Origin of the sequence: Corynebacterium sp. MSK044 (assembly GCF_030232825.1) — a bacterium.
Classification (GTDB): Bacteria; Actinomycetota; Actinomycetes; order Mycobacteriales; family Mycobacteriaceae; genus Corynebacterium.
This window is the reverse complement of the sequence record NZ_JASPJJ010000001.1, coordinates 1-201,695: the sequence shown is the minus strand read 5'-3', so window position 1 is coordinate 201,695 and position 201,695 is coordinate 1. Positions and strand designations below refer to the sequence as shown.

The 201,695-nt window shown below is 59.3% G+C and carries 181 protein-coding genes, 1 tRNA gene, 1 other RNA gene, 1 pseudogene and 1 riboswitch; of the genes and pseudogenes, 128 read left to right on the top strand and 56 right to left on the bottom strand.

Annotation, left to right across the window (positions count from 1 at the left end; translation table 11 throughout):
• The coding region (locus tag QP994_RS00920) for a hypothetical protein (RefSeq protein WP_284865038.1) at positions 1–479 on the top strand (479 nt) is incomplete at its 5' end.
• On the opposite strand, the gene QP994_RS00915 is transcribed toward QP994_RS00920, so the two are convergent.
• The gene (locus QP994_RS00915) at positions 476–1,657 is read right to left on the bottom strand and encodes a M20/M25/M40 family metallo-hydrolase (protein ID WP_284865037.1); all 1,182 of its coding nucleotides are present in this window, start codon (positions 1,655–1,657) and stop codon (positions 476–478) included. The two genes, QP994_RS00920 and QP994_RS00915, sit on opposite strands and share 4 nt — an antisense overlap.
• Before the next feature lie 71 nt (positions 1,658–1,728).
• Between QP994_RS00915 and QP994_RS00910 the strand changes: the two genes are divergently transcribed.
• The 3 genes from QP994_RS00910 to QP994_RS00900 all read left to right on the top strand — a co-directional run bounded on the left by QP994_RS00910 (position 1,729) and on the right by QP994_RS00900 (position 4,028).
• Entirely contained in the window at positions 1,729–2,550 is an 822-nt protein-coding gene (locus QP994_RS00910) for a serine hydrolase domain-containing protein (RefSeq protein ID WP_284865036.1), read from the top strand.
• 7 nt (positions 2,551–2,557) lie between these two features.
• Positions 2,558–3,451 (top strand): trimeric intracellular cation channel family protein, encoded by an 894-nt coding sequence (locus QP994_RS00905; protein WP_284865035.1) that lies wholly within the window; start codon positions 2,558–2,560, stop codon positions 3,449–3,451.
• Positions 3,452–3,668: 217 nt separating this feature from the next.
• Positions 3,669–4,028, top strand: a complete 360-nt coding sequence (locus QP994_RS00900) for a hypothetical protein (protein WP_284854369.1) — start codon at positions 3,669–3,671, stop codon at positions 4,026–4,028.
• A gap of 105 nt (positions 4,029–4,133) precedes the next feature.
• Here QP994_RS00900 and QP994_RS00895 read toward each other — a convergent pair whose 3' ends face one another.
• Entirely contained in the window at positions 4,134–4,451 is a 318-nt protein-coding gene (locus QP994_RS00895) for an acyl carrier protein (RefSeq protein ID WP_284865034.1), read from the bottom strand.
• Between the two features lie 36 nt (positions 4,452–4,487).
• On the opposite strand from QP994_RS00895, the gene QP994_RS00890 reads away from it, so the two are divergent.
• Positions 4,488–5,465 carry an alpha/beta fold hydrolase gene (locus QP994_RS00890; RefSeq protein ID WP_284865033.1) on the top strand — a complete coding sequence of 326 codons (978 nt, stop codon included), beginning with the start codon at positions 4,488–4,490 and terminating at the stop codon, positions 5,463–5,465.
• Here the strand turns inward: QP994_RS00890 and QP994_RS00885 are convergent.
• Positions 5,462–6,973, bottom strand: a complete 1,512-nt coding sequence (locus QP994_RS00885; protein WP_284865032.1) for a flavin-containing monooxygenase — start codon at positions 6,971–6,973, stop codon at positions 5,462–5,464. The genes QP994_RS00890 and QP994_RS00885 overlap by 4 nt on opposite strands.
• Before the next feature lie 63 nt (positions 6,974–7,036).
• Positions 7,037–9,835 carry a pyruvate dehydrogenase (acetyl-transferring), homodimeric type gene (gene aceE, locus QP994_RS00880; RefSeq protein ID WP_284854373.1) on the bottom strand — a complete coding sequence of 933 codons (2,799 nt, stop codon included), beginning with the start codon at positions 9,833–9,835 and terminating at the stop codon, positions 7,037–7,039.
• Positions 9,836–9,979: 144 nt separating this feature from the next.
• On the opposite strand from aceE, the gene QP994_RS00875 reads away from it, so the two are divergent.
• Positions 9,980–10,408, top strand: a complete 429-nt coding sequence (locus tag QP994_RS00875) for a DUF3052 domain-containing protein (RefSeq protein WP_284854374.1) — start codon at positions 9,980–9,982, stop codon at positions 10,406–10,408.
• A 90-nt stretch (positions 10,409–10,498) separates the two neighbouring features.
• A tRNA-Val gene (locus QP994_RS00870) sits at positions 10,499–10,574 on the top strand.
• A gap of 223 nt (positions 10,575–10,797) precedes the next feature.
• Here QP994_RS00870 and QP994_RS00865 read toward each other — a convergent pair.
• Positions 10,798–11,739: an SURF1 family cytochrome oxidase biogenesis protein gene (locus QP994_RS00865; RefSeq protein ID WP_284865031.1), complete on the bottom strand. Its 942-nt coding sequence runs from the start codon at positions 11,737–11,739 to the stop codon at positions 10,798–10,800.
• Between the two features lie 5 nt (positions 11,740–11,744).
• The gene (locus QP994_RS00860; protein ID WP_284854443.1) at positions 11,745–12,212 is read right to left on the bottom strand and encodes a low molecular weight protein-tyrosine-phosphatase; all 468 of its coding nucleotides are present in this window, start codon (positions 12,210–12,212) and stop codon (positions 11,745–11,747) included.
• An 86-nt stretch (positions 12,213–12,298) separates the two neighbouring features.
• Between QP994_RS00860 and QP994_RS00855 the strand changes: the two genes are divergently transcribed.
• The 5 genes from QP994_RS00855 to QP994_RS00835 all read left to right on the top strand — a co-directional run bounded on the left by QP994_RS00855 (position 12,299) and on the right by QP994_RS00835 (position 17,140).
• On the top strand, positions 12,299–13,462 hold the full coding sequence (locus QP994_RS00855; protein WP_284854444.1) for a Nif3-like dinuclear metal center hexameric protein: 1,164 nt from the start codon (positions 12,299–12,301) through the stop codon (positions 13,460–13,462).
• A 17-nt stretch (positions 13,463–13,479) separates the two neighbouring features.
• A complete protein-coding gene (locus tag QP994_RS00850) occupies positions 13,480–14,157 on the top strand; it encodes a zinc ribbon domain-containing protein (RefSeq protein ID WP_284854445.1) in 678 nt (225 codons plus the stop codon).
• Positions 14,158–14,160: 3 nt separating this feature from the next.
• The gene (locus QP994_RS00845; protein WP_284865030.1) at positions 14,161–15,279 is read left to right on the top strand and encodes a bifunctional RNase H/acid phosphatase; all 1,119 of its coding nucleotides are present in this window, start codon (positions 14,161–14,163) and stop codon (positions 15,277–15,279) included.
• A 31-nt stretch (positions 15,280–15,310) separates the two neighbouring features.
• Positions 15,311–15,716: RNase P RNA component class A (gene rnpB / locus QP994_RS00840), an RNA gene on the top strand.
• A gap of 26 nt (positions 15,717–15,742) precedes the next feature.
• Entirely contained in the window at positions 15,743–17,140 is a 1,398-nt protein-coding gene (locus tag QP994_RS00835; protein WP_284854447.1) for an RNB domain-containing ribonuclease, read from the top strand.
• On the opposite strand, the gene QP994_RS00830 is transcribed toward QP994_RS00835, so the two are convergent.
• Positions 17,137–18,393: a galactokinase gene (locus tag QP994_RS00830; protein ID WP_284865029.1), complete on the bottom strand. Its 1,257-nt coding sequence runs from the start codon at positions 18,391–18,393 to the stop codon at positions 17,137–17,139. The two genes, QP994_RS00835 and QP994_RS00830, sit on opposite strands and share 4 nt — an antisense overlap.
• Before the next feature lie 115 nt (positions 18,394–18,508).
• On the opposite strand from QP994_RS00830, the gene QP994_RS00825 reads away from it, so the two are divergent.
• Positions 18,509–18,715, top strand: a complete 207-nt coding sequence (locus QP994_RS00825; protein WP_284854449.1) for an SPOR domain-containing protein — start codon at positions 18,509–18,511, stop codon at positions 18,713–18,715.
• A 37-nt stretch (positions 18,716–18,752) separates the two neighbouring features.
• Here the strand turns inward: QP994_RS00825 and QP994_RS00820 are convergent, their stop codons facing one another.
• Positions 18,753–20,363, bottom strand: coding sequence for a CYTH and CHAD domain-containing protein (locus QP994_RS00820; RefSeq protein ID WP_284865028.1), 1,611 nt, complete (start codon positions 20,361–20,363; stop codon positions 18,753–18,755).
• Between the two features lie 410 nt (positions 20,364–20,773).
• Here QP994_RS00820 and QP994_RS00815 point away from each other — a divergent pair, with 410 nt between their 5' ends.
• The 7 genes from QP994_RS00815 (at position 20,774) to QP994_RS00785 (ending at position 29,000) form a co-directional block, all read left to right on the top strand.
• Positions 20,774–22,099, top strand: a complete 1,326-nt coding sequence (locus tag QP994_RS00815) for a glutamine synthetase family protein (RefSeq protein WP_284854451.1) — start codon at positions 20,774–20,776, stop codon at positions 22,097–22,099.
• A gap of 12 nt (positions 22,100–22,111) precedes the next feature.
• Positions 22,112–25,171, top strand: a complete 3,060-nt coding sequence (locus tag QP994_RS00810; RefSeq protein WP_284865027.1) for a bifunctional [glutamine synthetase] adenylyltransferase/[glutamine synthetase]-adenylyl-L-tyrosine phosphorylase — start codon at positions 22,112–22,114, stop codon at positions 25,169–25,171.
• A 73-nt stretch (positions 25,172–25,244) separates the two neighbouring features.
• On the top strand, positions 25,245–26,705 hold the full coding sequence (gene thrC / locus QP994_RS00805) for a threonine synthase (RefSeq protein ID WP_284854453.1): 1,461 nt from the start codon (positions 25,245–25,247) through the stop codon (positions 26,703–26,705).
• A gap of 9 nt (positions 26,706–26,714) precedes the next feature.
• A complete protein-coding gene (locus tag QP994_RS00800) occupies positions 26,715–26,846 on the top strand; it encodes a hypothetical protein (RefSeq protein ID WP_269544977.1) in 132 nt (43 codons plus the stop codon).
• 11 nt (positions 26,847–26,857) lie between these two features.
• Positions 26,858–27,826, top strand: a complete 969-nt coding sequence (locus QP994_RS00795; protein WP_284865026.1) for a trypsin-like serine protease — start codon at positions 26,858–26,860, stop codon at positions 27,824–27,826.
• A gap of 38 nt (positions 27,827–27,864) precedes the next feature.
• Positions 27,865–28,392 carry an NUDIX hydrolase gene (locus tag QP994_RS00790; protein ID WP_284854455.1) on the top strand — a complete coding sequence of 176 codons (528 nt, stop codon included), beginning with the start codon at positions 27,865–27,867 and terminating at the stop codon, positions 28,390–28,392.
• Positions 28,389–29,000 carry a glycoside hydrolase family 25 protein gene (locus QP994_RS00785; protein ID WP_284865025.1) on the top strand — a complete coding sequence of 204 codons (612 nt, stop codon included), beginning with the start codon at positions 28,389–28,391 and terminating at the stop codon, positions 28,998–29,000. Before QP994_RS00790 ends, QP994_RS00785 begins: the two co-directional genes overlap by 4 nt.
• A gap of 7 nt (positions 29,001–29,007) precedes the next feature.
• Here the strand turns inward: QP994_RS00785 and QP994_RS00780 are convergent, their stop codons facing one another.
• Together QP994_RS00780 and QP994_RS00775 are read right to left on the bottom strand one after the other, a co-directional pair.
• Positions 29,008–29,826, bottom strand: a complete 819-nt coding sequence (locus tag QP994_RS00780; protein WP_284865024.1) for a hypothetical protein — start codon at positions 29,824–29,826, stop codon at positions 29,008–29,010.
• Positions 29,827–29,941: 115 nt separating this feature from the next.
• On the bottom strand, positions 29,942–30,967 hold the full coding sequence (locus QP994_RS00775) for a DUF4272 domain-containing protein (protein WP_284865023.1): 1,026 nt from the start codon (positions 30,965–30,967) through the stop codon (positions 29,942–29,944).
• An 88-nt stretch (positions 30,968–31,055) separates the two neighbouring features.
• On the opposite strand from QP994_RS00775, the gene QP994_RS00770 reads away from it, so the two are divergent.
• Positions 31,056–32,228 carry an MFS transporter gene (locus QP994_RS00770; protein ID WP_502869982.1) on the top strand — a complete coding sequence of 391 codons (1,173 nt, stop codon included), beginning with the start codon at positions 31,056–31,058 and terminating at the stop codon, positions 32,226–32,228.
• Positions 32,229–32,395: 167 nt separating this feature from the next.
• On the opposite strand, the gene QP994_RS00765 is transcribed toward QP994_RS00770, so the two are convergent.
• Positions 32,396–33,235, bottom strand: coding sequence for a hypothetical protein (locus tag QP994_RS00765; RefSeq protein WP_284865022.1), 840 nt, complete (start codon positions 33,233–33,235; stop codon positions 32,396–32,398).
• A gap of 102 nt (positions 33,236–33,337) precedes the next feature.
• On the opposite strand from QP994_RS00765, the gene QP994_RS00760 reads away from it, so the two are divergent.
• Positions 33,338–34,600: an AlbA family DNA-binding domain-containing protein gene (locus QP994_RS00760; protein ID WP_284865021.1), complete on the top strand. Its 1,263-nt coding sequence runs from the start codon at positions 33,338–33,340 to the stop codon at positions 34,598–34,600.
• Positions 34,601–34,685: 85 nt separating this feature from the next.
• On the opposite strand, the gene QP994_RS00755 is transcribed toward QP994_RS00760, so the two are convergent.
• Genes QP994_RS00755 through QP994_RS00745 form a run of 3 tightly spaced genes read right to left on the bottom strand, consistent with a single transcriptional unit; the run spans position 34,686 to position 39,772 of the window.
• Entirely contained in the window at positions 34,686–35,129 is a 444-nt protein-coding gene (locus QP994_RS00755; protein WP_284865020.1) for a hypothetical protein, read from the bottom strand.
• 60 nt (positions 35,130–35,189) lie between these two features.
• The gene (locus QP994_RS00750; protein ID WP_284865019.1) at positions 35,190–37,757 is read right to left on the bottom strand and encodes a DEAD/DEAH box helicase; all 2,568 of its coding nucleotides are present in this window, start codon (positions 37,755–37,757) and stop codon (positions 35,190–35,192) included.
• A 2-nt stretch (positions 37,758–37,759) separates the two neighbouring features.
• Positions 37,760–39,772 carry a site-specific DNA-methyltransferase gene (locus QP994_RS00745; RefSeq protein WP_284865018.1) on the bottom strand — a complete coding sequence of 671 codons (2,013 nt, stop codon included), beginning with the start codon at positions 39,770–39,772 and terminating at the stop codon, positions 37,760–37,762.
• A gap of 500 nt (positions 39,773–40,272) precedes the next feature.
• Here QP994_RS00745 and QP994_RS00740 point away from each other — a divergent pair, with 500 nt between their 5' ends.
• Complete coding sequence (locus QP994_RS00740; RefSeq protein ID WP_284865017.1) at positions 40,273–40,539, top strand: hypothetical protein; 267 nt, start codon at positions 40,273–40,275, stop codon at positions 40,537–40,539.
• A gap of 204 nt (positions 40,540–40,743) precedes the next feature.
• Here the strand turns inward: QP994_RS00740 and glnA are convergent, their stop codons facing one another.
• On the bottom strand, positions 40,744–42,153 hold the full coding sequence (gene glnA, locus QP994_RS00735; RefSeq protein WP_502869990.1) for a type I glutamate--ammonia ligase: 1,410 nt from the start codon (positions 42,151–42,153) through the stop codon (positions 40,744–40,746).
• Between the two features lie 141 nt (positions 42,154–42,294).
• Here glnA and QP994_RS00730 point away from each other — a divergent pair, with 141 nt between their 5' ends.
• Positions 42,295–42,744, top strand: a complete 450-nt coding sequence (locus tag QP994_RS00730; protein WP_284865015.1) for an RDD family protein — start codon at positions 42,295–42,297, stop codon at positions 42,742–42,744.
• 57 nt (positions 42,745–42,801) lie between these two features.
• On the opposite strand, the gene QP994_RS00725 is transcribed toward QP994_RS00730, so the two are convergent.
• The 3 genes from QP994_RS00725 to QP994_RS00715 form a co-directional block, all read right to left on the bottom strand.
• Positions 42,802–43,590, bottom strand: coding sequence for a DUF4191 domain-containing protein (locus QP994_RS00725; protein ID WP_284854472.1), 789 nt, complete (start codon positions 43,588–43,590; stop codon positions 42,802–42,804).
• A gap of 106 nt (positions 43,591–43,696) precedes the next feature.
• A complete protein-coding gene (locus tag QP994_RS00720) occupies positions 43,697–44,857 on the bottom strand; it encodes a MaoC/PaaZ C-terminal domain-containing protein (protein WP_284865014.1) in 1,161 nt (386 codons plus the stop codon).
• A 5-nt stretch (positions 44,858–44,862) separates the two neighbouring features.
• On the bottom strand, positions 44,863–46,197 hold the full coding sequence (locus QP994_RS00715; protein ID WP_284865013.1) for a 3-oxoacyl-ACP reductase: 1,335 nt from the start codon (positions 46,195–46,197) through the stop codon (positions 44,863–44,865).
• A gap of 210 nt (positions 46,198–46,407) precedes the next feature.
• Between QP994_RS00715 and QP994_RS00710 the strand changes: the two genes are divergently transcribed.
• Positions 46,408–47,703: an acetyl-CoA C-acetyltransferase gene (locus QP994_RS00710; RefSeq protein WP_284865012.1), complete on the top strand. Its 1,296-nt coding sequence runs from the start codon at positions 46,408–46,410 to the stop codon at positions 47,701–47,703.
• A 58-nt stretch (positions 47,704–47,761) separates the two neighbouring features.
• The gene (locus tag QP994_RS00705; protein ID WP_284865011.1) at positions 47,762–49,852 is read left to right on the top strand and encodes an acyl-CoA dehydrogenase family protein; all 2,091 of its coding nucleotides are present in this window, start codon (positions 47,762–47,764) and stop codon (positions 49,850–49,852) included.
• Positions 49,853–50,026: 174 nt separating this feature from the next.
• Here QP994_RS00705 and lipA read toward each other — a convergent pair whose 3' ends face one another.
• The 6 genes from lipA to sucB all read right to left on the bottom strand — a co-directional run bounded on the left by lipA (position 50,027) and on the right by sucB (position 58,489).
• Complete coding sequence (gene lipA, locus QP994_RS00700; protein ID WP_284865010.1) at positions 50,027–51,115, bottom strand: lipoyl synthase; 1,089 nt, start codon at positions 51,113–51,115, stop codon at positions 50,027–50,029.
• A gap of 10 nt (positions 51,116–51,125) precedes the next feature.
• Positions 51,126–51,860 carry a lipoyl(octanoyl) transferase LipB gene (lipB, locus tag QP994_RS00695; RefSeq protein ID WP_284865009.1) on the bottom strand — a complete coding sequence of 245 codons (735 nt, stop codon included), beginning with the start codon at positions 51,858–51,860 and terminating at the stop codon, positions 51,126–51,128.
• A gap of 27 nt (positions 51,861–51,887) precedes the next feature.
• On the bottom strand, positions 51,888–52,277 hold the full coding sequence (gcvH, locus tag QP994_RS00690; RefSeq protein ID WP_284865008.1) for a glycine cleavage system protein GcvH: 390 nt from the start codon (positions 52,275–52,277) through the stop codon (positions 51,888–51,890).
• Between the two features lie 2 nt (positions 52,278–52,279).
• Positions 52,280–53,368: a glycine cleavage system aminomethyltransferase GcvT gene (gcvT, locus tag QP994_RS00685; RefSeq protein ID WP_284865007.1), complete on the bottom strand. Its 1,089-nt coding sequence runs from the start codon at positions 53,366–53,368 to the stop codon at positions 52,280–52,282.
• Positions 53,369–53,409: 41 nt separating this feature from the next.
• Positions 53,410–56,265, bottom strand: a complete 2,856-nt coding sequence (gene gcvP, locus QP994_RS00680) for an aminomethyl-transferring glycine dehydrogenase (protein ID WP_284865006.1) — start codon at positions 56,263–56,265, stop codon at positions 53,410–53,412.
• A gap of 157 nt (positions 56,266–56,422) precedes the next feature.
• Complete coding sequence (gene sucB / locus QP994_RS00675; protein ID WP_284865005.1) at positions 56,423–58,489, bottom strand: 2-oxoglutarate dehydrogenase, E2 component, dihydrolipoamide succinyltransferase; 2,067 nt, start codon at positions 58,487–58,489, stop codon at positions 56,423–56,425.
• A gap of 118 nt (positions 58,490–58,607) precedes the next feature.
• Between sucB and QP994_RS00670 the strand changes: the two genes are divergently transcribed.
• Positions 58,608–59,003, top strand: coding sequence for an oxidoreductase (locus QP994_RS00670; RefSeq protein WP_284854483.1), 396 nt, complete (start codon positions 58,608–58,610; stop codon positions 59,001–59,003).
• A 303-nt stretch (positions 59,004–59,306) separates the two neighbouring features.
• On the opposite strand, the gene QP994_RS00665 is transcribed toward QP994_RS00670, so the two are convergent.
• Positions 59,307–60,800: a leucyl aminopeptidase gene (locus QP994_RS00665; RefSeq protein WP_284865004.1), complete on the bottom strand. Its 1,494-nt coding sequence runs from the start codon at positions 60,798–60,800 to the stop codon at positions 59,307–59,309.
• A gap of 95 nt (positions 60,801–60,895) precedes the next feature.
• Here QP994_RS00665 and QP994_RS00660 point away from each other — a divergent pair, with 95 nt between their 5' ends.
• Entirely contained in the window at positions 60,896–62,005 is a 1,110-nt protein-coding gene (locus QP994_RS00660) for a branched-chain amino acid aminotransferase (protein WP_284865003.1), read from the top strand.
• A 9-nt stretch (positions 62,006–62,014) separates the two neighbouring features.
• Here the strand turns inward: QP994_RS00660 and QP994_RS00655 are convergent, their stop codons facing one another.
• Entirely contained in the window at positions 62,015–63,031 is a 1,017-nt protein-coding gene (locus QP994_RS00655; RefSeq protein ID WP_284854486.1) for a nicotinate-nucleotide--dimethylbenzimidazole phosphoribosyltransferase, read from the bottom strand.
• A gap of 8 nt (positions 63,032–63,039) precedes the next feature.
• Positions 63,040–63,741, bottom strand: coding sequence for a DUF3043 domain-containing protein (locus QP994_RS00650; RefSeq protein WP_284854487.1), 702 nt, complete (start codon positions 63,739–63,741; stop codon positions 63,040–63,042).
• A 170-nt stretch (positions 63,742–63,911) separates the two neighbouring features.
• Between QP994_RS00650 and QP994_RS00645 the strand changes: the two genes are divergently transcribed.
• Positions 63,912–64,256, top strand: a complete 345-nt coding sequence (locus QP994_RS00645; protein ID WP_034661932.1) for a HesB/IscA family protein — start codon at positions 63,912–63,914, stop codon at positions 64,254–64,256.
• Positions 64,257–64,514: 258 nt separating this feature from the next.
• On the opposite strand, the gene asnB is transcribed toward QP994_RS00645, so the two are convergent.
• On the bottom strand, positions 64,515–66,437 hold the full coding sequence (gene asnB, locus QP994_RS00640; protein ID WP_284865002.1) for an asparagine synthase (glutamine-hydrolyzing): 1,923 nt from the start codon (positions 66,435–66,437) through the stop codon (positions 64,515–64,517).
• A 477-nt stretch (positions 66,438–66,914) separates the two neighbouring features.
• Here asnB and ctaC point away from each other — a divergent pair, with 477 nt between their 5' ends.
• The 13 genes from ctaC (at position 66,915) to QP994_RS00575 (ending at position 80,439) form a co-directional block, all read left to right on the top strand.
• A complete protein-coding gene (ctaC, locus tag QP994_RS00635) occupies positions 66,915–68,015 on the top strand; it encodes an aa3-type cytochrome oxidase subunit II (protein ID WP_284854490.1) in 1,101 nt (366 codons plus the stop codon).
• A gap of 19 nt (positions 68,016–68,034) precedes the next feature.
• A complete protein-coding gene (gene ctaF / locus QP994_RS00630) occupies positions 68,035–68,466 on the top strand; it encodes an aa3-type cytochrome oxidase subunit IV (RefSeq protein ID WP_284854492.1) in 432 nt (143 codons plus the stop codon).
• 425 nt (positions 68,467–68,891) lie between these two features.
• Entirely contained in the window at positions 68,892–69,512 is a 621-nt protein-coding gene (gene ctaE / locus QP994_RS00625; protein WP_284854494.1) for an aa3-type cytochrome oxidase subunit III, read from the top strand.
• A gap of 53 nt (positions 69,513–69,565) precedes the next feature.
• Entirely contained in the window at positions 69,566–70,414 is an 849-nt protein-coding gene (gene qcrC / locus QP994_RS00620) for a cytochrome bc1 complex diheme cytochrome c subunit (RefSeq protein WP_034661921.1), read from the top strand.
• Positions 70,411–71,634: a cytochrome bc1 complex Rieske iron-sulfur subunit gene (gene qcrA / locus QP994_RS00615; protein ID WP_284854495.1), complete on the top strand. Its 1,224-nt coding sequence runs from the start codon at positions 70,411–70,413 to the stop codon at positions 71,632–71,634. The genes qcrC and qcrA overlap by 4 nt, the downstream gene beginning before the upstream one ends.
• Entirely contained in the window at positions 71,634–73,253 is a 1,620-nt protein-coding gene (gene qcrB / locus QP994_RS00610) for a cytochrome bc1 complex cytochrome b subunit (protein WP_284865001.1), read from the top strand. The genes qcrA and qcrB overlap by 1 nt, the downstream gene beginning before the upstream one ends.
• A 359-nt stretch (positions 73,254–73,612) precedes the next feature.
• Positions 73,613–73,790: riboswitch (cyclic di-AMP (ydaO/yuaA leader) on the top strand.
• Positions 73,791–73,798: 8 nt separating this feature from the next.
• Entirely contained in the window at positions 73,799–74,428 is a 630-nt protein-coding gene (locus QP994_RS00605; protein ID WP_284854498.1) for a C40 family peptidase, read from the top strand.
• A gap of 179 nt (positions 74,429–74,607) precedes the next feature.
• A complete protein-coding gene (locus tag QP994_RS00600) occupies positions 74,608–75,624 on the top strand; it encodes a C40 family peptidase (RefSeq protein ID WP_284854499.1) in 1,017 nt (338 codons plus the stop codon).
• The gene (locus QP994_RS00595) at positions 75,608–76,765 is read left to right on the top strand and encodes a glycosyltransferase family 4 protein (protein ID WP_284854501.1); all 1,158 of its coding nucleotides are present in this window, start codon (positions 75,608–75,610) and stop codon (positions 76,763–76,765) included. The genes QP994_RS00600 and QP994_RS00595 overlap by 17 nt, the downstream gene beginning before the upstream one ends.
• Positions 76,766–76,776: 11 nt before the next feature.
• Positions 76,777–77,736 carry an ROK family protein gene (locus tag QP994_RS00590; protein WP_284854502.1) on the top strand — a complete coding sequence of 320 codons (960 nt, stop codon included), beginning with the start codon at positions 76,777–76,779 and terminating at the stop codon, positions 77,734–77,736.
• A 7-nt stretch (positions 77,737–77,743) separates the two neighbouring features.
• On the top strand, positions 77,744–78,496 hold the full coding sequence (locus QP994_RS00585; protein ID WP_284865000.1) for a lysophospholipid acyltransferase family protein: 753 nt from the start codon (positions 77,744–77,746) through the stop codon (positions 78,494–78,496).
• A gap of 8 nt (positions 78,497–78,504) precedes the next feature.
• On the top strand, positions 78,505–79,017 hold the full coding sequence (locus QP994_RS00580) for a polyadenylate-specific 3'-exoribonuclease AS (protein ID WP_284854504.1): 513 nt from the start codon (positions 78,505–78,507) through the stop codon (positions 79,015–79,017).
• A 33-nt stretch (positions 79,018–79,050) separates the two neighbouring features.
• Complete coding sequence (locus QP994_RS00575; protein WP_284854505.1) at positions 79,051–80,439, top strand: class II 3-deoxy-7-phosphoheptulonate synthase; 1,389 nt, start codon at positions 79,051–79,053, stop codon at positions 80,437–80,439.
• Here QP994_RS00575 and QP994_RS00570 read toward each other — a convergent pair.
• Complete coding sequence (locus QP994_RS00570; RefSeq protein ID WP_284864999.1) at positions 80,436–81,581, bottom strand: protein kinase domain-containing protein; 1,146 nt, start codon at positions 81,579–81,581, stop codon at positions 80,436–80,438. The two genes, QP994_RS00575 and QP994_RS00570, sit on opposite strands and share 4 nt — an antisense overlap.
• 58 nt (positions 81,582–81,639) lie before the next feature.
• Between QP994_RS00570 and QP994_RS00565 the strand changes: the two genes are divergently transcribed.
• The gene (locus QP994_RS00565; protein ID WP_284864998.1) at positions 81,640–82,008 is read left to right on the top strand and encodes an Rv2175c family DNA-binding protein; all 369 of its coding nucleotides are present in this window, start codon (positions 81,640–81,642) and stop codon (positions 82,006–82,008) included.
• On the opposite strand, the gene QP994_RS00560 is transcribed toward QP994_RS00565, so the two are convergent.
• The 3 genes from QP994_RS00560 to QP994_RS00550 all read right to left on the bottom strand — a co-directional run bounded on the left by QP994_RS00560 (position 81,977) and on the right by QP994_RS00550 (position 85,129).
• The gene (locus QP994_RS00560; RefSeq protein WP_284864997.1) at positions 81,977–83,392 is read right to left on the bottom strand and encodes an alpha-(1->6)-mannopyranosyltransferase A; all 1,416 of its coding nucleotides are present in this window, start codon (positions 83,390–83,392) and stop codon (positions 81,977–81,979) included. The two genes, QP994_RS00565 and QP994_RS00560, sit on opposite strands and share 32 nt — an antisense overlap.
• Positions 83,393–83,403: 11 nt before the next feature.
• The gene (locus tag QP994_RS00555) at positions 83,404–84,507 is read right to left on the bottom strand and encodes a polyprenyl synthetase family protein (RefSeq protein ID WP_284864996.1); all 1,104 of its coding nucleotides are present in this window, start codon (positions 84,505–84,507) and stop codon (positions 83,404–83,406) included.
• A 70-nt stretch (positions 84,508–84,577) separates the two neighbouring features.
• Complete coding sequence (locus QP994_RS00550) at positions 84,578–85,129, bottom strand: GNAT family N-acetyltransferase (RefSeq protein ID WP_502869981.1); 552 nt, start codon at positions 85,127–85,129, stop codon at positions 84,578–84,580.
• Between the two features lie 145 nt (positions 85,130–85,274).
• Here QP994_RS00550 and QP994_RS00545 point away from each other — a divergent pair, with 145 nt between their 5' ends.
• The 22 genes from QP994_RS00545 to QP994_RS00440 all read left to right on the top strand — a co-directional run bounded on the left by QP994_RS00545 (position 85,275) and on the right by QP994_RS00440 (position 110,443).
• A complete protein-coding gene (locus QP994_RS00545) occupies positions 85,275–85,712 on the top strand; it encodes an SAV_6107 family HEPN domain-containing protein (RefSeq protein WP_284854511.1) in 438 nt (145 codons plus the stop codon).
• A gap of 98 nt (positions 85,713–85,810) precedes the next feature.
• Entirely contained in the window at positions 85,811–86,200 is a 390-nt protein-coding gene (locus tag QP994_RS00540; RefSeq protein ID WP_284864994.1) for a DUF3040 domain-containing protein, read from the top strand.
• A gap of 605 nt (positions 86,201–86,805) precedes the next feature.
• Positions 86,806–87,240 carry a division/cell wall cluster transcriptional repressor MraZ gene (gene mraZ / locus QP994_RS00535; RefSeq protein WP_269964698.1) on the top strand — a complete coding sequence of 145 codons (435 nt, stop codon included), beginning with the start codon at positions 86,806–86,808 and terminating at the stop codon, positions 87,238–87,240.
• 164 nt (positions 87,241–87,404) lie between these two features.
• Entirely contained in the window at positions 87,405–88,403 is a 999-nt protein-coding gene (gene rsmH, locus QP994_RS00530; protein WP_284864993.1) for a 16S rRNA (cytosine(1402)-N(4))-methyltransferase RsmH, read from the top strand.
• Positions 88,404–88,442: 39 nt separating this feature from the next.
• Positions 88,443–89,075, top strand: a complete 633-nt coding sequence (ftsL, locus tag QP994_RS00525) for a cell division protein FtsL (RefSeq protein ID WP_284864992.1) — start codon at positions 88,443–88,445, stop codon at positions 89,073–89,075.
• A 117-nt stretch (positions 89,076–89,192) separates the two neighbouring features.
• A complete protein-coding gene (locus QP994_RS00520; protein ID WP_284865118.1) occupies positions 89,193–91,136 on the top strand; it encodes a peptidoglycan D,D-transpeptidase FtsI family protein in 1,944 nt (647 codons plus the stop codon).
• A gap of 13 nt (positions 91,137–91,149) precedes the next feature.
• Positions 91,150–92,640, top strand: a complete 1,491-nt coding sequence (locus QP994_RS00515; RefSeq protein WP_284864991.1) for a UDP-N-acetylmuramoyl-L-alanyl-D-glutamate--2,6-diaminopimelate ligase — start codon at positions 91,150–91,152, stop codon at positions 92,638–92,640.
• Complete coding sequence (locus QP994_RS00510) at positions 92,637–94,142, top strand: UDP-N-acetylmuramoyl-tripeptide--D-alanyl-D-alanine ligase (RefSeq protein WP_284864990.1); 1,506 nt, start codon at positions 92,637–92,639, stop codon at positions 94,140–94,142. Before QP994_RS00515 ends, QP994_RS00510 begins: the two co-directional genes overlap by 4 nt.
• A gap of 15 nt (positions 94,143–94,157) precedes the next feature.
• Entirely contained in the window at positions 94,158–95,267 is a 1,110-nt protein-coding gene (gene mraY, locus QP994_RS00505; protein ID WP_284854517.1) for a phospho-N-acetylmuramoyl-pentapeptide-transferase, read from the top strand.
• Complete coding sequence (gene murD / locus QP994_RS00500; RefSeq protein ID WP_284854518.1) at positions 95,264–96,616, top strand: UDP-N-acetylmuramoyl-L-alanine--D-glutamate ligase; 1,353 nt, start codon at positions 95,264–95,266, stop codon at positions 96,614–96,616. Before mraY ends, murD begins: the two co-directional genes overlap by 4 nt.
• Before the next feature lie 16 nt (positions 96,617–96,632).
• A complete protein-coding gene (locus QP994_RS00495) occupies positions 96,633–98,036 on the top strand; it encodes an FtsW/RodA/SpoVE family cell cycle protein (protein ID WP_284864989.1) in 1,404 nt (467 codons plus the stop codon).
• Between the two features lie 17 nt (positions 98,037–98,053).
• On the top strand, positions 98,054–99,112 hold the full coding sequence (locus QP994_RS00490) for a UDP-N-acetylglucosamine--N-acetylmuramyl-(pentapeptide) pyrophosphoryl-undecaprenol N-acetylglucosamine transferase (RefSeq protein WP_284864988.1): 1,059 nt from the start codon (positions 98,054–98,056) through the stop codon (positions 99,110–99,112).
• On the top strand, positions 99,112–100,518 hold the full coding sequence (murC, locus tag QP994_RS00485) for a UDP-N-acetylmuramate--L-alanine ligase (RefSeq protein ID WP_284864987.1): 1,407 nt from the start codon (positions 99,112–99,114) through the stop codon (positions 100,516–100,518). Before QP994_RS00490 ends, murC begins: the two co-directional genes overlap by 1 nt.
• Positions 100,515–101,168 carry a cell division protein FtsQ/DivIB gene (locus QP994_RS00480; protein WP_284864986.1) on the top strand — a complete coding sequence of 218 codons (654 nt, stop codon included), beginning with the start codon at positions 100,515–100,517 and terminating at the stop codon, positions 101,166–101,168. Before murC ends, QP994_RS00480 begins: the two co-directional genes overlap by 4 nt.
• A 141-nt stretch (positions 101,169–101,309) precedes the next feature.
• Positions 101,310–102,539: a cell division protein FtsZ gene (gene ftsZ / locus QP994_RS00475; protein ID WP_284854523.1), complete on the top strand. Its 1,230-nt coding sequence runs from the start codon at positions 101,310–101,312 to the stop codon at positions 102,537–102,539.
• A complete protein-coding gene (pgeF, locus tag QP994_RS00470; RefSeq protein WP_284864985.1) occupies positions 102,539–103,246 on the top strand; it encodes a peptidoglycan editing factor PgeF in 708 nt (235 codons plus the stop codon). Before ftsZ ends, pgeF begins: the two co-directional genes overlap by 1 nt.
• Positions 103,246–103,938, top strand: a complete 693-nt coding sequence (locus QP994_RS00465) for a YggS family pyridoxal phosphate-dependent enzyme (protein WP_284864984.1) — start codon at positions 103,246–103,248, stop codon at positions 103,936–103,938. The genes pgeF and QP994_RS00465 overlap by 1 nt, the downstream gene beginning before the upstream one ends.
• Positions 103,939–103,980: 42 nt before the next feature.
• The gene (locus QP994_RS00460; RefSeq protein WP_284854526.1) at positions 103,981–104,388 is read left to right on the top strand and encodes a cell division protein SepF; all 408 of its coding nucleotides are present in this window, start codon (positions 103,981–103,983) and stop codon (positions 104,386–104,388) included.
• Positions 104,389–104,405: 17 nt separating this feature from the next.
• Complete coding sequence (locus QP994_RS00455) at positions 104,406–104,693, top strand: YggT family protein (protein WP_284854826.1); 288 nt, start codon at positions 104,406–104,408, stop codon at positions 104,691–104,693.
• A 140-nt stretch (positions 104,694–104,833) separates the two neighbouring features.
• Positions 104,834–105,664, top strand: a complete 831-nt coding sequence (gene wag31 / locus QP994_RS00450; RefSeq protein WP_284854528.1) for a DivIVA-like cell division protein Wag31 — start codon at positions 104,834–104,836, stop codon at positions 105,662–105,664.
• A 227-nt stretch (positions 105,665–105,891) separates the two neighbouring features.
• The gene (gene ileS / locus QP994_RS00445) at positions 105,892–109,062 is read left to right on the top strand and encodes an isoleucine--tRNA ligase (protein ID WP_284864983.1); all 3,171 of its coding nucleotides are present in this window, start codon (positions 105,892–105,894) and stop codon (positions 109,060–109,062) included.
• A gap of 4 nt (positions 109,063–109,066) precedes the next feature.
• Complete coding sequence (locus QP994_RS00440) at positions 109,067–110,443, top strand: DNA polymerase IV (protein WP_284864982.1); 1,377 nt, start codon at positions 109,067–109,069, stop codon at positions 110,441–110,443.
• Here the strand turns inward: QP994_RS00440 and QP994_RS00435 are convergent.
• Both QP994_RS00435 and QP994_RS00430 read right to left on the bottom strand, forming a co-directional pair.
• Complete coding sequence (locus tag QP994_RS00435) at positions 110,388–111,410, bottom strand: sensor histidine kinase (RefSeq protein ID WP_284864981.1); 1,023 nt, start codon at positions 111,408–111,410, stop codon at positions 110,388–110,390. The genes QP994_RS00440 and QP994_RS00435 overlap by 56 nt on opposite strands.
• On the bottom strand, positions 111,407–112,075 hold the full coding sequence (locus QP994_RS00430; RefSeq protein WP_284864980.1) for a response regulator transcription factor: 669 nt from the start codon (positions 112,073–112,075) through the stop codon (positions 111,407–111,409). The genes QP994_RS00435 and QP994_RS00430 overlap by 4 nt, the downstream gene beginning before the upstream one ends.
• Positions 112,076–112,126: 51 nt before the next feature.
• Between QP994_RS00430 and QP994_RS00425 the strand changes: the two genes are divergently transcribed.
• Both QP994_RS00425 and QP994_RS00420 read left to right on the top strand, forming a co-directional pair.
• A complete protein-coding gene (locus QP994_RS00425; RefSeq protein ID WP_284864979.1) occupies positions 112,127–113,011 on the top strand; it encodes a DUF418 domain-containing protein in 885 nt (294 codons plus the stop codon).
• A complete protein-coding gene (locus tag QP994_RS00420) occupies positions 112,971–113,804 on the top strand; it encodes a trypsin-like serine protease (RefSeq protein ID WP_284864978.1) in 834 nt (277 codons plus the stop codon). The genes QP994_RS00425 and QP994_RS00420 overlap by 41 nt, the downstream gene beginning before the upstream one ends.
• Here the strand turns inward: QP994_RS00420 and QP994_RS00415 are convergent.
• A complete protein-coding gene (locus QP994_RS00415; protein WP_284854537.1) occupies positions 113,791–114,654 on the bottom strand; it encodes an asparaginase in 864 nt (287 codons plus the stop codon). The two genes, QP994_RS00420 and QP994_RS00415, sit on opposite strands and share 14 nt — an antisense overlap.
• 64 nt (positions 114,655–114,718) lie before the next feature.
• On the opposite strand from QP994_RS00415, the gene QP994_RS00410 reads away from it, so the two are divergent.
• Positions 114,719–115,300: a WKL family lipoprotein gene (locus QP994_RS00410; protein WP_502869980.1), complete on the top strand. Its 582-nt coding sequence runs from the start codon at positions 114,719–114,721 to the stop codon at positions 115,298–115,300.
• 7 nt (positions 115,301–115,307) lie between these two features.
• Here QP994_RS00410 and QP994_RS00405 read toward each other — a convergent pair whose 3' ends face one another.
• Together QP994_RS00405 and QP994_RS00400 are read right to left on the bottom strand one after the other, a co-directional pair.
• Positions 115,308–116,969 carry an ABC-F family ATP-binding cassette domain-containing protein gene (locus QP994_RS00405; protein ID WP_284864977.1) on the bottom strand — a complete coding sequence of 554 codons (1,662 nt, stop codon included), beginning with the start codon at positions 116,967–116,969 and terminating at the stop codon, positions 115,308–115,310.
• Positions 116,970–116,975: 6 nt separating this feature from the next.
• Complete coding sequence (locus QP994_RS00400; protein WP_284864976.1) at positions 116,976–117,854, bottom strand: DUF6263 family protein; 879 nt, start codon at positions 117,852–117,854, stop codon at positions 116,976–116,978.
• Positions 117,855–117,895: 41 nt separating this feature from the next.
• On the opposite strand from QP994_RS00400, the gene lspA reads away from it, so the two are divergent.
• From lspA to dnaE, 8 genes are all read left to right on the top strand, one after another.
• Entirely contained in the window at positions 117,896–118,369 is a 474-nt protein-coding gene (gene lspA / locus QP994_RS00395; RefSeq protein ID WP_284854540.1) for a signal peptidase II, read from the top strand.
• Positions 118,366–119,277 (top strand): RluA family pseudouridine synthase, encoded by a 912-nt coding sequence (locus QP994_RS00390; protein WP_284864975.1) that lies wholly within the window; start codon positions 118,366–118,368, stop codon positions 119,275–119,277. Before lspA ends, QP994_RS00390 begins: the two co-directional genes overlap by 4 nt.
• 86 nt (positions 119,278–119,363) lie before the next feature.
• Positions 119,364–119,750 (top strand): hypothetical protein, encoded by a 387-nt coding sequence (locus QP994_RS00385; protein ID WP_284854543.1) that lies wholly within the window; start codon positions 119,364–119,366, stop codon positions 119,748–119,750.
• 100 nt (positions 119,751–119,850) lie between these two features.
• Positions 119,851–121,413, top strand: coding sequence for an HNH endonuclease signature motif containing protein (locus tag QP994_RS00380; RefSeq protein WP_284864974.1), 1,563 nt, complete (start codon positions 119,851–119,853; stop codon positions 121,411–121,413).
• Between the two features lie 114 nt (positions 121,414–121,527).
• Positions 121,528–122,796, top strand: coding sequence for an efflux RND transporter periplasmic adaptor subunit (locus QP994_RS00375; protein WP_284864973.1), 1,269 nt, complete (start codon positions 121,528–121,530; stop codon positions 122,794–122,796).
• A 69-nt stretch (positions 122,797–122,865) separates the two neighbouring features.
• The gene (locus QP994_RS00370) at positions 122,866–123,546 is read left to right on the top strand and encodes an ABC transporter ATP-binding protein (protein WP_284854828.1); all 681 of its coding nucleotides are present in this window, start codon (positions 122,866–122,868) and stop codon (positions 123,544–123,546) included.
• A complete protein-coding gene (locus QP994_RS00365; protein WP_284864972.1) occupies positions 123,547–124,842 on the top strand; it encodes an ABC transporter permease in 1,296 nt (431 codons plus the stop codon).
• Positions 124,843–124,866: 24 nt separating this feature from the next.
• Positions 124,867–128,421, top strand: a complete 3,555-nt coding sequence (gene dnaE / locus QP994_RS00360) for a DNA polymerase III subunit alpha (protein ID WP_284864971.1) — start codon at positions 124,867–124,869, stop codon at positions 128,419–128,421.
• A gap of 2 nt (positions 128,422–128,423) precedes the next feature.
• Here the strand turns inward: dnaE and QP994_RS00355 are convergent, their stop codons facing one another.
• A complete protein-coding gene (locus QP994_RS00355) occupies positions 128,424–128,798 on the bottom strand; it encodes a hypothetical protein (protein WP_284864970.1) in 375 nt (124 codons plus the stop codon).
• A gap of 90 nt (positions 128,799–128,888) precedes the next feature.
• On the opposite strand from QP994_RS00355, the gene ilvA reads away from it, so the two are divergent.
• Positions 128,889–130,160, top strand: coding sequence for a threonine ammonia-lyase IlvA (gene ilvA / locus QP994_RS00350; RefSeq protein WP_284854553.1), 1,272 nt, complete (start codon positions 128,889–128,891; stop codon positions 130,158–130,160).
• Here the strand turns inward: ilvA and treZ are convergent.
• Positions 130,150–131,856, bottom strand: a complete 1,707-nt coding sequence (gene treZ, locus QP994_RS00345; protein ID WP_284864969.1) for a malto-oligosyltrehalose trehalohydrolase — start codon at positions 131,854–131,856, stop codon at positions 130,150–130,152. The two genes, ilvA and treZ, sit on opposite strands and share 11 nt — an antisense overlap.
• Positions 131,857–131,886: 30 nt before the next feature.
• Here treZ and QP994_RS00340 point away from each other — a divergent pair, with 30 nt between their 5' ends.
• The 3 genes from QP994_RS00340 to QP994_RS00330 are packed head-to-tail and all read left to right on the top strand — an operon-like array spanning position 131,887 to position 133,132.
• Entirely contained in the window at positions 131,887–132,516 is a 630-nt protein-coding gene (locus QP994_RS00340; protein WP_284864968.1) for a YigZ family protein, read from the top strand.
• A 10-nt stretch (positions 132,517–132,526) separates the two neighbouring features.
• Positions 132,527–132,763: a hypothetical protein gene (locus QP994_RS00335; RefSeq protein ID WP_284864967.1), complete on the top strand. Its 237-nt coding sequence runs from the start codon at positions 132,527–132,529 to the stop codon at positions 132,761–132,763.
• Positions 132,764–133,132 carry an RNA-binding S4 domain-containing protein gene (locus QP994_RS00330; protein ID WP_284864966.1) on the top strand — a complete coding sequence of 123 codons (369 nt, stop codon included), beginning with the start codon at positions 132,764–132,766 and terminating at the stop codon, positions 133,130–133,132.
• Here the strand turns inward: QP994_RS00330 and treY are convergent.
• The 5 genes from treY to QP994_RS00305 are packed head-to-tail and all read right to left on the bottom strand — an operon-like array spanning position 133,129 to position 140,086.
• A complete protein-coding gene (treY, locus tag QP994_RS00325; RefSeq protein ID WP_284864965.1) occupies positions 133,129–135,489 on the bottom strand; it encodes a malto-oligosyltrehalose synthase in 2,361 nt (786 codons plus the stop codon). The two genes, QP994_RS00330 and treY, sit on opposite strands and share 4 nt — an antisense overlap.
• A gap of 4 nt (positions 135,490–135,493) precedes the next feature.
• The gene (locus QP994_RS00320) at positions 135,494–136,102 is read right to left on the bottom strand and encodes a hypothetical protein (protein WP_284864964.1); all 609 of its coding nucleotides are present in this window, start codon (positions 136,100–136,102) and stop codon (positions 135,494–135,496) included.
• A 24-nt stretch (positions 136,103–136,126) separates the two neighbouring features.
• Entirely contained in the window at positions 136,127–137,377 is a 1,251-nt protein-coding gene (locus QP994_RS00315) for an exonuclease domain-containing protein (RefSeq protein ID WP_284864963.1), read from the bottom strand.
• The gene (gene glgX / locus QP994_RS00310) at positions 137,374–139,545 is read right to left on the bottom strand and encodes a glycogen debranching protein GlgX (RefSeq protein WP_284854568.1); all 2,172 of its coding nucleotides are present in this window, start codon (positions 139,543–139,545) and stop codon (positions 137,374–137,376) included. The genes QP994_RS00315 and glgX overlap by 4 nt, the downstream gene beginning before the upstream one ends.
• Entirely contained in the window at positions 139,529–140,086 is a 558-nt protein-coding gene (locus tag QP994_RS00305; protein ID WP_284864962.1) for a TetR family transcriptional regulator, read from the bottom strand. Before QP994_RS00305 ends, glgX begins: the two co-directional genes overlap by 17 nt.
• Before the next feature lie 176 nt (positions 140,087–140,262).
• Here QP994_RS00305 and QP994_RS00300 point away from each other — a divergent pair, with 176 nt between their 5' ends.
• The 16 genes from QP994_RS00300 to pyk all read left to right on the top strand — a co-directional run bounded on the left by QP994_RS00300 (position 140,263) and on the right by pyk (position 153,031).
• On the top strand, positions 140,263–140,919 hold the full coding sequence (locus QP994_RS00300; RefSeq protein ID WP_284864961.1) for a hypothetical protein: 657 nt from the start codon (positions 140,263–140,265) through the stop codon (positions 140,917–140,919).
• An 86-nt stretch (positions 140,920–141,005) separates the two neighbouring features.
• Positions 141,006–141,338: a hypothetical protein gene (locus tag QP994_RS00295; RefSeq protein WP_284864960.1), complete on the top strand. Its 333-nt coding sequence runs from the start codon at positions 141,006–141,008 to the stop codon at positions 141,336–141,338.
• A 13-nt stretch (positions 141,339–141,351) separates the two neighbouring features.
• A complete protein-coding gene (gene hisD / locus QP994_RS00290; RefSeq protein WP_284864959.1) occupies positions 141,352–142,662 on the top strand; it encodes a histidinol dehydrogenase in 1,311 nt (436 codons plus the stop codon).
• On the top strand, positions 142,662–143,753 hold the full coding sequence (locus QP994_RS00285; RefSeq protein ID WP_284864958.1) for a histidinol-phosphate transaminase: 1,092 nt from the start codon (positions 142,662–142,664) through the stop codon (positions 143,751–143,753). The genes hisD and QP994_RS00285 overlap by 1 nt, the downstream gene beginning before the upstream one ends.
• Positions 143,746–144,348 carry an imidazoleglycerol-phosphate dehydratase HisB gene (gene hisB, locus QP994_RS00280; RefSeq protein ID WP_284864957.1) on the top strand — a complete coding sequence of 201 codons (603 nt, stop codon included), beginning with the start codon at positions 143,746–143,748 and terminating at the stop codon, positions 144,346–144,348. The genes QP994_RS00285 and hisB overlap by 8 nt, the downstream gene beginning before the upstream one ends.
• Entirely contained in the window at positions 144,348–144,524 is a 177-nt protein-coding gene (locus tag QP994_RS00275; protein ID WP_284854579.1) for a CG2302 family histidine operon protein, read from the top strand. The genes hisB and QP994_RS00275 overlap by 1 nt, the downstream gene beginning before the upstream one ends.
• Entirely contained in the window at positions 144,525–145,709 is a 1,185-nt protein-coding gene (locus tag QP994_RS00270) for an MFS transporter (protein ID WP_284864956.1), read from the top strand.
• Between the two features lie 10 nt (positions 145,710–145,719).
• A complete protein-coding gene (hisH, locus tag QP994_RS00265) occupies positions 145,720–146,358 on the top strand; it encodes an imidazole glycerol phosphate synthase subunit HisH (protein ID WP_284864955.1) in 639 nt (212 codons plus the stop codon).
• 23 nt (positions 146,359–146,381) lie between these two features.
• The gene (gene priA / locus QP994_RS00260) at positions 146,382–147,131 is read left to right on the top strand and encodes a bifunctional 1-(5-phosphoribosyl)-5-((5-phosphoribosylamino)methylideneamino)imidazole-4-carboxamide isomerase/phosphoribosylanthranilate isomerase PriA (RefSeq protein WP_284864954.1); all 750 of its coding nucleotides are present in this window, start codon (positions 146,382–146,384) and stop codon (positions 147,129–147,131) included.
• 13 nt (positions 147,132–147,144) lie between these two features.
• Entirely contained in the window at positions 147,145–147,930 is a 786-nt protein-coding gene (locus QP994_RS00255) for an inositol monophosphatase family protein (RefSeq protein WP_284865117.1), read from the top strand.
• A gap of 18 nt (positions 147,931–147,948) precedes the next feature.
• Positions 147,949–148,704, top strand: a complete 756-nt coding sequence (hisF, locus tag QP994_RS00250) for an imidazole glycerol phosphate synthase subunit HisF (RefSeq protein ID WP_284864953.1) — start codon at positions 147,949–147,951, stop codon at positions 148,702–148,704.
• Positions 148,701–149,054, top strand: a complete 354-nt coding sequence (gene hisI, locus QP994_RS00245) for a phosphoribosyl-AMP cyclohydrolase (protein ID WP_284854590.1) — start codon at positions 148,701–148,703, stop codon at positions 149,052–149,054. Before hisF ends, hisI begins: the two co-directional genes overlap by 4 nt.
• Positions 149,054–149,674 carry a TIGR02234 family membrane protein gene (locus QP994_RS00240; protein WP_284854592.1) on the top strand — a complete coding sequence of 207 codons (621 nt, stop codon included), beginning with the start codon at positions 149,054–149,056 and terminating at the stop codon, positions 149,672–149,674. Before hisI ends, QP994_RS00240 begins: the two co-directional genes overlap by 1 nt.
• A gap of 39 nt (positions 149,675–149,713) precedes the next feature.
• Positions 149,714–150,571 carry an indole-3-glycerol phosphate synthase TrpC gene (locus tag QP994_RS00235; RefSeq protein ID WP_284864952.1) on the top strand — a complete coding sequence of 286 codons (858 nt, stop codon included), beginning with the start codon at positions 149,714–149,716 and terminating at the stop codon, positions 150,569–150,571.
• 18 nt (positions 150,572–150,589) lie between these two features.
• Entirely contained in the window at positions 150,590–151,522 is a 933-nt protein-coding gene (gene lgt, locus QP994_RS00230) for a prolipoprotein diacylglyceryl transferase (protein ID WP_284854595.1), read from the top strand.
• A 69-nt stretch (positions 151,523–151,591) separates the two neighbouring features.
• A complete protein-coding gene (gene pyk / locus QP994_RS00225; RefSeq protein WP_284864951.1) occupies positions 151,592–153,031 on the top strand; it encodes a pyruvate kinase in 1,440 nt (479 codons plus the stop codon).
• Positions 153,032–153,048: 17 nt separating this feature from the next.
• Here pyk and QP994_RS00220 read toward each other — a convergent pair whose 3' ends face one another.
• The 5 genes from QP994_RS00220 to QP994_RS00200 all read right to left on the bottom strand — a co-directional run bounded on the left by QP994_RS00220 (position 153,049) and on the right by QP994_RS00200 (position 161,322).
• The gene (locus QP994_RS00220) at positions 153,049–153,792 is read right to left on the bottom strand and encodes an aminotransferase class IV (protein ID WP_284864950.1); all 744 of its coding nucleotides are present in this window, start codon (positions 153,790–153,792) and stop codon (positions 153,049–153,051) included.
• A gap of 484 nt (positions 153,793–154,276) precedes the next feature.
• Positions 154,277–156,133 carry a chorismate-binding protein gene (locus QP994_RS00215; RefSeq protein ID WP_284864949.1) on the bottom strand — a complete coding sequence of 619 codons (1,857 nt, stop codon included), beginning with the start codon at positions 156,131–156,133 and terminating at the stop codon, positions 154,277–154,279.
• A gap of 29 nt (positions 156,134–156,162) precedes the next feature.
• A complete protein-coding gene (locus QP994_RS00210) occupies positions 156,163–158,550 on the bottom strand; it encodes a glycogen/starch/alpha-glucan phosphorylase (RefSeq protein WP_284864948.1) in 2,388 nt (795 codons plus the stop codon).
• Between the two features lie 60 nt (positions 158,551–158,610).
• Positions 158,611–159,897: an amidohydrolase gene (locus QP994_RS00205; RefSeq protein WP_284864947.1), complete on the bottom strand. Its 1,287-nt coding sequence runs from the start codon at positions 159,895–159,897 to the stop codon at positions 158,611–158,613.
• 72 nt (positions 159,898–159,969) lie between these two features.
• A complete protein-coding gene (locus QP994_RS00200; protein WP_284864946.1) occupies positions 159,970–161,322 on the bottom strand; it encodes a DUF4921 family protein in 1,353 nt (450 codons plus the stop codon).
• Between the two features lie 31 nt (positions 161,323–161,353).
• On the opposite strand from QP994_RS00200, the gene QP994_RS00195 reads away from it, so the two are divergent.
• Complete coding sequence (locus QP994_RS00195) at positions 161,354–161,749, top strand: hypothetical protein (protein WP_284864945.1); 396 nt, start codon at positions 161,354–161,356, stop codon at positions 161,747–161,749.
• On the opposite strand, the gene QP994_RS00190 is transcribed toward QP994_RS00195, so the two are convergent.
• Positions 161,719–162,909, bottom strand: a complete 1,191-nt coding sequence (locus QP994_RS00190; protein ID WP_284864944.1) for a glycerate kinase — start codon at positions 162,907–162,909, stop codon at positions 161,719–161,721. The genes QP994_RS00195 and QP994_RS00190 overlap by 31 nt on opposite strands.
• Before the next feature lie 160 nt (positions 162,910–163,069).
• On the opposite strand from QP994_RS00190, the gene gdhA reads away from it, so the two are divergent.
• The 8 genes from gdhA (at position 163,070) to smc (ending at position 172,760) form a co-directional block, all read left to right on the top strand.
• Complete coding sequence (gene gdhA / locus QP994_RS00185; protein ID WP_284864943.1) at positions 163,070–164,416, top strand: NADP-specific glutamate dehydrogenase; 1,347 nt, start codon at positions 163,070–163,072, stop codon at positions 164,414–164,416.
• A gap of 92 nt (positions 164,417–164,508) precedes the next feature.
• Positions 164,509–165,228 (top strand): DivIVA domain-containing protein, encoded by a 720-nt coding sequence (locus tag QP994_RS00180; RefSeq protein WP_284864942.1) that lies wholly within the window; start codon positions 164,509–164,511, stop codon positions 165,226–165,228.
• A gap of 29 nt (positions 165,229–165,257) precedes the next feature.
• Entirely contained in the window at positions 165,258–165,812 is a 555-nt protein-coding gene (locus QP994_RS00175; protein WP_284864941.1) for a YceD family protein, read from the top strand.
• Positions 165,812–166,576, top strand: coding sequence for a ribonuclease III (gene rnc, locus QP994_RS00170; RefSeq protein WP_284854615.1), 765 nt, complete (start codon positions 165,812–165,814; stop codon positions 166,574–166,576). Before QP994_RS00175 ends, rnc begins: the two co-directional genes overlap by 1 nt.
• A gap of 9 nt (positions 166,577–166,585) precedes the next feature.
• Entirely contained in the window at positions 166,586–167,431 is an 846-nt protein-coding gene (gene mutM / locus QP994_RS00165) for a bifunctional DNA-formamidopyrimidine glycosylase/DNA-(apurinic or apyrimidinic site) lyase (RefSeq protein WP_284864940.1), read from the top strand.
• 10 nt (positions 167,432–167,441) lie between these two features.
• Positions 167,442–168,992, top strand: coding sequence for an alanine/glycine:cation symporter family protein (locus QP994_RS00160; RefSeq protein WP_284864939.1), 1,551 nt, complete (start codon positions 167,442–167,444; stop codon positions 168,990–168,992).
• Between the two features lie 5 nt (positions 168,993–168,997).
• On the top strand, positions 168,998–169,282 hold the full coding sequence (locus tag QP994_RS00155) for an acylphosphatase (protein WP_284864938.1): 285 nt from the start codon (positions 168,998–169,000) through the stop codon (positions 169,280–169,282).
• Between the two features lie 22 nt (positions 169,283–169,304).
• Entirely contained in the window at positions 169,305–172,760 is a 3,456-nt protein-coding gene (gene smc, locus QP994_RS00150) for a chromosome segregation protein SMC (protein ID WP_284864937.1), read from the top strand.
• On the opposite strand, the gene QP994_RS00145 is transcribed toward smc, so the two are convergent.
• Positions 172,757–173,287, bottom strand: a complete 531-nt coding sequence (locus QP994_RS00145; protein WP_284864936.1) for a hypothetical protein — start codon at positions 173,285–173,287, stop codon at positions 172,757–172,759. The genes smc and QP994_RS00145 overlap by 4 nt on opposite strands.
• A gap of 84 nt (positions 173,288–173,371) precedes the next feature.
• Here QP994_RS00145 and ftsY point away from each other — a divergent pair, with 84 nt between their 5' ends.
• The 4 genes and pseudogenes from ftsY to ffh all read left to right on the top strand — a co-directional run bounded on the left by ftsY (position 173,372) and on the right by ffh (position 178,629).
• Positions 173,372–174,916, top strand: a complete 1,545-nt coding sequence (gene ftsY / locus QP994_RS00140; RefSeq protein WP_284865116.1) for a signal recognition particle-docking protein FtsY — start codon at positions 173,372–173,374, stop codon at positions 174,914–174,916.
• Between the two features lie 184 nt (positions 174,917–175,100).
• Positions 175,101–176,470, top strand: a pseudogene (locus QP994_RS00135) (ammonium transporter).
• A gap of 20 nt (positions 176,471–176,490) precedes the next feature.
• Complete coding sequence (locus tag QP994_RS00130; protein ID WP_284864935.1) at positions 176,491–176,829, top strand: P-II family nitrogen regulator; 339 nt, start codon at positions 176,491–176,493, stop codon at positions 176,827–176,829.
• Positions 176,830–177,006: 177 nt separating this feature from the next.
• On the top strand, positions 177,007–178,629 hold the full coding sequence (gene ffh, locus QP994_RS00125) for a signal recognition particle protein (protein WP_284864934.1): 1,623 nt from the start codon (positions 177,007–177,009) through the stop codon (positions 178,627–178,629).
• A 168-nt stretch (positions 178,630–178,797) separates the two neighbouring features.
• Here ffh and QP994_RS00120 read toward each other — a convergent pair whose 3' ends face one another.
• The gene (locus QP994_RS00120; RefSeq protein WP_284864933.1) at positions 178,798–180,969 is read right to left on the bottom strand and encodes an acyltransferase family protein; all 2,172 of its coding nucleotides are present in this window, start codon (positions 180,967–180,969) and stop codon (positions 178,798–178,800) included.
• A 320-nt stretch (positions 180,970–181,289) separates the two neighbouring features.
• Between QP994_RS00120 and rpsP the strand changes: the two genes are divergently transcribed.
• From rpsP to QP994_RS00060, 12 genes are all read left to right on the top strand, one after another.
• Positions 181,290–181,835, top strand: coding sequence for a 30S ribosomal protein S16 (gene rpsP / locus QP994_RS00115; protein ID WP_284854632.1), 546 nt, complete (start codon positions 181,290–181,292; stop codon positions 181,833–181,835).
• Positions 181,836–181,923: 88 nt separating this feature from the next.
• Entirely contained in the window at positions 181,924–182,424 is a 501-nt protein-coding gene (gene rimM, locus QP994_RS00110) for a ribosome maturation factor RimM (RefSeq protein ID WP_284854634.1), read from the top strand.
• Positions 182,421–183,596 (top strand): tRNA (guanosine(37)-N1)-methyltransferase TrmD, encoded by a 1,176-nt coding sequence (gene trmD, locus QP994_RS00105; RefSeq protein WP_502869979.1) that lies wholly within the window; start codon positions 182,421–182,423, stop codon positions 183,594–183,596. The genes rimM and trmD overlap by 4 nt, the downstream gene beginning before the upstream one ends.
• Positions 183,597–183,628: 32 nt before the next feature.
• Entirely contained in the window at positions 183,629–185,911 is a 2,283-nt protein-coding gene (locus tag QP994_RS00100; RefSeq protein WP_284864932.1) for a Tex family protein, read from the top strand.
• Between the two features lie 111 nt (positions 185,912–186,022).
• A complete protein-coding gene (gene rplS, locus QP994_RS00095; protein WP_034661593.1) occupies positions 186,023–186,370 on the top strand; it encodes a 50S ribosomal protein L19 in 348 nt (115 codons plus the stop codon).
• Positions 186,371–186,511: 141 nt separating this feature from the next.
• Positions 186,512–187,213 (top strand): signal peptidase I, encoded by a 702-nt coding sequence (gene lepB, locus QP994_RS00090; protein ID WP_284865114.1) that lies wholly within the window; start codon positions 186,512–186,514, stop codon positions 187,211–187,213.
• Positions 187,214–187,861: a ribonuclease HII gene (locus tag QP994_RS00085; protein ID WP_284864931.1), complete on the top strand. Its 648-nt coding sequence runs from the start codon at positions 187,214–187,216 to the stop codon at positions 187,859–187,861.
• Entirely contained in the window at positions 187,858–188,163 is a 306-nt protein-coding gene (locus QP994_RS00080; RefSeq protein WP_034661585.1) for a DUF2469 domain-containing protein, read from the top strand. Before QP994_RS00085 ends, QP994_RS00080 begins: the two co-directional genes overlap by 4 nt.
• Positions 188,164–188,329: 166 nt before the next feature.
• A complete protein-coding gene (locus QP994_RS00075) occupies positions 188,330–188,719 on the top strand; it encodes a YraN family protein (protein WP_102724206.1) in 390 nt (129 codons plus the stop codon).
• Positions 188,706–190,226, top strand: a complete 1,521-nt coding sequence (locus QP994_RS00070) for a YifB family Mg chelatase-like AAA ATPase (protein WP_284864930.1) — start codon at positions 188,706–188,708, stop codon at positions 190,224–190,226. Before QP994_RS00075 ends, QP994_RS00070 begins: the two co-directional genes overlap by 14 nt.
• Positions 190,223–191,422 carry a DNA-processing protein DprA gene (gene dprA, locus QP994_RS00065; RefSeq protein WP_284864929.1) on the top strand — a complete coding sequence of 400 codons (1,200 nt, stop codon included), beginning with the start codon at positions 190,223–190,225 and terminating at the stop codon, positions 191,420–191,422. Before QP994_RS00070 ends, dprA begins: the two co-directional genes overlap by 4 nt.
• 51 nt (positions 191,423–191,473) lie before the next feature.
• Positions 191,474–192,370, top strand: coding sequence for a tyrosine recombinase XerC (locus QP994_RS00060; protein WP_284864928.1), 897 nt, complete (start codon positions 191,474–191,476; stop codon positions 192,368–192,370).
• On the opposite strand, the gene QP994_RS00055 is transcribed toward QP994_RS00060, so the two are convergent.
• Positions 192,318–192,809 (bottom strand): M23 family metallopeptidase, encoded by a 492-nt coding sequence (locus tag QP994_RS00055; RefSeq protein ID WP_284864927.1) that lies wholly within the window; start codon positions 192,807–192,809, stop codon positions 192,318–192,320. The two genes, QP994_RS00060 and QP994_RS00055, sit on opposite strands and share 53 nt — an antisense overlap.
• Positions 192,810–193,214: 405 nt before the next feature.
• Here QP994_RS00055 and rpsB point away from each other — a divergent pair, with 405 nt between their 5' ends.
• Together rpsB and tsf are read left to right on the top strand one after the other, a co-directional pair.
• Positions 193,215–194,033, top strand: coding sequence for a 30S ribosomal protein S2 (gene rpsB / locus QP994_RS00050; protein WP_284854650.1), 819 nt, complete (start codon positions 193,215–193,217; stop codon positions 194,031–194,033).
• Positions 194,034–194,246: 213 nt separating this feature from the next.
• The gene (tsf, locus tag QP994_RS00045; RefSeq protein WP_284864926.1) at positions 194,247–195,065 is read left to right on the top strand and encodes a translation elongation factor Ts; all 819 of its coding nucleotides are present in this window, start codon (positions 194,247–194,249) and stop codon (positions 195,063–195,065) included.
• A gap of 57 nt (positions 195,066–195,122) precedes the next feature.
• Here tsf and QP994_RS00040 read toward each other — a convergent pair whose 3' ends face one another.
• The gene (locus QP994_RS00040) at positions 195,123–195,542 is read right to left on the bottom strand and encodes a hypothetical protein (RefSeq protein ID WP_284864925.1); all 420 of its coding nucleotides are present in this window, start codon (positions 195,540–195,542) and stop codon (positions 195,123–195,125) included.
• 96 nt (positions 195,543–195,638) lie between these two features.
• On the opposite strand from QP994_RS00040, the gene pyrH reads away from it, so the two are divergent.
• Entirely contained in the window at positions 195,639–196,346 is a 708-nt protein-coding gene (pyrH, locus tag QP994_RS00035; protein ID WP_502869989.1) for a UMP kinase, read from the top strand.
• Complete coding sequence (locus QP994_RS00030) at positions 196,346–197,260, top strand: DMT family transporter (RefSeq protein ID WP_284864923.1); 915 nt, start codon at positions 196,346–196,348, stop codon at positions 197,258–197,260. The genes pyrH and QP994_RS00030 overlap by 1 nt, the downstream gene beginning before the upstream one ends.
• On the opposite strand, the gene QP994_RS00025 is transcribed toward QP994_RS00030, so the two are convergent.
• Complete coding sequence (locus QP994_RS00025) at positions 197,257–198,336, bottom strand: amidase family protein (protein ID WP_284864922.1); 1,080 nt, start codon at positions 198,334–198,336, stop codon at positions 197,257–197,259. The genes QP994_RS00030 and QP994_RS00025 overlap by 4 nt on opposite strands.
• Before the next feature lie 86 nt (positions 198,337–198,422).
• On the opposite strand from QP994_RS00025, the gene frr reads away from it, so the two are divergent.
• The 3 genes from frr to rlmN are packed head-to-tail and all read left to right on the top strand — an operon-like array spanning position 198,423 to position 201,023.
• Positions 198,423–198,980 carry a ribosome recycling factor gene (frr, locus tag QP994_RS00020; RefSeq protein ID WP_284864921.1) on the top strand — a complete coding sequence of 186 codons (558 nt, stop codon included), beginning with the start codon at positions 198,423–198,425 and terminating at the stop codon, positions 198,978–198,980.
• 5 nt (positions 198,981–198,985) lie between these two features.
• The gene (locus QP994_RS00015) at positions 198,986–199,873 is read left to right on the top strand and encodes a phosphatidate cytidylyltransferase (RefSeq protein ID WP_284854662.1); all 888 of its coding nucleotides are present in this window, start codon (positions 198,986–198,988) and stop codon (positions 199,871–199,873) included.
• Positions 199,874–199,916: 43 nt separating this feature from the next.
• A complete protein-coding gene (gene rlmN / locus QP994_RS00010) occupies positions 199,917–201,023 on the top strand; it encodes a dual-specificity RNA methyltransferase RlmN (protein ID WP_284864920.1) in 1,107 nt (368 codons plus the stop codon).
• A 75-nt stretch (positions 201,024–201,098) separates the two neighbouring features.
• Here the strand turns inward: rlmN and QP994_RS00005 are convergent, their stop codons facing one another.
• Positions 201,099–201,527, bottom strand: coding sequence for a DUF2631 domain-containing protein (locus tag QP994_RS00005; RefSeq protein ID WP_284864919.1), 429 nt, complete (start codon positions 201,525–201,527; stop codon positions 201,099–201,101).
• Positions 201,528–201,695 lie beyond the last annotated feature (168 nt).

The window sequence follows — 201,695 nt, the reverse complement described above, 5'->3', positions numbered from 1 at the left end:
CCGAGGATCCGAAGCCGTCGTCTACGAAGACTGAGCCGACCAAGGAGCCGGAACCGACGAAGGAGTCGGAGACACCGAAGGAATCCACGACGTCGACTACTTCTACGACAACGACGTCGCAGGCAGAGTCCTCGACGCCCACTAAGGAGTCGGAGACCCCGAAGGAAACTGAGACTTCCAAGGATTCGGAAACATCAACGACAGAGACGCCATCCTCCGAGACCGAGCCGACGAAGGAACCGGAAACGGCTACGGAAACCACGACTCCGACAACCAGCCCGACGACGACTACTACGACGACGCCGGCACCGCAGAATGGATCTTCGGGCTCCAGTGATGGTTCGGGCGATAGTGATTTTTCCTCCAACCCGGTGAGGAAGGGATTCTTCATCGCCTTCTGGCTTGCTTTGGGGCTGCTCGGTTTGACCGCGTTTGGGAACTGGCTAAAGCAGCACTGCGACTTCAAGTGGCCGTTCTAAACCACGGGCCCGTTGATGGCAGCGATGGCGTTTGCCAGCAGGGCCGTGAAGAAGGGCACTGAGTCGGGGTAGATGTACTCGTAGCGGGCGTGCGCGCCAGCGCCGCCGGCGCCGAGGCCACAGACGACGGGAACGCCGATGGCGGAGATGAAGTTCGCGTCGGAACCGCCGCCGACGGCGATGCCCTGCAGATCAGCGCGGCCAAGCAGGGCAGCTTGGGTTTTGAGGACCTGGAACAGGGCCTCAGTGCCCGCGGTGTGCTGCATAGGCGGACGGTTCCAGCTGCTCTTGACGGCGATGGACACGCGGGGGTCGGAGGGGGTGATGGAGGCTAGGGCGGCGTCGATACGCTCTGTTTCCTCCGGAACCCAGTGGCGGACGTCGATTTTCGCGGAGGCTGTACCCGCGACAACGTTGGCGCTCGATCCGCCGGTGATGACACCTACGTTGACCGTCGTTCCCTTGTTCGGGTCGCCGAGCTGCGCGGCTTCGAGGCAGAACTCCATGAGGGCGATGATGGCGCTGGCGCCTTTCTCCGGTTCAAGGCCCGCGTGCGCCTCAATGCCCGTGGCTGTGACGGTGATGTCGCCGATGCCTTTGCGCGCGACCTTCACGTTGCCGTCCACGCTGGCTTCCAGTACGAATGCGGCATCGGCGCCACGCGCAGCGTTCTCGATGATGTGCTGGGAGGCAGGTGAGCCGATCTCCTCATCACCGTTGAAAATATAGGTGACGTCGGGGTGGGGGAGGCCCGCGCGACGAAGCAATGTAAGCGCCCAGATGCCTTGCGTGAGCCCGATTTTCATGTCAAACAACCCTGGTCCGGACAGGCGTTCCCGCGGGTCATCGTGGGGTGGTGGGTTCCACGCGGCGACCGTTCCCGCAGGCCACACCGTGTCATAATGCCCCGCGATCACCACGCGCCCCGGTGCGCTGCCACGATACGTGCGCACCACGATGTCGCCGTACTCACCGCCGCTGAAACGCTCCTGCTCATCAGGGCCACCAAGACGCTTATCGACGACCCCCAGCAACCCCTCCAACCCCTCATCCAACCGTGGCTTGTCAAAGCTGTACGTCTCCATGTTCACCAACGTCATGGCATCCGCGATCATGTCATCGATGACAGCCTCGGCAGCGGAGAGGGGAAGGAGTGGGTTCTGTGCTGGGTTGCTCATAGATCCGATTGTGCCAGCGCTGTCAGGGCTGCCGGGATTGCGTGTCTCGCACCCCGGCTAGGCTGGCGAGCATGCAACTGAACTTGACGGGTCCGGGCTGGGACGATGTGACGGTGTCGGCGGCGTTGTTGTCGGGAGACGGCAGCGTGCTGGCCGAACAAGGGGACCAGGAGCAGGTCTATGAACTGGCCAGTGTGACCAAGCTGTTGGCCGCTTACGCCTTCCTCATGGCAGTCGAAGAGGGAGTGTTTGAGCTGGACACGCCGTGTGGGCCGGAGGGGTCCACGGTCCGACACCTTTTAGCGCATGCCTCCGGGGTGGGCTTCAATGACCGGAAGCCACAGAAGCGGCCGGGGGAGCGACGGATTTACTCCTCGGCAGGTTTTGAGATTCTGGCCGAGGCATTGGAACAGGAAACCGGCATGAGCTTCGCGGACTACGCCCGCGAGGGAGTGTTCGAGCCGCTTGGGATGCACAACACGGAGATCTACGGCTCGGCCGGCCACGGGGGACGTTCCACGGTCGCGGACCTCACTGCGTTTGTGAAGGAACTGCTGTCCCCGCAGTTGCTCGCCCCAGAGACACTGGCGGAGGCTTACACCAACCAGTTCGGGGACCTGCGCGGCATTGTGCCTGGTTACGGCATGCAAAAACCCTGCCCGTGGGGGCTGGGTTTTGAGATCAAGGGCGAGAAATCACCTCACTGGACCGGCGACACCATGCCGCCGGAGACAGTTGGGCACTTCGGGATGAGCGGGACGTATGTGTGGGTGGTGCCGGGCGGGGGGACGTCGATAAGCGCTGCGATGGTGGTGCTCACTGACCGCGAGTTCGGTGACTGGGCAAAACCGCTGTGGCAAGAGACGAACACGCGGATCTACCACTCGCTATGATGACCTCGTGTATTTCGGAGGAATCGACAACGCGGTAGGCCAAGCCATCGCGATCCTAGATCTCATCGGCGTGTTCCTGAACGCATTGATCGGTGGGACAGTTGCGCGCCGATTGCGTTTCGACGCAGTCGGGTTCATGCTCATCGCCATCATCTCCGCCATGGCCGGTGGCATGATGCGCGACGCCCTGATTGGCAATACCCCCGTCGCCGCGCTATCCAGCCCCTGGTACATCAGCATCGCTCTCGTCGGCGCGTTAGTGGCCTTCCTGATGAACCTGCGTGGTTACGTGTGGGAAATCACGCGCTTCCACGCTGACATGGTGATTCTGGGTGTGTGGTGCACCACCGGCACCGTCACCACACTTGGCATGGGGGTGTCCTGGATTGGCTGCATTCTCATGGGCGTGATCACCGCGACGGGCGGCATGGTCATCCGCGAGGTACTCATCGGGCGTATCCCCCGCATCCTCAACGACCAGCAAATGTACGTCGTGCCCGCAATCGTTGGTTCCGCCACGGCGTTGGTTTTGTACCAAGCTGCAGACCCATCGGTGGCGCTCGTGGTTGCACCGCTGACCGCGTTCATCCTCGGGACCGTTGCGTACTGGGCTAAGTGGTACGTGCCGGCGAGCAATGAAGCCGGCCGCTTTGATATCTGGATGACCAAGCTTGTGAGCGTCATCGAACCTAAAAAGGTGCGTGAGTGGCGCCTTGAAAAGGAAGCCACCATGCACGACGACCCGCTTGCCGATGACGGCGTCATGCCCACTAAAGGCGAAGTCCGCGACCAACTGGATGGGAGTGCAGAACCTACCCCCGAAGAGTTCCTTGCCGCATTGTTCCGCGTCTACGTGGACCGGCATGGGGAGGGCTCGTCCGAGGGGTGGGCGCGGGATTAATGCTCGTCTGGGAGTATCGAGCCTCAAGTGCCACTTGAGGGATTGGGGGGATAAAGCGCAGGTTGAGGGTTGTCCGTGTGGCTAGTGGGAAGGAACAATTGCCATGAGTCACATGAGGGCGTAGGGGAAGACGAGCCTCGTCTTGACGTATTAGTTGCACATGTTGCGCGCGCTGCGCGCGCACGGTGCGTCACTAGCGAAAGGACTGATCCCCTCCATGACCACCACACTCATCGCCCCCACCTGCGTACGCACCCAGCCACGCCAAAGTCCCGTCCAGCGGGCGGTACTGACCATTCACGGGATGCCACGACATCTCCGCCTCCGCGTTGAAGAGCTCATGGCCGTGCACTTGAGCCCGCCCGCTGCGCTGGGTGATGGGTCTGGGTCTGCTTTTGGGGTGCTAGATCCAGAGGACATCTGGGACACCATCTGGTTCACCCGCTGGCGCAATGACAGTTCTAACCGCACCATTGCGTGCCGCGAAGTGATCGTGGCGCCGGCCCACGAGTTGTCCGAGTTCCGCGCACACTTGGCCGAACTTTCTGGGACTTTCCGGTTCCACGCGAGTGTTTAAGGGGCAGGTTTTAAAGCCGGGTGAAGGATTTTGCCTCCAGTCACCGCGGGCATTCCTAGAAGCCCAGGTCGGTTCTTCTCGGTTCTGGAGGAGTGCGCAAATCCTTCACTCGGCCCCAGCAAGGTACTCAGCCATGTCCCCCAGGGTGTCCCAGGAACTGAACAACTCCTCATCAATCCGCACGCCAAAGTGGTCTTCCGCGCGCACGACGAACTCGATTTGGGTCAGGGAATCCACGTCCAGGCCATCGAGGGTGTCCGCAGGGGAGATTTCTTGGGTGTCCTCGACAACATCAACCTTGCTCAGTAGTGCGCATAGCTGGGCAAACGCATCACCATCACGGGGGACGGTTTGTTCCTCAGGCTCACTGGCGGGGGCATCAAAACCAAATTTGGCTAGGTCTAGGCGTTGGGAAAGCTCCATGCGGCCATTGTGCCACTAGCGGCTAGGATCAACGGCATGTCGGTTGTCCGGAATCTGCGTGCTGTCCTAGAGCTCTGTACCCCTGCTTGGGATCGTGCGCACCGGGCCGAAAGCGGTGCCCCGGGGCTCACCGGTATGCGGGAGGGCACCACGCGCAATGGGCAGATCGCGGTGCACTGGTATGAGTCGGGCCCACAGGACGCGCCCCTGACCATTCTGTATGTGCACGGCTTCAATATCTCATCGCAGTCCTTCTACCTGCAGGAGCGCGCCCTAAAACCGCTGGGAATCCGCCAACTGTTAGTGGATGTGCGGGGGCATGGCCTTACTACTGCCGACAGCCCAGCGGAGCTGAGTGTGGATCGTGCGGCTGATGATGTGATGGCGGTGCTCGCAGACCGCGGCGTCACAGGGCCCGTGATCGTGGTGGGCCACTCCCTGGGCGGTCCGATTTCGTTATCCCTGATCCGCCGCTATGCCGGCGAGCCAGGCGGATTTGATCTGGCTGGCAGTGTGCAGATCTCCTCGGCAGTGGACCCATTCACGGAACGTGGCTTGCCGCTGGCCCTGGGTGGCAAGGCGGGAACGGCTCTGTACCGTGCGGTGCAGGCGATGCCGGGGCTGTCAGAGGCAGTGCGGGCGGGAGTGACATCTGCCTTGGCACCGCTTTTGGCAGTGGGCTTTTATGCCGGGCACGTGCCCTGGGAAATTATCCGCTTCCACGCCGACATGATTCAGGGCACACCGCTGCGCACCTATGAGGGCTTCTTTCCGGACCTGCGCGAACATTCTGAACGGGGAGTGGAGGCAAAGCTCAAGGGAGTTCCCGGCTACATCCTGGTGGGGGAGCTAGACACCGTGGCGCCTCTGAAGCAATCGGAAGCGCTCCATGAAGTGTGGCCGGATGCTGCGCTACAGGTGCTGCCGCAGTCGGGGCACATGCCGCCATTGGATGCGGCGGGGGCGGTGACAGCGGCGGTCATGCGGTTGGTGGCTAAGCTCCAAACCCGCTAGGAGAACACCATGTCCTTACGCAGGTCGGTGCTTTTGCGGCCCCAGGTTCGATACTCGTGGATGTAGTCCTGGGTAAACGCCCACGGGTCCGTCTCGGCCTGGGTGGGCAGGTCCTTGCGTGCGCGGACGAGGTAGCCGGAGTCCATGTTCATCAACGGGACGTCGGCGCTGAGGTGCGCGGGGAAGCGGGGTGTGGCGGTGGTGTAACCGTCGGCGGACATGAGCTTCCACAGACGGCACATGTAGCGGGACACCAAATCCGCGCGCAAGGTCCAAGACTGGTTGAGGTAGCCCACCGTGAAGGAGAAATTGGGCAGGCCATCCACCATGAGTCCGCGGTAAGCAACGGCGGAGGGGACCGGCTTTTCTTCGCCGTCCACCGAGATGGTGGCGCCGCCAAAGACCTGAATGTCCAGGCCGGTTGCTGTGATGATGATGTCCGCCGGTAGGAAAGACCCATCTTGAAGCTCGATGCCGTCTGCTGTCACGGTGGCGATCTTGCCGGTAACAACCGTGGCGCCGTCCTGCATGGCCTTGAAAAAGTCACCGTCCGGGGACTTGCACACGCGCTGGTCCCACGGGCCATACGGCGGGTTGAAGTGGGCGAGGATGTCCTTGAACGGGATGTACATGCGGTTGAGAAGCATGAAGTAGCCACGAGCCAGGCGCGGGAAACCCTGACATAGCCAGTACTGCATCATGTCGCGCCCGATGTGCAAGGCGCGGGCGGTGGCTAAGGCGCGCGTTTCTGGCATGAGTTTTGTGGTCACGGCGGTGATGTTGTCACGATTGGGTAGCGGCGCCACGTAGGTGGGGGTGCGCTGCAGCATGGTCACGTCCGCACCAGCTTCATGCAGAGCGGGCAGGAGCGTCACAGCGGTGGCGCCGGAGCCGATGATGATGGCTTTCTTCCCTGCCATATCCAGATTCGACGGCCAGTGCTGGGGGTGGATGAGTGTGCCGGTGAAACGCTCCATGCCCGGGATGTCCGCAGTGAAACCCCGGTTGTGCTTGTAGTAGCCGGAGGAAAAGTGCAGGCGCTTGGCCCACACGGTGTGCTCGGTCAGTGGCGCGTCCTCGGGTGCGTTGCCCTCGGGGATGGGCTGGCCATCGTTGCGGGTCAGCATGGTCACTTCCCACAGGCCAGCAGAAGAATCAAAGTTCGCGCTCTTCACCCAGGTATGCAAGGTCAGGCGATCAAATACACCTTCTTCGCGCGCGACATCCTCAATGTATTGCTGGATCCGCTCGCCCGACCCCAGGCTGCCCTTGTGTGGCCACCGCTTGAATGGAAAGGAGAACGTGGCCATGTCCGAATCGGAGCGGATGCCCGGGTATGTAAAGGTCACCCAGGTACCGCCGACAGCCTTGTTGGAATCAACGATCTGCCAATTCCAATCCGGAAAGTTCTCGTTGACATGGTGCGCCAAGTCGATGCCACTCAGTCCAGCACCGACGATGAACAGGTCCAACGGGTTCTCGCGGGAGGATGTATCCAATCGGCTCATGGGGTAGACGATAACAAGTAATTAGCGCTGCCAAATTAAAACAGGTTAATTGCTTGTTCGTGCCTACTCCATCGCGTTTTCCTCACCCTGATCGGAGTGGGAAGGGGCGGCGGTGGGATCGTCGACAAGCAAATCCTTCGCTGCTTGCGCGGCGATGGAGATGTCCAGCTTGCCTTCATCCGCGAGCGCCGTGAGTGCGGCGACAACCATGGATTCCGCATCGATGTTGAAGTAACGGCGAGCGGCCTCGCGTGTGTCGGAGAAGCCGAAACCATCCGCACCGAGCACCACGTAGCGGCCCGGCACGTAGGGGCGGATCTGCTCCTGGAGGTCCGTGGTGAAGTCGCTGGTAGCAATGTACGGGCCTGATGTCTGCTTCAACTGCGTGGTGGCAAATGCCTCGCCCGGATCCTGGTCCGGGTTGTGGATGCGAGCCTTGTTGCGCGCCGCGCCATCACGCGCGAGCTCCGTCCACGAGGTGACGGAGTACACGGACGCGCCCACGCCGTAGTCCTCCTGCAGAATCTGCTGCGCGCGCAGCGCCCACTGCATACCCACGCCGGAGGCGAGCAGGGAGACGTTGTTCTCCTTCTCCTCACCACGATCGAACAGGTAAATGCCCTTGTGCAGACCCTCCACATCGAGGTTCTCCGGGCGAGCCGGCTGGTGGATCGGCTCGTTGTACACGGTGAGGTAGTACATGACGTTCTCACCGCCGTCCTTGCCGTACATGCGCTCAATGCCTCGATCGATGAGGTAAGGCAGCTCGTACGCAAACGCCGGGTCGTACGGCACGACCGCCGGGTTCGTCGACGCCAGAACAGGGGAGTGCCCATCCATGTGCTGCAGGCCCTCGCCGAACAGCGTCGTGCGACCCGCTGTCGCGCCCACGATGAAGCCACGCCCCATCTGATCACCAGCCGCCCAGAAGTTATCGCCGGTGCGCTGGAAACCGAACATGGAGTAGAAGATGTACATGGGGATCATGGGTTCACCATGCGTCGCATAGCTCGTCGCTGCTGCAATAAAGCTTGCCGACGACCCATCCTCATTAATCCCCTCATGCAGAATCTGCCCGTCCGTAGCTTCGCGGTAGGACAGCTGCAGATCATGGTCCACCGGAACGTAGTTCTGGCCCTTCGGGTTGTAAATCTTCAGCGTGGGGAACCAGGAATCTAGGCCGAACGTGCGCGCCTCATCCGGGATGATGGGCACGACACGCTTACCGATCTCCTTGTCCCGCATCAGCGCCTTAAACGTGCGCACCAGGGCCATCGTGGAGGCTACCTTCTGGGAGCCCGAGTCCTTGAACAAGGCCTTGAAGGTCTTTTCAAAGTCGGGCATCTCCAGCGGAGTGTACGCTTCACGACGCTCCGGCAAATACCCGCCGAGCTCCTTACGCCGCTCGATCATGTACTTGACCTCGTCCGAGTCCGGGCCCGGGTTGTAGTACGGCGGCAGGTACGGGTCCTTCTCCAGCTCCTCATCCGTGATGGGGATTTCCTGCTTATCGCGGAAGAGCTTCAGGTCATCGAGCGTGAGGTTCTTCATCTGGTGGGTCGCGTTGCGGCCTTCGAAGTTGTGGCCCAGGCCGTAGCCCTTGATGGTCAGCGCCAGGATGACCGTCGGCTTACCGTTCTTGGTCTCCAATGCCTTCTTGTAAGCAGCGTAGACCTTGCGGTAGTCGTGGCCACCGCGGCGCAGCTTCCAGATCTGCTCATCTGTCATGTCCTCAACCAACTTCGCCGTGCGCGGATCCCGGCCGAAGAAGTGCTCGCGGACATAGGCGCCATCGTTGGCCTTGAACGTCTGGTAGTCACCGTCCTTGGTGGTGTTCATGATGTGGACAAGCGCGTTATCCTCATCCTTCTCCAACAGCTCATCCCACTCGCGGCCCCAGATCACCTTGATCACGTTCCAGCCGGCACCCTTGAAGAAGGACTCCAGCTCCTGGACGATTTGGCCGTTGCCGCGCACGGGGCCGTCGAGACGCTGCAGGTTGCAGTTCACCACAAACGTCAGATTGTCCAGCTCATACAGGCTGGCCATCTGGAGCAGGCCACGGGATTCCGGCTCATCCATCTCACCGTCACCGAGGAATGCCCACACATGCTGCTGGTCCGTGTCCTTGATCCCGCGGTCCTGCAGGTACTTGTTAAAGCGCGCCTGGTAAATCGCATTCATCGGGCCCAAGCCCATGGACACCGTGGGGAACTCCCAGAACTCCGGCATATCGTGCGGGTGAGGGTAGGACGGCATGCCCACATCCGGGCGCGACTTCTGCTGGCGGAAGCCATCCATCTGCTCCTCGCTCAGGCGACCTTCCAGGAACGCACGGGCGTAAATACCCGGGGAGGCGTGCCCCTGCACAAAGATCTGGTCACCACCCTGCGGTGCATCTTTGCCGTGGAAGAAGTGGTTGAAACCAACCTCATACAGCGCTGCCGCCGAGGCGTAAGTGGAAATGTGGCCGCCGACCTTAATACCCGGCCGCTGCGCGCGGTGCACCATGATCGCCGCGTTCCACCGGATCCAACGACGGTAGCGCTTTTCCATCTCCTCATCGCCCGGGAAGTCCGGCTCCAACGTCGTGGGAATGGTGTTCACAAAATCCGTCGACGTCAACGCCGGTAGTGGTACACGCTGCGCAGAGGCGCGCTCCAACAGGCGAAGCATGAGGTAGCGGGCGCGCTCCGGGGCCGAATCCTCCAACAGGCCATCTAGAGAATCAATCCACTCCTGAGTTTCCTCCGGGTCCGGATCGTGCATGTAGGAAGCAACCCCATCGCGGATGAGCGGGATGTTTGAATCCTCCGCGTGTGGGGTTGTGAGGTCGGGGTTGCCCGAATTCGTGTCAGCCATTGGGTACCTCCGTCAAGGTGTGAAAGTCTCGGGCTGCAAGAGCCCTCAGTACACGCTCGAGGATACTACTTTTGCGCTGACCCACCCGAAGTTCAGTATTCCCCGAAGATGCGCGGTATCCTGGCTATATTCATATCCAACACAATGGGAGGCAATTCGACAGTGGGCGCCACTGGTGCTGTGAACTACGTAGACAAGCTGGGAATTTCTACAGATGATGTAGTCCAGGAACTCGGCTGGGATGAGGATTGTGATTCTTCCTTGTCCGAAGCCATCGAGGATCACATCGGGGAACTCCTGCTTGATGAAGACACGGATGAGCTTTGCGACGTTGTCTTGCTCTGGCACCGCGCCGGCGACGATGACCTCGTGGACGTCCTCGTCGATGCCGGCCGTAATCTTGGCGACGGTGGCCGCATCTGGCTCCTCACCCCCGGCGCAAACCAGCCCGGCGAAGTCCACCCAGGCGACATCTCTGAATCCGCCCAACTGGCAGGCCTCCTGCAAACCAAGGCGGACCGCGTCGGTGACTGGCAAGGCTCCTGCCTCCGCAGCGCCGGCGCAAAGCGCTAACTGGCTCTGGGGTGCCAGAGCCCTGACCGGCCCTTTTGTTTCTAGTGTTGGGTGCATGTTAATCTTCACCCCACGTGTTCATTCGCGTGAGCGCCGTTAGCTCAGCTGGAAGAGCAACTGGTTTACACCCAGTAGGTCGGCGGTTCGAGCCCGTCATGGCGCACCAGTTCACAGCCACTTTCCGCTAGTCGGGGAGTGGCTTTCGGTTTTCCCGGGGCCTTGCCCGGGTGCCTCCCTATCTGCCCGTGGCCGGTGTGCTGTGTAAAAGGTTACATCGCCAAAAATCAGCCCAAGCAAAACACCTGGTAGCGGATTTCTGTCAGGGGGTAGTTACTGTTGCAATGTAAAATTTTACACAGCCCCTACACGGTGAGGCGCGTGTTCAGGGGTTAGAAGCCCTTGGGGCCCTTCTCCGCCCACGGGTTCTTGCGGGACTGGCCGTAGCGCGCCCGGGCAGGGGCAGAGGCAGGGGCAGCGCCCGGAGCGGGAGCAGCCTCATGTGGTTCCTCAGCGGGGGCAGTGGACTCCGCGGATGTACTGGTCAGAGCTTCCATCTCTCGCTGTTCGTCGCGGTAGCGGCGGCGTTCCCGGATCTCGGAGTAGAGGAAGTAGGCGAGGCCGGCGGGGGCCATGATGCCGAAGGCGATCCACTGCAGGCCGTAGGAGAGGTGGTTGCCGCGGTCGAGCATGGGCAGCGGGATGGGGTTGAGGACGCCGGGTTGGTCGGAAAGAAGCTGCGCGTAGGGGCTGACTAGTTCTTGGGAAGTGGCCTCGGCGACTTGGGGGGTGTGGATGGTTTGGACCATGGTGTAGCCCTGATCCTCAAGAGGGGTGCTCTCTGTGGCGGGGTCGGAGGTGCGCAGCATTGCCGAGAGGGTGGTGGTGCCGGTAGGTGCGGGGTCGAAAGCGGGGACGCGGGTGCCGCCCTCAGCTGCGGGGACCCAACCACGGTTGACCAGGATGGTGTCACCGGAGTCCAAAGTGAAGGGCACGAGCGACTGGAAGGCAGGGGTACCGTCCACCGGGCGCAGGCGCAGGAGGATTTCGCTGTCCGGGTTGTAGTGCCCGGTCATGGTCACGCGCGTCCATTCCTTCTCGGGGGTGTATCCCTCCGCCAGGATGGTGGTCACGTCGACGGGGTCTGCCTCGAACGCGGCTTCAATCCGCTGGTTGCGCTCTTTGATGTCGTGGTCTTTATTCAGCTGCCACGGGGACAACCAGGTGATGGCAAACCACGAGAATGCGATGGCCAAAATGGCGGCGATGACCCAGCCGGGGTTTACAAAAGACTTCCACAGGGGGCGAGAGGTCTGGCTGTTCGAGGCGGTCACGGCGCTTACTCTACCCGTTCGCGGACCCAGTCCAGAATGCCGTCGGCAGCCGCTTCGATCTGCTGGCGGGTGACGGTGAAGCCTTCGGGGCCGCCGTAGTAGGGGTCTTCTACACCAGCACCTGATGGGGCGTCGGGGTCGAAGGAACGCAGGAGACGGATCTTCTCTTCGGGCACGCCCCGGGCCACGAGTTCAGAGACATGGCGGGTGTCCAATGCCACGATCAGGTCAGCGTTCATCCGCGAGCCATCAAACTGTGCGGCGCGGTGGGTGGAACCGTCATAACCAGCAGCAGCAAGCTCGGCCAGGGCCCGGCTATCAGCGGGGTTGCCCACGTGCCAGCCGCCGATGCCGGAGGAGGTGAGGTGGACGTGAGGGTCCAGGGAGGCGTCGATAAGCTTTTGGCGAATGATGACTTCCGCCATGGGCGAGCGGCAAATATTGCCTGTGCACACGAAATCGATGTGGATCATGGGGCCTCCTTGCATGGAACGTGTCTGTGACACCCAGCATGACAGCGGGGCGGGGTGCGGGCAACGTGTCCCCTAGACTTGGGTGCATGACTGAGAGGACTGTCGGCGATATTGTTGCCGCATTGGAGCAGGCGTACCCGCCGAATCTCGCCGAATCGTGGGACGCAGTGGGGCTGATCTGCGGAGATCCGGCGGATAAGGTGTCCAAGGTGGCCTTCGCGCTTGATTGCACGCAGGCGGTTGCGGATCGCGCGGTGGAGTTGGGCGCGGACCTTTTGGTGGTGCATCATCCGCTGTTGCTGCGTGGGGTGACCTCGGTGGCGGCGAATACGCCGAAGGGCAAGGTCATTCACACGCTGGTGCGTGGCGGTTGCGCTCTGTTCGCGGCGCATACGAATGCGGATTCGGCGCGTCCCGGGGTTTCGGACAAGCTCGCTGAGCTGGTGGGTATCACGCCGGGCCGCCCGATCAAGGTTGTGGAGCCGAATTTGACGGATCTGTGGGGCGTGCACGTTCCCGCCGCGCATGCGCAGAGCTTGCTGGATGAGCTTTTTAGCGCCGGCGCTGGCACCATCGGCAACTACTCCCACTGCAGCTTCGCGTGGGAGGGGAGTGGCAGCTTCACTCCGGAAGACGGGGCAGATCCCACGGATGGTTCGGTGGGGGAACACTACTCGGCTGCGGAGACGCGCGTGCAGTTCGTGGCGCCGACGAAGCTGCGCGCGCGACTTGTCAGCGTGCTGCGTGAGGCGCACCCGTATGAGGAGCCGGCCTTTGACGTGGTTACGCTGGAATACACCGGGGACATCAACACGGCCACGGGATTGGGTCGCGTGGGTGAGCTGCCGGAGGCCATGACCTTGCGTGAGTTCACCCAGCAGGTAGCTAATGCCCTGCCGGTGACAGAGTGGGGTGTGCGTGCTGCGGGTGATCCGGAGCAGATGGTGAAGAAGGTCGCGGTGTCCTCCGGATCGGGGGACAGTTTCTTGGCGGATGTGGCTCGGCTTGGGGTGGACGTGTACGTCACGTCGGATCTGCGCCACCACCCGGTGGATGAGCACCTGCGTGCCGGTGGTCCCGCCGTCATTGATACGGCGCACTGGGCCAGTGAGTTCCCGTGGACCACGCAGGCCAGCGAGGTTGTGGCCGCGGCCTACCCGAATGTACAAACAGAGGTTATCTCCCTGCGCACGGATCCATGGACGATCTCAGCGCACGCTGATAAGCCTGCCAACAACGAGACAAATTAAGTAGGAGTTTGACCCCCATGCAGTTGGACATCGATAAGCAGCGCACCCTGCTCGCTCTCGCTGTGGCGGAGCGCAGTGCGGCGAACCCGGCCCCGTCGACTCCGGAGGAGCAGGAGCTGGCGGAGTTGTTGAAGAAGCGCCCGGGCCTGGTGAATGCGTCCGCGGCCGCGCAGCTCGCTGTGGATGATCTGGAGGCGGAGATCCTGCGCATCCAGGAGGATGAGCGCAAGCTGAAGAAGCGCGAGCTGGATGACAAGCGGCAGTTGATGGCGGAGACGGATCCAGAGCGTCGCAAGGATTTGGAGCATGACCGTTACGCGGCGAAGTCCCGCATCGCGGATCTGCTGTACGAACTCAAGGAGGCGCACGGCGAGGTCAAGGCCCTGCGCAATAACCGCGATGTGCACGGCGCGAAGCTGGATGAGCTGGACCGCAAGATTGAGGCCGCCCAGCGCGCAGTGGATGCGTTGCCGGAGAAGGAACCAGTGGATACGGATGAGCTCCGTGCGCAGCTGCCGGCATCCATTCTGGGCGTGTATGCCACGGTGGGTGCTGCGCATTTTAACGGCCGTACGTGTGGTTCCTGCTTCATTCAGCTGCCGCCAGCTGAGCGCAATGAGATCCTGGCTACCCCAGCTGACGAGCTTCCTACCTGCCCCAATTGCGGCACGTTGCTCGTGCGTGACAGCGAGTAACACATGAAAATTACGATCTACACCGACGGTGGTTCCCGCGGGAATCCGGGGGTCGCGGGTTCGGGCAGTGTGCTTTTCGACGCTACCGGGGCAACCCTCGCCGAAATCGCCTACGTCGTTGGCCAAGATGCTTCCAACAACGTGGCCGAGTACCACGGTCTGCTGCGCGGCCTTGAAGCAGCACGGGATTTCGGGGCGACGGAGGTGGAGGTCTTCATGGACTCCAAGCTCGTCGTGGAGCAGATGTCTGGCCGGTGGAAGATCAAACACCCCGACATGAAGAAGTTGGCGCTGGAAGCTCGTGACCTGGCGCAGGGTTTCCAGAGTGTGTCCTACAACTGGGTGCCGCGGGAGAAGAACAAGAAGGCCGATGAGCTGTCGAACGTGGCCATGGATGCCGCCGCGAAGGGAGCCAAGCCGGGCATCATCGAGGCTGGCCCGAAAACTGAGAAAAAGAGCCACGTCGTGGCCAGCCCCGCCCACTGGCATGGCACCGATGCGCCGCGCACTCGGTTTGTACTGCTGCGACATGGCCAGACAGAGCATTCCGCCGAGAAGCGCTACAGCGGTTCTTCCGACCCCCAGTTGACGGAGCTGGGCCGGAAGCAGGCGCGCCGGGCTGCGGAGGCTGTGACCAAGCTAGGCCAGATCGACCGCATCATTACATCACCGGCCAAGCGCACCCAGGAAACAGCGAGTGCGTGCGCGGAGGTACTCGGTGTTCCTGCCGAGGATATTGTCACCGTGGATGGTTTCCGGGAAGTGGACTTCGGTGACTTTGAGGGGCTCAGCCGCGACGAGGCGCAGGAGCAGTACCCGGACGAGTTCGCTGACTGGCAGGCGAGTACCACCCAAGCCCCGCCCAACGGTGAATCCATCAGCGCGTTGCACCGCCGCATCACCCGCGCTCGGCTGAAACTCCAAGAGGAGTACGAGGGCGAAACGGTGCTGGTGGTCACCCACATGAGCCCCATCAAATCCGTCATTCGGCAGGCGCTGGAATCCGGCCCGAACACGTTCCGCCACGTGTTCTTGGACCTCGCCTCCATTTCCATCATTGAGTTCTACGGGGAAATGGGCGTGGTGCGCTGCGTCAATGACGTCGCCCACTTCCGCTCATAGGCCTGCACGGAGTACAGTTACTGCCTGCGAGTGAGTCGGCCGGGTGATCGCGGCGTCCCGTACCGCCACGCATGTGGGCAGGCGGGGGTCGAGGAAAGTCCGGACTCCACAGGGCACGGTGGTTGTTAACGGCAACCCGGGGCAACCCGCGGGAAAGTGCAACAGAGAGTAGACCGCCCGGGCAACCGGGTAAGGGTGAAAGGGTGCGGTAAGAGCGCACCGGCGGCGGTGGTGACACAGCCGGCCAGGTAAACCCCACCGGGAGCAAGGCAAGAGCCGCTGTCTTTTAGGCAGCGGTTGTCGGATGTTAAGGCGGCCCGCTAAGTCCGAAGGTAGCTGCTTGAGGCGTCCAGCAATGGTCGCCCTAGATGGATGATCACCACCTCCACGTGGTTCACGTGGAGGGACAGAATCCGGCTCATAGGCCGACTCACTCGCCCAGTTTCTGCCAAAATGGGCGGCTATGAAACTTTACGCAGCACCGCTTGATTTCCGTCCGATCGCCCACGAGTTCAAGGTGCCCACGGATTTCACGCCCGAATTGCACGAGGCAGCTGCGCAAGCCACGGACAGGTATGCAGATGTGCGTATCGACGCCCGCTGGATCCCCCTCGTCACCATCGACCCCGTCGGCTCCAAAGACCTTGACCAGGCGGTGGCCATTGAGCGCCGGGGTGAGGGCTTCCGCGTGTACTACGCCATTGCGGACGTAGCCGCGTTCATTGAACCAGGTGGTGTTTTGGACCGGGAGTCGCTCGTGCGTGGCCAGACCATCTACCTGCCGGATGAGCCGGCGCGGCTGCATCCGGAGGAGTTGAGTGAGGGGTCGGCGTCGCTTCTGGCGGACGTCGATAGGCCAGCTGTGCTATGGACTTTCGACCTGGACTCGGCGGGCGAGATCGAAACCGTGGACCTGACCCGCGCGATGGTGCATTCGGTGGCGCGGCTGGATTATGACGGGGTACAGGCGGACCTGGATGCAGGTCAGCTGCATCCCTCGATCGAGTTGTTGCCGGAGGTAGGGGAGTTGCGGGCGGCGTCCTCGTTACGCAGAAAAGCAATCAATCTGCGCCTGCCGTCCGTGCGTGTGCGAGAAGGCGATGGGGATGAATATCAGCTCATCATCGAGCCGCGCCACAAGGTGATGGACTATAACTCGGAGATCTCCCTGCTCACTGGCATGGCGGCAGGGCAGATGATGCAGTCGGCAGGGACCGGCTTTCTACGCACATTGCGGCCTGCCGAGCCGAGCGCTGAACAGTTATTCCGCGCGGAAGCATGGGCATTGGGCTACGCGCTCGCGCATGACACGGACATTGGATCGTTCTTGCATACCGTCGATGCAGACACCCCACGTGGCATGGCCATCATGCGTGAAGCGCAGAAGCTTCTGCGCGGTGCGGGCTACGTTGACGTAGCGGAGAAGGAGCCAGAGATTCACGCTGGTATTGGTGGCTACTACTCGCACGTGACCGCGCCGTTGCGTCGCCTGGTGGACCGCTATGCCACGGAAGTGTGCCTGGCGTTGAGCGCCGGAACCGAGGTGCCGCAATGGGTGAGCGAGGATGCGCCGACGGTACTGAAAACCATGATGCGCACGAACCAGCTGGCTAATACCGTGGATCGAGCCTGCCTTAACCTCACGGAGGCCACCGTGCTTCAACCATGGGTCGGACACAACTTCCAGGCTGTGATCATGCAGACGAACGAAGAGGCAGGCACAGCCCGCGTATTCATCCTGGACCCGCCGGTGCTCGCCGAATGTGCCGGCCAACCGGAAGAGGCGACGGAGACAATGCTCTCCTTGGTCCACGCAAACCCGCAGGAACGCGACGTGCTATTCGCCTGGCCGGCGGACTAACTCTCCACCTGTGCTGGCGTGCCCTGGGTGACCTCCATGACGGCGAGGCCATCAGCAGCAAGATCTGCCATCATGTTGTCCGCGTTCTTGGCCGGAATATAAGCGATCACTGCCTGGGACATTCCGGCCGCTGCCGGGCGAGCTGCACGCGCCCCACGGAGGGTGAGCAGCTCCACCAGCTGCCCTGGTACGGGCAGCTCAGGAGTCTGCGCCGGTGTGTTGATGATGGTGAAGAATTCATCCCCGTGCATCGAGCGCAACGCCTTTGCAGCGAGAGTGGCCTGGTTCGTTTCCGTCTCACTGAACACCACCCATGCGCGGGAAGTGTCCAGTGTGGGGGCGGAATCAGCCCCGTGTACCTGGCGGCGGGCATCCACCCACTCCACCACGCGTTCTGCTGCTTCCGGCAACTGGCGCAGGGAGCTGACACCAAAGTTGGCGCAGGCGTCATCGATGAACTTCCGGCCCTTGATTACTGCATCAGTCTTATCGACACAGACCTCACCAAAGCTCGCTGCCACCGCGAAGACACGCACGCCCTCCCGCGCCGGGTGTGGTGCTTGGGTCAACGAACCATCCGCATAATCGACGACGGAGACCGTCTCCCCAGCCCCACGCAAAGCTGTCGAGTGACGGGCACGCAACACCGGAACATCAGAGAACGTTTTCGCTGACTGTGATGCAATTTCGGCGAGGCGGGTGCGTAGGGGCGCGGTATCAATATCCCCATCATCAGCCAGCAGAGCCAAGCACAATGCGGCGTCAGCTGCGTGCAGAGCACCCAAGCCGGAACCCAATGGGATGTCGGAGACAACCGTGATGTCCAAACCCGCGGTATCGCGGGAGAGCATCTGCCGCCCAATCAAGGTGTGCACCAGACCACCCAAACGAACAGCCAAGCCACGTGGCGGCTCCTCCTGCGTTGTGGGTGCTTCCTCAGCGGCAAAAGAAGTAAAACCAGAGTCACTCAACTGCGCCAGTTGCGCGCCCTCAACCTGGTCAGCGATCTCCTGGCCCGCGAAATCCGCATGTACCGCGATGATGTTGTCCGTCCGAGGGCTCACCGCAACAGCAGCCCGCACACCCGCCAGACCCACAACGGTGACCCCGCCGAAGTGATCTGCGTTTTCCCCAATCACCACGAACGTGCCCGGCGCACTCGCCACATGGCGTGGGGTAAGCCCCGTCACGCTGTGGTGCAGTTGCTCCACGCGGGTGGCGGCGGGGGTCTGCGGTGCGGTCCACACAGGCATGGATGACGTCCTTCTGCTCGGCGTACAAATTACAGCCACAACAGTACCAACGCTCCATGTAGCCTTTGAGGTGTAGTACGTGGGGCACGCCCCCGTGACAAGAAAGGAGCCAACAATGGCAGACGAGAAATTCTATTTCGACCCCACAACCCACGAAGTCACCCAGGGCAAAGAGACCTCCTGGGATAACCGCATGGGCCCCTACGACACCCGCGAAGAAGCCGAACGCGCTCTGGAAAAAGTAGCCGAGCGCAACAAGCAGGCCGAAGCCCAAGACGAAGCAGACGACGACTGGGGTCAGCCCGCCTCGTGGGAAAAGTAACCAGTTGCTTTGCCCACGAGGCAGAAGGACAAGGGGATTAATCGTCCTTCGGGCCTAGTTTCTTGAAGGCCTTCTGCACCTTGGCTAGGGCCTTCGGGTACTTCTTCAGCGCCTTGTCACCGCGCTCAACCTCGTGCTGGCAGAGCATGCCGTAGGTGAACGTGTCCTCACCATGACGGCGTGCACGGGTAGTGAACTTCTCCAGCCGCTGCCGGGTAGCCACCGAATCCTGATACTCACCGAGGACATCCTGGGCCTTGGCGCAGGCCTTGACGAGTTTCTTCGTGTTCAACTCAGAGGTTTCCGCCGCGACAGCGCAGTACCGCAGCTTCTTCACTGCCTTGCGTACATCATGGAGGGACTCCGCGCGGTCCTGCCAGGTAGGAGCTTCCTCGGCAGGCTGCTCGACCTGTTCCAGACGAGTGATCACGCGTGAGTAGGCGGTAGAGAGATGATCGAAGAGGATGTCCGCAGGTGCCACTGAGGGGCTCTCAGTGCCTTCGGCGTTTTCAGCATCACCGGCAATGCCCGAGGCGAGGGGTGGGGTGGCAATGAGGGCATCCAAGTCGTCGAGAAGCTGCAGATAGCGCGACGAATTGAGAGCTTTCACAATGCGTTTGTGGGCGCGCTCATACTTGCGACGCATGGTGTCGCGGATGCGTGTGACAGCGACGTCCTCAAGCAGGCCGGACGCATCAGCGTCGAGCTGCTCAATCAGGCGTTCCTCGATGACCTCCGCATCGCGGGCGCTACCCAACAGGTCAGCGAGCAGTTTCAGTTCGGCTTCAAGGGGACGGACCTGTTCGGCGTCGAGAATGCCTTCGAAGGTGACCAAGAGACTGCGCAACTCGCGAGTGGCCACGCGCATTTGGTGGACAGAATCCGGCTCATCAGCACGAACCTTCGGGTCCGTGTCCACCAACTTGTTGCGCTGCGTGCGCAGGGCATCCACGACAACGCGGACAGGGGAATCTGGAGCGAACTGCTCAAGAGCAGAAGAATCCAGGTGAGGCGGAAGGGGTGCATCGTTGACGGAATCGCCCAGGGCGGTGGAGAGCTTAGACGGGGACTCAGAAACGCGTGCACCTTGGCTCAACAGCAAGGATGTCGCCTCGTGGAGAACGGCTGCGCCATCCAGCCTTTCGTTGACGGCGGGACTTAATTCCACTTCCCACTCACGCCACGACGTCTCTTGGCCGCCGGGTAGAAGGGACTGTGCAGTGACTCGGTCATCACAAAATTCGGCGATAACCTGCCCGTCGGCGCCTAGAAGCAAGGTCTCCGTACGAGTGTTGTCCACACGCGCGATCGGGGCGAGAGCCTCATCCCGCACGATCGCGCGTACCGCGCTCAGCAGCTCTTGTGGCGGGGTAGTGGCATCACCTAGTGGTGCGTGAAGCTCCGTACGGCCAATATCCCCGGGCAGCTTGATGTGCCAGCCGTCATCATTGCCACCAGTTCGGCGGCGCAGCGTGATCTTCGCGCGAGTCAGGCGTAGATCCGCAGTGTCGTAGTAGATCGCCGACAGATCCTGCTCAACCGGCTCGCCCAAAGACTCAACCGCAGTCAGCTGCGTGAGATCGGGCACGGAAGCGGTGTCATCGACGGCAAACTTGGACTCAACCTCAAGGAAGGTTTCGGAGCTCATGGGAATGTGCATCCTTTATGCGCTGGCGGTGAATAGGGGACACGATCGCGCCGGGCACCGCGGAACCTCACGATGCGGGGCTCACCACACAGTTTACTCCGCGCACAGGGCTGGGCTAGGCGTACTCAAAAGCACCCGTGTGGCACCCCCAGGTGTGCTTCGTGGGTGCGGTGTTGATGAGTCGGTTTGACTATCGCGCCACGCAACGCTCGGCGACCTGCGGTTTTGTTCCGTGCGATTCGGAATAGTCAAACCAACTCTTTTTGGGCAGGGGGCGTGTGTCCGCCTCTGGCACGACGCTGTCGCGGCATTAGGCACAGAAGGCGGCGTTCACCCCACAGGACACATCAGAGGGGCTGCAGCGGTGAACATGCACACTTCTGACCAAGCTGGAACTACATTGGAAAGGCATGAACAGCCAACAAGAAAACGTCCTGCGCGAGGTTGAGGAGCGGGACATTCGTTTCATCCGTCTGTGGTTTACCGATTTGTTTGGGTCGTTGAAGACGGTGATGATGTCGCCGGCCGAATTGGAAACGGCGTTTGATGAAGGTGTTGGCTTTGATGGCTCGTCCATTGAGGGGTTTTCCCGGGTTTCCGAGTCGGATACGCTGCTGCTGCCGGACCCTTCGACGTTCCAGCCGTTGCCGTTTGATGCGGAGGATGGGCTGCAGACGGCGCGGATGTTCTGCGATATTTCCATGCCGGATGGCAAGCCGTTGTATGCGGATCCGCGTCAGGTGTTGCGCCGTCAACTCAACAAGGCAGCAGAAGCCGGTTTTGAGTGCGTGGCCAGCCCGGAGATTGAGTTTTTTGCGCTGACGGGTGGGGAGGATCCCCGGCCGGTGGATGATGGCGGTTATTTTGATCAGGCGAAGCAGAATGCGGCGCCGAGGTTCCGCAGACAAGCAATTTCAGCGCTTGAGTACATGGGCATTGCTACAGAGTTCTCCCACCATGAGGGCTCGCCGGGGCAGCAGGAGATTGATCTGCGGCACACGGATGCGCTGACGATGGCGGATAACATCATTGCGTTCCGTTATGTGGTGAAGACGGTGGCGGAGGCGAACGGCATTCTGGCAACGTTTATGCCTAAGCCTTTCCGTGAGCACAATGGTTCGGCGATGCACACGCACTTCTCTCTCTTCGAGGGTGAGGAGAATGCGTTCCATGATCCGGATGATGAATATTCGCTGTCCACCACGGCGCGCCAGTTCATCGCGGGTGTGATCGCGCATGCGAATGAGATCTCCGCGGTGACTAATCAGTGGGTGAACTCGTACAAGCGTCTCCAGTTCGGGTCGGAGGCGCCGACCGCAGCAACGTGGGGCGTGTCCAACCGTTCCGCGATGGTGCGGGTGCCCACGTATCGCCTGCACAAGAGTGCTTCTCGACGCATTGAGGTCCGCACCATCGACTCCGCCGCGAACCCGTACCTGGCTTTCGCTGCGATCTTTGCGGCCGGACTGGACGGCATTGAGAAGGGCCTTGAACTGGGTGAGCCCGCGGTGGATGACGTGTTCGCGCTCACCCGACGGGAGCGGCGTGCGATGGGCTATAAGGATTTGCCGGGCTCCCTCGATGAGGCTCTGCGCGCATTGGAAAAGTCCGAGTTCATGGCGGAGGTACTGGGCGAGCAGGTCTTTGAATTCTTCCTGCGTTCCAAGTGGGATGAGTGGCATGCCTACGAGGATCAGATCACTCCGTGGGAACTGGCTAACAACCTCAACCTCTAAGACAGGATGAATATGGCGCGCACGAAGTCTCCTTCACCAGCTCAATTGGCCTTGACCGGAAAAACCGCAGCAGAGGATTTGGAGCGGCTGGGCTGGAGTGACAATGACGTGCTGTACACCCTCGGCGGATCCGGCAACCCGGATATCACGCTGAACACGGCTTTTCGCCTGGCGGAGGCGTTGGACGACAAGTACGAGGAGCTGCACCAAGCGCTTATCAGTGATGAGGTGCTGCGCGTCCGCCTCTTTGCCTTGTTGGGCGGGTCGACGGCCTTGGGGGACCACCTGGTGGCGCACCCGGAGGAATGGAAGCTGCTGGCGGAGCCGTTGCCTACCCGGGGTGAGATCTTCCAGATCATGTTGGGCGCGGTTGATGCACAGCCGGAACCGGGGGATCCCACTGCCAACGCAGATTTGGACCAGCCCGGCACCTACCGCGCAGCCATCACGGGTACAGACGCAAAGAAGATTCTGAAGAGCACGTATCGCACGCTGGTCATGCGTGTAGCAGCGGCGGATCTCGCTGGAACGTACTCCGCCTTCAAAGGCTACGGCGCCGACCAGCCGGTCTTAAGCTACAGCGAGGTCACGGAACTGCTCACCACCATTGCGGATGCGGCGCTGACCGCAGCGCTGGCTGTGGCGGTGCGTTCGGTGTGCGGGGATGACCCGATGAATGGGAAGCTGGCCGTCATCGCGATGGGTAAGTGCGGTGCGCGGGAGCTGAACTACATCTCCGATGTGGATGTCATTTTCGTTGCGGAGCCGGCGGATGCGCAGGCGACGAAGGTGGCTAGCGAGTTTACGTCGATAGGCACTGCTGCCTTCTTTGACGTGGACCCGAACCTGCGGCCGGAAGGCAAGTCTGGCGCGCTGGTGCGCACGCTGGAATCCCATGAGACTTACTACAAGCGCTGGGCGGAAACGTGGGAGTTCCAGGCGCTGCTGAAAGCCCGCCCGATGACGGGTGACATGGAGTTGGGGCAGGCCTACCGGGAAAAATTGAAGCCGATGGTGTGGGAGTCTTCCCAGCGAGACTCCTTCGTGGAGGACGTGCAGGCGATGCGTCGGCGCGTGTTGTCGAATGTGCCGGAAGATATGCGTTCGCGTGAGCTCAAGCTCGGCCAGGGTGGCCTGCGCGATGTGGAATTCGCCGTGCAGCTTTTGCAGCTCGTGCATGGGCGTATCGACGCTGCCTTGCGCACTAAAAACACCATCGAATCCATCCAGGCTCTCTCGGATGGAGGCTACATTGGCCGCGAAGATGCCGTACATCTCATCGAGGCGTACGAGTTTTTGCGGCTGCTGGAACACCGCCTTCAGCTCCACCGCTTCCGCCGCACGCACACGCTGCCGGAAGACGATGATGCAGCGAACCGACGGTGGCTGGCACTGACCTCTGGCTTTATCTCCTCACCGACCCTGTCCGCGGTGGATGAGATGGATGCGCGGCTGAAAGCTGAGCGCAAGAAGATTTCGGACCTGCACTCGCGGTTGTTCTACCGCCCGCTGTTGAATTCGATTGCGGGGATGAGTGTGGGGGAGGCGTCGCTAAGCAAAGATGCGGCGATTGAACAGCTCAAGGCGCTGGGGTACACGCACCCCACGCGTGCCTACCAGCACCTGTCCGCGCTGGTGAAGGGTACTTCGCGCAAGGCGAAGCTGCAGGCGATTCTGCTGCCCACACTGCTGGTGTGGCTAGGGGAGACCGCGGACCCGGATGCCGGTTTGCTCAACTACCGCAAGCTGTCTGATGCCGCGCAGGATCGCTCGTGGTTCTTGCGCATGCTTCGAGACGAAGGAGTGGTCGGCGAACGCCTCATGCACATCCTGGGCACATCCCCCTATGCGGCGAACCTGATCATTTCCGCGCCCGATGTAGTCAAGCAGCTCGGTGATGGTGCAACACAGCCGAAGCTGCTCGATCCGGAGCCGGACCGGGTGTACAAGGCATTGATCGCGGCAGCGAAACGTCATGCCGACCCGGATAAGGCAGTCAGCGTTGCGCGCTCCCTGCGTCGCGCGGAGCTTGCCCGCATTGCTTCCGCGGACCTGCTGGGCATGATGGATGTGCGCGAGGTGTGCGACCAGCTGTCCTGGGTGTGGAACGCCGTGCTCGAGGCAGGCCTGCGAGCAGAAGTTCATGCGGACCTGCTGGAACGCGGGGTGGAAGAACCTTTGGCCCGCATCGCTGTCATCGGTATGGGGCGCCTCGGTGGTGCGGAGCTGGGCTATGGCTCAGACGCAGATGTGATGATCGTGGCTGAGCCCAGCGAGGGCGTGGATGAAGTGGAAGCGCTGGCCTGGGCTGCCAAGATCATTGATCAACTGCGGAAGCGCCTATCCAAGCCGTCCGGTGATCCGCCACTGGAAGTTGATCTGGGGCTGCGACCGGAAGGTCGTTCTGGTGCGGTGGTGCGCACGATTGCGTCCTACAAGCGCTACTACCAAGAGTGGGGTGAGGTATGGGAGCGCCAAGCACTGCTGCGCGCCACTTACATCGCCGGTGACGCGCATGTGGGGGAGGAATTCCTGCACAGCATCGACCCATTCCGTTACCCCGATGGGGGTGCGAGTGAATCGGATATTCGTGAGATCCGTCGTATGAAGGCTCGCGTGGACAATGAACGCCTGCCACGCAATGCGGACCGTGCAACCCACACGAAGTTGGGGCGCGGCGCGCTGACAGATATTGAGTGGACGGTGCAGCTGCTCACCATGATGCACGCCCACACCTACCCGCAGCTCCACAACACGTCGACGCTGGAGGTGCTGGACTTCCTCGTCACGGATACAGCTGCTGACATCATTGCCCCCGCACAGGCCCGCACGCTGACGGACGCCTGGTTGCTGGCCACAGCAGCACGCAACGCATTGGTCTTGGTCACCGGCAAGCGCATCGATCAGTTGCCTGGCCCGGGTGCTCAACTCAACCAGGTAGCCGGTGCAGCCGGATATGACCCACATGATGCGCAAGCGTTCCTCGACCACTATCTGAAGGTGACGCGTCGGGCTCACCGCATCGTGGAAGAAGTGTTCTGGGGTGAAGAGCCGTCTTTTGAGTACGACTAACTTCGGCTGAGATTGGCGAGCTCCGGGGACGGTGTGCCCAAAGGTGTGATCCAGGCACGCTAGACTCCTAGGGGTGGATTACATCTCAACGCGTGATACGACGAAGACCCCGCAGAAGTTCACCGACATTCTGCTGTCCGGACTAGCCCCCGACGGCGGACTGTATGTGCCGGTTGCGTACCCGCGCATTACAGAGGAGAAACTGGCCGAGTGGCGCGAAGTCCTCGCCGACGGCGGCTACCCGGCCCTGGCCGCTGAGGTAGTCAAGCTCTTTGTTAGCGATATCCCGCCGGCGAAGGTTGAGGAGCTCACCGCCGCTGCTTACCGCACCCCGGTGTTTAGCACCGAAGAGATCGTCCCCGTCACCGCGCTCGAAGACGGCATCTACCTTGCGCACCTGTCCGAAGGCCCCACGGCTGCGTTCAAGGACATGGCCATGCAGTTGCTCGGCGAGCTCTTCGAGTTTGAGCTGGCGCGCCGGGAGGAAACCCTGAACATTTTGGGTGCTACCTCCGGCGATACTGGCTCGTCTGCGGAGTACGCCATGCGTGGCCGCGACAACATCAACGTGTTCATGCTCACCCCAGCTGGCCGCATGACCCCGTTCCAGCAGGCCCAGATGTTTGGTCTGGATGAGCCGAACATCTTCAACATCGCGCTCGATGGCGTTTTCGACGACTGCCAGGACGTAGTCAAGGAAGTCAACGCCGATGCGGCCTTCAAGTCCAAGCACCACATCGGTGCCGTGAACTCCATCAACTGGGCACGTTTGTTGGCGCAGACGATTTACTACATTTCCTCCTACATCAAGCTCACGTCGCCGCCAGCTCCGGGGCAGGAGCCGCAGCAGGTGTCCTTCTGCGTGCCCACCGGCAACTTCGGCGACATTTGCGCTGGCCATATTGCGAAGCAGATGGGACTGCCCATAGACAAGCTCATCGTGGCCACGAATGAGAATGACGTGCTCCATGAGTTCTTCAGCTCCGGGCAGTACCGTCCGCGTTCCTCCGCGGAAACACATGCAACGTCCTCGCCGTCGATGGATATTTCCCGCGCATCCAACTTTGAGCGCTTCATCTTTGATGTGCTGGACCGCGACGCAGCAAAGACCAAGGATCTCTTCGGTATGCAGGTCAAGGCCGGAGGCTTTGAGCTTAACGACGACGTGATGGCTGAGATTCGCAACACGTACGGCTTCCTATCCGGCCGTTCCACGCACGCCGATCGCATTGCGACGATCCGTGAGACCCACACCAACCAGTCCACCCTCATCGACCCGCACACCGCTGACGGTGTCTTCGTTGCCCGTGGCCTCAAGGATCAGGTGGACACCCCGATCGTGGTTTTGGAGACTGCGCTGCCGGTGAAGTTCTCCGAAACGATCGTCGAAGCAACTGGCCAGGAGCCGGACGTGCCGGAGCGTTTCGCTGGCATCATGGATGCGGACCGCCACGTGGTAGATATGCCCAATGACGCTGAAGCTGTCAAGGAGTACATTGCCAGCATCGACGGCAACGGTGGTACGGGTAACTAAGGAGCGACCATGGCACAGGAACAATTTGCTGGCCCCGAGCACTACGTAGAGTTCGACCCAGAGAAATTCATCCGCGACCTGAAGATCCAGAACGATCTGAAGGACGAGGATGAAGCAACCACGGATTCTTCTGAGTCCTAAGATCCTCCTTCATGCACTCACAGTTCCCGCCCGAGCAGTACCCGCTGCCCGATGATGAGTATCAACCCAGAAGGGGAGATGGTTCCACATTCTGGGCGGCCATGGTGGTCATTGTCAGCTTTGTTGTGGCTGCAGTGGTCTACCTGGGTGTGACCACATCGCAGTATCCGACGCTGACGGTGGAAGAGCGCCACGAGCGCGAAGGCGTACAAACACCGGGGGCACCCCCAGCTGATCCAGCTGGGGGAACAGTGATTCAGGTGCCTACCTTCGCACTGTGGGCGCCAGGCACCAAGATTCAGTCCACGGACCACTACCCACAAGCCGGGGAATCATTCGTTGCGCAGTCGTGTACCGTCGCATTCAGCTTCAGTGCTGCGGACGGCCGGAATTTTGCTGTGACCGCGGGACACTGTGGCCGTGAAGGAGATCTGGTGTGGCCCACCACCGCCGAGACGGCAGCTGATTACGCAGTCGAGGCCGGCCGTTTTATCTATTCCGGACTGTACAGCGAAGGCAATGATGGTGTTGACGTAGGCATCATTGAGATCACGGATCCCAACCGTTACATGGATCTGGTGGGCGCCCCGATCCCCACTGCCATCTATGGCGGTGCACTGTCGCGTGAGGATCCCATTTGTAAAACCGGTGGAACCACGGGATATACCTGCGGTGTGTTTGAAGATAGTGGCCGCGTGCAGCTCATCCGCACCGAAGCAGAAGGGGAGCGCGAAACCTACGGGGATATTGGTCACCTGTGTGCCTCACCCGGTGATTCGGGTGGTCCCGTGTTCCATGAGATCAATGGCCGCGCCACCATCATCGGTGTCGTCTCCGGCACTGAAGCGGAGCGAGCTGAAGAATCATGCGAGCTGCCTGATTCCCACATGAGGCTCATGTCTTATGCCAACTATGAGCAGGTTATGGCTGTGATCAATCGCGTTGTCCCCGATGCCCAATTCGAGGAACAAACCTGGTAACTACATCGCTGCCCTCGTGACGACGTAGACTCGGCCCCATGCCTATCCCAGAGTTCATCGTGGAAACCCGGAAGAAAATTGGAACGGATCTGATGTGGATCCCGGCTGTATCCGCCATTGTGCTGCGAGACTCAACCGATGACTCCCCGTGGGCTGTGCCCGAGGTGCTCCTTGTCCAACGCGCGGACAATGGCGCGTGGACCCCCGTCACAGGTATCTGCGATCCGGGGGAGGAGCCCCACGATGCTGCTGTGCGTGAGGTGCGCGAGGAAACCGGCTTGGACGTTACACCGGCTGCTTTGCTGGGCGCGGGCGCAATCGGGCCGATCGTTCACGCGAACGGTGACAATGCTTCCTACATGTCCGTGGCCATCCGCTTGGAGGCCACCGACCCGTCCGCGGTGCCTTTCGTGGCTGATGATGAATCGAGTGACGTTGGCTGGTTCTCCATCGCCCACATGCCGGTGACTGACCCGAAGTGGCGTCTTGTCATCGCTGATGCGATTGCACAACGTAAACACCCTGCTAATTTCACGCCGCGCATGGGGTTTGCCAAGCGCTCATGACCGTCCGCTTCGGCATCGACGTCAGCGAGCACCAAGACGGCATCAGCCTTGTGCGCGCCGCCGCTGAGGGCATCGAGTTCGCTATCGTGCGCACAACGGATGGCACCTATCGTGACCGCACGTATCGTTCGCATATCGACGACGCCTTGGCCGCCCCCATCTCCACCGAGGCTTACCACTATCTGCGCAATCCGAGTGAGGGCACATCTATCGCCGAGCAAGTCGCGGCGTCCGTGGATGTGATGGGTGGTGCCGGCAGCCCATGGGCGCGCCCAATCTGGTTGGACTGTGAAACACCAGCGGGTTTAAACCTTGGTCACATCCGTGAAGCACGCGATCGTTTTCACGCAGCCGGTATTGACGTGGCAGGCGTGTACACCTATCCCCGGTACTGGCGGTGGCGGATGTTTGGGGCTGACACTCGTGAATTCGGGGCATTATGGGTGGCCAGCTACGTCCACAACAAGGCAGGAATCCCCGCGGATATTTTTCCGGGGCTGGGGGAGTGGCCTGCGAACGTCGGCAAGCAAAAACCCGCCATGTGGCAGTTTGGTTCACAGGCCACGGTGGCGGGTTACGCGGTGGACATTAACGCCCAGTTGATCTAACGCCCCACTAGTACGCGTTCGGCCACCCCGGCTGCTGCGGTTGAACTGGCTGAGGCATGAAAGCATTCTGCGGCTTCTTGTTTGCAATCAGCACGTAAATGCTGAATCCCACAGCAACCAAGCAGAGGACGGTCCAGAGCCAGAAACCAGCGCTGAAGGAGATCGTCGCCATATCGGCGACCACAGGGTCAGCAACGGCAGAGAACCGGGATGCCGCCCCAAGAAGGAGCGCAAGGAACTGGACTGCGCCAGCAACAAGACCAAAAACAGCAGCGATCTTGACCTTGTTCAGAACGCCCATCACCACAGCGCCAACCAACAATGCGAGCACGCTCAACGTGATGAGCATGAAAACGATCTTCATAGTCTCGTAGTCACTACCAAGCTCAGAAGTGATTTCCTCATCGAAGGCTTCCGCGAACGAACCAACGCCATCGCCCTGCATGTTGAGTGTGCCCCACCAGTTGAACGTAGTCGTTACTGAGCCAAAACTGTCGAAGATATCGGAATCCTCACCGAGGAATTCATCAAGGAAAGGTACTTCTGCAGTCATGGCCTGAGCAAAACTTGAACCCGTGATCTTCACAGCGACGTAGGGCAGGAAGCTACTGATCAACGTCAGAATGAACAGTCCCACGTACACCCACGTCGGCCACGCCGGAAGCGCAAACTGCTTCTGCTGTGGCTGTCCCATCGGCGGATAGTACTGCTGTTGGGGTGGCTGCTGTTGATACTGCTGCTGGTGCGGTGGAACCGGAGCGCCCCAGTTATGTGCAGACGGTTGGGGTGCACCGTAATTCGGTTCAGGGGAGTTCGGGTACGTCATAATCGCCTTTCGCTGTGTATTCTCGCGGGGTGTAAAGCTCGGGAATACCGTAGCACCGGAAGGCTTGGAATATGCGCGGAGGGCAGAGGTGAAACCGCCCGAAGCGGGGTGCCTCTTACGTCGACAGGTCGACGTCGTCCCAATCCGCGTGCGGGTGGAACAGCCACGCTAGTGCGCGGTGCCATTCCAGAAGCGTGCTGGCGGTTGGCTCGTCGATAGTTGCTGGGCGCTCGGGATTCAGCTGCTCATCGACGGCGATCCAGCGCATCGAATGGACGAATTCGTACGTGTCGCACAACTCCGGCAAACCGATGAGCGCCGTCGCCTGCTCGTGAATGGCGGTCTCGCCGGTGTCCGCGACCCACGGAGCCAGTGAACTCGTATCACCTCGGACTTCCCCTTCAGGAAGTTCCACGATGCCCAGAGCGTGCGCGAGCATCTGTGCTGCTATGACTTGCCATGACAGCTGAGTTGCCAAGTAGCGTGCTTCATCGCCAGCGGGGGAGGCGGTATGCGGTGTCACACCGGAGTCGAGGAGCTCGATGAAGCGGTGTTCTGTCGGCGTCAGTGTTTCAAATGCGCCGGGCAGCACTCCACGAACCGCCTCCAGTGGTGGCTCCGAGCCGCTGGAGAAAAACCCGGCTACCTCGGAGACGGCAATCAGGGAGATGAATCGCTGCGCAACCTCCCGGGGATCAGGCACTACGGCTTCATATTCGCTGCGCACCGGCGGGTAGTGCGCGGGCAGCGATAGCCCAGTGTCCTGCGTGATTGTCGCGCGCACTCGCAACGCCCGCTCCCGTGCCGCCGGGTGGTATGGGACAGCACCTCCAGCGATGATGTCCTCGCCCTGCCCGTTGAGCACCGTGCCGTCGGGCATAAAGAATATCGAATTAGTCTGCACTGCCCAGCTCTCGAGGCCACGCAGGTCTTCGCGCTCAAAGACGTACTGCCGTTGTGTTTCCCCGATATGACGGATCAGCCCGAACATGCTCGGGGTCATCTCCTGTCCACCACGGTCCCATACGTACCCCGTGAAGCCGTCAACGTGCCCAGCCAGTTCCGGATCGTCCACACCACGCTGGTGGGAGTAGTCCCCCGGGACCTCATCACTAACGGTTGAATATGCGTTGATGTACATGCTCGGTGATTTTAAGTGAGGTGAAGCAATCCTGCTTTCCTTAGCGGACGAGTTGACGTAACCCCGAAGCGGGATGCCTAATGGTCAAATGGCATCAACGTCCCAACACTCCAACCCGAAAGGTCCCGGCGCGGCAGCGTTGCTGTCGGCCCCGTTGCTGTTCCTCGCCGTTATTGCGGTGGCGATCAACCTGCGCGCGGGTATTTCATCGGTGGGGCCAGTGTTGGAGGAAACGCTCGCCGCCTTCGGGGCAGGGGCGTCCCAGGCCGGACTGATCACCGCGATGCCGGGGTTCTTGTTCGCGCTAATGGGATTAGGTGCCGTGCCCGTGGCTATGCGCTTGGGGTTGACGCGGACTATCGCGCTGGGCACCGTACTCACATTCGTCGGGTTGGCGGTGCGCCCTTGGGTGGGAGCAATGGCGGTGTTCATCGCGCTCACCGGATTCGTCGTCGCGGGCATCGCGGTGGCCAACGTGCTGCTCCCCGCGTGGATCAAGCAGCATGGTGGGCGCCACATGGTGGCGTTGATGACGGCCTATGGTGCTCTGCTTGGCTTGTCCGGAGCCGTTGGCCCGTTGAGCGCGTTGGTGTTCACCGGCGACGGTGCCTGGCAGTGGGCGTTGGCCGTGTGGGCTGTTCCGGCGGTGGTGCAGGTTGTGGTGTGGCTGGTGGTCGTCGGCAAGCTTGGTAACGATGCACCCCGCAGCGATGCAGCTACCGCCGACGATGACGCGACCCTCAACGTGCCCATGTGGCGCTCGCCGACGGCGCTGTTCCTGTTGGTCTTCTTCGGCTTGCAGTCGATGAACGCGTACGTGCAAATGGGCTGGCTGCCACAGATCTACCGCGACAGTGGCTTATCCGCGACAACCGGCACGATCGCGCTGGCTTTGGTCGGTGGCCTCAACGTGATCGGCGGGCTGGTGATGCCCATGCTCATCGCACGCGCCCGTACACTCACCCCGTTCGTCGTGGTCTTCGCCACCGCCACCGCGGCCGGATATCTGGGACTTCTGCTGAGCGGCGATAAGCTCCCTCTTCTGTGGGCTTTCCTGTTGGGTATCGGTGGGTTCTGTTTCCCCACCGCTATCGCCCTGATCCCAGCACGCAGCCGTACGGGTACCTGCTGGCGGGCACAGGGCCAGTCGTGGTCGGGGCAGCCTACGGCGCGACGGGGCAGTGGCGGGAGATCCTCATCGCGCTCGTTGCCAGCGCCGTGCTCATGGGCGCGATCGGGGTACGTGCGGCCGCGCCGGTGAGCATCGATGATGAGCTGGCTGCTGCTAGGTGAGGGCACTTTCGGACAACTCTTTGACCAAGGCGAACCCAGCCTATCTCGATGCCCTCTCCCACGAAACCCCTATCTGTTTTCCCACGGGACTGTCAGCTCGCTCGTCTAGTACATCCTTCCCCAGCGTTGGAAGAGCTAGAGGGAGCTTTGAAAATCGTTGATCTTCTCGCCGATTTTGAGAAACTGCTCCGTTTGAAAGTTCAGTGCCTCGCGCAGGACTTCGGTCGAGGCTTCCTCGCGGTAGTTGAGGATGGTGAGTGACGCCCCGGCTAAGGCCAGCGCAGATTTCTGGGCGAAGTAGAGCGAGTCTAGTTCCAGCACAGTTGGGTTCGCATCGGCTGCGGATAGTTGAAACAGAGCTTTCCATGCGTTGTAGTGGGCGTAAACGCTCAGCATGTCGTAGAAATCTTCTCCGATCAGTTCACCCGATGTTTCTCTCACGATGTCAGAAATTGTTTCTTTGTCGTGTTTTAGTTCTGGAATGAAGTGTTTTCGCGTATAGCGCTCCACTATCCGGTTCAGCCCCGAATACAAACCTTCCAGGTCTTTTTGCTTATGGGCTCCGTCAATTTTCATGCCGACGCGGAGTGCTCTGACGGCACGGACTGTTCTGACTTCGGGTTCTTCGTCTCGGGTGATGAACAGCAACAACGCGCAGTATTCCACACCGCTGCGAGCTAAGGGGGCGACGATGGCTGGAGAAGTGAACGAGTCCGTCATCAGACGGCCTACGGTGTGAATGTGTGCTCCAGCAACTTGAAGGATGCTTCCGGCTATTTCATCCGGCAGGCGAGCCACGTTGTCAATCGCTTTATCCAATTTCGCGTTGACCTGATTGGCTAAGTCTAACCCCCACGAGGGCTGCGATCTTCCTATTTCGTTGGCGATATTCGCGAGTCCAGTGCAAAGATTGAACATCTCATTCTTGAACTCGCCTATGCGTGGGTCCAAGTTGCTTTCATCGTGGGTCGTCATCATAGAGTGTGTCAGGAAGTTTGTGTGTGAGGCTCTGTTTTAGAGGTCGAGTCGGGTAAACATATTAGGTCTATTTTCGAAAAGCTACCTACGCTGAGGTACATGTTTACCGCACTGCACCGAGCTGTCGGCGTACCCGCCGGCCCGATTACGGATGAGATGGTTACCCAAGCCGTCACGGAAAGCGTCCCGGAGTCCGAGTCGCTAGACTTTAAACGTTCGCTGCCACCAAAAGAGACGCTGGTCCAGTCGGATGTTAAGAAGGACTTGGCCGCCATGGCCAACTACGGAGGTGGGGTACTCGTCTACGGCGTGACAGACAATAACAGTCATGCGGGTAGCCGCCTAGATGTCGGCGAGATCGATGACAACTACATTCAGGCGTACCAGCGTGTTGCCTACAACCATGTCACACCACCGTTGCACAACGTTGAGCTCATTCCCCTCGGTTCGGATGACGGTCCGAGAGCTCTAGTAGTCGTAGTCCCAGCAAGCCCGCAAGTGCCTCACATGCTCATTGACAAGGACAAGAAGTTTCAGGTTCCGGTTCGCCACGGAGCGGACACCGGCTGGCTTCCCGAGTCGGAAATCGCCCGTCTCTACCAACAGCGATTTGCCACATCCCGCGAGCAGCGCCAGATGCTGCTGGACCTCTATGGACGTACCAGCGACTTGACCGCATCAAATGGTTACTGGGCTGTTGCCGTCGCGCGGCCAACCACGGAAACCGTGCCGGTGCCTATGGAAAACCAGGACGTAAGCCAGTTCGTCAACCGGCTTGTGAATCAGCGGGACAATCTGTGGGGGTACAGGCGCCCTGAGACGCCGCTCGGGGCGTATTTCAGTAACGTTTACCCACGTCGAGGGTTTCGTAGCTGGCGCTACGTCCTACTAGCTGACGAGACGAACCGTCCCGAGTCGTACCTAGGCTTCCATGACGACGGCTCGGTGTCCGCTTTGGCGAACCTTCCGGTTACAGAGGAAAACGGAACGGCGGTTGCTGCATTCTTCATCGAAGCGTTTGTGGCCGACTTCATGCTCGCCGCGCGCGGAATGAGTAAACGAAGTGGTAGCGGCGTGTACGACTTGAGACTCGGGATTGAGTGGGAAGGTAGCGAGCCGCTTCGTCTACACAGGCAGCATGAGTTCGCTACTTTCGACCCGCTGCCCGTGTCGAGGTTCGTTCCGGTCGACGCGACGGTCGATTTCTCGGATGACGATGTCTTCTTCGACCATGTGGAGGCGATTGGTCAGGACTGCCTCAACCAGGCCGGCATTGTCTCGCTCAATGTCATCCCGCGTGGAAGCGAGCACTTTGCCCAGGTTCTGGAGTGGTTCCCAGACCAGCCCAGTTCCGAGGAATAACTAGTCAGCTAACACTCGCATCTAGTGGGTTTGCCACTGCTCCTCGAACTAGCCGTGCAATTCCGAGAGCTTTGGGGCGAGTTTGCTAGGCGTTGTACAAAGCCACGAGCGGGACCCTCCAGTCTTCGTGGTCCTCGTGTATGAGGGGTTTGTCGCTATTTATCCAAGCGGTCCAAAGCACCGGGAAGTCTTCGAATCGGTGAGTGTGCAACCCATTGAGGTCGAGGTACAAAGTGTCCGGGTGCCTTTCGTTGTGGCTGCGCACTTCCTCTTTGGTTCGCAGCCACGCCAATTCGGCCCCGTCTCGAATCATGCCGCGAATTTCCGTGGCGGCTATATTGAGCCGACCATTCGTAGACCAAACGAGCTCCTCAGCAGCCTCCATAAAACCGATAAAGAACCTGTCCGTGGGCAGTGCGGTAGCGATTGTCTGGCCTTCGTTTTCCATGACCCAACAGCCGTCTTCTCGCTGCTCAGCGATAATCGCCCGCGGGTGAACATTACCTTGGTGGTAGTAGATGTCGCGCATGGCCCGGCAGTATAGACCAAGTTGGACGGCGGTCAGTTCCGCCCAACTCGGCAATCACTCTTACAACTTCGGCATCCGCTCCGTCACCGAACCGGCAACCAAGTCGGCCCACGAGTCAGAAGATGCAATGTCGTCCTCGTAGGCAATGAGGTAGCCCCAGGTCTGGTCCTCGTACTCCGGCATGCCCACGAGTTGGCGCACCACACGCTCCGCGGCTGCGCGCTTGGCCTGGACACGTTCGTCGTCTCGGCCGCGGTTTTCCTTGGCTTCGACAATCCAGTGAGTGCCCTCCTTGTCGAAAACGACGAAATCGGGCACGTACGAGTTGTGCGGGGTATAAGCCACCCTTGCACCTTCGTGAGCGTAGATACGTTTCCACCACACGACATTCGGGTCAAGGTCGAACAAAGCCGCCAGGCGGTATTCACCGGTAAACGAGTCGAAGCGGGCCGCCTCGAACAACCCCTTTTTCCAGGTGCCGTAGAACTCGGCGTCGCTAAAGCCTGCCTTACTCGCGCTCTTCGCTTGCCGGTCAAGCAGTTGCAGCACCTTCTTGTCGAGCTCCAAAACGAACGAGTCGTCAATGGGCAAAGTAACCGGGTGGATAGTCACCGTCGTTCCGGTCTGGGCGTGCGCCTTTTTGGACTCTTCGACCACGAGTTCTCGAAGGTGCCGGGCCGCAGACTCCTTGGCTTTCTCCGTCCATTGGTCAATCTTGGTCGCATCCATAAAGGCCGGCACAATACGGCGCTTGAGTTGGCTGGTGTTTTCTGCCGTCGCGGCAACCGCGCCGGAACCCATGACGCGGCGGATAAGTTCCGCTGCCACCTGGGAAGACGTCTGTTTGAAACTCGGCACGGCGAAGCGCTCATCGTTGTCGAGCTCAATAGCGTTGCCCTCTTCTGCGACACCAATCTTGGTGCGGGCCAAGTATTCGTCGGTGTCGGTGACTTTGCGTGCTTGCTCGACAACGGCGGCGTTGGTGACGTCGACCAGTTCAAACTGCTTCTTCGTCTTCGTCATGGTCGACGACGGGAAGTCAAAGGTGGTGCCAGCAAACTTCTTGTTGATGTGGACAACGACCGGTGTGAAAACCTCGACGCCCTTGGTCACGTCGTCTTCGTCGGTTAGTGCTCGTGTGCCCACGGTGCGGCCGGCCGTGGTGTCAGGCACGCCGGGTGAGGTGAGCGCGTCCTCGCTAGGTTTGATCGTGGTGGTGGAAGTCTCGTCGGTAGTAGCGGTGGTGCCTGCCTCAGTGCCAGTGCCAACTTGCGGCGGGTTGGAAGTACCAGGTGGGGTAATGATCTCTTTGCTGCCTCCGTCTCGAACCGCGTCCTGGATACCGAACTGTTTGAGAACGTTTTCGCTCTCCAAGAGCTTGACAAAGGACTCGTGCGACAGGATGTCTAGTTCGTCAATGGCAGAAACGCCCGTGAGTGCCCCGAATGGCAAGCGCAAACCTCGGCCCATGACCTGCTGGGTCAGTACCTCCGAGCCCATTGTGCGAAGCGTACACATCACCGCGATGCGCTTGGTGTCCCAGCCTTCACGCAGTTTGTTGACCGAGACGATGACCCGAACCGGGGAGTTGTCCGTGTCGAGGTAGCGCAAAAACGACTGGGTGGTGGCATCGTTGTGCTCGTTGTCTACCTGGAGCACTGCAAGCGGGTCACCGACGAAACCGGGGCCACGAAGCCTTTCGGCAACTTCCGTTGAATGAGGCACGCCGGAGCAGACGACGAACAGCAACGGCTTAGTCTGCTTTCCGTTCGGGTGGGCCGCCCGGTAGTTCGCGTACGCCTCCTCTTTGATAGCCAGAAGCGATAGCGCGTCTTGGAGTTGACGGTCTTCTGAGTCGTAGCCCGATTCACGGTAGACCAGCACCGGCTGTTTGACGTAGCCGTCCTGGATAGCACGCCACAGCGGGTAGCGGTAGACAATAGCGTCGCCCTCGTCTGGCGAGGCTGTTAGCCCTACGGTTACAACCGGTTTAAGAGCGGTCAGGGACTTGCGGAACGTCTTTGCAGTGGAGCCGAACAGGTGGGACTCGTCGGCAATAATGACCAAGTCCTCGGTGTCGATAAGCCTCTGCGCTAAGGCTCCGGACTCCTCTTGGAACTTCCAGGTCCTACGGCGCGCTGCTTCCTCGCCCGTGGCGACGTTCTTTCCTCCTTCCTTTGGGGGAAAGAGCTGGTGGACGTTGAAGACATAGAGCGTTGAGGCACCCTCGCCGACAAACAAGTCGGCGGCCGCGTAATTGACGCGCACGTTCGACACGTCATCCGGAGTGACAAGCCGAGGCGGAATATCGAAGCCGCCAATGTAGCGGTGCGAGCCCTTTGAGAAGTCGAGCACGGTCTTGTCCTGCACCACCTTCGTCGGGGTGACCACCATGACATTGGGGTGGCCTTGGCGGCGCAGGTACTCGGTAAACGCGGCCATGACGTAGGTCTTGCCAGCGCCGGTGGCGAGGTTGAGCACCAGCGGCTCCAACGCGTTGTAATCGCCGTTCTCGATTCGTTTCACCAATGCGGTGAGCGCTTCGGTATTCGGGGCGCGGAGGTCGAACTTTGACGTGAGTTCTGCAACCAAGTTTTCATCGTATGAGAGGTTGAGTTTCTGTGACATGGTTACTTCTCCACCTCTTGAGCATCGGAATAAGGGAACAGGTCAAGCGGGACGTGAACAACGCGAGAACCGTTCTTGAAGCCTCGGACGTGCTCGCGGGCACGCGGGTCAACCATGGTGGCCGCGAACAGGACTGAGTGGCCCGGTGGGAGGTGGGACATGACTTCGTCAATCTTCTCTTCATCAAGCACACCTTCGACCACGATGAGGTGCTCGCGACCGCGTTTACCGTCGAAGTGCAAGTCCCCAGGGGTGAGCGTAAAGCGAAGTTGTGCCGCTACGGAGCGTACGAGCAGGTCGCCGGTAGCGTGCTCGGTCAGGGTGGTCAGTGCCACCTCTGGGTCATAGTCGTAGCAAGGTGGCTCAAGGTGAGCGACGGTAAAGCCACCGCCGCCTCGCCAGTTGACAACACCCTTGACCGGCTTAGTCTTGGTCATCTTCTTAAGTTGCTTGATAGCGGGGTTCTTCTTCAGTTCGTCATCGTTCTTGATGGCCTTATTCAACAGGGACGTGAACTTCTGTGCATCCTCCGGAGTCAAGCCTTCCGGCAAACCGTCCTGGGTTGCGTCGGCTCGCTCTTCCTTCTGGATGGTGATTCCACCCTGGTCTTCGTTGTTAATGACTTTTTCAAGGCGGGGACGAGTAAAGCGGTTGAACGTGTCCTCTACAAGCTCGCAGGTGACCCAGCGTCGTCCCATTTTCTGGGCGACCGCTGCGGTTGTTCCTGAACCGGCGAACACGTCCAGAACGATGTCATCGGGGTTGGAAGCGATGTGGATGATGCGTTCGAGGAGGCGTTCGGGCTTAGGGGTGGAGAACGCGGTGGTGTCGGGGAACAACGCTCGGATTTCTTTTGCCGCAGCATCAGTATGCCCGACCTCCTCATGCGGAAATAAATTGATAGGGGTTCGTCCCGGAACTTCCGAAAGGTAGCGTTTGCGACGAAAGCCGCCGTACCCACCTCGCGTAATAAGGAACTGTGGCCAGTCACCCTTCTGGAATACCTCCAGTGCGCGCTCGCTGTCCTGTTCGTTCCAGTCTGGGATAACCAGAGGTTTTACATCGTCTCTCAACTCAAGGCCGGGAGGAACAATCCTGCGTCGGTTCTCCATCTCCTCGTCGGTATTCTCACCCCATTCGTAACGACCCCACCCACGCATGATTTCGAGCAGATTGTTAGGGGCAAAACGCCAGCAGGTTCCACTCGCCGGGTAGATCATCTCACCAGTGATAGGGTGCTGAATACCGAAGGTGGAGGGGTGTTGACGAGACCCGTTTGTCGGGGCACATGGGTTGTCGCTTGTCCACGGTCCGTTCTTGTCCCGGTCTGGGTTTTTGTAAATGGAGTTCATTTCGGCGGTCCGCGGGAGTCGATTTGGGGCGAACGCGTCAGACTTGCGGTAAACGAGGATCACGTCGGTGACGGACGGAATGCCCGTGGAATCGTTGCGTGGCGAGTAGGTCTTTTCCCAAGACACCTCGGTCACAAAATTCCCGCTCCCAAAAACCTCGTCCATAAGCGACCGCATCCGGTGGTTCTCCACGTCATCCAAGTGAACCCAGATCGAACCGTCCTCGCTGAGAAGGTCCCGCAGGTGCAACACTCGGTCACGCATCATGGTCAGCCACACGGAATGCTCGAGGTTGTCCTCGTAGTTGGCGAAGGTCTGAGCTGTGTTAAACGGCGGGTCAATGTAGATGCACTTGACCTTTCCGACATACTTCCCTGACCAATCCGGAATGCGCGTTAGCGCTTCGAGTACATCGCCAGACTCACCCAGAATGAGCAAGTTGTCTGACTGTGGCTCCAAGTCCGCGCGATCGGAGTAGGTTGTGCTCTCCTCTTTCTCTGCCCTCGTCCCGGTCACCGTTTCGTCCACCGTTACGACTCTCGTTTCGCAGTACCTTGGGTCTCGGGGGTCTACCCATGTGTAGCCATAGCGGCCTTGCTCGGTTGGAATGAGTGCCTTGTCTTTGTTCGTCCAGGTCAACTCAAGACGTTGTTGTCTGCCCAACAGGGTCTCCTTAACTCTCTTGCCGTGCGCCTTCGTTGCTTAACACAGTAGCCGGGGGCACGACACTAGCCCGACAAAACGGCCCATGGGGGCGAACTTGCTTTCGAGTCGTTCTCCGGTACGGACGCCGAGTTGCTCAAAGTTCTCGACTTGGAGTCCTAAGCGGTTCGCGCTGCGGTTGCCGAAGCGACCAGTGCAGAAGCTGTACACGAGTAATTCGAATACGTCTACAAGTAGAGGGTGCTGTCACTGAAAGTTCTCTTAACACCGAATTGTTCTCAAGCTCGATAGTAAATCGTTTGGGTTGTCCCCCTTTAGATAACTGATTCTCTCTGCTAATGAAAGAGCAGGGATCAAAGTCTGATCTTTCCCATTGCAGCAGTTTTTCTTCGGGCAGTATGCCAAATCTGAACGCCAGAATGTGCGCACCGCGCTACCTTACTCCCGCGAGTGGGAGGAGATTTACCGTCCGCTCCGCGAGATGATCGAGTCTGAGAACAGTGTCTTCAAGTCCGAGGTCGATATCGGCTGGGGGAGAGCGGACCAAGAGGTACTCGCGTGGCTACGCTGCCTTCGTGTTGTTTGTCGGCGTTGCCGCGGTTGTGACCAACTGGGTGACTGCGCAGAAGTATCTCAAGCGTCGGCGCGATGAAGCGCTGCGTCCGCCGCCGCGTGGCGGGCGCCCGAAGAAGAAGCGGGCTGAGGAAGACAAGTTGCTCGATGTCGCCGCAGCGAATGCTCCGCCGAAGATCGGCCAGGCGGCATAGGAGGCCACGAGACCCCTCAAGGGGCCGTGGTCTACACGCCGTTGTTGGGTGCTTAAAAACGGCTCATTCGGGGGTGAAATCCCGGCCAAAATGGCCCTGAAATAGCGCCAACCCCGAGAATCCGCGTGGAATCTCGGGGTTTCGTCGTGCGAGGCGAGTTTTCCGAATATCTGCTGTTCAGAAGTCCGAAAGTGCTGGTGAGCTTTAAACGTCGAAGTACAGCTCGTACTCCAGCGGCGTCGGGCCGAGGCGGGACGGCGCGATCTCGCGGTCGTGCTTGAGCTTGATGTAGGTCTCGATGAGGTCTTCGGTGAACACGTCGCCTTCGGTGAGGAACTCGTGGTCCTCTTCGAGTGTGGCGAGGGATGCCTCGAGGGAGGTCGGTGCCTGCGGGATGGACTTGGCTTCCTCCGGTGGGAGCTCGTAGAGGTCCTTGTCCACTGGCTCGTGTGGCTCGATGCGGTTCTTCACACCGTCCAGGCCCGCCATCATCATGGCCGCGAAGCCCAGGTACGGGTTGCCGCTCGGGTCCGGGGCGCGGAACTCGATGCGCTTTGCCTTCGGGTTGGAGCCCGTGATCGGGATGCGGATGGCGGCGGAGCGGTTGCGCTGGGAATATACCAGGTTGATGGGAGCCTCAAAGCCAGGGACGAGGCGGTGGTAGGAGTTCAGCGTCGGGTTGGTAAAGGCCAGGACAGCGCCAGCGTGGTGCAGGATGCCGCCGATGTACCAGCGGGCAATGTCGGACAGGCCACCGTAGCCAGACTCGTCGTAGAAGAGCGGCTTGCCGTCCTTCCACAGGGACTGGTGGGCGTGCATACCGGAGCCAGCCTCATTAGCCAGGGGCTTCGGCATGAACGTTGCGGTCTTGCCCCACTGCTGAGCGGTGTTTTTGATGATGTACTTGAAGGTCTGCAGATCATCCGCCGCGTGCAGGAGGGTGTTGAACTTGTAGTTGATTTCCTGCTGGCCGCCGGAACCGACCTCGTGGTGGAAGCGCTCAATCTCAAAACCAGCCTCAGCCAGTTTCAGCGTCATGTCATCGCGCACATCCAGCGTCTTGTCGTACGGCGGGACAGGGAAGTAGCCACCCTTCATGCGGGTCTTGTATCCCAGGTTCGGGGAGCCATCGAGCTCAGCCTCACGGTCGCGGTTCCACCAGCCTTCGATGGAATCAACCTCGTAGAAAGCGCGGTGCGGTTCGGAGGAGTAACGCACGGAGTCGAAGAGGTAGAACTCAGCCTCAGCGCCGAAGAAGCAGGTATCGGCGATGCCGGTGGAATCCAGGTACTCCTCAGCCTTGCGGGCCACATTGCGCGGGTCGCGGGAGAATGCTTCGTGGGTGAACGGGTCGTTCACAAAGAACTTCACGTTCAGGGTCTTCGCCTTGCGGAAAGGATCGATCTGGGCGGTGGCCAGGTCCGGCATGAGGATCATGTCGGATTCCTCAATCGTCGTAAAGCCACGAATCGACGATCCGTCGAACGCCAAACCTTCTTCTACGACGTCCTCATCAAACATGGATGCAGGAATGGAGAAGTGATGCTCGGTTCCCGGCACGTCCGTGAAGCGGACATCTACAAACTCGACCTCCTCATCCTTGATGTACTTCATGGTGTCTTGGATGTTGTCGAAGGCCACGGGTGGATACTCCTTGAATACAGATCGTGTGCTCTTTTTCGATCGTACATTGATTTTTCATTTCCCCGCGCAAACGCTTTCGAGCTTGGCAAAAAAGTGCACTATCGTGAGGTCATGCCGAATAATGCTCGCGATGCTGCCTACCCCTACGCCCCACAGGAGTGGCCGGGCCAAAACCTGGGCCTTCCGGAATCAGGCCCTGGTGCGCAGGCAAGCGTGATGCGCCGTGCCATTGGAGTCCTCATTGATTGGTTTATCTGCTGGGGTCTAGCCGGATTCATTTCCATGTACACCCACGCTTTCGGCGGAACAGCGACGTTGACCTACTTGCTGTGGGTGGTGATGGGCATCATCACCGGCTGGTTGTTTGCTCGCACGCCAGGCATGGCCATTCTGGGCATGGGCATTGCGCGTATCGACGAACCCGGCCACACCGTCGGCCTCTGGCGCGCCGCGCTGCGCACCGTCCTCACTGGCTTCGTCTTCCCAGCAGCAATCGTGGATGAGAATGGTCGCGGGATGCACGACCGTGCCACGGGCACAACCGTGATTATGAGCCGATAATAAGCTGTTCAGCGAGTCAGAAAACCCCAGGGAGCGTGCGCAGCGTTTGACCGCGCGCTATTTACCCTGACGCTGCTGCATGCGGCGCATCCGGCGGTTCATGCCCGCCATGTTTTGCGCCTGGTGGGGCATCGGGCCCTTGGGCAATCCTGCGCGCTGTCCGCCACGGACGTTGTCCATGGCATCCAGCTTGGCGTTGAAGGCGTACACGTCATTCTTCTGGTAGTTCTTCGGCAGCTTGAGCAGGTGGCGCTGCAGCTTCTGTGGGGGCACCTGACCTTCGCCGGAACCGACGTACACCTCATGGATCGGCACACCGGCGAGCAGGCGGTCAACGCGCTTGCGCTCCTTATCCATGAGCGGCTTCAAACGCTTCGGGTCACCTTCGCCCACGAGGATGACGCCTGGGTTACCCACCACGCGGTGGACCGTGTCCATGTTCGTGTTAGCCGCCACCGCTGTTTTAGTCAGCCAGACGATGCCCATGGAGTTACGCATGTTCTCCAGCGTCCAACCGGCAGCACCCGGCGTGTCACCGATCTCCTCATACATAGAGCTTTCAAGGCGGCGGGTGAACAGGAACATGGCCAACAAGAAACCGAAGCCGATGCCGGGAACCAGCATGAACCACTGGCCGTTAAACAACAGACCAATGAGGAAGAACGCGAGGGCCACACCAACAATGGCCAGCAGCATGATCGGGATGAGCATCTTGTCCCGCTTGCGCTGCATGTTAAAGGCCTGCCACACCTGCGAGCGCGTCTGCTTACGCTTGGAGCGCTTAGCGGCGCGCTGTTCCTTCTTTGCGGCTGCCTCAAGGGCGCGTTCGTTTTTGTCCTTAGCCATGCCCACAAGACTACCCACCAGCACTGGGCCTTTCGAACTGGCACTCGCTCAAAGGGAAACCCCGCGCCGTATTTAGACGCGGGGTGAGCGGAGAAGGGAGCCGGGCTTAGAGCGGAGCGACCTCACCGTTGAGGTGCAGCTTCTCCGGCTTGGAGGAGCTACGCAGCTGGATGTCGTAGGATCCATCAGCTTGCTCGGTGGTCCACAGCGCCACGGAGGCCGGTATGACCACGGGCTTTACAAACTCCACGGAGTAGCGCAGTGCCGGCGGTAGCTTGCCTTCCAGCGGTGCCAGCACGGATGCTGCGGAGAGCATGCCGTGCGCGATCACTGCCGGGAAACCGAACAGCTTGGCGCCGATGTTGGAGGTGTGAATCGGGTTGTGGTCGTTGGACGCCTTAACGTACGCGTTGACGTCGCTGCGGGTCCAACGGAAGCGCGCGTTCGGCTTGAACTCCGGCAGCTCAGCGGGTGGCAGAACCTTGCCGGAATCTTCCGCCCGGGTGGTCACAGAAGTGTCCGCGGACTTGGCAAACTTCGCGCCCATGCCCAGGAAGCTCGAGGTCTGCTTCCATACCGGTGCGGATTCGCCTTCGGGGGTGACCTCCGTGATGACGTCCACAAGCAGGCCACGACGGTGCGGACGAACATTCGTCGCGTACGCGCGCACGCTGAACGTCTCATCCACAGTGAGTGGGCGAGTCTGCTCGATGACGTTGGAGATGTGCACCGCACCCACCGCCGGGAACGGGAAGTCCGGGCGGGAGAGCAGCTCCATGGTCAGCGGGAAGCCAAGCACGAAGAAGTAGGTCGGCGGCAACTCATTGCTCAGACGCAGGCCAGTCGCTTGCGCGTAATCAGCAAGATTTTGCTTATCGACGGTCACCCCGTCCACCTCAATCGCCGACGTCGGATCCTGCTTTGCTTCGCGGGTACCACCGAGGCCAGGGACGGCGCTGAGGAAGATCTTCCGGTTGATCGCGGACAGATCCGGGATCTGCTTCAGCTTCTCAAACTGACGCTCTCCGGTAGCCTTGACTGGCTCAGCCTTGGGAGCTTCAGCCTTCGCGGCCTTTGCCTCCTTGGCCTTGCTCTTCACGTCGTCGACAGCGTCTTTGACCTTGTCCTCGGCCTTGTCGGCGAGCTCCTCGATGGCGTCCTTGGCGTCATCGATGGCGTCTTCGACCGTGTCTTCTACCTTGTCGGCGATCTCTTCAGCCTTCTTCTTCAAGTCTTTCGCGGTGTCCTTGGGGGATTTCTCGCTCATAATGCTTACGCCCCCAGGAGGTTCTGGCCACAGACGCGGACGGTGTTGCCGTTGACTGCCACGGAGGACGGTGCGGAGAAGAACGCGACGGTCTCAGCGACGTCAACTGGGCGACCACCCTGGTTGAGGGAGTTCAGGCGGCGGCCAACCTCACGCGGGCCGAACGGCATAGCTGCGGTCATGTCGGTTTCAATGAAGCCCGGTGCAACAGCGTTGATGGAGCCGCCCAGGGCAGCGGCCTTCTCGGCCAGTGCGTCGACGAAACCAACGACACCAGCCTTGGTGGTGGCGTAGTTGGTCTGGCCGCGGTTACCGGCAATGCCAGCCATGGAGGACACACCGATGATGGCTGGGGTGTCAGCAAAAGCATCAGCCTCAAGCAGAGCCTCGGTGATGCGCACCGGTGCAACAAGGTTGATGTTCTGAACCATGTTCCAGCGGCCCTCATCCATGTTGACCAGCAGCTTGTCGCGGGTCACGCCTGCATTGTGGACGATGGTGTCAATCTTGCGGCCGTAGCGGTCCTGGGCGTGTTTGATGATCTCTTCGGCAGCCTTCGGATCCGTCACGTCGAGCGGGAGGGCAGTGCCCTTGACCTTGTTGGCGGTCTCCGCCAGACCTTCGCCTGCCTGCGGGATATCCACGCAGATGACCTTTGCGCCGTCACGTGCCAGGGTTTCGGCGATGGTTGCACCAATACCGCGAGCAGCGCCGGTCACAACAGCGAGACGGCCCTCAAGTGGCTTGTCCCAATTTTGGGGCAACTGAACGTCAGCCGGGGTGATGCGGATGACCTGTGCGTCAACGTAGGCAGACTTGCCAGACAGGAGGAAGCGCAGGGTGGACTCCACCTTGTCAATCTTGGAGCCATCGATGGACGGATCCACGTACACCAGCTGGACAGTGGCGGACTTCCGCATTTCCTTCGCCAGGGAACGAGTGAAGCCTTCGAGGGAGCGGGCGGTGATGCGTGCATCAGCATCGTCGATAAGCTCCGGCGTGGTGCCAATGACCACGATGCGAGCGTTGTCCAGGACCTTCTTCAGCTGCGGGTGGAAGAAGGCGTACAGCTCCTCCAGCTCCTCCGGCTTGGACAGGGAGGTCGCGTCAAACACAATGCCCGCGCGCTTCGTATCAGCTTCAGCCTTCAGGAGCTTGTATGGGCCCTCGAGGAGTGTGGTGAGCTGCTCCACCAGGCGACCATTGCCGCCAACCACGACGGGGCCGTGCAGAAGTGGCTCGCCCTGCTTGTAGCGACGCAGCGGGTAACCCTGCGGGACGCCCAGCTTTGCCGCGGCGGGGGAGTTGATGAACTGTTCGAGGAGGCCTTTAGATGCCACTATTTTCTCCTTATATAGATAGGCATTCTTGTCTGCAGCGCGCACCGCTTTCAAAGCGGTAGCTCTGTGTCGGATACTATTATAAGATCACTAAGGTGACGAACCTTACAAAGGATTAACTTTGTAAAGTACAGTACATACGTCCTCAGATAATCGCGGTGACACATCGGATTATCGCAACCATTCATCGGAAGAGCAGGAAAAACAAGCATGAATGCACCCCGTAAAGTAGCCATCCTCGGTGGTAACCGTATTCCCTTCGCGCGTTCCAACAAGGAATACGCAAACGCTTCCAACCAGGACATGCTCACGTCGGCCCTCAACGGCCTCGTGGCACGTTACGGTCTCCAGGATGAGGAGCTAGGGCTCGTCGTCGGTGGCGCAGTGCTCAAGCACGCCCGTGATTTCAACCTTGTGCGTGAGTCCGTGATTGGTTCGGAGCTTTCTTCCACCACCCCGGCATTTGATCTGCAGCACGCCTGCGGTACCTCCCTGACCTCCGCTATTCAGGTGGCTGATGCGATTGCCCTCGGCCGCATCGAGTCCGGTATTGCGTGTGGTGCGGACACCACTTCGGATGCTCCGCTGGCTGTCAACGACCGTCTGCGTAAGACCCTGATCCGTCTGTCCAACGCAAAGTCCACCAAGGATCAGCTCAAGCTCGTCGGCTCCATCCGCCCGAACCAGCTTGCTCCGGAGCAGCCGCAAAACGGTGAGCCGCGCACCGGCCTGTCCATGGGTGAGCACGCAGCGATCACCGCGCGCGAGATGGAGATCACCCGTGAAGCGCAGGACGAACTCGCAGCGGCCTCCCACCAAAACCTGGCTAAGGCGTACGAGGAGGGCTTTTTTGATGATCTGATCACGCCGTACCTTGGCGTCAACCGCGACACCAACCTCCGCCCGGATTCCACGGTGGAGAAGCTTGCTGGCCTCAAGCCGGTGTTTGGCAAAAAGGATGCAGAACAGCACGGTGGCACCGCCACCATGACGGCTGGTAACTCCACCCCGTTGACTGACGGCGCAGCATCCGTGCTGCTCGCTTCCGAGGAGTGGGCGAAGGAGCACAACCTGCCGGTCAAGGCATACCTAGTTGATTCTGAACTGGCTGCAGTTGACTTCGTGTCCGGCAAGGACGGCCTGCTCATGGCTCCGACCTACGCTGTCCCGCGTCTGCTGGAGCGCAACGGTCTGACCCTCCAGGACTTTGACTTCTACGAGATCCACGAGGCATTCGCTTCCCAGGTGCTGGCCACCCTCAAGGCATGGGAAGACGAGACCTACTGCCGCGAGCGCCTCGGCCTGGATAAGCCGCTCGGTGCCATCGACCGCTCCAAGCTCAACGTCAAGGGTTCTTCCCTCGCAGCTGGCCACCCATTCGCAGCAACCGGTGCACGCATCCTTGCTTCCGCAGCGAAGATGCTGGAGGAAAACGGTGGCGGCCGCGCCCTCGTATCCGTCTGTGCTGCAGGTGGCCAGGGCGTCGTAGCAATCCTCGAGCGCTAAGCACCTCGAAATAACTTCATCCCCGTCAATCTCTTCGTCAGTAAAGGAATGAGAACCTATGACCTCTCCTGAAGAAAAAGGTGGCCGTAAGGCCAAGCCGGAGTCCCGCTCACCGCAGACTCTTCCGGAAACTCCAGACACCGCTGTTGCGGGCAAGCTGAAGTCGCTTCTCGACGGCGCGTGGGAGACCGAGAAGGACAACATCCGCGAGCAGCTCAACCGCGAAGAAGCTCTGCCGATGATCGAGGGCTCCATCGAGGAGATCCGCGCAGCGCTGCTGGAGAAGGTCAAGATGGTGGCCACCTCCGGCATGATGCAGACTGCCTTCTCCAAGGCCAACGGTGGCTCTGGTGAGGCCCACGTGGGTATCTTGGGCCTGGACCTGCTGGGCCAGTTCAATGGCTCCCTGGCTATTAAGTCTGGTGTGCAGTTCGGCCTGTGGGGTGGCGCTGTTGACGTGCTGGGCACCGAGCGTCACCGCGAATACGCGCAGGGCGCGATGGACCTGTCCAAGCTTGGCTCGTACGGCATGACCGAGCGCGGCCACGGCTCCAACGTTCAGGATTTGGAGACCACGGCTACCTATGACCCGGAGACCAAGGAGTTTGTCATCAACACTCCGACTCCATCCGCCACCAAGGTCTACATTGGCAACACCGCGCGTGATGGCCGTTGGTCCGCTGTCTTTGCTCAGCTGTACACCCCGGGCGAGGAAGAGTCCCACGGCGTGCACTGCTTCGTGGTGCGCATCCGCGAGGATGATGGTTCCCCGGTTGAAGGCGTTGTTATCGGCGACCACGGCCACAAGGGCGGCCTCCTCGGCGTCGATAACGGCACCTTGACCTTCGACAACGTCCGCATCCCGCGTGAGGCGCTGCTCAACCAATTCGGTGACGTCGACGAGGAAGGCAACTACACCTCCCCGATCGAGTCCAAGAACCGCCGCTTCTTCACCATGCTGGGCACCCTGATTCGTGGACGTATCGCCGTGGGTGCTGCTGGCGCAGGTGCCACTAAGTCCTCCCTGGCTATCGCAGTGAAGTACGCACACCAGCGTCGCCAGTTCGACTACGGCGACACTGGTACTGAGGACAAGCTGATTGATTACCGCGCGCACCGTCGCCGCCTGATCATTCCGCTGGCTCGCACCTACGCCATCCAGATCCTGCAGAATCAGCTGACCCAGCGTTATGCGGATCAGACTTCCCGCCAGGCAACGGGTGAGTGGTCTGTGACCAACCCGACCAAGCAGCAAGAGCTCGCCTCCCGCGAGATGGAAACCTTGGCTGCAGCCTTCAAGGCAATGGCAACCGAGCACGCAGCCGACACCATCCAGGAGTGCCGTGAGGCATGTGGTGGTGCCGGCTTCATGTCGGAGAACCTCCTGACCACCTTCCGCGCAGACACAGACGTGTACAACACGTTCGAGGGCGACAACACCGTTCTGCTGCAGCTGGCCGGCAAGAACCTGCTCACCGCGTACACCAGTGAGCTGGCTAACCCATCCGCCATGGACATTGTGAAGTTCGCTGCCACCAACGTCAGTGACATCGTCCGCAGCCGCGCTGGCCTGGGCTCGACTGTTCAGACCGTGGTGGACACCTTCTCCGGCGAGGAAGCATCGCTCTTCGACGCTGACTACCAGCTCAAAGTTGTCCAGCTCCGCGAGCAGCTGGTCATGCGCTCCCTGATCCGCCGTATCCAGGGCGCACGCAAGCTGTCCCGTGAAGAAGGCGCAAAGGTCATTGATAAGGCACAGGACCACATGCTCAACGCCGCATGGGCCTACATTGAGAACCTCATGGTTCAGGCAATGATCGAGGCTGAGCGCTCCCTGCCGGTCGGCTCTCCTGAGCGCGCAGTGTTTGAGCAGGTGCGTCACCTGTTCGTGTTTGACACCATCATCCGCAACGCTGGCTGGTACCAGGAGCAGAACGTTATCTCCTCCGGCCGCGTCAAGGCTGCTCGCGCCGCGATCAATGACCTGGTCGACTCCCTCGGCCCATGGTCTGAGGTCCTCGTGGACGCCTTTGATATCCCGTCTGTGGTTTTGGACCGTCCGCTGTTCAAGGATGGCGGCACGGACATCAGCCGCGACAACCCGGATGCCTGGAAGATCGGCTCCAACATCCCGGTGTCTAAGAAGTAAGGCTTACCGCTAGCCTCTACTAACGCAGCAGCCCCCACCCGAGAAACTGAACTGCTCTTGGGTGGGGGCCGTTCTGTGTAAAACCCGCTTTTCAGATCCAGCTTTTGACCCGTTTTGGGCCGATAAGCTGGTTCTTAAAAGCTGGATTTGGCGCTGAAGGAGGCTCGCTAGACCCTACTTAGCGCCGATGCCCGGCAAGCCAAGCCCGACTGCCGGGCGACCAGCGGACACGACGGGGGTGTCCTGGGACGGGCCGTACTTGTTCAGCAGGGTCTCTGCTTCCTGGTCGGTGGCGCCCTGGGAGGTCTCCGCGAGGTGCTTGAGGTTCTCCGGCAGTTCGCGGCCGTGGAATTTCATGGCTTCGACGTAGAGCTTGCCGGCGCGGTAGGAGGAACGGACGAGCGGGCCGGACATGACGGCAGCGAAGCCCATGTCATAAGCAGCGTCGCGGTACTCGATGAACTCCTCCGGCTTCACCCAGCGTTCAATCGGGTGGAACTGCGGGCCGGGGCGCAGGTACTGGGTGATGGTGATGATGTCAGTGCCGGCATCCTGCATGTCCTCCAGTGCCTGCAAGACCTCCTCACGGGTTTCACCCATGCCGAGGATGAGGTTGGATTTGGTGATCAGACCGTAGTCACGCGCTGCACGAATGACCTCCAGTGAACGGTCGTAGCGGAAGGCAGGGCGGATGCGTTTGAAGATGCGCGGGACTGTCTCCAGATTGTGGGCGAACACCTCCGGCTCGGCTTCGAAGACCTGAGCCAGCAGATCGGGCTTGCCGGAGAAGTCCGGGGTGAGGTTTTCCACGCCGGTGTGCGGGTTGAGCTCGTGGATCTTGCGTACAACCTCGGCGTACAACCAGGCGCCTTCATCTTCCAGGTCATCGCGGGTCACGCCGGTGATGGTGGAGTAGTTCAGCTGCATCTCGCGCACGGATTCCGCGACGCGCTGCGGTTCTTCCACGTCCAGCGGCTCCGGCTTCGCGGAGTTGATCTGGCAGAAGTCACAGCGGCGGGAGCAGTTGGCTCCACCGATAAGGAAGGTGGCCTCGCGGGATTCCCAACACTCATGGATGTTGGGGCAGCCAGCTTCTTGGCACACGGTGTGCAGCGAAGCGCCCTTAACCTTGCGGCGCATGTCCTCGTATTCGGGGCCGGTTTTCACCGCGTTGCGGATCCAGCGTGGCTTGGATTCGATCGGGGTTTGCGCGTTGCGCTTTTCTACTCGGCGTAGCTTGCGTCCTTCATTTGCTGCAGTCACGCGGTCCACCTTATCCCTTGGCGTTGCCAGAAGCGATTGCGTGGTCCGCTACCTGCAGCTCGCCGCTAAAAGCGCTGGCCAGCTTATCGACGACATTCGGCGCCACATCCCCCGGCGTCACTTCCCGCCCCGTTTCGAGGCTAAGCGTGGTCACGTCCGCGTCGTTAATGCCACAGGCCACGATGTGCCCGAAGTAGTCCAGAGTGTTATTGCAGTTGATGGACAAACCGTGCATGGTCACACCGCGTGTGATGCGGATGCCAATCTGGGCCACTTTGCGGTCGCGGCGGTATTCGTCGGCGGGGACCCAGACGCCGGAGCGGCCGTCGACACGCCCGGCCTTTTCCACACCAAACTCGCGGATGGTGGCGAGCATGGCTTCTTCGATGCGACGCACGAAGTCCACAACGTCGACGGGGTCGGAGAGTTTGATGATGGGGTAGACCACCAGCTGGCCTTCACCATGCCAGGTGATGCGGCCACCACGGTCGACCTCAACGACGGGCAGCCCATTGTCCGGCATATCCTCCGGCTGTGTGCGCTTCCCGGCGGTGTACGTGCTGGGGTGTTGGAGCACGAGGAGAGTGTCACCGATGGTGTCATCGGCGCGCTGCGCGGCGAGTTCGGCCTGGAGGTGCCACGTCTCCTCATAATCAACAAGCCCCAGTTCCCGCACATCAAGTGGGGAATCTGAGGCTCGGATTGACCTATCGGCCGGGAAGAATGGTTCGCGGGGAGCTGTCATGCACTACATGGTAGCCCCCGCGGAGGCTTAGACGCCGTTGGCGGCAGCGTACTCATCAGCAGTCATGAGCGGACCAGCGGACTCGACCTCAACCTCGAACAGCCAGCCTTCACCGAACGGATCGTCGTTGATCGTCTCGTAGTTGTCCTCGATCTCCTCGTTGACAGCGGTGACGGTGCCGGTGACAGGGGAGTACAGGTCGGAGACAGACTTGGTGGACTCGACCTCACCACACGTCTCACCAGCTTCCACGGTGTCGCCGACAGCCGGCAGCTCAGCAAAAACGATCTCACCGAGACGCTCCGTAGCAACAGAGGTGATGCCGATGCGCACGGTGTTGCCTACCACTGCATCAGCAGCGGCGTTGATCCATTCGTGGTCCTCGGAGTAGGAAAATTCCTGGGGCAGATCAGACATGGTTACTTGTCCTTTCGGGAGTAGAAGGGGGTCTCGCTGATGGTGTAGGCATACCGCTTACCCCGGATGTCCACATCCACCTTAGTTCCCACAGTGGCATGGTTGGGCGCAATGTGCGCCAAAGCTACCGGGTGGCCCAAAGTGGGGGAGGGCTGACCAGAGGTGACGGTGCCAATCTGCTCGTCCGTACCGGCGAGGAAGATTGCCGCGCCTTCACGGGCTGCACGGCGTTCCTCCGAGGTTAGGCCAGCAATGACCACGGACGGCTCGCGGCCAGTCAGAGCGGCCTTGCCCACGAAATCAGCTTCCTTCTTGGCAAAGGCACGGCTCATGCCGGCTTCCACTGGAGTGATGGCCAGGGAGAGCTCATGGCCGTAAAGCGGCATGGAAGCTTCCAGGCGCAGGGAGTCACGCGCTGCCAAGCCACACGGAGTGCCGTGCTCGATGACAGAATCCCACACGGCCTGAGCGTCCTCGTTCTGGCAGAACAGCTCGAAGCCGTCCTCACCCGTGTAGCCGGTGCGGGCAACGAAGACCTCAACGGTCTGACCGTTAGTTGCGTTCAGGTTCATCCAGGCGCCGGAGTAGTAGGCGAGGTCGGCCGGGGAGCCGTCGAGAAGCGGTTCGAGCACCTCGAGTGAGCGCGGACCTTGCACTGCGACGAGCCCGATAGCCTGAGAATCATTGCGGATCTCCACATCGAAGCTGCCTACGCGCTCCTGGAACGCAGCCCACACCACATCCGAGTTCCCCGCGTTGGGAACGACGAGGTAGTGGTCATCAGTGAACTTGTAGGTGATCAAATCATCCAGGATGCCACCATCCTCGTTGACGATCATGGAGTACTTCGCCTTGCCAACCTGCAGGTTGGACATGGAAGAAATCAGTGCGTAATCCAGGAACGCGCCTGCTTCAGGGCCCTTCACATCAATCTCGCCCATGTGGGACAGGTCGAAGATACCCACGCCCTCGCGCACAGCGCGGTGTTCTTCGAGCTCCTTGCCGTACTTCAGCGGCATAGTCCAGCCACCAAAGTCAGTGAAGTGTGCCCCCAACTTCTCATGGGTGGCAAACAAAGGTGATTGCGGCATATCAGTTACTCCTTGTCTTAATCCGTGTTCAACAGCGGTGGTTAGGCTTCGGGCTGCTCAATGTCGAAGGCTTCCGGCGGCGGGCAGGCGCACACGAGGTTGCGGTCACCATAAGCCTCGTCGATACGACGCACTGGCGGGAAGTACTTGTTGGTCAGCAGGGTGTCCACTGGGTAGGCGGCCTTTTGGCGGCTGAACTGGTAGTCCCAGTCACCCGCGATGAGGCTGCGGGCGGTGAATGGTGCGTGGTGGACCACGGAGTTCTCGTAGGCAACCTTGCCGTCGATGATCTCCTGGATCTCCGCGCGAATAGAACGCATTGCGGTGATGAAGCGGTTGAGCTCCTCCAGATCCTCGGACTCAGTTGGCTCAATCATGAGAGTGCCGGCCACCGGGAATGCCAGTGTGGGGGCGTGGAAGCCGTAATCCACCAGACGCTTAGCCACATCAGCGGCAGTTACGCCAGACTGCTCGGTGATCTCGCGCAGGTCAATGATGCACTCGTGGCCCACCAGGCCAGCGTTGCCTGTGTAGAGGACCGGGAAGGAATCATTGAGCTCATGTGCTACGTAGTTGGCGTTGAGGATGGCGTTGCGGGTTGCAGACGCCAGGCCGTCAGCGCCGGACATGGCGATGTACGCCCAAGAAATCGGGAGTACACCAGCCGAACCGTAGGTGGTTGCTGCGATCGGCACACCAGCACCCTGCGGGGCCTCATCGCCAGCATTGCTGCCATCCACTGCCTGCGGATCAGACGGCAGGAACGGTGCCAGGTGGGCGCCCACACCAATCGGGCCAACGCCCGGGCCACCACCACCGTGCGGGATGGTAAAGGTCTTGTGCAGGTTCAGGTGGCTGCAGTCACCACCGAAATCACCCGGACGGGCCAGACCAGTCAGTGCGTTCATGTTGGCGCCGTCGATGTAGACCTGGCCACCAACAGCGTGGACCTTGTCAGCCACCTCTTTCACCGTGTCCTCGTACACACCGTGGGTGGACGGGTAGGTGATCATGATGGCAGCAACGTGGTCGCCGTACTGCTCCAGCTTCTTGTCCAGGTCCTCCATGTCAATGGAGCCATCCGGTGCGGTTGCCACAACCACGACGCGCAGGTTTGCCAGCGTTGCGGACGCCGCGTTCGTGCCGTGCGCGGATGCCGGGATGAGGCAGATATCGCGCTCGGTGTCGCCGTTTGCCACGTGGTAGCGACGCATAGCCAGCAGGCCGGCGAGCTCGCCCGTTGCGCCGGAGTTTGGCTGGACAGACACTGCGTCGTAGCCAGTGATCTCCACGAGCCAGCCCGTCAGCTCATCGATGAGCTCGCGCCAGCCTTCCGTGTACTTGTCCGGCGTGAACGGGTGGACATTGGCAAAGCCCGGCCAGGTGATGGCCTCCAGGCCTGCAGTCGGGTTGAGCTTCATCGTGCAGGAGCCCAGCGGAATCATCGTGCGATCCAGCGCCAGATCCTTGTCACCGAGCGAGCGAATGTAGCGCATCATCATCGTCTCGGAGTGGTGGGTGTTGAACACCTCGTGTGTGAGCAGATCCGTGGTGCGCTCCAGCTCCTGCGGCAGGTGCGAGCTTGCATCAGTAGCCGGCGCATCCTTGATGCCAAAGCCAGCGAGCAGTGCCACCAGATCAGCCTCATCAGTGTCTTCGCCAAAGCTCACGCCGACGGTGTCCGCATCAATCGCGCGCACCAGGTAGCCGCTTTCCGCCAGGTCATCCACAATCTGCTGCGCACGGCCAGGCACAGAGACAGCTACCGTGTCAAAGAACTTCTCGTGCTTCACGTCAAGGCCGCCGGCGCTTATCGAGCGCGCGAAGCGCCCCGCCCACTCATGCACCGCCTGCGCGATCTTCTTGAGGCCTTCCGGGCCGTGGTACACGGCGTACATGGAGGCAGTGACCGCGAGCAGCGCCTGGGCGGTACAAATATTGGAGGTCGCCTTCTCACGGCGAATGTGCTGCTCACGAGTCTGCAGGGACAAGCGGTAGGCAGGGTAACCCTCCGCGTCGACGGACACACCGACCAGGCGGCCAGGCATCTGGCGCTTCAGCTTGTCCGTCACAGCCATGTATGCGGCGTGCGGGCCACCGTAGAACAGTGGCACACCGAAGCGTTGGGTGGTGCCCACAGCAATGTCTGCGCCCATCGTGCCCGGGGCTTCCAAGAGCAGCAGCGCCAACGGATCCGCCACAACGGTGGCCAGACCACCGCGGGAATGGATGGCCTCGATCACCGGGCGTGGATCAGCAATGTCGCCCTCCGTGCCCGGATATGCGATCACAACACCAACAAAGTCCTCTCCCACGAGGTTGGAATCCAGTGCGGTGACCTCAACCTCAAGGTCGAGTGCGCGAGCACGCTCCGCAGCAACATTGATCACCTGCGGGTGCAGGCGAGAATCCAGCAAGACACGGCGGCCCTTTTTCACCGCACGTGCCATGAGACCAATGGCTTCAGCCACCGCGGAAGCCTCATCCAGCAGCGACGCATTCGCCATCGGCAGACCAGTCAGGTCCTGCACCATCGTCTGGAAGTTCAGCAGTGCCTCAAGGCGGCCCTGTGAAATCTCCGGCTGGTACGGCGTATAGGCCGTGTACCAGCCAGCATCTTCCACCACGCCACGGCGAATCACCGGCGGAGTCACAGTGGAGGAGTAGCCCTGGCCATAGAAGGCGCGCAGCACCGTGTTCTTAGCAGCCAGCTCACGCAGGCGGTTCTGCGCTTCCTTCTCCGTCAATGCGGGCGGAAGGTTCAACGGCTGTTTGGCAAGAATTCCTGCCGGCATCGCTGCGTCGACAAGCTCCTGAATCGAGCCGTACCCCACGATGTCGAGCATCTTTGCGCGTTCGCTATCCGTCGGACCGATATGGCGAGAGATGTAATCCACGCTGACTGCACTCCTTGCATGTAGTTAGTTGCGATCACTGAACAAGTGTAGAGACTCTCTCATGTGAGCGTGCAGAGAACCTCAAAGGGAGTTCACAACATGAAAAGTGCCGGCCCCACGACGGGGAGCCGGCACTTACTTAATAGGAAGCGAAACTCTAGAGGTCCAGATCATCCTCGAAGTCGCCCACCTCAATGCGGTCCACGATAGTGGACACGAAGCGACCTGCATCCGCACCATCAACCAGCTGGTGGTCGTAGGTGAATGGCAGGTAGCACATCTGGCGGATAGCAATCGAGTCGATGCCCTCCTCCGTCACAATCACCGGACGCTTCTGAATAGCGGCGGTGCCCAGGATGCCGGCCTGCGGCGGGGTGAGGATCGGGGTATCTAGCAGTGCACCCTCGGAGCCAATGTTGGACACCGTGAAGGTTGCGCCGGCCAGGTCAGACGGACGCAGCTTCTTGTTGCGTGCACGCTCAGCCAGATCCGCAATGCCCTTGGCAATATCAGCCAGAGACATGTCCTGAGCATTCTTCAGCACCGGAACCAGCAGGCCCTGCGGGGTATCCACAGCGATGCCAATGTTGACCGTGTCGTGGTAGGTGATCTCCTTGGTCTCCGCGTTGTAGGACGCATTGACGTTCGGGTGCTGCACCAATGCCTCGGCCGTGGCCTTCACAAAGAAGTGCAGGTACGTGATGTTCACGCCATGCTTATCGACGAATGCCGGCTTCACACTCTTCCTCAGCTCCGCGACGCGAGTGACGTCTGCCTCCTGGACGTGGGTGAGCTGTGCAGTGGTCTGCAGCGACTCAACCATCTTGGAAGCCGTGATCTCACGGATACGGTTGACCTTCTGCGTGGTGCCGATGAGCTCAGCCTTAGCCGCATCCACGGACTTGGTGGACCAACGTGCACGCTGACCAGAATCCTTGGCCTCAGCAGCACCAGATGCAGTAGGTGAGCCACCCTCAGCAGCAGCGATGACATCCTGCTTACGGATGCGCCCGCCAACACCGGTGCCCTCAATGCTGTTCAGGTCCACGCCATGCTTCTCTGCGAGCTTGCGCACCAGCGGAGTGACGTACGGAACCTTGCCACCGTTGTCCACGGTCTTCGGTGCCTCAGTCTTCGGTGCCTCTGCCTTCGGTGCCTCGGCAGGCTTCTCTTCCTGCTTCGGAGCTTCTTCCTTCGGTTCCTCTGCCTTCGGCTCTTCCTCGGCAGGTTCGTCGGCCTTGGGCGCGTCTGCCTTCGGCTTTTCCTTGGTGGGTGCTGCGTTGGCGTCGCCGATGCGGGCGATGACTGCGCCGACTTCGATGGTGTCGTCTTCCTCGGCGAGGATTTCCACGATGGTGCCTGCAACCGGGGATGGGATTTCGGTGTCGACCTTGTCGGTGGAGACCTCGAGCAGCGGTTCGTCGACCTCGACAGTGTCACCAACAGACTTCAGCCAGGTGGTGATGGTGCCTTCGGTGACCGATTCGCCCAGCTCTGGCATCTCCACATCGGTGGCGTCGCCGGAGCCGGCAGACGGAGCTTCTTCCTTCGGTTCCTCTGCCTTCGGCTCTTCCTCGGCAGGTTCGTCGGCCTTGGGCTCGTCTGCCTTTGGCTTTTCCTTGGCGGGTGCTGCGTTGGCGTCGCCGATGCGGGCGATGACTGCGCCGACTTCGATGGTGTCGTCTTCCTCGGCGAGGATTTCCACGATGGTGCCTGCAACCGGGGATGGGATTTCGGTATCGACCTTGTCTGTGGAGACCTCGAGCAGCGGTTCGTCGACCTCGACAGTGTCACCAACAGACTTCAGCCAGGTGGTGATGGTGCCTTCGGTGACCGATTCGCCCAGCTCTGGCATCTCCACATCGGTGGCGTCGCCGGAGCCGGCAGACGGAGCTTCTTCCTTCGGTTCCTCTGCCTTCGGCTCTTCCTCGGCAGGTTCGTTGGCCTTGGCGGAATCGCCGGAGTCATCGGAGGACGGCTTCTCATCCGCGTCCCCCACGATGGCGATGACGGAACCCACCTCAACGGTGTCATCTTCCTCTGCCTTAATCTCAAGCAGAACACCCGATACAGGGGAGGGAATTTCCGTGTCGACCTTGTCTGTGGAGACCTCGAGCAGCGGTTCGTCGACCTCAACAGTGTCACCAACAGACTTCAGCCAGGTGGTGATGGTGCCTTCGGTGACCGATTCGCCCAGCTCGGGCATCTCAACTGAGTGAGCCATTATGTTTGAGTCTCCTCTACAACTTTGCAGACGTTTATCCGCACCTAGCGTACCCGCTTCGCCATTTTCGTGTTCGAATAGTGAGGGGTTGGGAATCACGTGGCATAAGATGTGGTGCGTGTTTAATCTCTTTGGCTCCCGCAAGAAGCCCTCTGCTTTCAAGCCGCCGCGTGGTCCGGGGGAGACCGTGCGCCCGGAAGATGCCCAGTATCTGAAGGCGTGGGTGGCGGATAAAGGGTTCGTGGAGGGGTTTGTTGAGCCGGAGACGATGGTTAATGAGATGTCTGTCGTGCTCGTCGCTGAAAATGGGGAGTACACGCGCCGCAAAATTGGGGGTCCGAAGGGAATTGATGCGGTGAGCAAGTTGCTGGGCATTCCGCTTTACGACGTCGAAGAGACCGGCTACCCCGACCGCATGCGCAAACGCATTGAACAGGAGCGCATCCTGCGCAAGAGGGCTGAACAAAGGGAACGTCGCGCTAAGTTTGAGCGCGGCGAGGACCCTAATTCGTAGAGGTTCTACTCGGCAGAAAGCTGGGGTTAGGTAGCAAAAAGTGCATCTAACCCGCTGGAGACACACTTGCAAACAACTAGGGCCTGGCGCTCCTGTGCCACGGTTAGCCTTGGGTGCCCATTCCCGGTGTAAAATCTTACATTGCGCCGGAAACTATTGAGCTGTAGAAATTGTCTACCAGGGGTTTCATTCGAGCCGATTTTTCGCGTTGTAAATTTTTACACACCCCCGGAGAAGGAAAGCGGCCAAGGATCCCCTGGTCCCCTTCATCCTCCACGGTGGCCACGGTGGCAGACACACTTTTTACTTCTTAGCGGCCAGCTGCGTGAGCGTATCCACGATGGTGCGGACTGGTACACCCGTTGCGCGGGCCGGCGTGAAGCCGTAGGCGCCGCCGGTGTTCCAGGCGGGGCTGGCAACGTCGATATGCGCCCACTGGATACCTTCACCCACGAACATGGCTAGGTATGTGGCGGCGAACTCCATCCCGCCGAAGCGGTCCGGGTTGGTGTTCTTGATGTCAGCGACGGCGGACTTAATCTCCTCATCGTGCTCTTCCAACATCGGCATTGCCCATCCCGGCTCGTCTAGTTCACGGGCAGTTTCTGCGATGGCATCGCGCAACTCGTCCGAACCCATGACGCCGAAGGTGCGCTTACCCAGCGCCACCATCTGCGCACCGGTGAGCGTGGAGGTTTCGATGAGGTAGTCCGGGTTGTCCTCACTGGCCCGCGCAATCGCATCGGCCAGAACCAAACGGCCCTCCGCATCGGTATTGATCACTTCGCTGGTGATCCCCCCGTAATGGGTAATCACATCGCCGGGGCGCTGGGCCGAACCAGACGGCATGTTCTCCGCCATGGCCATCCACGCATCAATACGGACCGGTACATTCAACGCAGCGGCAGCACACGTGGCGGCAAGCACAGCAGCAGAACCGCCCATGTCCATGACCATCTGCTCCATGCCGGACGCCGGCTTCAGGGAGATACCGCCGGTATCAAAGGTGATGCCTTTGCCGACGAGCGCCACCGACGTCTCAGCACCCTCCGGTGCCCAGGTCAGGTGTACCAAGCGCGGTGGGTTGTCCGATCCCTGGCCCACGGCCGTGATGCCGCCGAAACCCTTGTCCTCCAGGTCCTTCTCGTCGAGGACCTCCACTGTCAGACCAGCTGCTTCACCCACGGTGCGTGCGAGCTCTGCATAGTTGGCGGGGTAGAGCAGGTTGGAGGGGGTGTTCACTAGATCACGGGCGAGTGCCACTGCGTGGCAGATGCTCACAGCAGCCTCGAAGTCAGCGTGGTCCTCTTTTTTGCCCACGACGGTGACGAGCGTGGAGTTGTTCGTCTCATCCCCGTCTGTGTTGTCCTTGGTTTTCAGGCCCTCGTAGGCGTACCCGCCCAGCAGGAGACCCTCCACCACGGGACGGACACCAAAATCGGCAGTCACAACAGCGTGCTCCGAGCCCTTGAGTGCACGTGCAGCAGCACCCATCGCGCGGCGCACGGCAGTTTCGGTGGAATGCGGCCCATCGGTATCACCCAGACCCACAGCAATGAACAGAGTGCCGTCCACCACAGTCTTGGTCACTTCACCTGCGGAACCTTTCGCGCCAAGAGCCTCCAATGCATCAAGGAGACCCTCCGTGGTCAGCTGGGAGACTGGCAGCTCCAGGCCCTCACCGGCTGACACCGGGATGATGCGCGCGGCGCCCTCGGGAACGTCGATAGCAAACTCGATCTGTGCGAGACGGCCGTGCGAGGGCAAGACGTCAGTGAAATGGGGCAAAACAGTCATGGGGTGCTGGATCCTCCTTGTAATAAAGGTCTTTCTTCTTGGCCCCGATACTACTGACGCTGGTGGTATTCACCCGCGGAGTATGCTTCAAAGGCATGACACAGCTGGAATTCACCGTGACCAAGAATGAAAACCCGGCCACCGCTGAAGAGCGCGCCGCTATCCTTGCCAACCCTGCGTTTGGCAGGCAGTTCACCGACCACATGGTCACCATTGACTGGACCGAAGACAAGGGCTGGCACAACGCGCAGGTCCGCCCCTATGAAAATCTCTCTTTTGACCCGGCCAGCATGGTGTTCCACTACGGCCAGGCCATCTTCGAAGGCCTGAAGGCCTACCGCCATGCCGATGGCACCATTGTGACCTTCCGACCGGAGCAGAACGCGCAGCGCATGCAGCGCTCCGCAGAGCGCCTGGCCATGCCGGAGCTGCCGGAGGATGTGTTTATTGAGTCCCTGCGTCAACTCGTGGACATCGACCAGGACTGGGTGCCCGCCGCTGGTGGGGAAGCATCCCTGTACCTGCGTCCGTTCATGATTTCCACACAGGTAGGCCTGGGCGTTCACCCGTCAGATAGCTACACCTATATCCTCATCGCTTCGCCGGCGGGTGCCTACTTCTCCGGTGGTGTGAGCCCCGTCAAGGTGTGGATCAGCGAGGACTATGTTCGTGCCGCGCCGGGTGGAACCGGTGCTGCCAAATTCGCTGGTAACTACGCTGCTTCTCTGCTTGCTCAGGCGCAGGCAGAGGAGAAGGGCTGTGATCAGGTTGTGTGGCTTGATGCGATTGAGCGCAAGTACATCGAAGAAATGGGCGGCATGAACCTCATGTTCGTATACGGCTCCGGCGATGACGCCAAGGTGGTCACTCCAGCCCTGTCCGGCTCCTTGCTGCCCGGTATTACACGCCAGTCCCTGCTGCAGGTCGCGCAGGACCTTGGTTACGCCACCGAAGAAGCCCGTATCTCTGTTGAGGACTGGAAGAACGACGTGGCCTCCGGCGCCATAACCGAAACCATGGCGTGCGGTACCGCCGCAGTGATTACCCCGGTGGGGCACGTTGTGGGCAATAACGTCGACTTCACTATCAATGGCAACGACGCAGGGGAGATCACCATGAAGATGCGTGAGCGCCTGACCTCCATCCAGCGTGGTGAATTCGAAGACACCCACGGGTGGCTGCACATCCTCGTTCCTGCGAAGTAGGCGGAACGCTTAGGGGGTTTCGCTGCGCATCTCATCGCCGACCAGCTCAACGGCGGAGATGATTAGTGGCAGAACCGCCGCAGCGCCAGCACCTTGGCCGGTGGACATGTTCAGCGTGGCCACCGGTGTCAGGTCGAGTGCCTGCACACAAATAGTGGTGCATGGCTCGGGGCTGACCTGCCCCGCAATGAGCCACTGTTTGGTGCCCGGTGCAACACGTTCGGCGACGTAGGCGGCGAGGGCGGTGTAGGCGCCGTCGATAAGCACGGGTGTACGCCGCACCGCGCATTGCGCAATGAACGCGGTAAGCGCAACGAAGTCCGGCGCGGAGATGGCTTGCAGAACGCGCGCAACATCATCCCGGAAACCACGTGCGCGGAACATGGCGTCGCGCACCGCAGCAACCTTGACCTTCCACACCTCATCATTGATCCCGCTGCCGCGTCCCACAGCGACAACCGGTTCAGTGAAGGTGAGCGTGCCTAAAACGGCGGCGGCGACCGTCGTATTGGCTACGCCGAGGTCACCGGCGACCAGCAGGTCAACGCCAGAATCAATCTCCCGATCCGCCGTGGCGGCACCGAGCTCCGCGGCGGCAAGGAATTCTTCTTCCGTCATCGCATCGGTGACATCAATGCCGCCGGAACCTGAACGAATGGCTGCGGCGTCATGGTTCAGACTCACATCAACCAAGTGCACCGACGCGTCTGCGCGCTGCGCCAAGGTGTTGACGGGGGCCGCGCCAGAGTTAATTTCCTCCGCCTGGACAAGAGACGCCTCCGGGGTAAACGCGGACACACCACGCTCAGCTATCCCGTGATCACCGGCGAAAATGATGACACGTGACGTTTTGATTGGGCGTGGAGGAGCCTCACCCTGGCACCCGGCCATCCACGCGCCGATGCTGGCCAAACGCCCAAACGATGCACCGCGTGGGTTGAGCGTCATCGCTTCCTTCGCACGTGCTTGTGCAGACAGATCCGGGGAGGGGACCGGAGGGAAAGTGAAGCCGTCAGTGAAACGCACGGTGAGTCCTAGACGTTGTCGCCGATAGCCACCTGCGGTTTCGGTGTGCGCCAGTTACGCGGCTGGAAAGCGCGTGAAACGGCATACATGCCCAAACCGAAACCAGTCTCCGTGGAATCCGGGAACTTGGCGCGCACTGCCTTGTTAGCGCGCTTGCCAATGAAGATGCCTTCCGTGAAGGTGGCAAGAATGAACACCATCGCAGCCACTGACAATGCCGCTGCAACCTCCGGGAAGAACTGGCCCAATAGCATGATCACCAGCATGATAAGCGCACCCGGCATGACAAAGTTGGACAGGAAGCGCCTGGAATCAACCCAGTCACGCACGTAGCGGCGGACCTCACCTTTATCGCGGTCCAGCAAGTAGCGCTCATCGCCAGCATCCATCTTCGCCTGGATGTCCTTGTTCTGTGCACGGCGCTGCGCGCGCTCCTGCTTCTTGTACTCCTTCCACTCCTCCTTGGACATGGAAGCTTTCATTTCCTTGCGCTTCTGGGAAGCCTGAGCTCGACTCATCGCGTTCGGATCACGCACAACACCACGCTTGATCTCCTGCTCATGGCGCTTCGGTGTCGGGCGTCCCTTCGGTGGGGTGTAGCCCTTCGGCAGCTTCTTCTCCGACTCGCTAGCTGTGGTGGGCTCAGCGGTAGAGGAGCTGTTAGTCGCGGGCGCCTCGGGCGCATCAGATTTCTGCCAGGGGAGTTTCACGCTCTCTAGGCTACAAAATCAATTCATCCGATTGGGAATACGGGGCAGGGACCCGTGCGTTATGGGGTACAAAGGGGTCTCACCTGGACAAGTTAGGGTGGACTAGCATCCGAACGGGAAGCCAGCGTAGGCTCGGGACCCAACACGATAAAGGCAAGGAGAGACGATCCATGACTGCACCGACTTCCGCCACTGGCGTAGAGCTCACCGAGGCCGCAGCAGCCAAGGCTAAGGCGCTGCTTGATCAGGAGGGCCGTGATGACCTGTCTTTGCGCATCGCCGTCCAGCCTGGTGGTTGCGCCGGCTTGCGTTACCAGCTGTACTTCGACGACCGTGACTTAGACGGCGACAAGTCCGACGTTGTCGGTGGTGTCCGTCTTGTCGTGGACAAGATGAGCGTGCCTTACCTGTCCGGCGCGAAGATCGATTTCGCAGACACGATTGAGCAGCAGGGCTTCACCATTGATAACCCGAACGCCGGCGGTTCTTGCGCCTGCGGCGACAGCTTCAACTAACAATTAAGTAACCGGGGGCTGTCCTTGTTAGTAGGACAGCCCCCGGTTTTCGTTTCCCGGTTTTTGTTGCGGGGGGCGCCAAGTCTCGGGTGCGTCCGCGATATGGTTCCGGAAACGCTACTGGAAATCACTATTCTCGATCTGCGGACTTTTTGTGACCCCTGTTTTTGGTCTTCTGTGTTGATTAGCTTGCTGTGACCAAGGCTCGTTGTTGAGCCAGGGTTGTGTACTTGCCGTCTGGGCTGGCGCTGAGCGGGTTTAAAGGTCCACCGGGTAGTCCTTTTGCTCAATGCCTGGGTCGATGCGGTGCTCCACGAAGATGCCGTGCCAGACCATGAAGGCCAGGACGGTCCACAGACGGCGCGAGTGGTCAGAGACACCATCACGGTGCTCCTTGAGCATTTCTAGTACCTGGTCCTTGGCAAAAATGTCCTCGGTCTGGGACTCGTTGATAGTGTCCTGCGCCCAGCCGTACAGTTCATCGCCTGCGAGCCAGTGGCGCATGGGCACCGGGAAGCCGAGCTTCTTGCGGTGGAGGACATGCGGGGGAACGATCTGCTCCATGGCCTTGCGCAGCGCGTACTTCGTCGTGCCGTGAGCGATCTTCAAATCTGCTGGGATGGTTTCAGCGACGGCGAAGACCTCCTTGTCCAGGAATGGGACGCGTAATTCAAGGGAGTGCGCCATGTTGATCTTGTCGGCCTTGACCAGGATGTCGCCGCGCATCCAAGTGAACAGGTCCAGGTGCTGCATACGTGCTACTGGGTCCATGTCCTTGGATTCCGCGTAGATCGGGGCGGTAACTTCACGGTGATCCCATTCCGGCTTCGCCCACGGCAGAACACGCTCCAGCTGCTGGTAATTAAAGGAGCGTGCGTTGCCGTAGTAGCGGGTTTCCATTGGGGTCGTGCCACGCTCGAGCAGGGACTTGCCCTTCATTCCTTCCGGCAGGACCTGGCTGAGCTTGTTGAGCCCCTTCAGAAGAGGGGAGGGGAGCTTCTCAAACGGTGCGAGTGAGAGTGGCTCCTTGTAAATGGTGTAGCCACCGAAGAGCTCATCCGCGCCCTCGCCGGACAGCACCACCTTCACGTACTTACGGGCCTCCTGTGCCACGAAGTACAGCGGTACCAACGAGGGGTCAGCCACTGGGTCATCGAGGTACCACATGATTTTCGGGATCGCGTCAGCATATTCTTCGGGCGAGACGATTTTGACGATGTGCTCCACACCAATCGCGGCCGCTGACTCCGCAGCCACGTCAACCTCGGAGTAGCCCTCACGCTCAAAGCCAGTGGTGAAGGCCAAAAGGTTTGGGTTGTGGCGTTTGGCTAGCGTTGCAATCGCTGTCGAATCGATGCCACCAGACAAGAAAGAGCCCACAGTCACATCAGCACGCATGTGCTTTTCGACGGAATCCTCCAACACCGCCGCAATCCTGTCGAACAGCTTCTGCTCCTCGCCGGACTTCACCGGAATGACGTTGAACTTCGGGGCGAAGTAGCGCTTCGCCTCGACGGTGCCACCGGGTGTGAGGGTGACGGTGCAGCCGGACTCGACGCGTCGAATAGCAGCGTGCAGACTTTCTGGCTCCGGCACGTATTGAAGGTCGACGTAATGCTCAATGGCGCTGTAGTCCAAGTCAAGGTTCAGGCCGAGTTCCGGAGCCATTTCTAGGATGGACTTCTTTTCGGAGGAGAAGACTGTGCCGGCTTCCGTGGTGGCGTAGTAGAGGGGCTTGATGCCGAACTGGTCGCGCGCGGCGAACATGACCTTGTCTTGGGTATCCCAGATGACAATGCCGAACATTCCACGCAGGTGGTTGACTACCTCCTCTCCCCAGTGGTGGTAGCCCACCACAATGGTTTCGGAGTCACCCTCAGTATTAAAGGTGTAACCGTAACCAGATAGCTCCTCGCGCAGCTCAACGTAGTTGTAGATCTCACCGTTGAAGGTCAGCGCATAACGCTCCGGATTATCGGCCGGCCCCCAACGCAGTGGCTGGTGGGAATGCTCAAGATCAATGATGGCCAAGCGGTTAAAACCAAAGACTGCGTCATCATCATGCCATGTGCCCGCAGCGTCCGGGCCGCGGTGACGGAAGCAGGGGAGGGCCCTCTGTGCAGCGTCGACAAAGCGGGGCGCATCTGAGTTGCTGGTCAGCATTGCGAGTAGACCGCACATGGGTGGGTAGCTCCTTAACTCACGGAAGAATTGGGTGATTAGCTCCCCCAACAATAGAAGCCAGATAGGCGGGTAGCAGAATCACCGCGCGGGTGGCGCATGAATGGTAATGATCGCCCCACCTTTAGCCCGTCCCCGATAGGGGTGCAACTTCCGGTTGATCTTATTGAAGGCATTTGTGATCACGGTTACGTAATGGCCTGTAAAGTGCGCCATCTGTCCATGTCGGGGGTGTGCTTTGGCCTTAAACTTCACGGGGAAAGCGTGGGCGGGGGCAACGCGCTTATGGGGCAGGTTAAACATGCGCGAATGATCAACTATTCTGACTGGGTAGGAATATTCTGTTTTGCTGCATGCAGCTCTTCTTACGAAGGGGTGAACGGAGCATGGAGGGTATTCACAGCTTTAATTAGCTTTCATACAGCGTTCAAAAGCGTTTAACAGCGTTCATCAGTGTGGACAGGAAGGCAGACACACGTGGAAACGGTAAAAAACCGCGGTCTAGCTAAGAAGTTCGGCGTCGCCGGTCTTCTGGCTGTGGCTGGCATTGCTCTTACCGGCTGTGAGGTCGCACCGCCGAGCTCCATGTCGAAATTGCTCGACATGGGCTTCCCGGATCCGGTGACCCCAGAGGCTCACAGCATGTACAACTTCTGGGTCTGGGTCTGGCTCGCAGCCTGGATCATCGGCATCATCATGTGGGGCATCTTCATCTACGCGATTTTTGCCTGGAACGGCAAGCGTCGTGAGAAGAAGGGCCACGGGGAGTTCCCGAAGCAGCTGCAGTACAATGTGCCACTGGAGCTCGGACTCACCATTGTTCCGATCATCATCGTCATGGTGCTGTTCTTCTACACGGTTCAGGCGCAGACCAAGGTTGTCGCACTGGACAAGAATCCAGAAGTGACGGTTGACGTCACCGCGTACCAGTGGAACTGGAAGTTCGGCTACGCACAGGTTGGTTCCTCGCTGTCGCCGACTGGCTCTGACTATGACGGTCAGGATGTTGAGCGCCAGAAGCTCGCGGACGAATCCAAGTTCGACGACGAGTCGATCCACAACGCAAACCCGATCCACGGCCGCTCCATGAGTGACCAGTCGTTCCTGCGTTACAACCTAATTGAGACGATTGGTACTACCGAGGAGATTCCGGTTCTGGTTCTGCCGACCGAGACTCCGGTGGAGTTCCGTCTCGCTTCTGGTGACGTCTCCCACTCCTTCTGGGTTCCGGAGTTCCTGTTCAAGCGCGATGCTTATGTCCACCCGGAAATCAACCAGCAGCAGCGTAGCTTCCAGATCGAGCAGATTGAGAAGCCAGGCGCCTACGTCGGTCGCTGTGCTGAAATGTGCGGTACCTACCACGCAATGATGAACTTTGAGATCCGCGCGGTCACGCCGGACCAGTTCCGTGAGTACATGCGCTTCCGTAATGAGAACCCGGAAGCCTCAAACGCTGACGCCCTTGAGGCGATTGGCGAAGCTCCGTACGCAACGTCCACCCGTCCGTTCAACTCTGACCGCACCGGCACCCGCGATGGCAACAATGCTGTCGACAACAATGCCGTGCAGAACGTCTAAGAGAGGCTAGGGAAAAGAAATGGGAACTGGAGCAAAGATCTTCTACGCGCTCGGCACCTTCTTTGTCATCGTGGCTGTCATCTACGCAGTGGCAACCAGCTACATCGGTGACGATGCTTACCTCTCGGGTTACGAGTGGGCAGGCGGTGTCGCTCTCGTCCTGGCTACGGCACTGGCCTTCATGCTCGGCGGCTACCTGCACTTCACCGAGCGCCGCATCGATATCCTTCCGGAGGATTGGGAGGAAGCTGAGATTGAGGACGGCGCAGGTGTCCTTGGTTTCTTCTCGCCGGGTTCCATCTGGCCGGCCGCCATGACTGGTGGTGTTGGCCTCATGGCTCTGGGGATCGCCTTCTGGCAGCTGTGGCTGCTGGCTCTCGGCGCAGTCGTGCTCATCTGGGCAACGACGATGCTGAACCTGCAGTACGGTATCCCCCGCGAAAAACACTAACGCTGTACTGGAACGCTGGCCCCCGCACCCCTTGTGGTGTGGGGGTTTTCCTTATTAAATAGGGCGAGGCCCAACAAAAGATGGTGCGAAGAGGGGTCAACCGAAAGTTCGCACCGAGCGGGGTTTTGCCAGGCAGAAAATGTGAATCCCATCACACTTGGGAACTACTTTGAATTTCTGGGAACTCCAATTCTGGGAAGAGGCGTAATGCGAAAAATGGGCTGAGGGAAATCAGCCAATATTTGGCGCGCCATGACCTGCAGGGATGTAAGGAAAAAACTCGTGCCAGCAAGTTCTTCATCGAAAGTTGGACACCAACACGCCAAATTTGCAAAGAAAATCGGGAGGTTAACTGCCGTGTTCACATGAAAAACTCGGGGGTAAACAAGGTGACTTTAGGCTTCAAAAGGGAGATACTAGATTCCGTGACGACTGCAACAACTAACCCAGGTATGGCGACTTCACCCGAGCGTCTCCCTGCGCTGAACCGTCCGAACATGGTCAGCGTGGGAACGATCGTGTTCCTCGCCCAAGAATTGATGTTCTTCGCCGGACTCTTCGCGATGTACTTCACGTCGCGCGCGAACGGCATGGAAACCGGCGATTGGGCCAACCAGACGGCCAATCTCAACGTGGTCTTCGGACTCATCATCACTATCGTGCTGGTGACGTCTTCGGTGACCTCACAGTTGGGCGTGTTCGCCGCCGAGAAGGGCGATGTCTTCGGACTTCGTAAATGGTTTACGGTAACCATCCTTCTTGGTGTGGTGTTCCTGGGCCTCGTCGCCTTCGAGTGGGCCGAAATGATCATGCACGGCGTTACCGTGCAATCGAGTGTTTACGGTTCGGTGTTCTACATCATCACCGGCTTCCACATGGCTCACGTGACTGCCGGCATCATCGCCTTCATCGTGGTGATGCTCCGCGTGGCTAAGTCGAAGTTCACCCCGGCGCAGGCAACTGCCGCCATGGTGACCTCGTACTACTGGCACTTCGTCGACGTTATTTGGATCGGCGTGTTCGTTACTCTCTACCTCGTTCAGTAGTCGCGCCCAGCGTGCAGATGAAGCTGAACACCGATTTTCGCTAAGGGATCAACATGGATAACACCCCAAAGAAGGCGCGGAACCGCCGCAAGTTGCGCCGGTCCGCAGCTGGCGCCATGGCGCTGACCTTCGGTCTCACGGGTGCTGGCCTTTTGGCCGCAGCCCTGACTCCGGATGCTCAGGTTGCCACCGCACAGCGCGACGACCAGGCGATGATCCAAGAGGGCAAGGATCTTTACGATTACGCCTGCATTACCTGCCACGGTGCAAACCTGCAGGGTGTCAAGGATCGCGGACCGTCGCTGATCGGCACCGGTGAAGGTGCTGTCTACTTCCAGGTCAACTCCGGCCGTATGCCGATGAAGTCCAACGACGCACAGGCTGAGCGTAAGAAGCCGCGTTTCACTGAGGCGCAGACCCTCGCTATCGCCGCGTATGTTGCAGCTAACGGCGGTGGCCCAGAGCTCGTGTACAACGAGGATGGGTCGATTGCTATGGAAGAGCTCCGTGGTAAGAACTACGACGGCACGATTCAGGCTGCCGACGTCGCCCGCGGTTCAGAGCTCTTCCGTCTGAACTGTGCCTCCTGCCACAACTTCACCGGTCGTGGTGGCGCACTGTCCTCCGGTAAGTACGCGCCGGTGCTGGACCCTGCTAACGAGCAGGAGATCTACCAGGCCATGCTCACTGGTCCGCAGAACATGCCTAAGTTCTCCGACCGTCAGCTGACCGCTGATGAGAAGCGCGACATTATCGCCTTCATTAAGTCCGCTAAGGAAACCCCGAGCCCGTCGGGCTGGGCACTTGGTGGCATCGGCCCGGTTGCTGAAGGCCTGGCAATGTGGATTATCGGTGTCACTCTTGTTGGCGCCGCTGCTATGTGGATTGGATCGCGCTCATGAGCAATGAAGTGAAGAAGAACTACACCAAGGCTGAGCTCGATAAGATGAGCAATGCCGAGCTCGCTGCTCTGGGCACCGAGCTCGATGACGTGACGGTTGCGTACCGCAAGGAGCGCTGGCCGATCGAAAACGACCCGGCTGAGAAGCGTGCTGCCGCAGGCGTCATGGCTTGGCTGATCATCTCCATTGTTATGGGTATCGCCTTCTTGGGCGTCTACCTGTTCTGGCCGTGGGAGGCAAAGTTCCATGGTGATGAAGGCCTGCTCCTTTACTCGCTGTACACCCCGCTGTTGGGTCTCACCTCCGGTCTCTCTCTTGCTGGTCTTGGCTTCGCCATTATCCAGTACGTGAAGAAGTTCATCCCGGAAGAGGTCGCAGTCCAGCGTCGTCACGATGGTCGCTCCTCCGAGTTGGATCGTCGTACGACCACTGCTCTGCTTAATGATGCATGGCAGACCTCCACTCTTGGTCGCCGTAAGGTCATGAAGGGGCTGCTTGGTGGCGCTGGCCTGATGGCTGGTTTGGCTATCATCGCTCCGATGGGTGGCCTGATCAAGAACCCGTGGCGTGTGCGTCATGACATGAACTACCTGGGTGACGGCACGCTGTGGACCCAGGGTTGGTCGATGGCCCGCAACGGCACCAAGCTGTACCTCGGTCGTGACACCGGCGCTATTGCGGAGCTGCATGAGACCGGTAAGGGCGACCACTACAGCACCGCCGGTGTTTCTCGCCTGGTGCGTATGCGTCCGGAGGATCTGGATGCTGCTTCGATGGAGACGGTGTTCCCGCTTCTCGAGGAAGACGTCAACGATGGCGACAAGTACGACGCTGAGCGTGACGTCTACGAGCAGCACATGCACTCACTGCACGGTCCGCGTAACGCCGTCATGCTGATCCGCCTGCGCTCCGCTGATGCCGAGAAGGCAATTGAGCGTGAGGGCCAGGAGGACTTCCACTACGGCGACTACTACGCGTACTCGAAGATTTGTACTCACATCGGTTGTCCGACGTCTCTGTACGAGGCGCAGACCAACCGCATCCTTTGCCCCTGCCACCAGTCGCAGTTCGACGCGTTGCAGTACGGCAAGCCGGTGTTCGGCCCGGCAGCACGCGCTCTGCCGCAGCTGCCGATCGACATCGACGAAGACGGTTACCTCATCGCCCGCGGGGACTTCATTGAGCCCGTTGGCCCGGCATTCTGGGAGCGTAAGTCCTAATGAGCACGAAACTCGCAAAAGCCGCGGACAACGCTGATTCGCGGTTCACAATCGCGGGCGTTCTCCGCCCACAGCTGAACAAGGTTTTCCCGACCCACTGGTCCTTCATGCTCGGTGAGATGGCGCTGTACAGCTTCATCATCTTGCTGCTGACTGGTGTCTATCTGGCCCTGTTCTTCGACCCTTCCATTACGAAGGTTATCTACGAAGGTGGCTACCTGCCGCTGAACGGCGTTGAGATGTCTCGCGCCTACGCAACTGCCTTGGACATCTCGTTTGAAGTCCGCGGTGGTCTGTTCATCCGCCAGATGCACCACTGGGCCGCGCTGATGTTCATGATGGCGATGTTCGCCCACATGATGCGCATCTTCTTCACTGGTGCGTTCCGTCGCCCACGTGAGGCTAACTGGATCATCGGTTCCACCCTGATCCTGCTTGGTATGGCCGAGGGCTTCATGGGTTACTCGCTGCCGGACGACCTGCTCTCCGGTGTGGGTCTCCGTATTATGTCCGCCATCATCGTGGGTCTGCCGATCATCGGTACCTGGCTGCACTGGGCTATGTTTGGCGGCGACTTCCCGTCCGACCTCATGCTGGATCGTTTCTACATCCTGCACGTGCTGATTCTCCCGGGCATCATCCTCGCGCTCATTGCGGCGCACCTGCTGCTCGTCTGGTTCCAGAAGCACACCCAGTTCCCGGGTCCTGGTCGCACCGAGAACAATGTCGTGGGCATCCGTATTATGCCGGTGTTCGCAGTCAAGGCAATTGGCTTCGGCATGGTGGTCTTCGCAGTGCTGGCTTTGATGGCAGGTGTTACCACTATTAACGCCATCTGGAACATTGGTCCGTACAACCCGTCCCAGGTTTCCGCTGGTTCACAGCCTGATATCTACATGCTCTGGACTGACGGTGCTGCTCGTGTCATGCCGGCATGGGAGCTCTACCTTGGCAACTACACCATCCCTGGTGTGTTCTGGGTTGCGCTCCTGGCAGGTGCCATGGTCGTCGCACTGATCGCGTACCCCTTCATTGAAAAGAAGGTCACCGGCGACGATGAGCACCACAACCTGCTGCAGCGTCCGCGCGATGTTCCGGTACGCACGGGCATTGGCGTTATGGGCTTGGTCTTCTTCCTGCTGCTCACGCTGTCAGGCGGTAACGACCTGTTTGCCTACCACTTCCAGATTTCGCTGAACGCTATGACCTGGATCGGTCGCATCGGCTTGCTGGTTCTGCCGCCGCTGGCATACTTCATCACCTACCGCATCTGCATCGGTCTCCAGCGTTCTGACCGTGAGGTCCTGGAGCACGGTATTGCAACCGGTGTGATCCAGACCCTTCCGAACGGTGCGTTCGTGGCAGTTCACCAGCCCGTCGGTCCGGTGGATGAGCACGGCAACCAAATTCCGCTTGAGTACGGTGGCGCACGAGTACCGAAGCAGCTCAACGAGCTTGGCTACGCAGACTCCGAGACCTCCGGTATCTTCAAGGCTGACGATCCGGAAATCACAGCACGCCGTAACGAGATTGCCCGCAACAACCACCATGAAGAGGTGGAGACCCTGCGCGCACTTGAGGCGGAGAAATCCGCAACTGACCGCGACGCCGGTAAGTAAAAAACGGTTTAGCAAAGGCCCCTTTCCCCGAGTGGGAGAGGGGCCTTACGCGTATAACAAAACGATAAACACGATAATGTGACTAGAATCACAGTAAGTTTTTCTTCAGGTTGACAATTTCTAAACTTCGCATTGAGAGTTTTGGGAGAAGGGAAGATAACTGCAGGTAGGAATAGGTAGGTTGTTGATTCGTGTTGGCACTGCATTAAAGGGGGGGCAACGGGCGTTCGCGGTGTTTTCGGTAGATATTTTAAATAACAAGAAAATAACGGGCGCGCCGTTAGACAATCATCGTGTCCATTTCGTAACCTATTCGAGACCTTGCAGCCACCAGGCGGCAAGCGAAACCTAGACATCGTAAATACATACAGCCGAGTTCCTTTTGTTTCACCACATGACATGAGGAAGCCGGGGAACCGAAAATTTCCCTGGGGTGAACGGGAAACAAGGAGCGCCACCGCGGCGCCGGAGTTTCTTGTAGGTGATCTCTAGTACCGAACCCGACAGCTAACCCGGTAGGCGACTGGAAGATATGGAGTTACATAGTGGCTAAGCATCGCCGCCAGACCACGTCCGCGTCCAAACGCGGTCTTACTGCTGCATCCGCCGTTATCGCTGGCGCTACCCTCGTTAGCCCGGCCACTGCTGGCGCTGCTGAGGTGCGTGTCCCGAACACTAACCTTTCTGCATACGTCCCGGGCATTGACACCGTGCCGGGTATTGAGAACGTGCCGGGTATTGATCAGTGGGTTCCGTCCCTCGCTGGCAAGGCTGCTCCGGGCGCGAACTTCAACGCTGCTGTGAAGGGTGCTGTTCCGGCCCCAGTTCAGCCGCAGGGCCAGCGCATCGTTGAGATTGCCAAGTCGAAGATTGGTTCCCCGTACGTCTACGGCGCTGCCGGCCCGCAGGCTTTTGACTGCTCCGGCTTCACCTCTTGGGTTTACGCCCAGGCGGGTAAGTCTATTCCGCGCACCTCCGGCGCTCAGGCTTCCGCTGGCCAGCGCGTGGACATCAACGCTCTGCAGCCAGGCGACATCGTGGTGTACTACGGTGGTGCTTCCCACGTTGGCATCTACGCTGGCAATGGCCAGATCATCGATGCATTGAACTCTGGTACCCCCGTGGGTTACCGTCCGCTGAACTACATGCCGATCCACTCGGCAGTGCGCTTCTAAGCGGTAGAGATTTCGAACCCGGCTTCGGCCGGGTTTTCTCAATTTTCACACCTGTAACAACCAGTGGATTTGTACTTATTCGCTGCTTGACCGCAGAGTTCTAGCGCTGTACCTTTGTTTAAGGTTCTTGAGCTACAGGCTTGTTATTTTTGTCCGAAAAGAGGTCGCTTTAAGTGGACATGCGTCGCGCTTCCTTCCGTTTCCGTCCGATGGTTGTGGCGGGTCTCATTGCTGGATTTTCAGCGGTGAACCTGGCGGTGCCAGCGCAGGCTGATGAGATTGAAACGATCATCAAGGAGCTCAGCGACATCTCTGAGGAAGCGACTGCGAAGTCGGAAGAAGTAAAGAAGATCGAGGACGAGATCACCAAGGGTGAGGGCGAGGTCTCTGCGCTTCGTGAGTCTGCAGAGGATGCACGTCGTGATGCTGAGGAGGCCAAGGCGGCGCGCTCTGGTGCTCAGGGTGAGGTCGATGGTACGGCTCGGACCCAGTACCGGAACCTGTCTAATGATGCGCATTTGAACGCACTGCAGTCTGCTAACCCGCAAGAGGCGATTGACCGTTCTTCCTATCTTGGTTCCTTGTCGCGTTCCGCGCAGCGCACGTTGGAGGAATCCCAGCGTTTGAATGAGGTCGCTGCTTCGCGTGCGACGGACGCAGACATCGCGGTCGCTGTAGCTAACTTCCGTCAGAGTGAGCTGGAAAGCAAGCGCGACAAGCTTCAGCGTGAACGCGAGGAGCTGGATGACAAGGTTAAGGAGATAGAGGCCAAGGTTGATGGCTTCACGCCGGAGCAGCGTGCGCGCTGGGAGGCGAAGAACGGCCCGGTTGCTCTCAATGTGCCAGCCTCGGCGCATGCTTCTGGTGTTGTGTCGGCTGCTTTGGCTAAGTTGGGTTCGCCGTATGGCTGGGGTGCAGCTGGTCCGAGCCAGTTCGATTGCTCTGGTTTGATGGTCTGGTCCTATGCTCAGAACGGCAAGTCGATCCCCCGTACGTCCCAGGCGCAGCTTGCGGGTGGTACACGCGTGTCCATGTCGGAGCTTCAACCGGGTGACATCATTGGTTACTACCCAGGTGTGACGCACGTGGGCATGTACATCGGTAACGGCCAGGTGGTTCACGCGTCGGATTACGGTATTCCGGTTCAGGTTGTTCCATTGAATTCGATGCCGGTGCAGGGTGCAGTCCGCTACTAGCCGGGTCCTGCTTGTTACGAATGATTTCCCGCCGACAGTTGGTGGGATTCAGTCGTATCTAGAGCAGTTTGTTTCAGAGGTCGTCGCGCGTCGGGGCCGCGATTCGATAGTCGTATTCGCGTCGACGCAGGATGTGGAAGCTGCGAAGCTTTTCGACGCTGCCCAGGAGTACCTCGTTCACCGCTGGCCCCGCACGGTGATGCTTCCTACGCCGGCCGCAGCCCGTGAAATGAAGCGGATCATCCGGGAACACAAGATTGATACCGTGTGGTTTGGTGCGGCGGCGCCGCTTGCACTTTTGGCCCAAGAGGCACGCAAGGCTGGTGCCATGCGGATCGTGTCCACGACACATGGGCATGAGGTTGGCTGGTCCATGCTGCCCGTGGCAAGGCAAATGCTGCGCCGCATTGGGAAAACGACAGACACGTTGACGTATGTGTCGGAATACACGCGACGTCGATTTTCTTCTGCATTTGGTGCTCATCCGGACTATGTTGCTTTGCCTTCCGGTGTGGACACGGAGTTTTTCCGCCCTGCAACCTCAGCGCAAAAAGTGGGCACGCGCAGTGAGTTCGGCTATGGGGATGAACCACTCGTTGTGGTGGCCTCCCGATTGGTCGCACGTAAAGGCCAGGATCAACTGATTCGCGGGTGGGGCACAATACAAGAGGCTTTCCCAGATGCCCGTCTTGCCGTTATTGGGGAGGGGCCGTATCGGAAGAAACTTGAGCAGCTCGCGGTGTCTTATGCGCGGGCAGTGACGTTTCATGGGCGTCTGCCACGGACAAGCATGCGTGACCTTGTCGCAGCGGCAGACATTATGGCCATGCCGGCGCGCACCCGTGGAGGCGGGTTGGACGTGGAGGGTCTTGGCATCGTCTACCTTGAAGCTCAGGCATGCGGAGTTCCAGTCATTGCAGGTACCTCAGGCGGAGCACCAGAGACTGTTACTCCAGACACTGGCATTGTCGTCGATGGATCCCGAGCTCAGACGGTCGCGGAAGCGGTGGTGGAGCTGTTGGGGGACGGGGCACGCAGAAAAGCAATGGGCCTCAATGGGAGACAGCATGTGTCTGAGATTTTCTCCTGGCAAGCCTTGGGGGACAGGCTCGAGGGCGTGCTATTCGGAGAGCAGGGCTAGAATAATGCCCTATGTCTGAGACAAAGCTGACCATCGGGTTCGATATCGGGGGCACAAACACCCGCGCCGGTGTCGTCGATGAGGGGGGCCGCGTCCTTGATGTTGAGTCCACGCGAACCCCGCACACGCCTGAAGGGTTACGCCATGCCATCGTGGGCATGGTAGATACGCTGCGTCATCGCAGCCCAGCTGGCGCGATTGGCTCTGTGGGGCTTGCTGTCGCTGGATTCCTCGATCCCGAGTGTGAAGTGGTTCGCTTTGCCCCTCATCTTCCGTGGCAGGACAACGAGCCGGTAAGGAAGATCCTGCAAGGTGAGCTCGGGCTGCCCGTGAGATTGGAGCATGACGCGAACGCGGCTGCCTGGGGTGAGTACCGTTTTGGGGCTGCGCAAGATGCGAAAACGTGGGTGCTGTTTGCGGTTGGTACTGGGATCGGTGCAACGCTCATGCATAACGGTGAGATCTACCGTGGTGCTTTTGGTACTGCCCCAGAATTCGGTCACGTGACTGTGGTTCCTGGTGGGCGCGCATGCTCATGTGGCAAACAGGGCTGCTTGGAGCGCTACGCATCGGGCACTGCGCTGGTAGATACCGCAGTAGAGATTGCCACTAAGGGTGGTTTTGAGTCCTGTGAGCTGTACCGCAAAGCCGTGGATAAACGGGCAACGGGCAATGATGTCGTCGCGGCAGCGCGCGCCGGCGACGCATTGGGCCTAGCCACGATGGACCATTTCGCCATGTGGCTTGGTCAAGGTCTTTCCTTGGTGTGCGATGTGTTGGATCCGGAACTCATCGTCTTGGGTGGGGGAGTGAGCCGCGATGCGGATTTATTCCTAGATACAGCACAGCAGACCATGGCACGTTCAGTGGTAGGCGCTGGCTTTCGGCCCTTGCCGGCACTTCAAACAGCCGTTTTGGGCTCGCAGGCAGGTATGATCGGCGTTGCTGATTTGGCCCGACACCAGATGTAGAGGAAATATGAACAACAAGTGGTACAAGTTCTTTAAGTACATCCTGATTGGGCCGTGGCTGCGTTTGTGGAACCGCCCGGAGACCCAAGGTTTGGACAATATCCCGCCGGAGGGCACCCCGGCGCTCATGGTGTCCAACCACCAGGCAGTCATGGATTCCTTCTACTTCCCGCTGGTGTGCCCGCGCCAGCTGGTTCATCCAGCGAAGAAGGAATACTTCACATCCCCGGGTTTTTCTGGTGCTGTGCAAAAGTTTTTCATGACGGCGGTGGGGCAGGTTCCCATTGACCGTGAGTCCAAGGACGCGGGTTCGGCGTTGTTGAAGGTGACCAAGGAGGTCTTCGGCAACGGCGATTTGTTCTGCATCTACCCGGAGGGCACGCGTTCGCCGGATGGAAGGATCTACAAAGGCAAGACGGGTATGGCTCGCGTTGCCATGGAATCGGGTGTGCCGTGTATTCCGGTAGCCATGATTGGTACCCGTAATGCGAACCCGATTGGTTCATGGATACCCCGTCCGACGAAGGTGCGCGTAAAAATTGGTGAGCCAGTTGACCCGCACCAGTGGGCGCGTGACAACGGTTTTGAGCCAGATGATCCAGCCGTGTGGCGTCCGTTCACGGATTTCTTCATGGAGCAGCTCGTTGAGCTGTCCGGCTACCCCTATGTGGATGCGTACGCCGCCGATGTGAAGAAGTCTCTTGAAGCCGGCAAGGGGTACCCGAAGGGCACTGAGCCCACGGGGAACACGCTGGATTAAGGCTATTTGTGCGGTACTTCTACGACACTGAATTTATTGAGGATGGTCAGACCATCACGCTCGTGTCCATTGGCATTGTTGCGGAGGATGGGCGCGAGTACTACGCGGTTTCAACCGATTTTGATGGGACACGCGCGAACCGGTGGGTGCGCGAAAACGTGCTAGCTAAGCTGCCTAATCTGGATAATCCAGTGTGGAAGCCGCAGCGCCAGATCCGGGACGAGGTTTATGAGTTTCTGACCTTTGGCGGGCACCGTCCGGAGCTGTGGGCGTGGGTGGGGGCTTACGACCACGTGGTGTTTGCTCAGCTCTGGGGGGATATGACGAAGCTGCCCAAGGATTTGCCGCGCTTCACCCGTGAATTGAAGCAGTACTGGGATATGGCTGGTCGCCCGTCCTTGCCACGGACGCCGAAGGATAACCATGATGCACTCGTGGATGCACGCCATAACCTTCACAAGTTCCGGGCTTGTCAGCGTGCTCTCCCCCTCGATCGACGTGGCTTTGTATTAAATAGATAGGCATACCGTCTACGACGTGCTAGAACTTATAGAATGAGCTGGACAGTAGACATCCCCAAAGAAGTACTCCCTGATCTTCCGCCTTTGCCGGGCGATATTTTTGAATCCTTCCAAGAGGTTGTGAACCTCCCTGCAAAGCAGCAGCCCACGTGGGATGAGAACGCAGCCCTTTATGTTCGTAAGATCCTTGAATCCGTGCCGCCGGTTGTTGTGGCGCCGGAGATTCACAAGCTGAAGCAGCAACTGGCCGAAGTTGCAGAGGGTAAGGCTTTCTTGCTGCAGGGCGGTGACTGTGCTGAGACGTTTGAGTCCAACACTGAGCCTCACATTCGCGCCAACATTAAGACATTGCTGCAGATGGCAGTTGTGCTCACGTACGGTGCATCCACCCCGGTGGTGAAGCTGGCGCGTATTGCTGGCCAGTACGCCAAGCCGCGTTCGTCTGATCTGGATGAGAATGGTTTGCCCAATTACCGTGGTGACATTGTCAATGGTGTGGACCCAACACCGGAGTCACGTGAACATGATCCGGCGCGCATGATTCGTGCGTACGCAAACGCATCTGCTGCGATGAATCTGGTCCGTGCGTTGACCACCTCTGGTACGGCTGACCTGTACCGAGTGGAGGCATGGAACCGTGAGTTCGTGGCTAATTCCGCTGCCGGTGCACGCTATGAGGCGCTGTCCCGTGAGATCACCCGTTCGCTGCACTTCATGGATGCCTGTGGGGTGAACGACCGTGAGCTGCGGACATCAGAAATCTACGCTTCCCACGAGGCGCTTCTCGTGGATTATGAGCGTGCGATGCTGCGTTTGGCCAAGGATGAGAATGGTGACACGAAGCTCTACGACCTCTCAGCACACCAGCTGTGGATTGGTGAGCGGACTCGTGGCCTGGATGACTTCCACGTTAACTTCGCAGCGCTCATTGATAACCCGATTGGCCTCAAGCTCGGCCCGACCGTGACCCCGGAAGAAGCTGTCCGGTACGCCGAGAAGCTGGATCCGAACCGCCAGCCAGGCCGCCTGACCTTTGTGGCTCGCATGGGCCACGACAAGGTGCGCGATGTTCTGCCGGGTATTGTCCAGGCAGTGGAGCGTGAGGGCCACAAGGTCATTTGGCAGTCTGACCCGATGCACGGCAACACGTTCACGGCGTCGAATGGTTACAAGACCCGCCACTTTGACAAGATTATCGATGAGGTGCAGGGCTTCTTCGAGGTTCATCGCCACCTGGGCACCCACCCGGGTGGTATCCACATTGAGCTCACGGGTGAGCATGTCACCGAATGCTTGGGTGGTGCTCAGGACATTACGGATATTGATCTGCCGGGCCGCTACGAGTCTGCATGTGATCCGCGTCTGAACACCGAGCAGGCTTTGGAGCTTGCTTTCTTGGTTGCGGAGATGCTCCGTAACTAGAACGCCGGCCGGATGAGTGCGGGGATCTCCCCGTAGAATCCGGACCCGTACCACCAGCCGCCGACGGCAACAGCCGCGGTGGCTGCTGTCATGAGAAGCAACGTGAGCGCCAAGCGGAGTCCCGACCTGTTGGTCTCCGGCTCTGGGATGGGTTGTGGTCGGCGTGGCTCAACAACCTCTGGAACCTCGACGCGTTCCGGAACCACTGGAGCATCAGGCATGTCCTCCGGGACTTCAGTGATGCTCGTGGGAATAGCAGCAACGCGGTGCGCGGCCGACTGCGTGGGCAGGGGAACCACAAAGTGGGGGAGGCGCAAGCTCGCGGAGACGTCCTCGATGGCGTTCAAAAACTCGTGGGCGCCGGTGAAGCGATCGTGGGGGTTGCGGGCGGTGGCGGTGGCCGTCAATTCGTCGAAAAGCATGGGAACTCCAGCAATTCGGCTGCTGGGTGGCGGTACGTCGTAGTTGAGGCGTGCCATGGCGTGGGCAAGCGGGGTGTCGCCGTGGAAGGGGACGGTGCCGGTGAGGAGTTCGAAGAGCACGATACCGGCGGAGTACACGTCTGTGGCCAGGCTTAGAGGTGAGCCATCAACCTGCTCCGGGGCGATGTAGGCCACGGTGCCCACGATCTGGTCGGTGGACCGGTTTGATTCACTCGCGGCGCGCACTAACCCGAAATCTGCCAGTTTCACGGTGTGATCACCGGCGATGAGGATGTTGTCTGGCTTGATGTCGCGGTGGACAAGGCCCCGATCATGCGCAACCGCAAGTCCGGTGAGCATGCCCCGCATGACTTCAGCAACTGCATGTGGTGGCATGGGGCCACGTTCAGCCAGGAGTTCGCGCAGGGTCCCGCCGGTGATGAGCTCCATGATGAGGAAGACATCCTCACCATCCGCAGAGAAGTCATACACGCCCACGAGATTCGGGTGGGAAAGTTGCGCCATCGCGCGTGCTTCGCGGGAGAAGCGGTTCAGAAACACATCATCATCGAGATAGCGCGCGTCCATGACTTTCGCCGCTACTTCACGGTCCAGGCGCGTATCTAAACAGCGGTACACGGTGGACATTCCGCCACGCGCGATGGGGCGGTCGATCACGTACCGGCCTTCCAGAACATCGCCGGGCTGAAGTTCACTCATGTCTTCCAAGTATGGTGCACGGGTGGAATGAAGTGGTAGCTGACGTAGAGTATTCATCGTGAGTACAGAAAATTACGACCTTGATGCACTGCTCGCCGGCGAGACACTTTTGACGTTCCCTGAGGTTGCGGAGCAGCTTGGTGTGCCCGTGACCAAAGTGCACGACTATGTCAATGCAGGCAAGCTTCTGTCCTGGAAGAAGGAAGGGGTAAAGGTCGTTCCTTCAACGCTTCTCGACGACGACGGGGGCCTATCCAAATTCATCTCCGGCGCCATCACCGTATTGCTAGACGGCGGTTTCACTCAGGATGAGATTTTGGGGTACCTCTTCACCGCTGATGAGAGTTTGCCGGGCAGGCCTATTGACGCGCTTCATGGGCACGGTGCGCGTGAGGTTATTCGGCGTGCTCAGGCAATGGCCTTCTAGCCGCTAGCCATGCAGCGATGGCGGTGAGCATCATCCACCAGCCGTCGTAGAAACGGTGGTTGCCACTACCCATGAAGGACAGTGCAACCACAACAGATGCCGCCACCGTGAGCTTGATTAGCCATGGCCGGGGTTTGAACGTACCCACAAGGGTGAGGGATGAGGCGAAGTACCACGGCAGTGTGACGGCGTTGAACAGAAATGCAACTTGGTAGGCCAACGTGATACCCATGATTGCGCGCCGGTCTGACTGTCGGAAGATGGCCCATACTGCCACTAATCCGGAGAGCATGAGCAAAGAACCAACTGTGCGGGCGCCGGTGAGGATGGTGTTGTACCTAAAGGTTTCGTCGATAAGCTGAATGAACGGCGCGACCGCATCGGCCATGAGCGTGGCACCTGACAGGGGATTGACCACCTTGGAGTTGCCGGAGATCTGCGCCAACCAGCCCCACGATGTGCCAGATGCCCATGTGACGGCTGCAACAACTGCAACAGAGATGCCCACGGTAGCTGCCCCGCCGAGAAAGAACACACCGCATCGTTTCGCCAGGGGAGTGCCCTTTGGTGCGTACCGGGCCAGCATCATCCACACGACGAAAGGTAGCGCGATAGCTGCGGTGGCCTTGAGCGATACCGCCACGCCGATGAGTGCAACGCCAAAACCGAACCGGTCGCGCAGGCAGGCCAGCAAACCAACGGAGACGAGCCCGACCATCACGGATTCGTTGTGCATGCCACCCACCATGTGGATGATCATCACTGGGTTAGCTACACCCAGCCACAGTGCAAGAGCGGGGCTCCCACCAAGGTGTTCCGCAATGCGTGGGACAGCAAGAGCGATGGTTACAAATCCTGCGAGGGAGATGATTTTGTACACGATGAGGCCGGCCGTGACATTATCGCCAACCAGCGTGGTCACCCCATCCCCGATCCACAAATGCAGGGGGCCATATGGCGTTGTGGTGTTCCGCCAGTCGTGGGAGACCTCCAACAAATAAGGCCCAGGGTTGACGGCAGCGCCTTCCGAGTACGGGTCGAATCCGTCACGGACCATTGCCCCCTGCATCAGGTAGGAGTACACATCCCGTGACATCAGCGGCGCGGCAAGAACCAAAGGCGTTGTCCACGCCCACAGTGCTGTGCGAACAGCCTTCTCGCGACGTTCGCTACCCAGCAATACCCATGCCGCCATCAGCAGGAATATGCCCGTTGTCAGCATCACATCCATGAGGCCGCGCGCGTGACCATAGCTGAGTGATGACCAACCGAGGGCGTCTAGCACACCACCGCGGTTACGCGTCGCGCCAGCGCCAAAAGAACCCAACATCATGAGCACTGAGCCCACGGCGCCGAGCGGGATGATCCAGGAGCGTGCTGCCAACGAACAATCCTTTACATACGTCGTGCAGTGGCTTTCTCAGCCATTGTCTTCAATGCCTCTGCGGCACTGTGGTCCAGCTGCGCGTGGTCCAGGAAGGAAAGTCCGGACTCCGTCAGGTGCGCAATTCGCTTTTCGACGTCCTCCACCGCCCCCGTCCCCTCCACAATCGCCGCGAGCTCCGCGATATCCTTTGGGTCCTGTACCACTCCGATCCCAGAGCGGAGCTTCTCAGCGGACGATGGATCAGTCCGATCCGCGGCCTGTAAAGCAAGCGAGTACAAGACAGTGCGCTTTCCTTCCCGCAGATCATCACCAGCAGGTTTACCTGTAATCTCCGGGTCTCCGAAGACCCCCAACAAATCGTCCCGCAGCTGATACGCCACACCAATGTCGCGACCGTACCCGCGCAATGCGGCAATCGTCGTCTCATCTGCACCGGCAACTGCGGCACCCAAGTGAAGTGGGCGCTCAATGGTGTATGCGGCGGTCTTATACACATTCACCGCGTTAGCCAGCTCCTCACTCTCTGAGCCCGCCGCCTCCAAGGAGATGTCCAGAATCTGGCCACCGATGACCTCACTGCGCATCCCACGCCACGGTTCATGCGCGCGGTCACGGGCAGCGGTGCTCAGCCCTGAGCCATGCCACATGTCATCTGCCCACACCAACGCTAGGTCCCCGATGAGGATAGCCACGTTCTGCCCGAAGACATCTGCGTCACCGTGCCACCCGCGTGCCCGGTGGTTAGCTGCCGCTGACCGGTGAACAGTAGGGTTGCCGCGCCGGGTATCGGAAGCGTCGATGATGTCATCGTGGATCAGCGCACATGCCTGGATGAACTCGAGCGCACTGACAGCCCGCAGGACAGCCAAGGGGTCTTCCGTGCCTCTGTCCAAGCCCCCAACAGCGGTATAGCCCACCCAGCCAAAAGTCGGGCGAATGCGCTTTCCGCCGCCCAGAACAAAGTCACGCAAAAGTCCCACGGCATCTGCGACAGGACCACCGATCTGCGCAACGGGTGGGGAGACCTCATTGAGAAAAGCGTCCAGTTGGCGTTCTACCGCCGCTGGAACATCATCGAGAGTGGGGGCGGAACCGAAAGGGGGTTGTTCCACGAAACATGGCTCCTTTAACCAGTTGCGGGCGGTTAGCAATACCGCTCACTTTACAGCTAGGCGCGGGCGATCAGGCCAGAGGCAGTTTCCTGCCCAGGATGGCAAAGGGCCGACTGTCGCCGTCGTAGGTGAAATGGCGCAGAACGTCCAGGAACCCGAGGGAACGGTAAAGCCCAAACGCAGCATTATTCTCACCTGGCACCTCCGGTGTGGATAGCAATGCGTAGGGTTCCGTAGTTTGCTCCAGCAACAAGTGCATGAGTTTCCGGCCAGTTCCTTTGCACTGCAAATCAGGCGCAACATGAATTTCGGCGACCTCAAAATAGTTCCGTATCACCGTGATCATGGCTGGCGTCATTGCCTGTCGCTGAAACAGGCCTCTTCTCAATTGGAGGTCCCACCACCGGTCAGGTGTGCCTTTGAAGCCATAAGCGATACCGGCCAATGAGTCGCCTTCATAGGCAGCCACGGCAACAAAGCCTGGGGAAGTGGCATCACGGCACCACACAGCGATGCGCTGCTCACGAATCGCGGGTGGATATTTCATCGCCGCGATGTATAGGTCCACGAGTTCCGGCACCATCTCAATGAACTGTGGCGCCGTTAGGTGGCGGACTGTCATAGGCACTCCACTATCGAACCATGACGTGATCTCGAGTGGAGTGAAAATATGAAACTTAGAACAGCTGTTCGAATTTTGGGGGAGGGGTGTCGCACGGGCTTTCTAATGTGAAGGCAACAAAGCAGGTCACAGTGAGGTGTTAAAGATGAACAGCATTATTTCTGCCACGACAGGCGCTACGTATGGCACGGTTCCGCGGCCTACACGCCACGATAAATTTCTTGATTCTGCACGGGAGCTTCTCGCGGATGCTCACTTGCGAATTGCGCATGGCGAGTACGACCTTGCGGTTGAGAGTGCTTATCGCGCGGCCTTGCGCACGGCGGGTGCGGTTATTGCGGAGTCAGTGGCCGTGGCTAAGCGCAAGAGGCTACCTACGAGTGCATGGGACAAGTTGCGTATTACTGGCCCCCAAGGCGAGATGTGGGCTGATGTTTTTAGTGGTTACTCCACGCTGCGCGGGCGGGTTGCGTCCGGCATTGAGCTTCGCCCAAACCCGCTAAAGGCGACAGCACTTGTTGCGGATGCTGCGGATTTCTACGCTGAAGTTGCGGGCGAAGATCAATCCTTGGCTGCAGCGTAGAAGCGATTTTTGGGCTGAACTGTTATCCTGAGGAACAAAACTGCCCACTGAATCGTTATATCCTCAAAGTGGACATCAAGTGCACGGCTGGAGGAATCGTGGCCCTTTCTGAGCAAGAACAGCAGCTGCTCCGCGAGATCGAGGAGTCGCTCCTTGCGGATGACCCGAAATTCGGGGCATCCGTCGCTTCCGCGTCCCGTTTCCAAGATGGCACTGAATCTGGGCGTCTAACAATGCGTTCTTTGGCCCTCATCGTGTTGGGGCTGTGCCTGCTTGTCGGTGGCGTGGCATTGGCAACGCAGAGCTTGTGGTTTGTCAGCCTGAGCATCATTGGCTTCGTAGTCATGTTCGCGGGTGGGGTTTGGGCCCTTCGCACTCCAGCTGAACCGAACGCACGTCAGGCGGGCCGCGCCAAGCATCCGTCGCAGCGCGGTGGCATGAGCTCCCGGATGGAAGAGAATTTCCGTCGCCGGTTTGAAGGCCAATAGGTAACGCATCAGTCCCCGCCAACTGGCGGGGATTTTTTCGTGCGCTCATTTTTGGGAGTTAAGTGGCAGCAAGTGTACCTGGAGGGTGAAGGGGAAGCGAGGGGTGTCCTTGGTCGCTTTCCTTCGCTGGGTCCGTGTGGGAAGTTCCATTGCGACGAATCGGCCCGGATGAAATCCCGCGTAGGAAATTTCTCCCGTTTGGTAGTTGCCAGTGCAATGCAATCTTCTGCTTCGATGTGTGTAGGGGGGCGGCTTAGCCCCACTTTCACCCACTCGCGTCCCCCACTTTCACCCACCTCCACAATTTGCCTTAGGTTTCTTGGCTTTATTCTTGGATTTGGATTTGTGCGGATGGGGGTGATTTGCACTTGAGGGGTTTAAGTTAACTCTTGTTAATCATGTGTGCGGGTGTGTCCACCACTAATTTTTATGTGAGTTGACCTCGAGAAATATGAAACGCGGAAAGAAAGTTTCGCGTTAAAGTGGCGTTTGTGGGGGATAGTGGGATAAAGTGGGGTGCAGTGAGAGGTTAGTGGGACACTTCTGGCCTTTCGCGGACAAAAGTTCACAACCGGAGTCATTGAGCAAGAAAGGTGGGGCGCCGGATGTTTCTAGGCACCTACACCCCAAAGCTGGATGACAAGGGGCGCCTGACGTTGCCCGCTAAATTCCGTGAGGGTTTGGCGGACGGGCTGATGGTGACCAAGGGGCAGGACCACTCTTTGGCGGTCTATCCCCGCGAGGAATTTGCGGCACGCGCACGTAAGGCAGCCGCAGTTTCGCGCACGAACCCGAAGGCGCGTGCCTTCATTCGTAACTTGGCAGCAAGTGCGGATGAGCAGACGCTTGACGGATCTGGTCGCATCACGCTGTCGCCGGCGCACCGGGATTACGCGCAACTGACTAAGGAGTGCGTGGTTATCGGTTCAGTGGATTTCTTGGAGATCTGGGATGCAGAGTCCTGGGCGAAATACCAAGAAAATACGGAGGCCGCTTTCTCGGCGGCTGATGAGGACGATATTCTCTCGGGTCTGCTCTAAAGGGCGGGCGATTAGCGGAGAGCGTGTATGACCTCTGCTCGGGGCGCGAGTCGTTCTGGTGTACTTCCCCGATATCAGAATGACCGCCCCGGGTAGGGCTCTATACGTTCCCCGCGGATGCACGTAAGTGAACAACAAAGCCGCGATTAAAGGGGGTGGACCCGGTGGCAACGAGTACGGCACATGACGTCAGCCACGGGCATGTCCCTGTCATGCGTGATCGCATGGGTGAGTTGCTGCGTCCCGCGGTGGAGGCTTTCGGTGAGAACGCTGTCATCGTTGATGGCACGCTGGGGGCTGGGGGCCACACGGAATACTTCTTGGACATTTTCCCGCATGTTTCTGTGATCGGAATTGATCGCGATGGGGAAGCGCTGCGCAATGCCACGGAACGGCTTGCGCCTTTTTCACATCGGTTCCTGCCGGTGCAGGGGCGTTTTGATTGCCTTGAAGAGGCGTTGGTAACCGAGGAAGGGTCGATTGCGGATAAGGCACGGGAGTATGGGCTTGCCGGTGCTTTCTTTGACCTCGGTGTCTCCTCAATGCAGCTGGACCAAGCCGAGCGTGGTTTTGCGTACAAGGTTGATGCACCACTGGATATGCGGATGGATTCCAGTCAGGGGATCACTGCCGCTGATGTCTTGAACACGTACTCGCACGGTGATCTCGCGCGGGTGTTGAAGACGTATGGGGATGAGCGTTTCGCTGGCAAGATCGCATCAGCGGTGGTGGCTGAACGTGAAAAGGAACCGTTCACACGGTCGGGCCGTTTGGTTGAGCTGTTGTATCGGGTCATCCCTGCCGCGACGCGACGGACTGGCGGGCACCCGGCGAAGCGAACTTTCCAGGCGCTACGCGTAGAGGTGAACCGTGAGCTTGATGCGCTGCAGAACGTTCTCCCCATGGTGGCTGAAGCCCTTGGTTCGGGCGGACGTGCGGCGTTTATGAGCTACCAGTCTCACGAGGACAAGTTGGTGAAGAAGGCGTTCACCGAACTTACTACCTCCAAAACCCCGCCGGGGCTACCCACCGAGCTGCCGGGGATGGAAGCCAAGTTCAAAGCTGTCACTCACGGGGCGGAAAAAGCCTCTGAAGCGGAAATAGAACAAAACAGGCGAGCTGCCCCTGTCCGGGTACGCGCCATAGAAAAGATCAGCAACTAACCCCAACCAACGATGAGCACCGCGAAGGAAACAAGGACAATGGGAGCAAGCCGAGATCTCACCGCAGGCAACGCCGGCACTGCGCTGCTTGAACGTGGTCGTGGTCGTACTACGCTCGCCCCGCCGAAGCCCCGTTTTGCGCCGCACGTTCCGCGCCCAAGCAGGTTGGGGTCGAAGCAGGTCGTGTCGGTGCGTGGGCGCCGAATTGCCACGACGGATACGAAGTGGAAGTTTTCACGGATGTCCATCTTGTCGCTGCCACTTTTGGTGCTGGGCATTTTCGGGGCGATGTTGTTGTCCGCATTGTCCACGCAGCAGACTTTCACTATTCAGCAGCTGCAGAGTGAAGAGCGCGTTTTAAAGAATGAGATTGAAACCTTGAGCCGTAACGTCGAGGATTCTCGTGCTGCTGCGGGAGTTGCTGCGAAGGCTGGGCAAGCGGGAATGGTTGTCCCGGGCCAGGCGGGCATTATCACCGTGAATGACCGCGGTGAGGCAACAGAGGTCGGCCCGGCTGATGCGGCGAAGACCCTGCGTGTGGTGGATGTCAACGGTGACGCAATCCGCGTGGATCGTGCAACGAGTGACCGCCGCGAAACCGCTGATGTTGCTGATAATCTCTCGCCGCTGCCGGCACCTGTCGTGCTGCAGTCCCTGCCGGGTGTGCAGTAATCCGATTTGTTTTCCTATCGCCGTGTGGCGGTGAGCTTCCGGTGTGCGGTTGCCGGGCAAAATGAAGGGCGATTAAGCCTGAAAACTGAGAGGTAGGTGACCTGCGCCGTGACACGCATGGATCCGCAGCGGCGCCAACAACGTGGTGAGCCGCAGAAAGTCATCACGGCTAAACGCATGCAGTTGCTGACCGTGGTGTTTCTCGTGGTCGCTTTAGTTCTTGTTGGGCGTCTCGCTTGGGTGCAGCTGAAGTGGGGGCCACAGTTGCAGACTGTTGCGGCTGACCAACGGACGCGCACGTTTGTGGATCCGGCGCGGCGAGGGGAGATCGTCGATAGGCAAGGCAACGTGCTTTCGTACACGATGCAAGCACGTTCTCTGACTGTCTCACCGGTGATTCTGCGCCGTGAGCTGGGGGAGCAGGCGCGCAATGACATGGTTAATGAGGGTGCTACTCGCGCGGAGGCCGAAGCCCAGGAGGGCGCACGCGTGGAAGACATGCTCCGCCAAATGGCCAATGAGATCCCCCGCATGATTGGTCAAGGGGACGACGATAAAGATGAGTCGGAAGACAGCGACAACAGGGTCAAAACCCAGAAGGTGAACTCCAAGGACATTCTGGAGAAGTTGCATGCGTCGACTGACTACGAAGTGTTGGTCCGCAACGTTGATCCCGATGTAGCTGCTGAGGTGGCTAAGAAGTTCCATGGTGTTGCGGCTGATCACCAGGACATCCGCGAGTACCCGAACGGCGCTGTGGCGGAGAACATCATTGGGCGAGTGTCCATGGACGGGCAAGGGCAGTTCGGCCTTGAAGCTTCGAGTGACTCCATCTTGACTGGTATTAATGGCCGTTCCACCCTGGATGTTTCTGACATGGGGCAAGTGATTCCGGGCACGCTGCGTGATGTTGTGCCGGCAGTCAACGGTGCGAAGATTGAGCTCACCATTGATCTTGATTTGCAGGCATACGTCCAACAGTTGTTGGAACAGGCAAAGGAGAACTCCCGAGCCAAGGGTGCTGAGGCGGTTGTTCTGGATGCAGCTACCGGTGAGGTGCTGGCTATGGCCAATACGGACACGATTGATCCAAATGGAGATTTAGAGAAGCAGCTCAAGAACGGGCGCAGTTTTGACAACCCGTCGATCTCGCACCCATTTGAGCCGGGTTCCGTGGCCAAGATCATCACGGCGACTGCCGCGATTGAGGAGGGGCTGACAAACCCGGATGAAGTTCATCAGGTTCCTGGACAGATTGAGATGGCTGGCGTGACAGTGGCTGATGCTTGGGAGCATGGTGTGGTTCCGTACACCACCACGGGCATCTTTGGTAAGTCCTCCAACGTGGGCACACTCATGCTGGCGCAGCGCGTGGGGGAGGAACGCTTTGATGATTATCTGAAGCGCTTTGGCCTCGGACAGGCAACAGGAGTGGAGTTGCCCAATGAATCGGCTGGTTTGGTGCCCACCCGTGAGCAGTGGTCTGGCGGTACCTTTGCCAACCTGCCGATTGGTCAGGGTATGTCCATGACGACGCTGCAGCTGGCGAGTGTCTACCAGTCGCTGGCCAACGGTGGTGAACGGATTGAACCCCGCATTATCAAAAACGTGACCGCGTCGACAGGGGAGGAGATCCCACAGGAGGAGCCCCGTCGCACCCGGGTTGCCAGCGAGGAAACTGCCCGCACGGTTGTGAACATGTTCCGGGCACCGTTCCAGGAAGATCCCGCCGGCTTCAATAGCGGTACCGCCCAAGGGAACAACATTCCGGGCTACCAGCTTTCGGGTAAGACCGGCACGGCACAGCAGGTCAACCCGGATACAGGCGCGTATTCTAACTCGGATTACTGGATTACTTTTGCCGGCATTGCGCCAGCAGATGATCCGCGTTTTGTTGTTGCAGTGATGCTGGATGATCCGGAACGCGGCCCGCTTGAAGGCGGTGCTGGCGGCCAGTCTTCAGCACCGGTGTTCACCCAGATTGCTAACTGGCTAATTGCACGCGAAAACATTCCACCTAGCCGGGACCCGGGCGAGCCCATGGTCCTCCAGGCTCAGTAGAGGGGGAGAGAACATGACCAACCACATGTCTATCAGCACCATCGCGCAGATCGCGGGTGGTCGCGTCGAAAATGCTGAGGCCGTAGAGATCAGCGGTATCAGTCTGGATTCGCGTGCCGTGGGAACCGGTGCGATGTTTGCGGCACTGCCGGGAACCCGCACGCATGGGGCGACATTCGCGCATGATTCGACGGCCTCAGCTTTCCTCACCGATGAGGAAGGCTGGGTGCTTCTGCAGGATGCGGGGGAGACTCGCCCCGTTGTCGTCGTGAAGCGTGTGCGCGATATTTTGGGTGATGTCGCTTCAGCCATCTACGGAAATCCGTCGAGCAAGCTCACGGTTCTGGGGGTGACGGGAACGTCCGGTAAGACGACGACAACGTACATGCTCGAAGCGGGACTGACAGCGGCTGGCAAGAAGGTCGGGCTGATAGGCACGACGGGTACTCGCATCATGGGCGAGGATGTGCCTACGTCGCTGACCACGCCGGAAGCGCCGAAACTGCAAGAGCTTTTTGCTGAGATGGTCGCGCGCGGTGTCACGCACGTGGTTATGGAGGTGTCTTCGCACGCGCTCGTGTTGGGCCGCGTTGGCGGAACACAGTTCACTGCCGCTGGTTTTACCAACCTTTCGCAGGATCACCTCGACTTTCATCCGACGATGGAGGATTATTTCGAAGCAAAAGCATTGCTTTTCGACGATTCTTTGAAGGCCTCCGTCATCTGCATCGATGACGAATGGGGTGTGAAGATGGCGCAGCGCGCCCACAACGTGATCACCGTAGGAACCAAAAACCAGGATGGCGTTGATTGTTCTGCACGCCTGCTCAGCACGACTGATTCCGGCGCGCAGGATGTGGAGCTTGTTCTAAACGGCACCTCCCACCGCTTCCGCTTGCCGTTGCCGGGGGCGTTCAATGTTGCTAACGCTGCGTTGGCTACTGCGCTGGCTGACTCTGTTGGTGTGGATGTAGAGCGTTTCCTCGCAGGTATTGAAGGGGCGGCGGTTCCTGGCCGTATGGAACGCATTAACTCTGGCCAGGAATTTATCGCGGTGGTGGATTACGCACACAAACCTGCCGCGATTGCCGCTGCTTTAACCACGTTGCGGGAGCAGGTAGATGGACGGCTTGGTGTTGTTGTGGGGGCTGGTGGTGACCGTGATCAGTCAAAGCGCGCGCCCATGGGTGAAGAAGCTGCTCGTCGCGCAGATCTAGTGATCATCACTGATGACAATCCTCGCAGTGAGGACCCAGCGCTGATTCGTCAGGCTGTACGCGCCGGAGCAGAGAAAGTGGAAGGGCCAGAGATCCGTGAGATTGGTTCACGGTCTGAGGCTATCCGGGAACTCGTAGCGTGGGCGCAACCGGGTGATGCTGTCATTGTCGTGGGTAAAGGCCATGAGGTTGGGCAGATAGTCGGTGATGAAGTGCATCACTTTGATGACCGTGAGGAAGTCCGCGCGGCTTTGGCTAGCTTGGGTTTCAAGGAGGATCGACCATGATTCCAATGACACTGCGTCAGATTGCGGACGTCACCGGCGGGACCTTGAGTTCTTCCGCTGATCCGGATGCAACTGTGACCGGGTACGTCGAGTTTGATTCCCGCAAGATCACTGACGGTGGGCTGTTTGTTGCACTCCCTGGTGCGAATGTTGATGGGCATGACTTTGCGGATGCGGCAATGCAGCGCGGTGCAGTCGGTGCACTAGTTGCCCGCGATATCAGTGTGCCAGCTGTGATTCTTCCGCCTGTGCAGCAGGACGAGAATGACAATTCGGACCTCGCGGCGAGTGATCCGGATGGCACTGCCCGAGCAGTTGTGGCCGGTATGTCAAAGTTGGCGCAGTTTGTGGCGCAGGAACTGACGGATAAGCATGGCCTTTCTATTACCGGCGTGACGGGCTCTGCGGGCAAGACCTCCACGAAGGACCTCATTGCAAACGTCCTGGCGTGTGGTGGGGAGACTGTCGCACCACCTGGCTCTTTCAACAACGAGATTGGGCTGCCGTATACGGTGTTGCGCTGCACAGAGGAGACGAAATTCCTCGTGGCGGAGATGTCCGCGCGCGGCATTGGGCACATTGAAAAACTCACGCACATCGCCCCACCTGCGATGAGTGTGGTGCTCAATGTTGGTAGCGCTCACTTGGGTGAGTTTGGCTCGCGTAACAATATTGCGGTGGCCAAGGGTGAGATTGTTGAAGCGCTTCCGGCTGACGGTATTGCGATCCTCAATGCTGATGATGAGTTGGTTGCGGGCATGGCTTCGCGCACCAATGCCAAGGTCGTGACATTCTCCACACACACCAAGGCCGATTACTACGCCACGGGCATCGTGCTTGATGACGTGGCTCGTGCGACATTCACCATGCATACCCCCGGTGGGACGCACGAGGTCTCCTTGAAGGTTTTCGGTGCCCACCAGGTATCCAATGCTTTGGCTGCCGCTGCTGTAGGGATTGAATCTGGCATTGATGCGGCGACGGTGGCTCACGCTTTGAGTAATGCGCACAGCGTGTCCGTCAACCGCATGGATGTTTCCACCCGCGCTGACGGTGTGACAGTGATCAATGATGCCTACAATGCCAACCCCGACTCGATGCGGGCCGGTATCGCTGCTCTTGCATTTACGGCTGCTGCCCGCCCCGGTGTGCGCTCCATCGCGGTGCTGGGGGAAATGGGCGAGCTTGGTGAGGACTCTGTGGCTGCTCACACAGCGCTCGCTGACGATCTTGGGCGATACGGCATCACGCACCTCATCGCGGTGGGGGACACTCCTGAGATTCATGCGCTCATGACAGCCTCTGCCCGCCATGGAATCGCGGTGGCACAAGCCTTTGGTGTCGAGGATGCTGCGGAAACCGTGACCGGTATCCTGAGCTCGGCTCCGCCAGGTGAGGACCACTGGTACGAGCGGACTGACCGCGATGTCGTGCTTGTGAAAGCGAGTAATGCCGCAGGATTGTGGCGCGTAGCCGAGAAGCTGTTGAACACGGAAAGGTAGCAAAAGGTAATCACCATGACCCAGATCATTATGTCGGGGCTGATTAGCTTCCTAGTAGCGATCTTCACTACACCGCTGCTGATCCGTTACTTCACTTCAGCAGGCAAGGGCCAGGAGATCCGTGAGGATGGCCCGAAATCACACATCCGCAAACGCGGCACTCCGACGATGGGTGGCATTGCCATTTTGTTGGGCATCGTGGTTGCTTACCTCGCCGTCGGCTTTTGGGGCATGGCCACGGGGCACGGCGGGTTCACTGCGTCGGGTTTGCTTGTCTTGGGGCTCACCGTGGCTCTTGGCTTGTTGGGCTTTGCCGATGACGGCATCAAACTCTTTTTCAACCGCAACCTCGGTTTGAACAAGACGGCAAAGCTGGTTGGCCAGCTCGCTGTCGCCCTGTTGTTTGGTTTCCTGCTACTTCAGTTCCCAGACGAACAAGGCCTGACACCAGGTTCTACCCACGTGAGCTTCATCCGGGACATTGAGACGTTTGATATTGCCGTCGGTGGGGCAGTGGTGGGCACCATCTTGTTCCTCATCTTCATCTACTTCCTCATTGCCGCATGGTCCAATGCCGTGAACCTCACCGATGGGCTGGATGGCTTGGCTGCTGGTTCCACCGCGCTGGTGATGTTCGGGTACATGATCATGACGTTCTGGCAGTTCAGGAATTCTTGCTCTATTACCCCTGGCCCCGGCTGCTACGACGTCCGTGATCCGCTTGATCTGGCTGTTCTGTGCGCGGCTGGTCTTGGCGCCTGCGTTGGTTTCTTGTGGTGGAACGCTGCGCCAGCCAAGATCTTCATGGGTGATACCGGTTCTTTGGCGCTGGGTGGTCTGGTTGCTGGCGTGTCCATCACCAGCCGCACTGAGGTGCTCATGGTCATTGTTGGTGCGCTCTTTGTCATGGAGGCCGCGTCCGTGGTCATCCAGGTGGCGTCTTTCAAGACGACCGGCAAGCGCGTCTTCCGCATGGCCCCGTTCCACCACCACTTTGAAAACGGCGGGTGGGCAGAGACCACGGTGGTGGTTCGTTTCTGGCTCATCTGTGGCATTGCTGTTGCCCTTGGTCTGGCTATCTTCTACGGTGATTGGCTTTCTGCTACGGGAGTGAGCTTGGCATGACGCGCTACCTCATTGCCGGCGTTGGTGTTTCCGGCCAAGGCGCCACACATTTGCTCCAAGAAGCAGGGCTGTCTTTTGACATCGTTGATGATGATCCGGCTAAAACGGGCACGCTGCGTTCCAACGAGATTTCTTTTGCGGATTACGCCACGGTGGTGACATCCCCTGGGTGGCGTCCGGATTCACCGTTGCTTGTTGCAGCTAAGGAGGCTGGCTGCGAGGTCATCGGTGACGTTGAGCTTTGCTACCGGCTAGACCAACAAGGGGTTTTTGGCCCGCCCCGTGATTGGTTGGTAGTCACCGGCACGAATGGTAAAACCACCACGACCGGCATGTTGGCTGCAATCATGCAGGAGGCTTCGCACTACACGGGCAAGGATGCCGTTGCGTGCGGCAATATTGGTGTCGCCGTGGGCGATGCTTTGATCAGTGAGAAGCGGGCGGACGTCCTCGTCGCAGAGCTGTCCAGCTTCCAACTGCACTGGTCCGACCGCCTCACACCGGATGCTGCTGTGCTGCTCAATTTGGCGGATGATCACATCGATTGGCACGGCTCTTTTGAGGCCTACGCTGAGGCGAAGGCGAAGGTCTTCGCTGCATCCACGGCAGTTGCCGGGATTGACGACGAGCACGTGCGGGACTATGCGCCAGCTCATGCCATTGGGTTTACGGTGAATGAACCACAGGCAGGGCAAGTAGGCATTATTGACGGGAATATTGTCTCCCGCATCGGTGATACGCCAGTGAAGATCACTGCTATTGAGGGGATTGAACCTCCTGGACGTGCCGGGGTGCTCGACGCTCTTGCTGCATCTGCGATCGCGATTACCCGTGGTGCCACCCCGGAACAGATTGACCGGGCGCTGCATTCCTACGAGGTAGCAGGCCACCGCGGTGCTGTGGTGCTCGAAGACAGCGACAACAACATCGTCTGGATCGACAACTCCAAGGCAACCAACCCGCACGCGGCTGATTCCGCGTTGAAGGGCACGACCTCGAAGATTGTGTGGGTTGCTGGTGGACAATTGAAGGGGGCAGATATCTCCGACCTCATCAAGGACCACGGCGCGAAGTTTCGTGCGGTCGCCTTGTTGGGCGTTGATGGCCCAGCAATCAAAGAGGCTGTGGAGTCATACGCCCCGGATGTGCCTACCTTCTACACCGATTCGATTGATCCAGTTGAAGCGATGGAGCAGGTGGTGGATTTCGCCGCCACGCATGCTCGTCCTGGAGATGCGGTGATCCTTGCACCGGCTGCCGCAAGCTTGGATATGTACACCGGTATGGCACAACGCGGAAATCTATTTGCAGATGCTGCGCGCGCCACAAAGGAAAAAGCGAAACAATAGGGCAAAGTAGGCAACGATGACCACGACAGCCACATCAGCCACACGCGCTACACGGAACCAGTACTCCTCGGGCATGGCCCGCGCTCTGTCACGCCTTAACGCGTGGATGGACTCGCGCCCCCTCATTGATTACACGATGGTGCGCACCATCGTCCTTGTTCTCGCCGGTCTAGGCGTTGTCATGGTGACCAGTTCATCGATGACTTGGTCGGCGTTTAACGATGAATCAGTGTGGGCTCAGCCCCTCAAGCAAGCCATCGTTGTTGGAATGGGCCTATTTGCTTTTTGGGTTGCCCTGCAAATTCCGCCCGAAAAAATCCGTAACTTCGCTGCGGCATTCATGGGCGTGTCCATCCTCCTACTCATTCTCGTGCTTATCCCAGGTATTGGTACTGGCCGTGATGAAGTGGGCTCCCAGTCGTGGATCTACATCGCTGGTCTTCAGCTGCAGCCTTCTGAGATCGCCCGCGTGGCCATCTGTGTCTGGGGCGCGTCCATCCTGGCAAACAAGAACCCGCGGCAGATGCTCCAGCTGACCAATGGGTTTGCGCCATTCATTGGTGTGTCCATTGTCTGCATGGGCCTTATTGGTGCCCAAGGTGATCTGGGCATGATGGTGTCTTTTGCCATCGTGGTCGCATTCATCCTGCTGTTTGCTGGTGTGACGTGGAAGTTCATTGGTATCGTCGCAGGTTTTGGCGTGGCGTTGCTCATTCCCTTGATGGCTGCCGGTGGCTACCGTTCGGACCGTCTGCGGGTGTACGTTGATGCTCTCTTTGGACACTTTGAGGACACACGCGGTTCGGCTTTCCAGTCCTACCAAGGTTTCCTTTCCCTGGCTGATGGTTCTTTCTTTGGTGTCGGTCTGGGCCAGTCCCGTGCGAAGTGGTTCTACCTGCCGGAGGCAAAGAACGACTTCATTTTTGCGGTTATCGGCGAAGAGCTCGGCTTGTGGGGCGGTGCACTCGTTATCATCCTGTTTGCCCTTCTCTTGTTCTTTGGCTTGCGCACGGCACGCCGAGCACAAAATCAGTTCCAGGCTCTGCTGGCTGCGGCCATCACCACCGGTATCGTCTCGCAGGCGTTCATCAACATCGGGTATGTCATCGGTTTGCTGCCAGTGACTGGTATTCAGCTGCCGATGATTTCAGCCGGTGGTACCTCGGCCGTGATTACCCTTGGTGCGATGGGCTTGGTGGCATCTGTGGCGCGCCATGAGCCGGATGCAGTGTCCTTCATGCAGAACTATGGTCGCCCGCTGTTTGACCGTATGTTCTTCCTCGCGGAGCCCAAGGCGCCACGTCCTGCTGTGCGCCGAGGCCCGCGTCAAGCACCGCGCCGTGTCCGTGAAGCTCCAGTGCCGACCCCAGTCACCGCTCGCCGCCGTACGCAATACACTGACACCCGACGCGCAAGCTAGCTACGTAGAGGAGAAACGTGTCTTTCAACGTTGTTGTTGCTGGTGGTGGGACAGCTGGGCACATCGAACCGGCACTCGCTGTGGCAGAGGTGCTGCGTGATGAGTTCGGTGCTTCCGTCACTGCTCTAGGCACAGAGAAGGGATTGGAAACATCCATTATCCCCGCCCGTGGTTTTGAGCTTGATCTAGTGGACCCGGTGCCTATTCCACGGAAGCAACCCCTCAAGCTTCTTGGTGTTCCAGCCAAGCTAGTGAAGTCGGTGAATCAAACTCGTAAGGCGCTGAAGCAACGTCAGGCCAATGCGGTCTTTGGTACCGGCGGCTATGTTTCTGCTTCTGCCTACCTGGCAGCGAAGTCCCTAGGTATTCCTTTTTATGTTCTGGAAACCAACGCGTTAGCCGGCATGGCCAACAAGTTGGGTATCCGTCTTGGCGGAGTGGGCTTCAACGCGGTGCCCAATTCCGGTATGCCTGGCCAGGTCGTTGGCGTTCCTGTTCGTCCCGGTGTGGGCAAGGATGCAGATGGTGTGAAGGCGGAGCGGGGCTACAAGACGTGGAACCTTGATCCGCACAAGCCAACGGTGTTGGTCACCGGTGGTTCCCAAGGGGCCCGCAGTATTAATGAGGCGCTCTCCGGTGCCGTCGGCCGACTCACCGCAGCCGGATATCAGGTGCTTCATGCGTATGGCCGCAAGAATGATGCACCGGAACCACACAAGGGCTACACCGCGGTGCCGTACATCGAAGATATGGAAGCTGCGTATGCGGTGACCGATGTGGTTATTTGTCGCTCTGGTGCCATGACCGTCGCAGAGAATTCCGCTGCTGGCGTGCCTGCGATTTACATTCCGTTGCCGCATGGCAATGGTGAGCAAGGCCTGAATTCTGCGCACCTTGTTGAAGCAGGCGCTGCTATGCGTATCGACGACGCCGTGCTCACCCCCGATGCTCTCGTCGCCGCGGTCACGGAGATTCTTGGTGGCAAGGGCGAAGAAATGAAGCAAGCACTTTCCGGCACACAAGCTGGCAATGCGGCGCAAGCTATTGCCCGCCGCATCATGGGAAAGGATTCGTAGTGAGCGACCCAGTTGATCTTTCGCGCGTCCATTTGATTGGTATCGGTGGCGCTGGCATGTCCGGCGTGGCCCGCATCCTCCTTGATCGCGGAAGCGTGGTCACGGGTTCTGATGTGAAGGACTCACGCCCGGTACGCGCACTACGCACCCAAGGGGCGCTGATCGCCGTGGGCCATGATGAACAGAACTTGAATCTCGCAGGGGATCCGCCCACCGTTGTGGTGACCAGTTTTGCTGCCATTCCGAAAGACAATCCGGAACTTGTCAAAGCAGCTGAGCTAGGGATTCCGGTGATTCGTCGCTCAGATCTTCTGGGGGAGCTCATGGAGGGCTACACCCAGATGCTCTTCGCGGGCACGCACGGAAAGACCTCTACTACCTCTATGGCGGTTGTTGCTTTGCAGGCGGCAGGGGAGGACCCGTCCTTCGCCATTGGTGGGCAGCTCAATCGCGCCGGTACGAATGCTCACCACGGCAGCGGCAGTGTTTTCGTGGCCGAAGCAGATGAATCAGATGCGTCGCTGCTGCGCTACACGCCGGACATCGCCGTGATCACCAACATTGAACCGGATCACTTGGACTACTTCGGCGATGAGGCGTCCTACTTTCAGGTTTTCGATGATTTCGCCGACCGCATCACTGAGACCGGAACCCTCGTTGTGTGTCTGGATGATGAGGCGACGGCACAATGCGGTGAGCGTGCACTCGAGCGCGGGATCAACGTTGTTGGGTATGGCACGGTCACGCACCCACGGATTCCTAACCATGCTCGTGTGACCAGTGAGCGTTTGGAAAGCACCACGACGTTTGTCACTGTGGAGCTGAACGGCACTCTTTTCGAGTACTCGCTATCGATTCCGGGGCGCCATATGGTGCTCAATTCAGCCGCTGCACTGTTGGCAGGAAGCATTGCTGGAGCGGATCCAGTCAAGCTAGCTGAGGGGTTGTCTGGTTTCACCGGCGTGCGTCGTCGTTTTGAGTTCCGGGGTGAACTGCCTAGTGGCACGCGTGTTTATGACGATTATGCGCACCACCCAACAGAAGTCGCCGCGGTGCTCTCTGCAGCGAAGGCTGCACATGACCGCGTTGTGGTGTGTTTCCAGCCGCACTTGTACTCGCGGACTATCAATTTTGCACAGGAATTCGCTGATGCGCTTTCGCTCGCTGATGCGGCGGTTGTCCTTGATATTTTTGGTGCCCGCGAAACTCCAGTGGAAGGTGTTGATTCCCGCATCATCACCGACAAAATGAGCATTGAGGCTATCTATGATCCGGACTTTTCCCACGCACCGATATCGGTTGCGCAGGTGACTCGCCCTGGTGATGTGGTGATCACCATGGGTGCTGGCAGCGTAACTATGCTCGCAGAGCCACTTCTGGCTGCCCTCGCGGAGGCAGAACAGTGAAACGCGTAGTAGCAATCAGCGCTGCGGTCTTCATCACGCTCGCGGTGCTGTGGTCGGTGGTGTATTTCACCCCGCTCATGTCGGTGAAGCACATTGAGGTCGAAGGCAACATTCACATCAGCGAGGAGGATGCTGTTGCTGCCTCTGGTGTTCAATCAGGAACTCCACTTGCCCAGGTGAAACTTCGGGACGCCGCAGCGGGCGTTGTCTCCTTGCCTTGGGTGAAATCTGCTACCGCATCCCGAGGCTGGCCATCCACGATCAAGCTGACGGTGACGGAGAATGACGCAGTGGCGTTTTTCAACCAGCCAGACGGATCGCATTTGCTCGATGCGGAAGGCCGTGAGTTTGCAGTGGATGTCCCACCGGAAAATGCAGTGGAACTAACAGGCGCTGCCGGCACTGATGAATCGGTGCGTAAAGGGGCGGTTGACATCGCTGGTGTACTGAGTGATCAGGCGCGAGACAACGTCGAGTCGATCGAAGCGCATGGGAAACATGATTACGTGCTGCACGTGAAGGAAGGCCGGACTGTCACGTGGGGTGCGTCCGAAGACAACCGGAATAAGTCCCTGGCGCTTGAAGCTGTGCTGCAACGCGAAGGGACAGAGTTCAACATTACGAATCCTCAGTTGGTCACTGTCCGCTAAAACCCCAGGTCACAAACCCTAAAGTAGAGGTTGAGGGTACCGACACGCCGGAAAAATTCGCCGAATTTTGCATTCGGTTGGTCATGATGGGAGGCGTTGTCCGAATTTTTGAGAAAGAACCCTGAAAGGCGAGCCCCATCCATGACCTCTCCTAGCAATTACCTCGCCATGATCCGTGTCGTCGGTGTCGGTGGCGGTGGCGTCAACGCTGTTAACCGCATGATCGAGGAGGGCCTGAAGGGTGTTGAGTTTGTAGCTATCAACACTGATTCCCAGGCACTGCTGTTCACTGATGCTGATACGAAGCTGGATATCGGCCGTGAAGCAACCCGTGGCCTTGGTGCTGGCGCTAACCCGGAGGTTGGCCGCACCTCCGCTGAGGACCACAAGCAGGAGATTGAGGAGTCCCTGAAGGGTTCCGACATGGTGTTCGTCACCGCTGGCGAAGGTGGTGGCACCGGTACGGGTGCTGCGCCGGTTGTTGCTGGTATTGCGAAGAAGATGGGTGCTCTCACCATCGGTGTTGTCACCCGTCCGTTCTCCTTTGAGGGCAAGCGCCGTACCCGCCAGGCGCTGGAGGGCATTGAGAACCTGAAGGAAGTTTGCGACACCGTCATCGTCATTCCGAATGACCGTCTGCTTCAGCTGGGTGACGCTGAGCTGTCCATGATGGAAGCGTTCCGCGCTGCGGATGAGGTGCTGTACAACGGTGTCCAGGGCATCACCAACCTCATCACCATCCCGGGCATGATCAACGTTGACTTCGCTGACGTCCGCTCTGTTATGGCTGATGCTGGTTCCGCTCTCATGGGCGTTGGCTCCGCACGTGGTGATAACCGTGTGATGGCTGCTACTGAGCAGGCCATCAACTCCCCGCTGTTGGAGACCACGATGGAGGGCGCCAAGGGTGTGCTCATTTCTGTCGCGGGTGGTTCGGACCTGGGCCTCATGGAAGTCAACAACGCCGCATCTATCGTCGAGGAGAAGGCCGACGATGACGCCAACATCATCTTCGGCACGATCATCGATGACAACCTGGGTGATGAGGTCCGCGTGACCATCATCGCGACTGGTTTCGATGAGAAGGCAAATGCCCGCCCCGAGGAGGAAGCGCCGGCACCGTCCACGGGCAGCTCCCTCTTTGATGCTGAGCCAAAGTCCGAACTGAACAGTGACGACGAGGATGATAAGGCAGAAGAGAATCCGGCGGACAAGCGAGTGGAGTACACGCCGCGCCACCGTTATGACGACAAGCGTGGCGGCCTGTTCACCAACTCGGAGAGTGAGTCCCGCGAGTCCCGTGACTCCGAGCCGTACCGCTCAGCTCGACGTGATGTGGAGGACCTTGACGTCCCAGACTTCCTGCGTTAATGAACACCACTGATACCTCCAAGCGCCCCGTCCGCATGGCTTTTACTAACCGTGCGGCGGGGAATCTTGCTTCTCACGTTGGGGATAATCCGGCCACGGTCGCAGCGAACCGCCAACGTCTCGCGGATGTGTTCGGGCTCAAGCCAGAGCAGTTCGTGTGGATGGAGCAGTTGCATACGAATGCGGTAACCGTCGTCGATAAGCAACAAGATGCTCCGGTTGCAGCGACCGATGCCATCGTGACCACCGCGGAGTTCCTTGTTTTGTGCGTGCTCGTCGCGGACTGCGTGCCGGTTCTCTTGGCTGATCCGCACGCAAAGGTCATCGCCGCAGTACATGCTGGCCGCATTGGTGCGCGCAACGGCATTGTGAAAAACACAGTCGAAGAAATGGTGAAGCTGGGCGCCACCCCGGGAACTATCAACGCGCTGTTGGGCCCGGCTGCCGCGGGGGAGTCCTACGAGGTGCCCCGGCAGATGGCCGAGGATGTGGAGAAACATCTGCCTGGCTCGAAAACCCGCACTAGGAAGGGCACGCCCGGAATTGACGTTCGCGCGGGGATTATCCACCAACTCATGTCACTCGGCGTGATGCATGTTGAAGTGCATCCGGCTGACACGATTACAGATGACACTTTTTTCTCCTACCGGCGCGAGAAAGAAACTGGCCGCCAGGCAGGCATTGTCTGGTTGGCAGGGGATAAATAATGGATCGTTTAACGGAACTGAAAACCAACCTGGACACCATCACGCGCGAAGTGCGTGAAGCCGAGCAGAAGGCTGGCCGCGAACCCGGCAGTGTCACTATTTTGCCGGTGACCAAGTTTCATCCCGCGGAAGATATTGCTCTGCTTGCGCAGCTCGGTGTCACCATGGTGGGGGAGAACCGCGAACAAGAAGCGAAGCAGAAGAAAGCGGAGCTGGGCGACCTCATTGACATCGCCATGATCGGCCAGATTCAAACCAAGAAAGCGAATTCTGTGACGCGGTGGGCCAGTTCCGTCCACTCACTCGACTCCATCAAACTTGCGCGCGCACTCAACCGTGGCATGGATAATGCGGAGCGCACCGAACCGCTGCCATGCCTCATTCAGCTCTCCTTTGACGATGATGCCAACCGTGGCGGCGTCGCACGGGAAGATCTTCCCGCTCTCATCGAGGAAGTCGCGGAGCTAGAGAATCTGCTTATCGACGGCTTCATGGTCGTCCCCCCAATCGGCGAGGATCCGGTGCCGGTCTTTGAGACGTCGAAAAGCATTGCGATGCATTACGAAAACGAACTTGGCCGAACGATGAAACTATCCGCCGGCATGTCCGCAGATTTTGTGGATGCGATTGCGTGTGGGTCTGACATCGTGCGTGTCGGAACCAAGCTGCTTGGAACACGACCCGTACTCTAAAAATCAACCATAAACCGCCCGCGAACAGGAGACCTAACCCCCATGTCTTTCTCCAACAGCCTGAAGGAATTCTTCGGTCTCGGCCAGTACGATCCGTCAGTCGACCCCTACTACGACGACCCAGCATACGAGGAGGCCGGCACTTCTTACAGCCGTACTCCCCGCGACTACTCCGCAGCCATCATCAGTGTCCGTCCGCGCGATTACAACGACGCGAAGGAGATCGGCGAGCCGTTCCGCGACGGTGACGCAGTGGTCATGGACCTGTCTTCTGTGGATCGTCCGACCGCGATGCGTCTGATCGACTTTGCTGCAGGCCTTTGCTTCGCGGCACGCGGCAAGATGCACAAGCTGTCGCGCACCGGGGATGATCAGCTGGTCTTCGCTATCGTTCCGGAAAACGCACGCACCACTGTGGGTGAGCTGGAGCGTGCAGCTCACCTGCGTTAGGGTGTATTGCCGTGACTATGATCGGCGCTATTCTTTATGCTCTCATTGGGCTGTACACCTTCATGGTGATTGTCCGGCTCATCATTGAGATGATCCAGTCATTCTCCAAACATTTTTCTCCGCCACGCTGGTTCATGGTTATCGCGGAATTCTTCTTTGTCACCACGGACCCGCCACTCCGACTCCTTCGTCGCTTCATCCCGCCGCTCCCATTGGGCGGGGTGGCGCTCGATGTCAGTGTGATTGTGCTGTTCATCGCACTGATGCTGTTGAGTGCCGTGGTGCGTCTCAGTTTTGGAATCTAGACTGTTTGGATGATTCACCCTCGGGTTCACGTTGAGGGTGAGTATGCTGTGGGCTAAGATTTACCTAGCTATTTCGTAGCCATCGTCCATCTACCAATGAAAAGACGTGCTTCAAGCACATCTATCCGAAGGGAACTCACATGCCGCTGACACCAGCAGACGTGCACAATGTCGCTTTCAGCAAGCCGCCAATTGGCAAGCGCGGTTACAACGAGGACGAGGTTGATCAGTTCCTGGACCTCGTGGAAGACACTCTTGCCCAACTGCAGGACGAGAACGATGAACTTCGTGCTCGCCTGGAAGAAGGTGGGGCTCCGACGGCAGAGAAGGTAGATGAGGCTGCTATCCGCCGTGAGGTGGAGGAGAAGCTGCGCAAGGAGTATGAGGCCCGCATTGAGCGCGCTGAGAACGAGGCAAAGAAGGCCAAGGAAGCTCAGCCGAAGGTCGCTGCAGCTGCAGCACCAGCTCCGCAGGCTGACACCAGTGACGCCAACGTCCAGGCCGCGCGCGTCCTTGGTCTGGCGCAGGAGACCGCTGATCGTCTGACCAACGAGGCACAGGAAGAAGCCCGTCGCCTGGTTGCGCAGGCACAGACGGACGCGAATTCTCAGGTAGCAGAAGCAGAGAAGAATGCAACTGTTACCACCAAGAACGCTGAGCAGAAGGCCAACCAGCTGGTGGCTGAGGCACAGCGCAAGGCTGAGGAGACCACGAACGAGGCTAACTCCCGTGCTGAGGCTTCCATCCGTAAGGCCGAAGAACAGGCGGCACAGCTGCGCTCTGACGCTGAGCGCAAGCACACCGAAATCATGACCACGGTGAGGCAGCAGCAGTCTGCCTTGGAGGCACGTATCGCTGAGCTGCGTACCTTCGAGCGTGAGTACCGCACCCGTCTGAAGACTCTGCTGGAGTCCCAGCTGGAGGAGCTGGAGACGCGAGGTTCTTCCGCACCGTCTGGTGAACAGAAGTAACACAATGTGTTTGACCCGCCCGAAAGGGCGGGTATTTTTTTGTGCGCTACACTGTCTACTGTCCAACTATCACGCAGTGATCCGGCTATCACCGGGGAGCGTTCCGGAAGAACGGCGCAAGCTCATTAGAACCGGAAAATCCACTAATGAAGTGGGGGACTTTTATGTCCCCAAGCGGGGTGGTACCGCGCGAGTGATCGCGTCCCCGCGGCTGAAGTGGAGGATTCATGGAAAACACAGCCCGCGTGTACCCGAAGGTGGACATGACCGGGGGGTCGCAGAAGTTCCCTGAAATGGAGCAAATCGTCCTTGATTACTGGAAGCAGGACGATACGTTCCAGGCCAGCCTGAAAAACCGTGAGGGCAAGGAGGAATACGTCTTCAATGACGGCCCGCCTTTTGCTAACGGTCTGCCGCACTACGGCCACCTTCTGACGGGCTACGTGAAGGACATTGTTCCGCGTTTCCGCACCATGACCGGCTACCATGTGCCGCGCGTGTTTGGTTGGGACTGCCACGGTCTGCCTGCTGAGCTGGAAGCAGAGAAACAGCTGGGCATCACCGACAAGGCTCAGATCCAGGACATGGGGCTGGCCAAGTTCAATGAGTACTGTGCCCAGTCCGTCATGCACTATGCCGGCGAGTGGGAGGACTATGTCACCCGCCAGGCACGTTGGGTTGATTTTGAAAACGGCTACAAGACCATGGACATCGAGTACATGGAATCCGTCATGTGGGCGTTCAAGACCCTCTACGACAAGGGCTTGATCTACCAAGGCTTCCGTGTTCTGCCGTATTCGTGGGCTGAGCACACTCCGTTGTCCAACCAGGAGACGCGTCTGGATGATTCCTATAAGGAACGCCAGGACCCGACGGTGACCGTGACGTTGCCGCTCACCGGCGCACGTGAGGGCTTCCCGGCGGTAAAGACGTGGGAGAACCACCCGGAGCTCCATACTGCTGAGGCACTCGCTTGGACGACGACGCCGTGGACTCTGCCGTCCAACCTTGCTCTCGCGGTTGGCCCGGAGATCGAGTACTCCCTGATCCGCGTCACCGAGGGTGATTTCACCGGTCGCACCTTCCTCATCGCCACCGCGCTCATCGGCTCCTACGCGAAGGAACTGGGTGAGCATGAGGTCGTGTCCACCTTCCAGGGCAGCGAACTAGAAGGTCTCATCTACAAGCCGGTCTTTGACTACTTTGCTGATCAGCCGAACGCGTTCATGGTCCTGGTCGCTGATTACGTGTCTACGGAAGACGGCACCGGTATCGTCCACCAGGCCCCGGCCTTTGGTGAGGACGACATGATCACGTGCGAAAAGTACGGCATTGACCTGGTCATCCCCGTTGACGCTGATGGCAAATTCACCAGCCTCGTTCCTGATTACCAGGGCAAGCTCGTCTTTGATGCGAACCGAGACATCATCCGTGATCTGCGCGCAGCTGACCGCGTCCTGCAGGACAAGGTCATTGTTCACTCCTACCCGCACTCTTGGCGTTCGGGTGAGCCGCTGATCTACATGGCGCTGCCAGCATGGTTTGTCAAGGTTGTGGACATCCGTGACCGCATGGTGGAGCTCAACCAGACCATCGACTGGTTTCCTAGCCACGTGCGTGACGGCCAGTTTGGTAAGTGGCTTGAGGGCGCACGGGATTGGAATATTTCCCGTACCCGTTACTGGGGTTCGCCGGTTCCGGCATGGGTGTCTGACAACCCGGAGTACCCGCGCGTAGATGTGTATGGCTCCCTCGATGAGCTGGAGAACGACTTCGGTGTTCGCCCTGAATCCTTGCACCGCCCGTACATCGATGAGCTGGTGCGCCCGAACCCGGATGATCCGACGGGTCAGTCCATGATGCGCCGTGTACCGGATGTCCTGGACTGCTGGTTTGAGTCCGGCTCCATGCCGTTTGCGCAGTACCACTACCCGTTTGAGAACGTCGAGGAGCACGACGTGCGCCAGCCGGCAGACTTCATCGTGGAGTACTCCGGCCAGAGCCGTGGTTGGTTCTACGTCCAGCACGTGCTGGCAACCGCCCTGTTTGACCGTGTCGCGTATAAGCAGGTTGTCGCCCATGGCATCGTCCTGGGCTCGGACGGCCAGAAGATGTCTAAGTCCAAGGGCAATTACCCGAACGTGAACGAGGTCTTTGACCGCGATGGTTCTGACGCGATGCGTTGGTTCCTCATGTCCAGCCCGATCCTGCGTGGTGGCAACCTCATTGTGACGGAGCAAGGCATCCGTGACGGTGTCCGCCAGGCAATCCTGCCACTGTGGAATGCGTACTCCTTCCTGCAGCTGTACGCGGACAGGGAGGCGGAGTTCTCCACCGAGTCCACGAATGTGCTTGACCGCTACATCCTGGCCAAGCTGCATGACATGGTGGATAACACCAAGAAGGCGCTCGATGCCACGGACATCTCCGGCGCATGCGAGGAGGTTCGACTGTTCGCGGACACCCTGACCAACTGGTACGTGCGCCGCTCCCGTGATCGTTTCTGGGCTGGCCAGGACGAGCACCCGGAGGCATTCAACACCTTGTACACGGTGCTGGAGATCCTGTGCCGTGCAACCGCACCGCTGTTGCCATTCATCTCTGAGGTGATGTGGCGTGGTCTGACCGGTGGGCGAAGCGTGCACCTGCAGGACTACCCGGAGGCACAGAACATTCCGGCTGATAATGCTCTGGTGGCATCCATGGACGCCACCCGCGCGGTGTGCTCCGCAGCATCGTCTGTGCGTAAGTCCAACAAGCTGCGTAACCGTCTTCCGTTGCCACAGCTCACGGTTGCTTTGCCGGATGCGGACTCCCTGGAGAACTTCCAGGACGTCATCCGTGATGAGGTCAACGTGAAGAATGTGGAGCTCACCACCGATGTGGACGCAGCTGGGTCCTTCGAAGTTGTGGTCAACGCTAAAGTCGCTGGACCAACCCTGGGCAAGGACGTGCAGCGTGCCATCAAGAACGTCAAGGCTGGCAACTACGTCCGTGAGGGCGACAACGTGGTAGTCGATGGTGACATTGTTCTCACCCCGGAGCTCTACACCGAGCGCCTCGTGGCGGAGAACCCCGATAGCACCGCCCGCGTGGACGCTGGTGAGGCCGTGGGTCTGGTTGTCCTGGACACCAACGTCACTGAGGAGCTCGAATCCGAGGGTTGGGCAGCGGATGTCATCCGTGGCCTGCAGGATGCCCGCAAGCAGGAAGGCCTTGAAGTCTCCGACCGCATCTCCGTGGTCCTGTCCGTTCCGGCGGACAAGGAGCAGTGGGCACGCACTCACGCCGATAACATTGCTGCGGAGACCCTGGCCACATCCTTCGAAGTGGTCACCGAACCGGTCGCTGGCCACGACGTGGTCGACGGTGTGACTGCGAGCGTGCAGAAGAACTAGAGGTATGTCTCGCTGGGTGTTGCACATTGACATGGACGCGTTCTACGCGTCCTGTGAGCAGCTCACCCGGCCGACTCTCAAGGGCCGCCCCGTGCTCGTCGCTGGTGTGACGGGCAGGGGAGTGGTCGCTGGTGCTTCCTATGAAGCACGCAAATACGGCGCGCGTTCCGCGATGCCCACGTATCGGGCGGTGAGATTAGTAGGTTCCAAAGCCGTCCTTGTCGCCCCGCGTCGTGCTGTGTATTCCACGGCGTCGCGCCGGGTGTTTGAGATCATTGCCCGCCATGTTGATGTGGTGGAGCAGCTCTCCATCGATGAGGCGTTCATGGAGCCCGCACACCTCCAGGGTGCTGCCCCGGAGGATGTTGAGCAGTGGGCGAATCAGCTCCGTGAAGCAATCCGGGAGGAAACAGGCCTGCCCAGTTCCATCGGGGCAGGCACGGGCAAGCAGTGCGCAAAGATTGCCTCTGGCCTGGCTAAACCGGACGGTGTCTTTATTATTCCGCGCAGCCGACAGAAGGATATTCTGCATCCACTTCCCGTCAATGAACTGTGGGGCGTTGGCCCCGTCACGGGCGCGAAACTCACCAACGCGGGTGTTGAAACCATTGGGGACTTCGCACAACTCACGGAGAAAGAGGTGGATATTGCGCTTGGGGGTGCCGTGGCAAAGCAACTCTGGCAACTCGCGCGCGGTACTGATGAACGGCCCGTCGCCCCACGTGCGGAAGCCAAGCAAATCTCCGCGGAGCACACGTATCCGACTGATTTGACCACCACTGCGGAAGTGGAGGCCGCTATCAGGCGCGCGGCGAGTGAGTCTCATCGTCGATTGCTTATCGACGGTCGCGGCGCCCGCACCGTCACCGTCAAACTCAAACTGACTGACTTCCGGATTGAATCCCGTTCTATGACGTTGCCGTATGCGACGGATGATGCAGACACTCTCACCGCAGCCGCTTTCAAAATCGCCCGTTACCCGGATGAAGTAGGCCCGATCCGCCTGGTAGGAGTAAGTTTCTCCGGCCTTGAGTCCATCATGCAGGACACTCTTTTCCCGGAACTGGACCAGGAGATCACACCCCACCAAGTGATCCCGGAAGAAACCGGTGTGTCTGACCTGCCTGATGTAGTCGCGCCCATACCTGAACCGACACAGACAGAACAGACAGAATCGGGTTGGCGCGCTACCCAAGATGTCATCCACCCGGAGTACGGGCATGGTTGGGTCCAGGGCACGGGCCACGGCTTTGTCACCGTGCGCTTTGAAACCCGCGCGACAGGCCCCGGCAAAGTGGTCAACCTGCGCGTGGACGATCCGGACCTTAAGCCGGGCGACCCGATTGATTCGTTGGCGTGGGACGACTGGTTGGAACGCTAAAACGAGCGATCAACCCACCGCCATTCCGTGGGGCAAGCTCCAGTTTCCCACCGTGTGAAGTCGCAATACTGTCCGTCAGCGTGAGCCCCAAACCATGACCAGATCCAGTGAAGGGCTCTACAAACGTGGCCACATCCTCCGCCGTCAATACTGACCCGGAACTCTCCACCGTCACGGTGGCCATCCCATCACACACATTCAGCGCACCCGCGACATACTCCCCGTGCGTGTGCGCATTACGAACCAGGTTGGACACAGCGTGCTGCAACAACACCGGATCACCCGTGACGGTGACTGACTCCGCATCAATCCCACAGTCACGACAAATAGCGCCAAAATCATTCGCATCAACCGTGGGCATTTCTGCACGGGCGAGATCCAGTAGCGCGGTCACAGTCTTCGCGTTACCGGCATTGACCTCACGGATTCGTGTCAATGCCTCACGTAAGTCGCTGTCATCTTCGCCTGCCAAAGCCACATCCGCGATGGTTTGAATAGTGGAGATCGGGGTTTTCAATTCATGGGAGGCATTCGCGGAGAAACGTTTCTGTGCGGTGATGGAATCCGCCAGCGTATCCAGCATGGTGTCCAGTGCCTTCGACACATCCCCGAGCTCATCAGCCACACCGGAATAACCTGTGCGCTCCTTCATGTCGCCGGCGGTCACTTTGCGCGCAGTCGAAGCAATCGAGGACAGCGGCGTGATCACCCACCCGGCCACGAACCAACCGATGACGCCGGCAAGCACCGTCAACACCAGCAGACTCACCAAGGAAGCGGTCAGCATCGCGCGCAGAATTTCACTGGTGACCGGCACCGCACCGTCGATCACCGCTGAGTCCGGGAACTCAGCACGGAAGGGGACCGGCGTTAGTTTCAGGTAGCCGTAGACCAGCGCGATGAGCGCGAGGCCCACCGAAGCCGTAGTGGCCACGAACATTGCTGTGATGCGGGAACGTAGACTCATTTGACGTAGTACCCCTCACCAGGTCGAGTGAAAATTACTTGTGGCTCGCCGAGTTTCTTCCGCAGATAAGAAATGGTCACGCGCGGTGAATTAGTAAACGGATCTGCATTCTCATCCCAGGCCTGCTCCAACAGTTCCTCCGCTGAGAGCACCGCGCCACCGGCTTCCATGAGCACTTCCAACACCGCGAATTCTTTCGGACTGAGGGCAATCTCTGTTTCTCCCCGCATCACGCGCCGTCGCACGGTATCCATCCGGACATCACCAGCCACCAAAACAGAATCACGCTTCGGGGAATTCCGCCTACCCAGTGCAGCCACGCGTGCGATGAGTTCGGGTAGCTCAAACGGCTTTGGCAGATAGTCATCCGCGCCCAAGTCAAACCCACTCAGCCGATCATCGAGGGTGCCAGACGCCGTCAACATCAGCACACGGATGTGAGGGTAATCGGACACGATGCGCGCACAGACCTCATCACCGTGCACGCCTGGCAGGTCACGGTCCAGCACCACGACGTCGATGCCGCCGCCGGAACTTTCAAGTTTTTCTACGGCCGCGGTGCCGTCGTAAAGCACATCCGCCCGCATTCCCTCCCTGGTCAGGGCGGTGTGCAATGCGTCGGCGAGATAAACCTCGTCTTCAACGATGAGTACATGAGGGGACATGAAAAATGATCTTAACGCTCTCGCAACATCGCTCTCCGTAACGTGCGAAGCATGCGGATAGTAGGAATTGATGTGGCACGCGCAATCGCGCTCATTGCCATGGTGGCCGCGCACCTCACATTCACTGGTGCGAACACTCTGGGCATTATGGGCCAGCTGCTCTACGGATTTCCGGCGGCGCTGTTTGCGTTCCTGGCAGGAATTTCCATGAGCTTGATGCGCCCGCACCCGGTGACCTTCTTGGTGCGTGGGCTGATCCTCATCATCCTTCACTTCGCGCTGGTTCCCTTCGCGGGAACCATCGAAGTGGTCCTGCTACCGCTGGGCCTTGCAATGATGCTTCTCGCCTTCATTCCTTCCTGGAGCACACCTCGGCTGGTCGCTGTTGGCATTGCTGCCATTGCTCTCAGCGCGACGACGAGTCAGCTGGGAGGAATCTTCGGCGCACCCTATCCACTGGCCATGTGGGTCGCCCTCATGGTGGCCGGCATGCTGTTCAACCGGGTAAAGCACCTCAGTCTCGCTGCGGTTATTGGAATGGGGTTAGCAATCGCGGACATCTACCTCCGCCTGCATGTTGTGCTGCCGGTATGGCTCGATGCCAATGGCCATACGGGTGGAGTCATGGATGTTCTTGGCTCAATCGGGATGTCAGCAGCAGTGGTCGGTGTGTGCCGCTTGCTGTACTCCGTCATCCCGGCGTCCCCGGTGCTTCAACCGATGGGCTCGATGACGCTCACCCTGTACTGCCTCCACATCGTGACTTCGGAGTATCTGTCTTTCGTTGTCACGGTGGCAGTGGCAGCAGTCATCGCTGTGGCGTGGAAGCACTTCTTCACACGCGGCCCGCTCGAAGCCGTGGTCGCGAACATTACTAAAACCGTTAAGGAGAAATATGAAACTCGCACGCACAGCAGCGCTCGTAGCAACAGCTAGCCTGCTCAACCCGACCCTTGCTCTTGCTATGGAGAGCAAGGACATGGCAGGGAACACCGCTGAAGCCAACACGGTTGTCTCGCTGCGTATGCAAGACGATGAGCCAGAAGACGGCACCTGCACCGGCACCGCGATTGCTCCGCACTGGGTGCTCACCGCACGCCACTGCATGGAAATGTTTGACAAGGCCGGCGGCAGCGTCCGCACCTTGCAGGGTGAAGACCAGCGCGTTTACGAGGTTGACCGCTGGGAGAAGGCACCGATCGGCGACATCGGCCTGGTTCACACCGTCCAGGACATGCAGCTGGACTACTACGCGGAGGTGTCCAAGGAAGCCCTCGCTGACGGTGACGTCACTCTCTACGGTTGGTCCTCTGACGGTTCCGGTGGTTCCACGCAGCTGCCAATTGCTCAGGGTACTTCTAAGACAAGCGATGAAGCACCCGCGCTTTTCGACGCCCCCAATGCCGCCGTCATCGACCTTGCGGATGAAGCTCGCATCCAGCCCGGTGATTCCGGCGGACCGATCTTCCAGGACGGTCGTGTCTCCGCAGTGATGTCCGCGAGCCTGTTCAGCGACCCGGATAACCCGTCCGAAGAGGAACTGCTCAGCACTCCGAAGGTGGCTGTTGCCCCGGTGGCAGCTCAGTACGAGTGGATCGACAACATCATCCAGCAGCCGGAACCAGACATGGTGACGGAGAGCAACGACAGCAAGACCTGGTGGATCGCTGGTGTTCTTGGCGTGATCGCCCTGATCGGTGCCGGGGCACTTCTGCTCAAGCGCCGATAACTTCTGCCGGATCGATCCCAGCCCGCAACGCCACCGCCAAAGCGATGCGGGCTTGGCCGGCACGGAGCCAACCGGAGGGAATCACCCCGAACTTCCCAAGGGTGTTTCCTCCGCCGGGGCCGCCGTAGGCGAAATCGACCTTGCCGAAGGGCACGGAAGTCGACAGCACAATCGGCATCGATAGATCTGCCAGTGCTTCGCCCACCTCCGGAGAGACATTGCCCCCGCCGAGTCCTTCCACAACGATGCCGTCTGCGTTCTCACACCCGTCGAGAATGCTTGTCGGCGCCCCGGGATAGCAGGTGATGATGGGCACGTTCAGCCCTGCCAACGACACTGGCGGAAGATGGTAGGGGTAATACGGAACATCACCGGTAGGAACAAACGGATTCAATGCCCCCGTATCTGCCTTGATCAGTCCGCGAGCAGACAAAACCTCACCGGCAAACACAACGTGCGCGCCGGGAGACAACGATTGCACTGCAGTTCGCAGATTCTCAAAACCATCCGGTTCCTTGTGGTCCGCTGGCCGCATCGCACCAGTGATCACTATGGGGCGTTCGAAGAAGAGATCCAGTGCAAATGCGGTATCTACCAGCGAGTCAGTTCCGTGTGTCACCACAACCCCTGAATGGTCTGCCAGTTCCTCTTGCACGGCTGCGACCACTGCGTCAATATCCGCGAATGTCATCGCCGATGAATCGAGCGCAGTGATGTCACGCGCCGAGACACCTGAAAGGCCCGCGCGCTCCACCAAGTCCGTCGCGGAAAGGGTTGGCGTTAACCCGCCATCACCATCGCGAGTACAAGCGATGGTCCCACCAGTGGAAATTACTGAAACATGCACCATATTCCCAAGAGTGCCACAGGCGCGCCGGTTGGACCTACGTGACCAAACCGGTAACGTGAAAACGGTGAAAACACGCAAATTTGTAGCTATTATGACCGCCTTCGGCGCCGCAGTGACTCTCGCGGCGTGCTCGAACGACGACTCAGGGGATAACGGGACCACCGGAACCACAGCGAATAGTGGGGCCGAGCAGGCACCGGTTGCGGAGACACCCACCGCGGCAGAACTCAATGAGATCCTTGCCCGCGCGACCAACCCGGACCTTCCCATGGAGGAACGCACCCGCACCGTTCAGGGGGGCGAGAACGCGGTTGAAATCTTCGATGTGATGACGCAGGCGAAGCATGAATCTGGAGCTGACTTCCAGGTAGTGGAGCCAATCTTGCCGGGATACACTCCGACTGAGGTGCTCGCTACCGTGAACTTCACCCAGCCAGATCAGGGCCCGACCACGGCAGAAAACGTTACCTTCGTCTACGAGGACGGAACCTGGAAGCTCTCCCAATCCTGGGCCTGCACCCTCATCCGCAACACCGTTGCACCTGAGCAGGTTCCTGCCATGTGTGAAGCAGAAGCGCCGGAACAGGCACCAGAGCAGGCGCCGGAAGAAGAGGTCCAGATCGAGGACCAAGCGCCAGCGCTCTAGTTTTCTTCTAGGCCTCTTCGCGCCACACCTCTTCTGTCCACAACGTGGACAGAGTGAGGAGCGTGGCGCGTTGATCTTTTTCAGCGATACGCTTGCGCCATTGGCGGCGTACCCACCGGTCGTGGGACGTGATGACGACGGTGCCTTCGAAGTCCAACAACGCTTCCTCGAGCTCTTCAGCAAGGGCGAGGGAGAGGTGGTTCGTGGGCTCGTCGAGAAGCAGCAGATCCGGCGGCGAGGACAAGATCAACCCCAAAGACACGCGGCGACGCTGACCGAGGGAGAGGTCCTGCAGCGGTTGTTCTGCCTGCTCCCGCGTCATCAGGCCCATCTCGACGATCTCCGGGAGCATGTCCAGCGCCGTTACTGAGAGATCCGTCCAGGTGTCATCTTGCTCGAGGCGCGCCACCGTCATCTCTTCAGGCATGTGCAATTCGCCGGAATAGTCGGTGAGTTCACCGTCCAGAATTTTCAGGAGTGTGGATTTGCCAGCGCCATTCGGACCCTCCACGAGGAGTTGCTGGCCGGGCTGCACCTTGATGGTCAGCGGTGCTAACCGATCTTCAACCGCGAGATCCTTCGCCACCACAGCCGGCACGCCGAGGGAGGTAGCCGGGTGTTTCGGCAGGTCTTGGAAGTGCAGCCGCTTTGGAGGGGCGGGAATCTCACGGCGCTCGAGTGCTTCGAGGCGGTTCTCCGCGGACTTGCGGCGGCCACCGATGGTCTTGGCAGCGCGGTCGGCATAGAACTTGGCTGCCTTGCGTGTTTCGGTTTTGTTCTCAAAGGAGTGGAACACGTCCTCGTCGGTGATAGCAGCGGCCTTCTCCAGCCGGGCGCGTTCGTGTTCTTGCGCGGCATAGTCGGTGGCCCAGCGGTTTCGTCGGGCTTCACGAGCAACCAGGTAATCAGAGAAGGATCCGGAGAAGCGAGCACCCTGGCGGGTTTCCTCACCGAATCCGCCTTCCGCACCCAAACCGGGATCCAGGTCAACCAGTCCGTCGCAGGCGCTGTCCAGGAAGAAGCGGTCGTGGGATGCTGCTAAAACCGGCCCCTTGAAAGCGCGCAATTCCTCGATGAGGAAGTCCACCGCTTCATCGTCGAGGTGGTTCGTGGGCTCGTCTAACACCATCGCATCCACCGGGCGCAGCAGCAGTGCTGCGAGTGCGAAACGGCGGCGCTGGCCACCGGACATTTCGCCCAGGGGAGTGCCCAACTCAACGTTCGCCAGACCAAGACCAGCCAACACAGCAGCAATGCGGGCATCGAGTTCCCACACTCCGGAATTCTCCGCGCGAGCCAAGGCTGCATCGAACTGGTCAGAGTACTTGTCTGGATCTTCCGCCATCAGTCCCGACAGTTCGGTGATAGCGCGTTCGACGCCGCGGAGTTCGTGCACGGATTCGTCGATAAGCGATTGCGCAGGAGCACTGAACGGCAGTGACGTTTCTTGGGCAATGAACCCGGTCAACTCGGGGGTGATGATCGTGCCGGCGGTTGGCTTCAGATCACCGCTGATGAGTGACAACAACGTGGACTTGCCGGCGCCGTTCTCCCCGATGAGACCCGTCACTGATCCGGCAGGAACCGCAAAGGAGACGTCGGTGAGGACGCGGTGTCCATCCGGATAGCTAAAGGAAACTCCGTCTAAACCAATGTGGGTGTGCCGCATGTGAGATCACTTCTTGTACGTCGTTGCAGTGGTCATGTCTTGGACCACCTTGAAATCAGGGTTTGGGCCAGCATAAACAGTGCGGGTGGTGGCAGCGTTTTCGCCGGCGATGGGGAGAAGTTTGGTCAGATTCACCGTGATCGTGCCTTGTGATGTGGTGGACCATTCTTCAGCAGTCAGGTTATCCTCACCATCCAGCTCCAGGGTTTTCTTCGCCGGCTCCTCGTTGACTTCCACGTCCAACACCGCTGTGTCTCCGTCGCGGGAGGTCAACGTGTAGGTGGTGGTGCGGCGCATGTTTGTCTCACCCAGCGTCCGCGTTTCCACCGTCCACTGAGCGCCCACGCCCACCGGTTCCACGGGGAATACTGGGTTGGTGGAAATGATCTGCAGCAGCGCGCGCTCAATGACGGCGCGCCCCTCATCGGAACTGCCTTCTGGCGGCAATAGCTTGATGTCCTCAATCTGTCCCTGCACATCGGTGGTCCAGCGCATGCGGAAACCTTCAGCGGTCAGCGCCTCGGTACCGGTGTCCAGGTTGGAATGCTTCGGCTCACCCACCGTGAACTCAGCAACGTTGCCGTCAACCACAGAAACAGACAGGGGCAGGGTTACCTGCTCCACATCGCCGCCAGCGGGGGCATCCACGCTCACCTTGTCCGTTGCCACGGCACCTTGGTGTGCGGCGTAGGACACAGTGATCTCGGATTCTTGTGGGGAGAAGGAATAGACGAGCTGTTCCTTGGGTCCCTCACCTGCTGAGATGAGGGACACTTCGGGGCTGTCCACGGCAAAAGCCGGGATCTCCTCGATCGGATCCGTGCTGGAACAACCCGCGACAGTCAGGGCACTGGCCACAAGAAGAGTGGCGGTGATTCTACGCAAACTCACTCCTTGAACCTACCGCCGACTAGAGTTAGGGGCCAATGACCTCCCTCACTCATAAGCGCACGTATCTGGCCCTCATCATGGTCGCCGTGGGAATCATCGATCAGATTCTCAAACAGATCATGGTGTCTTCGCTGACACCAGGGGAACCTTTTTACCTGATCGGGGACTGGTTCCGGCTTCTTCTTGTGTTCAATCCGGGTGCGGCCTTCTCCCTCGGCAGTAATTCCACGTGGCTGTTCACCACTATTCAGCTCGTGTTTGTGGTGGGCGCGCTCATCGCGGCGCCACGCTTGAAAACACGATGGGAACTCGTCGGCCTTGCCCTCATCGCTGGTGGTGCGTTGGGGAACCTGATCGACCGTCTCTTCCGGGACCCAAGTTTTTGGTTTGGGCATGTGGTGGATTACATCTCCATTGGCTCTTTCGCGGTGTTCAACTTTGCGGATATGGCCATTAACGTGGGCGTCGTTGTATTCATCATCGCGCTGTTTTTCACGGGGGAGAAATGAGCAAGTACAGGTCGCTCGTCGTGCCGGAAGGCCTTGACGGCATGCGCGTTGATGCCGCTGTGGCCAAAGCATTCGGCGTCTCGCGCACAGTCGCGGCCGAGCTCGATGTGCTTATCGACGGCTCCTTGGCCACCAAATCCACCCGCCTTGCCACCGGCCAAACCTTGGAAGTGACCCTACCGGAGCCGAAGGCACCCCCGATGCCGAAGGAAGAGTTGGTCGAGGGGCTGACCATTTTGTATGAGGACGCGGATGTCATCGTCGTCGATAAGCCAGTCGGCGTTGCTGCGCACCCAACCTTGGGGTGGGAAGGGCCGACTGTGGTGGGCGGGCTGTATGCGATGGGGTTTCAACTGCCCGATGCGGGCCCACCTGAACGCAAAGGCATTGTGCAGCGCCTGGATGTGGGCACGTCCGGCGTGATGGTGGTGGCCAATTCCATTCCGGGATATTCGGTGCTCAAGCGCGCGTTCAAGGAACGCACCGTGGATAAGACCTATCACGCGGTGGTGCAGGGCCTTCCAGATCCGATCGTGGGCACGATTGATGCCCCGATTGGCCGCCACCCCTCCTCCGGGTGGAAGTTCGCCGTGACGTCGGACGGACGCCATTCAGTGACACACTATGAGGTGCTGGAGGCTTTCCGCGAGGCGAGCCTGCTGGAAATTCAGCTGGAGACTGGCCGCACGCACCAGATTCGCGTGCACATGTCATCGGTGGGGCACCCGTGCGTGGGGGACCCGATGTATGGTTCCGACCCGAAACTTGGCGCACGCCTTGGTTTGAACCGTCAGTGGTTGCACGCCACCAAACTGGGATTCATGCATCCCGGTAAAGGCACATGGATGGAGGTTGAGTCCCCTTATCCAGCGGACCTTCAACATGCGGTGGATGTGCTCCGCGGGTGAAACAGGTAATCGCTGCCCTCGGCTGCCTAGCTTGTCTCGCTGGTATCTATCTACTGGGGCTGAACACCGGAATAGACCCGCACCCCATGGGGGACCAGCTGGGCCCTGATAACGGTGAGTCTGCGAGGGAGTATGAACAGCGTGCCCAGGCATCGCTTGAGGAAGCCGATGAGCCCGCTTTTGCTTTGATCACCTTTGCTTCGCCCCTCGATCCGGCTGATGCAGCTGACCTGCTGGAGGATGTGCGCCGCGTTAACCAGATCATCGTTGCTGATAAGGCGCCGATCTCCGTGGGGGAGATGCCGGACCGGACTCAGGTTTTCGGTTCCGAGCCACTCATCGCCGTCGTGGTGTGGGAAGGCGGGAACACTTTGCGTTCGCTTGTGACCGACCCCCGCATCGCCACCATCGACGTACTTCCACCCGATGCTGCGTGGGGCACTTTTGGTGTGCGTACTCCTTCGAACGTTTAGACGTAAAGATATTTAAAAATGTTGTTTTAGCCCTTGCGTATCGAACGCCCGTTCCTGTATGATTGTGTCTAGGAAACAATAAGGAGAAGGGGGTGAGATCGTGTCAGCTTCTGACAAGCGAAAGCGATTGGAACAGATCATAGGAGACGGGGAGGACTCCCGGCCGGAGCAGGAAGAGGCATTCTTTGCCACCGAGTGTCCGGACAGTCAAATTGCGGAATACGCATTGCTGTTGCGGCAGTGTCAGTTCGGCATCTTCGGGCTGTATGCCGAGGATGGTCAGGACTTTGCCGGCTCGAGTGATGACATTCATGTGGAGATAGCCAAGTTGAGTGCAGTCACGGGGATGGGCAAAAAGGCGGTGGAGAACGCCATGTGTGCCTACATGCGCCTCCAGGAACTGCCGATGCTGCGGGATCTTCAAAGGAGAACTCAACGGCTGGATCTGTCCCGCTTGATCACCATTGATAATCAGTTGGCCCGATTGGGGAATGACATCACCGATGAGATGCTGGCGGCGTTTGATGAGCTTTTGGCGGGGCTTTTTAGCCCAACGTCGGCAAACCAGCAGTTGCCTACGCCATGGATGATTAAAAACAGGATGAAGAAGCTCCTGGCATCGTTCGATCCGAATATTGATTACTGCTCAAAGAAGAAGAAAGAACGCGAGCAGAAGGAGGGGGCCGTGCCACCGGGGCACTGCAATGTCTCATTCAGTGCTGAGAACGAAGAGGTTGGCAATGCACGTATGAACGTCGTCGGAGATTCCGCAACGATGGCCTCTGTTCGCGCATTCGTGGAAGAAACTGCGCGCGAACACAAACTCAGCTTGGCTGATGCAACCCTGAAGCTACTGACGGGGGAGATTGCTCCTCCTGCTAAGGCTGTGATTTACGGCTACGCGCCCAAAGGCACCGATGGATCGATCGATCGCTCTGCCTCGGTTTACATTCCGCACTTCGGCTGGACCACCGCACCAAGCACCGCGATGTTCCACTTCATGGCGGATGCGGACAGCACGGTCGTGGACTTGGACAGTGAGAAACTGGACCGTGCAGTGGCGGGATACGTGGTGCCGGAAGACATCAAGGCGAAGGTTCGGTGGCGTGACGGCACGTGCGTGTGGCCGGGCTGTCACGTTCCGGCGGAAAACTGCCAGATGGAACACCGAATCCCTTACGGTGAGGGCGGGCAGACGGAAATAGATAATTTGTACTGCCTGTGTCAGCACCATCACAACATAAAAACCGATAAACGTGCGTACTACCTGCCAGATCCCGTGACGGGAGAGGTGATCTGGCTCCTGCCGGATGGGACCTACATGAAGTCGGAGCCAGAAGGGTTCATCCAAGAGCAAGTCTTGGCAGAAAAACCTCGGTGGAAGACAACATTGCGTGGTCTTCTTGCGCTGCGGCGGAATTCCGCACGGTTCTTTGCCTTGGCTCACACGATCATGGATAAGTACGAATCGGGTGGGAGTTATGACGAGTGTGTGAGCGCACTGGAAGAAATCGAAGCGAAGTACGACATGTCCTTCCCCTTCCACCCAACGCCAACACCGCCCGCGCCGGACCCAGACTTTGAGGCACCGCAAGACCCCATGGATGATCGGCCCACGGTCCAAGACCTCAGCATGGAGCGACGAATGAGTCTTCCATCTTAAGTTTGGTGGCGTGTAAAGTCTCTTCAGTAAGTTTGTTCACACCCCCTGAAGTGGAGAATCATTTTGTCATCTCAACGCACCATGTGGGCACGTCGAGCTGGGTTGTCCCTGGCTATGGCTTCGTCTCTGTTCTTGGCCACCGCTTGTGGTGCGGGGGACATGGACGCAAAGGAGGGTGTCTCTGCTGGCGATTACTCAGTGGCCACACACGAAGCCGTAGTGAACAGCATCGTCGTCGATGGCACCGTCGAGCCGGTACGCACAGCGGCGATTTCCAGCACCCTGTCAGTTCCGGTGGGGACCGTACATGTGCAGGTCGGGGACCGCGTGAAGCAGGGACAACTGCTGGTGACCATGGATACTTCCTCCATTGAACGCCAGCTGAATGCCTCCGGTGAACCAATCGCGATGACGGCTGCTGTCGGTCAGGTCCAACGTGCGGTTCAGGATGCCGGCCAAGCCATCCATGACAGCATTAGCTCCATCTTCCCGCAGGGAGCTCCACTACCACCGCCGCCGGCACCGGCACCTGCACCTGCTCCAGGGCCAAGCCGGGAGGAGATTGAACAAGCTCTCGTGGAAGCACATGAGCAGGGCCGTGTAGAAGGCCAGAACGAGGCTCAGGCTGCTATTGAAGAGCAGTTGGCTGCGCAGCAAGGTATGCCTCCTGGCATGGGGGAAAACATGAGCTCCCTTGAATACCAGATGGAAGAGCGTGAGATCTACGCACCGATGGATGGTGTTGTGACCAAGATCGAGGCGCAGGAGGGCGCTCCGGCGGGTGGAGCTTTGCTGACTATTGCGGACGCTTCACGCCTGCTGATTAAGTCGAACGTGCGTGAGACTGACGTGGCACGGGTGAAAGAAGGCAATCGGGTGGAGTTCACCACTCCGGTGACCGGCGATAAGAAGTTCGAGGGGCGCGTACGCAAAATTGCGCCGATGGCTGAGGGGGAAGATCCGGCGGCGCGTGCGATGCAGCAGGGGCAGGGGAAATCGAAGAACTCTGGAATTTTGTTCCCGGTAGAGATTGAGGTCACCGGTGACATGAATGATTTGCGCCTGGGAGGATCAGCACGCGCTGAGATCATCACGGATGAAACTCGGGATGGCCTGAGCATTCCACGCGATGCGGTCTATGACGATGGCAAGGTGCTGGTGTTGGTACCTAGCGACGATGCGACGGCGACCGTCGAGGAACGCACGGTGAAAACCGGAGTGAAGAATGACACGGACATCGCGGTGACGGGCGGTGATTTGAAGGAAGGCGACATCGTTGTTGCCTGGCCCGATGACTACAAGGACAAGGTGGGCGAGACAGTTCAGATCGCCGATGAGAACTTCGGCCAGGGCAAGCAAGACAAGCAGGACAAGAAGGACTAAACAGTGAGCAGTTCTGTTCACGGCGCCCCGCCAGAGTTGGTCGAGATTGATCCTGACCAGTTGGTGTACATGCGCGGAATCGTCAAAACCTATAACCAGGGCAAAGACACTGAGCTGACGGTGCTGCACGGGATCGATTTTGATACCAAGCATGGTGAGTTCGTGTCCATCGTTGGTCCTTCGGGCTGTGGTAAGTCGACGTTGATGAACCTGATTGGGATGTTGGATAAGCCCACTCATGGTGGCTACGCATTCAATGGTGAGGATGTCTTCATCAAAAACGACAATGAGCTGGCATCGTACCGCTCCCAGAACATCGGGTTCATCTTCCAGAACTTCAACTTGGTTGGACGCATTAACGCGTTGCAGAATGTGGCGATGCCGATGATGTACGCGGGCGTCGGCAAGCAAGAACGCGAGGAGCGCGCGGCTGAGCTTTTAGAGATGGTCGGGATGGGGGACCGGCTAACGCACGCGCCGAATGAGCTTTCTGGTGGCCAGAAACAGCGTGTTGCGATTGCGCGCAGTCTTGCGAATGATCCGGATTTGTTGCTGGCGGACGAGCCCACAGGTGCGTTGGATTCGAAGACGGGCCGCATGGTGATGGATCTGTTCCACCAGCTCAATGAGGAATATGGCAAGGCAATCGTGTTCATTACTCACAACCCGGAGCTTGCGCAGGAGACGCAGCGGATTGTGGAGATGAAGGACGGTCGGATCGTCGATGCGCATGCGGGAGGTGGGCGCTAGATGGAATTGCGTGAATCAATCAACCTCGCTGCGGGGAGCCTGCGCACAAACAAAATGCGCTCGGTGCTGACGCTCCTGGGCATCATCATCGGCATCATGGCCGTGATCATCATCATGACCTTGGGCCGTGGCCTGCAGAACCAGGTTCTCAGTGGCCTGGAAGATATTGGTGCGTCGCAGCACATTGTGCTGATCACGGAGAAGCCTGAGGAGTCCGAACAAGAAGAAGATACGTTCTCCTTTGGCTTCAACATGCCGGTTACGGATGAGCAAGACATGGTCTCATTGGAACAACTCCAGGAGATTAAGGATCATTTTGGGCCACGTATCGAGGGCGTGGATATCCAGGAAACGCTCTCCGCAGACTCGGTTTACGGTGACAAAACAGCATCAGTTGACGTGATGCCGGTGTTGGCGGATTCGATGAAGGTCCGCAATGTCGAGATTTCTTACGGGCGCGGTATTACAGAGCAGGACATTGCCACTCAGCGCCCAGTTGCGGTTGTTTCGCAGGAGCTTGTCGACGCATTCTTTGACGGCGATGCCGCATCCGCCATCGGCGAACGCATTGATGTGAGCACTGATTCCACGAGCGTATTCACCATTATTGGTGTCGCCGAGGGCGAACAGCAGAGCGCGGATGACTTCGGCCAGGAGACCGCATACGGGCAGATGTATATCCCCGTCAGCGTGACTGACCGGGTGGGCGAAAAGATTGAGAATGTCTTCAACTTTGTTGTGATGACGCGGGGTGATGAGGACCCAGCAGCGTTCCGTGAGGAACTCCAGGCATATCTTGACAGCTGGTACGAGCATAACGAGGAGGCTCAAGTTGAAGTCATTGATATGCAGGCGTCGCTGGAGGCCTTCACCAGCATCTTCGGGATTATCAGTACGGTACTCGCTGCCATCGCAGGTATCTCCCTGCTCGTCGGCGGTATCGGTGTGATGAACATTATGTTGATCACGGTGACGGAGCGCACCCGTGAGATCGGTGTGCGTAAGGCGCTCGGTGCAACGCAGCGAGATATCCGGACACAGTTCATCGTTGAGGCTGTCATGGTTGGCTTGCTGGGCGGTGTCATCGGCGTGGTGCTCGGTGGAGGCTTGGGCATTTTCGCTAGTGGCTTCATCGGGATGATCGACGGTGAGTCTTATGGCCCGGTGGCTTTCCCGCCGATCGGCGCAGTGTTGTTCGCGCTGTTGTTCTCGATGGCGATTGGCGTGTTCTTCGGTGCGTACCCGGCGAATAAGGCAGCAAAGATGCAGCCCATTGACGCGCTGAGGTACGAGTAGACAAGCGGGCTAGACTAGGCAGCTATGGCCAAGAATTCCTCCTTCGTCCACCTGCACAACCACACCGAGTTTTCCATGCTCGACGGCATGGCAAAGGTGGATCTGTTGGCGGAGGAAGTGGACCGTCAGGGAATGCCTGCCGTGGGCATGACGGACCACGGCAACATGTTTGGATCCAATGCCTTCTACCGCCGCATGACGGAAGCGGGCATCAAGCCGATCATCGGTATTGAGGCCTACATGGCCCCGGAATCCCGCTTCAACAAGAAACGTGTTCTGTGGGGCACCCCTGACCAGAAGAGCGACGATGTGTCCGCTTCCGGTGCGTACTTGCACCAGACGATGTTGGCGGAGAACGCAGACGGTTTGCGTAATCTGTTCCGCTTGAGTTCCCTCGCCTCGTATGAGGGCCAGCTGGGTAAGTGGCCGCGCATGGATGCGGAGCTGATCGCGGAGCATGCAGAAGGCATCATTGCCACGACGGGGTGTCCCTCGGGTGATGTGCAGACGCGTTTGCGTCTCGGGCAGTATGACGAGGCGCTTGAGGCAGCCGCGATGTGGCAGGACATCTACGGTAAGGACAATTACTTCCTTGAGTTGATGGATCATGGCCTGCACATTGAGCGTCGCGTGCGCGATGATCTGCTACGCATCGGTCAGGCACTGGATTTGCCGCCACTAGTGACCAATGACTGCCACTACGTCCTTGAATCCCAAGCACCAGCCCACGAGGCAATGCTGTGTGTCCAGACCGGCAAGACGCTGTTGGACCCAGACCGCTTCAAGTTTGATGGCACCGGCTACTACATCAAGTCGGCGCAGGAGATGCGTGAGATCTGGGATGACATGGTCCCAGACGGCTGCGACAACACGTTGTGGATTGCGGAACGCGTGGGGGACTACGGCGAACTGTGGGAAGAACACCCGCATGACCGTATGCCGCTGGCAACCGTGCCGGAGGGGGAGACCCCGACGACATGGCTGCGGAAGGAAGTGCATCGTGGGCTGCAAGAGCGCTTCGAAGGTGCGACTGTGCCGGAGGAGTACTACAAGCGTGCGGACTATGAGATCGATGTCATTGACATGAAGGGCTATCCGTCCTACTTCCTCATCGTTGCGGAGCTGATTAAGCATGCGCGTTCCGTTGGAATTCGCGTTGGTCCGGGTCGTGGCTCGGCGGCAGGTTCCTTGGTTGCGTACGCGCTGACCATCACGAACATTGACCCGATTGAGCACGGGTTGCTCTTCGAGCGATTCTTGAACCCGGAGCGTCCTTCCGCACCGGATATTGATATTGACTTTGATGATCGGCGCCGCGGCGAAATGATCACTTATGCGGCGGAGAACTGGGGCGAGGACAAGATTGCCCAGGTGATCACCTTCGGCACAGTGAAGACCAAGCAGGCGATTAAGGACGCGGCGAAGGTGAACTTCGGCCAGCCAGGTTTCCAAATGGCGGACCGGATTAACGCTGCTCTGCCACCGGCGATCATGGCGAAGGATATTCCGCTGGCCGGCATCATGGATCCGGAGCATGAGCGTTACTCAGAAGCCGCCGAGGTCCGTTCGATGATTGAGACGGATCCTGATGTCGCCAAGATTTATGAGACTGCGCGAGGCCTGGAGGGCGTGGTCAGGCAAGCAGGCGTGCACGCGTGTGCGGTGATTATGGCGTCAGTGCCACTCATGGACCACATTCCAATGTGGAAACGTCCCGCTGATGGCGCGTTGATCACTGGTTGGGATTACCCGGCATGTGAGGCCATTGGTCTGCTGAAGATGGACTTCTTGGGTCTGCGTAACCTGACGGTGTTGGGTGATGCGATTGAGAACATCCAGAAAAACCGCGGTGAACATATTCATTTGGACACGCTGGAAACCGATGATGAGGCGGTCTATGAGCTGCTCTCACGCGGTGACACCTTGGGTGTGTTCCAGCTGGACTCCGGTGGTATGCAAGAGCTGCTGAAGCGCATGAAGCCGACGGGCTTTAACGATATTGTCGCGTCCTTGGCTCTGTATCGTCCGGGCCCGATGGGAGTGAATGCGCACTGGGACTATGCGGACCGTAAGAATGGGCGTAAGCCGATCACCCCGATTCACCCAGAGCTGGAAGAACCACTGCGGGAGATCCTAGATGAAACGTATGGTCTGATCGTTTACCAAGAGCAGATCATGAACATCTCCCAGAAGGTGGCTAACTACACCGCTGGTGAAGCAGATGGCTTCCGTAAGGCAATGGGTAAGAAGAAGCCTGAGGTGCTGGCTAAGGAGTATGAGAAGTTCTCCGAAGGCATGTTCAGCAACGGCTATTCCAAGGCCGCGGTGGACGCACTGTGGGGAACGATTGAGCCCTTCGCGTCCTACGCGTTCAACAAATCGCACGCTGCAGGCTATGCGCTCGTGTCCTACTGGACGGCCTACCTGAAGGCGAATTATGCGGCGGAGTATATGGCGGCCCTGCTGACGTCGGTGGGCGATAAGAAGGACAAGTCCGCGATCTACCTTGCGGATTGTCGCCACCTTGGCATTTCCGTGCTGCCACCGGATATTAATGCGTCGGAGGAGAACTTCCTCGCTGTGGACAAGGACATCCGTTATGGGTTGGCCGCTGTCCGCAACGTGGGTGTGGAAGTTGTGGAATCGATCCGGGAGACCCGCCGAACAAAAGGCGATTTCACGTCGTTTTCTGATTACCTGGACAAGATTGATCTGCTGCCGTGCAATAAGCGCATCACGGAATCCCTGATTAAGGCTGGCGCGTTTGACTCACTCGGGCATGCGCGCAAGGGCCTCATGCTCGTCTCTGACGATGCGGTGGATTCCGTTCTGACCACCAAGAAGGCCGCGGATAAGGGGCAGTTTGATCTATTCGCCTCGCTTGGCGACGCAGAGGCGTCCTCCGCATTCTCCATCGAGGTCCCTGAAGATGAGTGGGAGAAGAAGCACAAGCTCGCACTCGAACGTGAAATGCTCGGACTTTATGTGTCCGGGCACCCGCTCGACGGTTTCGAAGAAGCGATTGAAGCGCAGACGGACACACCGTTGCCGAAGATCCTCGAAGGTGGCATGCGTCACGGCGATGAGGTGACCATCGGTGGGATTATTTCAGCGGTGGACCGGAGATTCTCCAAGAAGGATGGCTCCCCATGGGCGATTGTCACGCTGGAGGACCACAACGGCGCGCAGGTGGAGGTGCTGCTGTTCAACAAGGTGTACGCGCTCGTAGCTCCGCAGATCGTGGAGGACAACATCATCCTGGTCAAGGCACACGTATCCATCCGTGATGAGCGGATGAGTCTCTTCGGTGATGACGTGAAGGTACCGGAGCTGGGGCCGGGCAATGGTGCCGGTCTGCCACTGCGCCTGACGCTGCGGACTGAGCAGTGCACGATGGACAACATCCGCAAACTAAAACAGGTCCTGGCAAATAATCCGGGTGATTCGGATGTTTACCTGAACCTGGTAAATGGGGACCACTCCCAGCTGATGATCCTCGGGGATCACCTGCGGGTGGAGCGGTCCGGCAGCCTCATGGGCGACCTGAAAGCCGCTATGGGTGCTGGGGTGTTGGGCTAACTTTATTTCCCGCCGAGTCGAGCCCGCAGGTCAGGGTTGAGCAGGAGAACAATCTCCCCAACCTTGGCCAGCATGGTAATGGCCGCTGCGACAGTAGCAACGATCAAAGAGAGCATCTTGAAGTGGTTGCTCTGCATGTAGGCACCAACGCGGTTCAGGGTAGAAGAGTTCTCGGGAAATCCCCCGTTTGGAGCCGGGTCGCTGGAAGCGCCGTTCGTATCCCACCGGTCCTTGGTGGGATCAAGCTCGTTATTGTCCTTTGTGTCTCGGGTTTCCTGGCTTTCCTTCACCTCCGCAGTGTTTTCTGCCAAGGCGGCGGGAGTGACAGAGAAAGCGGTGGTGGCCGCGAGCGCGGCGGCGATGAGGGTCTTCTTCACGGGGGCTCCTTCTTGAGATTTCTAACCGCGAAAAGTGTACGTCCTTGCCGGGGTAAAACCAAGAGATAAAGGGGGCTAAGATATGGGTCTATGACTTTCGCACCCGTCCACGCAGCCGATATCCAAGCAGCACAGGCGGATATTTCCCGCATTATTGCCCCGACTCCGCTGCAGTACTGCCCGCGGCTGTCCCAGCAGTATGGCGTGGAGGTGTACCTGAAGCGAGAGGACCTCCAGGACGTGCGGTCGTACAAGATCCGTGGTGCGTACTACAACATCTCCAAGCTTTCCGACGATGAGAAGGCCGCCGGCGTCGTTGCCGCATCAGCCGGGAACCATGCTCAGGGCGTGGCCTACGCATGCCGGTCGATGGGCATTGACGGCAAGATCTTCGTGCCTAAGCGCACTCCGAAGCAGAAGCGAGACCGGATCTTGGTGCACGGTGGGGATTCCGTTGAGCTCGTATTGACAGGCAACAACTTCGATGAAGCAGCTGAAGCCGCACATGAGGATGCACTCGCGCGCGGTGCAACCATGGTGGAACCATTTAACGCCCGTAATACCGTGATCGGCCAAGGCACTGTGGCAGCGGAAGTTGTGTCACAGCTGTCGGCGCTGGGTAAATCCCTGGATAACATTTTGGTGCCGGTCGGTGGCGGCGGGCTGATCGCTGGTATCGCCTCGTACCTGGCTGATATGTCGCCACGTACTGCCATCGTGGGGCTGGAACCAGCAGGAGCGGCGTCGATGGCAGCGGCGATGAAGGCGGGGGAGCCGGTCACGTTGAAGGACGTGGATCCTTTCGTTGATGGTGCTGCTGTGAAGCGTGTCGGTGACATCAACTACGAGATTGTGGAGCAAAACCAGGGCCGGATTCATCTCACCGATGTGGATGAAGGTGCGGTGTGCACGAACATGCTGGACCTGTACCAGAACGAAGGCATCATCGCGGAGCCCGCTGGCGCATTGTCGGTGGCGGGGTTGGCTGAGGTGAACCTCGCGCCGGGTAGCACCGTGGTGTGCGTGATCTCCGGTGGCAATAACGACGTGCTGCGGTATGCCGAGATCATGGAGCGTTCCCTTGTCCACCGCGGTCTGAAGCACTACTTCCTGGTCAACTTCGCGCAGGAACCGGGCCAGCTGCGCCGTTTCCTCAACGACGTGTTGGGCCCGGACGATGATATTGCGCTCTTCGAATATCTGAAGAAGAACAACCGTGAAACGGGTGCTGCTCTGGTTGGCTTGGAGCTGGCACGGGCAACGGACCTAGAGCCACTGTTGCAACGCATGGAAGACGCATCCTTCGACTGTGAGCGTCTCATGCCGGGTACACCGGAGTATGACTACATCGTCATCGGCTAATCACCGCGAAACCCCACGGATCTAGAACGGTTGACGTTTCCGTAACTGTGGGCTGCGTGAAGGAGTAGACCAGTTCGCCGCCAACGGGCACGGTGACGGGTTCACTGGAGAAGTTTGCGGCGAGCACGACATCGTCGTACCCCATGGTGAGCCATTCTTCACCGCGCTCAACCTGCAGTTCCCGGAGATCATCACGCGCGAGGTTGAAGTCTTTGCGGAGTGACAACAGCTTCTTGTAGGCAGAGAGCATCTGTGCAGAATCGTCCCCGAAATCCCAGTTGAGCTTCGCGGAATCGAATGTGGCGGGATCGGCTGGCTCGGGCACGGCGTCTAAGTCCCAGCCGTAGCGGGCGAATTCGTGGGCGCGGCCCTCATTGGTCAGGCGCAGCAGACGTTCATCGGTGTGAGACACGAAGAAAGGGAATGGGGTCTGTGCGTAGGTCTCTTCCCCCATGAAAATCATGGGGGTGAAAGGGGAGAAGAAGATCACCGCTGCTTTGAGAGCATGCTGCGCGGGCGTCAGATTCTGCGAAGGGCGATCACCTTGTGCGCGGTTGCCCACCTGGTCGTGCGTGGTGGTGTAGGTGATCAGTTTCCACGGGGGGATGCGGGTGAGGTCTAATTCTTTCCCATGGGTTCGTTCACGGAAAGACGAGTAGGTGCGGCGGAAGCGATAGCCGTTGCGCAGGGTGTCAGCCAAGATGTCCAGGCTGCCGAAATCTTCGTAGTAGGCGTTGTTCTCACCGGTGATGAGGGTGTGGAGGGCATGGTGGACGTCGTCAAGCCACTGCGCGTCAAGGCCGTATCCACCGTGCTCATAGGCACTGATGATGCGCGGATCATTCAGGTCAGACTCAGCGATGATGATGGCGTTCGTCTCATCCGCGATCCGGTTGATGTCTTCCATGATGGAAAACGCAGCGCGGTCATCATAAGAATGCACCGCATCAAGGCGCAGACCATCCACGTGGAATTCTTCGAACCACTGGCGTACAGCATCGAGGACGTAGGCGCGAACCTCATCCGAATTCGCCCCGGAAAGATTCACCACATCGCCCCAACCAGTCGAGCCCATGGTCGTGTACGGGCCGAAAAGACCGTTGTAGTTACCGTCGGGGCCAAAGTGGTTGTACACCACGTCGAGATAGACGGCGATGTTGTGGGCATGCGCGGCGTCGATAAGCTTCTTCAGCTCGTACGGCCCACCGTAACCCTCGTGGACAGCGAACCAGTCCACGCCGTCATAGCCCCAGTTTCGCTCTCCGCCGAAAGGTTGCACGGGCATGAGCTCGATGGCGGTCACGCCAAGATCAGTGAGGTAAGGAAGCTTTTCGACGACCCCCGCAAACGTCCCCTCCGGCGTAAAAGTACCCACGTGGAGCTCATAGATCACCTGGCCTTGGAGTTTCTTGGGGGACCAGGCCTGATCAGTCCACGGGAAATCTGTGTCGAAGACTTCCGATAACCCATGAACACCATCCGGCTGGCGGCGCGTCCGTGGATCGGGGAAGGGGCCTGTCCACTCCTGCCCGTTGTGAAGGAGGTAGCCGTAGCGCTGGCCGGGTTGCTTGGTGGTGTTGGAGACCCACCAACCCCTTTTCTCGGCTCGCTGCATCGGATAGTGCGCACCGTCTAGGACGAGCTGGACGTCATGCGCATGCGGTGCCCATACTTCAAAGCGTTCGGTGGAACTCATGGACTCCACACTAAGTAAAATGCGGGCACGATGTTTGTTTCTTTTGAGTTGCCCGCACGTGACCTGATCACGCACGAGATCACCATCAAACGCTCGCGCTTCATCACATGGATCACCCGCGCGGAATCTGAAGAGGAAGCGCGGGAGGTCATTGCGGAAGCAAAAGCCACCTACCCGGATGCGAGGCACCACTGTTCCGCATTCATCCTCCACGGGCAGAACCCCATTGAGCGCTCCAGCGATGACGGTGAACCATCCGGCACCGCGGGCAAACCCATGCTGGATGTGCTGCGCGGCTCCGGAATGCGGGACATCGTGGCAGTGGTGATCCGCTACTTCGGTGGTATCAAACTCGGGGCTGGCGGGCTCGTTCATGCTTATTCCGGGGCAGTATCAGAAACACTTGAACAGGTCACTCGAGTACAGAAGCGTTTGAGGCAACTCGTATCAGTCGACCTGCCGCATGCGGAGGCCGGCCGGATTGAAGCAGATCTGCGGACCAATGGCATCGATGTCGTGGATGTTCAGTATGGTGCAATGGCCACGTACACGCTTGGTATTGAACCGGGAGGATTAGATCCCCTCAACGAATTACTGGCAGCACTGACCCAAGGCACGGCCGAAGCGTCAGAGACCGGAGAGACATGGGTGGAACGCTAAACTAAACGACATGACTTTGCAGCCACGCCCACACAATCCAATTGAAGCGCGCAAGCAAGCCGTGCGAAAGTACTCACGCAATGGCGTGATCAGTGTTGGTGGAGGTGTCGTCGGCGGTGTCGCACTTGGACTGATCTTCTCCTCATTCTGGTTCTGGTTCAGCCTTGGTCTCGTCGTTGCAGTTGTCGGTGGCGTGTACAACTACGTCAAGGTCCAGCAGATTATTAACCACCGGGACGTGTACTAAGTGGAACCTGTCCGGATCGATGTGTGGATCTGGGCTGTACACATGTACAAAACCCGGTCTGATGCCGCCAACGCGGTCCGCGCCGGGCATGTGAAACTCAACGGTAATGCGGTGAAACCGTCAGCCAAGGTGGTGCCAGGAGACCGCGTCAAAGCATGGAAGGACTACCGCGACCTTGAGTACGAAGTGGTAGAAACCGTGCGCAAGCGCGTCGGTGCTCCTGTTGCGAGGACCTGCTACGTGGACCATTCACCGCCCCCACCGCCGAAGGAATACTTCTACTCCATGCCCAAGCGTGATCGCGGTGCAGGCCGGCCCACGAAGAAAGAGCGGCGTGAGATTGACCGGCTGCTGGGCAGGGACCGCTAGGGTTCAACCACCAAAAGCGCTGTGGGGAAGGTCCCCAGCAGGTCACTGACTTGAACGGTGCCTGTAAAGCTTGTTTTCGTCATCCGGTTGGTCCAAGTTCCTGCTGGCAGGGTGATCGTCGTTTCGCCCCAACCGCCACGGTCTTCCAGCCCGAGCGGAGAACGGGTAGCTAGGGCAATAACACCTTCGTCGCGCGCGAGGCCCACCAGGTGGTGGGAGGTTTTACCTTCAGCAAAGACCGCGCGATAGTTGTTACCACTGAATACTTCTGGTCGTTCACGGCGGAGGCGCAGACCTTCGTACACCACCGCCTGCTTCATACGGTCAGCAGAATCAGCGATGCCTTCCTCCAGATACTGGTTGAGTGTTTGCGCACGGTGAACATAATCAACAAACCGGCGATTATCTGGATCAACGAGTGAGAAGTCAATGAACTCTTGGCCCTGGTATGTATCCGGAATGCCGGGGCCAATGAGCTGCAGCAGTTTCCTGCCCAGCGAAATCTGTACGGCGCCACGGTGGATCTCGTCGACGAATTCCTGGATCATGCTTGCAGCCGGGCCGTCCACCACGGCGTCGACCCAGTTAGAGATGGCGGTTTCAAACGCTGGGTCATTGTCGAACCAGGTGGTGTGAACACCAGCTTCACGCACCGCTTTTTGTGCGTACGCATGCAGGCGCTGTCGGACATCGTCGGTCATGCCATCGGCGGGCCACACACCAAGAATGTTCTGCATGAGGAAATGCGCGGTCGCCTGGTCCGGGGCGGGTACGAGCGCGCTGACGTGGTGGACCAGCTCGGCAAAGGCCTTCGGGCGTTCCGTGATCTCAATGATGCGTGCGCGAGTATCCTCGCTGCGTTTTGTGTCATGGGTAGTCAGCGTGGTCATCGCTCGTGGCCAAAGCATTGCCCTTTCTTGCTGCAGCAGGTGGAATTCCGCAGCGGAGACCCCAAAGCGGCCCGGTGCCCCACCGACTTCCTGCAAAGCGATGAGCCGGCATGCCCGGTAGAACAACGTATCTTCCACACCTTTAGCCATAACAGCGCCACACACTTGGGCGAAGCGGGTCTTGGCCTCATCGTTGGCAATGAGGGCAGCGGAGATGAGGTTGAGTGCATCACAGCGGGAGGGGAAGCGGCGAGCCATATCAGCGATGATCGTGGAAGTCGTCCGGGACAGGGAGATGTAGTCGGCGCGGTACACCGGCATCGCGGCGATGAGGTCAATGAGGGTGGCTTCTAGTTCCTCCGTCCCATCTGTGGAGATAGCGCGAGTGAGGCGACGGATTTCTGCGGCGAGTTCTGACTGTGCAACTTCGCGCTTCAACTGGTGCTCGGCGGCTTCAATGGCTGCTTCATCCCATGTAGAGCCGGACTGCTCGAGGGAAAGCATGCTCAGAGAATCCTCGGCTTCACGAGCAATGAAGACACCATCGAGTTCACGCAGCGCGTCATAGCCAGTGGTGCCGTCGACAGCGAGGCGGGGATCCAATGGCTCGGTCACGCCGAGGATCTTTTCCGCAATGAGGTAGCGGTCCGGCCCGATGAGTGTGCGGAGTTGGTTCAGGTAGGCAAAAGGATCAGCGAGGCCGTCTGGGTGATCGACGCGGACGCCGTCGATCACATCATCGCGGATAAGCTGGCGCAGCACTTTGTGGGTGTGCTCAAACACCACGGGGTTTTCTTGGCGGATGCCGGCGAGCCCGTTGACAGAGAAGAAACGACGGTAGGAGATGACGCCGTCACGCCAGTAATGAAGGCGATAGTGCTGCTTCTCGTACACCTCCCGCGGATCATCCTCCAAGCTGGTGAAAGAGCCGGGGGTGAGAGGAAAATGATGGTCGTAATAGGCGAGAACCGGTTCATCCTCCAACATGGTGAGGGTGAGTTTGTCCTCATCGCCGGGGTTGCCCAGAATGGGTAAGCCAAGTTTGCCACCGGCGCCATTATCCTCGTGCCAGTCAATGTCAAAGTAGGGCTCAAACTGCGAGGACTTTCCGTTTTTAAGAACGTCCCACCACCAGGCATTGAGCTCCGGGGTTTCCACGCCCACATGGTTCGGGACGATATCCACGATGAGCCCCAACCCAGCGGCATGTGCGGTGGCGGCCAATTCTTTGAGGCCGCTCATCCCCCCGAGCTCCTCATTGATCGTCGTTGGATCTGTCACATCGTAGTTGTGGTTCGAATCCCGATACGAGGTGAAGATCGGGGAGAGGTACAGGTGAGATACTCCCAGATCAGCCAGGTAGGGGACGACAGCGGCAGCGTCGGTAAAACCGAATCCGCGCCCTGCTGGATCAGCGTGGGGTCCACGGAGTTGAAGGCGGTAGGTGGAAGTGATGGGCCGGTCCATGCCTTCACACGATAGTGCGTTTTATTGGGAAGCCGAGGGAGTACGTGAGCACCGTGGCGTACGGGAAGGTCGTTGTCGCATGTTCCGCGGTGCAGTCCAGAACGAAAAGTTCACAGTGGTCGCGGGTGAGATACGTGATCGAGTGTGCCGGTTCGAGCACCTTTAAAAAGTGGCGGTGCAGCATCTGAAAAGTTTTTGGGTGAGCCAACCAGGATGTGGCAGGGGCACCCTTCACCTCAAGGCCACGGGGCGATTTGGGGCCAAGGCTGAAACTAGAATTACGTACATCAAAATGCACCGTGTACGGATCCCGTTGCGTGGCCAATAACCTCAGCGCCGCTGAATCCCACGCCTGACGCATGGTCAGCCCACGGTGGCCAAGCCTCATGTGGTCTAAAGCGTTGCCGGAGGAATCTAAGAGCACCGCAGCGTGGTCGCGGGAGAGGTTAATGGTCACCGGCCCATCCCACTCATTGCTGATCACAGTGGGAGTGCGGGCGATGAGACGTACGGAGAGATCCGTCGCGGGGCTCAGAAGAGTGCGAGAGCGCTCAACGGTCTCAATGTCGTAAGAATCAGAAGCAGAAGCAGGAACAGCAGTAGAAGTTGTCATACTTCCTTAGACTGCTGCTAACCCCTATTCGGTTCCCTGACTTTCCAAATCAAGTACAGAAAAGAGCTTTTCCGCAGGCCAGATCTCAATATCCTGGCCTTTCTCCATGAGTTCGCGAGCGCGTTTCTCCTTGGATGTCATGGTTGCCCACGCGCCAGCGACCAAAATGGTGGTCTTCTTGGTCACGTTCTTGCCCACCTGGCCACCTTGGGCAGCAATGCCATTCCACAGTTCACCCTTGTCGTAGGGCTCAAACTCACCAGTGAGTGTGACGTTTTGGCCATACAGCGGTGCGTTCGGGTCAGCGTTTGTTGCTGGCTCCGGGATGGTGTCTGGGGTAGCCACGGCCTGCCACGGAGCTGGTTTTCGCTTCTTTTGTTGACCACGGAATTCCTTCAACACTGGAGTCACGTGGTCAGCACCGATGGACCCAAGATGGAACCCAGACTCAGTGACGTAATCATTGACCGGGCCTGAGTACTTCGCGCGACGCGCAAGCCCAACCATAATCCCTGCACATGCAGCTGCGTCCGCCACCGCATCATGGTGTTTATCCAGGGCAACACCAAAGAATTCAGCAAGTGTGGGCAGGCGATGGTTAGGCACATCAAGCTCAACAGCACGCGCATGCGCCAGAGAGCAGGCGAAGTTGAGAGGGGGGATTTCAACACCGGATGCGAGCGCCGCATAGCGCAAGGCAGAAGCATCAAAATAAGCGTTGTGTGCAACGACGGTGTGATCGCCGATGTACTCAAAAACAAGAGGGAGGATTTCGCTTATCGACGGCTCATCTGCCACATCCTCCGCCGTGATGCCGTGGCAGGCGACATTGGCTTCGTCGAAAAGCGCAAGCTGCTCCGGCGGGCGGCACAGCCAGCCTTGTTGGTCGGTGATGATTCCGTCGGTGACGGTGACAACGCCGATCTGACAGACCGAACCCCAGTTTTGGTTTGCGGTTTCTACGTCGAGTGCGACGAAGCTGAAGCCAGCGATCGCGTCGAGATTGATCGTTTCACCACGCTGTGCAGCATCGATGACAGCGCGTAGCTGTTCGGGGCCTTCCGTATCGCCGGGCGCGAAGCGGATGGACGTGGTGCCGATGGTGACAATGGATTCATCCCACTGGTCCCCCACATGAACGTCCACTCCTTCGATGTCGGCTAGCGGAATGATGGTCGGTTCAGAGGAACCAAGCAGGGCTGCTTCAAGCGGTGCAGGATGAATTTCTAGCGCGGTACCTGTTACCGCAAGGCTTGCGCCGTGCGCAGTAATCATGATGCGTCCTCCTCGAACAACGGTGGCTCAATTTGACGCAGAACAATCGTGGAACGCGCGGGAACATTCTTCGTTCCCAACGCCTCAATCTCCTCTGTTTCCGCCGGATAACCCAATGGTTCAGTGGTGTCAATGAGTACTTCCCACTTGGCGCCGAGATTCTTCGGCGGCAACGTGAACTCAATGTCCTCGTGGAAGGCGTTGAACATGAGCAAGAACGAATCATCAGTGACACGCTGGCCACGCTGATCGGGCTCGACGATCTGGTTACCGTTGAGGTACACCTGCAGGGCCTTGCCAAAAGCGAAGTCCCAATCCCCCTGCGTCATCAACTTGCCTGTAGGCACGAGCCATGCGATGTCGCGGTCCTGCACGTCGGTGCCCAGCGGGCCACCGGCAAGGAAACGACGGCGGCGGAAAACCGGGTGGTTCTTCCGAATCGTGATGAGACGACGGGTGAAGTCATGCAGATTCTCCGCCGCATCAAGGTGCTCCCAATTCATCCAGGCAATTTCATTGTCCTGACAGTAGACGTTGTTGTTTCCACCCTGAGTACGTGCCAACTCATCACCGTGGGAGATCATCGGAGTGCCCTGAGAAAGCAGCAGGGTGGTGAGGAAGTTGCGGCGCTGACGGGCACGCAAAGCCAAGACCTCCGGGTCATCCGTGGGGCCTTCCACGCCACAGTTCCATGAACGGTTGTGGTTTTCCCCGTCCCGGCTGTCCTCATGGTTTTCCTCGTTGTGCTTCTGGTTGTAACTCACCAGGTCATTGAGGGTGAAACCATCATGGGCGGTGATGAAGTTAATGGATGCGGTGGGGCGACGACCATTGTGGTTGTACAGGTCTGAAGAACCCGTCAGGCGTGAAGCAAACTCGCCCAGCGTTGACGGCTCACCACGCCAAAAATCACGCACGGTGTCACGGTACTTTCCGTTCCATTCGCTCCACAGCGGCGGGAAGTTACCCACCTGGTATCCGCCTTCACCCACATCCCAAGGCTCAGCAATGAGCTTGACCTGGGAGACAACGGGATCCTGCTGGACCAGGTCAAAGAACGTGGCCAACCGGTCCACATCCGAGAACTCGCGAGCCAGGGTGGACGCGAGGTCGAAGCGGAAACCGTCGACGCGCATCTCTGTGACCCAGTAGCGCAGGGAATCCATGATGAGCTGCAGGGAGTGCGGGTCGCGGACATTCAGGGAGTTACCGGTTCCGGTGTAGTCCATGTAGTGGAGCTTGTTGTCGTCTACCAGCCGGTAGTACGCCTCATTATCAATGCCGCGGAAGGCAATGGTGGGGCCCAAGTGGTTGCCTTCAGCAGTGTGGTTGTACACCACATCAAGAATGACCTCCATTCCCGCCTCGTGGTAGGCGCGCACCATGCCCTTGAATTCTGCTACCGCGTCACCAGGGTTTTTGCCCGCCGCATAGTCCTGGTGTGGGGCAAAGAAACCGAAGGTGTTGTATCCCCAGTAATTACGCAGGCCCAGATCGCGCAAGCGGTCATCCTGGAGGAACTGATGCACTGGCATAAGTTCAACGGATGTGATGCCCAGATCCTTCAAGTAGGCAATGACGCTCGGGTGCGCCAAACCGGCATAGGTGCCACGCAGATTCTCCGGCACATCCGGGTGAAGCTGTGTCATGCCCTTCACATGCGTCTCATAAATGACCATGTCATTGTCAGGGATGCGTGGCGCACGGTCATCTCCCCAATCAAAGAACGGGTTGACCACGACGGACAGCATGGTGTGGCCGAGCGAGTCCTCCTCATTCCGGCCGGACCCTGGTGGCTCCGCGGAAATGTCGTAAGAGAACAGGGATGAGTGCCCATCGAACTCACCATCAAAGGCGCGGGCGTACGGGTCAACCAACAACTTGGATGGGTCACACCGTTTGCCATTGTGCGGATCCCACGGGCCGTGGACACGGTAACCATAGCGTTGACCTGGCAAAACACCAGGCAAATAGGCATGCCAGACGTGATTGTCCACCTCCTCGAGGGCAATCCTTTCCTCGTTTCCGTCCGGATCAATCAGGCAGAGCTCGACCTTGTCCGCCACGTTGGAAAAGATGGCAAAGTTGGTGCCCGCACCGTCATAGGTGGATCCCAGGGGATAGGCCGATCCAGGCCATACCTGGCTGTGCTCAGGAGGGGTGGTCATGAGAGTCGATGTTAACCGAATCTGTTTCGTGCTTAAGACCCAGGAGGAGGAGATCCACCGCAGTGTCCACCGACCCACCGCGTGGCGTGCCCGGACTGTGGGTGGCATCCTGCAGCTGAGCGCCTGACTGATAAATATTGGCTGCCCCCAAAGTGAGGAAGAGGAGAGCCTCGGCCGCCGCATCCGCGCGCGGATCAGAGTGGGGGAGAGTATCCTGCAGATCACTGACCAACGAAGCGAAAAGTGGGGAATGTGGTTGAGAGACTGCGGCGGTAACAACGTCCGCGCCATCCCGGTGGGCGAGAAGAGCAGCACGGATCTGCGCGCACATTTCCCGCGGGTCAGAGTTCTTCTGCACTGGGGCGAGAATCAGTTCCGCCATCGCGCTGACCAGGGCTTGTTTGTTCTCTACGTGCCAGTACAGCGCTCCAGGTGCCACTCCCAGTTGCCCGGCGACGCGCCGCATAGACACGTCGGCGAGGCCATATTCATCCAGGATCCCCACCGCCGCTTCGGCTATGAGATCCCGCGACAGTTGCATACCAGCTGACCATACACGCACTTGGTGGTCAGGTTTTCACAGCTTTCTCACGGCAAGTTCATCGGAGATGTATTGATTTACCTGTTGAAAGGGTTGCTAAGATCTGCTGTGCACTGAAAGCTACACAAAGCAACAATCTCGCGCTTCCGCTAGCGAGTTGTGAGGAGAAACTTTTCATGACGATGACCATCACCCCGAAGAAGACCGTCGCAGCTGCCTGCCTCGTTGCCCCGTTGGCATTGACCGCTTGCGGCTCTGGGGATGAAGCTTCGAACGTTGTATCTGAGGTGGCCACCGTGACCAACATTGTCACCGCTGAGCCGGAAGCCGGGGAAGAGAAGACGGAAGAAGAGAAGAAGCCGGAGGAAGAGGAAAACCCGGAGGCGACTGGTGTGACCAATCCCTTCGAAAACGGCACGCTTCCGACCGCTGAGGTCCAGCCGGTGGATGGTGGTCAGCCGGCTAGCCAGGAGGACATCAACGCGATGACGGAGACCATGAACCGGATCTACAACCCGTCGGACATCGTCTCTTGGTCCCGCGTGATCATGAATAATTCCTGCCAGGCTGTGGTGGATCAGACCAACCAGCAGCTTGCTGCTAAAGGCACCAGCTTGGAGCAGACTGAGAATGAGATGCGTCAGGCTGTCGATGCGGCACGTCTGGCTGGCCAGCCGGTCCCGCCGGTGCCAACCACGAATGCTTCTCTGACGGATGTGCGCGTCAACGGCAACACCGCTTCCGCCATGGTGACGGTGACCACGAACGGCCAGACTGAATCTGGTGTTCAGCGTTTCGCACGTGAAAACGGCCAGTGGAAGGTGTGCAACTAGGACGTTGGGCCGCCGGCGCCATCTTCATTTCGGGTGCGCTCGGGGCAGTAGCAGGCGCAGTGTGGGGGATATTGCGTCCCTCTTATGTGCTCGTTGATGAAGGTGGGCATCCGGCGGTCGACGTTGTGGCAAGCCCTGACAATGTGGAGTTCGCTTCCTTTGCAGGGTTTGTTGTTCTGACCGGCATGCTAGGCATCATCATTGGTGCGTTGCCGGGAGCGAAAACCGTATGGCGGCTGCTCCTCGCCACTGTGGTGAGCCTGTTTGGTGCTTGGGCTTTTCTTGTCGTCGGAACAGTGACGGCAGCAGACGGAGTGCCACTTTTGCAACCGGGTGTTGGCTGGTGTGTTGCGCCGTTGTGCGCGGCGTTGAGCTATTGGATAGGCATGGTCGCCAGTATGGAGCGAAACCCGATCTAATAGGATGGTTGGCATGCTCAAAGTGACCGACCTCAGGGGCCAAACACCAACCACATCCGCGTTGCGGCGAGTATTGCCACGTGGTGGCATGGATGTCGCATCTGTTATTCATATCGTGTCGCCGATTATTGATGCGGTGAAGGAATCAGGAGGTAGCGCTGCCCTTGATTACGGGGAGAAGTTCGACGGGGTGCGTCCGGACGCCGTGCGCGTTCCATCGGATGTGATCGAGGCATCTGTAGACCAGCTTGATCCGAAGGTGAAAGCTGGCCTAGAGGAGGCAATCCGTCGGATCCGTGCTGTGCACGCGGACCAGAAGCCAACGGGCCAGACCACGCAATTGGCGCCAGGAGCTTCGGTCACGGAAGTCTTTTTGCCGATCTCTCGCGTTGGCCTGTATGTGCCGGGTGGCAAGGCGGTGTACCCGTCTTCCGTGTTGATGAATGCGATTCCGGCGCAGGAAGCTGGTGTTGATTCGCTCGTGGTGTGCTCGCCCCCACAAGCAGAGCATGGCGGGTGGCCTCACCCTTCGATTTTGGCGGCGTGCGCGATGCTCGGTGTGGATGAGGTGTGGGCTGTTGGTGGTGCACAAGCAGTTGCGCTGATGGCCTACGGCGATGATGAGGTGAAGCTGGAACCAGTGGACAAGATCACCGGTCCTGGCAACATCTTCGTCGCGGCCGCAAAGCGTGTGGTGAATGGCGTTGTGGGCATTGATGCAGAAGCCGGCCCCTCAGAAATCGCGGTGCTCGCCGATGATTCTGCAGATCCAGAGTTTGTGGCGCTTGACCTGATTTCCCAGGCGGAGCACGATGAGAACGCGGCTTCAGTGCTGATCACGGATTCGGAAGAATTCGCCCGTGCTGTGGATGCGGAAATTGAGCGGCGTGCAGCGGAGACGTTGAACGCGGAGCGTGCGGGGACGGCACTTGGTGGCGCCCAATCCGGCATTGTCCTGGTGGATGATCTGGAGGCTGGTATTGCTGTTGCGGATGCGTATGCCGCGGAGCACCTAGAGATCCACACGCGCAATGCGGCTGAGGTCGCGCGCCGGATCACGCATGCGGGCGCGATCTTTGTTGGCCCGTATTCGCCAGTGCCGTTGGGTGACTACATCGCAGGATCGAATCACGTGCTGCCCACATCGGGGACGGCACGGTTTAATCCGGGTCTGACCACGCACACCTTCCTGCGCCCGGTGAACTTGATTGAGTATGACGAGGCGGCGTTGAAGGATGTGGGCCAGCACATCATTGCCTTGTCAGAAGATGAGCAGTTGCCGGCCCACGGTGAGGCGATCAAGGCACGGACGGAGGAGAAGTAATGGCTGAGTTGTCTTATCTGCCACTGCGCGAAGAGCTGCGTGGAAAGTCGGCGTATGGTGCGCCTCAGCTTCAGGTGCCGTACGCGCTGAACACGAATGAGAACCCGTATCCGCCATCGCAGAAGCTTATCGACGATTTGGTGGCCGAAGTCGCCCGCGTCGCGGGTAGCCTGAACCGCTACCCGGAACGTGATTCGGTGGAGCTGCGTGAGGATCTGGCGGCTTATGTGAGCCGCCAGACCGGTGTTCAGGTGACAGCGGATAATCTCTGGGCCGCGAATGGCTCCAACGAGGTGTTGCAGCAGTTGCTGCAGGCTTTCGGTGGGCCGGGACGGTCCGCGATGGGTTTTGTACCGTCCTATTCCATGCACCCGATTTTGAGCGCGGGTACGCAGACTGAGTTCATCGGTGTGGAACGCGGTGCAGATTTCCGTATCGATATTGATCGCGCCTTGGAAGCCATCAATGAGAAGAAGCCGGATGTCGTGTTTGTGACAACCCCGAATAATCCGACGGGTGATGTCACCTCGCTGGAAGACATTGAGCGCATCATTGAAGTCGCACCGGGCATTGTCATCGTGGATGAGGCCTACGCAGAATTTTCGCCGAGCCCGTCAGCAGTGACGTTGCTGGAGAAGTACCCAACCAAGCTGGTTGTGTCGCGCACGATGTCCAAGGCTTTTGATTTCGCCGGTGGGCGGCTTGGGTACTTCGTGGCCGATCCGGCGTTCATTGAGGCAGTGATGTTGGTGCGGTTGCCGTACCACCTCTCGGTGATTTCGCAGGCAGCAGCGCGCGTGGCATTGAGGCATGCGGAGGAGACGCTGAGATACGTCGATAAGCTTGCGTGTGAACGCGAACGAGTCCAAGCAGCCCTGATTGAGTACGGCTATGAGGTTGTGCCGAGTGAGTCGAACTTCCTCTTCTTTGGGCACTTTGATGATGCGGCAGCCGCGTGGCAAAAGTTCCTTGATCGTGGGGTGCTTATCCGCGATGTGGGCGTGCCGGGCTATCTACGTGTGACAATTGGGTTGGATGAAGAAAACGACGCCTTCTTGGCGGCGGCGAAGGAGATTAAGAACAATGGCTGAGCGGATTGGTAAAGCGCAGCGCACGACGAGCGAATCTGATATTTCCGTAGAGATCAACCTCGACGGCACCGGCAAAGTGGATGTGGATACAGGCCTGCCATTCTTTGACCACATGCTCACCGCATTTGGTACGCACGGCAGCTTTGACCTCACCGTGAAGGCAAAGGGCGATATCGAGCTCGATGCTCACCACACAGTCGAGGACACGGCGATCACGTTGGGCTGGGCGCTTATCGACGCGGTGGGGGATAAGAAGGGCATCCGCCGCTTCGGTTCCATGGCACTGCCGATGGATGAGACCTTGGTCAACGCCATCGTGGATATTTCGAACCGCCCGTACTTTGTCATGAATGGCGAGCCACAAAACATGGAATGGCAGATCATCGGTGGCCACTACGCCACGGTGATCAACCGCCACTTCTTTGAAACCTTGGCGTACAACGCGCGCATTACTCTCCACATCAACGTCGAGTATGGCCGCGACCCGCACCACATCACTGAGGCCGAATACAAGTCTGTGGCGCGTGCGCTGCGTGCTGCGTATGAAATGGATCCGCGCGTCACCGGGGTGCCATCCACGAAGGGCGCGCTCTAATGGGTGTTGCTGGCAGCATCTCCGTGTGGATGCTGTTCATCGCTGCGGGTTTGCTCGCGGGCGGAACCTGGTCCTTTTACCAGCAGGGCATGAAGGGGCCCTCGATTGTCATGGGCATTCTTGCGGCTCTCGCCTTAGCTGGTGCATTGATTGTGCTCTTTGGGGCGATGCCGTAGATGACTGATGCGAATGTGAAATCAGTGTGGTCAGCGCCGGGATATATTCCGGCGCTTATCGCTGTCGCCGCTGCCTTTGGCTCATGGGCCATGCTGCTGCCGGTCATTCCGGTGGCTGTACTGGATTCTTCTGGATCTCCTGCGTTAGCTGGCGGTTCCACCGGTGTGTTCATGGTTGCCACTGTGATCACGCAGTTGTTCATGCCGCGGGTTCTGCGTCGCTTCACGTACCGTTCCGTGATCGTGGTGTCGGCAGTGTTGCTGGGTGTACCAGCGATCCTATTGTCCGTATCCATGTCACCGGTGATGGTCTTTGCTGTCTCCATCATCCGTGGCATGGGTTTCGGTGCGATGACGGTGTCTGAGGCAGCCATCATCCCGGAGCTTGTCCCACGAAAGCTGCTGGGCAAAGCCACCGGTATCTTCGGCGCATCAGGTGGACTGGCGCAGATGCTCACACTGCCCGTGGGCCTGGCAGTTGCGGAACGCTTTGGATACCTCCAAGTGTGGATTCTGGCCCTGCTGGTTGCAGCGTTGGGAGCGGCTGCCTGTTTCAGGATTCCGGCGCTCAAGGGTGCACCAGCTGAGCCCAAGATACGTGGTGCGGCGCCGGGATGGATCGTCCTGGTGCTACCCGCGTTGGCCCTAGTGCTTATGTCGGGCGCGTACAGCTTGATCTCTAACTTCCTGCCCGCTGCAATCCGTGAATCTGGGGTTGCGGAGACCGCTGCTCTGGGTGGCATCGTGCTGGCAGTGGTCAACCTCGCAGTGATGTTTGCGCGTCTTGCTTCTGGCGCGATCGCAGACCGGCGTGGAGCGCCCGGTGCGCTGATGATCCCCGCGCACCTGTTCGGTGCGGCCGGTATGGCTGGTTTTGCGTGGTGCCTGTATGCCGATAGTGCACCCACATGGATCGTGGCAGCTGCGTTTGTGTACGGCATTGGTTTCGGCCTGGTGCAAAACGAGTCCTTGCTCTCCCTGTACTACCGTTGCCCGCCATCGCAGATGAGCCTGGCATCCACGGTGTGGAATATCTCCTTCGACGGCGGGCAAGCAGCCGGCTCCTTTCTCTTCGGCTTCCTCATCGTGGGTATTGGCGCGCCCTGGTCCTTTGCGGTCGGGGCGGTGATCTTGCTGCTCGGCTTGATTGGGGCAGTGACGGACTACGCGCGCAGCCCCAACTAACATCACCTACATGAGTTCAGTCGTGGCGCTGCTCGATTACGGCGCAGGTAACCTCCGTTCCGCTCAACGTGCGTTGGAGCATGTCGGTGGTGATGTTGTTGTCACCCGTGACCCGATGGTGGCAGTGGAGGCCGACGGTTTAGTCGTCCCTGGTGTGGGCGCTTTTGATGCCTGTATGTGCGGTTTGCGTGAGGTAGCTGGCCCCCGCATTATCGGCCAACGTTTGGCTGGTGACCGCGCGGTGTTAGGTATCTGCGTGGGGCTGCAAGTCATGTTCGACCGTGGCGTGGAGCATGGCATTGATACGGAGGGGTGCGGGCAGTGGCCCGGGGTTGTGGAAAAGCTTGATGCCCCTGTCCTCCCACACATGGGCTGGAACACGGTAGACATCGCGCCTGAATCGCAGATGTTCGCAGGCCTCGATGAGGACACACGCTTCTACTTCGTCCACTCTTACGGCGTGCAGAACTGGGAGATGGAAGAAGACGAGTTCATCGCAGCGCCGAAGGTGTCCTGGGCACAACACGGCAATTCTCGCTTCGTTGCTGCCGTGGAGAATGGACCATTGTGGGCAACGCAGTTCCACCCCGAAAAATCGGGTGACGCGGGCCTGCAGCTGCTGAAGAACTGGGTCGATTCACTGAGGTAACACGCACACCATAGAATGCGGATATGGAAAACTCTGGTTTGTTCACTGTGCTTCCCGCTGTCGATGTCGTAGATGGCAAGGCTGTGCGCCTCGACCAAGGTGAAGCAGGCACTGAGAAGACCTACGGTGAGCCACTTGAAGCAGCGCTGAAGTGGCAGGCTGACGGTGCGGAGTGGTTGCACTTCGTCGATCTTGATGCGGCGTTTGGGCGTGGATCGAACCATGAGCTCATGGCGGAGATCACCCGTGAGCTGAGCATTAACGTTGAGCTGACCGGCGGTATTCGGGATGCCGAGAGCTTGGAGCGAGCGCTCAACACGGGCGCAAAGCGCGTCAACATTGGTACTGCTGCGCTGGAAAACCCGGAGTGGGCCAAGGATGTCATTTCCCGCCATGGTGACGCGATCGCGATTGATATTGCTGTGCGGGAGGAAAACGGCCAGTGGCGTACGAAGGGCCGCGGCTGGACTTCCGATGGCGGTGATTTATGGGAGGTGCTGGAGTTCTTCGACGAAGCCGGTTGCACCCGCTTCGTGGTCACGGATGTGAGCAAGGACGGCACGTTGGCTGGGCCGAACGTGGAATTGCTGCGGGAGGTCTCCGCAGCCACGGATGCCTTTGTCACCGCATCGGGTGGTGTGTCCACCCTGGACGACATCGCTGAGATTGCCCGCTATGCGGATGAAGGTATTGACAGCGTCATCGTGGGCAAAGCGTTGTATGAAAACCGGTTCACCCTGCCTGAGGCTCTCCGGGTCGCAGGGGGTAAGTAGGGCACCGATGGCCATGGACGAAATGCGCGAGTACCTGCGCATCGCCGAAGAAGCCGCTGACGAAGCGCGCAGGATGTTCGTCGACGGCTTAGGTAGCGTGCCTGCTTTGTATAAAGACAGCGGCGATTTTGCCACGGAGATGGACCTGCGCATTGAGGAGATGCTGCGTGACCAGTTGACTCCGGCCACGGGTATTCCTGTCCTGGGGGAGGAAGAAGGCGGGGTTCTGCGCAATGATGCGAGTTGGGTGGTGGATCCGATCGATGGCACTGCGAACTACGCTTCGGGCAACCCAAGCTGTGCGGTGCTCATCTCCCTCGTGGTGGATAAGCAGCCAGTGGTGGCTGTCACCGATATTCCTTTGTTGAACATGCGATTGACTGCACGTCAGGGTTCTGGTGTGCACCTTAACGGCGAGCTCTTGCCCCCTGTGAACATGGCGGCGCACGTGTCCAACCAAGTGGGTGTTGGTGCAGTGGGCTCCGATGAAGGAAGCAGGATCCCACCAGATAGTCGCTTGCGGTTGATCAAGGCGTTGGAGTACGCGAACATGCGCCCACGCATTAGTGGTTCTGTGGGTATTGACCTCGCATTTGTTGCCCAAGGCGTGTACGAAGCGGCGGTGAGTTTCTCCCCGCACCCATGGGATAATGCCGCGGGTGTGTTGCTTGCTCGCAGTGCGGGCGCTGTGGTCACGGACATTGAGGGCAATGAGTGGGAGCTCGGTTCCTTAGGCGTCATTGCCGGGTCCCCGGATGTTCATGAAGCCGTGCTGCGTACGATTAAAAGCGTTGCTTGACCACGAATAGGAGGCCCCATGACCGTAGCCACACGAGTCATCCCATGTTTGGACGTAGACAACGGCCGAGTGGTCAAGGGAGTGAATTTTGAAAATCTGCGCGATGCAGGTGACCCAGTGGAGCTAGCCAAACTCTACGGCGAGCAAGGGGCAGATGAGCTGACCTTCTTGGATGTCAGTGCTTCCAAGGAAGGGCGTGGCACCATGCTCGACGTAGTGCGCCGTACTGCTGAGCAAGTGTTCATTCCTTTGACCGTTGGTGGTGGCGTGCGTAGCGCGGATGATGTGCGCGAACTGTTGCGTGCCGGTGCTGACAAGGTGTCTGTGAACACTGCCGCTATTGCATGCCCGGAGCTCCTTTCTGAGCTCTCCCGTGAATTCGGTGCCCAGTGCATTGTGTTGTCCGTGGATGCGCGTCGCGCCGGGGAGGGGTTTGAGGTGACTACTCATGGTGGCACCCGTTCGGCGGGTATTGATGCGATTGAGTGGGCCAAGACCGGTGAGAAACTCGGTGTTGGGGAGATCCTGCTCAACTCCATGGATGGTGATGGCACGAAGGCTGGCTTTGACATCGAGCTGCTCGAGCGCGTGCGCGAAGCGGTGTCCATCCCCATCATCGCCTCCGGTGGCGCTGGTAAGGCTGAGCACTTCCCGCCAGCTGTGGCAGCAGGTGCAGATGCTGTGTTGGCCGCATCCATTTTCCACTTTGGTGAGGTAAGTATCGCTGAAGTCAAGCAGAGCCTGGCTGATGCTGGGTATGAGGTGCGCCTGTGACACCTGAAGAAGCAGTCCTGGACCCCCAGGTGAAAGACCGAGTTCGCTTTAATGATGCGGGTTTGGTTCCCGCGATCGTCCAGGCGGATTCTGGGGAAGTTCTCATGATGGCGTGGATGGATGAACACGCTCTTGCCTACACCTTGGCCACACGCCAGGGCACGTACTATTCGCGTTCTCGCGCTGAGTACTGGATCAAAGGATTAACCAGTGGCAACGTGCAAGAAGTGCTCGAAGTCAAGCTTGATTGTGATGGGGATACCGTGCTGATGGTGGTCCGCCAAACTGGCGGTGCATGCCACACGGGTGACCGTACGTGTTTCGATGCTGATGTGCTGTTGGAGCAGTGATGAACAAAATTGGCGCTTTGTTGATGGGGGTCGGCGCACTTGTGCTGTGGCTTGCCTCTCGCATGACGTGGCTGACGGCTGATTATGCCGATGACCGTACGGGGGATGGTTCTGCACCGATCAACGGTGCGGAATGGTCCACTGAAGTCACTGCCGTTGTGCTGGTGTTGCTCGCCGCAACGATCGCAGGTCTAGCGCTGCGGCGTTGGGGCCGGCGCATCGTGGGCGCAGTGGGCGCAGTCGCGGCAGCTGCCGTGACAGCTGCACCGCTGAGCTTGCTGCTGGGCACACCGGCCCCGGAGCGTGTATCTGCTCTGTTGCTGTATGACGTCGAAGACAATGACACCGCTATCACTTCCTGGGCTGATATCACCGCGGTGAACACCGCTGTGGTGCCACCACTGCTCGCTGTGATGGGGGCACTCATTGCCGTTGCGGGTGGTGTGCTGTTGGCCTTACGTCCGGGGCAGGATGCGGCTACGGTGAGCAAATACGAGAAGTCCTCCCAGCGTAAAGAGAAGATCGAGCAGGACCTCGAAGCAGAACCCCAATCAGGGCGTGTTTTGTGGGATGCCATCGATGCGGATATTGATCCCACGGAAGACCACCGCTACACCTGATTTCATTCTCACCACCACGAACAGATACTCTCTGAAGATATGACCGCGGTGCAGGGCAATCAACAGGTTGTCATACCGGCGAGCGAAAATCCCGTCGTCGCCGGTGTTCTCGCGGACGTTGCCGCCCGTGAGGCGGTCATTCCTTTTCAGGAGATCAAAGCTCGCTCGCGCAGTTTGTCCGATAACCGCGATGCACTCGCCGCCTTACTCGGGCCTGGCTGTGGCGTGATCGTAGAAATTAAACGCACATCCCCGGTGTTTGGTCCCACCCACGTGACGCACACAGCGCAGTCCGTGGGTGAACTCGCCGCTAAGATTGAAGCTGGGGGAGCCGCACTCATCGCTTGCCAGACAGAGCGCTTGCGTTTCGACGGCTCCTTGCAAGACATGCAGGAAGCCCGCCGGGCAACGAGTTTGCCGATGGTGTGCCGTGATGTCATTGTTGACCCTTATCAGATCCACGAAGCCCGCTGCTTTGGCGCCGATATGGTGCCACTGCAAGTCGGGCTTTTAGAACAAGCGCGGCTGGAAAGTCTGTTGGACCGCGTTGAATCACTGGGCATGGTGGGTATGGCTGAGGTGCGAACCCCAGAGGAAGCTGACCGTGCGCTCGCGGCGGGGGCAACAGTGATCGGTGTGAACTCGTGGACCTTTGATACGAATGAGGTTAACCGTCAGGCCTTCAGCGAGATCGAGCCAGGTCTGCCCGAAAGCGTGGTGCGCATCAGCCTGGGTGGTGTGCGTAACGCACGCGACCTCATGGCAGCTGCTTCAACAGGGGCTGACGCAGTCATTGCCGGCGAGGCAGTGATGAATAGTGATGACGTTGCAGCCGCAACCCGCAAACTTGTGGCCGCTGGCCAGCATCCGGCCTGCCCTTCGCGCCGCGGAAGCTAGCGTGGCACACTATTGGGCGTGACTACGCAGATCCTTGCCAACATTCCCTCGCCTCCACAGGGCGTCTGGTACTTAGGTCCGGTGCCTATTCGCGCGTATGCGCTGTGCATCATCACTGGCATCATCGTGGCCATGGCGTTGACAGTGCGCCGCTACAAGGCACGCGGCGGCAATCCGGACACCGTGTGGGACGCTGCGATCGTGGCTATCCCTGCCGGGATCATCGGTGGCCGTGCTTATCACGTGATCACGGACTATGACAGCTACTTCGGGCCCGGCAAGGACTGGAAGCAGATTTTCAACTTCTCCGCCGGTGGCCTGGGCATCATGGGTGCGGTGACGCTGGGCACGTTGGCAGTGTGGGCCTTGTTCAAGTACAAGAAGGTGTCTTTACTGCCATTCGCCGATGCTGTGGCCCCAGGCATCATCTTGGCGCAAGCCATTGGGCGTTTGGGGAACTACTTCAACCAAGAACTCTATGGGCGTCCCACCGACGTGCCGTGGGCGTTGGACATTTACTACCGCGTAGACGAGTCCGGTGCTTTTGCGCCACTGACTGGTAGGTCAACGGGGGAAGTCATTGCGAGTGTGCATCCCACGTTCCTCTACGAGATGATCTGGAACCTGTCCGTCTTCTTCTTCCTCATTTGGGCCGAGAAGAAGTTCCGTCTGGGCAATGGCCGCGTTTTTGTGCTCTACATCGCGTCTTACGCCTTGGGGCGTATCTTCATGGAATTCATGCGCGATGATGCCGCGAACCTCATCTTTGGGCTGCGCGTCAATATGGTCGTCTCAACCGTCCTCTTCATCGTGGCCACAATCGTTTTCATATGGATGAAGTCGAAGCAGAACACTTCGGAGGAAGAAGACAAAGAAGTGGACAAAGAAGTGACTGAAGTCAGCGGTGGTGCGGAGGTTAAATCCGACGTTGAGAAGCCTAAAATGCCATAGAGCGAAACCCGTTTAGTTTCGGTAGCGTAGGCGAGGTATCAGATCCCTCGCGCAGATAAGAAGAAGTGGATGACAGTGGACAGACGCACCAAGATTGTTTGTACTCTCGGCCCAGCTGTAGCCAGCAAAGAGGCAATCCTTGGCCTTGTGCGTGACGGCATGGACGTCGCCCGCCTGAACTTTTCCCATGGTGACTACCCAGACCACGAACAGAACTACAAGTGGGTGCGCGAAGCCACCGATGAAACTGGTAAAGCGGTAGGTATTCTCGCTGACCTTCAGGGCCCCAAGATCCGTCTTGGTCGCTTCGAGGGCGATGGGAAGACGTACTGGGAGACCGGTGAAGAAGTGCGCATCACCGTCGACGATGTTGTGGGCACCCATGACCGGGTATCCACCACGTACAAGCAGCTTGCGGAAGATGCACAGGCGGGCGACCGCCTGCTGGTGGATGACGGCAAGGTGGCTCTCGTGTGCACCGCCGTTGAGGGTAACGATGTTGTGTGCAAGGTCGTCGAGGGTGGCCCCGTATCCAATAACAAGGGCGTTTCCCTGCCGGGCATGAACATTTCTGTCCCGGCTTTGTCCGAAAAAGACAAGGCGGATCTGCGCTTCGCGCTGAAGTTGGGCGTGGATTTCATCGCACTATCTTTCGTGCGCTCGCCGTCTGATGTGGACTTGGTCCACGAGATTATGGATGACGTGGGCCGTCGCGTGCCCGTTATTGCGAAGCTGGAGAAGCCGGAAGCTGTTGACGCGCTTGAGTCGATCATCCTGGCTTTCGACGCAGTGATGGTAGCCCGCGGTGACCTGGGCGTGGAGATCGCGCTGGAGCAGGTGCCGCTGGTGCAAAAGCGTGTCATTCAGATTGCGCGTGAGAACGCGAAGCCGGTGATCGTGGCAACACAGATGCTCGATTCCATGATTGAGAATTCGCGCCCAACGCGTGCGGAAGCCTCTGACGTGGCCAATGCTGTGCTGGACGGTACGGACGCAGTGATGCTTTCTGGTGAGACGTCTATTGGTGTGGATCCGCGGAACGTGGTGCAAACCATGGACCGCATCGTGCGCGCGGCTGAGTCCATGGGCAATGTCCCACCGCTCAACCACATTCCGCGCACGAAGCGTGGCGTGATTTCTTACTCCGCTCGCGATATAGCAGAGCGCCTGAATTCTCGTGCACTGGTCGCCTTTACCAACTCAGGTGAAACAGCACGACGTCTGGCGCGTTTGCGCTCCCACTTGCCACTGCTGGTGTTCACACCCCGCCAAGAAGTGCGCTCTCAGCTGGCACTGACGTGGGGTGCGGAAACCTTCTTGTGCAAGAAGGACGATGACACGGATGAAATGATGGCAGTGGTGGATCAGTCGCTGCTAGCCATTGAGAAGTACAAGGAAGGCGACACTATGGTCATCGTGGCTGGCACCCCGCCGGGTGTTGCTGGCACGACGAACATGATTCACGTGCACCAGTTGGGCGAGGATACCCGCCATCCGAAGAAGCTCTAAGAAGCCCTTGGGATCTCTTAGAGGAACTCGAAGACGAAACCGTCCCACCACCAGTCGCGCCACTGCGCGTAGTCGGGATGAGGCGGGGGAGTAATCACCCCGATGCTGGTGTGAATCTCGCTGACTGGGCTGATGCCATGCAGTGAGTTGAGGAACCACAGGGGATGATTGGCGGCGAGCTCTGGGGTGATGTGGCGTGACTCAACTCGAATCCCTACGCTTTCAGCACGCTCGGTGACTTGGCGCAGTGTGACACTGGGCAAACAGACGCCATCGGGGATGTACAAAGTGTTGTCGCCCCACATCACCAGCGCGCCGGTGGTGGTTTCGAGCATCGAGCCATCGGGTGCGGTAATCACCGTGTCGTCGGTGTTGTTTTTCTGGTGTAGCTCGCGGTAGGCACGCAGTGCATCAAAATCAGGCCCCTTGACCAGTGGGTGTTTGCGTGGATCCGGTGCGTTGACATACGTCAGGCACGTTTCCCTGCGAACGGGTGGGGCCGGGCGGACGTCGAGAAGCAAAAGCGACGAGACCGCAGCGATGCGGGGGAAGAGCTCGCCTTGTTCAACTTGTTCAAGTAGTGCGAGCATTTCATCCACGAAGCCTGAGGGAAGTGGCCCTGCCGTGCGTGAGAAGCGTTCCACATGCAGCTGTAACCCGTTTGTTCTTCCAGATGAATGACGCCAAGAATCCGCAACATCGAAAGGCCCGTGCGGGAAGTCACGGGGCACAAATCCGTCATGCCAGGCGTAGTTAGTCATCGAAGACTCCGAAAATAGGAAGCAGTGTCTATCGAAAGGATGATTTCACAGACGAACGGTTATGGGGAAAGTGTCCACACTGGTGAAGTAGGAAAATTAAGGAGGAATGTAGTGTTTTTGTCGATCTAAGCGATAGACGGGTTGTAAGGGTATTTCATGACCAACAAGGAGGAGAACAATGGTCCGTCAACGTTTAGCCTCCCTCGCTTTTGCAGGCACGGTCGTCTTCGGGGCCGTCACAGTCCACACGCCGAGTGCTAATGCTGAACCTGCGCAACCACCAGCGGCAGGAGCAACGCAGTTGTCCTCAGACTTCAACCTGGTGAGCTTTGCAAACTCGCTTATTAGGCTGCCTCTGTTCATGCTCGGTTTGTCTAGCATTGCATTTGGATCCGCTGTCCCAGATGAGTATCGGTGTCAAGGACTTCTTCCGTATGTTTGCCTACCTAAGAATAGGTAGAAGCAGAGTGGCGCCGTGCGTCTGTTAGTCACCGAAAGCGCCCAAGACAGACTCTGCTTTGAGGTCACGCTCCGCTAGTTCTGCTTCAGCATCGGAGGCGAGAACGATCGCACCACCAGCGCCCACCGTTACGGTGGAGCCGGTACGCACAGCGGTGCGGATGACCACAGAGAGATCGGCTTGGCCGTCGTAGCCGAAATAGCCCAGTGCACCGGAGTAGACACCGCGGGGGCCGGTTTCTAGTCTGTCGATGATCTGGCAGGTGCGCAGTTTGGGTGCGCCTGTCATAGAACCGGGTGGGAATGTGGCGCGTACCGCGTCGACGGCGGTAGCGCCAGCTTTTAGTCGACCGGTGATGATGGAGACAAGCTGGTGGACAGTGGCATAGCTTTCCACTTGCATGAGGCCGGGAACAGTGACGGTGCCTGGTTCGCACACGCGGGAAAGATCATTGCGCACCAGATCCACGATCATGAGGTTTTCCGCACGAGTCTTCTCGTTGCCCAGCAAGGCAGGATCCTCGTTGGCAGCGACCGTTCCCTTGATGGGTTTTGCTTCCACCTCGCGGCCACGAACGGTAAGGAACCGTTCCGGGGAGGCGCTTGCTACCTCCACGCCGTCGAAGACGAGGTGCGCGGCATAGGGCGCTGGGTTGTGCTTGCGGAGGGGCGCATATAAGTCGCCCGTGACCTCTGCGGTGTACGTGTCGGTTAAGCACACCTCGTAGCTTTCACCGGCGCGGAGGAGCTCCTGGGCTTCCTCGATGCGCGCCAGGTAGTCCGGTGTGCGCCATGAACCCGGGTCCATGTTTGTGGGCTCGGAGGCGTCGGTGTGCTCGGTGCTGTTGAGATAGCTTTCGAGGCGGTCCAAGAGGGACTCTGATTCCGAGTTGGTCAGGCAGCAGAGGTGTGCGATCTCATTTTTGTGGTCGTAGACGATGAAGGATTGTGGCCGCACGAAATAGGCGTCCGGGTAGGGGGAGGAATGGGAGAGCGTGATCGGAAGCGTGAGCTCAGCGCATTCGTAGCCGAGGTAGCCGATCACGCCACCGGTGAACGGTAGATCAGGTGCATCAAAGATTGGGGTGGATAGTTCTTGATCGAGAATCTGGAGGATGTCATCGCCCTCGCAGTTAAGCGAGTAGCGGAACGACCGTGAAAGATCACCGGCGGTATCCCCGAGAATAGAGAAGTTCCCGCGTGCATCAGCAGAATCAAGGAAGAATGCGTCGTTGCCGTCTTGCTTGATCGCGTTGAAGACGCGCTGGCAATCAATCACTCCGGGAACCTCGCGGTGGATCAGGCGCCAACCGCCGAGGAAATTACGCATGAGGGTCGCGCCGTGCTGAGTGAGGATGGATTCCGGGTGGAATTGCACACCCCAGTGTGGTGCGTTATCCACTTTGAGGGCTTGGATCACGCCATCCTCGCTACGGGCATGAACGGTGACGCCGGGGATTTCTTCCACGTGGAGTGAGTGGTAGCGCACCACCTCAACATCCTGTGGAATGCCCGCGAAGATGCCATCGCCGGAATGCTTAAGGCGAGAGACAAACCCATGGCGGGGTTCGGGCGCACGGGTGACGCGTGCACCTGCCAACATGGCTAGGCCTTGATGGCCCAAGCAGACACCGAGGAGAGGAATGTGTGCTTCCGCGGCGGCTTCAATGACACCCCGGGATACACCGAAGTCTTCTTCCCGTTCGGGTGTGCCTGGGCCAGGGGAGATCACTACATGGCTGAACTCACCGGCGCGGACTCGCTCCGGCAGGTCAGCCCCCTCGTGCGCGGGCACAACAAGGGGTTCAACCCCGCTCACCTCGGTGATGAGGTGGGCCAGGTTGAACGTGTAGGAATCGTGATTATCAACGAGCAGGATCATTACACAGCATCATTGCAGATGCGTTGCCACTAGTTGATCGGGGTCGGCTTAATGTTCCACACCTCAGTTGCGTAATCGCGGATTGTGCGGTCAGAGGAGAAACGGCCAGACTCGCAGATGTTGATCCAGCACATGCGTGCCCATTGCAACGGGTCAGCGTAGTACTCCTCCGCCATGCGGTCGCGGGTCTCCTTGTAGGACTCGAAGTCGCCCAGGACGTAGTAGGGGTCCGGGGTGTTCCAGCCGCCGTCGATAAGCAGAGAATCGCGCAGGTCAGAGAACATGCCGGTGTGGTTGTCATCCAATGTGCCGTCGATAAACGCATCGAGCACGCGCTTGATCGCGGGGTTGTTCTCGTAGACCTCAGTCGGGTTGTAGGACCTCTTCAGCACCGGCAGTTCCTCTTCGCGAGCGCCGAAAATGTAGGCGTTGTCCTCGCCGACGGAATCAACGATCTCCACGTTCGCACCATCCATCGTGCCCAGGGTGAGCGCACCATTCATCATGAATTTCATGTTGGAGGTGCCCGACGCCTCCTTGCCGGCGGTGGAAATCTGCTCGGAGACATCCGTGGCAGGAATGATGTGCTCAGCTGGGGAGACGTTGTAGTTCTCAATGAACACAACGCGGATGTACTGGGACGCCACCGGGTCATTGTTCACCAGATCACCGATGGTGTTGATCAGTTTGATGATCGCCTTGGCGCGAACATAGCCCGGCGCAGCCTTCGCGCCGAAGATGAACGTGCGCTTCGGGATATTGGTCTCCCCTTCCTTGATGCGGAAGTACAGGTCAAGGATGTACATGGCATTGAGTAGCTGGCGCTTGTACTCGTGCAGGCGCTTGATCTGCGTGTCGTAGATGGAGTCCGGGTCAATCTCCACGCCTTCATGGACGCGAACCCACTCGGCGAAGTCTTTCTTGTTCGTCGCCTTGATGTCGCTGAGTTCCTTCATCACCGCGTCGTCTTCGACGTAGTGGCGCAGCTCTTTGAGCTTGTCCATGTTGGTGACCCACTCATCGGAACCGACGAGGCGATCAAGCAGCTCGGACAGGCGTGGGTTGCACATACGCAGCCAGCGGCGTGGGGTCACACCGTTGGTCTTGTTGTTGAACTTCTGCGGGTACAGCTCGTACCAGTAGTTCAGCGTGTCACGCTTGAGGATGTCGGTGTGGATCGCGGCGACACCGTTGATGGAGTAGGCGCAGTAGCACGCAATCCATGCCATGTGGACCTTGCCGTCATGCACCGGGGAGTAGTGGTGGATGGCATCCGGCTCCAAGCCGCGGGACTCCATGTCCTCGCGGTAGCGGCGGTCAATTTCCACCACGATCTCCCAAATGCGGTGGAAGAGCTGCTGGAAGATAGACACATCCCAGGTTTCCAGGGCCTCCTGCAGCACCGTGTGGTTGGTGTAGGCGAAGGTCTTGGTGGTCACGTCCCAGGCGTCTTCCCAGGTCATCCCGTGATCGTCGAGAAGCAGACGCATGAGTTCTGGAATACCCAGCACCGGGTGGGTGTCGTTGAGCTGCACGGAGTTGAACTCGGCGAAGCCACGCAGGTCCTCATCGTGGTGCTCAATGTAGTTATCAATCATCTCCTGCAGCGACGCGGAGACAAAGAAGTACTGCTGGCGGACGCGTAGCACCTTGCCCTGGTAAGTGGTGTCATTCGGGTACAGCACGCGCGTGAGGTCATGTACGGCCTCGCGCTCCAGGATGGCGTCGGCGAAGCGTTGGGAATTAAAAGCATCGTAGTCGAACTCGCGCATCGGGGATGCGTCCCAGAGGCGCAGCGTGCCCACGTTGTCCGTGCCGTAGCCGGTGATTGGCATGTCGTAGGGGATGGCACGGACGTGCATGTCATCGAATTTCACAATGCGCTGCTGCGTACCACGTCGAACGATGAAGGGGTAGAAGCTCTCCTTCCAGGCATCCGGATGCTCCTTCTGGAAGCCGTCGGCGATCTCCTGGCGGAATAGGCCGTAGCGGTAGAGCAGACCGTAGCCGGTGACCGGGTAGTCCTGGGTGACAGCGGAATCGAGGAAGCAGGCAGCCAGACGGCCCAAGCCACCGTTACCCAGCGCAGCATCATGCTCAGCTTCGAGAACATCGACGAAGTTCTGTCCGTTTTCTTCGGCCGCCTTGATCGCGTCGTCGACGAGACCCAGGTTGGTCAAGTTGTTCAACAGTGCGCGACCCATGAGGAACTCAGCGGAGAAGTAGGCCTGTTGGCGGGTTGCCTTGTAGGCCGTGCGGGTGGCATCCCAGTTGTCGGCGAATTGCTCCATCGCCGCGAGGGAAAGGCCAGTCCAGAACTTCTTCGGGGTAGACGTGTCAGGAGCAGAACCGGAGACCGAGCGGACGTGGCCTCCGACAGTGTCAGTGAACCGGGGCTGGGGGGTTGGCAGATTCATTTCTGGAAAATACCTCTGGACATCAGATAGTTGTGTCTCTAACGCCCGCCACTGTACCCACTAGTTGGTGGCAAGGTAGGTCAGCACGGCTGCCGCTGCGGCATGCGTTGCCGCGTGGACGGTTGGCTCATACTCCGGCAAGAAGCTGGGCATGTGGTTGACCGGTACATCTAGGTTGACTCGGTTCTCTGCTACGGCTTTGTCCCACACCGTGCGTGGCGTGGATCCGATGAGCCAAAAAATGTAGGGCACGCCGAATGCGAGTGGGATGTTGGCAAAGTCTTCGGAGACCGTCGATGGTTCCGCGTCAACGGAATCTGCACCAAAGACTGCGTCGAAGGTGGTGCGTACTGTGTGGAAGGCCTCAACGTCATTGTCCAGCAGCTCACCGTGTGCGAAGTACTCAAAGTGTGGCTCTTCTTGGATGCCGGAAGCTTCACACTCAGCAATAACCACGCGCTGGATAGCGTCGTAAACCTTGTGTTTCACATCGTCGTTGTAGAAGCGACAGTTGAGCACTAACTCTGCATGGCTGGGAATGATGTTGTTGGTTGTGCCGGCATTGAGCTGGCCAACGGAGATCACAGCGAAATCCTTCGGGTTGACCTCCCGGCCAACAATGCCTTGGAGGCGAAGCACAATATGGGCGGCGGTGTAGGTCGGATCGATGGACGCGTGTGGCATCGATCCGTGGGCACCGCGGCCCGGAATGTGAATGCGGATGGAATCACAGGCGGCAAACTGGGGTCCCGGCTTGGATTGCACTTGCCCGGCACGACCCGGCATGACGTGTTGGCCCAGGCAGATGTCCGGGCGGGGGATGCGCTCAACCAATCCGTCAGTGATCATTTCGCTAGCGCCCCGCCCAATTTCCTCGCCCGGTTGGAACAGTGCGACGAAGGTGCCCGCCCAGTGCTTACGGTTGTTGTCCATGATGTCGCACAGGCTCAGCAAGGCGGTGACGTGCATGTCATGGCCGCAGGCGTGCATGAGGCCGGTGACGGTGCCATCTGCACGCGTGGCAGTGTCCGTCGAGGCATAAGGTGCGCCGGTGGTCTCCGTGACCGGCAGGCCATCAAAGTCCGCGCGGAAGAGCACCGTGGGTCCAGAACGGCCGTTGGTTTGTGGCCCGTTGTGGAACACAGCGACGATGCCGTAGATGCCGATGGGCGCGATGATCTGGCAGTCAAAGCGCTCCAGTTCCATGAGGATTCGCGCATGAGTGTTTGCTTCCTGCATGGACAGCTCCGGGTGTGCGTGGAGCTCTTCATACAGTTCGCGCTGCCACACGGGGTCCACCGTGTAGTTCTGCAGAATGTCCTTGATGGTGTTCGGCTGAACAGTCATGAGCGGGGTGCCTCCTGAAAAATTGCTGGTGCGGAGCCAGTGTATTAGTGGTACTAGCGGTTGAGCACTGGGTTATAACGCAAAACGTTGAGTGCGGGGGAGCACTCGGTAACGCAAAACGTTGAGTGCGGGGGAGCACTCGGTGGCAATGCGCAGGTCGCCGGCGATTTTTCCGGCATCACGCAAACTATAAAGAGCGCTGACCGTACGGTCGCGGATGTCATAGGGCGACAGAGTGTTCACGTACACGCGCGTGCCTCCTTCAAAGCCAGCGAGGGTGGACACACGCCACTTAATGTTGATGCGCCATGGCATGGGCATGTCCAGGTCGATGGGTTTGTGGTGCCATTCTTCGTTGCACGCCACCGCAGTTCCGGTGGCCGCGTGTGCCGCATGGATGAGGTCAGACATACCGCGGACCTCATCGTTGGTATGCAACCACGGCTCAGAGATCTCGGACTTGGAGTAGATGCTGATGGTGGGGTAGCGGTGGCCAACGCCCGCGGCCATGATGGCGTACTCATTCTCCGCGATGATGAGGTTGTGGCGGCTGGCGTAGTTGATGCCCCACTCGTTGTACATGTTGGGGTTGGCGCGCAGTTTGGCTATTTCCATTTCGGCTTGGACCCCGTGCTCATCAATAGCCACGAGCTGCTTGTGCAGGTGCTCAAACGAAGCGCCGGCTGGGGCAAGCCAGTTCTGGAACACAGACACATAAGGTGCGTAGCGGTTGCGCTGGTAGAGGTCATGCAGGGAGTCGATGGTGAAAGCGATGAAGGCGTGGTGTTCTTCGGGGCTCATGCTCCCGGATGAGGCGAGCTGTGTGCTGTCCGTTGCGCCATCGACGTAGTGCCTGCGCGCGATGATCACATCGTGCCCGCCACCGAAGTAAGCAGGGGCATGGTCGAGCAACTCTGCTTCGCTGAAAGGCTCAGTATGGCCCGCGGCTTTCAGTCGTGTACGCACGATATTGAACACGTGGCGGCGCCCTGCCTCGTCGGCCAGGTAGTGCTCCATGTGTTCAGCCCGGGATTCATCCATGCTGAAGCCATAGTTTTGCGCCCAGTAGTCATAAGAGACGATCTCAAACAAGTTAGGCACGCGCCGAAATAGCGGTTCGGTGTCGTGGAGTTCATGCGGCATCAGGTCGCGCAGGATCTCCCATTTCCCATCGCGTGCGATGATGCGGGATTTCTCTGGGGGAGTGGCCAGCATGTTGTCGGAGCAGAAATTGCACGCCGCTGTGAAATCCTTATCAGTCAGCTCGCGGGGCTCCTTGTGGGCAGCAGCCAAAGGTCGATTGCCACGCCCCGGCACCGTCCACACCTGCGTTCCGGAAAAGGGGTTGAGCTGTTTAATCGTCCCATCAGCCATGATGGTCAGCGGCTCGCGGGCAGCGGGGAGGGGGAACGTCGGGTGCGTCATAGGTTCTCAGGTTATCCGCTAGTCTTTGCTCATGCCTAGGATCCACTTCGATGTTCTCGTGCCCGACGCGTCCGCAGCGCAAGCTGTCGGTGATGCTTTCAGCCGTGCTGTAGAGATTCTTGTTCAGCACGGAAAGCTTGAAGAGGGCAGCGTGCTTATCGACGAATCACCGGAGCTTTCCTCCGACACCCACGCACAGTTGCGCCGCGTGTATGAAGACGAGCGCGGGGAAGATCCTGCTGGGGCGCAGGTTACCCGCTATGTCATCACAGCTGCAGGTGCGAGTTCCATGAACCAACTGGCAATGGGCCTGTCCCGTGTGCTCACGCCGAAGGCGACGCTGCCACGTGATCCCGTGGCATTGGAACGCCAGATGGATTTTGAACTCCCCGCGGTCTACCCCTGGGTCGTGGAGGTATTGAGGTAATCCACAGCCGCCTGGGCGCCAGCGCGCACAAGCTGTGCCCGGACATCCTCGGATTCCTCCCCGATATTCACGGCGATGACGCCCTCCGGGGCATCAATGTCGAATCGCCCAGCGCACACGGCCAGCGTTGCACCGGCCTCGGCAGCCAGCTCTGTCACCACTGAGACAACCTTGCCGTTGACGCTTTGCTCGTCGTAGCTGCCCTCGCCAGTAACCACGAAGTGGGCGTTGCTGATTTTCTCACGCAATTTGTGTGCCGTAGCGATAGTGCGTGCGCCGGACACCACGTGCACGTGGTCCGTGTTGCCGTGAAGCATCTGTGAAAGCCACGTGATCCCTACTGGTACAGCACCCGCTGCGCCATAGCCCGGCTGCTGGGAATCAACACCGGTGACCTGGCACAGGTGCTCCAGTGCGGCGTCAACCTTCTCCACATCCTCTTCGGACGCGCCTTTCTGCGGACCAAACACACGTGCCGCGCCCTGGAGGCCGGTAGCGGGGAATTCAGTGTCGGACAAAAGCACCCAATCAACGGAACCCGCGGGGATGTTCAGATGCGCAGTATCAAAATCAGCAAGCTCCCCCAGGTTGCCGCCACCTGGCTTTAGCGGGTGCCCCTGGGCATCAATCGGGGTGGCGCCAAGTGCGACGAGGATGCCGGTGCCACCGTCGATGGTCGCCGAGCCACCCATGCCCAGCACGATGGTGGAAGCCCCGCGGGATTGGGCATCAGCGATGAGAACGCCTGTGCCGTAGGTATCACCAGTCAGCGGGACCGGGGTGTCTTTGACGGCAGGCAGGCCGGTAGCAGCGGAGATATTGATATAAGCGGTGGCGTCGGCGGCGTTGAAGACATAGCTCGCGTCGGTGAGACGCCCAGCAGCATCCGTTGTTGGCAGCGTGATGGTTTCACCGGAAAAGAGCTCTGCGGTCCCTTCGCCACCGTCTGCCATGGGGATGTGTTCAACGTCACAGTCAATAATGATGGACTGGATTCCTTCCGCGATCCACTCCGCTGCCTGCCTCGCGTTCGCCGTTCCCTTGAAGGCGTCCGGGGCGACGACAACCCGGACAGTGTCCGCATTGGGTTGAAAATCTGCTGGTAATCCGGCGGTGTCTTCTTCCGGGGTGTGGGCGGTGGAGAAAGTGTGTCCGGTCACGGTACTGCTCCTGCTTGTTGGTCCGGTTCTGAGGCCGGATGAAAAAACTTTTTCTAATTACGTAACGACGTTAGCAATCGGACCGATCTTGACTCCCCATTTCGTGCCCAGTGCCACTAAAGTGACAAAACTGTCGGCTAATAGATAGAAGGGATCGACTATGGCAACGAACGAAGACCAGATCGCTGGTTATTACCAGAAGCTGTTGCAGCGCAACGCGGGGGAGCCAGAATTCCACCAGGCTGTCGCCGAGGTTCTGGATTCCCTGAAGATCGTTTTGCAGAAGGATCCTCACTACAACGACTACGGCCTCATCGAGCGTCTTTGTGAGCCAGAGCGTCAGATTATCTTCCGTGTTCCGTGGGTGGCGGATGATGGGGATGTCCGCGTCAACCGTGGCTTCCGCGTCCAGTTCAACTCTGCGCTCGGCCCCTACAAGGGTGGCCTACGTTTCCACCCGAGCGTCAACCTAGGCATCATCAAATTCCTTGGTTTCGAGCAGATCTTTAAGAACTCCCTGACTGGCCTGCCCATCGGTGGCGGTAAGGGCGGCTCTGACTTCGACCCGAAGGGCAAGTCCGATGCTGAAGTCATGCGTTTCTGCCAGTCCTTCATGACGGAGCTGCACCGCCACATCGGCGAGTACCGCGACGTCCCTGCCGGTGACATCGGTGTTGGTGGCCGCGAGGTTGGCTACCTGTTTGGCCAGTACCGTCGTCTGACCAACGAGCACGAGTCCGGTGTCCTTACCGGTAAGGGCCTGACCTGGGGTGGCTCCCTTGTTCGTACGGAAGCAACTGGTTTCGGTTGCGTGTACATCACGAACAAGATGATGGTTGCTCACGGTGATTCCTTCGACGGTGCAAAGGTCATCGTCTCTGGCTCCGGCAACGTGGCTATCTACGCCATCCAGAAGGCCCAGGAGCTGGGCGCCACCGTCGTTGGGTTCTCCGACTCTTCCGGTTGGGTGGAAACCCCGAATGGTGTGGACGTGGAGCTGCTCAAGGAGATTAAGGAAGTCCGTCGCGGCCGCGTCAACGAATACGTTGAGGAGGCAGCCGGCGCAACCTTCCACGCTGATGGTTCGATCTGGGACCTCAAGGCTGACGTTGCTCTGCCGTGCGCAACCCAGAACGAGATTGATGGTGAGCACGCCCAGAAGCTCGTAGAGAACGGCATCAAGTATGTCGCTGAGGGTGCGAACATGCCGTCTACCGCAGAGGCCATTGAGATCTACCGTAAGAACCACATTCACTTCCTGCCGGGCAAGGCAGCGAATGCTGGTGGTGTGGCTACCTCCGCGCTCGAGATGCAGCAGAACGCATCGCGTGACTCCTGGAGCTTCGATTACACGGATGACCGTCTGAAGCGCATCATGGAGAACATTTACCGCAACACGTCTGCCACCGCCGCTGAGTACGACCATGAGGGTGACTATGTGGTCGGCGCTAACATCGCCGGTTTCAAGAAGGTTGCGGACGCAATGCTCGCGCAGGGCGTGATCTAAACACCGCCCGCAGCTATCCGCTGTAGCAATCCTCTGACACACCGCCTCGGCTTGCCGGGGCGGTTGTCTTTTCGCAGGTACTGTTTTGAAATATGTACCGCGTTTTTGAAGCTCTCGATGAACTAGTCAATACAGTTGAGCAGGCTTACGGCGTCCCGATGACGTCGAACTGCATGGTCCCCCGTAATGAAGTGCTCGCGCTTCTCGACGATATCCGGAACGCCCTTCCCGTTGAAGTCGATGACGCCCAGGATGTCCTGGATAAGCAGGATGAGATCCTCCGTGGCGCAGAGGAACGCGCGGATCAAATTATCGGGGATGCTGAAGATGAGGCGCAGCGTCTGGTGGGGGATGCGCACAATGAGTCCGAGTCGATGCTGAGCGAAGCGCAGGAGCGTTCCACCCGCATGGTCTCCGATGCGGAGCAGGATGCGCACGCCACTGTGAGCCGTGCCCGCGATGAATCTGAGCAGATGGTGGAGCGTGCCCGCCGCGAAGCAGAGCGCCTCGTCGCTGACGGTAATGAGTCCTATGACCGTTCTGTTGCGGAAGGCCTGGAGGAGCAGAAGCGACTCGTGTCCGAGGCTGAGGTCACCCGCCGTGCGGATGAGGAAGCTCACCGCATTGTGGAGAACGCGCACACCGAATCGAATCGTCTGCGCACCGAATGCGATGAGTTTGTGGACGGCAAACTGAGCGAATTCGAAGAGACACTGACGTCTGTTCTGCGCACTGTTTCCTCCGACCGTTCGGCACTGCGCCAGGGCGCTGGGGTGTCGGGTCGCCGGTATGAGAGCCCGCGCCGTCGATAAGCCTTCGTGCGGGTAGGCTAGTGACCGTTATGGCTACAAACCCTTTTGTCTTCGATGTGGCGGCCGTCATGCGCGGTGATGGTCTCCCGGAAACGATGACCCACACGGGCCCCGCACCTTCCCGCATTGGGCCGGAAATGATCGCGGTACCGCAAGGAGCTGAGGTCACCGTGGATGCAACACTCACTCCGCTTGGTAGTGGTGTGCTCGTTGATGCGACGATGACCGCGCAGCTGAAAGGGCAGTGTGTGCGCTGCCTGCGTGAACTGACGCCAACGGAGAACATCACGATCTCGCAGGTCTACTCCGGCGCGGATGATTTCATCACCGGTGATGTGGAAGATGAAGCTGATGCGGGCTCTGGTGATGATGTTCCCGCCATCGTTGAAGGCAAGGTGAACCTCGAGCAAGCCTTCGTGGATGAAGCAGGCCTGACATGGCCCTTTAATCCACAGTGTGAGCCGGCCTGCCCGGCTGATGCGGATGTTCCTGCTCCGGATGGCGTATCCGGTGAGAAGAATGATCTGCTTGACCCACGGTGGGCTGGGCTGGAGAAATTTCTGAATACAGACGGGCAGAAATAGTGCCACGCGCGAAGAAAAACAAGATTCCGGGAGACCAGGCTTGGGCCCAGGCTTTTGCGGCGGTGGATCATGCGCCGTTAGTAAACAAGCTCGGTGTGGAAGTTGAACACGACCTGTTGAAGCTCGCGTTAACGCACCGTTCTTTTGCCAACGAGCATGGCTTTTTGCCAAACAATGAACGCCTCGAGTTCCTTGGCGATGCTGTGCTGGGTCTATCCGTGGCAACCAAGCTGTTTGAGCTGCACCCGTCGCGGCCGGAGTCAGATATTTCTAAGATGCGCTCGTCGATCGTCTCCCGTTATGGTTTGGCTGATGTGGCGCGTGAGATTGATCTGGGCGCGCATGTTCTGCTGGGCAAGGGCGAAGAGACCACGGGTGGGCGTGCGAAGGAATCGATTCTTGCTGACACGATGGAGGCCATCTTCGGCGCGGTATACCGCCAGCATGGTTTCGAGCCTGCTCGTGACGTGATCTTGCGGTTGTTCGAGTACAAGATCAACACTGCTACTGCCACCGGCCGCCACCATGATTGGAAGACCACGCTGCAGGAGCGCCTGGCGGAGCTGAAGGCAGAAGCGGCGCTGTATACCGCCACATCGGTTGGCCCCGAGCATGATCAAACGTTCACCGTCCATGTCTTCTCCGGCGAGACTGAGCTGGGCATGGGCACAGGGCCGAATAAAAAGTTGGCCGAACAGCAAGCAGCACGCCAAGCCATGATGTTCCTTCATGATCACGCGGCGGCAGTTGCTGTTATTGATTAGTAGGTTCACATGCCTGAATTGCCTGAAGTGGAAGTGGTGCGCCGTGGTCTAGAGGACCACGTGGTTGGCTACACCTTCAGGTCCGTGGAGGTGCTTCACCCGCGTGCCGTGCTGGGCAATGATGCGGATCTAACTGAGGTGCTGCCAGGTCTGACCGTCACAGGGACAGGGCGCCGCGGCAAGTTCATGTGGCTCGAGCTTTCAGATGGCAATGCGTTGCTGGTCCATCTACGGATGTCCGGCCAGATGATCGTGGGGAAACCGGGGATGGCAAACAGCCGTCATCTGCGTATCCGCTCGGTGCTGGAACGCGACGGGGAAGAGATCGAGCTCGCCTTTATTGACCAGCGCATCTTTGGTTCCTGGCAGTGGGTGCCCATGACCTTCGACCGCGACTTGACCGTTCCAGCAAACATTCCGCACATTGCACCGGATCCTTTTGAGCAGTCCTTCGACGTGGTGGAAGTTGCGCGCACGATGCGCCGTAAGAATGTGGCAGTGAAAACGATCCTGTTGGATCAATCCGTGGTTAGTGGCATCGGATCCATTTACGCGGATGAAGCGATGTGGGCAGTGGGCGTGAAACCCACCCGCAAGGGAAAGGCATTGCGGCAGCGTGATGCGGTAGCACTCCTCGAGGAGTCTCGGGAAGTCATGGCTCGCGCCCTAGAAGCTGGTGGCACGAGCTTTGATGCGTTGTACGTCAACGTGGATGGTGCGAGTGGCTATTTTGCGCGCTCACTCAATGCCTATGGGCGGGAAGATGAACCGTGTCCGCGGTGCGGCGCTCCAATTCACCGGACCACAGTGAATCAACGGTCTTCCTATTACTGTCCGGAGTGCCAGACGCTATAAACTTTCCGACATGGAAGCTGCGTATCTTTTTGTTGATGACACGCTCAATGGTGTCATCTGGAGTCTCGTGCCCTGGTTCCTGCTGGCAGCAGGCGTATATTTCGGGCTGCGAACGATCTTTGTTCAGGTCCGCGCAGTGCCGGACATGTTCCGTGCTATCGCGGAAAGCCCGAAGGGCAAAGACCGTGCAGGGCGTGATTTGGATGAGGAGTACGGCGGACTGTCCGCCTTCAAATCCTTCACCATTTCTGCTGCCTCCCGTGTGGGCACCGGCAACGTTGCCGGTGTGGCCCTGGCTATCTCCATCGGTGGCCCGGGTTCAGTGTTCTGGATGTGGATGTTGGCCATTCTGGGTGGTGCAACCGCATTCGTGGAGTCCACGCTGGCACAGCTGTGGAAGACCAAGGATGAGAATGGGAACTACCACGGTGGCCCTGCCTACTACATGACTCGTGGTTTGGGCTGGAAGCACTTGGCTGCTGTGTTCTCCGTCTTCCTCGCCTTCACCTACGGCTTTGTGTACAACGCCGTTCAGTCCAACTCCATCGTTGAAGCTGTTGGTGGTTCTTTGGGCAATGACTCCAATATGCTGAAGGGCTTTGCTGCAGTGGTGCTGGCTAGCCTGACCGCGTTGGTCATCTTCGGTGGTGTCACGCGTGTGGCTAGCTGGACTCAGATCATCGTTCCGTTCATGGCGGGCGCCTACATCATCGTTGGCATCATCGTCGTGGTGCTGAACATCAGCGAGGTTCCTAACATGATCTCACTCATCGTCGGCCACGCACTTGGCTTCAAGCAAGTGGCTGGCGCGGCCGTGGGTGTTGCGTTCATGCAGGGTATGCGCCGTGGTCTGTTCTCCAATGAGGCCGGTATGGGTTCTGCCCCGAACGCAGCGGCAACCGCAACCGTGTCTCACCCGGTGAAGCAGGGTCTTGTGCAGACGCTCGGCGTGTACTTTGACACCCTCGTGGTGTGCTCCATCACCGCCTTCATTGTTCTGCTTGGCCCGGCGGTGAGCTACGGCCGTGATGATATTCAGGGTGCTGCTCTCACGCAGTCCGCGCTGGCGGACTCTGTTGGTGCGTGGGGTGCCCACTTCATCACCTTCATCCTGTTCTTCCTCGCCTTCTCTTCCGTGCTGGGCAATTACTACCTTGGCCAGGCGAGTATCGAGTACCTGACCAAGAGCAAGACGGTGCTGAACATTTACCGCACCGTGGTGCTCGGCTTCGTGGTCTTTGGTTGCTTCGGCTCTGTTCCGCTGGTGTGGGCACTGGGCGACACGATGGCAGGTCTGCTGGCCATCATGAACATCATCGCGATCATCCCGCTGGGTGGCATTGCTATCAAGCTGCTGAAGAACTTCAATGAACAGCGCCGCCAGGACATCGATCCGGTCTTCCACCGCGACATGATGCCCGAGGTCAAGAACGTTGAGTTCTGGGATGGCTCTGATCCAGTGACGCGCCGCAGCATCGAAGACCGCGTCACGGTCGAGGAAGCCCGCCGCGATGGGAACATTGACGGCAACAACGATGAGGGCGGCCTGACCCGCATTTAATGCCTATGAGCACAATTCGGTTGACAGCCTTTGTCACTGGCCACGTTCAGGGCGTGGGGTTCCGGTGGTGGACACGCAGCCGCGCCTTGGAACTAGGCCTGGCCGGTTACGCTAAGAACCTCACTGACGGCCGCGTTGAGGTGGTGGCGGAGGGGGAGCAAAGCGACGTCGATAAGCTTTTAGCTCTGCTGAAAGAAGACCCCTCCACCGCGAAGCGCCCCGGCACCGTGACCCTCGTCGTACCGCAGTACAGTGAGTCGCGGGGTGCCCAGGGGTTCGTTGAGCGCTAATCATCTGGGTTAAACTTTTCCAATGCACTTAACATCGCTGACGCTGAAAGGATTCAAGTCCTTTGCGTCTGTGACGACGATGAAATTCGAGCCCGGCATTTGTGCTGTTGTCGGACCGAATGGCTCAGGCAAGTCCAATGTGGTGGACGCGCTGGCCTGGGTGATGGGGGAGCAAGGCGCGAAGAACCTGCGTGGCGGGAAGATGGAAGACGTCATCTTCGCTGGCGCGGGGGAACGGAAGCAGCTGGGCCGTGCGGAAGTCACGCTGACGTTTGATAACTCGGATGGGCGTTTGCCTATTGAATATTCCGAGGTGGCCATCACTCGCCGCATGTTCCGCGATGGTGCCAGCGAGTATGAAATCAATGGCTCCAGGGCGCGCCTCATGGACATCCAGGAGCTGCTGTCGGATTCCGGTATTGGCCGTGAGATGCACATCATCGTGGGCCAAGGCAAGCTCAGTGAGATCTTGGAATCGCGCCCGGAGGATCGCCGCGCGTTCATCGAAGAAGCAGCCGGTGTGCTCAAGCATCGTCGCCGCAAGGAGAAAGCACAGCGCAAGCTCACGGGGATGCAGGCGAACCTGGATCGCCTCACGGACCTCACCGATGAGCTGGGCAAGCAGCTCAAACCGCTCGCGCGCCAGGCAGAAGCAGCGAAACGTGCCGCGACCGTGCAGGCTGATCTGCGTGACGCGCGCCTGAAACTAGCCGGCCACCAGGTGGTCACCCTGCGTGAATCGCTTATCGACGCCACACGCGCCGCCGAACTCCACGCCGAGAAAGTCGCCACCGTTAGCCGGGAGTTGGAAGAGGCTGAGCAGAACCAGTTGGCGGTGGAAGCGAATCAGGCGCGTGTGGCGGAGGCTTCCCAGGAAGCGCAGCGCCTGTGGTTTGGTTTGTCCTCTTTGGCTGAGCGAACGTCCGCAACGTTGCGCATCGCGGGGGAGCGTGCACAGAACGCTATGGCAATACCTGAATTCAGGGGCCAGGATCCGGACGAACTCTTAGCGCGAGCTGAACGCGCGGAAGAGGAATACGAGGCAGCGCAAGAGGAGTATGAAAACGCTGCGGAAGCTCTCGAAGAGGCTGCTGAGGAGACTGCGGAGTTGGAGCAGCGCGCCAAGGCCGCGGAGGCTGAGCACTTGGCGCAGGTGCGTGCGATCGCTGATCGCCGTGAAGGCGTGGTGCGTCTGCTCGCGCAGGAAGAAAGCCACGCTGCCGCGGTGGAATCAGCGAAGCAAGAGGTAGAACGTCTAAGTATTGCCGCGGAAGAAACCCGTGAGCAGGCCCGTGAAGCAGAAGCTCAAGCTGAAGAGACCGCGCAGAAGATGGCGGAACTTACCGCTGACCGAGAGCCACTGACTCAAGCTCATGTACGAGCCGTGGCGGAAGCGGATGCTGCAGAAAAACGCCTGGACCAACTACGCGATGAGCAGAAAGCGCGAGAAAAGTCGGTGTACTCGCTGAGCTCGCGCATAGCCACCCTGGCCGAAACCGCACCTGTGACGGAAGCCGCCGATGTTCTTGGAGCTGATTACCACCCTCTCGCAGAGTGGGTGAAGGCCGAGGCAGGATTGGAAAAGGCACTCGCCGCCGCGCTCGGTGCACATGCGGAGGCATTGGCGGGTCAGCTGGATGATTCCACGGCCATGGAACTCTCCGATGCTTCACGCGCTGTCGTGGTGGACACGAAAGCCGGGGGCAGGCAGTGGCGCCTGGACGGTAAGCCCCCGACAGGCACGAGCTGGTTGTTAGACCATGTCACCCTCGCTCCCGAGGTCGCGGGCCCAATCACACGTGTGCTTGTCGACGTCGTGGTGGCCACCGACATCACTCACGCCCGCGCCACAGTAGCGGATGATCCGCGCCTGCGTGCCGTGATCGATGACGGCACCATCGTGGGCGAAGGGTGGATCGCTGCTGGCTCCGGTGGTGCATCGAGCGTGGAAGTGGCTGCCCAGATTGAGCAGGCCACGGCTGATTTGGAGAAAGCCCAGTCTCAGCTTGATGAGCTATCCGGCACCCTCGAAGGCGCCAAAATTGCTGCGGACGAAGCGCGCGTAGCAGCAGCGGCAGCAAAGGCAGCACTCAAGGAACACGATGCCCACGCTGAGTCGTGGAAGCGTGACTACCAGCGTGTACTCAGCCAGGCAGAAAGCACCAAACAACAGCACGAACGGGCAGCAAAGCAGGCCACGGAAGCAGAGATCCGCTTCAACGACCAGGTGAAGCAGTTGGAGGAAACCCGAGATCGTCTCGCCCGCGTGGATCAGGATGACACGGAAGAAGACGTTGATTCCTCTCTCCGGGATGAAGCCAATGATGCGCTGGCTCGGGCCCGTGCACGTGAGATGGAGTTAACGCTTCTGGCACGCTCCGCCCAGCAAGTGGTTGAACAGATCGCTGGACGTGGTGCCGCGTTGCGCAGACAAGCCGAACACGAGCGTGAGGTAAAAGCCCGTCACCTCGCGGCGATGGCGCGTAAGCGCGCTGAGGCGGAACTAGCCGAAACCGTGGCAGAGCACGCCCAGACATTGGCGGCGCGAATTCAGGTTTCATTAGAGCGTGCCACGCAGCACCGCGACGAACTTGCTGACCAGCTTAAACAGCTCACTGCCCGCCAGTCGCAGGTGCGTGAAACGGTTAGCGCATTGCGCCAGCAGCTCAACCGACTAGGGGATACCGCTCATGCGGCGGATATTGCGCGGGAGCAGGCGCAGGTGAGGATTGATGAGGCGGAAGCAGGAATCGCGGACAAGCTTGGCATTGCCATCGCCGACCTGTTGGCTGACTACACGCCTGGCGAGGATTTCGACAAGGCCGCGGAGACGAAGCGCCTCAAGCAAGCTGAGCGCGACCTGGCATCCTTAGGCAAGGTGAATCCGCTTGCTTTGGAGGAGTACAAAGCACTCGAGGAGCGCTACAGCTTCCTGTCCACGCAGCTCGCTGATGTGATTCAGGCACGCAAGGACCTCACCGGCGTGATCGACGATGTGGACGCGCAGATTCTGCAGCTATTCACGGATGCGTGGCATGACGTGGAGAAGGAATTTCCCAAGGTCTTTAACACCCTGTTCCCCGGTGGTGAGGCTCGATTGGTGCTCACCGACCCTTCGGACATGCTCACTACCGGTATTGAGATTGAGGCCCGTCCACCCGGCAAACGAGTCAAGCGTTTGTCGCTGCTATCGGGTGGTGAGAAATCCCTCACCGCACTGGCCATGCTCGTGGCTATCTTCCGCGCGCGGCCATCCCCGTTCTACGTCCTGGATGAGGTGGAAGCGGCCTTGGACGATGTGAACCTGCGTCGTCTTATTGCATTGCTCGAGGAGCTCCGCGAGGATTCACAGCTCATCGTGATCACCCACCAAAAACCCACGATGGATGTGGCAAACGTGCTCTACGGTGTAACCATGCGTGGCGATGGTGTCACCCGCGTCATTTCCCAGCGAATGAACCCCGCGCCGCGCTCTTAACGCGCCGGGCTGAGCTTCAGTCCCGTGCCGTTTTTGCCCAGGTATGCGTTGGTGCCATCGAAATAGAACGTGTTGCCGTCGATGAGCGCGCCACGCACCGCGCCATCGTAGAGGTGTCTTTCCATGTCGCAGCCCATCTTGGTTACGGGACGATCCTCGTAGGTGTAAGTGGCCTTGCCTTGATCCACGATGAGAGCTACGCCAAACCCATTACACGCCCCGCCACGCACGAGGTAGAGGCCATTCTCTGTGGCGCCGTCGCCGCGGGAGAAAGAGAGAGTGCGCCCAAGCGGATGCGACGCGGTCTTCCACTGGCCGTTGAGGATCTTCTCTACCCGCTTCGGTGTCGCCGTCTTCGCATTCGCGGGGAGGGCTACTACCAGTGCCCCCGATTCTTCTGCGGGCGGTGTCGGCGTACTCGACCCAAAAGCACCGAAACCAGTCGCGGCGCTAATGGCAACGATCAGTGCGGTGATCACTGACAGCGCGATCGAGACAATGGGGTTCTTCAGCGCATCCAGGTTCATAACCCGCAGCCTAGTCCTTCTGTGAGAGCTGATTGAACCCGAAAGAACACGAACCGGGGTGTCGGTGGCACACTGGTTCGCATGATGAACTCAACTGTTTTGTGGATCATTGTCGCCGTTGTGGTGGTGCTGCTTATCCTCCTAGGCATCATCATCGCCGGCAATAAGCGGAAGAAATCAAAGGCAGTGTCCTTTGAAAAGAAGGACCCGGCCGCACCGAAGGAACTGACCCAGCAGGAGAAATCCGGAAATTACCAAGCCCAGGGAGGCTTTAACTTTGCGCCCGCCGCCTCGCCGGATGTACAGAAGGAGCCGATCCTGCGGGAGGGACAGAAGCTTGCCCCAGAGCCCCCGGCGCCCGTTGTGCCCGAGCCGGCAGTTGAACCGATAGCTGAGACTGAAGCAGCCGAGGAGATCCCCGCGGAGACCCCAGTGGAAGAGACCATGGTGGTTGAGCCGGAGGAGCCGGTGGAGCCCGTTGAACAGATTGAGCAGGTTGAGCAGGTTGAGCAGGTTGAACCGGAACCAGTAGAGGCGGCACCTGAAGCGGTTGAGGAACCAGCACCGGAACCCGAGGTGGTGGAGGCAGCTGAGGAGGCAGCTGAGGCTGCTCACGCCACAGTGGAAGCTGCGGATGAGGCACTAGAGCAGACTCCTGTTCCGGAGGAAGAGCCCGCACCGACTCCGGAGCCGTTGGATGATATTGCCCCGGCGACGGGTCGACTGGGCCGTCTGCGTGGGCGTTTGTCGCGCTCCCAGAATGCGATCGGACAGGGCCTGCTGGGCATTCTGACAGCGGGTGATCTGGATGAGGATGCTTGGGAGGAAATCGAAGACACCCTCATCATGGCGGACATTGGTGCGCCGTTGACCATGAAGATCACGGAAACGCTGCGTGAGAAGATCGCGCAGCGGGGTGTTTCTTCGGAGGAAGAAGCTCGCGCGATGCTGCGTGAGACGCTCGTTGAGGCCGGCAAGCCGGAGCTGGACCGCTCGATTAGGGCAATGCCGAATGATGGTAAGCCGGCGGTCATCCTCGTTGTCGGTGTCAACGGTACCGGCAAGACCACCACGACAGGCAAGTTGGCTCGTGTGCTTGTTTCGATGGGGCACAGCGTGGTTTTGGGTGCGGCGGATACGTTCCGTGCGGCGGCTGCGGACCAGCTTGAAACGTGGGGTCGTCGCGTTGGTGCGACCACCGTGCGCGGTAACGAGGGGGCAGATCCGGCCGCGGTTGCTTTCGATGCTGTGAAGACCGGTGTGGAGCAGCAGGCGGATGTTGTGATCGTCGATACGGCTGGGCGATTGCACACCGCGACCGGCTTGATGGATCAGCTGGGCAAGGTCAAACGCGTGGTGGAGAAGAAGTCTCAGGTGGATGAAGTCCTGCTCGTCCTTGACGCCACGGTGGGGCAGAATGGCCTGACCCAGGCGCGTGTGTTCAAGGAGGTCGTGGAGATCACTGGTGTTGTGCTGACCAAGCTGGATGGCACCGCGAAGGGCGGCATTGTGTTCCAGGTTCAGGAGGAGCTTGGCGTGCCCGTGAAGCTCGTGGGACTGGGTGAGGGGGCCGATGACCTCGCGCCATTCGAGGTGGAAGGCTTCGTCGACGCACTGTTGGGGTCTTAGCTGGACTTTTTATTGAGCTGACGTGAACCCGGCACCGTATTCATGCGGTGCCGGGTTTTGTGATTTGAATTACAGAAAAACTCAACATCATTGACGGCAGTATCTATCGTTCTATAGATTTTTTCTTCGGTACCATTCGGTCGATCGATAGGTATTCAAAACGATTGGAATTGAGGTGATAGATATGACTGCAGATCAGGTTGCACTGGCATCGGGGAATGCCGGATGGATGCTCGTCTCCGCTTCGCTCGTATTGCTTATGACACCGGGCTTGGCGTTTTTCTACGGAGGTATGACGTCCCGCCGTAGCGTTCTGAACATGATGATGATGTCGTTCACAGCCATGGGGTGGTGTCCGTCATATATGTGCTGTGGGGTTGGTCGATGTCCTATGGTTCACAATCAATCGGTGGGATTTTTGCGAATCCCTTTGAGTTCTTTGGGCTCCGTAACTCGATCACCAACGGGGGCGGGGCCTACATCGCTGGGGGCAATGGCTACGCAAACGTCATTGATATCGCTTTTCAGCTGACTTTCGCGGTGATCACCGTGGCGATTATCTCCGGTGCGATCGCCAGCCGTGTGAAGATCGGCGCATGGATGGTGTTCACCGGCGTGTGGGTCACGCTTGTGTATTTTCCCCTCGCACACATGGTGTGGGGTGGGGGCATTCTTGGTGAAGGGGCGCGCTCGATCGCTGCGTGGATATTCGGGAGTGAAAACGGTGAGGCTCACATTGCTCCCATTGACTTTGCGGGCGGCACGGTCGTCCACATCTCCGCAGCCACTGCCGCACTCATCTTGGTATTGGTGATCGGGCAGCGCGAAGGATTCCCGCAATCCAACTCGCGTCCCCACAATCTCCCCTTCGTCATGCTTGGCGCCGCGCTGCTGTGGTTTGGGTGGAGTGGTTTCAATGGTGGTTCTGCGCTTGCTGCTGATGGCTTGGCGGGTCTTGCTTGAGTGAACACCGCGGCGGCTGCTGCGGGCGCCATGCTGGGGTGGCTGGCGGTAGAGAAGATCCGGGATGGCTACGCAACGTCGCTTGGTGCATCCTCTGGTTTGGTGGCAGGACTTGTTGCCATCACCCCGGCGGCAGGAGCACTCACCCCTATGACGTCCATTCTCCTTGGCGCGGGCGGCGGCATTCTTTCGTGTTTTGGTGTGAGCCTGAAATACCGTTTCAACTATGACGACTCCCTGGATGTCGTCGGTGTTCACCTCGTTGCCGCTGTATGGGGGACAATCGGACTCGCGTTCTTTGCTCAAGGGAATGGAGTCTTCACCGGTGGGGGAGCAGATGGGTGGAAGCTTTTCGCAGTCCAGACGGTGGTGGCTATCGCGGCGATGTTTTTCTCTGGTGTGTTGACGTATCTCATCGCAATCGTCGTGAAGCACACCATGGGGTGGCGTGTCACGCGGGAGCAGGAATTCGCTGGTGTGGACTACTCCGTTCACCGTGAGACAGGCTATGACTTCGGCGGACCGGGTCTTCGGCCTGGTGGAATTCCAGCTGGCAATAAGTTGGCTGCTGAAGCCACGGCCAATCAATAGGCAGAAGGAAGGGAAGAGACATGAAACTTGTCACAGCAGTAGTGCAACCGTTCACACTCGGTGACATCCGTCAGGCTCTCAGCGAGGCAGGAGTGAAAGGCATCACCGTCACTGAGGCTCAGGGAGCGGGCCGACAAATGGCCAGCGTCGAGTATTACCGGGGTGCCCGCTACACGTCGAACTTTGTACAGAAGGTCAAGATCGAGGTTCTGGTTACCGACGACCAGGAAGAAACCGCCGTAAACGCGATCTTGAATGTGGCGCATACCGGGGAAGTCGGTGACGGAAAGATCTGGGTGACGGAAGTAACCCGCGCCGTGCGCGTGCGTACGGGAGAGGAAGACGACGCAGCTATCTAGTCCGGACAATGGAACCGGTTGACGGGAAATCCGGGCAATAATGTGGGGGGAGGTGGCGTCGAGTTGAACCACATGTGATTTTGGTGGTGGGTAGCAGTTAGGCTGTAACCCACCACTTAATCTTTTTAGCCACTGGGCTAGAGACATTTACTCAAAGACTTTCAAGGGAGCTTTTACGTGTTCGAGTCATTGTCCGATCGCCTTCAATCAGCACTCACCGGGCTGCGAGGCAAGGGCAAGCTCACGGAAGAGGACATCAACGCCACTGCCCGTGAGATCCGTATCGCCCTGCTCGAGGCCGATGTCTCGCTCACCGTTGTTCGCGCTTTCATCCAGCGTGTGAAAGAACGCGCGCTTGGCGCAGCTGTGTCTGAGGCACTGAATCCGGCGCAGCAAGTAATCAAGATCGTCGATGAGGAACTGACCAATATTCTCGGCGGTGAAACTCGTCGCCTGAACCTGGCTAAGAACCCGCCGACAGTGATCATGCTTGCTGGTCTGCAGGGTGCTGGTAAGACGACTCTTGCCGGTAAGTTGGCTCTCCACCTGTCCAAGCAGGGCCATGCCCCGATGCTGGTGGCATGTGACCTGCAGCGCCCGGGTGCTGTGCAGCAGCTCCAGATCGTCGGTGAGCGCGCCGGGGTGAGGACGTTTGCGCCGGATCCGGGTACCTCCCTGGATTCCAATGACCACGAGATGGGCACGTCCCACGGTGATCCAGTTGAGGTGGCGCTGGCGTCCATCGAGGAAGCGCGTCGCACGAATGCGGATGTGGTGATCATCGATACCGCTGGTCGTTTGGGTATTGATGAAACGCTGATGACCCAGGCCCGCAACATCCGCGATGCGGTGAATCCGGATGAGGTCCTCTTTGTCATCGATGCGATGATCGGCCAGGACGCGGTGAACACCGCGCAGGCCTTCGCTGATGGTGTGGACTTCACCGGCGTTGTGTTGACCAAGCTCGACGGTGATGCCCGTGGTGGTGCAGCACTGTCCATCCGTGAAGTGACCGGTAAGCCGATTCTCTTTGCTTCCACCGGTGAGAAGCTCGAGAATTTTGATGTCTTCCACCCGGATCGCATGTCCAGCCGCATCCTTGGCATGGGCGACCTGCTCTCCTTGATTGAGCAGGCCGAGACCATGATGGACCAGCAGAAGGCGGAAGAAGCCGCCCGCAAGCTGGGTACGGGTGAGCTGACTCTCGAGGACTTCCTTGATCAGCTGCTCATGATCCGTCGCATGGGTCCGATTGGCAATCTGCTGAAGATGATGCCGGGCGGCAAGCAGATGAACCAGATGGCAGACATGGTCGATGAGAAGCAGCTCGACCACATCCAGGCCATCATTCGCGGTATGACCCCAGCGGAGCGGGAGGATCCGAAGATCCTCAATGCTTCTCGACGTCGCCGCATCGCCGCCGGCTCCGGCGTCACCGTTGCTGATGTGAACCAGCTTGTGGAGCGTTTCTTCGAGGCGAAGAAGATGATGGGCAAGATGGCCAACCAGTTCGGCATGGGTGGAATGCCCGGTATGCCAGGCATGGGTCGTTCCGCAACAAAGAAGAAACCGAAGGGCCGTAAAGGCAAGAACGGCAAGCGTAAGCCAGCGAAGCGCCAGGGCGGACCGAAGATGCCAGGGATGCCAGGGATGCCGGGCATGCCAGGTGGCCAGGGCATGCCGAGCATGGAGCAGCTTCAGCAGATGCAGCAGCAGATGCCACCAGGAATGGAAGGCCTGGACCTGAACAATCTGGACTTTGGCAGCGCGATGAAGCGCATGGGGAAGAAGAAGTTCTAGGGATCAGACCTTGAGAACTCACTCCCGGTGTAAAACTTTACATTGCTGCGGTAACTACCGAACGGTAGAAATTTGCTACCAGGTGTTTCAGCCGCGTCGATTTTTCGCATTATAATTTTCTACACACACCCGGCGAAGAGAAGTGGCCAAGGACAACCCTCGCACCCCTTAACTCTCGATGATTTGAAGATCTTCGAGGACCTCTTCATTTCGGTAGGGCAGATCCAAAGCATCGAAGATGGGTTGGAGACTCTGCCACATGATCGGTGCGGTGGATTCTGCGTAGGCGTTAGAGATGTGGTTCTGGTCGCGGTAGACGTAGATGTTACCGATGATCGGTGGGCAGTAGGTCTCTTCACAGAACCAGTCAGCGGTATCCACCGTCCACTGCTTATCAGCGGCAAAGAGGTACTGCTCAGCCGGGTTCGTAGGGGCGTAGACCGTGGAGCGCAGCGTGGAGCAATCATTCATCGTGTTTCGGGCGAGGAGGCACTCATTGGGGTCCATGTGATCGCCCTCGCGGGAGAAGACCCACGGGTTGTCGCGCAGCCCCACGAAAGGAATGCCATTGAGGCGCAGCTTGTCCCACACGGTGGCATAGGCATCCGGCACGATATCAGGGCCGATGCCGCCGGAACCAGCACGGCCGGCGGGGCGGGTGGCATTGGAGATGGCCAGGTCAGGCTGCAGGGCGATGATCTCCGCAAAAGCATTGCGGGACCATTCTGCGCAGACTTCTGAGACCGTGTCCAAATCATCCAAAACCAGCGGGCACTCCTGGCGCACGTAAGTGATCACCTTGAACCCACGCTCACGGCCGATCTTGTCCAGTGGAACCACCCACGGTTCCGCATGCGAGCCACCGAAAAGGACCACGGTGACATCAGAATCCGGGTCGCCAAAAACGCAGCCTTCGTGGGGGAGTAAGTCTCCCGGCTGGTCCATGAAGATCATGCAGCCACGGTCAACGGTTGGGGGCCACATGTCCGAGATGAAGTGCGGGTCGGGTGCAGCCAAAGCACGCGGCACATCAGCCCCGAAATGCGCCATGGCGCCGGGATACAGTGCCGGGTCAAGCTCGCCGCTCGCCTGTTCCACTTGCTTGTTGAACATGGGCAAGATAGCAAGCGTGCCGGCGAGGAGCACGGCGATGGCAACGCCGCCGATGGCGCGGGCGCGGCCGGGGAACGTCGATAAGCTAGCAAGCGCATTACGCACTGGCTGATCTGTTGCCTTCGGGCGCTTTCCGTGCTGGCGCAGAGGATCCTCGACGAGCTTGTACGTGATGTGAGCCAACGCGAGTGACGCCGCGATAACGCCGATGCCCAGCAGCACGGAAGGCTCGTCCTTGCCCGTGTACACGGTGAGCAAGATGAGCAAAGGCCAGTGCCACAAATACAAGGAGTAGGCGACCTTGCCCAGCCAGGTCATCGGGGAGGACGAGAGCAGCTTAGCCACGACGTGCTGCGGGCCACTGAGCACCACGAGCGCCGCACCGAGCAGAGGAATGAGCGCGGCTGGGCCTGGGAAGGCAAGGGAAGTTGGAATGATGAAGCCGGTGGCTGCGATCATCGTGACACCCAAGCCAGCAGCGGGGGCCTGGAACCTCGCGGGAATAGCCACCTTGGAGGGCAGCATGGCCAGCAAAGCACCGAAGCTCAGCTCCCATAAGCGGGAGGGGAGAGCGTAGTAGTTGGCGGGCGTGCCCACGAAACCAAAACGGGATGCATAGGCGAAAGATGCGATGGTGATCAGAGCGAGGATGACCACAATCCAGCGACGCAGACGCTGAACACCCACATGGGCGCGAGTAACCAAAATGGCCACCAGAATGCCAGAGGTAATGGCGAAGAGATAGAACTGCCCCTGCACACTCATGGACCACAAGTGCTGCAGTGGCGAAGTCTGCGAACCGGCTGCTGCGTAGGCAGCATCCTGGCTGCTCAGCTCGTAGTTCTGGTAGTAGAGCACAGACGCCTTGAACTGGCGAGCAATTTCCTGGCTCATGACCTGCGGCGTGAGATATCGGATGCCGGCGTAGACAGCCGCGAGTACCACTGCCAGCGCTGGCAGGAGCCTTCGTGCGGTGCGCCAGAAAGGCCACCACGGGTTCAGCGACGGGTTTGGGCGCATGGCATAACGCAGCTGTGTGCCCATGAAGAAATAACCGGACAACAGTAGGAACACGTCCACGCCGCCAGAGACCCTGCCCACGAAGACGTGGAACACAACCACGAGCATGATGGAAAAACCACGCAAACCATCAAGGTCAAAACGGTACGGTGACGACGACACCGGCTGCTTGACCGTTGGCGTAGAGGTGCGAACTGAGGTTGTCATCGGGCTTGTGTCACAGAAAAATAGGGGATACAGGGAAGTGAAAGTACTAAACCTTCCGGTGACCTTACCCGTGATACGAGGCAGAGCTATAACCCAGCATTGTGCGGCATGCCCATTTTGGTGTGGGTAGCACTTCCCAGGTAGGGTATTGCGGGTTGCTTAGCAACACTCCTGCGTTAGCGCCGGATCCGACGGGAATCATGGATTCCCCTTCGACCGGCCCTAGTCACACGCAGACGAAAACCAAGGGCTGAACCGGCCCGCCAAACACGTGGCGGGTGTCTGAACTGCCCAGTGACCGAAGTAAAGGACTTTTAACCATGGCTGTCAAGATCAAGCTGCAGCGTCTGGGCAAGATCCGTAATGCTCAGTACCGCGTTGTCATCGCTGATGCCCGCACCCGTCGTGACGGTGCTGTCATTGAGAACATTGGTATCTACCACCCGAAGGAAGAGCCGTCGCTGATCAAGATTGACTCTGAGCGCGCTCAGTACTGGCTCGGCGTTGGTGCCCAGCCGACCGAGCCGGTGCTCGCTCTGCTGAAGGTGACCGGCGACTGGCAGAAGCACAAGGGCCTCGACGGTGCTGAGGGCACCCTCAAGGTTGCTGAGGAGAAGCCGTCCAAGCTCGAGCTGTTCAACCAGGCTCTGGAGGAGGCTTCCAACGGCCCGACCGCTGAGGCCATCACCGAGAAGCGCAAGAAGGCTAAGGAAGAGGCAGAGGCTAAGGCTGCTGCTGAAGCCGAGGCTGAGGCTAAGGCTGCTGCACAGGCAGAAGCTGCTGAGGCTGCCGCTGAAGAGGCTGAGGAAGCTCCGGCTGAAGAGGCTGCTGAAGAAGAGAAGGCTGAGGAGTCCGAGGAGAACTAAACTCCCTCAAGCTTTGAAGCGACTGCCCGTGTGCCACTTGGTGCGCGGGCAGTTTTTGCATTGATGGGTGCTGGTAGCCTTAGCTCCCATGAAGTTGCTCATCGGCAAAGTAGTCAAGTCCCACGGTGTCAAAGGGGAGGTCGCCGTGGAGGTGTTGACCGACGAGCCGGACATCCGTTACGCGGTCGGGGAGGTGCTTCACGGGAAGCAGGCGGGGAAGGAACAAGACCTGACCATCGCCTCGGTGCGCCCGCACCAGAAGCGTCTGTTGGTCACGTTTGAGGAGATCCCGGACCGCACCGCCGCGGATTCGCTGCGTGGAATGCAGTTCTTTGCCGAGCCGCTGGAGCGCGATGAGGACTCGGATGAGTTCTATGACCATGAACTCATTGGTCTGAAAGTCGTGCAGGACGGCAAGGAGATTGGGGAGGTCACTGGTGTGATGGATACCCCGAACCGGAAGATCTTGGAAGTCGCGTATCAGGGTAGGGAAGTGCTGGTTCCCTTCGTTATGGACATTGTGCCCGAGGTGGATCTGGAGGAAGGCTTCCTAGAAATCACCCCACCGGAAGGGTTGCTGGATCTATGACGGGTACGCCGGCGTTGCGCATTGACGCGATCACGATCTTCCCCGACTATCTCGAGCCCATGCGCCACGCGCTATTGGGCAAGGCGATTGAGCAAGGCATCTTGGCGGTCGGGGTGCATAATCTGCGGGACTGGGCCACGGGCGGGCACAAAGCGGTAGATGATTCGCCGTTGGGTGGCGGTCCGGGCATGGTGATGAAGCCGGATGTGTGGGGCCCAGCACTCGATGAGGTGCACGCAGGTCGCGCTGGGTTTGATCTGGCCACCGCGGCAGCACACCGCAATGACAAGGCACGCCACGATGATGTGGCAGAGGTTGCCGCGCGCCCGTACACCGTCCCCGCTGATGTGCGCGACGGGGAAGACCCGGACGCGCCGTTGCTCTTGGTGCCCACGCCAGCAGGCAAACCTTTTACCCAGGCGGATGCGCAAGCGTGGTCGCGGGAGAACCACATTGTGTTCGCCTGTGGCCGTTATGAGGGTATTGATCAGCGCGTTTTTGAGGACGCAGCGCAGCGGTATCGTGTGCGCGAAGTATCCATCGGTGATTATGTGCTCATCGGTGGGGAGGTGGCGGTGCTCGTCATTGTGGAGGCAGTCACGCGCCTGATCCCCGGCGTGCTGGGTAATACGGAGAGCCACGAGGATGACAGCTTTTCCGACGGCTTGTTGGAAGGTCCGAGCTACACCAAGCCGCGCGTGTGGCGCGGGATCGAAGCCCCGCCGGTGTTGACGTCAGGCGATCACGCTAAGGTGGAGCTGTGGTGCCGTGAGCAGTCCCTCAAACGCACCAGGGAAGTGCGCCCGGAGCTTATCGTCGCCGCGGAACTCACCGAAGAGGATCGCTTCATGTTGGACGCCCGCGATGTGGTGACGGAGCTGGACGTTCTGGGCTGGAAGCCCGGCGCAGAAAAGAACATGCGCAGGGCGCTGAAGAAAGTCGGCTACCGCGATGCACAGATAAGCGCAAAAGAGCGCGGGACCGACGTGTGCTTTGGGCCGTCGATGCTGGAGACAGAGTATGAGCGGCGTGAGGGGCATCCGAGCCCTGATCCGCTGGTGAAGCTGCGCGTGCACGGGCGCACGGCATTGAGTCTCCCTGATGCCACGCAAGCAGTGGTCGCAGCGTTGCCGAAGGGCACGGATTGGTACGGGACGACCCGCGAGGTGTAGCTCTATAACGTCCGCCTACTAGACTTCCCCGAATGACTATCGCAGAGATTATCGCGAAAGAAATTCACGTCCGCGCCACCCAAGTAGAGGCGGCGCTCACACTTCTCGCGGAGGGCAATACCGTGCCCTTCATCGCCCGCTATCGCAAGGAAGTTACTGGTGGGCTGGATGATGCGCAGCTGCGTCACATCGAGGAGCGCAACACGTACCTGCTTGAACTCGCGGAGCGTAAGGAAGCAGTGCTGGCCAGCATCGAGGAGCAGGGCAAGCTCACCGACGAGCTCAAGCACGAGATCCTCGCCGCCGACACGAAGGCCCGCGTGGAGGATCTCTACTTGCCGTACAAGAAGCGCCGCAAGACCAAGGCGGATATCGCGCGCGAAGCAGGGCTTGAGGAGCTGGAGCAATTGCTTATCGACGCCCCCAGCACCAACCCCGAAACCACCGCCGAAAAGTTCATCTGCGAGGGCTTCCCGGACACCAAGGCTGTTCTTGATGGTGCTCGGGCGATCTTGGTTGACCGTTTTGCCACTGATGCTGATCTGGTTGGCGCCGTACGTGACCGTGTGTATGCAGAGGGCGCGATGCGTTCTGCCGTGGTGGAAGGCAAGGAACAAGAGGGCGCGAAGTTTGCGGATTACTTTGAATTCGCTGAAGACCTGACCAAGCTGCCGTCACACCGCATCTTGGCTTTGTTCCGTGGTGAAGCGGAGGGCGTGCTCACCCTCAACGTTGATCCGGGTGAGGAGGCTGTGTACGAAGGCATGATCGCCGAGCGCTTTGATCTGCCGGTGCAAGAGTCGGAATGGGTGGCCAAGGCAGCGCGCTGGGGCTGGCGCACGAAACTGCAGATCTCCGCGAACGTGGACGCCCGCATGCGCCTGAAAGAGAAGGCGGATGAGGGTGCGCTGGAGGTGTTCAAAACCAACCTGCGCGACGTGCTCTTGGCAGCACCTGCTGGCCAGCGGGCAACCCTGGCGCTTGATCCTGGTTACCGCAACGGCGTCAAATGCGCCGTGGTAGATGGCACCGGCAAGGTTTTGGCCACCAGCATTGTGTACCCGCACCAACCGCAGAACCGGTGGGATGCGGCGCGCACGGAGCTTGCCTCCTTGGTGGCGGAACATAGCGTGGAGCTCATCGCGGTGGGCAACGGCACGGCGTCGCGTGAATCGGAGAAGCTGGCGGGTGAAGTAGCAGACCTCATCGCGCAGGCGGGTGGCACTCGCCCAACACCGGTGATGGTGAGTGAGTCCGGTGCGTCCATCTACTCGGCTAGCGCAATCGCGGCGGAAGAGTTTCCCGACATGGATGTTTCCCTGCGTTCCGCGGTCTCCATCGCGCGGCGTTTGCAGGACCCGCTGGCGGAGTTGGTCAAGGTGGATCCGAAATCCATCGGCGTGGGCCAGTACCAGCATGACGTGAACCAGGTTGCGCTCGCCCAAACTCTGGATGCGGTGGTGGAGGATGCGGTGAACTCCGTCGGTGTGGATGTGAATACGGCGTCCGCGCCGCTGCTGGAACGTGTTGCGGGGCTGTCCAACACGGTGGCCAAGAACATCGTGGCCTACCGCGATGAGCACGGCAGCTTCACTACCCGCAAGGAGCTGGGCAAGGTTCCGCGTCTAGGGCCAAAGGCCTTTGAGCAGGCAGCGGGCTTTCTGCGTATTCAGGGTGCCAAGGATCCGTTGGATGCCTCAGCCGTGCACCCGGAGGCGTACCCAGTGGTGGAGCGCATTGCCACCGCGACTGGGATGGACACCACGTCCCTCATTGGTAATACCGCGGTATTGGCCAAGCTTGCGCCGGCCGATTTCGCCGATGAGACCTTCGGCGTGCCCACGGTGACGGACATCATCGCGGAGTTGGACAAGCCCGGCCGTGACCCGCGCCCGGAATTCACCACCGCTACGTTCAAAGAAGGTGTGAATGAGATCAAGGACCTCAAACCCGGCATGATTCTGGAAGGCACGGTGACCAATGTCGCTGCCTTCGGCGCATTCGTCGACGTCGGCGTGCACCAGGATGGTCTCGTGCACGTATCTGCGATGAGCAATAAGTTCGTCTCCGACCCGCATGATGTGGTGCGCTCCGGCCATGTGGTCAAGGTGAAAGTCATGGACGTCGATGTCGCGCGCAATCGCATCGGGCTGTCGCTGCGGCTTGAGGATGAGCCGGGGAAGCCCAGCAAGCCCAGCAAACTCGCAGGGAGGAAGAATGGGGCGGGGAACGGGGGACGTCGACAAGCGAAAAATGCGAAGCCTGCGCAGGGCTCGATGGCGGATGCTTTGAAGCGAGCAGGATTTGGGAAGTGACCCGGGGCTATGCAAGAATAGTCAGGTCTTGTAGCCGACATGAACCAGTCGAGCGCCCCAGGAGGGGAAGAGCCGCTAGGTTCCTCTGTCCAAATCTGAAAAGGAATTCGTATGTCTAACGGCATTATCGATAAGGTCGACGCAGGCCAGCTGCGCGACGACATCCCGGACTTCCGTCCTGGTGACACCCTGGGTGTTCACGTCAAGGTGATCGAGGGTAGCGTCACCCGTACCCAGCTCTTCGAGGGCTTTGTTGTCCGCCGTCAGGGCTCCGGCATCCGTGAGACCTTCACTGTCCGCAAGATCTCCTTCGGCATCGGTGTGGAGCGTACCTTCCCGGTTCACTCCCCGAACATTGACCGCATTGAGGTTCTGCGTCGTGGCCGTGTCCGCCGTGCGAAGCTGTACTACATGCGCGACCTGCGCGGCAAGGCTGCCCGCATCAAAGAGCGCCGCTAAACTTCAGCGCCTTCACGCCCCCTTCACCCACCGCTTAGTCTCGCGTGGGGAAGGGGGCGTTTTGCGTGCTCAGTGTTAAAGTGGTTCTCCGTGACTGATACCCCCCGCCAGCGTCCTGATAGCACCGAAGAAGACCGCACGATGCCGTGGTATGTGGAGATCCCGATGGTGGTTCTTCTCACCCTCGGCCTCATCTTCTTACTGCAAACATTCGTTGGCCGCGTGTACCTGATTCCATCTGCCTCCATGGAACCAACGCTTCACGGCTGTGAGGGGTGCAATGGTGACCGCATCTTCGTGCAGAAGGTGTCCTACTACTTCTCCGACCCGGAGCCGGGCGACGTGGTGGTCTTTGAAGGAACCCCATCGTGGAACACGTCCTACCAATCCAACCGGTCGGATAACCCGTTTGTGGCGGGACTGCAGCAACTGGGGTCCTACGTGGGGCTTGTTGCGCCGGATGAGAACAACCTGGTCAAGCGCGTGATTGCTACTGGCGGTCAGACCGTGTCCTGCCAGGCGGGCGACCCGTCAGTGATGGTGGACGGCCAGCCCACGGATCAGACGTTTACCCTTCAGCCACCGGATAATCCGGTGCTGCCGGAAGGCGGTTCTGAGGCGTGCGGTGGCCAGTACTTCGGTCCGCTGACCGTGCCGGAAGGCAATGTCTTTGTCATGGGGGATAACCGCACCAATTCCTTGGATTCGCGCTACCACATGGGAGATGAGTACCAAGGCACCATTCCTGAGGAGAATATCCGCGGCAAAGTCTCCTTCATCGTCTTGCCGTTGACCCGCATTGGGCCGGTGAAAAACGGTGATGTGGAGTTGCTGCAACAGTAAATGCGCAGGCTGAAGCAGCTCCGCACGTACGAGGTGGCGTTGGATAAAGCCGGCCTCGGTCCCGTGGCGGGCATTGATGAAGCGGGTCGTGGTGCGTGCTTTGGCCCCATCACCATCGCCGCGTGCATTCTGCCCTCGCGCCCGCTGCCTGGGCTGGAGGGTCTCACCGATTCCAAGAAGCTGACGCCGAAGAGGCGGGAGCTGCTTTTCGACGAAGTGGTCTCGGCCGCCACCGCCTACTCCGTCGTGCACATCAGCGCGGGGGAGATTGATCGCCGCGGCATCCAGAACGCGAACCTCGACGGTGCGCGCCGCGCGATCTCCGAGTTGGTTGTTGAACCAGGCTTCGTGCTCGTGGACGCCTTCCGGGTCCCCGGCCTGACCACCCCCCAACTTCCCATCGTGGGTGGGGATTACACTGCACGCTGCATCGCGGCAGCGAGCATCCTGGCCAAAGTCAGCCGGGACCGCCTGATTACCCAGATGGCGGAAGAGTTTCCGGAGTACGGCTTGGAGGGGCACAAGGGGTATGGCACGCAGGCGCATATGGATGCGGTGCGCCGTCACGGTGGAAGCCCTGAGCATCGCTACACTTATGCCAACGTTGCAGCAGCCCACCAGACGTATATGAGGAGCACCAAGCCATGAGCGCTGAGGAATTGGAGAACTACGAAGCAGAGGTCGAACTTTCTCTGTACCGCGAGTACCGCGACGTGGTCAGCCAGTTTTCCTACGTGGTGGAGACTGACCGCCGCTTCTACTTGGCTAACGGCGTGGAGCTGATCCCGCACACCGAGGGCAAGGATGTGTACTACGAAGTGCGCATGTCTGATGCCTGGGTGTGGGACATGTACCGTGCTGTGCGCTTCGTCCGCTACGTGCGCGTGATCACGTACAAGGACGTCAATATTGAGGAGCTGGATAAGCCGGAGATGGTCATCCCGGAATAGCCCGTCGTGTGCGCGCCCTGTGGATAAACAAGCGTTATCCACAGGGTGTTTTGTTTATTTAGGGCCACTTTTCATTCTGAGGGATCCGTTTGGCCTTTTGTGTCGTCTAAAGCAGTAGACCGCCTTGATGCGCGGTGCACATTGACACAAAAGATCGGAGAACACGATGGTGAAAAGTACGCCTGACGCTGGTGTGGATACGAACCAGTGGGTGCTGGGCACGCTTGGTGAATCACGTACAGCTGCCTGGTACGAGGAGATGGGATATGAGATTGTCCAGCTTGGGTACAGAACTAGGCGGGGCGAAATCGATGTGATTGCCCGCGCGGAGGACGGCACGATTGTTTTCATCGAGGTGAAAACGCGACGTGGCCATAGCTTCGGCGCGGCGGAGGCGGTCACGGCGCGCAAACTTAATCGCATCCGCGCCGCTGCATCTGAGTGGCTGATGGATAAGCCGTATACGCCCGTGCGTTTCGACGTTGTCGAGGTGCTTTATAACGGCCACATGTTCTTCCACCGCATGTACCAGGGGGTTGAAGATGGCGCTTGCTAGTACCTATAGCGCGGCTGTTGAGGGCGTGACCGCCCACTTTGTCACGGTGGAGGCCAACGTGGGGCCGGGTCTGCCGGGAATCCACATCGTGGGTTTAGGGGATAAAGCGGTGGGTGAGTCCCGTGACCGCATCCGTACCGCAGTAGCCAACTCCGTGTTGCCGTGGCCGCGCACGAAGATCATGGTGTCTTTGTCCCCGGCGAATCTGCCCAAGTCTGGTTCCCATTTTGATCTGCCCATTGCCCTGGCAGTGCTCGCCAGCATGGATCCGCGGGCGGAGCGAAAACTTAAGCGTTCACTCATCGTGGGGGAGTTGGCCTTGTCCGGTGAGTTGCGCCGAGTTGATGGCATCTTGCAGATCATCGTGCAGGCACTGAACAGCGACATTGAGCACGTGATCATCCCCGCGAGCAATGCACGGGAGGCAGCGCTCATTGGGCATCCATCAGTGAGGATCGCGCACAGTCTCACCGAAGCGTGGCAGTGGGTGATCGGGGAGCGCGAACTTCCCGGTTTGGAAACCGTGACGCACACGGTTGAGCCAGTCCGTGTGCCTGATTTCCGCGATGTGATCGGCCAACCTCATGAGCGCCGCGCCATGGAAATCGCAGCAGCGGGCGCCCACCACATGCTCATGATCGGTTCACCAGGCTCCGGCAAATCCATGCTGGCAGAAAGGCTCCCGTCGATCTTGCCGGACCTCACACCGGAGCAGGTGGTGGAAGCAACCGCGATCCATTCTGTTTCCGGGAATTCCTCCGGGGAGGTGATTATGAGGGCGCCGTTTGTGGCACCGCATCCGTCGTTAGGCAGAGCTGCCTTGATCGGAGGAGGCTCTGGCATTCCGCGCCCTGGTGCGGTGAGCCATGCACATCACGGGGTGCTTTTTCTTGATGAGGTCAGTGAGATCGACGCCCGCACTCTCGACGCCTTACGTGTGCCCCTGGAGAAGGGTGAGGTGCAGCTGACACGCGCGCGCCGGGTGGTGGTGTATCCGGCGAATTTCCAGCTGATCATGGCCGCGAATCCGTGTCGCTGTGGTGTGGATAATGCGGCGAAATGTGAATGTTCTTCTGGTGAGCGGGCGAAGTACCTGCGCAACCTGTCCGGACCACTGCGGGACCGCATTGATATCTGTTTAACCACTACCTCTGTGGGTGGTGTTGTTACGGCGTCAGACCAGGAGTCTTCTGCTGTCATCGCCGAACGCGTGCTGGCCGCGCGGGACCGCTCCCAATGGCGATGGGCCAAAGCGGGATTACCCGCCACGACGAACGGTCGCGTGCCTGGCGCGGTATTGCGGCGCGACTTCCCAGCAGCGGAAGACGGTATGGGCGTGATCAGTAGTGCTTTGGCTGATGGCGCGATCACTCAACGCGGGGTGGACCGACTTCTCCGCTTGTCGTGGACACTGGCGGATCTTGCCGGGGTGGATAGGCCACGACTGTCTGAGGTGATGGACGCGTTGAACTTGCGCGAAACGGAACAACAGGGGGTGGCAGCATGAGTTCGCTTGAATCCTGGGCGTATTTGAACCGCGTTGTGGAAGGCCCAAACCGACACTTGTTGGCTCTGCTTGATGCGGGCTGTGATGCTGATGAAATTGCGCACGGCATTCGCACACGGGCGAGTTGGCTGCGAGGCTTGGGGCCAGCGACTGAATCGCGGTACACGTGGGATCAGCCTGCTGAGGATCTCGCGGCGGCAGAACGGGAAGGCTACGCGCTGCTCACTCCCGATTCACCGGAATGGCCACGTGATGAGATCGCAGCGTCCTTCGAGGTGGCCCGTGCAAAAGCTGAGCGCGAAAAAGTAGGTAATAAATCGACACTTCCGCCCGATGCCTATGCGCCGCATGCCTTGTGGGTGCGGGGGAACACGAATCTGGCGCAGCTCTTCGCCAGCTCGGTGGGCATCGTGGGCACGCGTGCGGCCTCCGCGTATGGGCACCATGCCACGACTGATTTGTGCCAGGGACTCGCGCGACACCAGCACACGATTGTCTCCGGCGGGGCGCTGGGCATTGACACGGTGGCGCATTCCACAGCGATTGATGCCGGCGGGACAACCGTCGTTGTTGCGGCGTGTGGTGCCGGGCAGGTCTATCCGCGACGCAATGAGCAGCTGTTCGCGCGGATTGCTAATGAAGGCGGTGCGATCATCACGGAGTACCCACCCGGGGTGACGCCGGACCGCCACCGCTTCCTCACTCGCAACCGGCTCGTAGCCGCGTTGACGCAAGGCACCATCGTGGTGGAAGCAGCGTTCCGGTCCGGTGCGCTGAACACCCTGAAGTGGGTGGAGGTGTTCAACCGCGTGGGAATGGCGGTGCCAGGGCCGATCCTCGGGCCGGGATCCCTCGGCACGAATCTGGCTATTAGGGATGAGCGCGCAGCGATGGTCTTGAGCGCGGATGATGCCCACGAGCAACTCAGCCCCATCGGCACATCGGATGTGGATGGCCAGTATGAGATCGACTACGCCGCCAACGCCGTCCAGCAGCTCTCCCGCAACGAGCTACGTGTCTATGACTCGCTGCCGCTCGCCGACACCGGCGGGCTCGAGGCCGGGGACATTGCCCAAGCATGCGGTTTCACCATCGGGCTCACAGTTCATCTGCTCATGGCTCTGAATAAGAAGGGCATGGTCGTCCGCAAAGGCCAGCTCTGGGAGAGAGCTGATGGCGTGCCTCTAGACATCTAGACCAGGAGCGGCCATATACTGCCGGGAGATCTAACAACGGCAGGAGGCACGATGACGCAACTCGAAGCAGCCATCGATGACTTCGCCGACCACGCTCTCCTGGTCAAAGGCCGCTCCGAAGCCACCGTCAAGGGCTACCGCAGTGACTTACGGTCACTTGCGGAATTCGCCCCGCTTTTCGACGATTTCACCCTCCCCACCCTCCGTTCCTGGCTCGCCGCTGGCATGCGCGCCGGGCTGGCCCGCTCGACCATGGCACGGCGCACTGCTGCTGCGCGGGCGTTTTCCACCTGGGCTTATGAACATGGCCATCTTGAATCCGATGTGGCTGCCCGCCTGGTCACTCCCAAGATCAACCGCCACCTACCCGATGTGGTGAGCCCGAAGCGCGCCGGGGAGCTCGTCGAAGCACAGATCAACCCCGATGCCGATGGGCCCGAGGCAGCCCGCGACCGGGCGATGCTTGAGCTGCTTTATGCCACAGGGATGCGCGTCTCCGAACTCAATGGCCTTGATGTAGATGACGTGGACCTGAGCCGAGGCCTTGCCAAGGTCACCGGTAAAGGCAATAAACAGCGCGTCGTTCCCTTTGGGGACAATGCCCAGGCTGCGCTCGACGCATGGCTGACGCGCCGGTGCGAGTTGGTGGCTAAGAACAAAGAGGGAACAGCCGGTCACGCGCTGTTCCTCGGGTCCCGAGGCGGACGCATTGATGTGCGCCAGGTGCGCCGTGTTGTCGAACGCGCCGCCCAGCGCACAGGTGATAGTGACCTAAGCCCGCACGCGCTGCGCCACAGTGCGGCCACCCACATGCTGGAAGGTGGGGCGGACCTTCGCGTCGTGCAGGAACTATTAGGCCACTCCTCCTTGCAGACCACGCAGATCTACACCCACGTCAGCGCGCAACGCCTGAAAGCGGTGTATGACCAAGCCCATCCACGGGCTTAAGACGAATCGTCGGCGCTTCCAACAGAGACAGCGGATTGATGTAAGAATCCGGGCCGGTCTTGGCGCCCCAGTGCAGCCCGTCGTGGTCCCCATTGGGCGAGGCCATCCTCCCAATCGGCTGCCCCTCCCGGACCGCGTCGCCGACGGTCACCGACGGAAAGACCGGCTGGTACGTCGTGCGGATGCCATCGGCGTGGTCGATGGAGATCACCGGCACCCTAACAATCACGCCGACAAATGCCACCACGCCATCCTCGGCTGCCAGGATGTCCTGGCCTGGCCGGGCCGCTAAGTCGACGCCACGATGGCCCGGCATCCAGTTCTTCTCCGGTATGTCAGCGCCACGCGTTACCCGCGTGGCGCTCGGCGCACCAGTCGTCGGATCCACATACGCCCACGCGGGAGAGGCACCTCCGAGGAGTGCAGCTGACACTGTCATAGTTATAAAAATGCGTTGAAAAGGAATCATGGTGTCGATTGTGGGGAAGGGGGCGTCGATAAGCGAAAAGGGGCTGTGGAAAACGAGAAGTTATCCACAGGGGCGTGCCGTAAATTGGCGCATACGCTGGAGCAATGTAGACTTACACGGCAGCAACGCGTCCATTCGGGCGAGTTGACTACGCGCGGTGAAAATACCTGGTCACAGCCTATCTTTGATAGGGGTAGTGGAGCAGGTGCCGCCACTTGCGCCGGTCCTTCCGTAACTAATCTGTGGGCGGTTCCACGTCCACGGACTATTTTTAGATTCCACGGAAGGTGCGAGTACGGCTCACCGCTAGGGTGTGGGGCAAACCCACACAACAAGACAAGAAACCGAGATATTTACTCCAAAGGAGACATTCCCATGGCAGTCGTAACCATGCGTGAACTCCTCGACGCAGGTGTGCACTTCGGCCACCAGACGCGTCGTTGGAACCCGAAGATGCGTCGCTTCATCTTCACCGACCGCAACGGCATCTACATCATCGACCTGCAGCAGACGCTGACCTACATCGATGAGGCATTCGAATTCGTCAAGGAGACCGTCGCACACGGCGGCACCATCCTGTTCGTGGGCACCAAGAAGCAGGCTCAGGAGCCTGTCCAGGAAGAAGCACAGCGCGTGGGCATGCCGTATGTCAACCACCGCTGGCTCGGCGGCATGCTGACCAACTTCCAGACCGTGTCCAAGCGCCTCGCCCGCATGAAGGAACTGCAGGCCATGGACGCAGCCGAGGACGGCTACGCAGGCCGCGGCAAGAAGGAAATCCTCATGCTCACCCGCGAGCGCACCAAGCTGGAGCGCGTGCTGGGCGGCATCTCTGAGATGACCAAGACCCCGTCCGCACTGTGGATCGTGGACACGAACAAGGAGCACATCGCTGTCTCCGAGGCACAGAAGCTGCGCATCCCGGTCGTGGCAGTCCTGGACACCAACTGTGACCCGGATGTTGTTGATTACCCGATCCCGGGCAACGACGACGCAATCCGCTCCGTCAAGGTTCTCACCCACATCATCGGTGAGGCAGTTGTTGCTGGTAAGCAGCAGCGCGAAGAGCGCGCTCTGGCCAAGGCACGCGAAGCAGCAGGCGACGCACCAGCTGAGGCGGCAGAGCAGGCTCCGGCCGCAGAGCAGGCTGAGGCTGAGGCAGCGCCGGCAGCTGAGGCTACTCCGGAAAACTAAACTGAGGTCATTCCTCACAACAGGTAACCCCCGCGTCCAGCAGCGCCCCGCCCCGCCTCGCACGAGAGCGTGACGGACGCACGGGCACGGGGGTTTCCTCACAACACAGTTGGTTTTAGTGAGCTGGGCATGCCGGCAAGGCATGTGTCCACTACGCTGTCAACTGACCTTTTACAAACTTTGAACAACCACCACGAGGAGGGTCGCCCCACTATGGCGAACTACACCGCTGCAGACGTGAAGAAGCTGCGCGAAACCACCGGCTCCGGCATGCTCGACTGCAAGAAGGCTCTGGAAGAATCCGGCGGCGACTTTGACAAGGCCGTTGAGATCCTGCGTATCAAGGGTGCTAAGGATGTGGGCAAGCGCGCTGAGCGCAACGCTCTTGAGGGCCTGGTGGCTGTCTCCGGCAACACCATCGTTGAGATCAACTCTGAGACTGACTTCGTGGCTAAGAACGACGAGTTCAAGCAGCTCGCTCAGCAGATCGCTGAGGCTGCAGCAGCTGTGAAGGCTAACTCTGTTGAGGAGCTCGCTGGCGCTGACGTCAACGGCGAGACCGCTGCTGATGTTCTGCAGGCACTGTCTGCAAAGATCGGCGAGAAGCTCGAGCTGCGTCGTGCGGCTACCGTTGAGGGCGACAACATTGCTAAGTACCTGCACCAGAAGGCTGCAGACCTGCCGCCGGCAGTGGGCGTGCTCGTGTCCTACACCGGTGACAACGCTGAGGCTGCACACCAGGTTGCTCTGCAGATCGCTGCTATGAAGGCTCGCTTCTTGGATAAGGACTCCGTCCCGGCTGACGTCGTGGAGAAGGAGCGCGCAGTTCAGGAAGAGATCACCCGCAATGAGGGCAAGCCGGAAGCTGCTATCGAGAAGATCGTCGAGGGTCGTCTCGGCGGCTTCTTCAAGGACGTTGCTCTGCTCGAGCAGCCGTCCCTGGCTGACTCCAAGAAGACCGTCCGCCAGTTCACTGAGGAGAACGGCATTGAGGTCAAGGACTTCGTCCGCTTCGAGGTTGGCCAGGCTTAAGCCCTAGCTCACAGCCCTAACGCAGCATGTGCCCCAGGTTCGCCTGGGGCTTTTTGCTTATCGATGTCTTAGCGCCCACACCCCATCCCGCCCCTCAAACACCATCTGCGCATCTGGGTTCAGCGCTAACACTGCCTCGGCGTCGCCTGCACACAAGTCGACCTGGGATCGTTCCAAAGCCACCTTTGACACTTTGCCGTTGGGTTGTTGGACGAGCACCCAATTGGTGGAGTCGTATGAGTCCTCATAGTCGCGAAACACATGACGGCCAAGGAGGTCATTTGCCGCCTGGCCCGCGTACGGGCAAACAAGGAGGACTTGTGTTGCGTTGGGATAAACGTCGCTGATGTGCAGCGTGACAGAAGCGTCACCCCCGTGTTCTGACAGTGCGTCCTGCAGCGCGTGTTGGTCAGCATGTGTGCCGCAGGATGTTAGAAGCAAACAGGAGAGGGTGGCAGTGGTGAGTTTGGCGCGCATCTGGGTCCTTCTTCTCCGGCAGCGTAAGATTGTCGCCGAGTGTATCTGACCCCCTTTTCAAAGGAGTTGACAAACGTGACCGAAGCCACGGCACCCATGCGTACAGGCTACAAGCGAGTAATGCTGAAGCTTGGTGGTGAGATGTTTGGTGGCGGCAAGGTCGGCATTGACCCTGATGTGGTTGAAAGTGTGGCCAAGCAGATCGCGGAAGTTGCCCGTGGTGGCACCGAGATCGCCGTAGTGATCGGCGGCGGTAACTTCTTCCGTGGCGCGCAGCTGCAGCAGCGTGGCATGGACCGTGCACGCTCGGACTACATGGGCATGCTGGGCACCGTGATGAACTGCCTGGCGTTGCAGGACTTCCTGCAGCAGGAGGGCGTGGAATGCCGTGTGCAGACCGCGATCAACATGGCGCAGGTGGCGGAGCCGTACCTGCCGCTGCGCGCATCCCGCCACCTGGAGAAGGGCCGCGTGGTCATCTTCGGTGCAGGTATGGGTATGCCATACTTCTCCACCGACACTACGGCAGCACAGCGTGCGCTGGAGATCGGGTGTGACGTTCTGCTCATGGCTAAAGCTGTGGACGGTGTGTACTCCGATGACCCGCGCACGAACCCGGACGCTGAGCTCTTCAGTGAGATTTCTCCGCGTGAGGCACTGGAGAAGGACCTCAAGGTCGCTGACGCCACCGCGTTCAGCCTCTGCATGGACAACAAGATGCCGATCCTGGTGTTCAACCTGCTCAAGGAAGGCAATATTGCGCGGGCGGTTGCGGGGGAGCGCATCGGCACCCTCGTGAAGTAATGCTTATTCTCGCCGCGATGGCGGTGGGGGCGGTCATTCCCGCTCAAACCGCCGTGAATAGTCGGCTGCGCTTGAGCGTGGGTGCGCCGCTGCCAACGAGCTTCTACTCCTTCACCGTCGCTTTTCTGTGCGCGGTGTCCTTGGCCGTGGCCACGTCTGGGGTCCGCTGGGATTTTGCAGCCGCTGCTGCGGAACCCTGGTGGGTGTGGATCGGCGGTGTCATGGGCACCGTGTTCCTCACCGGCAACGTTGTGCTGTTTCCGCGACTGGGCAGTGTGGAAACAGTGGTCATACCGATCCTGGGGCAAGTGATCATGGCGTTGGTCATCGACCAGTTTGGCCTCTTCGGTTCCCCACAGACGGAAATCAGCGCGCTGCGTCTTCTCGGTGCGGTGGTGGTATTCGCTGGCATTCTGTGCATTCACGTCCTCCGTCGCAGCAACACAGGAGCCCACGCGGACGGTGGCCTCTTGTGGGGGTGGCGCGCCTTCGGCGTATTCATGGGTATGTGCTCCGCCACCCAAACCGCGGCCAATGGGTATCTGGGCACCGTCCTGGGAAGCTCCATTCAAGCGGGCGCCGTCAACCTTGTGGTCGGGGCAACTCTGCTGTTGCTCCTCAGCCTGACCTTCAGCTCTTCCCGCCGCGCGCTACTGTCCAGGATCGAGCCGGGCCCGTGGTGGATGTGGCTCGGCGGCGTTTTCGGCGCGATCTTCGTGGTGGGCATGGCTACTCTCGCACCGATCATCGGTACGGGCGCAACCGTCGTCGGCCAGCTTGCCGGCACCATCATGTGTGGTCAGCTCATCGAGCGCTTCGGTCTCTTCGGCAGCCCGAAGACCTTGCTGCAAACCAACCGCGTGCTCGGCCTCATCCTGGTCTTCCTGGGCGCGGTCTTAGTGCGCGCGCTTTAACGCCACTGACGCACAACCGGCTCAATGGCCTGCGCCAGCTGGAGCACCGTCGCATCATCCACGGTCAGTCCGCCTAGGTGAACAGGCCCCACTGCAACGGCAGGCCCGCCTGTGAGGTTGAACAAGGAACACCATGGCGTCCATTCGGTCTGCGCCATGAAACTGTCCTCCGGCGATAGGCCGGGGAAGTAGTTCACCGCGGGCGGGTCCGTCGCAATCGTCGGGGTCAGCAGCACATCCACGTCCCACTGCGCAGCCACATGCGTGGCCAAGCCCGCTGCTTGCTGCTGAGCCAGGGTGACATCGCCCGGGGTCAAGGCCCGTCCCTCACGGCGCAACCACGCCACATACTCACTGTCCGCCGGGTCCACGTCCACAAATTTATGTGTGATCAACGTACGGAAGTAGCCAAACGCACGCTCAGCGCCAGAGAACGGTTCAAGCACATGCTTTTCGACGCCCACTAGTTCCTCCAACACTTCCCCCGCACGCTCCACCACCGCGATGCGCTTCTCATCCACGGGTGCGCCGGGGGTGAAGAGGGGGGAGGTGCAGATGCCGAGGCGGAGACGTCGAAAAGCATTCTTGCGAAGCCCATGAAGAGTGAGTTGATCTGCGACCGTTTGGGTTAAGAACCCGTCGACCGTGCCTCTGCCGGAAGGCTTGAAACCCACCACTTCACACGCGGCGGCGGGCACGCGGAGGGAGCCGCCCGCATCGCTGCCATGCGCCGCGCGATGCAGGCCTTCAGCAACAACAACCGCGGCACCCGAGGAAGAACCACCCGGCGTAGCACCTGGATATGCCGGGGACGCAAGCTCAGGCACGCGCTCCGCGTACACCGTGGCACCCAATTCCGCGGTGACGGTCTTGCCATTGATGGCCGCGCCCTGGTGTTGCAGCTTGCTGAGAAACGGCGATGTCGTGCGTGCTACGTACTCGCGCGCGGGGTTCCCCATCGTGGTGGGCATACCCGCAACATCCGACAAATCCTTCGCAGGAATCACCCAACCCGCCAGCCGGCCAGCCGTCTGGGGGCGGACAGAATCGTCGAGGTAAGTAAAAGCAGGATGCATCGTGGAGATCAGTGTAGAAGTGGCTGCTAAGTTAGTACACGACAACGGCGCGCACAACGCGCGCGATGAAAGGATGAACACCCCCCATGATCGACGACGTACTGCTTGACGCCGAAGAGCGCATGACCAACTCTGTAGAGCACACCCGCTCCGAGCTGGTCACCATCCGCACTGGCCGCGCGAACCCCGCCATGTTCAACGGTGTCATGGCTGATTTCTACGGCGCACCCACCCCGATCAACCAGATGGCCACCATCTCCGTGCCGGAGCCTCGCATGCTGTTGATCAAGCCGTTCGACCCGTCCACGATGGGTGAGATTGAGAACGCTATCCGCAACTCCGACCTCGGCGTGAACCCGACCGATGACGGCCACGTGATCCGCGTGACCATCCCGCAGCTCACCGAAGAGCGCCGCCGTGACCTGGTCAAGCAGGCCAAGGCCAAGGGTGAGGACGGCAAGATTGCCATCCGCAACGTCCGCCGCTCCGGCATGGAAGCCCTGAAGAAGATTCAGAAGGACGGTGACGCAGGCGAGGACGAAGTCACCGCAGCTGAGAAGGAACTGGACAAGACCACCGCCAAGTACGTGGAGCAAATCGATGACCTAGTGGGCAAGAAGGAAGCAGAGCTCCTCGAGGTCTAAATTCCGTGACGGACAATCCTTCAAACCAACACCAGCGCCGGGTTCACCTGCCAAAGCCGAAAAACTCGGCGGGCCGGAACCTGCCCGTGGCCATTGCCACGAGCGTGGTGCTCATCGCCTTGGTGCTCGTGGCCACCTACGTGGGACCTGTCATGTGGTACCCCGTGGTTAGCGTTGCGGCTGCGCTGGCGATGTGGGAGACATTCACCCGGCTACGTGAACACGGCTTTGGCGTGTACCGGTTTGCCAGCATCGTGCTGGGCATATGCATGATTGTGTCCACGTGGCCTTTCGGCTATACGGGCCTGCTGGCTACGTTCACCGTGAGTGTTCTGGCGCTCATGTTTGCGCGCCTGTTCTTCCACGGCCCGGACACCGCGCCGCGCAATTACGTGCGTGATACAGCGGTGAACATTTTTGTCCTCGTGTGGATCGGCATGTTCGGCGCCTTTGCCGCCATGATTTCCCGCCTGGAGGCGCCGGGGGTCACGGGCGGATTCTTCATCATCACGTTCATCGCATGCGTGGTGGCCTCCGATGTGGGTGGTTATACCGCCGGTGTTCTCTTCGGTTCCCACCCAATGGCGCCGGCGGTGAGCCCGAAGAAATCCTGGGAAGGCTTCGCCGGCTCGGTGCTCTTCGGCGCAGTGACGGGTGTACTCACGGGCATGTACCTGCTGGGCACGCAGTGGTGGGCAGGACTCGTCTTCGGCCTGGGCATCGTCGTGTGCGCCACCTTGGGGGACCTAGTGGAAAGCCAATTCAAACGCGAACTGGGCATCAAGGACATGTCTGCGATCCTGCCCGGACACGGCGGCATGATGGACCGGGTTGACGGCATCCTGCCCGCGGCTGCAGCAACGTGGCTGCTGATGAACGTCGTCGTGCTGTAAAAATTGGCTATGACGTAGCAAACCAGGCACAATGGGCCACGTCATGAGTGATTTTCCAAAGATCCAGTTGCTGGCCCCCAAGCGCGGCATGCCGCCGAAGCACTTCGCGGACCTGACCGTCGAAGAACGCATTACCGCGCTCGGGGAGCTTGGCCTGCCCAAGTTCCGCGCCGACCAGATCGCGCGCCACTACTACGGCCGCTATGAGGCGGACCCGTCCACGATGACGGATCTGCCCGCGGCCCAGCGTGAGACAGTCAAGGAAGCACTGTTCCCGCGCCTGCTCACCCCCGTACGCAAGGTGGAGACTGATAACGGTGACACCACCAAGACCCTGTGGCGACTTCACGACGGAATCCTGCTGGAGTCCGTCCTCATGCGCTACCCAGGCCGCGCGACCCTGTGCATCTCATCCCAGGCCGGTTGCGGCATGGCGTGCCCGTTTTGCGCCACCGGCCAGGGTGGGTTGGACCGTAATTTGTCCACAGCGGAGATCGTGGACCAGGTGCGCGAAGCAGCCGCCATGATGGAGGCCGAAGGTAGCCGCCTGACCAATGTCGTGTTCATGGGTATGGGGGAGCCGCTGGCCAACTACAACCGCGTGGTGCAAGCGGTGCGCCAGATCATCTCGCCCGCGCCGGAAGGCTTTGGCATTTCGCAGCGCAACGTCACCGTGTCCACAGTGGGGTTGGCGCCCGCGATCCGCAAACTCGCGGACGAAGGCTTCAACGTCACCCTCGCCGTGTCCCTACACACGCCTGACGACGAACTCCGCGACACCCTCGTCCCCATGAACAACCGCTTCTCTGTTGCCGACGTCTTGGACGCCGCCCGATACTTCGCGGACCAAACCGGCCGTCGCGTGTCCATCGAGTACGCGCTTATCCGCGACATCAATGACCATGACTTCCGTGCGGACATGCTGGGCAAAAAGCTTCACGACGCTTTAGGTCCCCTCGTCCACGTCAACCTCATCCCCCTGAACCCCACCCCTGGCTCGAAGTGGGATGCGTCCCCGCGTGAGCGCCAAGACGAGTTCGTCCGACGCGTCATCGCCCAGGGTGTGCCGTGCACGGTGCGTGACACCAAGGGCCAGGAAATCGCCGCGGCGTGCGGCCAGCTCGCCGCCGATGAAAAGGCAGAGGCTTAACTTCTTCAGAGCAGAACAAACCCCAGCCAGCATTTGCTGACTGGGGCTGAAGCTTTGCCTGAGGGAGCTAGCGAACTAGTTGCTGAGCTCGTGGCGGCCCTGGGATGCGCGGAATGCCTCCGGCTCGATGTTGAGGGCGCGTAGCTGGCTGTCGGTGAGCTCAGCGTACGGGCCGGTCATGGTGCGCTGGAGCTCGGTCCAGTCCTTCTCCACGTAGCCGACCGGCTGGTTGAAGGCGGTGACGGTGCGCACCTGGGAGAGTTCCGGACGGATGGCAAACAGCACGAGGCCGAGAGCGATGAGGACAGCCAGTGCGATGAGCCAGATGGTCTCAACATGGCCCTGGTGGTTGCCGAAGTTGTAGGCAATGAGGAAAGCCACGGACACCCAGCCAGCGATCTGGATGGTCTTCGGGGTCAGTTCAGACCAGCCCCACTTGGCGGAAGGCACATCAGCCTCGGAAACACCGTTGTAGACCTGGGGTGCGTCATCCTTAGCGCTCACAGCAAACTCCTTGACACGGGTTAGGGAAAAGAGTCAATGCACCTATTTTGGCATACGTGGTGCTGTGTTTTCGATTCATCCCCCCGAAACATGTTGCGCGCGTGCATTTAGTAACACCGTGGTGACTATCGGGTAACGCGATGGTGAGTATCGAGTAACACTGCAGTT

Coding starts and splice junctions, on each gene's coding strand:
- QP994_RS00915 (WP_284865037.1), bottom strand. CDS start 1,657: ATGAGCAACCCAGCACAGAACCCACTCCTTCCCCTCTCCGCTGCCGAG.
- QP994_RS00910 (WP_284865036.1), top strand. CDS start 1,729: ATGCAACTGAACTTGACGGGTCCGGGCTGGGACGATGTGACGGTGTCG.
- QP994_RS00900 (WP_284854369.1), top strand. CDS start 3,669: ATGACCACCACACTCATCGCCCCCACCTGCGTACGCACCCAGCCACGC.
- QP994_RS00895 (WP_284865034.1), bottom strand. CDS start 4,451: ATGGAGCTTTCCCAACGCCTAGACCTAGCCAAATTTGGTTTTGATGCC.
- QP994_RS00890 (WP_284865033.1), top strand. CDS start 4,488: ATGTCGGTTGTCCGGAATCTGCGTGCTGTCCTAGAGCTCTGTACCCCT.
- QP994_RS00885 (WP_284865032.1), bottom strand. CDS start 6,973: ATGAGCCGATTGGATACATCCTCCCGCGAGAACCCGTTGGACCTGTTC.
- aceE (WP_284854373.1), bottom strand. CDS start 9,835: ATGGCTGACACGAATTCGGGCAACCCCGACCTCACAACCCCACACGCG.
- QP994_RS00875 (WP_284854374.1), top strand. CDS start 9,980: ATGGGAGGCAATTCGACAGTGGGCGCCACTGGTGCTGTGAACTACGTA.
- QP994_RS00860 (WP_284854443.1), bottom strand. CDS start 12,212: ATGATCCACATCGATTTCGTGTGCACAGGCAATATTTGCCGCTCGCCC.
- QP994_RS00855 (WP_284854444.1), top strand. CDS start 12,299: ATGACTGAGAGGACTGTCGGCGATATTGTTGCCGCATTGGAGCAGGCG.
- QP994_RS00850 (WP_284854445.1), top strand. CDS start 13,480: ATGCAGTTGGACATCGATAAGCAGCGCACCCTGCTCGCTCTCGCTGTG.
- QP994_RS00845 (WP_284865030.1), top strand. CDS start 14,161: ATGAAAATTACGATCTACACCGACGGTGGTTCCCGCGGGAATCCGGGG.
- QP994_RS00835 (WP_284854447.1), top strand. CDS start 15,743: ATGAAACTTTACGCAGCACCGCTTGATTTCCGTCCGATCGCCCACGAG.
- QP994_RS00830 (WP_284865029.1), bottom strand. CDS start 18,393: ATGCCTGTGTGGACCGCACCGCAGACCCCCGCCGCCACCCGCGTGGAG.
- QP994_RS00825 (WP_284854449.1), top strand. CDS start 18,509: ATGGCAGACGAGAAATTCTATTTCGACCCCACAACCCACGAAGTCACC.
- QP994_RS00820 (WP_284865028.1), bottom strand. CDS start 20,363: ATGAGCTCCGAAACCTTCCTTGAGGTTGAGTCCAAGTTTGCCGTCGAT.
- QP994_RS00815 (WP_284854451.1), top strand. CDS start 20,774: ATGAACAGCCAACAAGAAAACGTCCTGCGCGAGGTTGAGGAGCGGGAC.
- QP994_RS00810 (WP_284865027.1), top strand. CDS start 22,112: ATGGCGCGCACGAAGTCTCCTTCACCAGCTCAATTGGCCTTGACCGGA.
- QP994_RS00800 (WP_269544977.1), top strand. CDS start 26,715: ATGGCACAGGAACAATTTGCTGGCCCCGAGCACTACGTAGAGTTCGAC.
- QP994_RS00795 (WP_284865026.1), top strand. CDS start 26,858: ATGCACTCACAGTTCCCGCCCGAGCAGTACCCGCTGCCCGATGATGAG.
- QP994_RS00790 (WP_284854455.1), top strand. CDS start 27,865: ATGCCTATCCCAGAGTTCATCGTGGAAACCCGGAAGAAAATTGGAACG.
- QP994_RS00785 (WP_284865025.1), top strand. CDS start 28,389: ATGACCGTCCGCTTCGGCATCGACGTCAGCGAGCACCAAGACGGCATC.
- QP994_RS00780 (WP_284865024.1), bottom strand. CDS start 29,826: ATGACGTACCCGAACTCCCCTGAACCGAATTACGGTGCACCCCAACCG.
- QP994_RS00775 (WP_284865023.1), bottom strand. CDS start 30,967: ATGTACATCAACGCATATTCAACCGTTAGTGATGAGGTCCCGGGGGAC.
- QP994_RS00770 (WP_502869982.1), top strand. CDS start 31,056: ATGGCATCAACGTCCCAACACTCCAACCCGAAAGGTCCCGGCGCGGCA.
- QP994_RS00765 (WP_284865022.1), bottom strand. CDS start 33,235: ATGACGACCCACGATGAAAGCAACTTGGACCCACGCATAGGCGAGTTC.
- QP994_RS00760 (WP_284865021.1), top strand. CDS start 33,338: ATGTTTACCGCACTGCACCGAGCTGTCGGCGTACCCGCCGGCCCGATT.
- QP994_RS00755 (WP_284865020.1), bottom strand. CDS start 35,129: ATGCGCGACATCTACTACCACCAAGGTAATGTTCACCCGCGGGCGATT.
- QP994_RS00750 (WP_284865019.1), bottom strand. CDS start 37,757: ATGTCACAGAAACTCAACCTCTCATACGATGAAAACTTGGTTGCAGAA.
- glnA (WP_502869990.1), bottom strand. CDS start 42,153: ATGAAGTACATCAAGGATGAGGAGGTCGAGTTTGTAGATGTCCGCTTC.
- QP994_RS00730 (WP_284865015.1), top strand. CDS start 42,295: ATGCCGAATAATGCTCGCGATGCTGCCTACCCCTACGCCCCACAGGAG.
- QP994_RS00725 (WP_284854472.1), bottom strand. CDS start 43,590: ATGGCTAAGGACAAAAACGAACGCGCCCTTGAGGCAGCCGCAAAGAAG.
- QP994_RS00720 (WP_284865014.1), bottom strand. CDS start 44,857: ATGAGCGAGAAATCCCCCAAGGACACCGCGAAAGACTTGAAGAAGAAG.
- QP994_RS00710 (WP_284865012.1), top strand. CDS start 46,408: ATGAATGCACCCCGTAAAGTAGCCATCCTCGGTGGTAACCGTATTCCC.
- QP994_RS00705 (WP_284865011.1), top strand. CDS start 47,762: ATGACCTCTCCTGAAGAAAAAGGTGGCCGTAAGGCCAAGCCGGAGTCC.
- lipB (WP_284865009.1), bottom strand. CDS start 51,860: ATGACAGCTCCCCGCGAACCATTCTTCCCGGCCGATAGGTCAATCCGA.
- gcvH (WP_284865008.1), bottom strand. CDS start 52,277: ATGTCTGATCTGCCCCAGGAATTTTCCTACTCCGAGGACCACGAATGG.
- gcvT (WP_284865007.1), bottom strand. CDS start 53,368: ATGCCGCAATCACCTTTGTTTGCCACCCATGAGAAGTTGGGGGCACAC.
- sucB (WP_284865005.1), bottom strand. CDS start 58,489: ATGGCTCACTCAGTTGAGATGCCCGAGCTGGGCGAATCGGTCACCGAA.
- QP994_RS00665 (WP_284865004.1), bottom strand. CDS start 60,800: ATGACTGTTTTGCCCCATTTCACTGACGTCTTGCCCTCGCACGGCCGT.
- QP994_RS00660 (WP_284865003.1), top strand. CDS start 60,896: ATGACACAGCTGGAATTCACCGTGACCAAGAATGAAAACCCGGCCACC.
- QP994_RS00645 (WP_034661932.1), top strand. CDS start 63,912: ATGACTGCACCGACTTCCGCCACTGGCGTAGAGCTCACCGAGGCCGCA.
- asnB (WP_284865002.1), bottom strand. CDS start 66,437: ATGTGCGGTCTACTCGCAATGCTGACCAGCAACTCAGATGCGCCCCGC.
- ctaF (WP_284854492.1), top strand. CDS start 68,035: ATGGGAACTGGAGCAAAGATCTTCTACGCGCTCGGCACCTTCTTTGTC.
- qcrC (WP_034661921.1), top strand. CDS start 69,566: ATGGATAACACCCCAAAGAAGGCGCGGAACCGCCGCAAGTTGCGCCGG.
- qcrA (WP_284854495.1), top strand. CDS start 70,411: ATGAGCAATGAAGTGAAGAAGAACTACACCAAGGCTGAGCTCGATAAG.
- qcrB (WP_284865001.1), top strand. CDS start 71,634: ATGAGCACGAAACTCGCAAAAGCCGCGGACAACGCTGATTCGCGGTTC.
- QP994_RS00600 (WP_284854499.1), top strand. CDS start 74,608: ATGCGTCGCGCTTCCTTCCGTTTCCGTCCGATGGTTGTGGCGGGTCTC.
- QP994_RS00590 (WP_284854502.1), top strand. CDS start 76,777: ATGTCTGAGACAAAGCTGACCATCGGGTTCGATATCGGGGGCACAAAC.
- QP994_RS00585 (WP_284865000.1), top strand. CDS start 77,744: ATGAACAACAAGTGGTACAAGTTCTTTAAGTACATCCTGATTGGGCCG.
- QP994_RS00575 (WP_284854505.1), top strand. CDS start 79,051: ATGAGCTGGACAGTAGACATCCCCAAAGAAGTACTCCCTGATCTTCCG.
- QP994_RS00570 (WP_284864999.1), bottom strand. CDS start 81,581: ATGAGTGAACTTCAGCCCGGCGATGTTCTGGAAGGCCGGTACGTGATC.
- QP994_RS00550 (WP_502869981.1), bottom strand. CDS start 85,129: ATGACAGTCCGCCACCTAACGGCGCCACAGTTCATTGAGATGGTGCCG.
- QP994_RS00545 (WP_284854511.1), top strand. CDS start 85,275: ATGAACAGCATTATTTCTGCCACGACAGGCGCTACGTATGGCACGGTT.
- mraZ (WP_269964698.1), top strand. CDS start 86,806: ATGTTTCTAGGCACCTACACCCCAAAGCTGGATGACAAGGGGCGCCTG.
- ftsL (WP_284864992.1), top strand. CDS start 88,443: ATGGGAGCAAGCCGAGATCTCACCGCAGGCAACGCCGGCACTGCGCTG.
- QP994_RS00520 (WP_284865118.1), top strand. CDS start 89,193: ATGGATCCGCAGCGGCGCCAACAACGTGGTGAGCCGCAGAAAGTCATC.
- QP994_RS00515 (WP_284864991.1), top strand. CDS start 91,150: ATGACCAACCACATGTCTATCAGCACCATCGCGCAGATCGCGGGTGGT.
- QP994_RS00510 (WP_284864990.1), top strand. CDS start 92,637: ATGATTCCAATGACACTGCGTCAGATTGCGGACGTCACCGGCGGGACC.
- mraY (WP_284854517.1), top strand. CDS start 94,158: ATGACCCAGATCATTATGTCGGGGCTGATTAGCTTCCTAGTAGCGATC.
- murD (WP_284854518.1), top strand. CDS start 95,264: ATGACGCGCTACCTCATTGCCGGCGTTGGTGTTTCCGGCCAAGGCGCC.
- QP994_RS00495 (WP_284864989.1), top strand. CDS start 96,633: ATGACCACGACAGCCACATCAGCCACACGCGCTACACGGAACCAGTAC.
- ftsZ (WP_284854523.1), top strand. CDS start 101,310: ATGACCTCTCCTAGCAATTACCTCGCCATGATCCGTGTCGTCGGTGTC.
- pgeF (WP_284864985.1), top strand. CDS start 102,539: ATGAACACCACTGATACCTCCAAGCGCCCCGTCCGCATGGCTTTTACT.
- QP994_RS00465 (WP_284864984.1), top strand. CDS start 103,246: ATGGATCGTTTAACGGAACTGAAAACCAACCTGGACACCATCACGCGC.
- QP994_RS00460 (WP_284854526.1), top strand. CDS start 103,981: ATGTCTTTCTCCAACAGCCTGAAGGAATTCTTCGGTCTCGGCCAGTAC.
- QP994_RS00455 (WP_284854826.1), top strand. CDS start 104,406: ATGATCGGCGCTATTCTTTATGCTCTCATTGGGCTGTACACCTTCATG.
- wag31 (WP_284854528.1), top strand. CDS start 104,834: ATGCCGCTGACACCAGCAGACGTGCACAATGTCGCTTTCAGCAAGCCG.
- ileS (WP_284864983.1), top strand. CDS start 105,892: ATGGAAAACACAGCCCGCGTGTACCCGAAGGTGGACATGACCGGGGGG.
- QP994_RS00440 (WP_284864982.1), top strand. CDS start 109,067: ATGTCTCGCTGGGTGTTGCACATTGACATGGACGCGTTCTACGCGTCC.
- QP994_RS00435 (WP_284864981.1), bottom strand. CDS start 111,410: ATGAGTCTACGTTCCCGCATCACAGCAATGTTCGTGGCCACTACGGCT.
- QP994_RS00430 (WP_284864980.1), bottom strand. CDS start 112,075: ATGTCCCCTCATGTACTCATCGTTGAAGACGAGGTTTATCTCGCCGAC.
- QP994_RS00425 (WP_284864979.1), top strand. CDS start 112,127: ATGCGGATAGTAGGAATTGATGTGGCACGCGCAATCGCGCTCATTGCC.
- QP994_RS00420 (WP_284864978.1), top strand. CDS start 112,971: ATGAAACTCGCACGCACAGCAGCGCTCGTAGCAACAGCTAGCCTGCTC.
- QP994_RS00415 (WP_284854537.1), bottom strand. CDS start 114,654: ATGGTGCATGTTTCAGTAATTTCCACTGGTGGGACCATCGCTTGTACT.
- QP994_RS00405 (WP_284864977.1), bottom strand. CDS start 116,969: ATGCGGCACACCCACATTGGTTTAGACGGAGTTTCCTTTAGCTATCCG.
- lspA (WP_284854540.1), top strand. CDS start 117,896: ATGACCTCCCTCACTCATAAGCGCACGTATCTGGCCCTCATCATGGTC.
- QP994_RS00390 (WP_284864975.1), top strand. CDS start 118,366: ATGAGCAAGTACAGGTCGCTCGTCGTGCCGGAAGGCCTTGACGGCATG.
- QP994_RS00385 (WP_284854543.1), top strand. CDS start 119,364: ATGGGGGACCAGCTGGGCCCTGATAACGGTGAGTCTGCGAGGGAGTAT.
- QP994_RS00375 (WP_284864973.1), top strand. CDS start 121,528: ATGGCTTCGTCTCTGTTCTTGGCCACCGCTTGTGGTGCGGGGGACATG.
- QP994_RS00370 (WP_284854828.1), top strand. CDS start 122,866: ATGCGCGGAATCGTCAAAACCTATAACCAGGGCAAAGACACTGAGCTG.
- QP994_RS00365 (WP_284864972.1), top strand. CDS start 123,547: ATGGAATTGCGTGAATCAATCAACCTCGCTGCGGGGAGCCTGCGCACA.
- dnaE (WP_284864971.1), top strand. CDS start 124,867: ATGGCCAAGAATTCCTCCTTCGTCCACCTGCACAACCACACCGAGTTT.
- ilvA (WP_284854553.1), top strand. CDS start 128,889: ATGACTTTCGCACCCGTCCACGCAGCCGATATCCAAGCAGCACAGGCG.
- treZ (WP_284864969.1), bottom strand. CDS start 131,856: ATGAGTTCCACCGAACGCTTTGAAGTATGGGCACCGCATGCGCATGAC.
- QP994_RS00340 (WP_284864968.1), top strand. CDS start 131,887: ATGTTTGTTTCTTTTGAGTTGCCCGCACGTGACCTGATCACGCACGAG.
- QP994_RS00335 (WP_284864967.1), top strand. CDS start 132,527: ATGACTTTGCAGCCACGCCCACACAATCCAATTGAAGCGCGCAAGCAA.
- treY (WP_284864965.1), bottom strand. CDS start 135,489: ATGGACCGGCCCATCACTTCCACCTACCGCCTTCAACTCCGTGGACCC.
- QP994_RS00320 (WP_284864964.1), bottom strand. CDS start 136,102: ATGACAACTTCTACTGCTGTTCCTGCTTCTGCTTCTGATTCTTACGAC.
- QP994_RS00315 (WP_284864963.1), bottom strand. CDS start 137,377: ATGATTACTGCGCACGGCGCAAGCCTTGCGGTAACAGGTACCGCGCTA.
- glgX (WP_284854568.1), bottom strand. CDS start 139,545: ATGACCACCCCTCCTGAGCACAGCCAGGTATGGCCTGGATCGGCCTAT.
- QP994_RS00305 (WP_284864962.1), bottom strand. CDS start 140,086: ATGCAACTGTCGCGGGATCTCATAGCCGAAGCGGCGGTGGGGATCCTG.
- QP994_RS00300 (WP_284864961.1), top strand. CDS start 140,263: ATGACGATGACCATCACCCCGAAGAAGACCGTCGCAGCTGCCTGCCTC.
- hisD (WP_284864959.1), top strand. CDS start 141,352: ATGCTCAAAGTGACCGACCTCAGGGGCCAAACACCAACCACATCCGCG.
- QP994_RS00285 (WP_284864958.1), top strand. CDS start 142,662: ATGGCTGAGTTGTCTTATCTGCCACTGCGCGAAGAGCTGCGTGGAAAG.
- hisB (WP_284864957.1), top strand. CDS start 143,746: ATGGCTGAGCGGATTGGTAAAGCGCAGCGCACGACGAGCGAATCTGAT.
- QP994_RS00275 (WP_284854579.1), top strand. CDS start 144,348: ATGGGTGTTGCTGGCAGCATCTCCGTGTGGATGCTGTTCATCGCTGCG.
- QP994_RS00270 (WP_284864956.1), top strand. CDS start 144,525: ATGACTGATGCGAATGTGAAATCAGTGTGGTCAGCGCCGGGATATATT.
- hisH (WP_284864955.1), top strand. CDS start 145,720: ATGAGTTCAGTCGTGGCGCTGCTCGATTACGGCGCAGGTAACCTCCGT.
- priA (WP_284864954.1), top strand. CDS start 146,382: ATGGAAAACTCTGGTTTGTTCACTGTGCTTCCCGCTGTCGATGTCGTA.
- QP994_RS00255 (WP_284865117.1), top strand. CDS start 147,145: ATGGACGAAATGCGCGAGTACCTGCGCATCGCCGAAGAAGCCGCTGAC.
- hisF (WP_284864953.1), top strand. CDS start 147,949: ATGACCGTAGCCACACGAGTCATCCCATGTTTGGACGTAGACAACGGC.
- QP994_RS00240 (WP_284854592.1), top strand. CDS start 149,054: ATGAACAAAATTGGCGCTTTGTTGATGGGGGTCGGCGCACTTGTGCTG.
- QP994_RS00235 (WP_284864952.1), top strand. CDS start 149,714: ATGACCGCGGTGCAGGGCAATCAACAGGTTGTCATACCGGCGAGCGAA.
- pyk (WP_284864951.1), top strand. CDS start 151,592: ATGACAGTGGACAGACGCACCAAGATTGTTTGTACTCTCGGCCCAGCT.
- QP994_RS00220 (WP_284864950.1), bottom strand. CDS start 153,792: ATGACTAACTACGCCTGGCATGACGGATTTGTGCCCCGTGACTTCCCG.
- QP994_RS00215 (WP_284864949.1), bottom strand. CDS start 156,133: ATGATCCTGCTCGTTGATAATCACGATTCCTACACGTTCAACCTGGCC.
- QP994_RS00210 (WP_284864948.1), bottom strand. CDS start 158,550: ATGAATCTGCCAACCCCCCAGCCCCGGTTCACTGACACTGTCGGAGGC.
- QP994_RS00205 (WP_284864947.1), bottom strand. CDS start 159,897: ATGACTGTTCAGCCGAACACCATCAAGGACATTCTGCAGAACTACACG.
- QP994_RS00200 (WP_284864946.1), bottom strand. CDS start 161,322: ATGACGCACCCGACGTTCCCCCTCCCCGCTGCCCGCGAGCCGCTGACC.
- QP994_RS00195 (WP_284864945.1), top strand. CDS start 161,354: ATGCCTAGGATCCACTTCGATGTTCTCGTGCCCGACGCGTCCGCAGCG.
- gdhA (WP_284864943.1), top strand. CDS start 163,070: ATGGCAACGAACGAAGACCAGATCGCTGGTTATTACCAGAAGCTGTTG.
- QP994_RS00180 (WP_284864942.1), top strand. CDS start 164,509: ATGTACCGCGTTTTTGAAGCTCTCGATGAACTAGTCAATACAGTTGAG.
- QP994_RS00175 (WP_284864941.1), top strand. CDS start 165,258: ATGGCTACAAACCCTTTTGTCTTCGATGTGGCGGCCGTCATGCGCGGT.
- mutM (WP_284864940.1), top strand. CDS start 166,586: ATGCCTGAATTGCCTGAAGTGGAAGTGGTGCGCCGTGGTCTAGAGGAC.
- QP994_RS00160 (WP_284864939.1), top strand. CDS start 167,442: ATGGAAGCTGCGTATCTTTTTGTTGATGACACGCTCAATGGTGTCATC.
- QP994_RS00155 (WP_284864938.1), top strand. CDS start 168,998: ATGAGCACAATTCGGTTGACAGCCTTTGTCACTGGCCACGTTCAGGGC.
- smc (WP_284864937.1), top strand. CDS start 169,305: ATGCACTTAACATCGCTGACGCTGAAAGGATTCAAGTCCTTTGCGTCT.
- QP994_RS00145 (WP_284864936.1), bottom strand. CDS start 173,287: ATGAACCTGGATGCGCTGAAGAACCCCATTGTCTCGATCGCGCTGTCA.
- ftsY (WP_284865116.1), top strand. CDS start 173,372: ATGAACTCAACTGTTTTGTGGATCATTGTCGCCGTTGTGGTGGTGCTG.
- QP994_RS00130 (WP_284864935.1), top strand. CDS start 176,491: ATGAAACTTGTCACAGCAGTAGTGCAACCGTTCACACTCGGTGACATC.
- QP994_RS00120 (WP_284864933.1), bottom strand. CDS start 180,969: ATGACAACCTCAGTTCGCACCTCTACGCCAACGGTCAAGCAGCCGGTG.
- rpsP (WP_284854632.1), top strand. CDS start 181,290: ATGGCTGTCAAGATCAAGCTGCAGCGTCTGGGCAAGATCCGTAATGCT.
- rimM (WP_284854634.1), top strand. CDS start 181,924: ATGAAGTTGCTCATCGGCAAAGTAGTCAAGTCCCACGGTGTCAAAGGG.
- trmD (WP_502869979.1), top strand. CDS start 182,421: ATGACGGGTACGCCGGCGTTGCGCATTGACGCGATCACGATCTTCCCC.
- QP994_RS00100 (WP_284864932.1), top strand. CDS start 183,629: ATGACTATCGCAGAGATTATCGCGAAAGAAATTCACGTCCGCGCCACC.
- rplS (WP_034661593.1), top strand. CDS start 186,023: ATGTCTAACGGCATTATCGATAAGGTCGACGCAGGCCAGCTGCGCGAC.
- lepB (WP_284865114.1), top strand. CDS start 186,512: ATGCCGTGGTATGTGGAGATCCCGATGGTGGTTCTTCTCACCCTCGGC.
- QP994_RS00085 (WP_284864931.1), top strand. CDS start 187,214: ATGCGCAGGCTGAAGCAGCTCCGCACGTACGAGGTGGCGTTGGATAAA.
- QP994_RS00080 (WP_034661585.1), top strand. CDS start 187,858: ATGAGCGCTGAGGAATTGGAGAACTACGAAGCAGAGGTCGAACTTTCT.
- QP994_RS00075 (WP_102724206.1), top strand. CDS start 188,330: ATGGTGAAAAGTACGCCTGACGCTGGTGTGGATACGAACCAGTGGGTG.
- QP994_RS00070 (WP_284864930.1), top strand. CDS start 188,706: ATGGCGCTTGCTAGTACCTATAGCGCGGCTGTTGAGGGCGTGACCGCC.
- dprA (WP_284864929.1), top strand. CDS start 190,223: ATGAGTTCGCTTGAATCCTGGGCGTATTTGAACCGCGTTGTGGAAGGC.
- QP994_RS00060 (WP_284864928.1), top strand. CDS start 191,474: ATGACGCAACTCGAAGCAGCCATCGATGACTTCGCCGACCACGCTCTC.
- QP994_RS00055 (WP_284864927.1), bottom strand. CDS start 192,809: ATGACAGTGTCAGCTGCACTCCTCGGAGGTGCCTCTCCCGCGTGGGCG.
- rpsB (WP_284854650.1), top strand. CDS start 193,215: ATGGCAGTCGTAACCATGCGTGAACTCCTCGACGCAGGTGTGCACTTC.
- tsf (WP_284864926.1), top strand. CDS start 194,247: ATGGCGAACTACACCGCTGCAGACGTGAAGAAGCTGCGCGAAACCACC.
- QP994_RS00040 (WP_284864925.1), bottom strand. CDS start 195,542: ATGCGCGCCAAACTCACCACTGCCACCCTCTCCTGTTTGCTTCTAACA.
- pyrH (WP_502869989.1), top strand. CDS start 195,639: ATGCGTACAGGCTACAAGCGAGTAATGCTGAAGCTTGGTGGTGAGATG.
- QP994_RS00030 (WP_284864923.1), top strand. CDS start 196,346: ATGCTTATTCTCGCCGCGATGGCGGTGGGGGCGGTCATTCCCGCTCAA.
- QP994_RS00025 (WP_284864922.1), bottom strand. CDS start 198,336: ATGCATCCTGCTTTTACTTACCTCGACGATTCTGTCCGCCCCCAGACG.
- frr (WP_284864921.1), top strand. CDS start 198,423: ATGATCGACGACGTACTGCTTGACGCCGAAGAGCGCATGACCAACTCT.
- rlmN (WP_284864920.1), top strand. CDS start 199,917: ATGAGTGATTTTCCAAAGATCCAGTTGCTGGCCCCCAAGCGCGGCATG.